The 230,686-nt window shown below is 64.2% G+C and carries 188 protein-coding genes, 7 tRNA genes and 3 pseudogenes (1 of these 198 cut by a window edge); 103 read left to right on the top strand and 95 right to left on the bottom strand.

Annotated features, from left to right (window positions below):
- Positions 1-77: 77 nt before the first annotated feature.
- Positions 78-153: transfer RNA gene (locus QP996_RS01670), tRNA-Arg, on the bottom strand.
- Between the two features lie 109 nt (positions 154-262).
- Positions 263-1,579 (bottom strand): magnesium transporter, encoded by a 1,317-nt coding sequence (gene mgtE, locus QP996_RS01675; RefSeq protein ID WP_502870098.1) that lies wholly within the window; start codon positions 1,577-1,579, stop codon positions 263-265.
- A gap of 184 nt (positions 1,580-1,763) precedes the next feature.
- Between mgtE and QP996_RS01680 the strand changes: the two genes are divergently transcribed.
- Positions 1,764-3,821 (top strand): hypothetical protein, encoded by a 2,058-nt coding sequence (locus QP996_RS01680; protein ID WP_284870915.1) that lies wholly within the window; start codon positions 1,764-1,766, stop codon positions 3,819-3,821.
- Positions 3,822-4,020: 199 nt separating this feature from the next.
- Here the strand turns inward: QP996_RS01680 and QP996_RS01685 are convergent.
- Positions 4,021-4,093: transfer RNA gene (locus QP996_RS01685), tRNA-Arg, on the bottom strand.
- Position 4,094: 1 nt separating this feature from the next.
- Positions 4,095-4,185: transfer RNA gene (locus QP996_RS01690), tRNA-Ser, on the bottom strand.
- A gap of 85 nt (positions 4,186-4,270) precedes the next feature.
- On the opposite strand from QP996_RS01690, the gene QP996_RS01695 reads away from it, so the two are divergent.
- On the top strand, positions 4,271-4,768 hold the full coding sequence (locus tag QP996_RS01695) for a hypothetical protein (RefSeq protein ID WP_284870916.1): 498 nt from the start codon (positions 4,271-4,273) through the stop codon (positions 4,766-4,768).
- A 148-nt stretch (positions 4,769-4,916) separates the two neighbouring features.
- On the opposite strand, the gene QP996_RS01700 is transcribed toward QP996_RS01695, so the two are convergent.
- Positions 4,917-5,004 (bottom strand) — tRNA-Ser (locus QP996_RS01700).
- A 31-nt stretch (positions 5,005-5,035) separates the two neighbouring features.
- On the opposite strand from QP996_RS01700, the gene QP996_RS01705 reads away from it, so the two are divergent.
- Positions 5,036-5,971 carry an NAD(P)H-quinone oxidoreductase gene (locus tag QP996_RS01705; protein WP_284870917.1) on the top strand — a complete coding sequence of 312 codons (936 nt, stop codon included), beginning with the start codon at positions 5,036-5,038 and terminating at the stop codon, positions 5,969-5,971.
- Here the strand turns inward: QP996_RS01705 and QP996_RS01710 are convergent.
- Positions 5,968-7,179 carry an aminotransferase class V-fold PLP-dependent enzyme gene (locus tag QP996_RS01710; protein ID WP_284870918.1) on the bottom strand — a complete coding sequence of 404 codons (1,212 nt, stop codon included), beginning with the start codon at positions 7,177-7,179 and terminating at the stop codon, positions 5,968-5,970. The two genes, QP996_RS01705 and QP996_RS01710, sit on opposite strands and share 4 nt — an antisense overlap.
- 144 nt (positions 7,180-7,323) lie before the next feature.
- Here QP996_RS01710 and wzm point away from each other — a divergent pair, with 144 nt between their 5' ends.
- Both wzm and wzt read left to right on the top strand, forming a co-directional pair.
- Positions 7,324-8,172, top strand: coding sequence for a galactan export ABC transporter permease subunit Wzm/RfbD (wzm, locus tag QP996_RS01715; RefSeq protein ID WP_284871128.1), 849 nt, complete (start codon positions 7,324-7,326; stop codon positions 8,170-8,172).
- A gap of 17 nt (positions 8,173-8,189) precedes the next feature.
- Positions 8,190-9,011, top strand: coding sequence for a galactan export ABC transporter ATP-binding subunit Wzt/RfbE (gene wzt / locus QP996_RS01720; protein WP_284870919.1), 822 nt, complete (start codon positions 8,190-8,192; stop codon positions 9,009-9,011).
- A gap of 35 nt (positions 9,012-9,046) precedes the next feature.
- Here wzt and QP996_RS01725 read toward each other — a convergent pair whose 3' ends face one another.
- Positions 9,047-9,847, bottom strand: a complete 801-nt coding sequence (locus tag QP996_RS01725) for an endonuclease domain-containing protein (protein ID WP_284870920.1) — start codon at positions 9,845-9,847, stop codon at positions 9,047-9,049.
- Positions 9,848-10,075: 228 nt separating this feature from the next.
- Here QP996_RS01725 and glfT1 point away from each other — a divergent pair, with 228 nt between their 5' ends.
- Complete coding sequence (gene glfT1, locus QP996_RS01730; RefSeq protein WP_284870921.1) at positions 10,076-10,978, top strand: galactofuranosyltransferase GlfT1; 903 nt, start codon at positions 10,076-10,078, stop codon at positions 10,976-10,978.
- Here the strand turns inward: glfT1 and QP996_RS01735 are convergent.
- Together QP996_RS01735 and QP996_RS01740 are read right to left on the bottom strand one after the other, a co-directional pair.
- Positions 10,965-11,393: a GtrA family protein gene (locus QP996_RS01735; protein ID WP_284870922.1), complete on the bottom strand. Its 429-nt coding sequence runs from the start codon at positions 11,391-11,393 to the stop codon at positions 10,965-10,967. The genes glfT1 and QP996_RS01735 overlap by 14 nt on opposite strands.
- Before the next feature lie 11 nt (positions 11,394-11,404).
- The gene (locus QP996_RS01740; RefSeq protein WP_284870923.1) at positions 11,405-12,187 is read right to left on the bottom strand and encodes a hypothetical protein; all 783 of its coding nucleotides are present in this window, start codon (positions 12,185-12,187) and stop codon (positions 11,405-11,407) included.
- Between the two features lie 25 nt (positions 12,188-12,212).
- Here QP996_RS01740 and QP996_RS01745 point away from each other — a divergent pair, with 25 nt between their 5' ends.
- From QP996_RS01745 to dprE2, 3 genes are read left to right on the top strand one after another with little or no spacing between them, the layout of a single operon-like run.
- Positions 12,213-12,449 carry a hypothetical protein gene (locus QP996_RS01745; RefSeq protein WP_284870924.1) on the top strand — a complete coding sequence of 79 codons (237 nt, stop codon included), beginning with the start codon at positions 12,213-12,215 and terminating at the stop codon, positions 12,447-12,449.
- Between the two features lie 21 nt (positions 12,450-12,470).
- Entirely contained in the window at positions 12,471-13,868 is a 1,398-nt protein-coding gene (gene dprE1, locus QP996_RS01750; RefSeq protein WP_284870925.1) for a decaprenylphosphoryl-beta-D-ribose oxidase, read from the top strand.
- 12 nt (positions 13,869-13,880) lie between these two features.
- Positions 13,881-14,645 carry a decaprenylphospho-beta-D-erythro-pentofuranosid-2-ulose 2-reductase gene (dprE2, locus tag QP996_RS01755; protein ID WP_284870926.1) on the top strand — a complete coding sequence of 255 codons (765 nt, stop codon included), beginning with the start codon at positions 13,881-13,883 and terminating at the stop codon, positions 14,643-14,645.
- A gap of 118 nt (positions 14,646-14,763) precedes the next feature.
- Here the strand turns inward: dprE2 and QP996_RS01760 are convergent, their stop codons facing one another.
- Positions 14,764-16,140, bottom strand: coding sequence for an FtsX-like permease family protein (locus QP996_RS01760; RefSeq protein WP_284870927.1), 1,377 nt, complete (start codon positions 16,138-16,140; stop codon positions 14,764-14,766).
- The gene (locus QP996_RS01765; RefSeq protein WP_284870928.1) at positions 16,137-16,811 is read right to left on the bottom strand and encodes an ABC transporter ATP-binding protein; all 675 of its coding nucleotides are present in this window, start codon (positions 16,809-16,811) and stop codon (positions 16,137-16,139) included. The genes QP996_RS01760 and QP996_RS01765 overlap by 4 nt, the downstream gene beginning before the upstream one ends.
- 83 nt (positions 16,812-16,894) lie before the next feature.
- Between QP996_RS01765 and QP996_RS01770 the strand changes: the two genes are divergently transcribed.
- The 7 genes from QP996_RS01770 to QP996_RS01800 are packed head-to-tail and all read left to right on the top strand — an operon-like array spanning position 16,895 to position 26,656.
- Positions 16,895-17,572 carry a sensor histidine kinase gene (locus QP996_RS01770; RefSeq protein ID WP_284870929.1) on the top strand — a complete coding sequence of 226 codons (678 nt, stop codon included), beginning with the start codon at positions 16,895-16,897 and terminating at the stop codon, positions 17,570-17,572.
- Positions 17,569-18,213 (top strand): response regulator transcription factor, encoded by a 645-nt coding sequence (locus QP996_RS01775; RefSeq protein ID WP_284870930.1) that lies wholly within the window; start codon positions 17,569-17,571, stop codon positions 18,211-18,213. Before QP996_RS01770 ends, QP996_RS01775 begins: the two co-directional genes overlap by 4 nt.
- Positions 18,214-18,233: 20 nt before the next feature.
- Complete coding sequence (locus tag QP996_RS01780; protein WP_284870931.1) at positions 18,234-20,063, top strand: arabinofuranosyltransferase; 1,830 nt, start codon at positions 18,234-18,236, stop codon at positions 20,061-20,063.
- A gap of 10 nt (positions 20,064-20,073) precedes the next feature.
- On the top strand, positions 20,074-23,262 hold the full coding sequence (locus QP996_RS01785; RefSeq protein ID WP_284870932.1) for an arabinosyltransferase domain-containing protein: 3,189 nt from the start codon (positions 20,074-20,076) through the stop codon (positions 23,260-23,262).
- Between the two features lie 19 nt (positions 23,263-23,281).
- Positions 23,282-24,142: a cutinase family protein gene (locus tag QP996_RS01790; RefSeq protein ID WP_284870933.1), complete on the top strand. Its 861-nt coding sequence runs from the start codon at positions 23,282-23,284 to the stop codon at positions 24,140-24,142.
- Entirely contained in the window at positions 24,135-26,015 is a 1,881-nt protein-coding gene (locus tag QP996_RS01795; protein ID WP_284870934.1) for a M13 family metallopeptidase, read from the top strand. Before QP996_RS01790 ends, QP996_RS01795 begins: the two co-directional genes overlap by 8 nt.
- On the top strand, positions 26,009-26,656 hold the full coding sequence (locus tag QP996_RS01800; RefSeq protein ID WP_284870935.1) for a hypothetical protein: 648 nt from the start codon (positions 26,009-26,011) through the stop codon (positions 26,654-26,656). Before QP996_RS01795 ends, QP996_RS01800 begins: the two co-directional genes overlap by 7 nt.
- Here QP996_RS01800 and QP996_RS01805 read toward each other — a convergent pair.
- The 5 genes from QP996_RS01805 to QP996_RS01825 all read right to left on the bottom strand — a co-directional run bounded on the left by QP996_RS01805 (position 26,653) and on the right by QP996_RS01825 (position 29,646).
- A complete protein-coding gene (locus QP996_RS01805) occupies positions 26,653-27,336 on the bottom strand; it encodes a VOC family protein (RefSeq protein WP_284870936.1) in 684 nt (227 codons plus the stop codon). The genes QP996_RS01800 and QP996_RS01805 overlap by 4 nt on opposite strands.
- On the bottom strand, positions 27,336-27,623 hold the full coding sequence (locus QP996_RS01810) for an RNA-binding S4 domain-containing protein (protein WP_269951670.1): 288 nt from the start codon (positions 27,621-27,623) through the stop codon (positions 27,336-27,338). The genes QP996_RS01805 and QP996_RS01810 overlap by 1 nt, the downstream gene beginning before the upstream one ends.
- A 120-nt stretch (positions 27,624-27,743) precedes the next feature.
- Positions 27,744-28,454, bottom strand: a complete 711-nt coding sequence (locus tag QP996_RS01815; RefSeq protein WP_284870937.1) for an SDR family oxidoreductase — start codon at positions 28,452-28,454, stop codon at positions 27,744-27,746.
- Positions 28,451-29,023, bottom strand: a complete 573-nt coding sequence (locus QP996_RS01820) for a LysE family translocator (protein WP_284870938.1) — start codon at positions 29,021-29,023, stop codon at positions 28,451-28,453. Before QP996_RS01820 ends, QP996_RS01815 begins: the two co-directional genes overlap by 4 nt.
- The gene (locus QP996_RS01825) at positions 29,020-29,646 is read right to left on the bottom strand and encodes an alpha-ketoglutarate-dependent dioxygenase AlkB (RefSeq protein WP_284870939.1); all 627 of its coding nucleotides are present in this window, start codon (positions 29,644-29,646) and stop codon (positions 29,020-29,022) included. The genes QP996_RS01820 and QP996_RS01825 overlap by 4 nt, the downstream gene beginning before the upstream one ends.
- A 91-nt stretch (positions 29,647-29,737) precedes the next feature.
- Here QP996_RS01825 and QP996_RS01830 point away from each other — a divergent pair, with 91 nt between their 5' ends.
- On the top strand, positions 29,738-31,201 hold the full coding sequence (locus QP996_RS01830; protein WP_284870940.1) for an HNH endonuclease signature motif containing protein: 1,464 nt from the start codon (positions 29,738-29,740) through the stop codon (positions 31,199-31,201).
- On the opposite strand, the gene thpR is transcribed toward QP996_RS01830, so the two are convergent.
- Positions 31,198-31,740: an RNA 2',3'-cyclic phosphodiesterase gene (gene thpR / locus QP996_RS01835; protein ID WP_284870941.1), complete on the bottom strand. Its 543-nt coding sequence runs from the start codon at positions 31,738-31,740 to the stop codon at positions 31,198-31,200. The two genes, QP996_RS01830 and thpR, sit on opposite strands and share 4 nt — an antisense overlap.
- Before the next feature lie 25 nt (positions 31,741-31,765).
- Here thpR and QP996_RS01840 point away from each other — a divergent pair, with 25 nt between their 5' ends.
- On the top strand, positions 31,766-33,868 hold the full coding sequence (locus tag QP996_RS01840; protein WP_284870942.1) for an ATP-dependent RNA helicase: 2,103 nt from the start codon (positions 31,766-31,768) through the stop codon (positions 33,866-33,868).
- On the opposite strand, the gene QP996_RS01845 is transcribed toward QP996_RS01840, so the two are convergent.
- The gene (locus QP996_RS01845; RefSeq protein WP_284870943.1) at positions 33,849-34,493 is read right to left on the bottom strand and encodes a Rib/alpha-like domain-containing protein; all 645 of its coding nucleotides are present in this window, start codon (positions 34,491-34,493) and stop codon (positions 33,849-33,851) included. The genes QP996_RS01840 and QP996_RS01845 overlap by 20 nt on opposite strands.
- A gap of 88 nt (positions 34,494-34,581) precedes the next feature.
- Here QP996_RS01845 and QP996_RS01850 point away from each other — a divergent pair, with 88 nt between their 5' ends.
- Complete coding sequence (locus QP996_RS01850) at positions 34,582-36,033, top strand: amino acid permease (RefSeq protein WP_284870944.1); 1,452 nt, start codon at positions 34,582-34,584, stop codon at positions 36,031-36,033.
- On the opposite strand, the gene QP996_RS01855 is transcribed toward QP996_RS01850, so the two are convergent.
- Positions 36,016-36,765, bottom strand: coding sequence for a TSUP family transporter (locus QP996_RS01855; RefSeq protein ID WP_284870945.1), 750 nt, complete (start codon positions 36,763-36,765; stop codon positions 36,016-36,018). The genes QP996_RS01850 and QP996_RS01855 overlap by 18 nt on opposite strands.
- Positions 36,766-36,783: 18 nt before the next feature.
- On the opposite strand from QP996_RS01855, the gene QP996_RS01860 reads away from it, so the two are divergent.
- On the top strand, positions 36,784-37,773 hold the full coding sequence (locus tag QP996_RS01860; protein ID WP_284870946.1) for an AbrB family transcriptional regulator: 990 nt from the start codon (positions 36,784-36,786) through the stop codon (positions 37,771-37,773).
- Here the strand turns inward: QP996_RS01860 and QP996_RS01865 are convergent.
- Positions 37,748-39,391 (bottom strand): DUF885 domain-containing protein, encoded by a 1,644-nt coding sequence (locus QP996_RS01865; protein WP_284870947.1) that lies wholly within the window; start codon positions 39,389-39,391, stop codon positions 37,748-37,750. The two genes, QP996_RS01860 and QP996_RS01865, sit on opposite strands and share 26 nt — an antisense overlap.
- 66 nt (positions 39,392-39,457) lie before the next feature.
- On the opposite strand from QP996_RS01865, the gene QP996_RS01870 reads away from it, so the two are divergent.
- Both QP996_RS01870 and QP996_RS01875 read left to right on the top strand, forming a co-directional pair.
- The gene (locus tag QP996_RS01870) at positions 39,458-40,513 is read left to right on the top strand and encodes an ROK family transcriptional regulator (protein WP_284870948.1); all 1,056 of its coding nucleotides are present in this window, start codon (positions 39,458-39,460) and stop codon (positions 40,511-40,513) included.
- The gene (locus QP996_RS01875) at positions 40,514-41,299 is read left to right on the top strand and encodes a serine hydrolase (RefSeq protein WP_284870949.1); all 786 of its coding nucleotides are present in this window, start codon (positions 40,514-40,516) and stop codon (positions 41,297-41,299) included. It begins immediately after the preceding gene.
- On the opposite strand, the gene QP996_RS01880 is transcribed toward QP996_RS01875, so the two are convergent.
- The 3 genes from QP996_RS01880 to QP996_RS01890 are packed head-to-tail and all read right to left on the bottom strand — an operon-like array spanning position 41,234 to position 44,053.
- Positions 41,234-42,124, bottom strand: coding sequence for a CAP domain-containing protein (locus QP996_RS01880; RefSeq protein ID WP_284870950.1), 891 nt, complete (start codon positions 42,122-42,124; stop codon positions 41,234-41,236). The genes QP996_RS01875 and QP996_RS01880 overlap by 66 nt on opposite strands.
- Positions 42,051-43,124, bottom strand: a complete 1,074-nt coding sequence (locus QP996_RS01885) for a glycosyltransferase 87 family protein (protein ID WP_284870951.1) — start codon at positions 43,122-43,124, stop codon at positions 42,051-42,053. The genes QP996_RS01880 and QP996_RS01885 overlap by 74 nt, the downstream gene beginning before the upstream one ends.
- Positions 43,121-44,053 carry a Sir2 family NAD-dependent protein deacetylase gene (locus QP996_RS01890; protein WP_284870952.1) on the bottom strand — a complete coding sequence of 311 codons (933 nt, stop codon included), beginning with the start codon at positions 44,051-44,053 and terminating at the stop codon, positions 43,121-43,123. Before QP996_RS01890 ends, QP996_RS01885 begins: the two co-directional genes overlap by 4 nt.
- A 134-nt stretch (positions 44,054-44,187) precedes the next feature.
- Between QP996_RS01890 and QP996_RS01895 the strand changes: the two genes are divergently transcribed.
- Positions 44,188-45,417 (top strand): dicarboxylate/amino acid:cation symporter, encoded by a 1,230-nt coding sequence (locus tag QP996_RS01895; protein WP_284870953.1) that lies wholly within the window; start codon positions 44,188-44,190, stop codon positions 45,415-45,417.
- 3 nt (positions 45,418-45,420) lie between these two features.
- Here QP996_RS01895 and amn read toward each other — a convergent pair whose 3' ends face one another.
- Both amn and QP996_RS01905 read right to left on the bottom strand, forming a co-directional pair.
- Entirely contained in the window at positions 45,421-46,779 is a 1,359-nt protein-coding gene (gene amn / locus QP996_RS01900; protein ID WP_284870954.1) for an AMP nucleosidase, read from the bottom strand.
- Positions 46,780-46,788: 9 nt separating this feature from the next.
- Positions 46,789-47,295, bottom strand: coding sequence for a TetR family transcriptional regulator (locus QP996_RS01905; RefSeq protein ID WP_284870955.1), 507 nt, complete (start codon positions 47,293-47,295; stop codon positions 46,789-46,791).
- A 122-nt stretch (positions 47,296-47,417) separates the two neighbouring features.
- On the opposite strand from QP996_RS01905, the gene QP996_RS01910 reads away from it, so the two are divergent.
- The 3 genes from QP996_RS01910 (at position 47,418) to QP996_RS01920 (ending at position 50,054) form a co-directional block, all read left to right on the top strand.
- Positions 47,418-48,728 (top strand): M20/M25/M40 family metallo-hydrolase, encoded by a 1,311-nt coding sequence (locus QP996_RS01910; protein ID WP_284870956.1) that lies wholly within the window; start codon positions 47,418-47,420, stop codon positions 48,726-48,728.
- 36 nt (positions 48,729-48,764) lie between these two features.
- Entirely contained in the window at positions 48,765-49,331 is a 567-nt protein-coding gene (locus tag QP996_RS01915) for an excalibur calcium-binding domain-containing protein (RefSeq protein ID WP_284870957.1), read from the top strand.
- 168 nt (positions 49,332-49,499) lie between these two features.
- The gene (locus QP996_RS01920) at positions 49,500-50,054 is read left to right on the top strand and encodes a hypothetical protein (protein ID WP_284870958.1); all 555 of its coding nucleotides are present in this window, start codon (positions 49,500-49,502) and stop codon (positions 50,052-50,054) included.
- On the opposite strand, the gene QP996_RS01925 is transcribed toward QP996_RS01920, so the two are convergent.
- From QP996_RS01925 to QP996_RS01935, 4 genes and pseudogenes are all read right to left on the bottom strand, one after another.
- Positions 50,033-51,190, bottom strand: coding sequence for an alpha-amylase family protein (locus QP996_RS01925; RefSeq protein WP_284870959.1), 1,158 nt, complete (start codon positions 51,188-51,190; stop codon positions 50,033-50,035). The genes QP996_RS01920 and QP996_RS01925 overlap by 22 nt on opposite strands.
- Before the next feature lie 10 nt (positions 51,191-51,200).
- Positions 51,201-52,445, bottom strand: coding sequence for an ATP-binding protein (locus QP996_RS01930; protein ID WP_284870960.1), 1,245 nt, complete (start codon positions 52,443-52,445; stop codon positions 51,201-51,203).
- A 34-nt stretch (positions 52,446-52,479) separates the two neighbouring features.
- Entirely contained in the window at positions 52,480-52,842 is a 363-nt protein-coding gene (locus QP996_RS11840) for an SRPBCC family protein (protein ID WP_316244759.1), read from the bottom strand.
- Between the two features lie 18 nt (positions 52,843-52,860).
- Positions 52,861-54,099 (bottom strand): annotated as a pseudogene (locus QP996_RS01935) (glutaminase); the annotation flags it as partial.
- A gap of 57 nt (positions 54,100-54,156) precedes the next feature.
- Here QP996_RS01935 and QP996_RS01940 point away from each other — a divergent pair.
- Positions 54,157-55,329, top strand: a complete 1,173-nt coding sequence (locus QP996_RS01940) for a globin domain-containing protein (protein ID WP_284870962.1) — start codon at positions 54,157-54,159, stop codon at positions 55,327-55,329.
- Here QP996_RS01940 and QP996_RS01945 read toward each other — a convergent pair.
- Positions 55,326-56,012 (bottom strand): helix-turn-helix transcriptional regulator, encoded by a 687-nt coding sequence (locus tag QP996_RS01945; protein WP_284870963.1) that lies wholly within the window; start codon positions 56,010-56,012, stop codon positions 55,326-55,328. The genes QP996_RS01940 and QP996_RS01945 overlap by 4 nt on opposite strands.
- 92 nt (positions 56,013-56,104) lie before the next feature.
- Here QP996_RS01945 and QP996_RS01950 point away from each other — a divergent pair, with 92 nt between their 5' ends.
- Positions 56,105-56,488: a cupredoxin domain-containing protein gene (locus tag QP996_RS01950; protein ID WP_284870964.1), complete on the top strand. Its 384-nt coding sequence runs from the start codon at positions 56,105-56,107 to the stop codon at positions 56,486-56,488.
- On the opposite strand, the gene QP996_RS01955 is transcribed toward QP996_RS01950, so the two are convergent.
- The 4 genes from QP996_RS01955 to QP996_RS01970 form a co-directional block, all read right to left on the bottom strand.
- A complete protein-coding gene (locus QP996_RS01955; protein ID WP_284870965.1) occupies positions 56,469-57,662 on the bottom strand; it encodes a copper oxidase in 1,194 nt (397 codons plus the stop codon). The genes QP996_RS01950 and QP996_RS01955 overlap by 20 nt on opposite strands.
- Complete coding sequence (locus QP996_RS01960; protein WP_284870966.1) at positions 57,655-59,007, bottom strand: MFS transporter; 1,353 nt, start codon at positions 59,005-59,007, stop codon at positions 57,655-57,657. The genes QP996_RS01955 and QP996_RS01960 overlap by 8 nt, the downstream gene beginning before the upstream one ends.
- Before the next feature lie 68 nt (positions 59,008-59,075).
- Positions 59,076-60,404, bottom strand: a complete 1,329-nt coding sequence (locus QP996_RS01965; protein ID WP_284870967.1) for a hypothetical protein — start codon at positions 60,402-60,404, stop codon at positions 59,076-59,078.
- 504 nt (positions 60,405-60,908) lie between these two features.
- Complete coding sequence (locus QP996_RS01970; protein WP_284870968.1) at positions 60,909-61,460, bottom strand: LURP-one-related/scramblase family protein; 552 nt, start codon at positions 61,458-61,460, stop codon at positions 60,909-60,911.
- Between the two features lie 470 nt (positions 61,461-61,930).
- Here QP996_RS01970 and QP996_RS01975 point away from each other — a divergent pair, with 470 nt between their 5' ends.
- Positions 61,931-63,619, top strand: coding sequence for an ATP-binding protein (locus QP996_RS01975; protein WP_284870969.1), 1,689 nt, complete (start codon positions 61,931-61,933; stop codon positions 63,617-63,619).
- A gap of 89 nt (positions 63,620-63,708) precedes the next feature.
- On the opposite strand, the gene QP996_RS01980 is transcribed toward QP996_RS01975, so the two are convergent.
- A tRNA-Leu gene (locus QP996_RS01980) sits at positions 63,709-63,792 on the bottom strand.
- Positions 63,793-63,971: 179 nt separating this feature from the next.
- Between QP996_RS01980 and QP996_RS01985 the strand changes: the two genes are divergently transcribed.
- From QP996_RS01985 to QP996_RS02025, 9 genes are all read left to right on the top strand, one after another.
- Positions 63,972-64,856, top strand: a complete 885-nt coding sequence (locus QP996_RS01985; RefSeq protein ID WP_284870970.1) for an FHA domain-containing protein — start codon at positions 63,972-63,974, stop codon at positions 64,854-64,856.
- 12 nt (positions 64,857-64,868) lie between these two features.
- Positions 64,869-65,318 (top strand): FHA domain-containing protein FhaB/FipA, encoded by a 450-nt coding sequence (locus QP996_RS01990; protein ID WP_284870971.1) that lies wholly within the window; start codon positions 64,869-64,871, stop codon positions 65,316-65,318.
- Positions 65,315-66,682, top strand: coding sequence for a PP2C family protein-serine/threonine phosphatase (locus QP996_RS01995; RefSeq protein ID WP_284870972.1), 1,368 nt, complete (start codon positions 65,315-65,317; stop codon positions 66,680-66,682). The genes QP996_RS01990 and QP996_RS01995 overlap by 4 nt, the downstream gene beginning before the upstream one ends.
- Positions 66,679-68,031 carry an FtsW/RodA/SpoVE family cell cycle protein gene (locus QP996_RS02000; RefSeq protein ID WP_284870973.1) on the top strand — a complete coding sequence of 451 codons (1,353 nt, stop codon included), beginning with the start codon at positions 66,679-66,681 and terminating at the stop codon, positions 68,029-68,031. The genes QP996_RS01995 and QP996_RS02000 overlap by 4 nt, the downstream gene beginning before the upstream one ends.
- On the top strand, positions 68,028-69,482 hold the full coding sequence (locus QP996_RS02005; protein ID WP_284870974.1) for a penicillin-binding transpeptidase domain-containing protein: 1,455 nt from the start codon (positions 68,028-68,030) through the stop codon (positions 69,480-69,482). The genes QP996_RS02000 and QP996_RS02005 overlap by 4 nt, the downstream gene beginning before the upstream one ends.
- Positions 69,483-70,982: a serine/threonine-protein kinase gene (locus QP996_RS02010; protein ID WP_284870975.1), complete on the top strand. Its 1,500-nt coding sequence runs from the start codon at positions 69,483-69,485 to the stop codon at positions 70,980-70,982.
- Positions 70,983-73,076 (top strand): Stk1 family PASTA domain-containing Ser/Thr kinase, encoded by a 2,094-nt coding sequence (gene pknB / locus QP996_RS02015; RefSeq protein WP_284870976.1) that lies wholly within the window; start codon positions 70,983-70,985, stop codon positions 73,074-73,076.
- A 48-nt stretch (positions 73,077-73,124) separates the two neighbouring features.
- Positions 73,125-73,400, top strand: a complete 276-nt coding sequence (gene crgA / locus QP996_RS02020) for a cell division protein CrgA (RefSeq protein WP_269508860.1) — start codon at positions 73,125-73,127, stop codon at positions 73,398-73,400.
- A 391-nt stretch (positions 73,401-73,791) separates the two neighbouring features.
- Entirely contained in the window at positions 73,792-75,201 is a 1,410-nt protein-coding gene (locus tag QP996_RS02025; RefSeq protein WP_239306516.1) for a hypothetical protein, read from the top strand.
- Positions 75,202-75,270: 69 nt separating this feature from the next.
- On the opposite strand, the gene QP996_RS02030 is transcribed toward QP996_RS02025, so the two are convergent.
- The 7 genes from QP996_RS02030 to QP996_RS02060 form a co-directional block, all read right to left on the bottom strand.
- Positions 75,271-76,836: a catalase gene (locus QP996_RS02030; RefSeq protein ID WP_284870977.1), complete on the bottom strand. Its 1,566-nt coding sequence runs from the start codon at positions 76,834-76,836 to the stop codon at positions 75,271-75,273.
- 73 nt (positions 76,837-76,909) lie between these two features.
- Positions 76,910-77,116 (bottom strand): hypothetical protein, encoded by a 207-nt coding sequence (locus tag QP996_RS02035; RefSeq protein ID WP_181889433.1) that lies wholly within the window; start codon positions 77,114-77,116, stop codon positions 76,910-76,912.
- Positions 77,117-77,694: 578 nt separating this feature from the next.
- Positions 77,695-78,363 (bottom strand): rhomboid family intramembrane serine protease, encoded by a 669-nt coding sequence (locus tag QP996_RS02040; protein ID WP_181889432.1) that lies wholly within the window; start codon positions 78,361-78,363, stop codon positions 77,695-77,697.
- A gap of 72 nt (positions 78,364-78,435) precedes the next feature.
- A complete protein-coding gene (locus tag QP996_RS02045) occupies positions 78,436-78,957 on the bottom strand; it encodes a peptidylprolyl isomerase (protein ID WP_269508850.1) in 522 nt (173 codons plus the stop codon).
- A gap of 154 nt (positions 78,958-79,111) precedes the next feature.
- A complete protein-coding gene (locus tag QP996_RS02050) occupies positions 79,112-80,077 on the bottom strand; it encodes an endonuclease domain-containing protein (protein ID WP_284870978.1) in 966 nt (321 codons plus the stop codon).
- Between the two features lie 215 nt (positions 80,078-80,292).
- Positions 80,293-82,551 carry a 5-methyltetrahydropteroyltriglutamate--homocysteine S-methyltransferase gene (gene metE / locus QP996_RS02055; protein ID WP_284870979.1) on the bottom strand — a complete coding sequence of 753 codons (2,259 nt, stop codon included), beginning with the start codon at positions 82,549-82,551 and terminating at the stop codon, positions 80,293-80,295.
- Complete coding sequence (locus tag QP996_RS02060; RefSeq protein ID WP_284870980.1) at positions 82,548-83,498, bottom strand: methylenetetrahydrofolate reductase; 951 nt, start codon at positions 83,496-83,498, stop codon at positions 82,548-82,550. The genes metE and QP996_RS02060 overlap by 4 nt, the downstream gene beginning before the upstream one ends.
- A 422-nt stretch (positions 83,499-83,920) precedes the next feature.
- Here QP996_RS02060 and QP996_RS02065 point away from each other — a divergent pair, with 422 nt between their 5' ends.
- Positions 83,921-84,772, top strand: coding sequence for a hypothetical protein (locus QP996_RS02065; protein WP_284870981.1), 852 nt, complete (start codon positions 83,921-83,923; stop codon positions 84,770-84,772).
- Here QP996_RS02065 and QP996_RS02070 read toward each other — a convergent pair whose 3' ends face one another.
- Complete coding sequence (locus QP996_RS02070) at positions 84,773-85,327, bottom strand: TetR/AcrR family transcriptional regulator (protein WP_284870982.1); 555 nt, start codon at positions 85,325-85,327, stop codon at positions 84,773-84,775.
- Positions 85,328-85,423: 96 nt separating this feature from the next.
- On the opposite strand from QP996_RS02070, the gene QP996_RS02075 reads away from it, so the two are divergent.
- Genes QP996_RS02075 through QP996_RS02085 form a run of 3 tightly spaced genes read left to right on the top strand, consistent with a single transcriptional unit; the run spans position 85,424 to position 88,619 of the window.
- Positions 85,424-86,038: an ATP-binding cassette domain-containing protein gene (locus QP996_RS02075; RefSeq protein ID WP_284870983.1), complete on the top strand. Its 615-nt coding sequence runs from the start codon at positions 85,424-85,426 to the stop codon at positions 86,036-86,038.
- Complete coding sequence (locus QP996_RS02080; protein ID WP_284870984.1) at positions 86,035-88,128, top strand: YhgE/Pip family protein; 2,094 nt, start codon at positions 86,035-86,037, stop codon at positions 88,126-88,128. The genes QP996_RS02075 and QP996_RS02080 overlap by 4 nt, the downstream gene beginning before the upstream one ends.
- A 53-nt stretch (positions 88,129-88,181) precedes the next feature.
- The gene (locus QP996_RS02085; RefSeq protein WP_284870985.1) at positions 88,182-88,619 is read left to right on the top strand and encodes a hypothetical protein; all 438 of its coding nucleotides are present in this window, start codon (positions 88,182-88,184) and stop codon (positions 88,617-88,619) included.
- 236 nt (positions 88,620-88,855) lie between these two features.
- Here QP996_RS02085 and QP996_RS02090 read toward each other — a convergent pair whose 3' ends face one another.
- The 6 genes from QP996_RS02090 to QP996_RS02115 all read right to left on the bottom strand — a co-directional run bounded on the left by QP996_RS02090 (position 88,856) and on the right by QP996_RS02115 (position 100,414).
- Positions 88,856-93,076, bottom strand: coding sequence for a hypothetical protein (locus QP996_RS02090; RefSeq protein ID WP_284870986.1), 4,221 nt, complete (start codon positions 93,074-93,076; stop codon positions 88,856-88,858).
- A gap of 323 nt (positions 93,077-93,399) precedes the next feature.
- Entirely contained in the window at positions 93,400-97,416 is a 4,017-nt protein-coding gene (locus QP996_RS02095) for a hypothetical protein (RefSeq protein ID WP_284870987.1), read from the bottom strand.
- Positions 97,417-97,681: 265 nt separating this feature from the next.
- The gene (crtI, locus tag QP996_RS02100) at positions 97,682-99,211 is read right to left on the bottom strand and encodes a phytoene desaturase family protein (protein WP_284870988.1); all 1,530 of its coding nucleotides are present in this window, start codon (positions 99,209-99,211) and stop codon (positions 97,682-97,684) included.
- Positions 99,208-100,017, bottom strand: coding sequence for a phytoene/squalene synthase family protein (locus QP996_RS02105; RefSeq protein ID WP_284871129.1), 810 nt, complete (start codon positions 100,015-100,017; stop codon positions 99,208-99,210). The genes crtI and QP996_RS02105 overlap by 4 nt, the downstream gene beginning before the upstream one ends.
- 232 nt (positions 100,018-100,249) lie before the next feature.
- Positions 100,250-100,322 (bottom strand) — tRNA-Ala (locus QP996_RS02110).
- Positions 100,323-100,340: 18 nt separating this feature from the next.
- Positions 100,341-100,414, bottom strand: a tRNA-Ile gene (locus QP996_RS02115).
- 389 nt (positions 100,415-100,803) lie between these two features.
- On the opposite strand from QP996_RS02115, the gene QP996_RS02120 reads away from it, so the two are divergent.
- On the top strand, positions 100,804-101,898 hold the full coding sequence (locus QP996_RS02120; protein ID WP_284870989.1) for a zinc-dependent metalloprotease: 1,095 nt from the start codon (positions 100,804-100,806) through the stop codon (positions 101,896-101,898).
- Positions 101,899-102,154: 256 nt separating this feature from the next.
- Here QP996_RS02120 and QP996_RS02125 read toward each other — a convergent pair whose 3' ends face one another.
- Positions 102,155-102,499 carry a DUF3566 domain-containing protein gene (locus QP996_RS02125; RefSeq protein WP_284870990.1) on the bottom strand — a complete coding sequence of 115 codons (345 nt, stop codon included), beginning with the start codon at positions 102,497-102,499 and terminating at the stop codon, positions 102,155-102,157.
- A 3-nt stretch (positions 102,500-102,502) separates the two neighbouring features.
- Positions 102,503-105,055 (bottom strand): DNA gyrase subunit A, encoded by a 2,553-nt coding sequence (gene gyrA / locus QP996_RS02130; protein ID WP_284870991.1) that lies wholly within the window; start codon positions 105,053-105,055, stop codon positions 102,503-102,505.
- Positions 105,056-105,115: 60 nt separating this feature from the next.
- Here gyrA and QP996_RS02135 point away from each other — a divergent pair, with 60 nt between their 5' ends.
- On the top strand, positions 105,116-105,328 hold the full coding sequence (locus QP996_RS02135; RefSeq protein WP_284870992.1) for a CopG family transcriptional regulator: 213 nt from the start codon (positions 105,116-105,118) through the stop codon (positions 105,326-105,328).
- Complete coding sequence (locus QP996_RS02140; RefSeq protein ID WP_284870993.1) at positions 105,325-105,588, top strand: TetR family transcriptional regulator; 264 nt, start codon at positions 105,325-105,327, stop codon at positions 105,586-105,588. Before QP996_RS02135 ends, QP996_RS02140 begins: the two co-directional genes overlap by 4 nt.
- An 84-nt stretch (positions 105,589-105,672) precedes the next feature.
- Here the strand turns inward: QP996_RS02140 and QP996_RS02145 are convergent, their stop codons facing one another.
- Positions 105,673-106,623, bottom strand: coding sequence for a putative endonuclease domain-containing protein (locus tag QP996_RS02145; RefSeq protein ID WP_284870994.1), 951 nt, complete (start codon positions 106,621-106,623; stop codon positions 105,673-105,675).
- A gap of 208 nt (positions 106,624-106,831) precedes the next feature.
- On the opposite strand from QP996_RS02145, the gene QP996_RS02150 reads away from it, so the two are divergent.
- Positions 106,832-107,269 carry a hypothetical protein gene (locus QP996_RS02150; RefSeq protein WP_284870995.1) on the top strand — a complete coding sequence of 146 codons (438 nt, stop codon included), beginning with the start codon at positions 106,832-106,834 and terminating at the stop codon, positions 107,267-107,269.
- Between the two features lie 133 nt (positions 107,270-107,402).
- Positions 107,403-107,837, top strand: coding sequence for a DUF6918 family protein (locus tag QP996_RS02155; RefSeq protein WP_284870996.1), 435 nt, complete (start codon positions 107,403-107,405; stop codon positions 107,835-107,837).
- A 67-nt stretch (positions 107,838-107,904) separates the two neighbouring features.
- On the opposite strand, the gene gyrB is transcribed toward QP996_RS02155, so the two are convergent.
- From gyrB to dnaA, 5 genes are all read right to left on the bottom strand, one after another.
- Complete coding sequence (gene gyrB / locus QP996_RS02160) at positions 107,905-110,004, bottom strand: DNA topoisomerase (ATP-hydrolyzing) subunit B (protein WP_284870997.1); 2,100 nt, start codon at positions 110,002-110,004, stop codon at positions 107,905-107,907.
- A 143-nt stretch (positions 110,005-110,147) separates the two neighbouring features.
- Complete coding sequence (locus QP996_RS02165) at positions 110,148-110,744, bottom strand: DciA family protein (RefSeq protein ID WP_284870998.1); 597 nt, start codon at positions 110,742-110,744, stop codon at positions 110,148-110,150.
- The gene (gene recF, locus QP996_RS02170) at positions 110,728-111,909 is read right to left on the bottom strand and encodes a DNA replication/repair protein RecF (protein WP_284870999.1); all 1,182 of its coding nucleotides are present in this window, start codon (positions 111,907-111,909) and stop codon (positions 110,728-110,730) included. Before recF ends, QP996_RS02165 begins: the two co-directional genes overlap by 17 nt.
- A 3-nt stretch (positions 111,910-111,912) precedes the next feature.
- Positions 111,913-113,097 (bottom strand): DNA polymerase III subunit beta, encoded by a 1,185-nt coding sequence (gene dnaN, locus QP996_RS02175; RefSeq protein ID WP_284871000.1) that lies wholly within the window; start codon positions 113,095-113,097, stop codon positions 111,913-111,915.
- Positions 113,098-113,724: 627 nt separating this feature from the next.
- Positions 113,725-115,287: a chromosomal replication initiator protein DnaA gene (dnaA, locus tag QP996_RS02180; protein WP_284871001.1), complete on the bottom strand. Its 1,563-nt coding sequence runs from the start codon at positions 115,285-115,287 to the stop codon at positions 113,725-113,727.
- 743 nt (positions 115,288-116,030) lie between these two features.
- On the opposite strand from dnaA, the gene rpmH reads away from it, so the two are divergent.
- The 7 genes from rpmH (at position 116,031) to QP996_RS02215 (ending at position 120,491) form a co-directional block, all read left to right on the top strand.
- The gene (rpmH, locus tag QP996_RS02185) at positions 116,031-116,168 is read left to right on the top strand and encodes a 50S ribosomal protein L34 (protein WP_171193055.1); all 138 of its coding nucleotides are present in this window, start codon (positions 116,031-116,033) and stop codon (positions 116,166-116,168) included.
- Positions 116,169-116,182: 14 nt separating this feature from the next.
- On the top strand, positions 116,183-116,539 hold the full coding sequence (gene rnpA, locus QP996_RS02190; RefSeq protein WP_284871002.1) for a ribonuclease P protein component: 357 nt from the start codon (positions 116,183-116,185) through the stop codon (positions 116,537-116,539).
- Complete coding sequence (gene yidD, locus QP996_RS02195; RefSeq protein ID WP_181889403.1) at positions 116,539-116,826, top strand: membrane protein insertion efficiency factor YidD; 288 nt, start codon at positions 116,539-116,541, stop codon at positions 116,824-116,826. Before rnpA ends, yidD begins: the two co-directional genes overlap by 1 nt.
- 9 nt (positions 116,827-116,835) lie before the next feature.
- On the top strand, positions 116,836-117,801 hold the full coding sequence (gene yidC / locus QP996_RS02200) for a membrane protein insertase YidC (RefSeq protein WP_284871003.1): 966 nt from the start codon (positions 116,836-116,838) through the stop codon (positions 117,799-117,801).
- 80 nt (positions 117,802-117,881) lie between these two features.
- On the top strand, positions 117,882-118,514 hold the full coding sequence (rsmG, locus tag QP996_RS02205; protein ID WP_284871004.1) for a 16S rRNA (guanine(527)-N(7))-methyltransferase RsmG: 633 nt from the start codon (positions 117,882-117,884) through the stop codon (positions 118,512-118,514).
- Positions 118,515-119,450, top strand: a complete 936-nt coding sequence (locus QP996_RS02210) for a ParA family protein (RefSeq protein WP_284871005.1) — start codon at positions 118,515-118,517, stop codon at positions 119,448-119,450.
- A 3-nt stretch (positions 119,451-119,453) separates the two neighbouring features.
- Entirely contained in the window at positions 119,454-120,491 is a 1,038-nt protein-coding gene (locus QP996_RS02215; RefSeq protein ID WP_284871006.1) for a ParB/RepB/Spo0J family partition protein, read from the top strand.
- 161 nt (positions 120,492-120,652) lie between these two features.
- Here the strand turns inward: QP996_RS02215 and QP996_RS02220 are convergent, their stop codons facing one another.
- The 7 genes from QP996_RS02220 to QP996_RS02250 form a co-directional block, all read right to left on the bottom strand.
- Positions 120,653-121,831 (bottom strand): N-acetylmuramoyl-L-alanine amidase, encoded by a 1,179-nt coding sequence (locus tag QP996_RS02220; RefSeq protein ID WP_284871007.1) that lies wholly within the window; start codon positions 121,829-121,831, stop codon positions 120,653-120,655.
- A gap of 45 nt (positions 121,832-121,876) precedes the next feature.
- On the bottom strand, positions 121,877-122,200 hold the full coding sequence (trxA, locus tag QP996_RS02225) for a thioredoxin (protein ID WP_239356571.1): 324 nt from the start codon (positions 122,198-122,200) through the stop codon (positions 121,877-121,879).
- A gap of 10 nt (positions 122,201-122,210) precedes the next feature.
- Complete coding sequence (trxB, locus tag QP996_RS02230; protein ID WP_284871008.1) at positions 122,211-123,206, bottom strand: thioredoxin-disulfide reductase; 996 nt, start codon at positions 123,204-123,206, stop codon at positions 122,211-122,213.
- Between the two features lie 11 nt (positions 123,207-123,217).
- Positions 123,218-123,781, bottom strand: a complete 564-nt coding sequence (locus QP996_RS02235; protein WP_284871009.1) for a sigma-70 family RNA polymerase sigma factor — start codon at positions 123,779-123,781, stop codon at positions 123,218-123,220.
- 73 nt (positions 123,782-123,854) lie between these two features.
- A complete protein-coding gene (gene murJ, locus QP996_RS02240) occupies positions 123,855-127,181 on the bottom strand; it encodes a murein biosynthesis integral membrane protein MurJ (RefSeq protein WP_284871010.1) in 3,327 nt (1,108 codons plus the stop codon).
- Positions 127,178-129,598, bottom strand: coding sequence for a DUF6049 family protein (locus QP996_RS02245; protein WP_284871011.1), 2,421 nt, complete (start codon positions 129,596-129,598; stop codon positions 127,178-127,180). The genes murJ and QP996_RS02245 overlap by 4 nt, the downstream gene beginning before the upstream one ends.
- Positions 129,595-130,329 (bottom strand): NUDIX hydrolase, encoded by a 735-nt coding sequence (locus QP996_RS02250; protein WP_070475415.1) that lies wholly within the window; start codon positions 130,327-130,329, stop codon positions 129,595-129,597. Before QP996_RS02250 ends, QP996_RS02245 begins: the two co-directional genes overlap by 4 nt.
- A gap of 132 nt (positions 130,330-130,461) precedes the next feature.
- Here QP996_RS02250 and QP996_RS02255 point away from each other — a divergent pair, with 132 nt between their 5' ends.
- From QP996_RS02255 to QP996_RS02275, 5 genes are all read left to right on the top strand, one after another.
- On the top strand, positions 130,462-131,883 hold the full coding sequence (locus tag QP996_RS02255; protein WP_502870099.1) for a CCA tRNA nucleotidyltransferase: 1,422 nt from the start codon (positions 130,462-130,464) through the stop codon (positions 131,881-131,883).
- Positions 131,876-132,481 (top strand): YqgE/AlgH family protein, encoded by a 606-nt coding sequence (locus QP996_RS02260; protein ID WP_284871012.1) that lies wholly within the window; start codon positions 131,876-131,878, stop codon positions 132,479-132,481. Before QP996_RS02255 ends, QP996_RS02260 begins: the two co-directional genes overlap by 8 nt.
- The gene (locus QP996_RS02265) at positions 132,481-133,191 is read left to right on the top strand and encodes an AzlC family ABC transporter permease (protein WP_284871013.1); all 711 of its coding nucleotides are present in this window, start codon (positions 132,481-132,483) and stop codon (positions 133,189-133,191) included. The genes QP996_RS02260 and QP996_RS02265 overlap by 1 nt, the downstream gene beginning before the upstream one ends.
- On the top strand, positions 133,188-133,535 hold the full coding sequence (locus QP996_RS02270) for a branched-chain amino acid transporter permease (RefSeq protein WP_284871014.1): 348 nt from the start codon (positions 133,188-133,190) through the stop codon (positions 133,533-133,535). The genes QP996_RS02265 and QP996_RS02270 overlap by 4 nt, the downstream gene beginning before the upstream one ends.
- A 178-nt stretch (positions 133,536-133,713) precedes the next feature.
- Positions 133,714-134,154, top strand: a complete 441-nt coding sequence (locus QP996_RS02275) for a hypothetical protein (RefSeq protein WP_284871015.1) — start codon at positions 133,714-133,716, stop codon at positions 134,152-134,154.
- A 3-nt stretch (positions 134,155-134,157) separates the two neighbouring features.
- Here the strand turns inward: QP996_RS02275 and QP996_RS02280 are convergent, their stop codons facing one another.
- From QP996_RS02280 to QP996_RS02340, 13 genes are all read right to left on the bottom strand, one after another.
- Positions 134,158-135,420 carry an HNH endonuclease signature motif containing protein gene (locus QP996_RS02280; RefSeq protein ID WP_284871016.1) on the bottom strand — a complete coding sequence of 421 codons (1,263 nt, stop codon included), beginning with the start codon at positions 135,418-135,420 and terminating at the stop codon, positions 134,158-134,160.
- 411 nt (positions 135,421-135,831) lie between these two features.
- The gene (locus tag QP996_RS02285) at positions 135,832-136,443 is read right to left on the bottom strand and encodes a hypothetical protein (protein WP_284871017.1); all 612 of its coding nucleotides are present in this window, start codon (positions 136,441-136,443) and stop codon (positions 135,832-135,834) included.
- A gap of 62 nt (positions 136,444-136,505) precedes the next feature.
- Entirely contained in the window at positions 136,506-136,808 is a 303-nt protein-coding gene (locus tag QP996_RS02290) for a hypothetical protein (RefSeq protein WP_063937066.1), read from the bottom strand.
- A 9-nt stretch (positions 136,809-136,817) separates the two neighbouring features.
- Positions 136,818-137,759: a bile acid:sodium symporter family protein gene (locus QP996_RS02295; RefSeq protein ID WP_284871018.1), complete on the bottom strand. Its 942-nt coding sequence runs from the start codon at positions 137,757-137,759 to the stop codon at positions 136,818-136,820.
- Positions 137,760-138,125, bottom strand: coding sequence for a Rieske (2Fe-2S) protein (locus QP996_RS02300; protein WP_194559906.1), 366 nt, complete (start codon positions 138,123-138,125; stop codon positions 137,760-137,762).
- The gene (trpA, locus tag QP996_RS02305) at positions 138,122-138,937 is read right to left on the bottom strand and encodes a tryptophan synthase subunit alpha (RefSeq protein WP_284871019.1); all 816 of its coding nucleotides are present in this window, start codon (positions 138,935-138,937) and stop codon (positions 138,122-138,124) included. Before trpA ends, QP996_RS02300 begins: the two co-directional genes overlap by 4 nt.
- Positions 138,938-140,134 carry a tryptophan synthase subunit beta gene (gene trpB, locus QP996_RS02310; RefSeq protein ID WP_284871020.1) on the bottom strand — a complete coding sequence of 399 codons (1,197 nt, stop codon included), beginning with the start codon at positions 140,132-140,134 and terminating at the stop codon, positions 138,938-138,940.
- An 11-nt stretch (positions 140,135-140,145) separates the two neighbouring features.
- Positions 140,146-141,576 (bottom strand): bifunctional indole-3-glycerol-phosphate synthase TrpC/phosphoribosylanthranilate isomerase TrpF, encoded by a 1,431-nt coding sequence (gene trpCF, locus QP996_RS02315; protein ID WP_502870096.1) that lies wholly within the window; start codon positions 141,574-141,576, stop codon positions 140,146-140,148.
- The gene (gene trpD / locus QP996_RS02320) at positions 141,500-142,519 is read right to left on the bottom strand and encodes an anthranilate phosphoribosyltransferase (RefSeq protein ID WP_284871022.1); all 1,020 of its coding nucleotides are present in this window, start codon (positions 142,517-142,519) and stop codon (positions 141,500-141,502) included. The genes trpCF and trpD overlap by 77 nt, the downstream gene beginning before the upstream one ends.
- Entirely contained in the window at positions 142,512-143,123 is a 612-nt protein-coding gene (locus QP996_RS02325) for a glutamine amidotransferase-related protein (protein ID WP_284871023.1), read from the bottom strand. The genes trpD and QP996_RS02325 overlap by 8 nt, the downstream gene beginning before the upstream one ends.
- Entirely contained in the window at positions 143,120-144,622 is a 1,503-nt protein-coding gene (locus tag QP996_RS02330; protein WP_284871024.1) for an anthranilate synthase component 1, read from the bottom strand. Before QP996_RS02330 ends, QP996_RS02325 begins: the two co-directional genes overlap by 4 nt.
- A gap of 184 nt (positions 144,623-144,806) precedes the next feature.
- On the bottom strand, positions 144,807-145,016 hold the full coding sequence (locus tag QP996_RS02335; RefSeq protein WP_284871025.1) for a winged helix-turn-helix domain-containing protein: 210 nt from the start codon (positions 145,014-145,016) through the stop codon (positions 144,807-144,809).
- 6 nt (positions 145,017-145,022) lie between these two features.
- Positions 145,023-145,472: an SdpI family protein gene (locus QP996_RS02340; protein WP_284871026.1), complete on the bottom strand. Its 450-nt coding sequence runs from the start codon at positions 145,470-145,472 to the stop codon at positions 145,023-145,025.
- 87 nt (positions 145,473-145,559) lie between these two features.
- Between QP996_RS02340 and QP996_RS02345 the strand changes: the two genes are divergently transcribed.
- Both QP996_RS02345 and QP996_RS02350 read left to right on the top strand, forming a co-directional pair.
- Entirely contained in the window at positions 145,560-146,789 is a 1,230-nt protein-coding gene (locus tag QP996_RS02345; RefSeq protein WP_284871027.1) for a dicarboxylate/amino acid:cation symporter, read from the top strand.
- 284 nt (positions 146,790-147,073) lie between these two features.
- Positions 147,074-147,781, top strand: coding sequence for a hypothetical protein (locus tag QP996_RS02350; protein WP_269952756.1), 708 nt, complete (start codon positions 147,074-147,076; stop codon positions 147,779-147,781).
- Between the two features lie 64 nt (positions 147,782-147,845).
- Here the strand turns inward: QP996_RS02350 and QP996_RS02355 are convergent, their stop codons facing one another.
- From QP996_RS02355 to QP996_RS02370, 4 genes are all read right to left on the bottom strand, one after another.
- Entirely contained in the window at positions 147,846-148,256 is a 411-nt protein-coding gene (locus QP996_RS02355) for a hypothetical protein (RefSeq protein WP_284871028.1), read from the bottom strand.
- 173 nt (positions 148,257-148,429) lie between these two features.
- The gene (locus QP996_RS02360; RefSeq protein WP_284871029.1) at positions 148,430-148,846 is read right to left on the bottom strand and encodes a membrane protein insertase YidC; all 417 of its coding nucleotides are present in this window, start codon (positions 148,844-148,846) and stop codon (positions 148,430-148,432) included.
- Between the two features lie 144 nt (positions 148,847-148,990).
- Positions 148,991-149,347: a hypothetical protein gene (locus QP996_RS02365; protein ID WP_181889375.1), complete on the bottom strand. Its 357-nt coding sequence runs from the start codon at positions 149,345-149,347 to the stop codon at positions 148,991-148,993.
- 156 nt (positions 149,348-149,503) lie between these two features.
- Positions 149,504-149,947, bottom strand: coding sequence for a hypothetical protein (locus QP996_RS02370; RefSeq protein ID WP_284871030.1), 444 nt, complete (start codon positions 149,945-149,947; stop codon positions 149,504-149,506).
- A 103-nt stretch (positions 149,948-150,050) separates the two neighbouring features.
- Here QP996_RS02370 and QP996_RS02375 point away from each other — a divergent pair, with 103 nt between their 5' ends.
- A complete protein-coding gene (locus QP996_RS02375; protein ID WP_284871031.1) occupies positions 150,051-151,490 on the top strand; it encodes a DUF5129 domain-containing protein in 1,440 nt (479 codons plus the stop codon).
- Positions 151,491-151,696: 206 nt separating this feature from the next.
- Here QP996_RS02375 and QP996_RS02380 read toward each other — a convergent pair whose 3' ends face one another.
- Positions 151,697-152,887, bottom strand: coding sequence for an IS256-like element ISAmas1 family transposase (locus tag QP996_RS02380; RefSeq protein WP_284871032.1), 1,191 nt, complete (start codon positions 152,885-152,887; stop codon positions 151,697-151,699).
- Between the two features lie 370 nt (positions 152,888-153,257).
- On the opposite strand from QP996_RS02380, the gene QP996_RS02385 reads away from it, so the two are divergent.
- The 17 genes and pseudogenes from QP996_RS02385 (at position 153,258) to QP996_RS02465 (ending at position 176,055) form a co-directional block, all read left to right on the top strand.
- A complete protein-coding gene (locus tag QP996_RS02385; RefSeq protein ID WP_284871033.1) occupies positions 153,258-154,724 on the top strand; it encodes a DUF3375 domain-containing protein in 1,467 nt (488 codons plus the stop codon).
- Positions 154,721-155,320, top strand: coding sequence for a DUF4194 domain-containing protein (locus QP996_RS02390; RefSeq protein ID WP_034996626.1), 600 nt, complete (start codon positions 154,721-154,723; stop codon positions 155,318-155,320). The genes QP996_RS02385 and QP996_RS02390 overlap by 4 nt, the downstream gene beginning before the upstream one ends.
- Complete coding sequence (locus QP996_RS02395; RefSeq protein WP_284871034.1) at positions 155,317-158,604, top strand: ATP-binding protein; 3,288 nt, start codon at positions 155,317-155,319, stop codon at positions 158,602-158,604. The genes QP996_RS02390 and QP996_RS02395 overlap by 4 nt, the downstream gene beginning before the upstream one ends.
- Positions 158,591-159,757, top strand: a complete 1,167-nt coding sequence (locus QP996_RS02400; RefSeq protein WP_284871035.1) for a DUF3322 domain-containing protein — start codon at positions 158,591-158,593, stop codon at positions 159,755-159,757. Before QP996_RS02395 ends, QP996_RS02400 begins: the two co-directional genes overlap by 14 nt.
- On the top strand, positions 159,750-160,085 hold the full coding sequence (locus QP996_RS02405; RefSeq protein WP_042409414.1) for a type II toxin-antitoxin system HicB family antitoxin: 336 nt from the start codon (positions 159,750-159,752) through the stop codon (positions 160,083-160,085). The genes QP996_RS02400 and QP996_RS02405 overlap by 8 nt, the downstream gene beginning before the upstream one ends.
- Before the next feature lie 51 nt (positions 160,086-160,136).
- Positions 160,137-161,123 (top strand): ImmA/IrrE family metallo-endopeptidase, encoded by a 987-nt coding sequence (locus tag QP996_RS02410; protein ID WP_284871036.1) that lies wholly within the window; start codon positions 160,137-160,139, stop codon positions 161,121-161,123.
- Positions 161,124-161,187: 64 nt separating this feature from the next.
- Complete coding sequence (locus tag QP996_RS02415) at positions 161,188-161,733, top strand: hypothetical protein (protein ID WP_284871037.1); 546 nt, start codon at positions 161,188-161,190, stop codon at positions 161,731-161,733.
- A 113-nt stretch (positions 161,734-161,846) separates the two neighbouring features.
- The gene (locus QP996_RS02420; RefSeq protein ID WP_284871038.1) at positions 161,847-164,723 is read left to right on the top strand and encodes a DEAD/DEAH box helicase; all 2,877 of its coding nucleotides are present in this window, start codon (positions 161,847-161,849) and stop codon (positions 164,721-164,723) included.
- Between the two features lie 4 nt (positions 164,724-164,727).
- Positions 164,728-169,293 carry an Eco57I restriction-modification methylase domain-containing protein gene (locus tag QP996_RS02425; protein ID WP_284871039.1) on the top strand — a complete coding sequence of 1,522 codons (4,566 nt, stop codon included), beginning with the start codon at positions 164,728-164,730 and terminating at the stop codon, positions 169,291-169,293.
- Between the two features lie 98 nt (positions 169,294-169,391).
- Entirely contained in the window at positions 169,392-170,450 is a 1,059-nt protein-coding gene (locus tag QP996_RS02430) for a CHAT domain-containing protein (RefSeq protein WP_284871040.1), read from the top strand.
- 136 nt (positions 170,451-170,586) lie between these two features.
- Positions 170,587-170,790 (top strand): hypothetical protein, encoded by a 204-nt coding sequence (locus QP996_RS02435; protein WP_284871041.1) that lies wholly within the window; start codon positions 170,587-170,589, stop codon positions 170,788-170,790.
- 46 nt (positions 170,791-170,836) lie between these two features.
- Positions 170,837-172,012 carry a TIGR02391 family protein gene (locus QP996_RS02440; RefSeq protein WP_284871042.1) on the top strand — a complete coding sequence of 392 codons (1,176 nt, stop codon included), beginning with the start codon at positions 170,837-170,839 and terminating at the stop codon, positions 172,010-172,012.
- Between the two features lie 361 nt (positions 172,013-172,373).
- Positions 172,374-172,795, top strand: a pseudogene (locus tag QP996_RS02445) (DEAD/DEAH box helicase); the annotation flags it as partial.
- Positions 172,796-173,005: 210 nt separating this feature from the next.
- Entirely contained in the window at positions 173,006-173,227 is a 222-nt protein-coding gene (locus QP996_RS02450) for a hypothetical protein (RefSeq protein WP_126858168.1), read from the top strand.
- Positions 173,214-173,933 (top strand): hypothetical protein, encoded by a 720-nt coding sequence (locus QP996_RS02455; RefSeq protein ID WP_284871044.1) that lies wholly within the window; start codon positions 173,214-173,216, stop codon positions 173,931-173,933. The genes QP996_RS02450 and QP996_RS02455 overlap by 14 nt, the downstream gene beginning before the upstream one ends.
- 35 nt (positions 173,934-173,968) lie before the next feature.
- Positions 173,969-174,385: pseudogene (locus QP996_RS02460) on the top strand (hypothetical protein); the annotation flags it as partial.
- 197 nt (positions 174,386-174,582) lie between these two features.
- On the top strand, positions 174,583-176,055 hold the full coding sequence (locus tag QP996_RS02465; RefSeq protein WP_284871046.1) for a hypothetical protein: 1,473 nt from the start codon (positions 174,583-174,585) through the stop codon (positions 176,053-176,055).
- A gap of 219 nt (positions 176,056-176,274) precedes the next feature.
- Here the strand turns inward: QP996_RS02465 and QP996_RS02470 are convergent, their stop codons facing one another.
- From QP996_RS02470 to QP996_RS02480, 3 genes are all read right to left on the bottom strand, one after another.
- Positions 176,275-177,042 carry an ATP-binding protein gene (locus QP996_RS02470; protein ID WP_070771239.1) on the bottom strand — a complete coding sequence of 256 codons (768 nt, stop codon included), beginning with the start codon at positions 177,040-177,042 and terminating at the stop codon, positions 176,275-176,277.
- Between the two features lie 3 nt (positions 177,043-177,045).
- The gene (gene istA / locus QP996_RS02475) at positions 177,046-178,686 is read right to left on the bottom strand and encodes an IS21 family transposase (RefSeq protein WP_284871047.1); all 1,641 of its coding nucleotides are present in this window, start codon (positions 178,684-178,686) and stop codon (positions 177,046-177,048) included.
- Between the two features lie 540 nt (positions 178,687-179,226).
- Positions 179,227-180,438, bottom strand: coding sequence for an ATP/GTP-binding protein (locus QP996_RS02480; RefSeq protein WP_284871048.1), 1,212 nt, complete (start codon positions 180,436-180,438; stop codon positions 179,227-179,229).
- A 192-nt stretch (positions 180,439-180,630) separates the two neighbouring features.
- On the opposite strand from QP996_RS02480, the gene QP996_RS02485 reads away from it, so the two are divergent.
- The 5 genes from QP996_RS02485 to QP996_RS02505 all read left to right on the top strand — a co-directional run bounded on the left by QP996_RS02485 (position 180,631) and on the right by QP996_RS02505 (position 192,790).
- Complete coding sequence (locus QP996_RS02485) at positions 180,631-181,518, top strand: hypothetical protein (RefSeq protein ID WP_502870097.1); 888 nt, start codon at positions 180,631-180,633, stop codon at positions 181,516-181,518.
- Positions 181,519-181,677: 159 nt separating this feature from the next.
- A complete protein-coding gene (gltS, locus tag QP996_RS02490) occupies positions 181,678-182,874 on the top strand; it encodes a sodium/glutamate symporter (protein ID WP_284871049.1) in 1,197 nt (398 codons plus the stop codon).
- 148 nt (positions 182,875-183,022) lie between these two features.
- Positions 183,023-184,012, top strand: coding sequence for a hypothetical protein (locus QP996_RS02495; protein WP_284871050.1), 990 nt, complete (start codon positions 183,023-183,025; stop codon positions 184,010-184,012).
- A 77-nt stretch (positions 184,013-184,089) separates the two neighbouring features.
- Positions 184,090-190,422, top strand: a complete 6,333-nt coding sequence (locus QP996_RS02500) for a DEAD/DEAH box helicase family protein (protein ID WP_284871051.1) — start codon at positions 184,090-184,092, stop codon at positions 190,420-190,422.
- A 4-nt stretch (positions 190,423-190,426) separates the two neighbouring features.
- Entirely contained in the window at positions 190,427-192,790 is a 2,364-nt protein-coding gene (locus QP996_RS02505) for a 3'-5' exonuclease (protein WP_284871052.1), read from the top strand.
- Here the strand turns inward: QP996_RS02505 and QP996_RS02510 are convergent.
- Positions 192,787-193,743, bottom strand: coding sequence for a GIY-YIG nuclease family protein (locus QP996_RS02510; RefSeq protein WP_284871053.1), 957 nt, complete (start codon positions 193,741-193,743; stop codon positions 192,787-192,789). The two genes, QP996_RS02505 and QP996_RS02510, sit on opposite strands and share 4 nt — an antisense overlap.
- Before the next feature lie 191 nt (positions 193,744-193,934).
- Here QP996_RS02510 and QP996_RS02515 point away from each other — a divergent pair, with 191 nt between their 5' ends.
- Positions 193,935-194,321 carry a hypothetical protein gene (locus QP996_RS02515; RefSeq protein WP_034996604.1) on the top strand — a complete coding sequence of 129 codons (387 nt, stop codon included), beginning with the start codon at positions 193,935-193,937 and terminating at the stop codon, positions 194,319-194,321.
- A gap of 925 nt (positions 194,322-195,246) precedes the next feature.
- Here QP996_RS02515 and QP996_RS02520 read toward each other — a convergent pair.
- Positions 195,247-198,072: an FAD-binding and (Fe-S)-binding domain-containing protein gene (locus QP996_RS02520; RefSeq protein WP_284871054.1), complete on the bottom strand. Its 2,826-nt coding sequence runs from the start codon at positions 198,070-198,072 to the stop codon at positions 195,247-195,249.
- Between the two features lie 11 nt (positions 198,073-198,083).
- Between QP996_RS02520 and QP996_RS02525 the strand changes: the two genes are divergently transcribed.
- On the top strand, positions 198,084-198,794 hold the full coding sequence (locus QP996_RS02525; RefSeq protein WP_284871055.1) for a GntR family transcriptional regulator: 711 nt from the start codon (positions 198,084-198,086) through the stop codon (positions 198,792-198,794).
- 6 nt (positions 198,795-198,800) lie between these two features.
- Here QP996_RS02525 and QP996_RS02530 read toward each other — a convergent pair whose 3' ends face one another.
- Positions 198,801-199,145 (bottom strand): hypothetical protein, encoded by a 345-nt coding sequence (locus QP996_RS02530; protein ID WP_284871056.1) that lies wholly within the window; start codon positions 199,143-199,145, stop codon positions 198,801-198,803.
- A 3-nt stretch (positions 199,146-199,148) separates the two neighbouring features.
- A complete protein-coding gene (locus QP996_RS02535; RefSeq protein WP_284871057.1) occupies positions 199,149-200,504 on the bottom strand; it encodes a TRAP transporter large permease subunit in 1,356 nt (451 codons plus the stop codon).
- Positions 200,505-200,732: 228 nt separating this feature from the next.
- On the opposite strand from QP996_RS02535, the gene QP996_RS02540 reads away from it, so the two are divergent.
- The 3 genes from QP996_RS02540 to QP996_RS02550 all read left to right on the top strand — a co-directional run bounded on the left by QP996_RS02540 (position 200,733) and on the right by QP996_RS02550 (position 203,286).
- Positions 200,733-200,960: a helix-turn-helix domain-containing protein gene (locus QP996_RS02540; RefSeq protein WP_284871058.1), complete on the top strand. Its 228-nt coding sequence runs from the start codon at positions 200,733-200,735 to the stop codon at positions 200,958-200,960.
- Positions 200,961-201,280: 320 nt separating this feature from the next.
- Positions 201,281-201,925 carry a hypothetical protein gene (locus QP996_RS02545; protein ID WP_284871059.1) on the top strand — a complete coding sequence of 215 codons (645 nt, stop codon included), beginning with the start codon at positions 201,281-201,283 and terminating at the stop codon, positions 201,923-201,925.
- A gap of 191 nt (positions 201,926-202,116) precedes the next feature.
- Positions 202,117-203,286 (top strand): Fic family protein, encoded by a 1,170-nt coding sequence (locus QP996_RS02550; RefSeq protein ID WP_284871060.1) that lies wholly within the window; start codon positions 202,117-202,119, stop codon positions 203,284-203,286.
- Positions 203,287-203,290: 4 nt separating this feature from the next.
- Here the strand turns inward: QP996_RS02550 and QP996_RS02555 are convergent, their stop codons facing one another.
- On the bottom strand, positions 203,291-204,889 hold the full coding sequence (locus QP996_RS02555) for a CAP domain-containing protein (RefSeq protein WP_284871061.1): 1,599 nt from the start codon (positions 204,887-204,889) through the stop codon (positions 203,291-203,293).
- Positions 204,890-205,463: 574 nt separating this feature from the next.
- On the opposite strand from QP996_RS02555, the gene QP996_RS02560 reads away from it, so the two are divergent.
- Together QP996_RS02560 and QP996_RS02565 are read left to right on the top strand one after the other, a co-directional pair.
- Positions 205,464-206,825 (top strand): amino acid permease, encoded by a 1,362-nt coding sequence (locus tag QP996_RS02560; RefSeq protein WP_284871062.1) that lies wholly within the window; start codon positions 205,464-205,466, stop codon positions 206,823-206,825.
- Positions 206,826-207,095: 270 nt separating this feature from the next.
- Positions 207,096-209,381 (top strand): LamG-like jellyroll fold domain-containing protein, encoded by a 2,286-nt coding sequence (locus QP996_RS02565; RefSeq protein ID WP_284871063.1) that lies wholly within the window; start codon positions 207,096-207,098, stop codon positions 209,379-209,381.
- Positions 209,382-209,390: 9 nt separating this feature from the next.
- On the opposite strand, the gene QP996_RS02570 is transcribed toward QP996_RS02565, so the two are convergent.
- Entirely contained in the window at positions 209,391-210,830 is a 1,440-nt protein-coding gene (locus tag QP996_RS02570) for a PucR family transcriptional regulator (protein WP_284871064.1), read from the bottom strand.
- A 117-nt stretch (positions 210,831-210,947) separates the two neighbouring features.
- On the opposite strand from QP996_RS02570, the gene gabT reads away from it, so the two are divergent.
- The 4 genes from gabT (at position 210,948) to QP996_RS02590 (ending at position 216,836) form a co-directional block, all read left to right on the top strand.
- The gene (gabT, locus tag QP996_RS02575; RefSeq protein ID WP_284871065.1) at positions 210,948-212,261 is read left to right on the top strand and encodes a 4-aminobutyrate--2-oxoglutarate transaminase; all 1,314 of its coding nucleotides are present in this window, start codon (positions 210,948-210,950) and stop codon (positions 212,259-212,261) included.
- Entirely contained in the window at positions 212,262-213,650 is a 1,389-nt protein-coding gene (locus QP996_RS02580; protein ID WP_284871066.1) for an NAD-dependent succinate-semialdehyde dehydrogenase, read from the top strand.
- A gap of 18 nt (positions 213,651-213,668) precedes the next feature.
- Complete coding sequence (locus tag QP996_RS02585; RefSeq protein ID WP_284871067.1) at positions 213,669-215,039, top strand: NAD-dependent succinate-semialdehyde dehydrogenase; 1,371 nt, start codon at positions 213,669-213,671, stop codon at positions 215,037-215,039.
- Between the two features lie 159 nt (positions 215,040-215,198).
- Positions 215,199-216,836 (top strand): thiamine pyrophosphate-dependent enzyme, encoded by a 1,638-nt coding sequence (locus QP996_RS02590; RefSeq protein ID WP_284871068.1) that lies wholly within the window; start codon positions 215,199-215,201, stop codon positions 216,834-216,836.
- Here QP996_RS02590 and QP996_RS02595 read toward each other — a convergent pair.
- Complete coding sequence (locus QP996_RS02595; protein WP_284871069.1) at positions 216,796-217,971, bottom strand: helix-turn-helix domain-containing protein; 1,176 nt, start codon at positions 217,969-217,971, stop codon at positions 216,796-216,798. The genes QP996_RS02590 and QP996_RS02595 overlap by 41 nt on opposite strands.
- Positions 217,972-218,094: 123 nt before the next feature.
- On the opposite strand from QP996_RS02595, the gene QP996_RS02600 reads away from it, so the two are divergent.
- The 5 genes from QP996_RS02600 to QP996_RS02620 all read left to right on the top strand — a co-directional run bounded on the left by QP996_RS02600 (position 218,095) and on the right by QP996_RS02620 (position 223,993).
- The gene (locus tag QP996_RS02600) at positions 218,095-219,699 is read left to right on the top strand and encodes an amidohydrolase (protein WP_284871070.1); all 1,605 of its coding nucleotides are present in this window, start codon (positions 218,095-218,097) and stop codon (positions 219,697-219,699) included.
- A gap of 16 nt (positions 219,700-219,715) precedes the next feature.
- Positions 219,716-220,975, top strand: a complete 1,260-nt coding sequence (locus tag QP996_RS02605) for a M20 family metallo-hydrolase (RefSeq protein WP_284871071.1) — start codon at positions 219,716-219,718, stop codon at positions 220,973-220,975.
- Between the two features lie 67 nt (positions 220,976-221,042).
- Positions 221,043-222,434 carry an aromatic amino acid transport family protein gene (locus QP996_RS02610; protein WP_284871072.1) on the top strand — a complete coding sequence of 464 codons (1,392 nt, stop codon included), beginning with the start codon at positions 221,043-221,045 and terminating at the stop codon, positions 222,432-222,434.
- Positions 222,435-222,447: 13 nt separating this feature from the next.
- Entirely contained in the window at positions 222,448-223,485 is a 1,038-nt protein-coding gene (locus tag QP996_RS02615) for a histidinol-phosphate transaminase (RefSeq protein WP_284871073.1), read from the top strand.
- A gap of 4 nt (positions 223,486-223,489) precedes the next feature.
- Positions 223,490-223,993 (top strand): flavodoxin domain-containing protein, encoded by a 504-nt coding sequence (locus tag QP996_RS02620; protein ID WP_284871074.1) that lies wholly within the window; start codon positions 223,490-223,492, stop codon positions 223,991-223,993.
- Here the strand turns inward: QP996_RS02620 and QP996_RS02625 are convergent.
- Entirely contained in the window at positions 223,990-224,442 is a 453-nt protein-coding gene (locus QP996_RS02625; protein ID WP_284871075.1) for a hypothetical protein, read from the bottom strand. The two genes, QP996_RS02620 and QP996_RS02625, sit on opposite strands and share 4 nt — an antisense overlap.
- A gap of 170 nt (positions 224,443-224,612) precedes the next feature.
- Between QP996_RS02625 and QP996_RS02630 the strand changes: the two genes are divergently transcribed.
- Positions 224,613-225,932, top strand: coding sequence for an amino acid permease (locus tag QP996_RS02630; protein ID WP_284871076.1), 1,320 nt, complete (start codon positions 224,613-224,615; stop codon positions 225,930-225,932).
- A 3-nt stretch (positions 225,933-225,935) separates the two neighbouring features.
- On the opposite strand, the gene QP996_RS02635 is transcribed toward QP996_RS02630, so the two are convergent.
- Together QP996_RS02635 and QP996_RS02640 are read right to left on the bottom strand one after the other, a co-directional pair.
- On the bottom strand, positions 225,936-226,352 hold the full coding sequence (locus QP996_RS02635; RefSeq protein WP_284871077.1) for a DUF488 domain-containing protein: 417 nt from the start codon (positions 226,350-226,352) through the stop codon (positions 225,936-225,938).
- A gap of 146 nt (positions 226,353-226,498) precedes the next feature.
- The gene (locus QP996_RS02640; protein ID WP_284871078.1) at positions 226,499-226,927 is read right to left on the bottom strand and encodes a hypothetical protein; all 429 of its coding nucleotides are present in this window, start codon (positions 226,925-226,927) and stop codon (positions 226,499-226,501) included.
- Between the two features lie 258 nt (positions 226,928-227,185).
- Here QP996_RS02640 and leuS point away from each other — a divergent pair, with 258 nt between their 5' ends.
- A complete protein-coding gene (gene leuS / locus QP996_RS02645; RefSeq protein ID WP_284871079.1) occupies positions 227,186-230,014 on the top strand; it encodes a leucine--tRNA ligase in 2,829 nt (942 codons plus the stop codon).
- 415 nt (positions 230,015-230,429) lie between these two features.
- Positions 230,430-230,686, top strand: the 5' portion of a protein-coding gene (locus QP996_RS02650; protein WP_284871080.1) for a DUF2189 domain-containing protein. It continues 739 nt past the right edge of the window; 257 of the gene's 996 nt are visible here — the first part of the coding sequence; it begins with the start codon at positions 230,430-230,432; its stop codon lies beyond the right edge, outside the window.

Consider the following 230,686-nt stretch of genomic DNA (forward strand, 5'->3'; position numbering starts at 1 on the left):
AGAACAAAAACAACTGGGATGCCGGTCCGTCCAACATGTCGCGACTCATGCGTCAAGCATGACGCGACTCATGACATTGGTGCGCCCGGAGGGATTCGAACCCCCAACCTTCTGATCCGTAGTCAGATGCTCTATCCGTTGAGCTACGGGCGCGTATTCAGTTCGTTGCCGTGTGGACAACGAAGAAGAACATTACACCCGGGTGAACTCACCGCCAAAACCGCAGGCCAAACCAGCAAACATCCCCCAAACACAACTCCAACTACAACCCCAGCACCGACTTCGCAATCACGAAGTAGATAACCAGACCGGTCGCGTCGCAGAAGGTGGAGATGAACGGGTTGGAAAATACCGCGGGGTCCGCGCCGACGCTTTTAGCAATGATCGGCATCATGCCGCCGACGGTCGCAGACATAGTGCAGACACAAAATAGTGTGCTTCCTATCACAATCCCGATTTCTTGGCCGAAAACGGCCCACGCGATGGCCAATCCGAGCACGCCCAGCACTGCTCCGAGCGTCGCGCCTACCCGCAGCTCGCGCCACATGACTTTCAGGATGTCGCCTTTGGTGACGTCGTCAAGCGCAAGTGCCCTTGTCACCGTCGTAGCCGCCTGGTTGCCGGTGTTGCCGCCGGTGCCGGTGAGCAGCGGGATGAACAGCGACAGTACGGTCACCTGCGCGAGCGTGTCCTCGAAAATGCCCAGGACCTGCACAGTCAAGATCGCAGAGAGCGCCAGCACCAGCAGCCACACGATTCGCGAGCGCACCAGCTTCAGCACCGGGGTCGACAGGTACGGCTGCTTCAGCGACTCAGCGCCACCCTGGCGCGCGGAGTCCTCGCTGTCGGCGTGCTCGACAATGTCGGCGGCCTCGTCGTGGGTGAAAATACCCACGAGGCGGTTGCCGTCGTCGACCACGGGGAACGCGAGCAGCCCTGAGGAGAGCAGGCGGCGCGCGGCGTCCTCGGCGTCGTCACTGACTTGCACCGACGGACGCTCGCGCATCACGTCACCGACGCGCGCGTCCGGCGCTGCCTTGAACAGGTCCCGCAGCCCCACCACGCCGCACAGCGTGCGCTCCGGATCCACCACGGCGATGGTGTACACGGTCTCCAGGTCATCCGCATTCGCCCGCAGCTTCTCGACGACCTCCCGCACCCCCTCACCAGGACCAACCGCCGCCACATTGGGGCTCATCGCGCGGCCGACCGAGCCCTTCTCGTAGCCCAGAATGAGGTTAGTGTCCGCGCGGGCGTCCTCGTCCAGATCCCCCAGGAACCGCTCCGCGATCTCCGCGGGCATGTTGTCCAGCATGCGCACGCGGTCCTCCGCACCCAGCGCGCTGAACAGCCCGGCGACATCCTCGCTGCCGAGCTCTTCAACAATCTCCGCCTGGTGGGCGGGATCCAACGCGTCGAACGCCGCAGCCGCACGCTCCGGCGGCAGCAGGCGGATCAGCACAGCACCGCGTTTCGACGGCTGCCGCTCCACCACGTACACCACATCGTGCAACGGGATATCCGCCAGCTCCTCGTGGAGCCCGTCCAAGTCGCCGGAGTCCAACCGGTGCCGGTTCAGTTGCTTTTCCAGATGCGCGATCGCCGCCGCGTTGGCCGTAGTCACACGGCGAGCGTACCCAGACTGAAAATTTTTTCGCGAGAAAGCACCGATTCTTGGCGAGTGTATGTAAAGATCTACGCGAGATTTGCGATACGTGTCATATATCGCTGACGTTTCCCTGAATACTCCTGGAGGAGCCACCATGGCCAAGTCCATTCGTTCCCGCCGCACCGCCATCGCGGCGGGCGCCCTATCCCTTGCCCTCGTGGCACCGTTCATCTCCCCGGTCCAGGCCCAGGAAACGGCCACCGAGTCCACTACTGAGGCCGCTGCCGAGCCCACCACCACTGAGGCAACCCCGACCACGCCGACGAGTGATGCTGAGCCGGCGCCGGCGGAGCAGCCGTCGACAAGCGAGGGCACCACCGCAACCACCTTCGAGCCGCGCTTCGACACCGCGAACTTCTGGAACACCACCGAGGCAGTGGTAGAAAGGCTGCAGCTGCAGCCGGGCGACATCGTCGCACCGCGCGCAAACACCATCTTCAACTGGAAGTTCCGCAACGACAACGGCACGCTGACCCTGATCCGCCCGCAGTCCGCGACAGCGTTCCGTACCGGTGCACAAGACATCCCCGTGCGGGTCACCCCGGCGAACGGTCCGGCGTTTACCACTACCCTGCGTGTCAACATCATCGACGAGCGCCCGGGCTCCGAATGGGAAAAACAGCTGGATACTCGCTACGAGGTGGATTTTGAGAAGTCCACCTCCGCGAAGCCCGTGGCGGACCTCACCCTGCCGGAGGGCGTGACCGTGTCCAAGAACGGCGCCGCTCTGCCGACTGGCTGGACCGTCTCCAACGACGGCACCACCATCCGCGTCACCCCACCGACCACGTTCAAGGAAGGCGACTTCGACCTTCCAATCAAGGTGAACGACGGCACTGACACGTTCGATGCGACCCTGAAGATCGCGGCCAAGAACCCGTCGAAGACACCCGCGGAGACGGCGGGCACTGTCGCAGACATTCTCGGCCCTGTCCTGGGCGGCCTGATTGGGGCTGGCACCGGCGGCGGGCTAATTGGCAACATCATCGGGGGTCTCACCGGTGGCGGAAGCGGCGGCGGCGAGGGCGAAACCGGCGGTGGAACTGGCCGCTTGATCAACGTTGTGATCACCAACAACGCGAACCCGTCGAACATCGGCAACAACAACGGCAGCCCGAACGTGGTCATCACCGACAACGTCAACCCGCGGGACAACTTTTCCAATAATGGCAACCCCAACGTAGTGATCACTAATAACGCGAACCCGTCGGTGGTAATCACCGGCAACGCGAACCCGACCGTCGAAATCAAGGACAACCTGTCCAACAACGGCAACCCGTCCGTGGTCGTCACCGGCAATGCGAACCCGGTGATCACGGGCAACGCCAACCCGGTCATCACGGGCAACGCCAACCCGGTCATCACGGGCAACGCGAACCCGGTCATCACCGGTAACGCCAACGACAATGGTTCCAACAATTCGGTCGTAGTCACCGACAATGCGAATCCCGTGGTCACGAACAACGCCAACAACAACGGCAATGACAACTTCCGGGACGCCGGCTCGAACAACTCCGTCGTGGTCACCAACAACGCCAACCCGGTCATCACGGGCAATGCGAACGACAACTTCCGGGACGCTGGCTCGAACAACTCCGTCGTGGTGACCGACAACGTCAACCCGATTGTCAGCGACAACGCCAACAACAACAGCCTCATCGCTACCGGCAACGCGAACCCGGAGGTGCTCGTCACTGGCAACGCCAACGGCGGCTTGCTGGGCGTCGGTTCCTCCCGTAAGCGTAACGGCGAGGGCACGGGCGGCAACCACCTCGTTGATGCCAACGTCGGCGTCGACGGCGGTTCCTCCGACCCGCGCTGCATCGCTTCCCTGGTGGGCCTGGGTCTGCCGTTGGTTGTTCTGATCCCGCTTGTGCTGGCCGGCCAGGTTAACGTCCCGGGCCTGAACGACACTGCCAAGCAGGCGGAGCGCGCATTCGACGACGCTGCACGTCAGTTCAACGTCGAGCCCGCACAGCTCACTGCCGCTGGTGGCGCAGCCGCGGGTGTGGTAGCCGCCCTGCTCGTGACCGCCGTTGTCCGCACGTGCATCCCGCAAATTAACGGCGTCGATGTCACCATCGGCGGCAGCAGCAACAACGCCCCGGCTGAGACCGTCGCCGCCCCGGTGGTGGACACCCGCCAGAGCTAGTACGGCCACCTGATAGCCCCGCCCCGGCGGGGCTTTTCTGTTGGAGGACCCGACACATCACGGCGGAATCTGTCAGAGCGCCCTCATACCCCCAGGTCGTCGCAAACGGCTGCCGTAATCTGTCAGGACTCGCCCCCAAACACACCCACAAACGCCGAAAACCCCCGCCAAGCAGGGGTTTCCGCACGAAAGACAAGAGTGCGCCCGGAGGGATTCGAACCCCCAACCTTCTGATCCGTAGTCAGATGCTCTATCCGTTGAGCTACGGGCGCGTGGCGGAGATGACAGGATTTGAACCTGCGGCCCCCGTCAAGGGGGCAACTCCTTAGCAGGGAGCCCCATTCGGCCACTCTGGCACATCTCCAGACCTTGCTCCACATTACTCTGTCGCCTCCGCGCGTCCAAATACACCCCGAAACCACGAGGGCGAAATCCGTATACTCGGCTACATGAAAATCCACACGTGGCTCACCTCCGGCCTCGCCGCCCGCGATACTTCCAATGACCCGTCTGACTACCTCGTTTGGTTCCCAGCCAAGCTGGATTCGCTTACTGTTGGCCCGCTGGTCGGCGAGAGCGCGTCCGTGCCGTTCTATTTCACCCCGAAGACTTCCGCGCTGGCCAAGTCCGCGGATGGCATTGTCCTCCTCGGCGTCCCTCTCGGCGATTTGGAGGGCTCGTGGCGCGCGGACAACCTCGGCAGCTCCACCGAGTCCATCTCGGAGGTCGCGGGCCTGCTCGGCGAGAACTTCGCGTACCGCAACGACGGCGCCGCGGTGGTGCAGCTGCGCGGCGAGTTCCCGATTGAGAAGGTGCAGGTCGTCGCCGGCCAGAATCGTCCGGATACGAAGCGAGCAAAGGATTTGCTCATCGACGTCCCTTCAGACTTCCCCGGCACCCGCCAATTCCACACCATGCCAGAGCTGTTCCCGGACGAGATCGTCTAACCCACACCGGCAATAGAAAAACCGGCCAGGTGAAGCACCTGGCCGGTTTTTCGTCGTTAGGCAGCTGCTACGCCGCGCCCTTGGCGGACGAGCCGCCGATGGAGGGAAACCGGAAGGCGTCGTTAAGCAAAGGCCCCCGAAAAGTAATTGGCGGAGACGAGGGGATTTGAACCCCTGGAGGGATTAACCTCGCCGGTTTTCAAGACCGGTGCATTCGGCCGCTCTGCCACGTCTCCAACTCGAAGCAGTCTAACGTAGCCTGGCCGCATGAAAGCAATCAATGAGGAACTGAAGCTTATCGACGTCGCTACGCCCGACCTCCGCGACGGTGAAGTCCTGGTCAAGGTCGTCGCCGCCGGCGTGAACCGCGGCGATCTGATGCAGGCCGCCGGGAAGTACCCGCCGCCGAAGGGCGAGTCCGAGATTATGGGGCTGGAGTGCGCGGGTGTGATCGTGGACCCGGGCACGACTGGCCGCAAGGAAGGCGAGGAGGTCGGCTGCCTGCTCGCCGGCGGCGGCTACGCGGAGTACGTGGCGGTGCCGGAGGGCCAGCTCACGCCGATCCCGGAAGGCCTGACGGTTGAGGAGACCGCCGGCGTGGTCGAGGTGGCGTGCACGGTGTGGTCGAACTTGGGCATGGTGGCCGGGATTGCTAAAGGCGACCGCGTGCTCATCCACGGCGGCGCGGGCGGCATCGGCTCCTTTGCCATCCAGATGTGCAAGGCGCTCGGCTGCGAGGTCGCGGTGACTGCCGGAAGCCAAGAGAAGCTCGAGTACTGCCGCGAGCTCGGCGCCGACATCCTGATCAACTACAAGGAGCAGGACTTCGCCGAGGAGCTGCCTGGGTGGGCCGACGCGATCCTGGACGTGGTTGGCGGGCCGTACCTGGAACAGAACATCAAGACGCTGAACACGGACGGCCACCTCATCGTCATCGCGGTGCAGGGCGGGCCGAAGGGCACCCTGTCGCTGGGCCGGATGATGCCGCGGCGCCTGTCCGTCACCGCGACGACCCTGCGCGCACGCCCCCGGCCGATGAAGGCGTCGATTGTCGCCTCCACGGTGGAAAATGTGTGGCCGCTGATCGAGTCCGGCAAGATCGCCCCGAACATCTCCGAGCGCTTCCCGCTCGAAGACGCAAAGAAGGCCCACGAGCACCTGGATTCCGGCGACAACACGGGGAAAATCATCCTGACGGTTTAGGCCAAAGACGCCACCGTCCGCACCAGCTGCTCGATGTCGTTTTGGGTGTTAAACGGCGACATGGCGATGGTCACGGCGCCGCCCATGTCGGCGACGCCCATGTCGTCGAGAAGCGGTGTGGCGCACGTCTTTGTGGCCACGATGCCGTTGGCGAGCAGCCGCTGCAGCACAGTTTCGCTGGGCACGCCCGTCACGCCGAACGCCAGGCGCGGGATGCGCTCGACGCGCGCGTCCTCGGCCGCCTCGCCGCTCACGCCGACGATGTGCACTGCGGGCAGGGTGCCCAGAAACGTGTGCAGGTCGTCCCGCAGGCCGTTGAGGTAGGCGGTGGTCGCGTCCAGGGAGTGCTTCAGGCGGTTGCGCCGGGTCGCACGGCCGGTGAAGCCCTCGACCAGGGAGGCATAGTGGTCCACCACCGCCGGCACCGCGCCCGCCAGGCCCTGGGAGACCTCCAGGTCCAGCGCCTCCATGTCCAGGCGCTTGAACATCGCGGAGTCGCGGAAGATCAGTGCAGCGATGTCCGGCCCGCCCAGCTGAGCGATGTCCACCGCGGCCACGTCCGCGCCCCAGGCCTCGAGGTCAACGGGGCGGTAGGGGACGTACGCCGTGGCGTCCACAAGCACCCACGCCCTCGACTTCGCGCGCACAGCCTCCGCGATGTCGGCCACCCGCACCACGTTGCCCAGCTCCGCGTGCGCCGCCGGCACGGACACCAGGCGGGTGGAGCCGTCCGCGATCTCGCTGTACTGCCACGCCGGCAGATCGCCGGTGGCCAGGTCCGCCTGCGCCCACACCTCATCCAACCCGGCGCGCTGCAGGCGCTTGGTCAGGTGCGGGCGGTCCAGCGGGTTCAGCACCACGGAGGAGTTGCGGCGCAGCATCGGCTTCATCGCGTTGACCAGCGCCGAGTACAGCGCAGGCACGCTCGGGCCGAGCACCACCTGATCCGCCGTCACGCCGGTCAGATCCGCGATGGCCACCCGCGCCGCCTCCGGGTACTGCACGCCCTCCGGCTGGCCCAGCGCCTCCTTGGAGTGCGAGCCCAGCACCGGCTCCGGCGGCGGCACCAACGCCGCGCTGCGGAAGCTTCTCGAGACCGCCGTGGCCACCTTCTCCGGCACCTGCGGCTGCGTGTGGGCGTTCAGGTACGTCCAGCCGCTACCGAGCGATGTGTAGAGCCCGCGCACTCCCCACACGTCATATGCCACGGCCGACCTCCCTTCAGGCAAGAATGTCCTAATTATGCACGCCCGTCCGACACGGCGCACACCGCCAGCTCGGGTGCGCAAATACAGTGCACTAGGGTGATCTGCGTGCACAACCAAGAACAGCTGCGCCAAGACGTCGCCCGCATGACCAGCCCTCCGGGCGAAGACACGCCGCCGTCGAAGTCCAAGACCTTCCGGCGCGCGTTCGACGACCTCATCCGCGGCTGGGGCCAGCACGAACTCTGGCTGCAACTGGGATGGCAGGACATCAAGCAGCGGTATAAGAGGTCCACCCTCGGCCCGCTCTGGATCACCATCGCCACCGGTGTGATGTCGCTGGCGCTGGGCTTGCTCTACTCCATGCTGTTCCAGATCGACGTCGCAGATTTTCTCCCGCACGTCACCGTCGGCTTCATCGTCTGGGGCTTCATCTCCGGCTGCATCAAGGACGGCGCGAACGTCTTCATCGAAAACGAAGGCCTAATCAAACAGCTCCCCTCTGCGTTAAGCGTGCACGTGTACCGCCTGGTGTGGCGCCAACTACTGTTTTTGGCGCACAACATGGTGATCTGGCTGTTGTTGGTGCTGATCTTCCGCATCCCGCTGACCCTGCACACACTGCTCTTCATCCCCGGCCTGGCCCTGCTTGTGGTCAACGGCGTGTGGGTGGCCATGTTCTTCGGCATGGTGGCCACCCGTTTCCGCGACGTCGCCCCGCTGCTGGAAGCCCTGGTGCAGCTGCTGTTCTACGTCACCCCGATCGTCTGGACCACCCGCACCCTCAAGGACCAGGGCGGCGAGGTAGCCCAGCGCGCCATGCTCGCCGAGGTCAACCCCCTCTACCACTACCTCGAGATCGTGCGCGCCCCGCTTATCGACGAACCGTTGGCCACCTACCACTGGGGCATCGTCCTCGCCTGCACCGTCGCCGGCGTCCTGATCACCCTGCTTGCCATGAAGCGCTGGCGCTTCCGCGTGCCGTACTGGGTTTAGGAGTTTAGGAGTTTCACATGGTTTCCATCGACACCTACAACGCCTGCGTCGACTTCCCCATCTTCGACGCCAAGTCCCGTTCCCTGAAGAAGGCCGTGATGTCTTCCGCCGGCGGCAAGATCGGCCAGAACGCCTCCAACACCGTGGTCGTCGAGGCGCTGCGCGACATTAACCTGCACTTGCGGGAGGGTGACCGCGTCGGCTTGGTCGGCCACAACGGCGCAGGTAAATCGACCCTGCTGCGCCTGCTCTCGGGCATCTACGAACCCACCCGCGGCGTCGCGGACGTGCGCGGCCGCGTCGCCCCCGTCTTCGACCTTGGTGTGGGCATGGACCCGGAGATCTCCGGCTACGAAAACATCATCATCCGCGGCCTGTTCCTGGGCCAGACGCGCAAGCAGATGAAGGCGAAGATGGACGAAATCGCCGAGTTTTCCGAGCTCGGCGACTACCTCAACATGCCCCTTCGCACCTACTCCACCGGCATGCGCGTCAGGTTGGCGCTCGGCGTGGTCACCTCCATCGAGCCGGAGATCCTGTTGCTCGACGAGGGCATCGGCGCCGTCGACGCCGCCTTCATGGCCAAAGCCCGCGTCCGGCTCGCCGAGATGGTGGAGCGCTCCGGCATCCTGGTCTTCGCCTCCCACTCCAACGACTTCTTGGCCCAGCTATGCAACACCGCCCTGTGGGTGGACAAGGGCGAAATCCGGGAGGCCGGCCTGGTCGCCGATGTCGTGGGCGCCTACGAGGGGCCCGAGACCGGCGAGTACGTCGCCGAGCTGGTGGAGCGGTTCCACGGTGATGACACTTCACGGCCGAATCTGTCAGACGGCCCCTAAACCCCCAGGTCACCGCAAACCGCCGGCGTAATCTGTCAGGACTGGAGCTTGCGGATCAGCGCCACGAGCTTCTCCACAAACTTGTGCAACGACGCCGTAGTGAAGCGGAGCACCCGCCACCCGCAAATGGTGAGATCGGAGTTTATTTCGGCGTCTTTGTGCCACTGCTTCGCCTCGCCGTGGTGGGCGCCGTCGTACATGATCCCGATCCCGAGCTCCGGGATCGCCAGGTCAAACGTGGTCACGATCTTGCCGCCGTCCCGGACAACGACTTGCTCCTCCAGCCGCAGCCCGAACTCGTCGCACACCATCTGGGCGAGTAGGCGCATTTCGGTCTCTTTTGGCGAGTCCGCCAGCTTGCTGGACTTCGCAAGCGCGCGGGTAAGCCACCGCTTGCACACCGTCCCTGAGCTCGCCTGCAGGATGTCCACCGGGTCAATGCCCAGGTGGCGCCGCACACAGTCAATGAGAGTGATCGCTTCAACAAGGTCCATGCTGTGCCCGGCGAAGGTGGGGCCATTGCTTTGCGACGTCCTCCGGATCTCCCTCAGCACCTGCGCCGTCGCCGCCGCTGGGTTGGCCACCTGCAGCGCATGCCCGTAGTGCCGGACCTGCCAAACGTGCTCGGGTTTGCACCCCCGGCGCACGATCGACGGCTTGGAGATGTTGCCGTTTGAGTTGCGTTCCGCGGATGGGTCCATGAGCACAGTGTCCTTGCCCTCCACCCGGTACCTGAGTCCGTACAGGGCGAGCGCGCCATGGGCGAGGACCACGGTGGAGGGGTTTTCTATGCCGAAGGCGGCGGCACGGTACGCGGCGGGGACTTGGTAGATCACTCCCCGCGGGTGGTTTCGCGAGTCCGCGCGGGCTAACTCGTAGGATCTCTGCTCCCTCGCGAGCATGTGGAATCTCGCGCTTACCTGCATCGTTTGCATCCCCTGGGGCAGGTTCCCGGCGGGGAGCAGACTGTTCTCTGGACCGACATTCATCCCGTCATACAAATTCACCATGCCTACTTAGACGTGAAGAATGCGCGTTTGGATCCCTCGGGCACAATAAAAGGCATGACTGCGTTGAATCCGAACGGCACGACCGCCGCCGTGATTGTCACCCACCGTCGCGTTGACCTGCTGGAACATTCCTTGGAGCAGGTGGTCAGCCAGACGCATCCGGTGGATTGGGTGATTGTGGTGGACAACGGGGCGCAACAAGAGGTGCAGAAGCTTCTCGACGACCTCGCGGCCGACCGCGCCGTCTACCTCCCATCCAAAACGAATCTGGGTGGCGCGGGCGGGTTCGCCTACGGATTCCTGCACGCCCTGGCCCTGGGCGCAGACGCGATCTGGTGCGCGGACGACGACGGCCGCCCCAAAGATGAACACGTCCTGGCAGAGCTGTACCGAGTCGCAGACAAGCACCAGCTGGCGGAGGTTTCCCCGGTGGTGGCCAACATCGACGACCCGGAGAAGCTGGCCTTCCCGCTACGCCAGGGCACCACCTGGCACCGCCGCGTAGATGAGCTCGAAGGCGACTTCCTGCCCCAGTACGCGAGCCTGTTCAACGGCGCGCTGATCTCGGCAAAGGCCATGGAGCGCATCGGTGTGCCGGACTACCGCCTGTTCATTCGGGGCGACGAGGTGGAGTACCACCGTCGTCTGGCGCAAAGCGGCCTGAAATACGGCACCGCGCTGACCACGTTCTACCTGCACCCGGACGGCTCGGGCGAGTTCCACCCGATCATGGGCGGGCGCGCCCACGCGCAGTTTCCGGACAACCCCACTAAGCGGTATTTCACGTACCGGAACCGCGGCTACATTATTAACCAGCGTGGCATGAAGAAGATGCAGCTGCAGGAGGTGGTGCGCTTCGGCTGGTTCTTCCTGCTGGAGAAGAAGGACCCGAAGGGCTTCTTCCAATGGCTGAAGCTGCTGCGCCGGGGCGCGCGCGAGGACTTTAGGCGGCCATAGTCTTCTTGGCTTCGCGGAAGATCAGGTGGCGTTGCAGCTCAAAGTTGACCACGGTGGCCACGCCCTGGGCGATAACAAAGGACACGAGGTTCTTCCACGGGTTGACCAGGCCCAGCGACGTCAGTGGCGAGTCCGTGATGCGCCACAGCACCATCTGCACCGCAAACGTCACGGCGTAGAGCACGAACACCGCCCCGGCTTTCTTCGCGTTGATCTTGGCGTTGAAGGAGAACTTGGAGTTGAGCACGTACGCGGCGAGCGTGCCGAAGACCCAGCCCACGGCCTTGGCAAAGTCGCGCTGCCACCCCAGCAACTCGTCGAGGGTGTGGGTGATGCCGAAGTCGATGACTGCGCAGCCCACGCCGACCAAGAGGAAGGGCACGAGCTGCTGTTTCAGGGTAGAACTTGAAGCCACGGGCGAATACCCTACCCTCGCATGAGCTGGCGGTAGATATCCAACATCTCCGCCGCGCTCCTTTCGCCGCCGATTTCATCCAGCGAAGCGAGCGACTCTGCGCACAGCCCCCGGATCTCCCCCATGGACAACGCACCATGGCCCAGCGAGGCGAAGATGCTCTCCGCGATGTGCGCTGTCTCCCCGCCCGCGCAGCAGGTCAGCGCGAACACCAGGGACCAAAAGGCATCGCGCTCCAACCGCCCGGACTCCACCGGCAGCGCCTCAATCCGCGGCCCGGAACCCACATCGAGCGCTTGCAGCAGCGGTGCGAAGTCGTGCCCGCGCGCCCGCGCCATGAACTCGCGCACCTCCGCGCGCAGCCCGGGCACCTCCACCTCCCCCATCAGCCGGGCGTTGACTGCGCCGATGTCGAAGGGCACCGGCCCGAACGATCCGGAGCCCGCCACGCACACGGACGGCGGCGTGGACTCGTCGCGCGGGTACACGTTGGCCAACTGCATCTCGAAGGACCACAAGCCTTTGGAGAAGTGGGCGGAATCGCCGGGGGACTTTAGGACGTCGCAAAGCAAACGCTCCTGGGGCGCATCCGCACCCACACCCTCGACGCCGAAGACCTCCCCCACGATCTCGCAGCACTCCGCGATGGTCGCGTCCTCGTCGATGCCCACCCACCGGTACACAACCTCATCCGACACCAGGCCAACGCGCACAAGCAGCGTCGCACCAGCCCGGCGCTCGGTGAGGCGGATCACCGGCGCGAGGTGGTCTGAGCGGTAGAGGGTGCTGGACATGGCGCCCAATATAGGCTTTCTTTCCATGAGGAAGCATTACAAAGGCGACGACCCCAACGCGATCCACGAGGCAGCACAGCGTATCGACGCCCCGTTGTCCGACTTCATGGTCCGCCTCATGGCGGAAGAACTGCCTTTCGTGGACTCCAAAGGCCGCACCCGGATCTACGAGATCCTGCGCGAACACAAGGCAGCCGGCAAACCTGTGATTTCCAGCCAAGAAGAGCTCCCCGCGGAGATTCGTAGCATCATGGACCTGTAGTCCGGCGGTAGTGTTGTGGGCATGGAACTGACAACCCAATCCCTCTACGGCTGGGGCCGCACCGCCCCCTCTACCGCACAGGTGTTGTCCACCGCCGACGTTGACACCATCGCCCAGGCAGTCAAGCAGGTGGCCGACGAAAACTCCGAGCTTCCAGAACACAAGCGCCGCGGCATCATCGCCCGCGGCATGGGCCGCTCCTACGGCGACCCCGCCCAAAACGGCGGCGGCCTCGTCGTCGACATGACGCCGCTGAACCGCATCCACTCCATCGACCCGGATACCGGCATCGTCGACGTGGACGCAGGCGTGACCCTGGACCAGCTGATGAAGGCCGCCCTGCCCTACGGCCTGTGGGTCCCGGTGCTGCCCGGCACCCGCCAGGTCACCATCGGCGGTGCCATCGGACCGGACATTCACGGCAAGAACCACCACTCCGCAGGCTCTTTCGGCGACCACGTGCTCTCCATGGAGCTGTTGGTCGCGGACGGCCGCGTGCTGCACCTGGAGCCCACCGGCGAGACGGCCGAGCTGTTCTGGGCCACCGTCGGCGGCATGGGCCTGACCGGCATCATCCTGCGCGCCCGCATCCAGATGACGTTCACGGAGACCGCCTACTTCATCGCGGACACCGACCGCACCGACACGTTGGACGAGACGATCGCGGCCCACTCCGACGGCTCCGAGGTGAACTACACCTACTCCTCGGCCTGGTTCGACGCCATCTCCGCGCCGCCGAAGACCGGCCGCTCCACCATCTCCCGCGGCTCTTTGGCCACCCTGGACCAGCTCAAGGAGTACGCGCCGAAGCTGGCGAAGGACCCGCTGAAGTTCAACGCCCCGCAGCTGATGACAGTGCCGGACATCTTCCCGTCCTGGACCATGAACAAACTGTCGCTGATGGCCATCGGCGAGGCGTACTACCTGATGGGCAAACCCGCGCGTAACCAGGTGCTCAACCTCACGCAGTTCTACCAGCCGCTGGATCTCATCGGCGAGTGGAACCGCGGCTACGGCAAGGCCGGCTTCCTGCAGTACCAGTTCGTCGTGCCCACCGACGCCGTGGAGCCGTTCAAGGACATCATCTACGACATCCAGGCGTCCGGCCACTACACCGCCCTGAACGTGTTCAAGCTGTTCGGCGCGGGCAACCAGGCGCCGCTGTCCTACCCCATGAAGGGCTGGAACGTGTGCGTGGACTTCCCGATTAGGGATGGCCTGAACGAGTTCCTGGACCGCCTGGACGACCAGGTCATGGAGTTCGGCGGCCGCCTCTACCTGGCCAAGGAGTCCCGCACCTCCGCGGAGAAGTTCCACAAGATGTACCCGGGGATGGCCGGCTGGCTGAAGACCCGCCGCGACATCGACCCGACCGGCGTGTTCGCATCCGACATGTCCCGCCGACTCGAGCTGAACTAAGGAGAACCGACCATGTTGAATGCAGTAGGCCAAGCCCAGCACATCCTGCTCCTCGGCGGCACCAGCGAGATCGGCCTCGCCATCGTCGCCGAGCTCGCCTCCCGCGGCGGCAGCCCCACCGTCACCCTGTGCGCGCGCAAGGACTCCCCGCGTATCGACGGCGCGATCTCGGCCGTCCAGCACGCCGGCGCAGGCCACGTGCGCCTCGTCGACTTCGACGCGCTCAATTTCGCCGCCCACCCGGCCGTGCTCGACGCCGCATTCGAGGACGGCGATGTCGACGTTGCCGTGGTCGCCTTTGGCACCCTCGGCGACCAGGAGCAGCTCTGGCAGGACCAGGCAGCGGCCGTCGCGTCCGCGCAGACGAACTTCACCGCCCCGATGTCCGTGGGCGTGCTTTTGGGCCAGCACATGAAGCGTCAGGGCCACGGCACGATCATCGCCCTGTCGTCCGTGGCGGGCCAGCGCGTGCGCCGCTCCAACTTCGTCTACGGCGCCTCCAAGTCCGGCATCGACGGGTTCTACCTGCAGCTCGGCGAGGCGCTCAAGGACGACGGCGTGAAGGTCACCGTGGTCCGCCCCGGCCAGGTGCGCACCAAGATGACCGACGGCCTGGATGAGGCCCCACTCACCGTGAACAAAGAAGACGTGGCCGAGGCCGCCGTCGAGGCGGCGCTGGCCGGCAAGTCCTCCGTGTTCGTGCACAAGCTGTTCGGCCCCATCTCCCTGGTACTGAAGGCCATCCCGGCGCCGATCATGAGCAAGCTGAACTTCTAGTACTGCCCGCATAATTCAGCCGCGATCCGTCCCCGCTGACGGATCGCGGCTGAATTTGTCAGACGGGCCCTATATCCCCAGAACCCTGACTTTTTCTGCCTGAAAGTGTCAGGACCACCTAGTCGTTCGCCCGGCCCATCCCGAGCAGTACCTTCTCGCGCAACCGGCCGGTCCCCAGCACCGCCAGGACGCAACCGATCAGCGCCACCACAACGAGCGCGCCGAACAGCACCAACTTGTCCAGCACATCGACGTGGACCAAGACCATGGCGGTGCCCATCAGGTTGCCCATGCCGAACCCGAGCAGCGCCACCACCAGCATGGGCACCCCAACCTCGCGGGCAGCCACCTTGGTGTGGAAGGCTGCGGGCGCGCCGATGAAGTACAGCGACTTGGTCAGTTGTTTTTGCTCCACCACGCTCAACGCTTGGGTGAGCAGCGTGGACGACACCATCAGCACCGTCGCGAAGACCACGGTGATAGCCACACCGGAGGGGATATCACCCGCGATCATCTTCAGGGCAGGGGCTTCGTCAATTTCAGGTACCGCTGAGAACCAGCCACCAATACCGCCGATAAACGCCACGAAGTAGAGCGCGGTCACGCGCTTCCAAGTGGTTTTGGCGCCGCGGCCCACCCGGCGCGTGGCCACGTAGTTGGCAGCCCCGGGCACCCGGTAGCTCAGCCGCGCGAGCAGCTGGATCACACCGACCGCGATCAGTGCGCTGACGGTGAGAATGCCGCCGGCTACGACCAGCACCACCACGAATTCCAACGCGTCTGCCTCCGGCGCGATGGTCAGCGAACTCAGGTAGCGGTACAGCAGCACCGCACCAACTACCGATAGCGCCAGCGTGACCCAGCTCTGCCCCTTCGGCGGGATTTTCTTGGTCACGCCGAGTGGGGTCACGGCGACTCGTCGCAACGCGAGCCACACGGAGCACGCGGCCAGGATCAGCACCACGATCCACGCGGCGGGGATGACCCACCAGGTGAGCATCTCCCAGGTGCCGACCCGCTTTTCCTGGAACGTCAGCAACGACCATGCGGGGCACGTGACTACGTACAGCACCGAGCCGAGCACCAACCCGACAAACGCCTGGCGCAGCGATTCCAGGATCATCATCCCGCGCACCTCGCCGGCCGTCGCGCCGATGAGGCGAAGCACCGCTAGGTGTTCCTCGCGCCCGCCGAGATTCGCCCTGGCGGCCTGGGTGAGCAGCCCCAACAGGCTCGGCACGAGCAGCACGCTGGCGAACAAGGCGAGGAACACGTACGCCAGTGAGATCGGATCGACCTCCGTGAGCGCCTCGTGCGGGTGCATGTTGCGCGCCACGAACATCCAGGTGCCGCCCATAAGGGTGCACAGCATCCAGGTCGCCACCGTCACCGCAACCAGCGACAGCGCACGCACCCAGCGCTCGCCGATCTGCCGCTGCGAGCGCCCTTCGCTTGTCTGCGACACCGCCGACCGCATCAACGTCACCGCACTCATAACGCCACCTCCGAGTGGATCAGGCCGTCGCGGATCTCAACGCGGCGGCTACACCAATCGGCGATCTTCGGGTCGTGCGTGACCACCACGAGTGCTACACCGAACTTCTGGCACACGGCCACGATTTGCTGCATAACTTCGTGGCCGGTGGCCTGGTCCAACGCCGCCGTCGGCTCGTCAGCGAATACCACAGACGGCGGCCCGGCCAAAGCACGCGCGATGGCTACGCGCTGCCCCTGCCCGCCGGAGAGCTGCCCCGGGTACCGGTCCACATAGGCACCCAGGCCCAGGCGTGTGAGCATGTCAATGGCTTCGTCGTGTGCTTGCGACCGCGGCACCCCGCGCATGATCTGCGGCAGGGCGACGTTTTCGGTGGCGGTCAGCTCCGGCAGCAACTGGCCGTCTTGGAAGATGAAGCCGAAGTGCTCCAGGCGCAGGCGCGAGCGTTCGGCGTCGCTCATTGCGGCTACATCGCGGCCGTCGAACAGCACCTCGCCCTGGTCGGGAACGAGCACGCCGGACATGCAGTGCAGCAGCGTCGATTTACCAGAGCCCGAAGGCCCCATGATGGCCACGGATTCGCCGTCGCCCACCGTCAGACTGATGCCTTCGAGGACCCGCTGCTGGGGGAATGACTTAGTGATGTCTCTGAGTTCAAGCATGGTTTCCATTTCACAGGTGGTCGTCGCTAAGCACTATGGCCCTGACTCCCGAATATGGGTAGTGCTAGCTCTACCCCGCTACGCTTTCGGACATGCGGCGAAGAATAAACCACGAGCAGCGGGCTTCCACCAAGATCCACCAGCTCACCGCGTCGCGGCGCAAAATTGCGGAGGCGTACGAGGTAGAGCGCCTGCGCATCGAGCGCGACTTGCACGACGGCGCGCAGCAGCATTTCGTGGCCGCGGCGATGAAGCTGGGTGAGGCCAGGCTCGACGTCGATTCGCCGCTTCTCGACGACGCCGCGCGCGACCTCCACAACGGCCTCGATGCACTCAGGAGAACCGTGCGCGGCATCCACCCGCGCGAGCTATCGGACCACGGGCTCATCGCCGCGATCGAAACGGCCGCCGCGCAGTACGGCCCGCACGTCACGGTCCGCGCGCCGCACGCGCTGCCGCGTATCGACGACTCCGTCACCGCCGCCGCCTACTTCTTCACCGCCGAAGCACTCACCAACGCCGCGAAGCATGCACCACAGCAACCGGTCAGCGTGTTAGTGACCTGCGACCACACCTTGAACATCTCGGTCACCGACCAGGGCGGCGGCAACGCGCGCATCACCCCTGGCGGTGGGCTCGACGGGATGCGGGAACGGATCGCGGCGTTCGGCGGCGAGCTGGAACTGCACTCGCCGGCCGGTGGCCCCACCACCGTTGCCGCGCGTATTCCGTTGCTGTTGTTCCGGGGAGAAAGTGGGATTGTGCCATGAGGATTGCCATCGCGGACGACTCCGCACTGCTGCGGGAAGGCGTTGCCGGCCTACTCACCCGGCGCGGCCACGAGGTTGTGGCGCAGGTGGGCAGCGCAGATCAGGTACAGGGGGTCGTCGATACGCATGCGCCCGACCTGGTGATCACAGACGTGCGGATGCCACCGAACATGCGTGACGACGGCCTCCAAGCCGCACTGGCGCTACGCAAGCAGGGCCCGATCAACGTGCTGGTGCTCTCGCAGTACGTCGCGCCCGCCTACGCGCGGGAACTGTTCTCCGGTGGCGACGGCGGCACCGGCTACCTGCTCAAGGACCGTGTCGCCGAAGTGAAAGACTTCATCCAGGCGTGCGAAACCGTGGCGACCGGCGGTGTGGTTATCGACCCGGACGTCGCCAGCGCATTGATGGCCGCGAGCTCGCGTTGGCTGACCACGCTCACCCCGCGCGAGATGGAGGTACTCGAGCACATGGCGGAGGGCCTGTCCAACGCGCAGATCGCCGAGAAGCTCTACCTCTCTGGCGCAGCGGTGGCGAAGCACGTTTCCAGTATCTTCTCCAAGCTGGGTCTCACCCCGGACGAGGACAACCGTCGAGTACGGGCAATCCTGATGTACCTGGCAGAACGTGGAGTTGGGTAGCGTATGCGAAACTGTTACGTATGACTACCGCTTACCACCCCGACGAGCAGTCGGTCGGGCAAACTGCTGCCCGGACCGTCGCAGCCGGGCTCGCCGGCGGCGTGATCGCCCTGGCCGCCTGGTTCGTGCTGCACAAGATCTCGCTGCCGGCGTTTAACACGTCGATGGTGACCAGGTCTTTGGCCACCGCCGCGTCCTTCGTCTGCATCGGCGTCGGCGTCGTTCTGGCTGTGCTGTGGACGAAGGGCAAGAAGCCCTGGATTTCCTCGGCCGTGATGTCGTTGGTGCCGGCGGGGCTGGTGGTGTCGTCGATCGGCATCCCTCTGGGCGCGACCCGGCTGTACCTGGACGGTATCCAGGTGGACCAGGGCTTCCGCACCCAGTTCCTGTCGCGCATGACGGAGAACCTGGGCCACGCGGATATGGCGTACAAGGACCTGCCCACCTTCTACCCCATGGGCTGGTTCTGGCTGGGCGGCCGCACCGCCAACGTGCTGGGTATGCAGGGCTGGGAGGTGTACCAGCCGTTCGCGATCGCGACGCTGGCGGCGGCCGCGGCGATGCTCACACCGGTGTGGCGCAGGCTCACCGGCTCGCTGCCCACCGCGCTCGCGATTGCCACGGTGACCACGGCGGTTGTGCTCACGGAGGTGCCGGAGGAGCCCTACGCGGCGGTGGTGGCCATGTTCGTGCCGGCGGCGGCGGTGATGTCCTACCGGGCGGTCAACGGCTCGTGGGCGTCCACTATTGCACTGGCCCTCTACCTGGGTATTTCCGCCAGCTTCTACACCTTGTTCACTGCGATTGCGGCGCTGACCATGGTGGTGCTGGCCGTCATCCACGCCTTTACCAAGCACTCCATTCAGCCGCTGGTGCACCTGCTGGTCACGGGCCTGGGCTCGCTCGCTATCGCCGCGATCTCCTGGGGCCCGTACGTCTGGCGTGTGATCACCGGCGACGAGCAGCTGGAGTCCACGGCGAATCACTTCCTGCCCATCGAAGGCACGTACTTCCCGCTGCCGTTCCTGTCGTTCTCGCTGATCGGGCTGTTGTCCATGATCGGGTTGATCTACCTGATTTACAGGATCAAGGAGCCTGAGTTGGCGGCCCTTGGTGCGTCGATAGGCGTGTGCTACCTGTGGGCGCTCGCGTCGATGGCGATCACCCTGCTGGGCACCTCTCTTTTGGGCTTCCGCCTCGAGGTGCTGATTGTGGCGCTGTTTGCCACCCTCGGCGTGATTGCGATCTCGGAGTTCGGGCTGAACAAGTACACCACCGCCGTCGCCGCGATCCTGGCGGTGGGTGCGCTGCAGATGGTGCAGAACATCCCGGTGGAAAACGAGGACTACATCGACCAGGCCTACGCCGACACCGACGGCAACGGCGAGCGCGCGGACCGCTTCCCGCCGGACGCGGGCCGCTACTACCAGGAGATGGCCGACTTCATCGAGGAACACGGCCACATGAAGAACGACGCGGTGATCTACACCGACGAGATCAACTTCATGGCCTTCCAGCCCTTCTACGCGTTTAACGCCTACACCAGCCACTACGCCAACCCGCTGGGTGAGTTCGAGCACCGCAACGACGAGCTGAAGCAGTGGGCGGAGATCTCCTACGACGATCCGGAGAAGTTCACCGAGGCGGTGGACAACTCGCAGTGGGAGCCGCCGGTGGCGTTCGTGTTCCGCGACAACGGCAAGGACGGGCTGAAGACCCACATCGCGCACGACATTTACCCGAGCCAGCCGAATGTGCGCTACGAGGGCCTGTTCTTCAACCCAGACGCATTTACCCAGGACTGGGACGTCGAGCAGTTCGGCCCGTTTGCTGTGGCGGTGAGGAAGTAAGGTGTCCGCTGTGAAAAGAGTCCAGACCACCGCGACTGTCGCGGGTTTGATCGCGTTTGTCCTGCTGTTGCTCGTGCCGTTTCTGCCGGTCAAGCAGACGGAATCTTCCGTGTCGTGGCCGCAGAATGGCTCGGTGGCGTCCGTGAACGCGCCGCTGATTTCGCTGGCGCCGCAGCAGCTCGATGTCACCGTGCCGCTTTCGGCTATCGACGAGCTCCGCGAGGGCCAGTCGTTGCTTTTGGGCACGCTGCCTGAGGGTTCCCCGAAGGCCAGCGACCGCGGTTTCTTTGTCACCTCGCCCGACGGCGGCCTTGTGGTCAGCTCGCTGAACGAGGTGCTGCTGCAGCTCACCCCGGCGCAGGTGGCGAAGCTCCCGGATGACGCGAAGCTTGAGGCCCACCTTGCGCACGACCTCACCACCGTGGAGGTCCCGGGAACCGAATACTCCGACGATGAGGATTACCGCCCGCAGCTCACCGGCATCTACACCGAGCTCAAGGATGAGCAGCAGCTTATTAGCGCAGGCCTGTCGGCCCACGTCGACATCAACTCCCGCTTCACCTCCCAGCCGACTCTGATCAAGACGCTGGCGATGGTGCTCGGACTGATCAGCGCACTGATCTCCCTGGCCGCGCTGCGGAAAATGGACCGCCCAGCCCCGCGCCTGCGCCGCCAGGGGCTCAAGCCTCTCGACGGCCTGGTGGCCGCCGTACTCGGCTTCTGGCACATCTTCGGCGCCAACACCTCCGACGACGGCTACCTGCTCACCATGGCGCGCGTGGCCGCCAACACGGACTACATGGCCAACTACTACCGCTGGTACGGCGTGCCGGAGGCACCGTTCGGCTCGCCGTTCTACGACCTGCTGGCGTTGCTGTCGCAGGTCACCACGGCGTCGATGTGGATGCGCCTGCCGGCGCTGTTTGCGGGCTTGGGCACGTGGTGGCTGCTCTCACGCGAGATCCTGCCGAAGCTCGGCCCCGCGGTTGCTGAAAGAAGGGTCGCCCACTGGACTGCGGCGCTGGTGTTCCTGGCGTTCTGGCTGCCGTACAACAACGGCACCCGTCCGGAGCCGATCATCGCGTTTGGCCTGATGGCCACCTGGGCGCTGTTTGAGCGCGCCATGGAAACCGACCGCCTGGTCCCCGCCGCGTGGGGCACCGTGGTGGCGGCGCTGACCCTGGCGTGCGGCCCGACCGGCCTCGCGGCTGTGGGCGTGTTCCTGATTTCTTTGCCCTGGGTGTTGGGGACCATTGGGCGTCGAGAGGCAAAGCTTGCGAACGTCGCGCCGTTTATGGGCGCGGGCATGGCTGTGATGGCGCCGGTGTTCAAGGACCAGACACTGGCGAGTGTGCTGGAGGCGACCGCGGTGCGCTCCGAGGTGGGCCCCGCAATGCACTGGTTTGAGGAGTGGAGCCGCTACTCCGTGCTGTTCGAGCAGACGGTGGACGGCTCATTGGCGCGCCGCTTCCCCATGTTCGTGCTGCTTCTGTGCATCGGCCTGACCCTGTGGTGGTTCGCCCGAGGCGGTGAAAGGACAAAGACCGCGCAGCGCATGATGCTGATCATCGGCTTTTCCACCTTCTTCCTCATGTTCACGCCGACGAAGTGGACCCACCACTTCGGCATCTACGCGGGCCTCGGCGCGGCGATCGCGGCGTACGGGTCGGTGGTGCTCTCGCGCATCGCACTCCAGTCCAAGCGCAACCGCTCCTTTGCCACGGCCGCGGTGCTGTTCCTGCTGGCCCTGACGCTGGCGGGCTGGAACGGCTGGTGGTACGTGTCCTCCTACGCGGTGCCATGGTGGGACCGCACCCCGCAGCTGAAGGCCGTGGAGTTCAACACCATTGTCCTGGCCATCGCGCTCGTGGTGTTCGTGGTGGGCGTGGTGCAGTCCATGCGCCCGCCGAAGCCTGTGGACGCCTCCCGCTGGGCCGGCGTCATGTCCGCCCCCATCGCCGTGGCGGCGGCGCTGATTGTGGCGCTGTCCTGCCTGACGTTTGTGAAGTCCTTCATCTCCCAGGCACCGGACTACTCGGTGGGCATGGGCAACGTGCGCACCTTCGCGGGCGAGCGTTGCGCCCAGGGCGCGGACGTGCTGTTGGAGGAGGACACCAACGACGCATTCCTTTCGCCTATCGACGGCGTCCCGCTCGGCCGCTCCCTGGATTCCGGCGACAACCACGGGTTCCACCCCGACGGCGTGCCGGCCTTCATCGCGTCCGAAAACGCCGACACGTCGGATTCGAGCAACCAGCAGATCCAGGACGACGACACCGCCGACGTGGACCCCAGCTCCGACGAGGCGCAGTCCACCTCGCGCGTGAACACGCAGGGCAACCGACCGCGCTCGATGCGCGGCGTGAACGGTTCGACGGTGCGCCTGCCGTTCGGCCTGGACTACACCCGCGTGCCCGTGCTGGGCACCTTCGAGGACGAGCCGACCCAGTCGGCCGAGCTGGAAACCTCCTGGTTCGACCTGCCATCCGTTTCCGAGGAGCGCCCGCTGCTGGTGACGTCCGTGGCCGGCCGCATCAAGCACCACGACATCAACGGCATCGAGCAGGAGGGCAACGAGCTGGAGCTGCAGTACGGCCGCAAGACTGACGGTGGCGTGCAGAAGCTCGGCGCGGTGGAGATGCTGGACCAGGGCCCGACCCCGCAGTGGCGCAACCTGCGCTACCCAATTGCAGACCTGCCCGAGGAGGCTGACGTGGTGCGCCTGGTGGCCAAGGACACCTCCTTGGCGGAGAAGGACTGGCTGGCCGTGACCCCGCTACGCAACCCGAAGCTTACGGAGCTGAACACCATGTTCGACTCCGAAACCCCGGGCCTTCTGGACTGGACGGTGGCGTTCCAGTACCCCTGCCAGCGCCCCTTCTACCACCACGCAGGCGTGGACGAGATCCCGGAGTTCCGCATCATGCCGGACGCCCCGGGCAAGGAGCAGCTCTCCGGGTTCATGGACTTCCTCGGCGGCGGCTCGCTCGCCCCGGTTGAGGCCGTGAACACCTCCTACGAGGTGCCGGGCTACCTCAGGGGCGACTGGCAGCGCGACTGGGGTTCTGTGGCCAAGTACGAGCGCCGCACCAACTCCGCCGGCGAGGCCCCCGCCCTGGCGCAGGTGGACCTGGAAGAAACCACCAGGTGGGGCCTGTACACTCCTGGACCGATGAAGGTGCGCGACCCGGACGAATAAAAGGTACAATCCCCTCGCTATGAAACTGCCAAAAATCGCCGCCGCCGCTGCCCTGCTGTTCTCCCTGGTAGCCACCCCCGCCCAGGCCCAGGCTCAGCAGAGCTGCGCCGCGCACTACCTAGTCGCGGTGCCGGGCGGCGCCAACACGGCAGAGGGCATCCCGGACTACGTGCCGCACGGCGGCAACGTGTTCATGACCGGCGTGCTCACCCGCCTGGGCACCGGCGGGGAGATTCAGCCGCGGTGGGTGTCCTACCCCTCCACCCCGTTCGCCACCTCGGAGTACGAGAAGTCCAAGGCGGGCGGCCTCAAGCGCGCACGATCCACTGTATCCCGGCTGGCCAACGCGTGCCCTAACGCGAAGTTCAGCTTCACCGGCTACTCGCTTGGCGCGGACATCGCCGCCACGATCACCAGCGACATCGCCAATGGGCGCGGCCCGATCGACCCGGAGCGCGTTTCCGGTGTTGCGCTGTTTGCCAACCCGCACCAGGGCGGCAACGGCGCGGTCCTCTCCGCGGGCACGTCCCCGCATTCGCGCGGCTCGCTGGGCTCGCTTCCGGACGGCTACGGGGTGCTCGGCCCGCGCGTGCTGGAGATCTGCCGCGTCGACGACCTGGTGTGCTCCATGCAGGAATCGCACCGCGGCCTGGTCGCCCCCGCCATGCGCACCAACCTGGCCGCCGGTCGCGTGCCGCTCGCCGAGTTCAACGTGCTGTTCCGTGCGCTCGGTCTGAAGTCTCTGGGTGTCTTCTCCGACATCGGCTCCCACGGCGGCTACACCCTGGCCCAGCAGCGCGAGGCCAGCAACTGGATCATCGAGCAGTCCCAGGCCCCCATCCAAATTCCCGTTCCGGCTGTAGAGTTGGGGCATGAATGACCTCTTTGAGCTTGTAAACGGCGCGTGGGCGAAAACCCACGAAATCCCCGCTGACCGCGGCATTGACGGCGCGTTCTACGTGCTGCGCGATAAGTCCGAGGAAGATGTCCGCGCCATCCTGGAGGAAGGTGCCGGCTTAGGCGGCGACCTGTTTAAGTCCTTCATGGACAACCCCGGCGACATCAGCTCCCTCGATCCCGACCTGGCCAGAATCGAGGTCGCGGACGTCGAAGGATTCGTGCGCGGCTTGGGTGAGCTGGAGCGCGTGGGCATCGGCGGGCCGGTGAGCTACTGGGTGGAAAAGGACTCGCAGGGCGAGGAGTCCGTCGCCTACATTTTCCAGTCCGGCCTGGGGCTGCCGGACGAGGCATACTACCGCGACGAGGACCACGCGGACACCCTCGCCGCCTACAAGAAGCACGTGGAGAAGATGCTCGGCTTCCTCGAGCCGAAGTACCTGCAGGGACTCACCCCCGAGATCGCTGCGGAGCGCATCGTCAACCTGGAGACCCAGCTGGCGGCCAGCCACTGGGACGTGGTCAAGGCGCGCGACGCGGTGGCCACCTACAACCCCACCGACCTTGAACAGATGCCGCCTTTGGTGCGCGTGCTTCTCGACGCCTCCGGTCTTTCCGGCAAAGTCGTCAACATGATGCCGTCGTTCGTTGAAGACCTGGACGGCATGCTGCGCCGGGAAACACTCGCGGACTGGCAGCTGTGGGCCGCGTGGAACATCCTGCGCTCCCGCGCCGGCGTGCTCTCCGAGGAGATCGGCAAGGCCAACTTCGAGTTTTATGGAAAGCATCTCTCCGGCGCCACCGAGCAGCGCGACCGGTGGAAGCGTGGGGTGGGGCTCGCGGAGAGCCTGGTTGGCGAGGATATTGGGCGGAGCTACGTCGAGAAGCATTTCCCGCCCTCCTCCAAGGAGAAGATGCTGGAGCTGGTGGAGTACCTGATCGCCGCCTACCGCTCCCGCATCCAGCAGCTGGAGTGGATGAGCGAGCCGACGAAGGAGCGCGCGCTGGAGAAGCTCGCGCAGTTCAACGCCAAGATCGGCTACCCGGAGAAGTGGCGCAGCTACGACGGCCTGGAGTTCGGCGAGGACCTGGTGGAGAATGTCCGCCGCGGCGCCGCATTCGAGCACGACTACCAGCTGTCCAAGATCGGCAAGGCCTCTGACCGGCAGGAATGGGTGTCTTCCCCGCAGACAGTCAACGCGTTTTACAACCCGGTGGTCAACGACATCACCTTCCCCGCCGCGATCCTGCAGCCGCCGTTCTTCGATCCGGACGCTGACGCTGCGGAGAACTTCGGCGCGATCGGCGCGGTGATCGGGCACGAGATCGGCCACGGCTTCGATGACCAGGGATCGCGTTACGACGGGCTGGGCAACCTCAACTCCTGGTGGACCGACGAGGACCGCGCCAACTTTGAGCAGCTGACCGCCAAGCTGGTGGGCCAGTTCAACGGCCTGGTGCCGTCGGTGCTGGAGGGCACGAAAACCAAGGGTGTCAACGGCGAGTTCACCCTCGGCGAGAACATCGGCGACCTCGGCGGCCTGGGCATCGCCGTGGTGGCCTACAAGAAGTACCTGGAAGACAACGGGCTCGACGACGAGCAGCCGCAGAAGTTCGGCGACTTGGACGGCGAGTTCACCGGCTTCCAGCGCCTGTTCCTGGCGTGGGCGCGGGTGTGGCGCTCCAAGGCGCGCCCGGAGATGGCCGCGCAGCTGCTCGCCATCGACCCGCACGCGCCGAACGAGTTCCGCTGCAACGTCATCGCCGCCAACATCGCCGAGTTCTACGAGGCGTTCGAGGTGGAGCCGGGCTCGAAGATGTGGATCGACCCCGAGGACAGGGTGACGATTTGGTAGAGCACATCAACGAACAGGGCGACCCGAACTTCAACGTCGGCGGGGTCAAACGCGACATGCCGCCGGAGCTGCAGCTGGAGCAGCTGGCGTCCTACATGCACGCCACCTACGAGGACGGGCCGAACTACCTGGCGCTGTTGCCGGACCGCATCACCCACGCCGCGATGCTCATGCTCGGCACCGCCGTCGACCACGCCCTGCCAGCAACAAAGTGGGCCGGCGGGGTCACAGTGGAGCCCCACGAGCTGGGCACTGTGTTCCGCCCGTCGGAGCCGAACGGCCGGTGGGCAGTCTCGCTTTGGGACGGCCCTGCCAACGCCAAAGACATGCTCTGGCGCCCGGACGTCGCCGCCGCCGCGGAGCTGTCCGGCACCACGATCTTGGACATGGACTCCGTGGCAGACGCAGCAAAGGCAGTTGAATTGGTCGGCGCCGAGGTGGTGTGGGCACTCGGGGATGTAGCGCTGCCGCCGGCAGATCGCTACATCGTCACCTTCCCCAACCGCCAGCCCTCAGTGGACGGGTTGATCCAGGTCAGGGCAGGATCGGGTCTCGAGGGCACCGAGTACCACGCCGACGGGTTCATCTCCACGCCGGCGGAGATCCGCCGCCGGGTCCAGGACGCTGCAGAGTTGCTTTAGTCCAGCACAGAGTCGGCTTCGTTGACCTCGTCGAAGGTGGGTTCTTCCACCTCGGCGAGGAAGAACTGGGCGCCGTTGGCGTCGTGCACGCCCGCAGTCCCGTTCTCGGGGCCGAACTCCACGCCGCCGCCCAGGTTTTCCACCTGTGTGCAGGCCGCGTCCACGTCGCGCACGCCGAAGTAGCTGAACCACTGGGCGTGCTCGCCGACGAACATGCCCAAAAACGGCGCGCCGTCCTCCAGCGCGATGAAGTAGCCGTCTTCCTCGCGGATCTCCCAGTCGAAGAGTTCGCCGTAGAAGTCGATGGCGTCCATGCTCGGCGCGGAGTACTCGTACCACACCGGCACACCCGGCTCACCTGCTGCGAAGAAGCGCTCCTCTGGGTCCTTCAGCCCGAACAGGCCGCCGGCGGGGTCCTGGCACAGGGTCACGGATTCATCTGCGCTGAGCACCTTGCCGCCCAGCTTTTCCACGTTCTCCGGGCTGCCGATAAAGGACGTCACCCACATGTCCATCTGCGCCGGCACGATGCCGGCCACCGGCAGGCCCTCCTTGCGGGCGGTGCCGTCCACGATCTCCCAGCCCAAAAGCTCGGAGTAAAAGTGGGTGGACTTGAGCTGGTTCTGGGTGACCAGGTCCTGCCAGAACGGCATGCCTTCTTTGCCTTCGAATGCGGGCATTACAGGTTCCTCCACTTCTCGGGGTCGAAGTCGTCGTTGGCGGTGCGTTCGTCGAAGTAGTCGCCGTCGTCGCCGTCGACTACTACCGTGGCTGAATCTGCGCCAAGGCCGACGGTATCGCCGTCGATAAGCGAGTGCCCCCTGGAGGTGACCACCTCGTTGTTGACGGTGACCTCGCCAGCGCTGATGGCTTCCTTCGCGTGGCCGCCGGATTCGGCGAGGTTGGCCAGTTTGAGAAATTGTCCGAGTTTGATCGTGTCGCCGGAAATGGGCACGTCGATATGCATGCAGGTTAGTCTAAGGCATGCGAAGAATCTGGGCGTTTACCCTGACCTTCCTGCTTGCCGGGTGTCAGGGCATAGATGGCGCCCGGTTCATGCCCACCTCGTGGAGGCCGCCGACTACCTCTAGCGTTCCGCCTGATCCACCGGCATGATGCTCATCGTGTCGATGTTCACGTGCGTCGGCAGGCTTGCCACCCACCGGACCGCCTCCGCGATGTCGTCCGCGTTGAGGTTCTGTTTGCCCTCGTAGACCTGGTTTGCGCGCTCCTCGTCGCCGCCAAACCTGTTGAGCGAGAAGTCCGTCTTCACTCGGCCCGGATCGATCTCGCACACGCGGATGTTGTTCTCCGCCTCCTCGCGCCTGAAAGCCCTGGTCACGCCGCGGAGTCCGTGCTTTGCGGCGTTGTATCCCGAGCCGCCCTTGTACGCGTCCGTGCCAGCCACCGAACCGATGTTCACCACCAGCCCGTTCGACGCCTTGAGCTGCGGGTACAGCGCGCGGGTGACGCGCATCGTGCCCATCACGTTGGTCTGGAACATCCACTCCCAGTCCGCGTCGTCCGCGTCGCGCAAGAAGTCCAGCTCCTTCGCGCCGCCGGCGTTGTTGACCAGCAGGTCCACGCGTTCAAGCTGCGCAAGCTTCTCGACGCTCCCCCGGTCCACCACGTCCAACTCCATCGCCACCCCGCCGATCTCGTCCGCAATCTGCTGGCACTTCTCCAGGCGCCGCGCCGCCACGACGACCTTCCAGCCGTCCTTAGCCAACGCCCTGCAGGTGGCCTCCCCGATGCCTGCCGATCCGCCAGTGACTACTGCTACCTTCTGCTCGCTCATGAGCCGAAGTGTAGGCCCTCCCACAGCATCCAGACTGCTAATGCGATGAAGATGCTGCCCGTGATGACGTCGATAAGCTTGCTGTACTTGGTTATCAGCTGCGACATCGCTTGGACTGCCAGCGCAAAGCCCACGAACCAGATGGTGCCGGTGAGGACCATGACTGGCGCGGCGACCCACCCGAGGTGCGCGAACTGCGCGAAGATGGCGCCGAAGAAGAGGATCGCCTTCGGGTTGGACAGGTTGGTGAGCAGACCCGTGAGCAACGGTCTTGGAACCTGCTGCGTGGCGGGGATTTCCGGGTCGGAGGCGCGGATGGCGCCGATGCCCATCCACAGCAGGTAGGCGCCGCCCACGATCTGCAGCACTGACAGGACCTGCGGAAACGCCTGGATCAACGCGCTTAAGCCCGCCAGGGATGCGACGATCCAGATGGTGTTGCCGAGCATGATGCCCAGCGCGCACATCACGCCAGCTCTTCGATCCTTCGACCCCACGCGGATGATCTGCACCAGGTCCGGGCCAGGGCTCGCGATCGCCGCCAGCCACACGCCGAGTAGCGCAATCATGTCGCCTCCATTTGCCGCATGGTGATGTTCAGCCGACCTTCGAGCAGGTCGGACGTGCCTTTTCTCGCGCCGAGCACGCCGTGTTTCGCCCTCCTGGCCGGCCCGCCAAAGACTACAACGTCGCCGGACAGCAGCAGCGTATCGCGCCCCGCGATGCGGAAGATCGTGTCCTGGCCGAACGACAGGCTGACCACCGCGTTTTCAGACTCCTCCTCCGCGTCCACGTGCTGCCCCATGCCCTTGCCCGGCGGGTAGAAGTTCACCAGCGCCGTCTCAATTCTCGGGGTCGGGCCGACTATCGGGTCTATTTCCCGCGCCTTCGCCATGACGTTGTCCGCGATGGCCTGGAAATTGTCCGGGATCGGCGGCACCGGGTAGCCGTCGACCTCCCTGACCATGCGGTACGGGTTCGTGGCCCAGAACCAGCCCAGCGAGAGCAGCCAGGCATCCATTTGGCCGTGGCCGACCTTTGGACGTCGCATAGCAACCGGCGTCCCCGCCACCTTCTTGGCCAGCTCGCGCGCCTGATTGACCAGTTCCTCCTGCTCTGCGGGCGTGAAAAAGGCAGGCAAATGGACCGCACCAGGGATGATGCGGGCGGGCGGCCGCGGAATGACGAGCACGGGAATAATGTAGCGCATCCTTTCGTCGCGGTCGCATATGTGAGTGGTTTTCTTTTTCTTTGTGCTGGCATACCTCTTGACAGTCGTTTGTATGTTCTATATTGTTGAGCGTACCACGACGAGAGGGGCGACCGTGACCACCGCCACCACAGCACCGAAAAAATTCCGTAACCAGCGAGAACACGACCCGGATAGCGAATGCGCCCAGGCCATCCGGGACACCTACTGGACCATGTTTGGGCACTACGCGTACCCCGGTTTCGACGTCGAGGATTTCGACGCCACGGTGACGCAACTGCAGCTCGCCACCGGCTGGCACAAGGGGTTTGTCAAAAACGCGATCCTTGGCCACGCCGCGCTGCAGGACCTCCCACGTCTGCGCGAGCTGCAGCAGGAAACGCGCCTGCTGGACGTGGGGCACCTGACCGCGGTCTACACCGCGATTGAGGAACTCGGGGAGGATGTGGACGAGGAAGCACTCATGCTTATCGACGGCATCCTGTCCGACACCTTCACCCCCACCCGCCACGACCAGGCAGTTCCCCAGCGCAAGACCGTCACGGACCGCATCCGGGCAGCGATCAAGCGCACGGACAAAAGCCGCGCCTACGACAAGCGCAAGCGCGACAAGCGCGAGCAGGACAACTCAGAAAAGTTCGGCATCTACGAGTACCGCGACCGGTCGATCGTGCAGCTGGACACTAATTCTCTGGACGGCCGGAGGATCCAGGCCAACGTCGCCGAGGTTGCGCGCAAGCTCGGCATCAGCACCTCCGATGCGGCCATCAAGCTGCTCGCCGGAGAAACCATCGGCATCGAGATCGCGCCGGTACTGAACGTGTACAGCCCAAAGAACCGCGGAAACGGCGACCCGGTTTTCATCCCCGGTTGCGGATGGACGGAGCCGGAGGCCGCCACCGCCTTCGAGCGGTGGATCGCCGACACCTTCATCGACGAGCGGGACCTCGACGCCGAACTGGAAAAGCGGCTGCGGGGCTACGTTCCCAGCGAGGGAATGCGCCACGCCGTCTACGCCCGTAACCGCACCTGCATCTACCCGGAGTGCAACCGCCCCGCCGAACAGTGCCAGTTGGACCACCGCATCCCGTACGACGAGGGCGGCCCAACAGAGGCGGACAACCTCTACCCCCTGTGCCAGCGGCACCACAACATGAAAACTGATCGGACGGCGTTCTACATCCCGGACCCGCACACCGGGGACATCATCTGGCTGTTCGCCGACGGTTCCTACGTGGTCACCGTGGAAGATGGCCTCCTGCGCGACCAGTTCACGCCCCACAATCCCAGGTGGCAGTCCAGCATGTCCGCCGTGCGCAAGAACCGTGCCCGGGCTGCGGAGTTTTTCGCCAAAGGCCACACAATCCTGGACACTTTCGAGCAGGACCTGGATATCGAGCAGGCCACCGCCGCGATAGAGGACCTGGAGCAGGAGTACGGCATGAAGTTCGGGTTCGCCCCGGAGATGCCGTACGTGGAACCCTTGCCCGAAGAACCGGTCGAGGCCCCGTTCCCCGACCCGGAGGAGGAGCACTAACGCAGGTAGAACCTATCCACTACCTCGTACTTTGGGCCGCCACTTCGGCCCCTGCCCAGGTGTGACTCCAACAGCAGCACTTCATCGGCGGCGAATTCGGGGCCGGTGTAGATGGCGAGGGCGTGGGCGTGGTCGTCGAGAAGCCAAGGATCCCTTGTGCGAGTGCCGGTCCGCGCGACGGTAAGGTGCGCGCGCTGCCGGCGGCGCATGTCCGGGTCGAGCTGGCAGTCCGCCATCAGGTCTTTTAGGGGTGCTTTGTCGCCGCCGACCCCGATCCACATGGTGCGCCGATCAAAACACCCGGCCCCTCGGAGGTGCAACCTCAAGGGCCGGGTGAAGGCGGTGGCTTGGGCCAGGTGGTCGATGACCGCGGCGGCGTCGTTGGGCTGCGACCCGTAGAAGGCGACCGTGATGTGCCAATTGTCGGGGTCGGCCCACCGCACCTCTGTGCCCGAGAAGTTCCGGATGGGCCGCAGGGCGGTGATGAGGTGTTCGCGAACATCGGCCGGAGGGACGATCGCTGCGAAGAGGCGTCTCATGGCCCACACGCTACCCTTAATTGCCATGTTTGACCTCGCGAAAATCGGACGGGATTTGCCCGTGTCGCGCGTCATCGACCAACTGCCGGACAATGGGCCGCTGGTGGTGGAGGCGCCGCCCGGCACGGGCAAGACCACGCTGGTGCCGCCGGCGATCGCGAACAAGGTGGGGAAAACGCTGGTCACGGCGCCCCGGAGGGTTGCGGTGCGGTCAGCGGCGCAGAGGCTTGCGCACCTCAGCGACAGCGAAAAAGTCGGCTACAGCATCCGCGGCGAGCACAAGGACGGCTCGTTGGTCGAATTTGTCACGCCGGGGGTGCTGCTGAACCGCCTGCTCAAGGACCCCGGCCTGGAAGGCGTCAATGCGGTGGTGATCGATGAGGTGCACGAGCGCCAGCTGGACACGGATCTGGTGCTGGCGATGTGCATGGAGGTCGCCCTGTTGCGCGATGACCTGTACCTCGCCGCCATGTCGGCCACCCTCGACGCTAGAAAGTTCGCGGACCACATGGGCGCGCAGATCCTGTCCACGGAGGCAGTGACGCACCCGCTGGACATCCGGTACTCGCCGCACGCGGAAAGGATCCAGGGGACGAAGGAGTTTTATCGTCACGTCGCGGCGCAGACCGCAAGCGAACACCGAACGCTTGTGTTCGTGCCTGGGGTGCGCGAGGTGGAGCTGGTTTGTGGGTTCCTGGACGAAGCGAAGCCGCTCCACGGCCGCCAGAGCAGCAAAGAGCAGGACGAAACCTTGAGGGGAACCAGCAGGGTGGTGGTGGCGACGTCGGTGGCGGAGTCGTCGATAACTGTGCCGGGCGTGCGCAAGGTGGTGGACGCCGGCCTATCCCGGGTGCCCAAGCGCGACAACCGGGGCATGACGGGCCTGGTCACGGTGACGGAGGCGAAAACCAGCGCCGACCAGCGGGCCGGCCGCGCGGGAAGATTAGGCCCCGGCGAGGTGGTGCGCGTCTTCTCCCGCGACGAGTACGCAAAAATGCAGCCGGACATCACCCCGGAGATCCTCACCGCGGACCTCACCGGCGCGCTGCTGACCATGAAGGCGTGGGGGTCGCCGGACTTACCGCTTATCGACGAACCAAAGGACCTCACCGAAGCCGAATCCAACCTCGAGCAGCTCGGGGCGACACGAAACGGCACAATCACGGACTTCGGCAAGAAACTGGCGAGCCTGCCCCTGGACCCGAGGTTGGGTGCGGCGCTGCTGGAGTGGGGCTCCCAAGCAGCGCCGACTGTGGCGAGGCTTGCGGGTGAAACAGACGCGAAGAGGCTGCGCAGGTTAGTCGAAGACAAGGGCCCTGTGGACCCGGGCGAGGTGATTGCGTCTGCGTTTCCGCAGTGGATAGCCAAGAAGGTCGGCGACGAATACCAGCTGGCTTCAGGCACCCGCGCAAAGTTCAACTCGAACGCCGAGTGGATCGCAGCCGCGGAGGTGCAAAGGACCCACAGCGGAGCGGTCATCCGGGAAGCTGCGCCGATTGCGTTCCCGGAGCACCGAGTGGTGGAGGACAAGGTGGCCTACCTGGAGGACGGCAAGGTCCGGGGCCGGAAGGTGGCCAGGATTGGTGCGATCGAACTCAGCTCCACTCCGGTCAAGCTCACCCCGGACGAGGCGGCGGAGGCGCTGACAGACGTGGACTTCGACAGCTTCCCGCTCACCAAGGAGGAGCAGCACTTGAAAGAGCGGCTGGACTTCCTGCACGAGACGCTGGGCTGGCCGGATGTCAGCCAGGGCGATTATTCGGTCGAGGTGCGTGGGGTGGCCGAAGGTGCGTCGATAGGCAGCTGCGACATGCGGCAGGCGATGTTGCGCCAACTGAATTGGCAGCAAGTGGCGGAGCTGGATGCGGCGGCGCCGAAGGAATACCAGTACGGCAGCGGCAGGCCGGTGAAGCGCGTGAAGCTGCAGCACATGTTTGGCCAGAAGGGGCAGACTGTCTCGGGCGTGAAGGTGCTGTACCACCTGCTCTCCCCCGCCGGGCGCCCGCTCGCGGTGACGGACGACCTAGACAGCTTCTGGGAGGGGCCGTACCAGCAGGTGCGCAAGGAGATGCGGGGCCGCTACCCCAAACACGCGTGGCCCGAGGACCCTACTGGCACTGAGAAATGATGGCGCCGGCGCCGACGAGACCCGCGGCGGCGAGAATGGCGGCGATGCCCATGTCCACGTCCCTGGAATTGAGGTCGCGCAGCTTCACGTCCAACTGCAGCGGCACGTCGTCCACCTGCAGCTGCAGGTGATCCTGGCGAGCAACGAACGGGATGCTCAGCTGGGACGCGAACCCGAGGGGCAGCAACACAAGCAGCGGCAGGCCGACGCCGAGGGCCGTGGCGGCGCAGCGGTGCGAGACCTCCGGGGCGTACTGAACAAACGCGTCGATGACGGCGCCTTCCTGGGACGCCTCATCCTCAGTCTCGTCGCCCACGGTGACGCGGACCGGGAAGTCCTGGGTGGTGTCGTCCGCGAACGTCGCGGTCACGGTCCACGTGTACACACCGGGGCTGATGTCCTCCCCCGGTTCGAGGCGGATGGTGCCGTCTGGCGTGAGCGTTGCCCAGCTAGGCATGTCGTTCGCTTCGTACCATGCTGCGCCGAGTGGCAGCGGGGGTTCTACGGTTGCTGTAAGGCCCGGAACCACGTTGGCGGGATCGTACCCATCTTCGGCCTGAGCTGGGGAAACGGACGCGCAGGCGAGCGCAAGCGCGCTCGTGAAGGCGATAAGTTTGGTGCGCATTTCTCAGGTTTCCTCAGTTGTAGATGTTTATATGGCTTTGAATATTTGATGATTGTAGTAGACAAGTCCTGGTGTAGTCTTAATCGCAATGTCAAAGCGCACTGTTTCCGTGTGGACCTTGGTCTCACTCATTATCGGATCCACCATCGGGTCCGGCATTTTCGCGCTGCCCCACAACATCGGTTCAGTAGCCAGCCCGGGCGCCATGCTCACCGGCTGGGCCATCGCGGGCGTGGGAATGCTCTCCATCGCCTTCGTCTTCCAAATCCTGGCGGTGAGGAAGCCGCACCTGGACTCCGGCGTCTACTCCTACGTGCGGGCGGGGCTAGGCGATTTCATCGGGTTTACCTCCGGCATGGGCTACTGGCTCGGCTCCGTAATGGCCCAGGTGGGTTACGCCACACTGTTCATTAACACCCTCGGTTACTACTTCCCGGCCTTCTCCAACCGCTGGGTGCTGGCTCTCTCGGTGAGTGCAATGAGCTGGCTGATCTTTTACGGCCTGACACGCGGCTTGAGGCAGGCGGCGGTGATGAATGCGGTGACGACCGTGGCCAAACTGCTGCCCATCCTCGCCTTCATTGTGCTGGTGGCGTTCCTCGGCTTCTCCTGGGACCGCTTCACCATGGATTTCTGGGGTTCACACATCCCCTTCACGGACCAGCTCAAGGGCATCATGCTCTACACCGTCTGGGTTTTCATCGGCATCGAGGGCGCCTCGGTGTACTCGAAGCAGGCGCGCGTGCGTAGCGACGTGGGCAAGGCCACCATCATCGGCTTCCTGTCCGTTTTGGGCCTCCTGGTGGCGGTGTCCACCCTCTCCTACGGCGTGCTCAGCCAGGAGGAGCTGGCGGCGCTGCCGGACAACTCCATGGGCGCGGTGCTCGAGCAGGTGGTGGGCCCGTGGGGCGGCGCCCTGATCTCCATCGGCCTGTGCCTTTCTGTTTTAGGCGCGTATGTGTCGTGGCAGATGCTGTGCGCCGAGCCGATCGTGATGATGGCGCAGGACGGCCTGCTGCCGCGCTCGATGGGCCGCCACAACGAAAACGGCTCGCCGGTGCGCGCGCAGCTGCTGTCCACGCTGGCGATCCAGTTCTTCGTGGTGGTGTTCTTCCTCTCCTCGGCGTCCTACAACGCCATGGTGCAGCTGGCCACCATCATGTATCTGCTGCCCTACATCTTCTCCTCCATCTACCTGGTGCTGCTGACCATCCGTGGCAAGGGCCTGACGCACCCGCACGCCGGCACGCGTTTCGACGACTCCGGGCCTGAGGTGTCCCGCCGCGACAACCGCAGGCACCTTATCGTGGGCCTGATCGGCTCGGTGTACTCACTCTGGCTGATCTACGCCGCGGACCCAGTGTACGTGCTGCTCGGCGCGCTCGCCGTTGTGCCAGGCCTGGCCCCCTACATCTGGACGCGCCGCAAGCACGGCGACAAGCTCTTCAACCCCTTCGAAAAGGTCGTCGTCGCGGTGGTGCTGGTCGCGGCCGTGATCGCGGTGATTGGCCTGGCCAACGGGTCACTGGTGTTGGAGTAGGTCCCAGCCCAACTTCGCACACAGCGTGACGACGAGCCCAAGGAGCGCCACGCGCACCAGCGTCGATCCACCCTTGAGCACCGTGCGCGCACCCAGCTGCGCGCCCACAACGTTGGCGACTGCGAGGGTGATCGCAAGCTTCCAGTTGATGAAGCCGCCGAGCCCGAACACCAACAACGCGCCCAGGTTCGTTGCGGTGTTGACCACCTTCGCCATCGCCGCCGAACGCACAAAACCCTGGGTGAACACGGCAGTAAAGGCCATGATGAGGAACATGCCGGTGCCGGGGCCGAACACGCCGTCGTAGCCGCCGATCAGCGCCACAGCAAGCGCGGCGAGTCCGAGGCGTTTGCCGGAAAAGATGCTGGCGTCCTCCTGCCCGAACTTCGGGTTCAGCGCCACAAAGACACCCACTCCGATAAGAAGGATGAGGATGATTGGGGTGGCCACGGAGTCGTCGATAAGCGAAACCGCTCTGGCGCCGAGCGCGGCGGCGACTCCGGCGATAAACGCGTAGATCCAGGTCACCCTGGGGACTCCAACGCGGCGCACGAGGGTGGCGGCGGCGGACGCGGTGCCCGAGATCGCCGCGACCTTGGTCGTGGCCAGAACAGACGCCGCCGGCATGGACGTGGCCGACATCAGCACCGGGATGAGCACGAGACCGCCGCCGCCGATCACGGCGTCGATCCAACCGGCGAACGCGGACGCGGCGAGGAGGAAAACAATCACGGGACTACTATGCCCCACATGAACCGTTGGCTTGTCGCTGCTCCGTTGTCGGTGGCGCTCGGGCTGCTGTTTTCGTATCTGGGGGTCCCAGCAGCATGGATCCTCGCCGGGATTCTGGGGGCCGGATCGGTGGCGCTGGTGACGCAGGACGACCTGCCCGTCAACGAGCACCTGTTCACCTTTGCCCGCGGCACCGTCGGCGTGTTTGCGGCGCTGCCGCTGGTGGGGATGAACCCGCTGCCCTATCTGCTGCCGGGCGTGGTTGCGGGCGCGGTGGTGATTGCCATGGGGTTTGCCGGCGGTTTAGTTTTGTCCAACCACGGCGTTTCACGGGAAACGGGCGTGCTTTCACTTCTGCCCGGCGGGGCGTCGCTGATGCCGGCGATCGCGCGCGACGTGGGCGCGGACATCCGCTACGTCAGCCTCAGCCAGTACCTGCGCCTGCTCATCGTGTCCGTGTCGCTGCCGCTGGTCGCCTCGCAGTTTTCTCCCGCCACCCAGATCGAACTCGAGCCCTACTGGTGGATGTGGCTGCTGGTCCCGGCGCTGATCGTCTGCGGGTTGTTCGCGGGCAAACTGCTGCGGTTTCCCAACCCCTCAGTCTTCGGCCCGATGGCGCTGACGGTGCTGGTGGGCTCGCTCATAGACGTGACCATCGTGCCGCCGCAGCTGCTTTCCATCGTGGGCTTTTTGGCCATCGGGTGGATGTGCGGCGGCGGGCTGTCCGTGCCCGCGCTGCGCCGGTTCTCCCGCCTGCTGCCCGCCACGCTGGCCTACATCGCCGGGCTGATGCTCGCGTGCGCCGGCATGGGGTGGCTCATGTCCAAGTGGCTGGGCCTGAGTTTCTACGAGGGCTACCTGGCCACCAGCCCCGGCGCGCTGGAGACGGTGCTGGTGCTGGCCACCAGCCCGGCCGTGGTGGCGCTGCAGGTGATCCGGCTGATCATGGTGATCCTCATCGCCGGGTGGCTGCCCAAGATCCTTAGTGGTGGAGCACCTCGTTCGTGAGCATGTCCATGGGCATGGAGCCGAGCTTCAGCGCCTTGACGTGGAACTCGTGCTCAGTCATCCCCTGGGCCATCGCCTGGCGGCGCAGGTCCACCCAGTCCTTGTAGCCCAGCGCGTACGACGGCGCCTGGCCGGGCCAGCCCATGTAGCGGTCCAGCTCGAAGGCCAGGTTCGCCTCCGGCATGGCGGTGTTGTCGCGCAGGAAGGCCTTCGCGTATTGGGCGTCCCAGGTGCCGGTGCCCTCCGGGGTGCACTTGCCCAGGTGGACGCCGATGTCCACCATCACGCGGGCGAGGCGCAGGCGCCTGGAGTCGAGCAGGCCCATGCGGTAGCCGGGGTCCTCGAAGAAGCCGTGGTCCTCCATGAGGTGCTCGGTGTAGAGCGCCCAGCCCTCGCCGTGGGCGGAGTTCCAACACACGGAGCGGCGCCACAAATTCAGCTCGCTGCGGTTAAGCAAGGCGTAGCCGTGCTGCAGGTGGTGGCCCGGCACACCCTCGTGGAACACGGTGGACATCTCCTGCCAGGTGTGGAACGTCTCCTGGCCTTCCGGCACGGACCACCACATGGTGCCGGGGCGGATCATGTCGTCGCTGGGCGGGGTGTAGAAGATGCCGCCGGATCCGGCGCGGTCGATGCCGCACTCCACCGTGTGCAGGCCTTCGGGCACGTGGAAGGTGTCGGAGGCCTTGTCGTTGAGCTCGGACATCCACTCGATCAGCGCGTCCGTGCCGCGGAGGATGTAGCGCTCGTCCTGGTTCAGGTTGCGGTAGGCGCCTGCCACGGAGATGTCGCCGTAGAGCTCGTGCGCGATGGCGCGCTGCTCCTCCACGGTCTTGGCCAGTTCTTCCTGAGCCCAGTCGTAGCTGGTGTCCAAGTCCACCTCGCGGCCGTGGAAAAACTCGACGAACAGCTGGTATCGCTCGCGGCCCACGCCGTCGTTGTGGGATGCCTGCGGCGACAGCTCTGTGGACAGCCAGTCCGCCATCTCCAGGAAGGCCTCCTTGGCATGCCCCACCACGTGCGAATCGGGCGACAGGCCCAGGTGGTCCAGCTGGGATTCGGTATCGCCCAGAAGCTCGCACTGGTTGATCACTGCGTCGATCTGGCGGTGGGAAGCCACATCGCCTGTCGACGCCGCCTCGCTCAGAGACTCGCGGTAGCCCGCCAACGCACTCGGAATCCGCGACATTCGCGAGGCAATGTTGTCGAAGTCCTCCTCCGTCACCTTCGGCATCAGCGCAAACGAGTCGCGGATGGTCTGCACCGGCGAGTCGATGTTGTTCAGCCGGCACAACAGCTCGCCGCGGTGGTGGAACTCCAGCTCCGCGCTCATTCGGTCGCGCAGGATCGCAGCGGTGAGGTTGTCCACGTCGTCGAAGTCGTCCTCGTCGTCGGAGGCGTCCGTGGAGTCGTTGAGCGCGTCCACGTCCGCGACAAGGTCGCGCATCCTGTCGGCCAGGCGCCCCCAGTAGTCCGGGGAAAAATCCTGCAGCTCCCCGTCGTGGCCGTCGATGCCGATCTGGGTGGCAAGGGTGGGGCTGATCTCGGCGAGGTCGTAGACAAAGTCCTCACAAGTGGCGTCCAATAAGGACGGCTCGCGCCAGCTTTCGTTGGTCATGCCGAGCGATTGTATCGGAGCTGGCCAAATGGACAATTACGTCAGGGGCCAGGTAAATATATTCATATGACCTTCTCACGCCCACGAACGCCCGCAGCCAAGTGTCTGCACCTTATTCGGCTGCACGAGACGACGTCGAGAAGCGATCTTGTGAAAGCAACCGGCCTGTCGCAGCCAACCGTCACACGCGCGATCTCCGCGCTGGTGGACGCAGGTTACGTCACCGAGCGCAACGACCTGACCCAGTCCAAGGGGCGCGGCCGCCCCACCATCCCGCTGGAGCTGGCGGACACCCCCGGCGTGCACGCGGGTGTGTCGGTGGGCACGAAATCCACCTACGTGGCCCTGTTCGACCTGAAGGGCCGCACGCTGCTGTGCCGCGACATGGAAATCACGGTGAAAAACGTCAGCGAGGACGACTTCATCCAGTCCATGATGGCGGAGCTGAACCAGATGACCACCAAGCTGGAGCGCCCCATCCGCACCGTGGGCGTGACCACCTCCGGCACGGTGCGCGAAGGCGGCAAAGTCTTCGCGCCCAACCTGGGCTGGGACGGCGTGGACATCGGCGACCAGCTGCGCGAGCAGTTCTCGGTGCCGGTGGAGGTTTCCTCCATCTCCAGCGCGATTGTCGGCTCGGAGATGCAGTCCACCGCATCGCTGAACATCCCGTCGGTGATGGCGCTGTTCGCAGACGACTCCATCGCCTGCGCCATCTCCCACCCGGACGGCGTGGAGCCGATCGAGGTGGAGCAGGGCGAGCTGACCACCCGGGGCCTGATCGACGCCATCGGCGTGGAGGATATTCGCACGCTCAAAGACGCGGTGACCGACTCGCGCGAGGACACCCGCTACGCGCTGGACCGCCGCGCGCGGGGCCTGGGTTCGCTGGTGGCGGGGCTGTGCAGTAACTACTCCCCCGCGACGGTGGTCGTGGCGGGCAGCGCGTTTATCGACGACCCGCTGGCTGCCGCACCGTTCGCCCGCACCGTGCGCTCGGAGGCGAACTGCCGCCCGGAGCTGCGCCTGATCCCCACCCACCGCGAGGTCGTGCGCGACATCGCCCGCGCCGTGGCGCTGGACTACGTGCTGCGCGAGCCGCTGAAGGTGGCGGGGGCGTAGATGAAGCGCGCCGCTTGGGCTTGCGTGCTGCTCCTGGCCGGTTGTGCCGCCCAGGAGGCCGAGCCGTTGCGCACCGAGGTGACCACCCAACCCGCGCCGGACCCCTTCGAGGGGCTGGATAAGGAGGTGGCCGCAATTGAAAAGGAGACGGACACTGAGGTGGGCGTCGCGCTTTTCGACGGATCCGAGATGACGCAAACCGGATCCCTCTACGCACTACCGGCCTGGTCCACCATCAAGATCCCCATCGCCCGCGCCGCGGTGGAGCACTGCGACTACGGCGAGGAGTACGTCGAGGAACTCACCGAAGCCTCGATCGAGTGGTCCGACAACGACTCCGCCCGCACCCTGTGGGACTGCATGGGCAGCGACAAAGAAGCCGGGGAGAAGGTCCGCGACGAGATTGCCAAGTCCGGCTCCAAGGTGCAGGTGGAAGGCGCCTTCGGCACCACCAGCTGGTCGTTTCCCGGGCAGGCGCGCTACGCGTTCTACCTCAGCCAGCAGGACGAGGACGACCCGGTGATCATGGAGATGCACCACATCGCCGAAGACCAGTCCTACGGGCTGGGCACGCTAGCGACCGTGCCGTTCAAGGGCGGCTGGTCCGACGACGAGACCGACGGCTCCTGGCACACCCGCCAGTTCGGCTGGTTCGACGGCTACGGGGTAGCCATCGGCGCGCGCAGCGAGGACGGCAGCTACGACGACACTACGGTCGCGCTAGACAAGGTTGCGGAACTGTTGCAGCTGCGGCTGGACGAACCTATACAGGGTCTGCAGCACTGACAGCACCGTCAGCACAGCGGCGATGATGCTGATGATCTCCTTGGGCGAGGAGGACGAGTCGGCACCGCCGAAGACGAGCTTCTTCGGCGTGGTGCTGGGCTTTTCCCTGCCGTTGGCCGGGCGGTGCAGGACGGTGTTCTGCTCACCTTCGATGCCCTCGTTGCCGGCGCCGATACTACAGGCGGAGGTCACGGAAGCTTCACCTTCTGCGGTGACCACGCTGGCGAAGCCGTAGGAGCGCATCCTCGGGTCCAGCAGGTTGTGCAGGTGGCCGTTGCCGTTGTTGAAGTGGCCGTTCGCGCGGATGAGGTCGCTTACCTCGCCGTAGCCCCAGCCCTGCATCGCTTTGTCCATGCTGGCGACGGAGTGCAGGTTCTCCCCCGGCGCGGCCTTGCCCTTGTAGGTGGCGGTGTCGTTGTCGCCGCAGTTGCCGTAGCAGGTGGAGTTGTACGGGCGCTGGTGGCGGAAGAACTTCGCCGCCTCGGCGCCGCGCTGCAGCGCGATGCGGGACAGGCCGGCATCGTACTGGGCCGCGTTGACGTAGGCGTCGCGGGAGGTCAGGCCGTGCTTGGCGGCGGCCTGGCGCAACGTGGTGCCGTCGAAAGGCACGTTGCGGTCCCACATGTCCCCGCGCAGCTTGCGGAGCTCACGCATGGCGATTTCCTGGTCGGAGGTGAGGTTAAACTTCGCCTCCACGGCGATGACCTGGTCGGCCGGCTGGTTCAGCTCCACCCCGGTGACGGGCGCCGGGTCAGCGGCGGCGGACGGGGCAAGCGTCAGGGCGGTGGCGGCCGCGGTTGCCGCGGCGAATAAACGGGTGCGCATACCCTGAGCGTAGCGTGTGCCAGAGCATGAAGCCGACTGGGCCGATGGTGAACAGCAGCTGCGGGGCGTGGAACACGTTCACCGACGCAAACGGCACCATAAACAGCGCGAGCACGATCGCGCCCCAGCGGTTGTAAACGTATGCCAGCATCGGCAGGATCCACACCCAGTGGTGGTACCAGGAAAACGGGCTGACCAGGCAGGACGTCATGCCGATGAAGGAGACGGCGAGGGGGGCGGGAGCTCGTCGAGAAGCAAAAAGCCCGAGGGCCGTGACCAACGCGCTAAGGACAAGCCAGAGCCACAACTCGTCGTAGCCGGCGCGGGCGAGGACCTGGCGGATGGACTGCGCACCCGGGTTGTCGTCGGCGCCGATGCGGGTGGTGCGGAAGATGGCGTCGGTCCAGAAGGTCTTCGCGTCTGTGACCTCGGAAAAGCCGGTGGCCACGGTACACAGGAACGTAAATGCGGCAATGAACACCGCACCCCACCGGCGCTGCTGCATGAGCAGGAGGATGAAAAACGCCGGCGTGAGCTTCAGTCCCGCGGCGAGCCCGACACCGATGCCCGGAAGCCTGTAACGGGGAAGGAAATCCAGGCACACTAGGCCCATGAGCAGCAGGTTGATCTGGCCGAAAAACAGCGTGCCCTGCACCGGCGAAAGGCACAGCACGAACACTGCGGTGAGCAGGAGGGCATTTTTGCTTGTGGACGCCCGCACCACGAGCAGAACCACCAGCACGGATAATGCTTTCCACGCGATACCGAGCGCGGTGCTTTCCGTCAACCACGAAAACACCACGCCCGCGAACGGCGGGTAGGTAAACGGCAGGCCGGGAAGCAGGTCGGTTGCGTAGAGCGGCTGGTGTCCGGTGACCTTCTCGCCGCCCAAGAGATAGACCTTCAGGTCGCTGGGGAACTCGGTGGTGAACGCGTTGGGCAGGCCGGTGTCGATGTAGCGCCAAATTGCAAACGCCAGCAGGAGGAGAAGACCGATCACAGGTCGAGCCCGTCCAGGATGTCGTCGAGCGCGTCGGCGACTTGTGCGCGCCACAAGGTGTCCACCTTGGCGTCGGCGCGGCCCGGCCCGCCGTTGATCACGGCGGTGGGTTTGCCCTGCTTTTTCGCGTCGAGGATGAACTTGTAGCCGCTCATCACCGCCAACGAGGTGCCGATCGCGATCACGCCTGCGGATTCCTTTAGCCAAGCATCCGCAGCTAGTCTGCGCTTTTTCGGCACCCCCTCGCCGAAGTACACCACATGCGGCTTGAGCCTGTGACTGCCGCAGGTCGGGCAGGCGATCATGCGGAAGCGCTCGACGTCGGATTGCTTCAGCTCCACATCGCCGTCCGGGTTCAGCATTGAGCCCTCGACTTCCACGGAGTCGAAGTAGGTGGGGTTGGCGGCGGTGAGCAGGGCGTCGATAAGCGAACGCTCGTGCAACGTTTTGCAGTCGAGGCAGACGACGTGGTCCATGTCCCCGTGCAGCGCGATGACGTTGCCGGAGCCGGCCTGGGTATGCAGCCCGTCGACGTTTTGGGTGATGATGCCGCGGATCAACCCCGCCCTCTCCAGCTCAACGAGGGCGAAGTGCGCGCGGTTGGGGCGGGCGGCTCGCATGTAGCGCGTGCCCACGAACGCGCGGGCCCAGTAGCGGTGCACCTGGGTCGGCGAGTGCGCGAACTCCTGGAACGTCATCGGGCGGGACTTGGTCAGGCGCCCGTTTTTACTGCGGTAATCGGGAATTCCCGAATCGGTGGAGATGCCAGCGCCGGTGATGACCAGGGTTTTTGGGTTGCCTAGCTGGTCGAGGATCTTGGCTTTCGCATTCGGGGTGGGCGCGGTGGTTTCGGTGACGACCCGCTCGATGGAGCGCACGGCGGAGCGGTGCGCCATGGCGATTGCTGGGTCGTCGAAGTGGGGTTCCATCGTCTGGGGAGTCTATCCTGTGCCCGAAACAGACCGTGTGGTCTATTTGTGTGGTTTACATTTTCGGACCGAAGGAGTAGTTTATCCACGTCTTTATCGCATAAGTGAACCATTCTGTCTAGAAGGAGCCGCTCGTGCCTAAGTGGGCAACTAGCTTCGGCGCACAAGTTATCTACGGCCTGATCATCGGCCTCATCCTCGGCTTCATCGCCGTGGACGTCCAGCCGCTGGCCGACACCCTGGACTGGGTCGGATCAACTTACGTCCAGCTGCTGAAACTGCTGATCCCGCCGCTGGTGTTCACCGCGGTGGTCACCTCCATTGCCAACCTGCGCCAGGTCACCAACGCCGCGCGCCTGGCCGTGCAGACCCTAGTGTGGTTCGCCATCACCGCGTTCTTCTCCGTGGTCATCGGCATCCTCGTCGGCCTGGTGATCAAGCCCGGCGCGAACACCTCGGTGGATGCGGGCACGGCGGCCGAGCCGACGTCGACAGGCTCGTGGATGGGCTTTTTGAACTCCGTGGTGCCCTCCAACATCCTCGGCCTGGGTGTGTCCGGCGAGTCCGTGAAGTTCAACGTCCTGCAGATCCTGGTGGTCTCGCTGCTGCTCGGCATCGCCGCGGTGCGCGTGGGCAAGGCCGCCGAGCCGTTCATCGAGTTCTCCGGCTCCCTGCTCAAGGTGGTCCAGGAGGTGCTGTGGTGGATCATCCGCCTCGCCCCGATCGGCACCGCCGCCCTGATCGGCAACGCGGTGGCGTCCTACGGCTGGGACGCGCTCGGCTCGCTGGGCAAGTTCGTGCTGGCCGTCTACATCGGCCTGGCGCTGGTGATCTTCGCGCTCTACCCCGTTGTCTTGGCCGCACACCGCATCCCGGTGCTGGAGTTCTTCCGCCGCGTGTGGCCCGTGACCACGCTGGGATTTGCCACCCGTTCTTCTATGGGCGTGATGCCGGTAACTCAGCGCACCACCGAGGAAGCTATGGGCGTGCCCAGCGAGTACGCCTCCTTTGCCATCCCGCTCGGCGCCACCACCAAGATGGACGGCTGCGCCTCCATCTACCCCGCCATCGCCGCCCTGTTCGTGGCGCAATTCTACGGCATCGACCTGTCCATCTCGGACTACGTACTCATCGTGATCGTGTCCGTGCTGGGGTCCGCCGCCACCGCAGGCACCACCGGCGCGACCGTCATGCTCACCCTGACGCTGTCCACCCTGGGCCTGCCGCTCGCCGGCGTGGGCCTGCTACTGGCGGTGGACCCGATCGTGGACATGGGCCGCACCGCCGTCAACGTCACCGGCCAGTCCGTCGTGGCGACGGTGGTGGCGAAGCGCGAGAAGATTCTCGACGAATCCCGCTGGTAGGCCCTACCTAAACGGCACCTCGCCGATCGCGCGGCGCAGTTTGCGCGTGCGCAGCCTTTCCGGATGCCGCGCGAGCTTCTCCACGGCCCGGACAGCGCACATGACGTGGGCTTCCTTCGAGTTGGAGTAGAACGCCTGGGCGCCGGCGGGCAGCTTCGGCACCGCGTGCAGCGGCAGGTCCGACACCGCCAGCAGGGTGCCGTAGGGCACGCGGTAGCGGTACCCGTTCGCGGCGACGGTGCACGACTCCATGTCCACGGCCGCCGCGGTGGAGCCGCGCAGCCACTCCCACAAATCGCGCGGGTCCTTCCACTCCCAGTTCCGGTCGCCCGTGCTCAACACAGTGCCGGTGCGCATCAGCGACGCGTCCGATCCGTAGACCTTGGACACCGCCTTTTCCAGCGTGCGCTGGATCTCCGGCACGGCGGGAATGGGCAGTTCGCGGCGCAGGTAGTCGTCGAGCACGTGGTCGTGGCGCTCGTACGCGTTGCCCAAAATCAGGTCCCCGATGCGCATGCGGGCGTCCAGGCCGGCGCAGTGGCCGATCATGATCCACGCCTCAGGCCGCAGCACCGCAAGCGAGTCGGTGATGGTCTTCGCGTTCGACGGCCCGACACCGATGTTGATCATGGTGATGCCGTCGCCGTTTTCCGTGACCAGGTCGTAGCGCGGCATCTGGAATTTCGAGCCCAGCTCCAGGTCCTCCAGCGCCACGGTGTCGGACACGGTCTCCCCGCTCGGCAGCACCAGGCGCGTGTAGCGCGAGTCAGGATCAGACAGCTCGCGCAGCCCAAACTTCACAAACTCGGTCACGTGCATGGCGTAGTTCGTGAACAGGATGAAGCGCTGCAGCGAGTCGGCTTCGATGCCGGTGTAGTGCTCTAACCTTGCCAGCGCGAGGTCGAAGCGCTGCGGCCCGAAGTGGAACAACGGTTTCTCGGCTCCGTTGAAGGCGTCCCAGTGGCCGTCGACAATCGCGTCGTGCACCTCATCCAAGGTGGGGCGCGGCAGGTTCGCGGTTTCGTCGATAGGCGGCATGCCCTTGATGTAGGCGGGCGGGATCGCCACATCCGAGTACCCGACATCCACCGAACATGGATAGTTAGAGGTCAGCGCCTCAAGCTGGGCCGTCAGGTACGGCTCCATGAGGTCCGGGCGCGAGATGACGGCGGAGTAGGTGCCGGCCTCGTCGACGTAGCCGAAGGGCTCGGAGCGGTCAATCGGCCGCCACCGCTCCACCTCCACCGTGAGTTTGGGGTACCGCACCTCCCCGTAGCGGTCGAACTCCCCCGAGCGCGCGATTTCGCACGACTGCTCGTAGAGGGCTTTTAGCTTTGCGACGACCTCCGGTACCTCACACATGCAGCCAGGCTACTCACGAATGAGCACACGGCGCACGGCTTCGGCGCGGCGGCCGATCTCCTCCGCGGTGCAGCCCTCGCGGACGCACTGCTCAATGAGGCGCTGGATGCCGGCGACGTAGACGCGGGACATGTCGGCGACGAGCTCGGCGTCCGCGTCCCCCCACTGCTTCGCGCGCGGCAGCAGCTGTTCGCGCATCGTGTCCTGCATGACGCGCTGCACCTCGTTGTCCAACACGGTGTGCACCGGGGAATCGATCAGGCGCACGGCGGCTTCGTTCTTTCCGTCGACGACGCTGGCCAGTTCGACGACTGACGCCTCGAAGTTCTGGTCGATCTTGAAACGCTCCGCGAAGCGCTCGTAGGCGTCCAACACCCAGTCCGCGGCAGCGGCGAGGATGAGCGCGTCACGGTCGGCGAAGTGCTGGTAGAACACCTGGCGGCTCACGCCGGCTTCTTTCACAATCTGCGAAACATTGAGGTCGGCCACCTCATAGTCGTTGAGGAGGCGAAGCACTGCCTGGACAAGTGCATTGCGAGTACGAAGGGCGCGCGGGTCCGTGCTGTCAGACCGGCGACCAGGCAGGTCGTAATTCATCCTGGGCTCTCCAAATACTTTGGACGTTAGGCTTTTATTTTATGAGCCTATCTGATGACACCCTGGAACTCTTGCAGAGCCTCATCCGGAATGGATGCGTCAACTATTTCTCGGCAGATTCCGGGCATGAGGAAAGAAACGCCGACACGTTGGAGGCTTTCTTCGCAGGTACCGACGTAAGCGTGGAACGCTACGAGCCGCACCCCGGACGCGTGTCCATCAGCTTCACCGTGGAGGGCACAGACCCCGACGCCGAGCCGCTGACGCTCCTCGGCCACACCGACGTTGTGCCGGTGGACGAGGGCAAGTGGACCACCGACCCGTTCGGCGGCGAGATCATCGGCGGGCGCGTGTACGGCCGGGGCGCCACCGACATGCTCTACATCACCGCGGCGATGGCGGCGTGTGTGCGCGACGTGGCCCGCGGGGAGAGACCGCGCGGCACCCTAACCTTCGTGGGCTGCGCCGACGAGGAGGCCCGCGGCGGGCTCGGCGCGAAGTGGCTGGCCGAACACGGGAAGTTCTCCTGGAAGAACTGCCTGTCCGAGGAGGGCGGCTCGCACATTCCCGCTACCGACGGCTCCGACGCGCTAGCGGTCGTCGTCGGCGAGAAGGGTGCCGGCCAGCGGCGCTTGACCGTCCACGGCGACGCCGGCCACGGCTCCGCGCCCTATGGCCGAGATCTCGCGGTGGCGAAGATCGCCGAGGTGGCCCGGCGCGTCGCCGCCATCGAACCCGAGGTGCGTGCCGACGAGATCTGGGAGGGCTACGTCCGCGCCTGGAAGTTCGACCCCGCGACCGAGGCAGCGCTGATGCGCGGAGAAGGCTACGAGGCGTTCGGCCAGCTGGAGAGCTACTCCCACGCCATGAGCCACCTGACCATCTCCCCGACCGTGCTGCGCGCAGGCAACGGCATCAACGTCCTGCCGTCCGAGGCGTCGCTGGAGCTGGACATCCGCCCCCTGCCCGGCCAGACGCAGGAGGAGATCGACTCGTTGTTGCGTTCTGCCTTGGGCGAGCTCGCCGACGAGGTGGAGATCACCCACCTCATCACGGAAGACGGGACGGTGTCGCCCACGTCCGGGCCTCTTTACGACGCCATCTGCCAGACCTTCGACGAGTTCTTCCCCGGCGTGCCAGTCGTGCCCACGATCGCGGCCGGTGGGTCGGACCTGCGCTTTGCCCGTCGTAAGGAAGGCGTCGGATACGGGTTCGCCCTGCACGCCCGCGAAGAGACGCTGGGTTCCGTGCTGGGCCAGCTGCACAGCCACGACGAGTCCGTCTCCGTGGAGGACGTGGACCTGACCGTGCGAGCGTACCGTTCCCTGATCCACCGCTTCGTCGGGGCTTAGGCGTAGCTGTGTTTATGCTGTGCAATACTTGTGCACATGAAGAAGACTCTCGTAGCTACCACCGCCGCCGTCGCGGTCACCGCCGGGGCACTGACTGTGCCCACCGCTCACGCAGCGGACCCCACAACGACGGCGCCTGCCGAAGCGCAGTCCAAACCACAGGAAGATGATCCGTCCACCCTGAAAATCGTGGGCATAGTCGTCGGCTCCCTCGCCTTCGTTGCCGCAGCGGGCGGCGGAGCATGCTGGGCAATGCAGCAGGGCTTCATCCCGAACCCGGCACCAAATCTCATCCCGTGCCACCCAGTATCGAAGCCTGCACCGGCACCTGCTCCGCGTCCTGCCCCGGCTCCAGCACCCGCACCTGCTCCGCGTCCTGCCCCGGCTCCAGCACCCGCACCGGCTCCCCGTCCTGCCCCGGCCCCGGCACCCGCACCGGCTCCGGCACCTGCTCCGCGTCCTGCCCCTGCTGCCAAGACGTACCCCAACTGCCGCGCAGTGTGGAACGACTTGGGTGGCCCGATCCGCCGCGGCGACGCTGGCTACGGATCGCACTTAGACCGTGATGGCGACGGCGTCGGCTGCGAGAAGCGCCCGAAGTAGCCTCCAGCACTGGGGTTCTCGGTCTCACAGCACCGAATCGTGAAAACCGCTGAGCAGAACTCCTGCGTATCGAGCGCCGTGCTTTCCTAAGGAAAGCACGGCGCTGAGGCGTGACCCAGGGGCCGTCACTCCTACCACATTGACCCCATTCGTGACATACTGGCCTGCATGAAGATCCGCACCCTTGCAATGACCGCCACCCTGGCCGGCACCGTCGCACTCGCCCCGACCGCCGGCGCCGACGCCATCGATGACGCCCTAGCCAAGATGCCGTCCGGCCCGATCTCCTGCGACCAGGCCTCCCGCTACTGGACCAACGACGCCGACTACCAGCAGAAAGTCCGCCAGGCCCGTGCGGTCGCCGCGTTCGACCGTCGCGGCCCGCAGATCCTCGACGCACTCTCGCGTGTCGACGAAGCCGCGAACCGCTGCGGCCTCAAGGGCGGCGCAAAGCCGGCCCAGCCGAAGCAAAACAACCAGGGCAACCAGAAAAACCAGCAGCAGTCCCAACCGAAGCAGCCCCAGCAAACCCAACCGAAGCAGCAGGCCCAGAACCCTCAGAACCTGAACGTCAGCCCGCAGCTGATCAACCTCGCGCCGGCGGGCGTGCCCACCGTTGAGGTGCCGGTGGCGAATGTGGTCACGCTGCAGCTGCCGGACATCATCAAAATCATTCAGCAGGCGCTGGCGCAGATCCTGGCTTACTTCAACATCCAGCTGTAGAGCTCGTCGCCGCCTGAGTGCACCCGCACGCCGGGGGCGGGCGAAAGCCAGAGGTCCGTCTGCAGGGAGTGCTCGCCGTCGAAGGCCCGGAACGAGATAGTTTCGTTGGTCTTGTCCAGCACCTCCACCGACGCGCGGGTGAGCCACGCGTTGCGGCGGCGCACCCCGATCAGCCGCTGGAACTCGGTGAACAACCAGCCGCCGAGCGGGGACAACTCTGCAGGCGATGCGGGCAGAGTGGGGCGCACTGCGTCGTCGGCGGACCAGCTTTCGCCGCGTACGCCGGTAAAGCCCTGCTCGTCGCCGTAGTAGATGGAGGGCATACCGGGCACCGTCATCAGCACCGCCGCGGCCAGCACCGCCTTGTCCTCTCCCACCTTGGAGGCGATGCGGTCCACGTCGTGGTTGCCCACGAACGTGTTGGGCAAGATGTCAGTTGGATGCCGCTCGAGTGCGTGGGCGAGCTCCCAGAAGTTCGCGTCCACCAGCGAGGACCAGGTCGCCTTCCACAGCTCGTACTGGGTCACGGCGTCCAGGGAGCCTTCCTTGCCTATCAACGAGTAGTCCCCGTGGATGACCTCCCCCAAAAACATCGCGTAGGGGAACTCTTCGCGTACCCGCGCGAGCACGTCGGCCCAGAAGTCGGCGGGCACGGCGTATGCGACGTCGAGGCGCCAGCCTGCGATGCCGCGGCGCAGCCAGTGCAGCATGATCTCCGCCACCGCATCGCGCACCGCGGGGTCCGAATGGTGCAGGGTGGCCAGCTCGCCGTGGCCCTCCCAGTCCGTGTCGCCGGCGAGGCCCTGCTCAACCCACGGGTGCGTGCGGGCGACGTGGTTGAAGACCCCATCCAGCATGATGTGGATGCCGCGGGCACGGCATTCGTCGATAAGCCAGGCGAAGTCCTCCTCATCGCCGAGGCGGGGGTCGATGCGGAAGTGGTCGAGGGTGTCGTAGCCGTGGGTGGCGGAGGCGAAGATGGGGCCGAGCAAAAGGCCGTTGCAGCCGAGTTCCACCAGGTAGTCCAGCCACGGCTCGAGGGCGCGGAGGCGGGAGGCGGAATCGTGCTCCTCGCGGATCGGTGCGCCGAGGGCGGCCAGCGGGTAGACGTGCCACCAGATTGTGCGGTCCAGCATGGGTTCGAGCCTACGCACCGAGCAACGCCAAGGGCACGACCGCGACACCATCCGGGCGGCGGTAGGCGCGGGTGCCGGTGGTGAGAATGACGGTGTCGACCACATCGTCGGGCAACTTCTCGCGCAGCCACAGCAGGTGCTTCACGTCGTCGTCACTGATGTTCGCGGCGAGTTTGACCTCAAACGCCACGATGGCGCCGTCTTGATCCTGCGCGATCAGGTCCACTTCACGGTCGCCCTTCACGGTGCGGAAATGGCCGACGTTGCCGAAGGTCGCCTGCGCCGCCACCCGCACCGACAACGTCGCAAGGGACTCGAAGAGCGGGCCAAGCAGGTAGTTGAACCGGCCGGTCAGCTTCGCGGCGGGAATGTCCAAAAGCCGGAGCACAAACGCGGGATCCGCGAGCTGGTGCTTCGGCGTCTTTGCCAGGCCCGAGAACGGCGACCGCCGCATGTCCCACGCCGGCACCGGGTCCAGCATCCACACCTCGGCGAGTTTCTCGCGGTACACCATGGTTGTGGTTTTAGCGGGCTTGTTGGACTCCCCGGGCGTCGCGGCGTCGAGGATCTCCTGGTAGCTCGTGGTAGTCGAGCTCGCCGCCGCGTACGCCGCCAGCCAGTTCATCAGCGCCGCCGGGTTGCGCGCGGTGTAGCCCTGCTCCGGCAGGTCACGGTCCACCACGCGTGCAAGGTACGAGTCGAGCTGCTGGTTGCGCAGCGCCGGGGGCGCCTCATAGAACCCAGGGAAGCCGCCGGATGCGATGGCGTCGACGTAGTACTTGAGCGTTTTGTCGGTCTCACCTGCGATTGCCGCCCCGCCCTGGAACAGCTCGCCCATGCTTATCGACGGCTCCGCCCCCGCCCGCTCAAACAGCGCCAACGGCCGCATTCGTAAGGAAAGGATTCGACCGGCCCCGCTGTGTGTGTCCGTGCCCGCCGCCGGTGTGGCTGACCCGGTGAGGAGAAAGCGGCCGGGCGCGGCGCCCTCGTCGACAGCGCGGCGCACATAGTCCCAGGACTCGGGGTGGCGTTGCCACTCATCGATGAGGATTGTGCCGGATTTTTCTGCGCTGAAGGTGGGGTCAGCGGCAAGCACGCCGGCACCCTCTTGCGTGTCCAGCCGCATAACGGTGGAGGCGCGGCGGCGCGCGGTTTCGGTTTTTCCTACTGCTTTAGGCCCTTCCAGCGCAATTGCCGCAGCGTGCGAAATGAGCTGGTCAAGCTGGGCGTCGACGGCTCGCGGAAGGTAACGCATAGCGCCTTACACTACCAATTTTCCGTTTCCTACACTACGAATTTTCCTCCCGGTTGATCAAAGGCTGCAGGCCCTTGGCGATGCGGTCCTTCCAGGTCTTGGCAATTTCCTCGTACCCGCGGTCGTGCGGGCGGATACCGCGGTGGGTGAAATTGACCTTGGTCTTGCCCTCTTCTTCCTCGATGTCGAAGATGAGCGAGGTGTCGTCCCACTCGCCTTCGGTGGGTTCGACATTCCAGACCACGCGTTTGCCGTCGTCGGCTTCTTGCACGGAGAAGTCGCCCTCCTCGGCGTGGAACTCGCCGCCTTTCACGCCGGCCTCGCCCTCGACCTTCTGGTCCCACCAGCTGTTGGGTTTGGTGATGGCGCGGTAGACCTCCTCGCGGGTGGCGGGCACGGAGAAGGAGGCGGTGAAGTCGCGGATGGCTTGGGCGGTGGTGCCGTCGGCGAAGGTCCAGTCGGACAGGGTGTGGTCTGGGTCGTAGATGGCCACCTCGAAACCGTCGTCCTTGTACTTCATCAGCCCGTCTTTGATCAGGTCGCGGCCGGCTTTGTTGAAGCCGGTGACGCCGGAGACGTCGAAGATCAGCTTCTCGCCGTGGAGGCGGCGCTGCGCCAGCCCGCGCAGGATCTTCTCCGCGGCGGTGAAGTTGATCATGCCTTGCAGCTCCACGATGTCGGCGCCCTCGCGGCGCTCCACGGACTTGATGCCCGGCGCGAGGTAGAAGTTAGAGGACAGCAGGTTCAGGCCCAGTGAGCTGGATAGTTCGCGGAAGATTTTCACGCCGCGCACGGAGTTGCCCTGCTTGTTCAGCCGCGGGCTGAGCGACGCGATCCCGAGCTGCCCGGGCAGCGTGCCGATCAAGCCGCCGGCCACACCGGATTTGGCTGGGATGCCCACGTTGACCATCCACTGGCCGGAGGCGTCGTACATGCCCGCGGAAACCATGACAGCCTGGGCGAGGCGCGCCGCTTCGGCGGAGAGGATTTTCTCGCCGGTGACGGGTTGGGTGCCGCCGTTGGCCAGCGTGGCTGCCATGGTGGCGAGGTCGCCGACGGTGACTAGCACTGCGCACTGGGCGATGTAGCTGGCCACGGCGTCGTGGGCGTCGTCGGTGATCATGCCGCCGTCGCGAAGCATGTGGGCGAACGCCTTGTTGCGCTCGGCGCTGTCGAGCTCGGAGTCGAGCACGCGCTGGTCCATGGTCAGCTCGCGGCCGGCCAGGCGCGAGAAGTAGTCACGCAGTTTCTCGCTGCGCTGCTCCACCGGAATGTCGGGGCCGCCGATGAGTTGGTTGACCGTGATGGCGCCGGCGTTGATGAGGGGGTTGGCGGGGCGGCCGTCGTCGTCAAGCGAAAGTGCGTTGAACGCCTCGCCGGACGGCTCCACACCCACGTGCTTTTCCACCTCTTCGGCGCCGTACATGTCTAGTGCGAGTGCGTAGACGAAGGGTTTAGAGATGGACTGGATGGAAAACTCGTAGTCCGCGTCGCCGATGGCGTACAGGTGGCCGTCTGTGGTGCACATGGCAAGTGCGAGCTTGTCCGGGTCGGCGTTTTTGAGCACGTCGATGTAGTCGGCGAGCTCGCCGCTGTCTTGGTCGCGGACGTTATCCACGATGGCTTGGAGGTGGTCGTTGACTGAGCTGAGCATAGGGCAAGTGTAGAGGCCCACCCTGCGAAGCCATTTGAAACGGATATAATCGTGTTTATGTACAACGACACACTCCCAAATTCAACGCACGCACACCTCTCCCAGGAGCACGCCGACACCGTCAAGGCGACGCTCCAACCGGTGGGCGAAAACATCCAGACCATTGCGAACACCTTCTACTCCAAGATGTTCGCGGCCCACCCCGAGCTCATCTCCGACCTGTTCAACCGCGGCAACCAGAAGCAGCAGGCGCAGCAGAAGGCGCTCGCGGCGTCGGTGGTGAAGTTCGCGTCGCATCTTGTGGACGACTCCGCGCCGGACCCGGTGGTCATGCTCAACCGCATCGCGCACAAGCACGTCTCCCTCGGCGTGACCGAGTCGCAGTACCAGATCGTGTACGAGAACTTGATGGCCGCGATCGCAGAGGTGCTCGGAGACGCCGTCACGCCCGAGGTGGCGGAGGCGTGGAGCGCGGTGTACTGGCTCATGGCCGACGTGCTGATCAAGGCTGAGAAGGACCTCTACGCCTCCGACGGGGTCGCCGACGGCGACGTGTTCCGCCGCGGCACGGTGGTGGAGAAGACCGAGCTTTCGAGCGCGGTGACCGCGTTCACCGTGGAGGGCGACTTTACGCAGCCGAAGCCGGGCCAGTACACGTCTATAGGCGTCAAGCTTGACGACGGCGCACGTCAGCTGCGCCAATACTCCATCATCGAAGGCAGCCCGGCGCGCTACCGCATCGCGGTGCAGAAAGACGGCGAGGTCTCCACGTTTTTGATGGAGCGTGTCAACGTCGGCGATGCCGTGGACGTAACTCTGGCCGCCGGCGACCTGGTGCTGCAGCCGGGCGAGCGCCCGGTCGTGCTGATCTCCTCCGGCATCGGCTCCACTCCGTTGACCGGCATCCTCCGCCACCTGGCGCAAAGCGGTGACCCGCGCCGGGTGACGTACGTGCATTCCGACAACTCCGAGGAATCCTGGGCGCAGGCGCAGGAAACCCGCGAGCTGGTGGATGAACTGAAGGATGGGTCACTGCAGACCTACTTCCGCGGCGACGCTGAGCGCGTCGACGTGGGCGCGCTCGACCTTGCCGGCGCGGACGTGTACCTCTGCGGCGGCACCGGCTTCCTCCAGTCGCTGCGCGAGGACCTGAAGCAGCTGCCCGCCGAGAAGGCCCCCGCCAACGTGTACTACGAGCTGTTCAGCCCGAACGACTGGCTGGTGGCCTAAACCTCCCGCTTGCTCAGGCGGGCGCCGCACTCGCCGGGACGGTCGTGCGGGATGAGCTCCACCTTCACGTCGCCGGCGCCCTGGTCCAAAAAGCCCTCGTGCAGGGCGCAGACCACCGGGGCGGGGCGGGTGCCCGCTTCCGCGATGAAGGGGCAGGCATTGAGGCTGATCTCGCGCACCTTGGCGGTGGTGGCTTCCGGGCGCGGCGTCGGGTCAAAACCCATCTCGCGCAGGGTCTGGCAGGTGTGGCGCTCCGCGGTGTCCAGGTCCACGCGCAGGTTTTCGTGGCGGCGGGTGTTCACCCGCTCCGCCCACTGGCGGCCGAGGCGCTTTGCACTGTCGGTGTCCTTGTCGGCCAGGGTGCTGGCCAGCACCTCTACCAGGGCGATCATGGAGTGGGAGGCCAGGTTCGTGCGCGCCACGCGGGCGGTGTAAATGTGGGAGGGTCGGCCACGGCCAGTGCCGGGGGCGACGCGGCGGGAGACCACGCCCGCGGACAGGAGCTCGTCCAGGTGGCCGCGCACGGTGTTCGGGTGCATGCCCAGCGCCTTGCCGATCTCGGCGACCTGGATGCCGTCCGGGCTTTCCTGGATCGCGTGGAACACCTCGAGCTGCTTCAAGCTGAGGTGGCCGACCGCGTTGAGCAATTCACCGGCGGGACGGGGCGCGTGATTCCGTTCCATGCGCGTTCTCCTGGTGCCGTGTTGTTGTTACGTCAGGAGTATATTCCAACCTTAGATGTTGGACAACTTGGCTTTCGAAGGAGTTGACCTCTATGCCACGTGCGGTAGATGTTGCAGCGTGGGCGGTTGTCGCCGCGGGTGTGGCGGCCGTCGCCACCACGGCGGCGGTCACACAGTCGCGCGAGGGCGAGCTACCTACTGGCGACGACGTAGTCACCGCCGACGTGCGCATCGAGCGCATGCGCTACGTCCCCAACCGGATCGAGGTCCCGCGCGGCACCAAACTGGTGGTCAACCTGGTCAACGACGGCGACAAAGAGCACGACCTGAAGATCGGGGAAGCCAACTCCGGCCGGCTCTCCCCCGGCGAGGCCAGCGCCACCTACTTCGGGGAGTTCAATAAGGACACCCGCGGGTGGTGCACCATCGCCGGGCACAAGACGATGGGCATGACCTTTAAGGTCGACGTGATTTGATCACCGCCACCTGCGCCTTCACCGCGCGCGCCATCAGCGGCAGAAACGCCACCAGCACGCCGAACGCGATAAAAGACAGCACGATGCGGGCATAGGAGTTGCCCACCACCAACCAAGCCAGAAGCGCCGCGTTGAACAGGCCGGCGCGCAGGTAGGCGGCCCGGTTGAGTTCACGCAGACCCGCCTTGACCGCCGCCGGGCCACCGCCCATGGTGGTGGGCATGAGGTAGCTCATGGTGCCGATCAGCAGCTGGCCCGCAAACCCGAGCAACAGCGGCAGGGTGGGGATCTCCCCTGCCCCGCCGAACATCCGCACCGCGTACCAGGTCAGCCCGCCGATCAGCCACGTCACCGCGAACAGCGCGGACAGCGCCGGGTAGGTCACGCGCCCGCGGGGGTCTTTGAGCACCGTCAGCGCGCTGGCCACGAACCCCTGGTAGAGCCACACCCAGCCCGCCAGGATCACCACGGTGCCCGCACCCGCCACCACGGGCAGGCGCAGCAGCGAACCGGCCACCGCCACGGCGACACCCGCGCCCGCGAGCCCGAGCGCGACGCCGACGCGGTCCTGCCCGCGGGTGCGCCACATCGCCGGGAACAGCACGCTGAGCGCCCCCATCGCCGCGAACCCGACGAAGCCGCCCACGTTGGTGAACATGTGGGCCTGGCGCACCGCGCCATGCCACTGCCCCGGCAGGCCGGCGGACAGCGCCGCGCCGAACAGCGCGCCCACCGGCAGGCAGCACGCGGAGGCGACGAAGCCGAAAACCCCAGCATGACGGCGCTGCGACGAGCGCACCTGCCCGAACAGCACCGCCGCGTGCCACGCCAGCACCACCGCGACCACGAGCGCGCCCGCCCACGTGAGCCAGTACCACCGGGCAAGCTGCCCCACCAGCACGGCGATGGTGGCGGCGTTGAAGAGGTAGGTGCGGGTGAGTTGGGCGGGCCGGGAGGCGTCGTCAAGCTTTTGCCCCAAGAAGCGCTCGGTGAGGTTTTGGGACCACAACATGATCGAGTTGGTCAAAATCCCCAGCGTGAAAATGTGGATGAGCAGCCACGGCCCGTCCGGGATGAACGGGTGCGCGAGGCCGACCAGGATGAACACCGCCATCCAGACGCTCACAGGCCGCGAGGCTTTGCGGTGCCACGCGCGGGGGTTCATGTCAGGCATTGACTCCTCCAGACTTCGGGTTGTCCCGGAAACACCACCAGGTAGCCACAGCAAAACACACCGCGCCCGCAGCCAGCACGCCGATCACCTGGTTGTACGCGGCCGTGTAGTCCGCACCGCGGTCCAGCCTCGCCTGCAGCAGCGACCCCGTCAGCGCCACGGTGATCAGGGTGCCCAGCTCGTAGGACACCTCCTCCACACCCGCGGCCATGCCGGAACGGTGCATCGGGGCGGACCCGATGATCGCGATCGAGGAGACACTCATCACCGAACCCGCGGAAAGGCCCAGAAGCACCATGCCTATCGACGTCCATCCGGCCGCCAACGCCACCGCCCCCACTACCGCCCCGAGGAACCCGCCGGCGATCAGCGGCAGGAAGCCGATCTTGTGCAGATACGCCCCGCCGAGGACGGAGGCCGGGATAGCGGAAAGTGCCATCACGGCGACGGTGGCGCCGGCGGTAAGGGGCGTGAGTGCGTCGACAAGCTGCAGCTTCTGCGTGGTCATCAGTTCGGCGCCGGCGAGGACGAACATGCCGCCGGCCGCCGCGAGGACGCCGCCGGTGAACAGGCGGGAGCGGAAGATATCGAACGTCAGCAGCGGGTCCGCCAGGCGGTGCTGGCGGCGCACGAACAGCCAGGAACCGGCGGCGGTGGCGGCGAGCGCGGCGAGGGTGATGGCGGGGCTGTTGGCGGCCTGCTTGATGGCCATGGTCAGGCCCGACAGCGCGATCAGGGCGTAGAGCGAGGAGACCACGTCCCACTGTTTATCCAGGTTGGGCAGGTTTTCCGGCGCGAGCGCGACGGTGAGCACCAGCGCAATCACCACGATGGGCACGTTGATGAGGAACACGGAGCCGACCCAGAAGTGCTCAATCAGCGCGCCGCCGACCACCGGGCCGAGCGCGCCGCCCGCGACCGCCACCGAGCCCCAGATACCGATGGCGGTGTTGCGCTCGCGCTCGTCCGGAAACGTCAGGCGGATCAGCGCGAGCGTGGCCGGCATCATCACCGCAGCGCCCATACCGAGCATGCCGCGCGCCAGGATCAGCTCCAGCGGGCCGGGCGCGAACGCCGCGCCCAGCGACGCCAAGCCGAAGATGGCTAGGCCCACAATGAACATCAGGCGGTGGCCCACCCTGTCGCCCAACGCGCCCGTGCCCAGCAGCAGCCCGGCGAGCACCAGCGGGTAGGCGTTGATGATCCACAGGCCCTGCTCCGGGGTGGCGTTATAGCTGTGCTCCAGCGCCGGCAGCGCGGTGTACAGGATGGAGTTGTCCAGGCCGATCATGAGCAGCCCGAGCGAGACCACCGCGAAAAATCCCCAGCGCTGCGCCTTAGTCATGGGCAGATGGTACCACGCGCAAAAAAGTGCGCCCCGGTTGCGGGACGCACTCTGTCTGGTTGTTGCTCTTAGCGCATTGCGAGGAATGCTGCGCCGATGCCGAGGGCTGCCAGGGCTGCGATGACGCCGCCGATGATGGCTGCGATGTTGACCTGGTTGTCGGCCTGCTTCGGGGCCTCGGCCTTGGCGGGCTTGACCTCTTCCTGGACCTTGGCGTCTTCGACCTTTGCTTCCTGGACCTTTGCTTCTGCCTTCGGCTCTGCCTTGGGCTGCTTGGCGGGGACTTCACCTGGCTGGGCTTCGGCGTCTGCGGCGGGGATTTCCTCGGCCGGGACCAGTGCGACCATGGGGTGCTCTTCGGCGACCTCGACAGCTTCGGGCTGTTCGATCTCGACGATCTCTTCCGGCTGCTCGATCTCCTCGACCTCAGCCTTTGCGCGGGCGCCGATGGATTCGGCGTAGGCACCGATGCGCGGGTTGTCGAGTACCAGGGAGTCCCAGTCGGCGGGGACGAGGACCTTGCCTGCCGGGGTGTCGGCGAAGTAGGGCTTTTCGGAGTAGTTGAAGTAGTCGAACTGGCGGTCGTAGTTCATCACCGACTGGTAACCGGCCTGCATCGGGGAACCTTCAGCGATGTCGGTGACGTACTGCTGAGCACCCCAGTGGCGCAGACCCAGGGTGTGGCCGAACTCGTGCAGGATGGTGTTGCGCACCTGCTCGTCGTTGGCGCGGCCGCCCGGGTTAGCCACGTAGAAGGAGCTGTCGCCCACCAGCGACAGGCCCGTGGCGTTGGAGCCGGCGCGCATCCGGTCGCCCAGGACGCCGGGGCGGAAGATGTTGGCGCGGTCACCAAGGTTGTTGATGGTGTTAATGAGCTGGAACGCCTCAAACTTGCTCGGGTCGAAGTACGAGTCGCGGTACTCCAGCGTCTCGCCGCCGTGGACGTCGGAGTAGTTGGGGATGTTGGTGTAGTGCTCGCCGGCATCGATGTGCAGGCTAATGCCGTGGTCGGCAAACAGGTCCACTAAATCGTCCAGGCTCTGCGTCGACGGGGCGTAGGAGGTGCGGTTGGCGTTGGCGCACTCGCGGGCGGCAGAAGTGTCGCAGCCGAGGGTGTCGTATTCGGAGGCCATCCAGTTCAGCTGGAGGAAGACATCCGGGCGGTTAGGGTCGGCACCCCAGTCCGGCAGGGGGATTTCCGTGCCATCTGCTAAAACGACGCCTTGTTCTTCCCAGATGTCGGGCAGGCCGTCGCCGTCGGAGTCAACGAGGGTGGCGGTGTTGGTCAGCACCGGTGCCAGCTCAACGTCCTGCTGGGCGTGTGCGACGTTCGCGCCGGAAACCGCGATGGCGGCGGCAACTGCTGCGGCGATGGTGTTTCGGAATGCTGCTCGCATCTCGGTGACTCCTTGGTGTGCGTTTTTCTCTTTGTGACAACCCTGAGTTTATGCACCGAATATGCGCAGGTAAACCGCTCGCCGCCAGGCTGAAAAATACCCTAAATCGTTGAACATTCTTTCCGGATTGTTCAACGTTTCCACCCATTCCTAGCTGCGGATTGTTCATCAATCCGGGGGCGCGTTCCGGGGTTTCGTCAGTATTGTTCAACGATCAAACTGCAAACGCGCGCGGATGGTTGAACAATCCGTCAGCACTGCATTTTATGCACACTAAGGTGTTTTCCAGCATGGATCCCGGCAATTTTGCGTCTACCTGCATGTTTGGATTGCATACACAACTCATACACTCTTATTTTCCCCGGGTTTCCCCTCAGGGGTGTAGCAAACCCCCTGGATTGTTCAAAGATCCGCGGATTGTTCAGCAATCCGGAAAACCCTACTACCCCCGTTTTTTACCCCCGTTGCGGCGGCAAGGCACCGTCGCAAAGCAAAAAGCCCCCTTTAACCCGAGTTTCTGCGCATCTTGGCGCGGCGCATATCGATGGCCAACGCGATGCCAATGACCGCCGCGTGCTGGCGTTCGTCCAGGCCGGGCTCGATGCGCACGCGGTAGCTGGACTTGCCCATCAGCATCCGCCCCATGCCGGAATACTCGGCGTCCACGGTCGCGAGCGGACGGCCCTGGCTGGTCAGCGTGTAATTCAGCTGGAACGCCTGCCCCTGGATCTGCACGTCCGGGAAACCCGCGACCTGCACGTCGAACTTCGCGCCGATCCAGGCGAACCGCTGCGTCAGCCGCGCGAGCTCCAGCGGCGGGTTGACCTGGTGCACGACGTACTTGTCGCGGATGAAGTTCACCGGGTCCTCGATGCTCAGCACGTGCGCGCCGGCCGCGTCGAACACCTCCACCCCGCGCGACGCCTTGACCAGGTCGCTCATCTTCAGCGTCTGCCTGGCCGTGCCCAGCAGCTCCCCGCCTGGCCCCTCGATCGCGAACGTGTCGCGGCCCAGGGCCTTCGTTTGCCTTACGACGATTTCACGTTGCCTAAACACGCCCCCCACCCTAACGACGCGTGGCTGGTTGTGGGCGGGTGTGGTTTGGGCGGCTGGTTTTGCCTGCCCTGCCCCCCCATCTCCACAAACCCCTAGTAAGCCCTCCCTAGTATGGCCAATTTTGGGCCTTAATAGGGGTTTGTTACTCGGGGTATGTCCCGACGCCCGCCAGTCGAGTCTTCAAATGGTGAGACGCTCCCGCACGATGCTTCAGCCCTAGGACTGGTATTCGCGACGACAGCGTCTCGGCAACGGGGCGAACTTCGGAAAGAAGGTCACCCGCTCGTCGATGATTCTACCGCGCGCAGCGGAAAACCCCGGCGGGCTGGGTAGTCCAGCCTGCCGGGGTTGTACGCGCCTAGCTCAGAAGGGTGCTAGTTCTCAGCCCGTGAAACGAAAATTCGTTATGCGTAACAGAATCTGCATTGCATTTTCATTACGCGTAACGCAAATGCGTTACAGTTCGGTTCATGTCCGAACTTGACCTCGCGGCTTTGATCGACCTGCTGCTCAGCATCGGCACCGATACCTGGAATATCGAGGCCAAGGATGCCACCGGTGGTCTGCCGACCTCACTTGATGAGACCCTCAGTGCGTTCGCGAATATGCCCGATGGCGGTGTCATCGTCCTCGGCCTCGCCGAAGAAGACGGGCAGATGCGCGTCCGCGGGGTTGCAAATGCGAAGGACCTGGCAGCCGGGCTTGGCACCAAGGCGCGCGAGCGCATTCACCCTCCAGTGCAGCTTGGGGCCGTGCAAATCGCCACCATCGACGGGAAGCAGGTTGTAAGTTGCGTAATTCCTCCGCAACCACCCGAGCGCCGACCATTTCGGGTCGGCGCCAATGGCCCCGCCTTCACACGATCGAGCGATGGCGATCACGAATTGAGCCGCGAAGAGGAGCTCTACCTCACCTCCCAGCGCAGTCAGCCAACCCACGACCGGCAACCAGTCGATGGAGCGGACGTGGACCGCGACCTGGTGCCGGAGCTGCTGGAACAGTACCTGAGTGCAGAGCAGCGAAGTTCGCGCCGCCTCCAGGGGATGAGCCGTGACGAACTGCTCGTGCGTACAAACGTCGTCGACCACGAGACTGGTCTACCGACGGTTGCTGCGGTGTACGCGATGGGGCTCCACCCGCAGCAGTTCCTCCCGCACACGGCCGTGAAGGCGCACGCGAGAGGTGACGGGCAGAACACCGGCCTGCGTCTCACCGACCACGATGAGTTCACCGGCCCTATTCCCGATCTCCTCGAATCAGCCGAGTCATGGGCCCGCAAGCACCTGATGCGCGGGGTCGCGTTTCGCGATGGCCACGGGTTCGACGCTCCCGAAATCCCGGCCGTCGCGCTGAGAGAAGTTATCGCCAACTCGCTCGTTCACCGCGACCTTTCCGTTGCCAGCTTCGGCAGCTACCCGATGCTGGTCAAACTGCCGATGAAGTTTATCGTTGAGAATCCCGGTGGGTTGTGGGGCCTGACAGAACGCGAGCTTGGCAAGACAAGCCCGCGGGCGAAAAACGCAGTGCTGTACCGCATGTGTTCCGCAATCAGGACCGAGGACGGCAAGCGAGTCATTGAAGGACATGCCACCGGGATTCCCGAAGTGCGGCGAAGCCTCCGCGACGCTTTCCTTCCGGCACCCTATTTCAAAGACGAAGTAATCAAGTTCAAGGTGCTGCTGACCTCGTCGAGCATGCTGTCAGAGGAAGATAGGAACTGGCTTTCCCAGCAGCCTGGAGCCAACGTGATGTCTGTCGCGCAGAAACACGCGCTTGTAGCAATGCGGCACGGTGCGGAACTGACGAACTCCGCTTACCGCAATGAGTTCCCGATGGATTCGGTTCAGGCCCGGGACGAACTCCAGGAGCTGGTCCGCTTTGGGTTAGCCGAGCAGGTTGGGACCGGAAGAGGGACCGCGTACCGCCAGAGTGGGAGCGGCCAAGCGGAACTGCCAGTCCGTGCTGTCGGCGAAACTGCAACGAACGAACAGCGAGTGCTCGACTCGTTACAGCAGACTGGCCACCCTCTGAGCAGACGCGAGCTGGCTTTATCTACCGGGCTAAGCGAAAGCCAGGTGTACCGAGCCCTGAAAAACATCGATGGCCTCCAGCAGGGCCCGGCGCCCCATGACGGCAGAGTGGTCGTCTACTGGGTGTGATGTGGAGGCTGCCGGCGCGGACCGGAGGTCGTCGAGAAGCAAAAGCCCCGACCCACACTCCGCGGAGTATAAGTCGAGACTTCACATTGTGCCCGGGGGGGGACTTGAACCCCCACGTTCTTGCGAACACTGGCACCTGAAGCCAGCGCGTCTGCCAATTCCGCCACCCGGGCGGGCGACTTGATTAATATAGAACGCAGCTCACAAAAACCACAAATCGCCAGCGCACACCGCCTTTTACCCCGCGTCCATAACGGGGCCGACACGCTGCGCGGATAGGTGGTGTCGGGTGCGGCACCTATACTGTCCGGGTTACTTAAATTCCGATGTGAAGAAAGGAGGTGCGCAGGAAATGGCAGTGATGGACAGGCTGGCAAAGCTGGACAGTTCTCTGCAGCGCGGCTTGGACAATTCCATGGCGGCGCTGTTCGGCGGCAAGGTTGTGCCTGAAGAAATTGAGGAGCTGGTCAAGCAGGAAGCCCAGGACTCGCTGGTGGTCACGGACAGGGACGAGTACGTCGCCCCGAACGTGTACGCGGTGGGTGTGTCTTCGAAGGACTTGGAGAACCTGTCGCAAAACCGCGATCTTCCTGTGGACCTCGCCGATCAACTCATGCGCTACGTGCGCAACAAGCAGTGGTTTTTGGATGGCCCTGTTGTTGTGCGTATCGCGGAGGAGTCGGGTCTGCGCACTGGCCAGCTCCGGGTGTCCTCGTATATCGACACCATGCCGGATGTGGTCAGCGGCTTCGACGCCATTGTGGCGGAGCCGAAGAAGCGCAAGGCCTCGCGCTCGCAATTGAAGGAGGATGCAATGTCCGAACCTAACTCCAACCAGCCGCAGGCCGCTGCCAACACCGATGCGGCCACGGTGAGCCTGCTGCTTCAGGACGGCTCGTCGCGCACGTACCTGGTCCACGAGGGCTCCAACATCCTGGGCCGCTCCAACGATTCGGACTTCCGCCTGCCGGACACCGGCGTGTCCCGCCAGCACGCGGAGATCACGTGGGATGGCCAGGTGGCGGTGCTGGTGGATTTGCAGTCCACCAACGGCACCACGGTCAACGACGAGCCGGTGGAGAACTGGATGCTCGCGGACGGCGACGTGATCACGCTGGGCCACTCCAATATTGAGGTCCGCATCGTCGGCAGCCAGGACCAGCCGCAGGCCGGTGCGAACGAGCCGCAGTTCACGGATTCGGTGGCGCACCCCAGCACCGAATACTTCCGCCCGTAAGAAGGGTTTCACATGGATTCGACCATGATCCTCAGCGCCCGCTTCGGCCTTCTGGCCTTGCTCTGGGTGTTCATTTTCCTGGTGATCTGGACGCAGAGGAAGGATGTGGTGTCGGCGGGTGGCGCGGTGCGTCGTCAAGCAAGTGCCTCCGCCCCCGCCCCCAGGGAGAAAGCCCGCACCCTTGCGGTAGTTGAGGGGCCGCTGCAAGGCTCCCACATGGAAATTGCCAGCTTAGAAGACTTGACTGTCGGCAGAGCGGGAGACAACGATTTCCAGCTGGGCGACGACTTCGCCTCCTCGCGCCACGCGCGCCTGTTCCGCAGGGGCAGCGACTGGTTCGTGGAGGACCTGGATTCGCGCAACGGCACCTTCGTCAACGGGGTGCGCATTGATCAGCCTGAGCGGGTGACCGTGGGCACGGACATGAAGATGGGACGCACGATTGTGAGGCTGATGCCGTGAAGCTCGCATTAGATTTCGTGGCCGTGTCCGACCGGGGCCTGGTCCGCGGCAACAACGAGGACTCCGCCTACGCAGGCCCGCACCTGCTGGTGCTTGCGGACGGCATGGGCGGCCACGCCGCCGGCGAGGTGGCCAGCCAGCTCATGGTCGAGCACCTCGAGCACCTGGACCGCGACCCCGAGGACGCGGACATGCTCGCCCTTCTGGGCGCGGCGGCCGAGGACGGCAACGCCTCCATCGAGGCGTCCGTGGCCGAGCACCCCGAGCAAGCCGGCATGGGCACCACCCTCACCGCGGCGATGTTCAACGGCCGCGAGCTCGGCCTGATCCACGTGGGCGACTCCAGGGGCTATCTGCTTCGCGACGGCGAGCTCCGCCAGCTCACCGTCGACGACACCTTTGTCCAGTCGCTGGTCAACGACGGCAAACTCGCCCCCGAGGACGTCTCCTCGCACCCGCAGAAGTCCCTGATTTTGAAGGCGTACACCGGCCGGGCAGTGGAGCCGCACCTGGAGCTGATCCAGGTCCAGCCGGGCGACCGGATCCTGCTGTGCTCCGACGGGTTGAGCGACCCGGTGACCCAGCAGACCATCCAACTCGCGCTCGGCGACGGCACCCCGGAGATGGCGGCGAACCGCCTGATCGAGCTGGCGCTGCGCTCCGGCGGGCCGGACAACGTCACCGTGGTGGTGGCGGAGGTCGTGGAGGCCTCGGAGAACAACACCCGCGAGAACCGCGCCGTGGTCAGGGCCGGCGCGCTGGACCCGGGCTACGAGTCCTCCCACCCGGACTCCGCCGCCTCGCGCGCAGCAGCGCTGTTGCGCAAGTCCGAGACCATCACCCCGGACCACAACCGGGCCAAGCTCCAAGACGCGGACGCGTCCGACGACGAGGAGGGCCACACTAGCGGCGCTGTCGGTGTCGCAGGGAAGAAGCAGCCGTCGTCGGTGTGGCCTTGGGTCGTCGCAACGCTTGTGCTTCTGCTGGTGCTCGCGGTGGCGGGCGTGATGTGGTCGCAGTCCCGCGCCACCGACGAGTACACGCTGAAGGTGCAGGACTCCGGCGAGTTCGTGGTGCAGCACACCACCCGCGACAACCTGTTCGCGGACGCGAAAACCGAGGACATCCAGCGCGCCTGCCTGAACACCAAGGGCGACCTGCGCGTGATTTCCAAGGACACCAAGCCGGGCGATTGCAGCATCTTTACCACCGAAGACTTGCCGCAAGACAAGCGCGAGGTCGCGGACGTCACCGGCTCCTACGACGACGTATTAGCCAAGCTGAATGAGTTGGCGGATCAGGCGCTGCCGGCCTGCACGGACAAGAAGAGCGCCGACGAGGGCAAGTGCCGGGAGGTGCGATGAGCCGCCTAGTATCCCGCAGCCGCGAGCTGCTCCTCCTGCTGTTCACCACAGGCCTGCTAGCCCTCATGCTCTTTGGCTTAGAGACGAGCCAAGGGCGCACCCTGTCCACCGAGATGCTCTACATCATCGGCGGGTTCATGGGCGTCTACGCCATCGCACACGTAGCCATCGCGTTCTTGGCACCGCACGCGGACCAGGTGATGCTGCCCGTGGTGGCGCTGCTCAACGCCGTGGGCCTGGTGGTGATCTACCGCCTTGACCTGGCAGAACGCCCCGGCTACGGGCCGCTGGCGGAGCGCCAGATGCTGTGGTCCTTAGTCGGCGTGGGGCTGATGGTGCTCACGCTCATTGTCATCCGCGACCACAAGTCCCTGTCGCGCTACTCCTACCTGCTGGGCCTGGTTGGCCTGATTCTGTTGGCCCTGCCGCTGGTGTGGCCGCAGCCCCCGGGGTATGAGGAAGCGCGCATCTGGCTGTGGCTCGGGCCGTTTTCCATCCAGCCCGGCGAGTTTTCCAAGATCCTGCTGTTGATCTTCTTCGCCCAGCTGCTGGCCCAGAAGCGCGCCCTGTTCACCGTCGCCGGCAAGCGCTTCTTGGGCATGACCTTCCCCCGCCTGCGCGACCTCGCGCCGATCCTCATGGTGTGGGCCATCGCCATTTTGATCATGGGCATCTCCAACGACTTCGGCCCGGCGCTGTTGCTGTTCGCCACCGTGCTGGGCATGGTCTACTTCGCCACCGGGCGCGCATCCTGGCTGTTCATCGGCGTGGGCTTGGTTGCCGTGGGCGGCTACGCCGTCTACCAGGTCAGCTCCAAGATCCAGGAGCGCGTGTCCAACTTCATCGACCCGTTCGCGGACTTCGACGGCATTGGCAACCAGCCCGCCAACGCGCTGATCGGCCTGAGCTGGGGCGGCATCACCGGCACCGGCCTGGGCTACGGCCACCCGGAGCTGGTGCCCGTGGCGCACTCCGACTACATCCTGGCCGCCATCGGCGAGGAGCTGGGCTTTGTGGGCATCGCGGCTGTGCTGTGCCTGTTCGCGGTGTTTATCACCCGCGGGTTCCGCACCGCCATGCAGGCGCGCGACTCCTACGGCAAGCTGCTCGCCTCCGGGTTGGCGCTGACGATCGTGATCCAGATCTTCGTGGTCGCCGGTGGAGTGTCCGCGATGATGCCCATGACGGGCCTGACCACGCCGTTCATGTCCGCCGGCGGTTCGTCCGTGATGGCCAACTACATCCTGCTGGGGCTGCTGCTGCGCATCTCCAACAGCGCGAACCGCCCCGCAGACTACGACGCCGTCGCCGCGGGCACCGCGCGTCCTGAGGTGGTGGGTGCACGATGAACAAGTCCATCCGCTACGGCGCCGTGGTCGCGCTGCTGATGATCGCGGCGCTGTTGGTCAACTTCACCGTGGTGCAGGGAATGCGCGAAGACGAGTACGCGCAGAACCAGCACAACTCGCGCATCCTCATGGACCTCAAGCGCACCAATCGCGGCGACATCGTCGCGGGCGGGACCGTGCTGGCGCAGAGCCACCGCGACGAAGAGACCGGCTTCTACCAGCGCACCTACCCCAACATGCCGTGGTCGTTCGCGCCGATCGTGGGGTTTGTCTCCGACCAGTTCGGCACCTCCCAGCTGGAGGCCACCCACAACGGCGACCTCACCGGCGACTCCGGCACCGCCTCGCGCTTCCTGCGCACCGGGCTCGAGGACGGCAAGAAGGGCGACACCGTCGACCTGACGCTGGACCCGAACCTACAGGCCTTCTCGTACGACCAGCTGGCCAAGCCGGGTTTTGATGGTGCGGTGGTGGCCGTGAGGGCGTCGACAGGCGAGGTGCTCTCCATGGCCTCGACCCCCAGCTTTGACCCCAACGGCATCGCCAACCCAGCGACCGCCGAGGGCGCCTGGGCCGAGGCCACCGGCAACCCGGCGAACCCGCTGCTGAACCACGCGGCGCAGGAGCAGCTGCCGCCGGGCTCGATCTTCAAGATCATCACCACCGCCGCGGGTCTGCGAAACGGCTTCACGCCGGAGTCGCCGCTGACCGGCGAGGCGCAGACGATCCTGCCGGGCACGGACAACATCCCGCTGACCAACGACGGCGGCCAGCCCTGCGCCGGCGGCGGGCAGGTGCCGCTGCGCACCGCGTTCGCCCTGTCCTGCAACACCGCGTTCGTGCAGATGGGCCTCGCCATGGGCCCGGATGCGCTGCGCGACGCCGCCGCCCGCTTCGGCGTGGGCGAGCGCTACAACCTGGGCCTGCCGAATGCCGCCGGCTCGCTGGGCGATCTGCCCGGCGGCGCCGAGCTGGCGCAGTCCACCATCGGTCAGCGCGACGTGACCATGACCGCGCTGCAGGCGGCGATGATGTCTGCGACCATCGCAAATAAGGGCAAGCGCATGGAACCGCACGTGGTGCGGCAAGTGCGCAACGCCGACGGCAAGGTCCTGCACGAAACCGAGCCGGTGGAACTCAACGAGGCCGTAACGGAAGAGGAAGCCGCGACGATCACGGACTTGATGTTCGCGTCCGAGCGGTGGACCTTCGGCTACGACGGCAACGGATTCGCCTCCAAGACCGGCACGGCCGAGCACGCCGAAGGCGCCGCCCCGCACGTGTGGTACGTCGCCTTCGACCCGGCCAAGGACGTCGCCGTTGCCGTGGTGGTGAAAAACGGTGCCAACATGGGCGAGGCAGCCTACGGCGGCCAAGTCGCCGGGCCGATCGGACGCGCCGTGCTGCGCGCAGCACCCGCCGCCCCCGCACCCGTGGAAGGAGCACAGTAGATGAACACCGAAAACCGCGAGGACCTGCAACAGCTCGTCGGCGACGGCTACCAGCTGCAGTGGATCATCGGCCACGGCGGCATGTCCACCGTGTGGCTGGCGGACGACCTGGCCAACGAGCGCGAGGTGGCCATCAAGGTGCTGCGGCCCGAGTTCAGCTCCAACGCGGAGTTCCTCGCCCGCTTCCGCAACGAGGCGTTGAGCGCCCAGGGCATCAACTCCGACAACGTGGTGGCCACCTACGACTACCGCGAGGCAGACACCGACGCGGGCTTTACCGTCTGCTACATCATCATGGAGTACATCCGCGGCGAGTCGCTCGCGGACCTCATCGCCCGCGAGGGCCAACTGGATGAGGCACTAGCTCTCGACGTCCTGGAGCAGGCCGCCCACGGCCTCGCCGTGATCCACCGCATGGGGCTGGTGCACCGCGACATCAAGCCGGGCAACCTCATGCTCACCCAGCACGGGCAGGTCAAAATCACGGACTTCGGCATCGCCAAGGCCGCCGCAGCCGTGCCCCTGACCCGCACCGGCATGGTGGTGGGCACCGCCCAGTACGTCTCCCCCGAGCAGGCCCAGGGCATGAAGGTCACCGCGGCGTCCGACGTGTACTCGCTCGGCGTGGTGGGCTACGAGCTGCTCTCCGGCAAGCGCCCCTTCACCGGCGACTCGTCGGTGTCCGTCGCGCTCGCGCACGTCTCCGCCGAGCCGCCCGCGCTTCCGATTAGTGTGTCTGCCCCAGCGCGCGAGCTCATCGAGATCGCCCTGCGCAAGGATCCCGGCCAGCGCTTCCGCGACGGCAACGAGTTCCAGCTGGCCATCTCCCAGGTCCGCCAGGGCCTGCGGCCCGCCCAGCCCGGTGGCCACACCCAGGTCGTGGCCACCGAGCCGTCCGCCACCGCGTCCACCCAGATGCTGGCCAGCGTCGCCGAGGAGCGCACCTCCCGCCCCGAGGGCGCCTACCCGCCGTCCGCGGCGACACCAGCGCCGCGCGAACACGAAGCGGACAAGAAGTCGTCTAAGGCAGGCCCGGTCATCTCCGCGATCTTGCTGCTCGCGCTTCTGGCCGGCGGCGCCGCCTGGGCGTACACCGAGGGCGTGTTCGACCGCTTCACCGGCGGCGGCACCCCCACCACCCCGCGGCCCACCATGAGCGCGACCACCCCGACGCCGGAGGAAGAGGCAGACACGGAGGATCCGGTCACCGAGACCACCACCGAGCGCGAGCGCACCACCATCACGGAGCCGCGCAACCCGGGCACCCTGCGCTTCGAGGAGCCCGAGGCCGACAACGCACCGGCCCCGGCGGAGCCGTCCGCCGAGCCGCCCGCCCCCGGAACTTCCGCGCCGGAGCAGCCGTCCGCGGCGACTCCGACGCAGCAGGGTGGGGCGCCGGCAGGTGAGCCGTCGATAGGCAATCAGCCCGAGGTCACGAACTCACCGGCCCCTGCGGTAGAATTGCCCAACCTTGATAGCTTGCTCGGAGGTGGCAGGTAAATGCTGATCGCGGACCGGTACGAACTCGGCGACATCATCGGCACCGGCGGCATGTCGGACGTGTATGCCGCCACCGACGTGTCCCTCGGGCGCGAAGTTGCCGTGAAGATGCTGAAGATCGACATGGCGCGCGACGAAAACTTCCGCGAACGCTTCCGCCGCGAAGCGCAAAACTCGGCGCGCCTGAACCACCCCAACATCGTCTCGGTCTACGACACCGGTTCCGTGGAAACTTCCGGCGTGGACGTGCCCTACATTGTCATGGAGCTCGTCCACGGCATGAACCTGCGCGACATCGTGCGCAACGAAGGACCGCTCAGCCCCGAGCGCGCCGCGAAACTGCTGCTGCCGGTCACCCGGGCACTGCAGGCCAGCCACGACGCAGGCATCATCCACCGCGACATCAAACCCGCCAACATCATGGTCACCAACACCGGTGCCGTGAAGGTCATGGACTTCGGCATCGCGCGTGCGCTGGATGATTCCACCTCCGCGATGACGCAAACGTCCGCCGTCATCGGCACCGCGCAGTACCTCTCCCCCGAGCAGGCCCGCGGCAAGGCCGCCGACGCGCGCAGCGACATCTACGCGCTCGGCTGCGTGATGTACGAAGCCGTCACCGGCGTGCCGCCCTTCGAGGGCGAATCCCCCTTCGCCGTGGCCTACCAGCACGTCCAGGAAGACCCGGTGCCGCCGTCCGAGCGCATCAACGCGCCGCTGTCGGACAACGAAGCCGTCAACGTCGACTCCGTCATCCTCACCGCGATGGCGAAACACCCCGCCGACCGGTACCAGACCGCCGACGAGATGGGCGCGGACCTCGCGCTTTTGGAGCGCGGCAGCGTCACCACCGCCGCCCGCAACCACCTCGCCGCCGCGGAACACGACGCGGGCTCCCACGCCATGGACGCGCAGTACCCGCCGTCCCAGGACCACACCGCCGTGGTTGGGGATGTGGTGCGCGAACCTGTGGTGCGTCGAGAAGCATCCGCTTCCTCCGGGCACACGCGCTACGCCGACCACCGCGCCGCCAACGAAAAAACCTCCTCCAACTGGCTGAAGTGGCTCTCCGCGCTGCTGGGCCTGTTGCTCGCCGCCGCGGTGTGCTGGTTCGTCTACGACTACTTCTCCGTGAACAAGGACAACAACGACCCGGCCATCACCCAAGAGGAAATGGTCCCCGTGCCCGAACTCGCGGACATGCCGCGCAACGACGCCGTCCGCGAACTCGAACACCTCGGCTTTTCCGTCTCCGTCATGGAAGAACCCAGCCCCGACATCAAACGCGGCAACGTGATCTCCACCAACCCCGCCGCCGGCTCCGAGCTCAAGCGCGGCACCCAGATCACCCTGACCGTCTCCTCCGGCAAGGAGATGACGGACGTGCCGGACGTGACCAACCTGACCGCCGAAGAAGCCATCGAAGAGCTGAAGAAGGCCGGGCTGGAGCTCAACCCCAACGTGCGCCGCGAATCCAGCGCCAACATCGACGAAGGCATCATCCTGTCCCAGCAGCCCGCCGGCGGCACCCAGATTGCCAAGGGCTCGCGCATCGCCATCACCGTCTCCTCCGGGCCGGAGATGGTGCAGGTGCCGTCCCTGGTTGGGCTGAACGTCGAGCAGGCCACCGCCACCCTGTCCTCCCTGCAGCTGCGCTCCACCGTCACCAGCGTGGACTCGCAGAAACCGGAGGGCCAGGTGCTCGCCGTCGCCGGTGAAAACACCGACGTGGAATCCGGCACCACCATCGAGCTGCGCGTGTCCAACGGCATGCTCATGAACATGCCGGAAATCACCCGCCAAAGCCCCGAGGAAGCCGAGAAGGCGCTCCGCGACGCCGGCTGGAACGGCCGCTTCGTACCCGGCCCGACGGTGCCCACCGGCGCGCTTGTGGACGACGGCCTGATCGGCCACCAGGAAGTCGCCGCCGGCGAAACCATCCGCAAGGACCAAGCCATCGGCTACAACCTGTGGAAGTTCGACGCTGGCAAACTCATCCCGCAGAATAACGCGGCCGCGCCGCAGGCTGATACAGTTCAACCCCAGAACGCGAACAACGCGCTGCGGAATGTGCAGCGCGGGCTCGGGCTTTAGACGTCGATAAGCACGACGCATTGGCCCGCACACACCAAGGGAGCGCACATGCCTAAAGCAAAAGTAACCAAAGACCCCATCCGCCCAGCTAGCAGCACCTCCGCCGGCACCACGCGCACGCCGGTGAAGGTCAACACCGGCGGCACCCCGATCTGGTACAAGGTGATCATGTTCGGGCTGATGATCTTCGGCTTGGCCTGGCTGATCCTCTACTACCTCGCTGGCGACCAGCTTGCGTGGCTCGGGCAGCTCGGGCCGTGGAACTACGCCATCGGCTTTTCGGGCATGATCCTCGGTCTGCTGATGACCATGGGTTGGCGGTAGTTCTTCTTCGGGGGTTTTGAGTTGGGGGTTGTGTGAAATCGGATTGTGGCAAATATTTGCCACAATCCGATTTTTGCTTTGGCGGGGGTTCGAGGCTGAACGCATTCCTAGAGGGACCTGAGAAGCCGATTTATGCGACACATCACTGTATTTAAATAGCGCGATAGATTGCGCCGGGGTTTTACCCACAAATAACAGTATTAATACTGGTGAGCTGGCTTTCGCGACATGTCAATTACTTTAGTTTGACCCCGGATTGGGTGGATTGTTCAACAATATTATGACTCTTCCTTGGCAAGTGACTAGGTGTTATATGAGAGCTCCTCGCTGACAGCCTGAAGAGCCCGCCCCTAGAAAAATCCCACAATTGTTTCCCCGAAAGGAACGCCAAATGCGCGCATTCCGCATCGCTGGTGCCGCCAAGGCCGCGATCGCAGCCGTCGCCGCTGTCGCAATCGCAGGCTCCGGCATCACCGCCACCGCCCAGACCTTCGAAGAGTCCTACCCGGAGACCCCGGCAACCAACTCCGCGCTGCCGATCATCCACACCTACCGCGGCTCGGATCACCTGAAGGCGAACATCCTCAACCCGCGCCCGGTGTGCAACTCCACCGAGGACTACCGCACCATCGTGTACAAGGTGAAGGACAACTTCCTGCCGGTGGGCACCATCTCCACCACCAACCTGTCCGACAGTGCCATCCCGCTGTCCCAGGACCTGTCCCGCACCCAGACCATCTCCGCCTCCGTCAACGGCTCCAAGACCGAGACTCTGACGCTCGGCGGCTCCGGCTCGAAGGACGGCCTTCAGGGCAACATCGGCTACTCCCTGGCCAAGTCCCTGGGCTGGGACGTCTCCGGCTCCCTGTCCTGGTCCGTCGGCCAGAAGATCGGCCCGTACGACGTGCCGGCCGGCAACACCGGCGAGGCCACCTACGGCTTCCGCACCGTCACCATGACCGGCACCCAGCAGCGCTGCCGCCCGAACGGCACCTGGGCTACCCCGACCGCCTGGATCGCCAACATGCCGATCAAGAACGAGGTCCGCGTCAAGAACTACTCCACCCCGGCCGGCTCCTGGGCGCCGAACAAGGGCGCACAGGTCACCGACACCGTGGAGAACCCGAACCCGGCGTACAACGAGGACGTCAAGAAGATCGAGACGGGTGCAAACCTTGACGACGTCACCGTGGTCGACAACGACGAAGCCACCGACGTGACCAACAACGACATCGCGAACGAGGGCGCAGAGGTCATCAACGAGGTCGAGGAAAAGGCTGCTGACGAGGTCAACGAAGTCGTCGATAAGCAGGCAGATGCCCAGCGCGACCTGGACCTCCAGCCGTACTTCACCACCTCCTCCTGGAAGGTGCCGGGCGCCGCTGGCTCCGTCGCACTGCGCGTGAAGAACACCGGCGCGAAGCGCTACTGGGGCGAATTCCCGGCCCTGACCTTCCGCGTCGAGGTCGGCACCGAGGCAGGCCCGGAGGGCGTTGACCGCCTGATCACCACCACCCAGTACAACGGCACCCACATCCGCGACCTGGGCTACGACTTCGACCGCGGCATCCGCACCTTCGAGGTCACCCTGTCCAACCCGATCCTCGCCGGCGACGAGATGCTGCTGGGCGCCTTCTCCTTCGGCGACGGCAAGACCAAGGAAGGCCGCCTGTACAACTACATGAAAGTCACCCAGACCGGCCGCCTCGCAGGCGACACCTCGTTCTACAACGACCAGGACGTGGACTCCCGCGACGTGACCGTCTCCGACTTCGGCAAGAAGATCCGCGGCGTGTTCTAAAACACTGCTGAATAGCACGAAAACCCGTTGAGTCTGTTGCGGACTCAACGGGCTTTTTGCGTTTGGCGCTTACTTCTCCTGCTCAGCGCGCTTCTTGGCGAAAGACTCGCGTACCTTCGTCTCCAGGTCAGCGTCGACCTTGCCCCAGTACTCGTACACGCGCTCCTCGACGTCCTTGTGCTTAATCGCCATCATCTTGTTGGTGATGTTGTGGACGAAACGCTCCTTCGCCGCGTCGTCGAAGACGTCGCGGTAGAGCGTGCCAGCCTGGCCGAAATCGTCGTCCTCGGCGTGCTTGACATACGCCTCGCGCACCAGGTCAGTGCCCTCCGGATCCGGATTGACGTAGAGGTTCTCCGCCTGGCCGTAGTCGGTGAAGTTGGAGGAGGAATCCTCGTTGTTGTCCAGGTAGCCGGCGCCCTTCTCGGTGCGGTTGGGCACGTAGTTCGGCTCGTTCTCCTCGTTGAAGAAGTAGGCCATGTTGCCGCGCTCGGAGTAGGTGTTCACGTCGTTGAGCGGGCGGTTGACCGGCAGATCCTTGTAGTTCGCGCCGATGCGGTGGCGCTGCTGGTCCGAGTACGCGAACACGCGGGCCTGCAGCATGCGGTCCGGCGACAGGCCCACGCCCGGCACCAGGTTCGCCGGGTCGAGCGCGAGCTGCTCAATCTGCGCGTGGTAGTTCTTCGGGTTGCGGTTGAGCACGAAGTAGCCCACCGGGATCAGCGGGTAGTCCTTCTGCGACCACGTCTTGGTCAGGTCGAACGGGTTGAAGCGGTAATCTTTCGCCTCCTCGAACGGCATGATCTGCACCTTGACGTCCCAAATCGGGTAGTCGCCGTCCGCGATGGCGTTGAACAGATCCGCACGCTGGAAGTCCGGGTCGGTGCCGGCCTTCTCGGTGGCCTCCTCATCGGTGAAGCACTCCCAGCCCTGGCGGGTCTTGAAGTGGTACTTCACCCACACCGGAGTGCCCTCCTCGTTGATCCACTGGAAAGTGTGGGAGCCGAAACCGTCCTGGTGGCGCGACGTCTTCGGGGTGCCACGGTCGCCCATCAGGTAGGTCACCTGGTGCGCGGACTCCGGCGTGCGGGTCCAGAAATCCCACTGCATCTCGTCATCGCGCAGGCCCGAGTTGGGCTGGCGCTTCTGGGAGTGGATGAAGTCCGGGAACTTAATGCCGTCGCGCAGGAAGAACGTCGGGGTGTTGTTACCCACGATGTCGTAGTTGCCGTCCTCCGTGTAAAAACGCAGCGCGAAACCGTGCACGTCGCGCCACGTATCCGGGGAACCAGCCTCGCCCGCCACGGTGGAAAAACGCGCCGCCATCGGGGTGACGGTGCCCGGCTGGAACAGCTTCGCCTTCGTGTACTTGGACACGTCCTCCGTGATGTGCAGCTCGCCGAAGGCGCCGTGGCCCTTCGCGTGCGGGATGCGCTCAGGCACGTTCTCCCTGTTGAAGTGCGCCAGTTTTTCCATCATGTGGACGTCGTTAAGCACATTGGCTCCCTGGCGCCCCTGAGTGACCGAAATGTGCTCCGAGGCGACCGGCTGCCCGCCCAGCTCGGTGGTGCGGCCCTTGCCTGCGGGGCGCTCGCCCCTGGAGACGATCTCTTCCGCCTTGCTCTGATCAGCCATTGCTCACTCCTTGAATCGTTGGTTGCGTACGTCCCCACCCTAGGCATTTTCACGGGCGCGCGAGTTTCCACGACTACCGCTCCCCGAGAAGTGACTCCACCCTGCGCAATTCGTCGTAAACGTCCCGCTGGTCATAGGTGAAACCACCGGACCAGGCCAGCTCTTTCAACGCATCATCAGTTGGCTCCTCCATTCCCAAGGATTCCGCCAACTGTGCACGCAAGCTGCGTCGACGCTCTCGCAGCTCCGTATTGGTAAAGCGGCGCACCTGAAGCTTCATCAGACTCACCTTCCTTTCTTTGGCCTTGATCTTGGTTAACGAGCTCGACACCAACTCGCCGTTGTTCGAACGATATCTATCCACACCTGTGGATAACTCTGTGCACAACTCCACAGGGCAGTGGAATGTGCTGGTTTGCTTTCGAAAACGCCACGTTCCTTCGGCGTGTCATTTTCGCTGTTCGACGTGTCGTTCGACGAGTTACACGCGTGTAGTTATCCACACTGTGGACAACCGCTGTGGATAACTTGAAAGGTCTGGTTAAAGGTCAAAAAGTGTGTCTGGAATCGGCGATTTCTGGGGCTTGACCTCGGCGTTTCAGGAAAATATATGGTTCGGGAATTTCCGCCTTCCTTTCGGACTGTAAATTCTCGGTTTGCGGCGGCGATCTGGTAGAGCTTGATCACTCAGCCCGCGTGTAAACCCAAAAAGAAGACCCTAGCCGGGCTTTCGCTGGCTAGGGTCTCAATCAATCGTCCGAGAGGGAGGCTAGACGCCCACGATCCTCCGCGGCTCTGCGAGAGAAAGACTACCCCGCACCGTCTGGCAGATCTAGCCCTCCCCTTTGAGCGCCGTCCCTAGTACACCGGCACCGTCGACGGAATCGTCAGCGCCCAGATGGCCACGCACGCCGCCGCGGCCGCGACCCCCGCTGTGATCCAGCGGGTGCGCACGTTTTCCGAGGTCAACGGCCACGCCATCACCGCCCCCGCCGCCAGGCCGCCGAGGTGCCCCCACAGCGACACACCCGGGCTGAGCAGCGTGTACGCCACGTTTACAGCCACCAGGGCGAGTGGCGCGCGCAGGTCCGTGGAACGTCGAAAAGCAATGGCGATCAGAAGCGCCATCAGCATGTAGAGGGCGCCGGAAGCGCCGGCGGTGGGCGTCGTGAAGCTAAATGCGAGCACACTTGCCGACGCCCAAAGGACCCCCGCGACCCACGCCACCACAAACGGGCCAGAGCCAAGGAAGCGCTCCACCTCCGCACCCACCAGGACCAGCATGAACATGTTGAGGAAGAGGTGCGTGATGTCCAAATGCATGAAGCCGGCCGTGAGCGCGCGGAGGTAGCCCGCGCCGTAGACCTCGGGGCCGTACAGGATGGTGTGGGTGCCCACCGGCGAATCCCACACCACGTCCGTGACCGAACGGGCCTGGAGCGCGGCGACCAGGAAGACGAGCGTGCAGATCGCCGTAATCGCCGTGGTGGCGGGGGCGGTGCGGGGCAGGTTGCGGAGAGTGGGCATGGGATCAGGGTACGAAAAAGCCCCCGCACGGTGGCGGGGGCGCGGCGCGTGTGGCGCTTTGGCTTGTTTGGCTTACGCGATGTCGATGGACTCGATCACGACGTCCTCGACCGGGCGGTCCATGCGGCCGGTCTTCACGTTCGCGATCTCGTCGACGACCTTCTTCGACGCCTCGTCGGTGACCTCGCCGAAGATGGTGTGGCGGTTGTTCAGCCACGGGGTCGCGTCGACGGTGATGAAGAACTGGGAACCGTTCGTGCCCGGGCCAGCGTTAGCCATGGCCAGCAGGTACGGGCGGTCGAACTGCAGCTCCGGATGGAACTCGTCGGCGAACTGGAAACCCGGGCCGCCAGTGCCGGTGCCGGTCGGGTCGCCGCCCTGGATCATGAACCCCGGGATGATGCGGTGGAAAATCGCGCCGTCGTAGAACGGGCCCTCGGTGGTGCCCTTGGCGTTCTTGGCGGAGTAATCGGTGGTGCCCTGCGCCAGGCCCGTAATCGTCTCGACCGTCTTCGGCGCGTGGTTGCCGAACAGGTCGATCACGATGTCGCCGTGATTGGTGTGCAAAGTCATGGTCTGAGTCTTCTGAGTCATGCGCTCTAGGGTACGCGGGTTCCGGCGCGCGGGGTGCGGGCGGGTGCGGGGTTGGGCTCACGGCCCTAAAGGTCGAGTCCGGGAGGTCGAGTACGCCCGGTTTCGGTGCCGTACTCGACCTCCGCCGCTCGACTTTCGGCGGCGTATAGCGCCCCTACCTCCGCCAGTGTTCCCCGTGCACCGGTCTGAACACCGTGGCCGGTACTTTCGGCTCGCCGAGGAGACCGGAGCGGGCCTTGAGCTCCAGGATCTCCCGGACGCAGGCCTCCTCGTCCCGGAGAATCTCCGACGGCTCGAAGCGGGCGACCTCGTAGATCTGCTTCCGTAACCAGTTTTCACGCAGGAGCTGGTCCCGCGACACCTTCTTCGCCAACTCCTCGTCTTTCTTCGCCGTCTTGACCAGCCCGTCGATCTCGATCGCCACCTGCCCCCACAGCAGGTCGGGGCGCACGTAACGGCCAATCCACATCTGCTCGCGGACGACGATGTTCCGCTCGCGCAGGATCACGCGCAGGAGGGACTCGTACGGCGACTCGGACTTGGTGGACGACCAGCGCAACGCCTGCCGTGCCCGCCCGATCCCCTTCTTGCCGGCCAGGCGCTTGATCGTCGCGTGGAGTTCGGCCTGGATGCGTTCCTGCTCCAGCGGTGGCTTGCCCACAAACAGGGAATCCATCGCGACGGCTCCTGCCCTCACCCCGTGCAGGCGCGCGACGTCGACGGCTGTGCGGACGGGGCTGGTTAACCGGAGGACGTCGCCAGGCGTCGCGCACTCGATGGCCACCACATCCTCTTCGGGGATGCGCAGGCTGCGGTACTCGACCCCTTCCGGCCAGCTTGCCCTGGCGGGCGGTTTTTGTCCTGGGATGGCCAGCAGGACGGGCGCGTTTGGGGCGGGCAGCGTCCACAGGCCGTGCACGACTGCGGCGGAGCGCCCCACCAGCACCGCTTTCCGGCTCGCGGCGCCGACGGCATAGCTGCTGAGAAACTCCCGCTCGTGGTGTTTCAGCCGAGACCATTCTGCCTGGGCGATGAATTTGTTCGCGGATAACTTGATGCACGTTTGACGGTCCGACTCCCCCGGTCTGACCAGCAGCTGCGCTAGCTTTCTCCTGTCCATATTTCCCCCCCGATGTTTGTTTGTTTCGCTCAGAGTACATGGCTACTGGCGAGAACGAAAGGGCCCCGCCAAAAGTCGAGCGGCGGAGGTCGAGTCCGGCCCAAATAGAGGGCGTACTCGACCTCCCGTACTCGACTTTCGCGGGGCGAGCGCGAGGGGCGGAGCTATTGCCTATCGACGCCAGCTCCGCCCCGCCCGGCGCGCTAGAGCCGAGCCTAGAGCCCTTCGACGACCTCGTCGCGCGCGGCGACCAGGTTGCGCAGGGAGGGTTCGACCTCGGCGTACCCGCGGGTCTTCAGGCCGCAGTCCGGGTTGACCCAGAGGCGCTCGGTGGGCACGTGGTTCAGAGCCGCGCGCAGCAGGTTGGCGATTTCCTCCTGGGAGGGCACGCGCGGGGAGTGGATGTCCCACACGCCGGGGCCGATCTCGGAGTGGAAGGTCTCGTCGATGTCCTCGAGCAGCTCCATCTTGGAACGGGCCGCCTCGATGGAGGTGACGTCGGCGTCGAGGCCTGCGACGGCGTCGATGATCTGGCCGAACTCGGAGTAGCACAGGTGCGTGTGGATCTGCGTCGAAGGCTGCGCCTCCAGGGAGACCAGGCGGAACGCGCGCTGGGCCCAGTCCAGGTAGGCGGCGCGGTCGTCCTCGCGCAGCGGGAGCAGCTCGCGCAGGGCCGGCTCGTCGATCTGGATGACCTTGATGCCGGCCTTCTCCAGGTCGGCGACCTCGTCGGCGAGGGCGACGCCGATCTGGTCGGCGGAGACCGAAAGCGGCACGTCGTCGCGCTTAAACGACCAGGCCAGGATGGTCACCGGGCCGGTGAGCATGCCCTTGACCGGCTTGTCGGAAAGCGACTGGGCGTAGGCCGACCACTCCACAGACATGGCCTCCGGGCGGGAGACGTCGCCGACCACGATCGGCGGACGGGTGCAGCGGGAGCCGTACGACTGGACCCAGCCGTTTTCGGTGACCACGAAGCCGTCGAGAAGCTCGGCGAAGTACTGCACCATGTCGTTGCGCTCCGCCTCACCGTGGACGAGGACGTCCAGGCCGATCTCCTCCTGCAGCTCGATGACCTGCTTGATCTCGGCCTTCAGCGCCTCGTTGTACTCGGCGTCGGAGAGGGTGCCCTCGCGGTGGTCCGCGCGCGCCTTGCGGATTTCGGTGGTCTGCGGGAAGGAGCCGATCGTGGTGATCGGCAGCGTCGGCAGGCCGAGCTCCTCGCGCTGGACCTTGTTGCGCTCCTCGAACGCCGGCTCGCGCTTGACGGCGCCCTCCGGCAGGGCCGCCACGCGGTCCACGACGGCCTTGTTGTGGATGGTGGTGGACTCGGCACGGGTGCGCACGGCGCGGTCGGACTGCGCGAACGCCTCCTTGGCGCCCTCCTCACCTGCGACAAGCGCCTGGATCTCGGCGAGCTTCTCGTCGGCGAACGCCAGCCACGGGGCGACCTCGACCGGGATGTTGCGCTCGGCCTTCAGGGTGTGCGGCACGTGCTGCAGGGAGGTGGAGGTGGACACGGACACGGCGTCGGCGCCGCGGCCGAGGGAGTTGAGCACGTCGGTGCGCTCGCGCAGGTTGGCGGTCCAGACGTTGCGGCCGTCGATGAGTCCTGCCACCAGGTGGGTGGAGTCCGGCACGGTGGCGCGCACGCGCTCCGGGTAGCCGGCGTCGGCCTCCAGCGTCCACGGGGACAGGTCCACGTGCAGCGCCTCGACGCCCAGCTCGCCCAGCACCGGCAGGGCCTCGCGGGCGGAACCGTACGGGGTGGTCAGGTACACGTTCGGGCGGGTCTCGCGGCCCAAAAGCGCGGTCCAGGCCTCGCGCAGGTGCTGCGCGATCTCCGCGTCCGGGGTGGACAGGTCGGCCACCACGGCGGGCTCGGCGATCTGGACCCAGTCCACGCCGGCTTCCTTCAGCGCAGCGAAGACCTCGGCGTACGCCTCAACCAGCGACGGCAGCAGCGACCACTCCGCCGGCTTGGACAGCGCGATCAGTGTGACCGGGCCGACCAGGAACGGGCGGACCTTGTGGCCGGCCTCGGCGGCCTCCTCCACGATGCGCAGGATGCGCTCCGGCACCGCCTTGATCTCCTGACCAGCCTCGATCTCCGGCACGAGGTAGTGGTAGTTGGTGTCGAACCACTTGGTCATCTCCAGCGGCACGCGGGTGTCGTTGCCGCGGGCGAGCGCGAACTCCTCGTCCAGGTCAACGCCGCCCGGCACGAGGCCCACGGTCAGGGCGGTGTCGAGCACCTGGTCGTAGAGCGCGACGTCCGCCGGGATGGCGTAATCCTCGGTCAGGCCGAGGTCGCGCAGGTGGTTGTAGTTGTTCACGCGCAGGGCGCGTGCGGTGGAGCGGAACGTCTCAGCGTCGATGCGGCCCGCCCAGTAGCTCTCCAGCGCGCGCTTGAGCTCGCGGTTCGCGCCGATGCGGGGGTAGCCCTCGATGGTGGCCTTGGGGAAGGTGGTCATTGTTGTCCTTTATCTATTCCGATGCGGTCCAGAAAGTCCCGCGTGACGTCCAGGTTGTTGTGCGTGTACACGTGGAGTCCGCCCGCGCCGGCATCCAAAATCTCGCGCGCCAGGTTGGCGGTGAGCTGCATGCCGGCCTCGTACTCGTCGTCAGCCTCGAGCAATTGCCTCTCGACGCCTACCGGCACCTCCAGCCCCGACAACTCCCCCATGCGTCGGACCCGTTTCAGCGAGGTCATCGGCATGATGCCGGGGATGAGCGGGATGCGCACACCCGCCAGCCGCGCCACCTCGACGAACTCCAGGAAGTCCTGGGCCTCGAAGAACAGCTGGGTGATGGCGAAATCCGCGCCCAGGCGCTGCTTGGCTAGCAGCACGTCCAGGTCGTGGTCGAAGTTGCGCGACTCCGCGTGGCCCTTGGGGTAGCAGGCCACGGAAAGCGCGAGCTTGCCGGCGGCGAGGCGGAACGCCTCTTCCTCCTGCACGTCCTGGATCAGGTTGAGCAGATCCGTGGCGTACTGGAGGTGGTCCGCAGGCAGGCCGGTTTCCGGCAGGTCCCCGCGCAGGGCGAGGAACCCGCGGACGCCGGCGTCGATAAGCACCCGCACCCACTCCGCCATCTCATCGCGCGTGCCCGCAGTGCAGGCGAGATGCGCGATGGGACGCAGGTCGGTGGTCTCCGCGATGCGGGAGATCACAGCGGCGGTGCCCTCCAGCCACTCGCTGCGGCGCGAGCTGGTCACGGAGACGTAGTCCGGCTTGTACTCGGCCAGGCCCGCGATGAGCCGGTCGATCTTCTCCGCGTCGTCCGTGGGGCGCGGCGGGATGATCTCGAAGCTTAAGGCGGTGCGCTGGCGTTTCGGGCGGGGGCGGCGGATCAGCGGCGCGCCCTCGCGGTCCAGCGGTGCCGAGGCGGAAAGCCTGGTCGAAGGAGAGGCTTCGAACATGGCAGGACCTTTCTCGGCTGGTTTGATGTGTTTCGTTGCACCGTGGTTAAACGGTGCCTTGAAACTTATTGACGCCACGTAACCGCCACAATGCGTTGCCAGTTTTGCGCAATGTTTGCGCTGCGCACGCGGTTTTTCTGCGTGAATGTTAATCGCGCAAAATGAACCAAGCTGTTCACTTTTGCGTAACGCTTGGTCCGCGCGGGGGTCGGTGGGGTGGCGGCGCTCGCGGTATCTGCGGATCCAGCTAGTAAGACCCAGCTATTCGGCTCTCAGAAGCGATTAGCTGGATCCTTGTAGCTGGATCTAGCCGGAAGGGCGGCCGAGCCCGCACTGAGCTCCCCCAAGCAGGCACGGCGGATTTCGCTACCCTGGGCCGCGTAACCACCCGAAACTTACAAACACAACGCAAGGAGCACACCGTGAACGTGAAGAACATTGGTCTGGCTGTGGCAATCGTCAACCAGGCAGTGAAGTACCTGCGCGACCAGAACGGCAAGCGCGAGCGTGACATCTACCAGTCCCTGCTAGATAACCTGCAGGACGGCAAGTTGGACGATATCCACGACAAGTTCGACAAAGGTGAGCTGGAGGAGCTCTACGGCGCTGCCCGCGCACAGGCCGGCGAAATCACCCGCGACGCGCACGACCGCCTCGACCGCCGTCGCAAGCAGTTCGAGGATGCGGCCCCGAGCCGCAAGGAGCGCCAGCAGTTCCTGGAGAAGCACGCGAAGAACGCGAAGAAAAAGAAGAAGGGCGGGGTTGGCAAGGTCATCGGCACGACGCTGGGCACTGCGGCGCTCGCGGGTGGGGCGTGGGCTGCCTGGGAGTTCTTCCTCAAGGACAAGCTCGCGGGCGAGGACGAGCCGGCTAAGGCCTACCGCCCGGCGCCGACGCGCACGGAGACGGATAAGACCGGCTCCTCCACGATCGTGTACTCGACGCGTACGGAGGACGACCGTGCGGGCGCCCGTCGCGAGGAGGGCATCGAAGGCGGCGTGTTCCCGAATGCGCCGGGCGAGGAGCAGCAGCCTTCCGACGCCACCTCCGGCACCACCAACACCAGCCAAGACCTCGGCGGGGAGGGCCTGACCACCCTGGACACCCTGGCGGATGACCAGCGCAAGGCCACCCATGCTGAGCACTCCGTGGAGGACGCCGTCGGTGCCGAGGGCGGCCGCCACGAGCTGCGCGGGGAGTCAGCGGAGCGCACGTTCCGCGACGGCCGTATCGGCCATGACCTGAACGACTTCCCGCAAGACGGCAACAAGTAGTTAGGCCGTGGTGCGCCAGCCCGCCATGAGGTGGCGCACCAGGCGCTCGCGCACATCCGGGAGGATGTCCGCGAGCGGGGCGGCGAGCGGCCGCGTCGCTACGACTAGCTCGGTGGCCAGCTGCATGGGTGACTGGCCGGGGGCGATGATGCCGTGGGGGGCGGCGGCGTCGATAAGCAATTGCACTTTGCCCATGAACGCGTCGCGCCGTGCGCCGAGCCCGTCGTCGGAGCTATCGGCGGCCAGCGCAGTGGCGAGGAGGCCCACGCCGGATTCGACGAGGGCCCACACGAAGGATTCGAAGTGCTCGACGGGGCTGTCCTCGAAGCCATCGAGGGTGTCATCGAGGAGTGTTTCGATGCGTTCGAGGAAGACGATCGCGCAGGCGTCGTAGAGCGCGGCGCGGGTGGGAAAGTGACGGTAGAGGGTGGCGATGCCCACGCCGGCGTCCGCCGCGATGCCCTCGAGGGTGATCTCGGAGTTCGGGCGAGTACCTATCTGGGCCAGCGCAGCGGTGACGATCTGGTCGCGTTTCGCGCGGGCATCTGCACGCATTGTTGACCAGCCCCCTTTTTGGGTTTGACAGTGACTATTTTCGGGAGCACCATAGCACGAGTTAAGTGATAGCCCACCCTACGGTTAAGGGAACCCATGACCCCCATTCTCAGCACGCAAGACCTCGTGCTCCGCAAGGGCGACACCCCGGAAAACTTCGACATCGGCCGGGGGTTGACCCTGCTGAACACGCGACGAGAGTCCTATTCAACCCTGCTCAGCCTCGCGCTGGCAGGGCGCTTCAACCCGCACTCCGGCACGATCCTCCTCGACGGGGAGGAAACCTCCACGCGCCAGCGCTTCAAGCAAGTCGCGCTCGCGGGCGTGACCGAGATTGACGGGCTGGACCGCCTCGTGCGCATCCGAGACGTGGTGCGCGAGCAGATTGCGTGGTCGCAGAGCTTCTTCGCCCGCACACCGCACACGTCCGAGGCCATCAAGTCCCACGAGCACGTTGAGAAATGGCTGGAGCCGTTGCAGCTGGAAGACATCGACCTGACGGCGCACGTCGGCGACATCGGTCCCACGGACCGTTTCCGCCTACGCGTCCTGCTCGCGCTGATTTCGCGCCCGGACGCGAAGATGCTGATCGTGGACGATGTGGACCAGGTGCGCAAGATGGACATCCGCCGCAAGCTGCTGGATGATCTGCGCGGGGTCGCGGTGCACCTGCCCGTCATGGTGAACACGGTGAATGAGGAGGGGCTATGAGCGGCCTGCACATCGGATCCGACTTCCGGAAGTTCGCCCACGGCAAGCTTCCCCCGCTCGCCATCACGGCGATCTGTCTGCTGCCGCTACTGTTCGGCGGCCTGTTCCCCTGGGCGTACTGGGACCCGCTGGGCAACCTGTACAAGCTGCCCGTCGCGTTGGTGAACTCGGACGAGGGCGACAACGGCCAGCAGGTCGTGGACGAGCTGCTGGAGCAGCGCCCCATGGATTTCCGGGTGGTCAGCGCCGAGGAGGCCCAAGAGGGCATCGCCGACGGCACCTACTACCTGGGCCTAGAGATCCCCACAGACTTCTCCGACGCTGTGACCAGCGTGAAGGAGGAGGACCCGCACTCGGCGAAGATCAACATCACGCTGAACGAGACCAACGGCTTCATCCCCACCATGCTGGGCGAGAAGGCCGCGGAGGCCATCGGTTCCGCGGTGTCGAATTCCGTGGGCAGCAAGGTGGTGGAGCAGCTGTTTGTGGGCATTAACACGCTCTCGGATGGCGTGCATAAGGCCGCCGACGGCGCCGAACAGTTGGACGAGGGCGCGACCAAAGCACACGACGGCTCGGAGAAGCTCGACGAGGGCGGCACGCAGCTCGACGACGGCATCCAGCAGCTCAACGACAAGGTGCAGCAGATGCCGGACGCGGTGACCAAGCTCGACGGTGGCGTCGCGCGTCTGCAGGACGGCGCAATCCAGCTCAACGACGGCATCACCACCGCTTCCGGCGGCGCCGACCAGCTCTCCGACGGCCTGACTCAGCTGCAGGCGGGTACGCAGCAGCTTGGCGACGGCGCCACGCAGATCGCCGGCGGCGTAGACAAAATCGCCGGCTTTGCGGGCAAGATCAACGAGCTGCAGGCCGCGTTGGACGACATCAACGCGAACCTGAATAACGTGATCGCGGACCTGGACCGCTCCCCTATCCCGGGCAGCAAGGAATTGGCGGACCAGGCGCGCGGCGTGCAGCTGCAGATCAACGCCGGGCCGCTGCAGGCAGTGACGGAAAACAACCTGGTCGGCCAGCTGATGCAGCTGCAGGCCGGCGCGCACGAGCTGGCGACCCAGCTGTCGGACCCGAGCGCGAAGTACCGCGGCGGCGTGGACAGCGCCGTCGAGGGCGCCAAAACGCTTGCCGACGGCCTGAAGCGCCTGCAGGAGGGCTCCGGCACCCTGCTCGCCGGCGTGACCACGCTGAAGGACGGCACGGGCAAGCTGGTCGTGGCGGCGAACACCGCCACGGACGCCACCTCGCGCTTGGCCGCCGGCTCGAACCAGCTGGTGGTGGGTCTGGGCGACCTCAACGACGGCCTGGTCAAGCTCTCCGACGGCACCGGCGAGCTCTCCATGAGCCTGTCCGACGGCGCCGAAAAGGCCCCAAGCTGGGAGGGTGAGCGCCTGAACAAGGCCATCGACGCAGCCGCGGACCCGGTGCACACCGAGAACGTCGGCGACGGCGTGACTTTCTTCGGCAAGGGCTTAAGCCCGTTCTTCCTGTCGCTGTCGCTGTGGTTCGGCGTGCTGATTATGTACATGATCATGCCGCCGTTTAGCCGCCGCGCGATCGACTCGGGCACCAACCCGCTGCGCGTGCTGCTGTACACGATGATCCCGTCGTTCATCATCGGCTTCTTCCAGTCCGTCGCCCTGTGGATCATGCAGACGTTCATCCTGGACGTCGAGCCACTGCACCCGCTGTCACTGCTCGGCGTGCTGGTGCTGGTGTCCTGGGTGTTCGTCACCGCGATCATGGCCCTGAACACCGCGCTGGGCCCCGCCCCTGGGCGCCTGGCCACCATGGCGCTGATGTCGCTGCAGCTGGTCGCGTCGAACGGTTTGTACCCGCCGGAGGTGCAGCCCGAGTTCATCCAGTGGGTGCACAGCTGGGACCCGATGCGTTACTCGGTGGATTTGGTGCGCTACGCGCTGTTCGGCACCCCGTCCTACGACCCGCGCATGTGGACCGCCGTGACCGTGCTGCTGTTCGTCGGCGCGATGTCCGTGGCCATCTCCTGCGTGGCACTGTACGCCCGGCGGACCTGGCACATGAAGGACCTCCACCCCGAGCTGTCCGTTTAACCCCTAACATGGGCGGGGCACAATATTTCCCAATAGATCGAAGGACCCCGCCCATGTTTCTGAAGAAGTCCAACAAGGACAAGATCAACCTGCGTCTCCCGTCCGCCGCGCTGCGCATCCCCACCGGCGCCCTGATCCTGAACTCCGGCCTGGGCAAGTTCCAGGTGGACAAGGAGGGTGCAGAAGGCCTGCGCGATATGGCTACCGACGGCATCCCGCAGCTCGGCCAGGTCGACGCCGAAACGTTCGCCACCGGCCTTGCCTCCGCTGAAACCGCCCTCGGTGCGGCGCTTCTGTGCCCGCTGATCCCGAACCGCCTGGCCGGCTTGGGCCTGACCGCGTTCGGTGCCGGCCTGCTTTCCATGTACTTCGGTAACGACCAGTACACCGAGGACGACGGCATCCGCCCGTCCAGTGCAGGCCTTGCCATTGCGAAGGACTCCTGGCTCGTGGGCATCGGCCTGGCGTTGGCCGCCCTGCCGCGAAAGTAGCCGCCACGCGCGCTGCCCACCCCGTGCCCGCCATGCAGGCGCCTGGCACGAGGTTTTCGCGTTCCTGGGTGGGTGGCGGTGGCACGGTGCTAGATGCTTACCCCAGGATGCTTATTTATCGGGACTGTTGCGGGGTGGAGCCGGTGGTTCGTCGAGAAGTAAGCATCCTGGGGTAAGCATGAGGCAAGAGTAATGCCCACCAGGGTGAACCTGGTGGGCATTAGCTCTTCGGGGGCTTAGTTCTCCTTGTTGGAGGAGCCTTCAGCCTGGTCCTCAGCCTTGTCGTTGGACTTGTTGTCCGACTTGCCGGAGGAGCCGTTCATCAGCGTCTCGCTGCCGGTCGCCTTGCCGAGCATGTAGGAGGAGGTGTACTCCTCCGCACCGCAGGCGCGCATGACGCCGTCGACTGCCAGCAGACCCAGGGTGATAGCACCCAGGGCACCAGCTGCCATGCCGATCATCTGCGGGTTCTCGATGGAGAACGCGCCCTGGATGCCAGCCGCGCGCTGTGCACGGTCCTCGTTGTAGATGCCCAGGCCCTGCTGGATACGGTTGTTCGCGTCCTGGATAGCCGCGTTGATCTGCGCGGAGACACCCTCCAGGCCCGGGATCTGGACCTGGGACAGGATGCCCAGCGGGATAGCCAGCAGCAGCGGAGCGGTCAGGCCCACGATGCCGGCGATGCACTTGCCGTCGAGCTCGGAGGAGCCCTTCTGCTCGACGCGGGTGCCGCTCTCAACGTTGACGTTGATCTCGATCTCGCGCTCGCCGTAGGCCTGTCCATCCGGACCGACCAGGAGGTAGGTCGCCTTGTAGGTGCCGTCCTCAAGGTCCTTGCGCGGAACCAGGGTGACGCCCTCGTCAGTGATCTTGACGTCCTCGAAGTACTCCTCGCCCTTGGTGAAGATGAGCTTGTCAACGTTCTCCGGGAAGGTGACGTTGACCGGGGAGTCGTTCTTGATGCTGGTGTCGATGACAATCGGCAGGTCGTTGTTCTCGCTGATCACATTGCCCTCGGCGGTGCGGGTGCCCTCCGGGTAGACGGCGTAGTAGATGGTGCGGACCAGGTCGCCGTTGGAGTTGCGCTCCTCGGCACGGACCACCTTGCCTGCGGAGCCCTTCTTCGCGGTCAGCTCGACGGAACCGCCGTTGTCCTTGAGGCCAACCAGGTCGTTGCCGCTAACAACGACAACCTTGTTGCCCTCGTCCAGCTTCTTCAGCTCCTTGGCGTCGCCCTCGATGAGGAAGTCGGTCTGCTGACGTGCACCGGTGGTCTTGGATTCGACGACCTCCAGCTTGTAGCGGTTGATCTCCTCGCCCGCCTTGTTGTACTCGACAACAATGCCGGTCTCGCCGACCTTGTCAGCCCTCGGACGCAGGACCCACTGGCCGTTCCTCTCCTCCGGTGCTTCGAACGCGTCAGCGCCCTTGATCACCTGGAACTTGTTCTCCTCCTTGACCAGGGTGGCCTGGAACTCGGTGGAGGTGGAGATCTTGTAGGAGAACAGGCCGTTGCGCTTCGGCTCGACCAGAGTGATCTCGTACTGTGCGTACGCGCCACGCTTGTCGCTGACCTGGATCAGGGCCTTGCCAGCCTTGTCCTTGCCGGTGACGATGATCTTGTCGCCGTCGCGCGTGACATCCACGAACTCCTCGCCCTCGAGGACCTCGACCTTCTCGCCGTCCTCAGACGCGATGGTGGCCTTGGCGTTCCAGCCCATGGTGGTGTTCTCCGGGGTCACCTCAGCGCTGCGGCCCGGGGTGATCTCGAAGGTGTAGCGCTCGAAGACGTAGCCGTCGTCGGAGACGTTCTCGATGACCAGGGTGCCCTTGGCGTCGCGCTTCGGGGTCACCTTGATCTCGGAGGCGTCCTTCTCCGGCTGCTCAGCCAGCAGGTCGCCGCCCTTGACGATGCGGAACTTGTTGCCGTAGAGCTTCAGCTCGTTATCCGCGGTGATGGTGTAGTCCATCTCGCGGACCGGGGACGGCTCGACGGTGTAGGTGTAGGTCTTGACCGGCAACGGCTTCTCGCCGTCGGGAGTCTTGGCGTACTCCACGACCTTGACGATGCGGGTCTCACCTTCCGGAACCGGCTTGAACTTCAGCTTGAGGTTGTCCTTGTCGCCGAGCTCGGAGCCGTCAGCGCCCTCGGTGAGGTACTCGCTGCCCTCGACGACCTCGAGCCAGTTGAAGTCCTTGGTGCCGCGGGAGATCTCGACGGTCGCGCGGTCGTTGACCTCGCGGTCGACGGCCTGGTTCTCAACATCTTGCTCAGACTGCGGCTCGATGTCGACGATCCAGACGGCGACCAAACGGCCGTTCTCGTCCTTGATGTGGACGGTCGCCTGACCACCATTCGGGTTGGTCGGGGTGACAACCCAGGTGTCGCCCTTCTTCTCAATCTTCGCCACGTCGTCGCCTGCGACGATCTCAGCGGTGTGGTTCTCGATGTACTTGATCTCGAGGGTGTCCGGAGTCTCGGACTTGTACTGGAGATCGCGCTGGGTGATGGTCGGGCCGGAGTTCTTATCCTCAATAAGCTTCAAGGTGTACTTGTACTCGAAGCCGTTCTCGTCGGTGAAGACGATCTCAACATCGCCGGTTGTGCCATCCTTCGGGGTGACAACCCAGACGTCGCCGTCCTTTTCGATGGTGACCATCTGGTCCCCGTTGCCCAGAATCTTGTAGTCGCCGCCGCGGTACTCAATCTTTGCAGTGGAGGTGTTCAGGATCTCGCGGGTGACGTCGAACTTGGAGGTCTTGTTCTCCACGGTGACGATGTTCTCGCGAACCTCGCCGCTGTCCTCGGTGACGCGGACAATGACGTTACCGGTGTAGTTCTCACCGGCCTTGACGGTGACGGTGCCCTTCTCCTCGTCCTTGAGGATCTCAACCTCGCCGTGCTCCGGCTGGATGAGGTTGCCGTCCTTGTCGTAACCCAGACCCCAGTCGATGTCCTCGCCCGGCTTCCACGGGATGGTGGTGATGCGGTCCTCGCTACCAGCATTCAAGGTGTAGAAGAAGTTGTTCACCTTGACGTCGAGGGAATCCTGCACAGCAACGGTATCGGTGACCTTGATGCGGTAGATGTGCTGATTGCCCTTGTCATCGGTGATGAGGATCTCAACCTCACCCTCGCCCTCGAAGTCCTCGCGCGGGGTGATGACAAGCTTGCCGTCCTCAGAGCGCTCGACGATGACAATGTCGGAACCCTTGATGATCTCGAAGGTCCACTTGTTGCCGATCTTCTCCGGCAGCTCGATGACCTTGGACTTTTCGCCATAGGTGAAGCCTGCGAAGTAGTAGTACTCCGAAACTTCCTTAACGCGCTCGTAGTACTTCTCAACGAAGTACTTCTCGACATCGGTGACCGTGGAGGTCGTAGTAGTCGGCTCCGGCGTGATCGTGGAGGTCACGGTCTCGGTCACGGCGGGGTTGGTGGAGGTGACGGTGGTGACCTGCTCCGGACGGGTCACGGTGGTGCCCGGCTCAGTGACGGTGGTGCCCGGCTGCGTCACGGTGGTGCCCGGCTCAGTGACGGTGGTGCCCGGCTGCGTCACGGTGGTAACGACCTCTTGCGGGCGGGTAACCGTGGTGGTTACTGCTGGCAGGGTAGAAGTAACCGTGGTGACAATCCGCTCCGTGGTCTTCGGCGTGGAAGTCTCCTCGCTCGGATCCGGCGTCGGCTTCGGGTTCGGATCCAGACCCGGCTGCGGGACCGGGATCAGGCGCTGGAAGGACTTGTGCGGAACGATGTTGAAGTCGTACTCCAGCGGCACAAGCACGGTGACGTACTCGCCCGGCTTGACGGTCTTAGCAATCTCGGCGTGGCGCTCTTCAAGCTTGTCAAGGTAGTAGCTCGGCTGACCCTTCGGCGCCTGGTGGTGCAAGATGCGGAAACCGGTAAGGTTCTCGAACTGGGTGTTGTGGAACTTAAGTACATCCTCGCGAGCCTGATTCAGGTAGCCCAGCTGGTTGGACAGCAGGGCGCGCAGAATCGCGTTCTTGGCCTTGATGGCGTCTGCTTTGGAGCTGTCGCCCGCTGCGTAGGCTTTGTAGTCCTTCTGCAGTTCCTTCACCACGTTGATGGCCGCGATGTGAACGTCTTTGCTGATGCGGTCACCATCGCCGACGCGACCGGACGCACCGGTGAGCTTCCGCACCTCGTAGTTACCGGTATCCCACGGGTTACCGAGACCCCAGTCGATGCACCAGCCCGGGCCGACACTGGACGGGAGCAGGTCGATCGCCTGGTCCTGCTTCACGGTTTGCTGAAGCATCTGGTCGTAGCGGGCCAGATCTGCGCCGCTGAGCTTCTCGTAGGCGCGGACGATCTGCTGGCTGGAGGTGTTCTCGTTTGCGGCTTCTGCGAGCGGAGCGGATACGACCGCGCCCGTAGCCATAACACCAGTGACCATTGCGGTCATGATGCGCTTTTTCAGGTTTGCGTTATGCAACGTCATAGTCCTTCAACGTCTAGGGAGATATTCGAAGCAGCCTGGAGAGTTCCTGAACACGGACCCCAAAACTGACAGACCCCTATTCAATCGCAATAAACCATCGAAAAGAAGTCCTTATCCCCACTGAAAGCCATAAAAGTCGAGATATTAAGACAAACCTCATATCCCCACCCCGCTGACCTCGATCTTTGTCCAACTTTTAAACACAAATAAATTGAGTGATCTTCACCACAAAAACACCGATTCTCCAAAAATGTGGTGCTGAAATGCCGAAAACCCGGTGCCGAGTTGGCACCGGGTTTCCAGGTTAAAGGCAGGTTTTACTTGGCAGAATCCTGCTCATCGGCGGAGGAAGAGGAGGCCTTCTCATCCTCGTTGTTGTCAGCCTCAGTCTTGGACGGCTTGCCAGAGGAGCCGTACATTAAGAAATCGCTGTCAATTGCCTTACCCAGCTGGTAGGAGGAGGTGGACTCCTCCTGGCCGCAGGCGCGCATGACCTGGTCGACAATCAGCAGGCCGACGGTGATCGCGCCAAGGGCGCCGGCAGCTATGCCAAGCTGCTCGGTGTTGACACCCTGGAACGCGTTCTGGAAACCAGCTGCGCGCTGCGCGCGATCCTCGTTGTAGATGCCCAGGCCGCGCTGGACGCGGTCGTTGGCTTCACGCATAGCGTTGTTGATCTGCGCGGACACGCCCTCCAGGCCCGGGATCTGGACCTGGGAGAGGATGCCCACCGGGATGGCCAGCAGCAACGGTGCAGACAGACCGACCAGGGAGGCAATGCACTTGCCGTCCAGCTCGCTGGAGGAGCCCTGCTCCTGGACTGTCGTGTCCTGCTGGGTGATGTTGATAATCACCTTATCCTTGTCACTGATCTTGCCGTTCTCAACCGGAACCACCATGAGCTTGACGCCGCCGTCGAGGTGTGCACCCGGCAGGACGCGCAGCTTGCCGCCTTCGGTGACCTCGATCTCCTTGCCCGGCTCAAGACGCTTCTTCTTGGTGCAGTCCTCGTTGTAGCAGACGTAGACCTCGACGGAGTTCTCGCCGCCCTTGACGTTGATGTCGATGCCCTTGTCGGGGGTGCCCTTCCAGTCAAGCTGCGGCGGGGTCAGGCCCTCGGACGAGCGGGGGATCTCCATCTCAACCAGGCGGACCGGGTTGCCCTCGGAATCGCGCTCCTCGACCAGGATGGTGCCGTGCTTGTCCTCGGTCGGCTGGATGAACAGCTGACCCTTGGAGTCCGGTGCCGCGTTGGTGATCAGGTCCTTGCCGCGGACGACGTGCAGGGTGTTGTTCTTACCCGGAACAATCTTGTCGTTGATGTCACGCTCGTAAACAACGCGCTCCTCAACGAACTTCAGCGGGGTCGGCTGCGCCACGATCTCGATCGTGTGGCGCTTGACCACCTTGCCGCTCTTGTCCACCTCGACCACGGTGACAGTCTTGCCAACGGAGTCCTTGCCCTTCGGGGTCAGGACCCACTTGCCGGTATTCTCGTCAAACACGACGTTGACGTGCTCCTCACCGTTCTCAACGCGAATCTCGTTCTTGTTGATGCGGGTGATGGTGAAGCTGCCGTCCTCGGTGAGCTTGAAGTTCTGCTCGCGGGACTCGGAGCTGCCACCCTTGCCGTTTGCGCCCGGGACAATGTCGATGTTGTAGATGACGTAGACGCCGCGGTCGTTCTTGACCTTGACCTGGGTTGTGCCCTCAGCGCCATCCTTCGGGGTGACGACGATGGTGTTGCCGTCCTTGGTCACCTCAACGAGAGAATCGTCGGTGACCTCGTAGTCGGAGCCCTCCGGGAGGGTAAGCGTCAGCTTCGAAGAGCCTTCGAGCTTGATGTTCTCCTCGCGCGGGGTGGACGGGGTGACGTCGATGATCCAGCGGTGGAACGGCAGGCCGCGGGAGTTCAGGTTCTCGACGATGACCTGGCCCTCAGCCCCTTCCTTGAAGTACACCGTGCCGTTCTCGATGCGGTCGATGAGGTCCTCGCCCTTGACGATGCGCTGGTTCTTCACCGAGATGTTGAGCTCGTCCTTCGACTCAGCGTCAACCTGCTGCTCTTTAACGTCACCCTTGGTGACGTTAAGGGTCCACTCGGCGACGGTCTTGCCGTTCGGGGACTTCTCGGCAACGACAATCTTGCCCTCGAAGCCCGGGTTCGGCAGCACGCGGAACTTGCCGTCCTCGGTCTTGATCAGGGTGGCGTTGTCCTCGCCCTCGATGATCTCGAAGGTGTTGCCCTCGGTGCCCGGCTTAAACTGAGCGGTGTTGCGGTCCACGAGGTCCTGGGTGAACTTCGGAACCTCGTACTCGGTCTTATCTTCCGGCTTCGCAACGATGGTGTACACGCCGACCAGGACGCGGCCGTCCTTAGCGTTCTCGTCCGGAGCGTAGAGGTTGAAGATGCCGGTGCCGTTGACCTTGTTGTTGATCTTGAAGCCGCCGTCGGTCTTCACGATCTCCCAGTTGGCCTCGTCTCCGCCGGTCTGCTCGAGCTTCCAGTCCTTGCCGGCCTTGACGTCGACAGTCGTGCCCTCTTCGATGAGGTGGGTCTCAACGTCGACCAGGACGTTAGCGCCCGGCTTGATGTCCAGGGTGTAGGTGTAAGTGTTGCCGTCGGCGTCCACAGCCTTGAGTACAACCTTGCCCTCGGCGCCCGGCGTCGGAGTGATGATCCAGAAGCCGTCGCGCTTCTCAATGGACTCGATGAGGTCCTCGCCGGAGACGATCTCCGGCTTGTTCGGGATGTCCGCCTCAATGTCCAGCTTGTAGGAGTTGGCGTTACCGATCACGCGGGTCTGCGTGTACTTGTCGGAAGTGGCGTCGATGTTGAACTCGTAGACGTTCTTGTTGCCCGTCTTCTCGCCCTTGTCGTCCTTTTCAAACACCTCGATCTTGACGTTGCCCTTCAGCACGCCGTCGTTGATCTTGACGTTGAGCTTGCCATCCTTGACCTCGGTGGTGATCAAGCCCCCGCCGGAGACGATCTCGTAGTCCCAGCCGGCCGGGATGTCGATGCTCTGGTTCACGCCGGAAACGCCCACGTTGAAGTAGTGGTTGTTCACGGTGACCTCGCCGGTGGTCTCCACGGTGGTAGACTCGTTGACCACGTCGATGACGTACTCGTGGCGGTTGCCCTCGCTGTCCACGACAACGATGCGGACCTTTCCACTGCCTTTCTTCTTCGGAGTGATCTTGAGGATGGCGGTGCCGTCCTCGCGCACCTCCTTGGTCACCTCAACCAGGCCGTTGGAGCCGTCGACGAAGTCGATCTCCCAGGAGCCCAGATCCTTGACCTCGATCTCCTCGGACTTCTCGCTAAAGCGGAAGTCGAAGGCGTAGGAGAAGTGGCGGAAGTAGCGCTCGACCACCTTGGTGGTGGTCTTCTCCTCACGCTGGGTGCTAGTGACGGTGGTGGACTCAACCTTGGTCTCCGGCGCAGCGGTGACGCTGGTGGTCTCGGTCACGGTCGGACCCGGCGCCACGGTGGTCGTGGTGGAGGTCGACGGCTTCGGCTCTTCCTTCACGTCCGGCTCGAAGCCCTCGAGACCAGGCTGCGCGATGGTGACGATACGCTGGTTGGTCGGCTCCTTGGACAGGTTCTCGTACACGTTGTAGGAACGCGGCAGCAGGATGGTGACGTACTCGCCATCCTTCACGTTCAGGCGGGAGGAAACGGCGTCGTTGAGAGCCAGGTAGTAGTTGGCCTGGCCGGTCTGCTCGAAGTAGCTCTTGCGCACCTCAAAGCCGGTCCACTGCAGGAACTGCTCCTTAGTCACCGGCTTGACGCCCGGAACGTGGACGTTTCGGTTGCCGCCAATCCAACCGCGCAGGGCGTTCAGGGTTTCCTTGTTGTTGGACAGCAGCGCCTGCAGTGCGGTGTTCTTGGCCTTCGCGTCGGCATACTTGCCCTGCTTCAGGTCCGTGAGCATCAGCTTGGTCAGGTTGATGGCTGCGCGTTCAATATCCTCGTCGATCTTGAGATTGCCGCCCATGTCGCCGTTGAAGCCGTAGAAGCCAGAGGTGCCGTCGAGCTTGCGTACCTCATATGCGGTGTTGGCCGTCGGGATAGCCAGGTGGGCGTCGATGCACCAACCCGGGCCGAACGGGGTCTGGTACTGGCCAGCCAGGCGGGCGTTGTCGTCCCACGCCTGCTGCTTGTTGTAGTCAACGACTGCCTGCTCCACAGCGGAGTCGAGGGCAGAGTACTGGCTAGTAATACGCACGTCTGCGTCTGCGGCGGGAGCGACAACGGCTGCGCCACCGAATGCGACTGCACCGGCAACCATCGTTGCCATGATGCGCTTTTTCAGGTTTGCGTTATGCAACGTCATAGTCCTTCAACGTCTAGGGAGATATTCGAAGCAGCCTGGAGAGTTCCTGAACACGGACCCCAAAACTGACAGACCCCTATTCAATCGCAATAAACCATCGAAAAGAAGTCCTTATCCCCACTGAAAGCCATAAAAGTCGAGATATTAAGACAAACTTCATATCTCCACCCCGCTGACCTCGATCTTTGTCCAACTTTTAAACGCAAATAAATTGAGTGATCTTCACCACAAAATCGGCGGTTCCTCCACAAACCAGCGCTCAGTGGTCCAGCGGACCCGAACTTCTGTCGCCGCGCACCCGCTTGAGCACATTCTCAGCGGAAATCAAGCACATGGGCACGCCCACCCCAGGCGTCGTGGTCGCTCCAGCGTACATCAGCGACTCCAACTTCCGGCTCTTGTTGGAGCCGCGCAGAAACGCCGACTGCCGCAGGGTGTGCGCCGGCCCGATCGATCCGCCGGACCAGGCGTTGTAGCGCTCGGCAAAGTCTGCAGGACCGAGCGTTTGCTTTACGACGATCCTCCGGCCCAACCCCGCAACCCCACACCGTGACGCAATCTGCTCAATCGCCGCGTCGGCGATGCGCTGCACCTGTTCCGAGGCCTCGCCTCGATACATGTCGCCGTGGCCCACCGAGGGATCCGCGGGCACCGGCACCAGCACGAACAGGTTCTCGTGGCCGGCGGGTGCGACAGGGGGGTCGGTCGCGGAGGGCTTGGACACGTAGATGGACTGCGACGCCGCCAGTGGCCGGCTGGCAACCGGTCCATTAAATACAGCATCGAAGTCGTCGGACCAGTCGTCGCTGAACAGGAAGTTGTGGTGGGCTAGCTCCGGGATCTCGCCTTGAACGCCCAGCATGACCAGCACCGTGCCCAAGCCGGGGTCCCGCGGGGCGAACCAGGACTCGTCGTAGGTGCGCTTGTCCTTGGGCAGCAGGCGGGTTTCGGTGTGGTGGAGGTCCGCGGCGGAGATGGTCAGGTCGGCGGGGAGCCTTTGGCCGTCGATAAGCATTACGCCCCTGTCCTCGATGGCCGCGACCTCGGCGTTGAAGATAAACCGCGCGCCTTGCTCGACGGCGAGCGCGTAGAGCGCGTCCATGACCGCGGCGAAACCGCCCTGCGGGTACAGCACCCCCTGGGTGAGGTCGGTGTGGCTGAGCAGGTGGTACATGCTCGGCGTGCGGCTCGGGTGCGAGGAAAGGAACACCGACGGGTACGTGAGCATCTGGCGCAGGCGCGTGTCCGTGAAGCGCTTGGCCACGAACCGGTCCAGCGGCTCCGTGAGGTAGCGCGCGAGGCGGGCGTACTGGCCGCGGATGCGCTTCAGGGGCGCCAGGGAGCGGAAGTTGGTGTACAGGAAGTTCTGGATGGCCAGGTCGTAGGTTTCCTCGGCGCTGTCCAGGTATTCGCGGAGCTTGTCACCGGCGCCGGGTTCGATGCTTTCAAAGAGCTTCGCGGCGTTGTCGCGGCCGGAGTGGACGTCGATGGGCTGGCTGGTCTCCGGGAAAAGGCGGTAGGCGGGGGCGAGGGGTTGGAGGTCCAGGAGGTCGTCGGTGCGCTTGCCGAAAAGCCCGAAGAAGTGGTCGAACGCGTCCGGCATGAGGTACCAGCTCGGGCCGGTGTCGAACCGGAAACCGTCGATGGTCTCGTTGCCGGCGCGGCCACCGTGGGTGGGCAGCTTTTCCACCACGGTGGTGTCGATGCCCTCCCGGGCGAGCAGCGCTGCAGTGGCCATGCCGGCCACGCCGGCGCCGATCACGATGGCTGACTTCGGTTGCTGTTTCATGGCTTCCTGGCTTTCGCGAACGCTTTTGCGGTCAGCGCTACTTTGAGGTGGTTGGGCACGCTGATCCTTCTGGTCTGCAGCTCGCTCGCGGGGGTGGCGGCGATGCGTGCGTTGAGCTCCCGAAACAGCGCCTCCGCGGCGGCCACTCCCCCGCGCGCGGCGGGCGGCAGCAGCGGAATGGCGTTGTGGGCGCGGTCGAGCTCGTCGGTGATTTGGCTGGTGAGGGTGGACTTTAGATCGTCGTCAAGCGGGGCGTTAAAGTACGCGCGACCGAGCACACGGCTATCCTCCCCGAGGTCGCGCAGGAAATTGACCTTCTGAAACGCACTGCCGAGCGCGCGGGCGCCCTCCTCCAACTCGCGGCGATGCGGGGTGTCGCGGCCGCGCAGGAAAATGTCCAGGCACATCAAGCCGATCACCTCGGCCGAGCCATATATATAGGTATCCAGCTGTTGCTTTGTGAACGTGGTCTGCGTCAGATCCGCGCGCATGGAGGCGAAAAATGCTCGGACGTGGTCCTCGCTGAGACGGCACTCGCGGAACGTGCGCGCCCACGCGTGCAGCACCGGATCCGTGTGGAATCGGTGGGCCGGGGCGTGCAGCACCTGCTCTTCGTACAGGTCAAGGGCGGTTTCCGGGCACTCGTTAGCCTGGGAGGTAGTGCCGTCCACAATCTCGTCCGCGATGCGCACCACGGCATACAGGTTCCGGATATGCGTGCGCTCCGGCTTCGGGAGCGTGCGCACGGCCAGGGAAAAACTTGTCGAATACTGCGCAATCACCTGCGCCGCCGCCTTGTCCGCCATGGCGTCGAAGCAGGAGAGGTAGGTGTCCACGCCTTGGCAGCTTACCGTGGGCGTGCGACGGGATAGGCCGCATTTCGATTCTCACTTTCGCACTTTGTCTACCTGCTATTTCGGAGTCTCATTCTGACTTTGGTAGAGGAAAGTGCGAAAGTCATTCTCACTTTCACGGTGGAAGTGCGAAGCTTACGTCGCAAAGCAAAAAGCTCCCTCCGTAACCGGAGGGAGCAATCTGTGGAGCATAGGAGAATCGAACTCCTGACATCCTGCTTGCAAAGCAGGTGCTCTACCAACTGAGCTAATGCCCCGCGTACCCAAGGGTACCGTGGGCCTAGCAAGAATCGAACTTGCGACCTCATCGTTATCAGCGATGCGCTCTAACCGACTGAGCTATAGGCCCTTGGAACGAATAGGAATATTACAGAGCACCCACAACAGCTCCAAATCGCCAGCGTAAGGCGCATAAAAGAGCAATTGCTTATCGACGATTCACGCCCCGACAAGCAGGGGTAACAGGCGGGGGTACGCGCGGCAGAAAGTGGTGAACAATCCGGTCTGTCCTGGGATTTTACGTGTCTTTGCTGGTGAGCGGGCGCGTCTTGGGTTCGTGGGGTGGTTCGGCGGAGGCTGATTGGTGAACAATCCGAGCTCATCTGGCCTTGCAAACGTTGAACAATCCGAACCAAGTGTTGAACGATCTTACCTCGGTTTACCTGCGCAAACTCCTTGCATAAAGTCATGGACATCGAAGCAGCCCATGTCCACTACAACGCAAAAAGGAGCAACGAGATGCGCGCACAAACCAAGGCCCTCGCCGCCGCACTTGCAGCAGCCCTCGCCTTCACCGGCCTCCAGCCGGCCGCCGTCGCAGACGCCTCCGCACTCGTTGACCTCCAAGCGGCCGAATACGTCATCGACTCCGACAACGACGGCCTCCCCGACGATTGGGAAACCGAGGGCGTCGTGCTTCACGACGGCACCGAGCTCGCCCTCCCCGACTGGGGTGTCGACCCCAACCGCCCCGACCTGTTCCTCCAGCTCAACTGGATGGAAGCACACAACGGCAAGTCCTTCGCACCGTCCGCGGAGGCCCTGCAGGACATCGTCGACCTCTTCGACGACCACGGCATCGCCCTGCACATCGACGCCGGCGAGACCTACACCAACATCCCCAACTACACCGAGTTCCACGGCGGCGAAACCGTGGCCTACTCCCAGTACTACTTCGCCGACCAGATCACCGGCGTGCGCCTGCTGAAGGACATTGACACCCACCTCGGCGACCGCGCCAACGCCTTCCGCCTGGGCATCATCGGCGACCAGATCGACCGCGGCGACTACACCACCGGCGTTGCCCTCGTCGGCGACAGCGCCTTCTTCGTGGCCAACAACGGCCAGATCGACTCCGACGAGCAACTCCGCAACGCCATCCTCCACGAGTTCGGCCACACCCTAGGCCTGCGCCACAACGGTGCAGCGGACGTCACCCGCAAACTGCCGCGCACCCAGGCCACGCCGGCGGACTACCTGTCCGTGATGAACTACGACCACCAGTTCACCCACTTCAACTACTCCGAGCAGGGCTACACCGCGGAAGGCCCGGACGGCCCCGTCGAGGTGCCCGCCGACTGGGACTCCCTGGTCCTGGACACCCCGCGCATCGGCCGCGACGCCCTCGAGCTCGGCGCCCGCGCCGTCTCCCACGGCGCCGCTCCGGTGGCTGTGGCTTCGGTGGCCGAGCAGGATTCTGAGGCTTCCGCCGAGGCTGCCAAGGCCGCGGGCGTGAACGTCGCCGCGATCATCGGCTCCGTCGTCGCAGCCCTGGCCGTCCTGGGCATCGCGGGTGCAGGTTTCGCCGCCATGAACGGCCTGCTCCCCTTCTAGGTTCCCAGTGCCGCCAACGCCCCGGTTCCTCCGGGGCGATTTTCGTTGGTGCCGACCAATAGTTGGGGCCACCGGAATTGTCCGCAATGCGGAGTCCGCAAGCGAGGGAGAGCGGAAATGGCGAAGTCGATACCTTGAGGTCGATAGTTGCTGGTCAGAGCTTTTCGACGGAAAACCGCCGGAACAGGGCTCAACCCTGCGACCAGGAACTATCGACATCGAGGTATCGACATGGGGGTTTTGGAGCCGGGACCCCCTACTTGGCCCGGTTGGACATGGTGAAGCTGACGCCGCCGACCAGGTCCGCGATGGCGTTGTACATGACCACCGTCAGCGGGGCCATGATCACTTGGAACAGGAAGCCCACCAGGCCGAACAGGCCCGCGGCGGACATCGCCAGTTTCATGTCCACCACCTGGTCGCCGCCGACGCCGCCGATCAGCGAATTCACTGAATCCACCACCCCGGCGCGCTCCAGCCCGTAGTAGACCAGCACGCAGGCGGCCATCCAGGCGATGAAGCCCAGAAAGGCCAGCAGCGTTACCACTTTGAAGGTGGAGCCGGCGCCGATGTGGCGCACTGTCACTTTGCGGACGGCCACGGGCTACTCCTTGTCCTCGCCTGCGGAGGCGGAGCTGTCGTCGCTAAGCGCCTGCTCGATGGTCTTCTGCCCGGTGGCGACTGCGGTGGCTTCCTCCTCGCCTTCGTCCTCGACGTTGCGGTCGATGGCCAGAAGATCGACGCCGTCGGCGAGGTCCACCAACCGCACGCCCATAGTCGCGCGCGAGGACGGGCGGATCTGGTTGACCTCGGTGCGGATCACGCCGCCGGCGGAGGTGATGGCGAAGATCTGGTCATCCTCGGCGACGGAGAGCGCACCGATGAGCTTGCCGCGCTTCGGGCTGTACTTGAAGGTCATCACGCCCATGCCGCCGCGGCCCTGCGCGTTGTATTCCTCGATGGCGGTGCGCTTGCCGTAGCCGCCGGAAGTGGCCACGAGCAGGTACTCGCCGTCCTTGGCCACTGTCATGGCCAGCAGCTGGTCGTCGCCCTTAAAGCGCATGCCCTTCACGCCGGCGGTGGCGCGGCCCATGGGGCGCAGCTGCTCGTCGTCGGCGGAGAAGCGGATGGACTGGCCCTGCTCGGACACGAGTAGCAGGTCGTCGTCCTCGCCGACGAGGGAAGCGCCGATGAGCGCGTCGCCTTCGTTGAGGTTGATGGCGATCAGGCCGGCGGAGCGGGCGGACTCGTAGTCGGTGAGGCGGGACTTCTTCACGCGGCCGTCGCGGGTGGCCAGCACCAGGTAGGGGGCGTCCTCGTAGGTCTGGATTTGGATGATCTGGGCGATCTTCTCTTCCGGCTGGAATTCCAGCAGGTTGGCCACGTGCTGGCCGCGGGCGGTGCGGCCCGCTTCCGGCAGTTCGTAGGCCTTGAGGCGGTAGACGCGGCCGAAGTTGGTGAAGAACAGGATCCAGTCGTGGGTAGAGCAGATGAAGAAGTTCTTCACCACGTCGTCCTGCTTCAGCTCAGCGCCGCGCACGCCCTTGCCGCCGCGCTTCTGGCTCTTGTAGGCGTCGACCTTGGTGCGCTTGGCGTAGCCGGTGGAGGTGATGGTGACCACCACGTTTTCGCGGGCGATGAGGTCTTCCTCGGTGACGTCGCCTGTTGCGGCGACGATCTGGGTGCGGCGCTCATCGCCATACTTATCGACGATCTCCTTGAGCTCGTCGCCGACAATCGCGCGCTGACGCTCCGGCTTGGCCAGGATGTCCTTGTAGTCCGCGATCTGTTCCTCGATGGCGGCTAGGTCGTCGATGATCTTCTGGCGCTCCAGGGCGGCGAGGCGGCGCAGCTGCATGGCCAGGATCTCGTTGGCCTGGATTTCGTCGACGTCGAGCAGGTCGATCAGGCCCTGGCGGGCGTCGTCCACGGTCGGCGAGCGGCGGATCAGGGCGATGACCTCGTCCAGCATGTCCAGCGCCTTGACCAGGCCGCGGAGGATGTGGGCGCGCTTTTCGGCTTCGTCCAGGCGGTACTGGGTGCGGCGGACGATGACTTCGATCTGGTGCTTGACGTAGAAGCGCAGCATCTGGTCCAGGCGCAGGGTGCGCGGGACCCCGTCGACAATGCTGAGCATGTTGGCGGAGAAGTTCGTCTCCAGCGCCGAGTGCTTGTACAGGTTGTTCAGCACCACGCGCGGCACAGCGTCGCGCTTCAGCGTGACCACGATGCGCATGCCCACGCGGTCGGAGGACTCGTCCTCAATCTTGGAGATGCCCACCATCTTGCCGGCGGTGACCTGCTCGGCGATGTTGTGGATGAAGTTGTCCGGGTTGACCTGGTACGGCAGCTCGGTGATGGTGATGACCTGGCGGTTGCCAATCTCCTCGATCTCGGTCACGCCGCGCATGCGGATGGAGCCGCGGCCGGTGGTGTAGGCGTCCTTGATGCCCTGGTCGCCCACGATCAAACCTGCCGTGGGGAAGTCCGGGCCCTTCACGCGTTCCATCACGGCGTCGAGGGTTTCCTTCTCCTCGGCGTCATGGTTGTCCAGGATCCAGTAGATCGCCTCCGCCAGCTCGTTGAGGTTGTGCGGCGGGATGTTGGTGGCCATGCCCACCGCAATACCGTTGGAACCGTTCATCAAAAGGTTCGGCACGCGCGACGGCAGGACGGTCGGCTCCTGGGTCTTGGAGTCGAAGTTCGGCGCGAAGTCCACAGAGTTCTCGCGGATGTCGCGGACCATCTCCATGGCGATCGGGGTGAGCTTGCACTCCGTGTAACGCATCGCGGCCGGGCCGTCGTTGCCCGGCGAGCCGAAGTTGCCCTGGCCGTCCACGAGCGGGTAGCGCATCGCCCACGGCTGCGCCATGCGCACCAGGGTGTCGTAGATGGCGCTGTCGCCGTGCGGGTGGTAGTTACTCATGGTTTCGCCGACGGCCTTCACGCTCTTGACGTAGGAGCGCTCGGGGCGGAAACCGGCGTCGTACATCGCGTAGATCACGCGGCGGTGCACGGGCTTCATGCCGTCGCGCACCTCGGGGAGCGCGCGACCCACGATCACGCTCATGGCGTAATCGATGTAGCTGGTCTGCATCTCCTCGTTGATGTCGATTGGTTGAATGCGGTCCAAGCCGCCAGTGGTGTCATCAGCCATGTGATTGAGTCTAGCGGGCTTCTCCGGGTTTTCCCGGTTGTGGCGTGGTATCAAAGTGGTATGGCTATGACGCTCCGCTTGACCGCAGACGAGGACAAGGCGCTCGTGCTTTTGGCTTCAGCATGGGGATGCTCGAAGCAGGAGGCCGCGCGCCGTGCGGTAGTTACCGCAGCATCGCGATTGCTTGACGACGCCCACGTCACCGACCTCGCCCGCTCCCTCATCCCCACCTACGCCAGTATGGAATCCCGGATCCGTCAGGCCCGGTCATGAGGGGTTTTTCCAGCGAGCAGCTCCTGGCCGTCGCCGACGAGTACTGCGCCTTTCACGGCTGCCACGTCCGTTCCTTCGCAGCCCTGGCGGTCAGCGCCGCCGTCCCCGGCGCCCGTTTCCACGGCGTGCCGGTTTTCGACAGCGTGGAGGCGGCCGCTGCTGCGCTGGCCGAAACCATCCGGGCGCTGCAGCCCCTGTCCGGGGCCAACGCTGGGTTCGCGGACATCGCCGCCGAGGTGTACCGGCGCTGGGCCGAGTGAAGTTTTGTAAAAGTCGGCCGATCGGGGCGCGCCGATGTCGATACCTGCAGGTCGCGCCCAGGCGCCTCGCCGAGTTTTGCAAAATCAGATGAAGCCGTCTTTCCGAAGGAGCGCTTCTGTCACCGCAGGGATTGAACGCAGCGTGCCAGTGGCGAAACGCAGCGGGCGGATCTGCAACAACTGGAGTTCGATGTTGATCTCGGCGTCCTTGACCCGCTGCTGCTTGGTCCAGTGGTGGATGCCGTCGTACATGAAGCCGTACCGGGGCTCCACCAGAGCAGCATCAAGGGTGGTGACCAGTCTGTTTCGTTTCCGCACTGGCAGCTGCTCCCGGAAGGTGAAGCCGTGTTTGCCGGCGAGTCTTGCCAGAATCAGTCGCATTTCGGTTTCTTTCGGGGAGTCCGCCACGGCGCTTGAGGAGCTGATGACGGAGGCTAACCATCGGTCGTCGATAAGCTTGTGCCCTGCAAGAACCAGAGACTCTGGGGTGACGGCAAGAAACCGACGGACAGCGTCCACGAGCTGCACGGCCCTGACGAAGACAGGATCGTCCTCGACCGTCTCAACCTCCCACCCCGCCTCTCCGCGGCGGAGCGCCTTCAACGCCTGGATTGTCGCCAGTGGGGGCGTTGCCAGCTGCACAACCTCGCCGTTGAAGAACACGCGCCAGACGTCCTGAGGTTTGGGGCTGCCGCGAACCATTCCCGGACTTGTGCTGTTGGCCAGGACTTTCCGGCCGATTTTGGGGTTGATGAGGACGGTGTCGCACATGTCTACCAGCGTGGGAAGGCCGAACAACGCCAACGCCCCGAAACCGGACAGGGTTGTCCCTGGGTGAGACAGTGCGTGTGCGGCGGCGCGGCAACTCGCGGGGACGCGGTAGACCACGCGCCTGGGATGAGAGGCTGCCGCCGCCGCAGCAATGGGGCCTGGGATGAGCATGTCTGTGGGCACGGAAAAGTACTGGTTGACCGGGTGCGCCGGCAATCCGGGCAGGGGATCCCGCATGATCGCGTGCCCAACAGTGATGTTCATACCGTTGTAAAGTCCCATACCTTTTGGACGGTGAAAGCGCCGGTTTGGATCCCTTGACGGGCAAAATTTTCGGAAGTCTTGCAAAAGTCGGCGAGAACCCCTCCCCCGACCTGGGATTATCTACCTGGGCACCCGGCGGACGGACGAGTTTTACAAAATCCGCCCAGTACAAGGCCCGCACAATCCCCCACCGCCTAACATGTTCCCCATGAAGAAAACTGTTGCGGCGCTGGCGGCCGCCGCCCTGCTCGCCGCCCCCTCCCCCGCGTTTGCGCAGGACACGGCCATTTCGCAGCTGTCCTCGGCGAGCTCGAAGGGGTCGTCCAAGCCGAACTACTACCCGGACTACGACAAGGACGTGAACCCGCCAGAGAAGCGCGCGCTGGAGGGGTCCTACACGGGCTCGGCGCCGATTTCTCTGGCTATCGCTTTTGCCGCGACGGCGGTGACTGTGCAGCTCATCGTCGATTTCGTGCCGCAGGCGCGCGAGGCGGTGGACAACCTGGCGGAGCAGTTTAATCTGACGCATGTGCCGGGCTCGTCGGAAGGCAATCGCCTGATTCCTGCGAAGGAAATCACGGCGTTTGTGCAGTCCTACGCGGACCAGTACCTGCCGAAGCTCCAGGGGTACCTCCCCCAGCGTTAGCTCCACCACACAGCTGTGTTACGGTTGTGCCCGTTGTGGTTGCAGTAAACCCACGAGAGGTACTGCGGTGGAAGAGCTGCAACCGAAAACGGCCGGTCCCGCACCGGCCGTTTTTCCCGTTAAACTAGCCCGCATGACTGATCTTTCCCAGCTGCTCGACGCAGCCAAGCGTCCCCAGGTCGTCCAGGAGCTCACCTCCCTGGTGGACGACACCGTCGCCCGCCAGTCTGGCCTCACCGGCATGGCCCTGAAGTCCGCCGTCGCCGCAGGTAAGAAGGCCGACGCGGACGCCATTTCCAAGGGTGTGAACAAGTTCCTCCCGCAGATCGTCGAGGAGCTCAACCCCTACTGGTCCGCCTACCAGGCCAGCGGCCAGCAGGGCTTCGGCGAGTTCCTCTCCGGCCGCGAGGACGACGTGGTTAAGGCGATGCTCGACGCTGGCGACAAGGAGGCGGATTCCATGCCCGGCGCCATCAAGAAGGTGTACTCCACGCTGCGCGGCAAGGCCGCGAAGATCGTGGGCCCGTCGTTGCCGCAGCTCGGCGAGATCGTGGAGCGTTTTGCTTAGCGACGTCTAAAGTCGCCAACGCCCCAGCGAAACCATTCGTCGGGGCGTTGTCAGATTTTACGGGCGCTTACACGTCCAGGAAGCGCACGTCCTTCGCCTTGCGGGTGATGAAGCTGCGGCGGGCCGCAACGTCGTCACCCATGAGGATGGAGAACAGCTCGTCGGCACGCTGGGCGTCTTCGAGTTCGACCTTGCGCAGGATGCGGGTGTCCGGATCCAGGGTGGTCTCCCACAACTCTTTGGCGTTCATCTCGCCCAGGCCCTTGTAGCGCTGGATGCCGTCGTCGGTGTTGATCTTGCGGCCGGCCTCCAGGCCTTCCGCAAGCAGCTCGTCGCGCTGGCGGTCGGAGAACGCGTAGCCCGGCTCGCCCTTGCCCCACTTCAGCTTGTACAGCGGCGGGTTGGCCAAGAAGACGTGGCCGTTTTCCACCAGCTCCGGCATGAAGCGGAACAGCAGGGTCAGAAGCAGGGTGGCGATGTGCTGGCCGTCCACGTCGGCGTCGGCCATCAGCACGATCTTGTGGTAGCGCAACTTGGCGATGTCGAACTCGTCGTTGATGCCGGTGCCCAGCGCGGTGATGATGGCCTGGACCTCGGCGTTTTTCAGCACGCGGTCCATGCGGGCCTTCTCCACGTTCAGGATCTTGCCGCGCAGCGGCAGGATGGCCTGGTACATGGAGTCGCGGCCGCCCTTGGCGGAGCCGCCTGCAGAGTCGCCCTCCACGATGAACAGCTCGGACTTCTGCGGGTCCTTGGAGCGGCAGTCCGCGAGCTTGCCGGGCAGGCCGCCCAGGTCGGTGGCGGACTTGCGGCGCACCAGGTCGCGGGCCTTGCGGGCCGCCTGGCGGGCCTGCGAGGACGCCACGGCCTTGTTCACGATGACCTTGGCTTCCGCCGGGTTGGCGTCGAACCAGTCGGAGATGTTCTCGTTCACCGCGCGCTGGACAAAGCCCTTGACCTCGGTGTTGCCCAGCTTGGTCTTGGTCTGGCCCTCAAACTGCGGGTCTGCCACGCGCACGGAGACGACGGCGGCGAGGCCCTCGCGGCAGTCGTCGCCAGTAAGGTTCGGCTCCTTGTCCTTGAGCAGCTTGTGGTCGCGCGCATAGCGGTTCATCAAGCTGGTCAGCGCGGCGCGGAAGCCCTCCTCGTGGGTGCCGCCCTCGTGGGTGTTAATCGTGTTGGCGAACGTGTGCACAGATTCCTTGAAGGAACCGTTCCACTGCATCGCCACCTCGGCCTCCAGGCCGTCGCCCTTCTGGTCGAAGCCGATGATGGTGGGGTGGATCGCCGTCTTCGACTTATTCAGGTACTTGACGTAGTCCACCAGGCCGTCCGGGTAGTAGAAGGTGACCTTCTTCTCGCGCTTCTTCTTCACGTCCGGGGCAACCTCGTCGCCGGCTTCCACCGGGTCGCCGTCGCCGTCCTGGTCCACCTCGGCGGCGTCGACGGTCTCGGTGGTGTCGTCGAACGAGTCGCCGTCGATAGCCGCTGCGGTGTCGCCCTCCTCGGCGATGGCCTCGAGCTCAAGCTCCTCGTCGGTGACGCGCTGGTCCGTCAGCGTGATGGTCAGGCCCTTGTTCAGGAAGGCCATCTCCTGCAGGCGGCGCGAGATGGTGTCGTAGTTGAAATCGACGGTCTCGAAGATTTCCGCGTCCGGCCAGAAACGGACGGTGGTGCCGGTGCCGCGGGCGTTGCCGCCCTCCTCCAGCTCGTCCGGCACCGCCATATTGAAGCGCTGGTACCAGTGCTTGCCGTCGCGCTTGATGTCCGCCTCAACCCGGGTGGACAGCGCGTTGACCACGGAAATGCCCACACCGTGCAGGCCGCCGGAGACCGCGTAGGACTCCGAGTCGAACTTGCCGCCGGCGTGCAGCTGGGTCATGACCACCTGCACCGTCGGGGCGCCGGACGGGTGCATCTCCACCGGGATGCCGCGGCCGTTGTCCACGACCTGGACGCCGCCGTCTTCAAGCAGGGTGACGTCGACGCGGTCGGCGTAGCCCGCCATCGCCTCATCGACCGAGTTGTCCACGACCTCCCACACCAGGTGGTGCAGGCCGCGCACACCGGTCGAGCCGATGTACATGCCCGGGCGCTTGCGCACCGCCTCGAGGCCTTCGAGGATGGTGATCGATGACGCGTCGTAATGGGGTTGCTGCTCTGCCACTTTCGGGAAGCTCCTCCATGCGTGAATGTGGGCCGAATGTGTAATTCAGGCCCGTTGAACCTGTCCCATATTACACGGTGAGGGGGCCATAACGGGGAGGCGTCCAACGCGCGAGAGGGCGTTTCACGCGCGTTTTTCGCGCGCTACCCGTACGTGTCGCGCGGCCCGCGGCCCTTCACGTGCAGCGGGCCATACCGCCAGCTCTTCGTCTTCGGGCCGTACACGTGCAGCTTGGTCACCACGTCCGGCCCGACCTTCGCCGCAATCGCCGCGAGCACTTCGCGCTGCATGTACTTCATCTGCGTGGCCCAGGCGGTGGAGTCGCAGCTGACGTGCACTTCGCCGCCCTTGATCATCTCCACGTGCGTGTGCTGGCCGATCTTCTCGCCCACCAGCTCGGCCCAGTGCCCCATGACCCAGCCGTGCGCCATCTTCTCGGTCCAGTCGCGCTTGCGGATTTCGCTGCCTAGCAGGTTGCCAAAAGAGGAGACTTTGTAGCTGCGCGGCAATGCGCGCCCGTCCAGGCCGGTGGGGATGCCTCGCACATTTGCTTTGCGACGTTCCTCCGGCACGTCCAGACCAGGCACCGTGATGCCCGCCTTTGGTCCGTCGTGAAGCGATGGTGTGTTGCGCCTGGGGATGGTGCTAGTGCCCTGGCGGGACAGGTCCGGCAGGCGGCCGCCGCGCTTGCGGGCGGTGGCGCGGACGGTGTCGAAGCTGCGTTTAATCAGATCGCTCAATGGCGCTCACCCCGTCCTGCATGGTCACGGCGTAGCGCGCGGCGACGGCGTCGTCGAGGTTGCCGGGCAGGTCGTCGCCCACCGCGGCGGTGACCAGGACCTGCTCCGCGTCGGCGGCGACGTGCACGAGGCGCTCGCGGCGTTTGGCGTCCAGCTCGGCGAAGACGTCGTCGAGGATCAGCACCGGGTCGGTGCCCTCGCTGGCCAGAAGCTGGTATTCGGCGAGGTGCAGCGCCAGCGCGTAGGACCAGGTTTCGCCGTGGGAGGCGTAGCCCTTCGCGGGCTGGTCGCCGAGCATGAGCGCCAGGTCATCGCGGTGCGGGCCGACCAGGGTGGCGCCGCGGTCGATCTCGTCTTTGCGGCGACGTCCCAGCTCAGCGAGCATGGCGGCCTCGAACACCGCCGGGTCGCGCGAGGGCCCGCCGTTGAGCTCGGTGACCGCGCGGTCCAGGGTGGAGCTGTACGCCACCGACGCCGGGCGCGACTCCGGGGCGACGGACTGGTAGGCCTCGGTAATGCGCTCGGAAAGCTCGTCGACGAGGCCGAGCCTTCCTGCCACCACCTGCGCGCCAAGCGCGGCGAGTTGGCCGTCCCACACGTCCAAGGTGCTCAACGCGCTGGCGCCGTCTTCGTCTTGGTAGCCGCGACGCAGCGCCATGTTCGAGCTCTTCAGCAGAGCGTTTCGCTGCCGCAGCACCTTCTCGTAGTCCGCGCGGGCGCCGCCGAGGCGGGGTGTTCTTAAGGCGGCGAGGTCGTCCAAGAACTTGCGCCGCTCCGCCGGCTCGCCCGTGATCAGGCGCAGGTCCTCCGGGGAGAACATCACCACCCGCAGCACGCCCAGCAGCTCGCGGGCGGATTTCAGCCGGGTGCGGTTGATCTGGGCCTGGTTCGCGCCGTGCGCCTTGACCAGCAGGTGGGTGGTCAGCGCGCGTCCGTCGTTGACGGTGGTTGCGGACACGCGGGCGTTGTCGGCGCCGGCGTGGATGAGCGGAGCATCCGTCGATACGCGGTGGCTCGACAGCTTCGACGAATAGTGAACCGCCTCGACGATATTGGTCTTGCCGTGGCCGTTGCGGCCCGCGAAAACGGTTACGCCCGGCTCAAGCTTGAGATTCAGCTCGGGCCACGAGCGGAAATCACGCAGATCAAGCTCGCGGACGTGCATGGGCTAGCCCGGGAGGCGAACCGGCATGAGCAGGTAAGTGAAGTGCGTGTCCGGGGTCGGGAACGTGCCCTCCTCGCCGCGCTCCGGCAACTGATCCGGCTGCGGGATCATAATCGCCGGGCGGGAGGCCTCCGTGAAACCGAACACGACGCGGTCGGTGCCGATGACCGACAGGCCGTCGCGGAGATAACCCGCGTTGAACGCGATGAGCAGCTCATCCACACCGGTGAACGCGGCCTGCAGCGTCTCCTGGGCCGCGCCCGAATCCGCGCCGGAGGAGAACAGCGTCAGCTCGCCTTCCTTGAAGTGCATGCGCAGCTGCGCGTTGCGGTCCGCGACCAGGCTCACGCGGCGGATGGACTCCAAAAGCGGCGCGACCTCCACCGACGCGATCGCCGTGTGGGTCTTCGGCAGCAGCGGCGCGACGTTCGGAAAGTCGGCGTCCAGCATGCGGGTGGTGGTTTCGCGGTTGCCGGTGTGCAGGCCGAACAGGCCGTCGCCGCCGATGTTGTCGGCAGTGCCCGCGGCGAGCTCCACCGGGTCGTCGATGGACGTGTCCAGCGTGCGCGCGTTATCCAGCAGCGTCTTCGCCGGGACGAGCAGGTCGGCCTTCACGTCCGGGCTCGTCGGCTCCCAGGTCAGGTGGCGCTGCGCCAGACGGAAGCGGTCCGTGGCGGTGAGGGTGACATTCTCGCCGTCGATCTCCATGTGGATGCCGGTGAGCATCGGCAGCGTGTCGTCGCGGCCCGCGGCGGAGGCCACCTGGGTCACCGCGCCCGTGAGCGCCGCCGGGGAAATACGGCCGGTGACCTCGGGCAGGTGCGGCAGCTGCGGGTAGTCGTCCAGCGCAATGAGCGGGAGTTCGAAGCGGGAGGAGCGCGCCTTCAGCGTCATCACCTTGGAGTCGGTGGAGACCTCGATGGCGTCGTTAGGCATGGTGCCCACGATGTCCGCGAGCAGTTTGCCAGCCACCGCGACTCGGCCCGGCTCGTTCACCTCGGCGCCGATACGCACGCGGGTGGAGACCTCGTAGTCGAAGCCCGCGAACTCCAGGCCGTTGTCGTCGGCCGTAATTACAACCGCGCGCAGCACCGGCTGCGTCGACTTGGTGGGCAGGCTGCGCGCAACCCACGCCGCGGCGTCCGCGAGCTCATCCTTATGGACGCGAAACGACACATTGTTGTCCATGACTGCGCAGTCTCCTTTGGCATTTTCGGCATTTCGGGCAGAGCCAGATCGGACACCACTCTACATTTGTGATTCGCCTGCGCGCACTCTGCCTATCGACGTCCAAAGGTCGCCGCCGCGCCGAGATTGCACACCCTCTCTTTCTCCAGATTGAATTACAAGAAGTAAAGAGGGGAACAACAGTAGGTGTTGGGGAATCTGTGGATTGGGCCGGTTTTGCGCCGGTCGCAAGGCGTGTCGCTTCTGTGATTCAGGGTGTGGATAACTTGTGGATAAGTCAGCACCCCTGTGGATAGTTTTTCGGGGTCGTTGAAATTACACAAACGGAACCGCGTTCTTCCACCGGTTATGCACACTCTGTCCCCAGCTTCTGCATGTGTGATGGCGGTTACATTGTGATCTACTTGGCCAAACTACATCGATGTAATTACACAGGTGTGGATAGGTCTGTGGAGAGTGGTACGGAAGTGATTTGGGGAGGAGAAAGAGGTGGTTGCTGGTCGGGCGCGCCGCCCCCACGCAGACCCTGGGAACAATACCCTGGGAATGCCAAAAAATCGCGCTATCCCAGGGTATGCGTCCCAGGGTCTAGCGCGAACGAGCGTGGAAACAGCGGCGATGCGCCACCTACCGTGCGCGGGTGCGGGCGCGGTTTTTGATCACCTGCGTGAGCTCCTGGATCTCGTCGTAGGTGCCGCGGTTTTCCGTCATTTCCTTGCGGATCTTGCGGTCTGCGTACATGACGGTGGTGTGGTCTTTGCCGCCGAACTCGTCGCCGATCTTGGGCAGGGACAGCTCGGTCAGCTCTCGGCACAGGTACATCGCGATCTGGCGCGCATGGGCGACCTGCCTGGTCTTTCCTGCGCCAACCAGCTGGTCCAGGGAGACCTGGAAGTACTCGGCGGCGGCGTCCTTGATGGCGTCGGCGGTGATGTTGACGTCGCCTTCGTCGGGAAGGATGTCTCGCAGTGCTACTTGGGCGACTTCCATGGTGATCGGTTCGTTGATCAGCGACGAGTACGCCGACACACGGATCAGTGCGCCTTCGAGTTCGCGGATGGATGACTCGAATTGGGAGGCAATGAGCTCGAGTACGGCGTGGTCGACCTGGGTGCCGTCGGCGGCCGCCTTCTTCATCAGAATTGCGATGCGGGTTTCCAGGTCTGGCGGCTGCACGTCGGTGATCAGGCCGCTGATGAAGCGCGTCCTTAACCGGTCCTCGAGCGTGGTCAGCTCTTTCGGGGGCCGGTCGGAGGACAGAATGATCTGCTTGTTTGCCTGGTGCAGGGCGTTGAAGGTGTGGAAGAACTCTTCCTGGGTACCTTCTTTACCTTCGAGGAATTGGATGTCGTCGACCATCAGGATGTCCAGGTTGCGGTAGCGCCGCTTGAAGGATTCTTGGCGGTCGTCGCGCACGGAGTTGATGTAGTCGTTGGTGAATTCTTCGGAGGAGACGTATTTGATGCGCAGGCCCGGCTGCAGCACGCGCGCGTAGTTGCCGGCGGCGTGGAGCAGGTGGGTTTTGCCGAGACCGGAGCCGCCCCAGATGAACAGGGGGTTGTAGGCCTTGGCGGGGTTCTCGGCGACGGCGACGGCGGCGCCGTTGGCGAAGCGGTTGGATGAGCCGATGACGAAGTTTTCGAAGGTGTACTTCGGGTTCAGGCTGGCTTCGCGGTCGGGGTCGTGCGCGGGTTTCTCGCGGGGGATGCGGCGGTCGACGGTGGGATGCGCATTTGCTTCTCGACGGCTCCCCGCCACCTGTGCAGCATGCATCTGCGCCAATTCGTCCAGCCCCATGGGGATCTGCTCCCCCGCTGCCGGCGCTTCGACGTGGGATTGGGTGGGTTGCCAGCTGGGCTCCGGCGGCGGTACCGGCTGCTGAGCAGGCTCGGGCGCGGGCTCCGGTTCGGGCGCGGCCACGGAGACGGCCAGGGCGTAGGGCTGGCCGGTGTGGGAGGACAGCAGTGCTGTGATGTGGGGAGCCAGGGACTCCTCAATGACATTTTTGGCGGCTTGGTGGGGTGCGGAGAGTAAGGCGTAGCCGTCGACAAGCACGACCGGCTTCATTAGCCGCAGGTAGGCGCGCTGTTGGGGGGTGAGTGTGGGTACGGACGAGGTGGCCTGCTCCGAGAGGCGCAGCAGCTCGTCGACGACGCCGCGCCACAGGTCCTCGAGGTGTTGGTCCGCCAACGTCGTCTCCAGTCTGTTCCTGCCTACATGTGCAATCCACAACTCTGCTCGCCCGCTCGGCGCGCTGCCACCTGCTGCTCCACAGAGTTATCCACAGGTGTGGATACTTTAGCAGCGCCGGTTGTCCACAAGGATTGCACGCCCTGTGGATAACTTTGTGTGAGGTTCTGTATGGCTCCGACCTGCGCAAACAGCGAGTTTTGGGCGAAAGTCTCAACCGGTACTTCACAGTTATCCACAGGCCTGTGCATCCCCAGGCTGTGCGATTGTGGTGATTGCATCATTGTTACCCGCTCCGACCTTGGGCTGTCGAAACTTCGCCCGGGCCGGTTTTTGTGGATAACTCGGCGCGTCGAACAGCTGTCCACATGCTGCCAGCCCTCCCGCAGGGTGCGGGAAGGATTGCCCGCCCCACCTGCGAAAAAACACACCGTTGTAATTACGGGGGTACCCGATCGCCCCTGGAAAAAAGGTTGCGTGTTGATTTGGCCGGGGAGCACAAATTCGCGTAGTCTTAACCCCGTCTTTACGTCGGTTGCACCGGCGTACATCTGAGAGCACCGCCCCCGCCGGGCACCGGGCCGCTTGACCAAGGCGAGCTGGCGAAGGCGCTGCACGCGAACTGCGCTCCACATCCGGAGCCGAACCGCAATCTCAACGCAACGTTTCACATTTGGAACGGCCACTTCCCCGGGAGGCTTTGACGAGCCGTCGGCTGTTCATGACCGCACAAGGAGTCCACCGTGTCTAAGCGGACTTTCCAGCCGAACAACCGTCGCCGCGCACGCAAGCACGGCTTCCGTGCCCGCATGCAGACCCGCGCCGGCCGCGCCATCGTTTCCGCGCGCCGCAAGAAGGGCCGCGCAAAGCTGTCGGCATAGCCTCAAACCCGCGCGTGTTACCCCGCCCGCACAAACTTTCCTCCTCCGCAGACTTCAAAGCTGCGATGAGGAAGGGTGTGCGCGCGGGGTCTCGCACGTTAATGGTGCATCTACACCAGCGCCGCGACCCCGTCATCCAGGGCGGGCCGCGCTTCGGGCTGGTGGTGTCCAAGCAGGTGGGCAACGCCGTGACGCGGCATGCCGTGTCACGGAAGTTGCGCAGTGTTGTGGTGCAGCGGGAGCTCGTCGATAAGCTTGAGCGCTCCTTCGATGTTGTGATCCGCGCCCTGCCGCCCGCCGCCGCCGCAACGAGCGACGAGCTCGCGCGCGATCTAGAAAAAGCGCTGGACAAAGCGCAAAAGAAACAATAATGGCCTACTTCAACTTCGCCGGCGGCGAAATCCCCGCCGCGAAGGGGCCAGCCGCGAAACTGCTGGTGGGGCTGATTCGCGGTTACCAAAAGTACATCTCACCCCTTAAGATGGGCGGGACGTGCCGTTTTATGCCAGTATGCAGTGCGTATGCGCTCGAAGCCGTGTCACGCCACGGGGCGGTGCGCGGCGGCGCAATGGCCGCGGCCAGGCTGTGCAAATGCGGGCCCTGGCACCCCGGCGGCTACGACCCGGTGCCGGGCAGCATTGAAATGAGTGAGGAGTAACACCGAAACGTGCTGAATTTCATCTATTGGCCGATTTCCTGGGTGCTGAGGTTCTGGCACGAGGTTCTCGGCTTTGTCATCCCGAAGGATTCGGGCATCTCCTGGATCCTGGCCATCGTCCTGCTCACCTGCACGGTGCGTCTGCTGCTGGTGAAGCCGATGGTCAACCAGATGCGCTCCATGCGCAAGATGCAGGAGATGCAGCCGCGGATGCAGGAAATCCGCGAAAAGTACAAGAACGACCAGCAGAAGATCGCGGAGGAGACGCAGAAGCTCTACCGCGAAAACGGCACGAACCCGCTGTCGTCGTGCATCGTGCCGCTCGTGCAGCTGCCCATCTTCATCGGCCTGCTGCACGTGCTGCGCTCCTTCAACCGCACCAGTGAGCTGGGCATGTCCGTGGAGGAAAACCGCTCCACGGCAAACTACGCCTTCCCTGCGGAAGACGTGCAGTCCTTCCTGGACGCGGACTTCTTCGGCGTCCCGCTGTCCGCGTACATGTCCATGCCGGCTGAGGCTTTCGCCGCGTTCGGCAACGCGGATCTGACCCGCGCGCAGATTATCGCCGTGTGCCTGCCGCTGGTCGTGCTGTGTGCGGCGTTTACGCACCTCAACGCCCGCATCATGGTCCAGCGCCAGGAGGCCCGCAAGGCCGCCGGTAAGGGCCCGAAGCCGCAGGGCGAGATGGCTGAAATGATGCAGAACCAGATGGGTCTGATGAACAAGATGATGATGTGGTTCTTCCCCGTCATGATTCTTGCCACCGGCGTGATCTGGCACATCGGCCTGCTGTTCTACATGCTCACCAACAACGTCTGGACGTTCTTCCAGTCCATGTGGCTGAACAACAAGATGGACAAAGAAGAGGCCGTCGAGGAAGCGCGCAAGGTGGAGCTCAAGCGCACCACCGCCCCCGCCCCGGGCGCGCGCACCAAGGACCGCCGCACCAAGAAGCAGCGGAAGCAAGGTAAGTAGCCTCCTGCTTATCGACGCATGTCCCGGCCCGTTTTCGGCCGGGACTTTTTCACGTCGGCGGGCCGACTACAGTGTTGTGCATGTCGGATACCTCCCCTGCAGCCGCAGCCCAAGTTTTCGGAGAACGCCTCGGATTGGCCGAGGCCTACCACCGCTCGCTGGCCACCACGGCCGCCGAGCGTGGCTTCATCGGGCCGAAAGAGGTGGACCGCCTGTGGGAGCGCCACATCCTCAACTGCGCCGTGATCGCGGAGGCATTCGAGCCTGGGTTAAAGGTGGCGGACATCGGCTCCGGCGCCGGCCTTCCCGGTATCCCGCTGGCGATCGCGCGGCCGGACCTTTCCATCACGCTGATCGAGCCGTTGCTGAAGCGCTCCACCTACCTGGGCGAGGTTGTTTCCGAGCTGGGCCTGGACAACGTCACCGTGGTGCGCGGGCGTGCCGAGGAGCAGCCCAAGGCGGAGTTCGATGCCGTCACCTCCCGCGCCGTCGCCCCGCTGGGTAAGCTCGCCGGGTGGTCCATTCCGCTGCTGCAGGGCGGCGGGCACATGATTGCAATGAAGGGCGAATCCGTGGCGGAGGAACTCGAGCGCGACGCCAAAGCTATTACGAAAGCAGGCGGCGGCGAGGCGGAGATCTTCACCGTGGGCGACTCCGTGCTGGCCCAGCCCACCACATTGATCCGTATCCAGCGCAGAAAGAAGGGGGCGTAGATGGAACACTACGACGAGACTCCTGTGATGGAGGCGGCGATGCGCGCGGCGCGGGTGACGTCGAGAAGCGAAACGCTCCCGAAGCCGGACCAGCCGCGCGTGATCACCGTGGCCAACCAGAAGGGCGGGGTGGGCAAGACCACCACCAGCGTGAACCTGGCGGCCGGGCTGAGCAAGCAGGGCCTGAAGGTGCTGGTGATCGACCTGGACCCGCAGGGCAACGCGTCGACCGCGCTCGGGGCGGAACACACCTCCGGCACCACGTCGAGCTACGAGGTGCTCATCGGCGAGGCCGAGGCCTCCGACGCCGTGCAGCCGCACCCCGACAACCCGAACCTGTTCTGCATCCCCGCCACCATCGACCTGGCCGGCGCGGAGATTGAGCTGGTGTCCATGGTGCGCCGCGAGTACCGCCTGCACGACCAGATCCGCCGCGGCTTTTTGGACGAGCACGACTTCGACTACGTGTTCATCGACTGCCCGCCGTCGCTCGGCCTGCTCACCATCAACGCGATGACCGCGGTGGACGAGGTGCTCATCCCCATCCAGTGCGAGTACTACGCGCTCGAGGGCGTGGGCCAGCTGTTGGGCAACATCGGCATGATCCGCGAGCACCTGAACAACAACCTGCACATCTCCGCGATCGTGCTGACCATGTACGACGCCCGCACCCGCCTGGCCGCCGACGTGGCCGACGAGGTGCGCGGCCAGTTCGGCCAAGTGGTGCTGAACAACGTCATCCCCCGCTCCGTGAAGGTCTCCGAGGCGCCCGGCTACGGCCAAACCGTCATCGACTACGACCCCGGATCCCGCGGCGCGCTGGCCTACTTCGATGCGGCGAAGGAGCTGGCCACCCGCGGCGACTACCAGCCGCACCCCACCACCGGCCCGATCGGCGTGAGCCCCGAGGTCTACAACCAGCTCGAGGAGGAGTAATCAATGGCAGAACGCAAGGGCGGCCTCGGCCGCGGACTGGCGGCGCTCATCCCGTCGACGCCGTCGGACATCGACAAAAACGGCAAGACCCCGGGCATCGGCGGCGGCGCCTCCGACGTGATTTTTGGCAAGCAATTGCCTGACGACGCACCGAAGGGCGCCCCCAAAAAGAAAGTCCAGGGTGCCCCGACAGTGTCCGCCAAGCGCGACAAGGTGATCCAGCCCGTGCCGGTGGGCGCGCGCTACCAGGAGATCCCGGTTGGTCGGATCATCCCCAACCCGAAGCAGCCGCGCCAGGTCTTCGACGAGGACGAGCTGGCCGAGCTGGTCCACTCTATCCGCGAGTTCGGCCTGCTGCAGCCCATTGTCGTGCGCGACACCCCCGAGGGTTTCGAGCTGATCATGGGCGAGCGCCGCTGGCGCGCCTCCTCCAAGGCCGGCCTGAAGCACATCCCGGCCATCGTGCGTGAAACCTCCGACGAGGACATGCTGCGCGACGCGCTGTTGGAAAACATCCACCGCGTCCAGCTCAACCCACTGGAGGAGGCGGCCGCCTACCAGCAGCTCCTCGACGAATTCGGCGTGACCCAAGAGCAGCTCGCGGACCGTTTGGGCCGCTCACGCCCCGTGATCACTAACGCGATCCGCCTGCTTAACCTGCCCGTGGGCGTGCAGCGCCGCGTCGCCGCCGGGGTGCTTTCCGCAGGTCACGCCCGTGCACTATTGGGCATCAAGCTGGGCGACGACACCGCCGACGCCCAAGCCCAACTCGCCGACCGCATCGTCGCCGAGGGCCTTTCCGTCCGCGCGACGGAAGAGGCCGTGTCCCTGATCAACGCAGGCGGCAAGGTGCCGGACAAGCCGAAGCGCCAGCCCGCCCCGCAGCCGGAGTACCTCACCCGCGCCGCCGATTCACTCGCGGACATTTGGGACACCAAGGTGTCGGTGACCATGGGCAAGCGCAAGGGCAAGATCGTGGTGGAGTTCGGCGACAAGGACGACTTCGAGCGCATCATGGGGCTCATCCAGGGCACCGACTAGGCGAGTAAAAGGTATCTCACCCGGATTTGTTCACTGGGGGGTGAACAAATCTGGGATTTGGCGGTTTTTACCTGGGGGAAATGAACAAATTCCCTTTTCACAGCGAAATTGGTTCACTGCCGAGACCGGGGCGGGTGAACAATTTCGGGCGGCGCCCGCCGCTAGGCGTGCTTTTCCTCCCGCAGCAGCTCCTTGAAGGAGTAGGTGCCGGTGGGCCGGTTGTCGTGGTCGAGCAGGTAGAGGCGTTTCACAGCCACCACGACGGCTTCGGCGATGGCGTCGCGCTCGTTGGGGTCGGTGAGGACGGCCAGGTCGCCCGGGTTAGTCAGGTAGCCGGCCACCAGCTCCACTGAAGGCATCCGGGTCATGCGCAGCATCTCCCAGGTGCGGGCGTGGTTGCGGCAGTTCTGCAGCTGGGTGCGTGCGGCGACCTCGCGCTGGATGTAGCCCGACAGCGTCTCGCCGGTCAGCGACGAGCTGCCCTTCTCGGAGCCGAAGTAGAACGTGGCCACGCCGTTGGCCTTCTCGTTCGGGTAGGAGTCCAGGCGCAGGGAGATGAGCAGGTCCGCTTTGAACCCGTTGGCCAGGTCGGCGCGTTGTTTGTTGGAGGGGTTGTCGCCGCGGGGGCGCGACAGGATGGTCTCCATGCCGGCGGCGACCATGCGGCCCTCGATGCGCTGGGCCAGATCCCAGAGGATCTCTTCCTCTGTGATGGGGCCGTAGGGGCCGTCGACAACCAGGCCGCGGTCGGAGCCGCCCAAGTCCGGGTCGATGACCACGCGCTTGCCGGTCAGGTTCGGGCCGGCCTGGCGCACGGTCTCGCGCTCGCGGATGGCCTGCGCGGAGCCGCCGGTGATGCGCCGTCCCAGAAGTGACAGGGCGTGCAGGGTGTCGGGGCCGCACACCCCGTCGTCCTCCAGCCCGGAGTTGAGCTGGTAGTTCATCAGCGACTCGTAGGTGCGCGGCCCGAAACGCCCGTCCACCCGATGCGGGTAGAAGCCCAGCTCGTGGAGCTGGTTCTGCAGCTGCCGGACGTCGTCGCCGACCATTTCCTGGCCGGGCTGGTAGCTCAGCACGCGTGCGCCGAGGGTGTAGGACGCCTCGCGCAGCTCCCGCAGCGTCGCCGAATCGATGGTCCCGGTGGGCACGATGCCACGGGATTGTTGGAAGGCTTTGACGGCTTCGCACAGGATGTCGTCGTAAAGCATCTCGGCTTCGGTGAAGCGGCGGGTGGAGTCGATCTCGCCCTCGTAGCCGTCTAGGAGGCCCAGGCGGGCGAGTGACATCCGGACCTCGGCGACCCGTGTGCTGGAGTCGCCAACGCGCAAAATGTCGTGCATGCGGGCCTTTCTATTCGGATGGACAGGGGTTAAGTCTACGCGCCGTTAGAGCTGCGCTTGAATCTTGGAAACGATCTCAGATTTCGGTCGCACACCCACGAACTCGTCGACCTTCTTGCCGTCCTTGAACAGCATGACGGCGGGGATGGACATGACCTGGAACATGGCGCCGAGTGCGCGCTCGTTGTCCACGTTGACCTTGGCTACCTTGACTTGGCCGTCCATTTCTTGGGCGATCTCGTCGAGCAGCGGGGAGAGTTTGCGGCAGGGGCCGCACCACTCCGCCCAGAAGTCCACGAGCACCGGAGTGTCGGCCTCGATGACCTCGTTTTTGAAGGTTGCTTGGGTCACATCAACTGGTGCGTTCATGCGCGCCAGTCTACAGCGCCGCCAGGTAGTGCTGTGCGTCCAGCGCGGCGCGACATCCGGCGCCGGCGGCGGTGATGGCTTGGCGGTAGGTCTTGTCCACCAGGTCGCCGCACGCGAAGACGCCCGCGACGCTCGTGCTTGTCGACGGCTCCGCCACCTCAACGTAACCCCCCTCATCCACGGCGACCTGGCCGTCCAGGAACCCGGAGCGCGGGTCGTGGCCGATGGCGACGAACAGCGCGGTGGCGTCCAGCACACGCTCCTCGCCGGTGACGACGTTGCGGATGTTCAGTCCGCCGACCTTGCCGTCGGCCTCCACCACGGAGTCGACGACGGTGTCGGTGAGGAACTCGATCTTCTCGTTCTCCCGTGCGCGCTCGAGCATGATCTTTGAGGCGCGGAAGTTCTCGGAGCGGTGGATGAGGGTGACCTTGGAGCCGAACTTGGTCAGGAAGGTCGCCTCTTCCATGGCGGAGTCGCCGCCGCCGACGACGGCGATGTGCTGGTCTTTGAAGAAGAAGCCGTCGCAGGTGGCGCAGGTGGACACGCCGCGGCCGGTCAGCTCCGCCTCGCCCGGGATGCCCAGGTGGCGCGGGGCGGCCCCGGTGGCGAGGATGACGGCGCGGGCCTGGTAGACCTCGTCGTCCACGACGACCTTCTTGATGTCGCCGCTAAAGTCCACGGAGTCCACCAGCTCCTGGCGCAGGTCCGCACCGAACTTCTCGGCCTGGGCCCGCATGTTCGCCATGAGGTCCGGGCCCATGATGCCGTCTTCGAAGCCGGGGAAGTTCTCCACCTCGGTGGTGTTCATCAGCTCGCCGCCGTACTCGTAGCCCTCGAACACGAGCGGTTTCAGCTCGGCGCGGGCGGCGTACAGAGCGGCGGTGTAGCCGGAGGGACCGGAGCCGACGATGATCAGGTCGTGCACGTGGTCCGTGCCGGTGGTGGCCGGCGCGGCCGCCGCTTCGGTTTGCGGGGTGACAAAGTTGAAGCCGGGGGAAGTCATGGTTGCAGATCTTAGCGCGCCGGCGCCGCCTCCCCTATCGCCGCTGCGACGGCCTCGCGCGCGCGGTAGCGGCGCGACTTCACGGTGCCGGGTTGCACCCCGAGTTCGGCCGCGGCGTCGCCGACGCTCATGCCCGCGACGTCGATGAGCCAGAGTGCTTTGCGCTGCGCCTGCGGCAGCACCGCCAGGGCCTGACGCATGGCCATGGTGCGCTCCATGTTCTCCATCGGGTTGTACGCGAGGTACCTGTTCGCGTCGATGTCCACGTTGTCGTTGTCGTCCAGGCTGTATTGGGCGCTGGCGCGGCCGTCCTTGCGCTGGTGGTCTATGGCCGCGTTGATGGTCATGCGGTGCAGCCACGTGGACAGCTTCGCCTCCCCGCGGTAGGTGTGCAGGCTGCGCGCCGCCTTGAACAGCGCGTCTTGGACGATGTCTTGGGCGTCCTGCTCGTTGCGCGCAAAGTTGCGGGCGGCGAAGTACATGCGCTTGCGGTGGCGCCGCACGATGAGTGTGAAGGCGTGCCGGTCCCCTCCCAGGTAGTTCGCCACCAGCTGCCTGTCGTTGATGTAGTCCATTGTCCCCCCAAAGATTCAGTTGCCCCCACTATGCCCCGGCCCTAGTCCCCCTGACTAGGGCCGGGTGCGCATTTCAGTGGACAACCACGCGGCCCACCAGCGAGACGTTTTTCACATCCGTCTCGCCGTCCACCTTCAGCACCACGCTTAACAGTGGTTCGGTGGTTTCCACGTCGGCGCTGATCTGGCCGCCCCGCAGCTTGCCCTCCGCGATCACGGGCGGATGCGCGGTCTCCTGCTCTGCGGGTACGCCGTAGAGGGTGTAGTTGGCGGTGCCGGAGGCGTCGATAAGCACTTGCTCAAGCGTGAACGCCGAGCCGTCCTCGGGCATGAACCGCACGGAGCTGTCGTCCAGCACCTCCTGGTTAAGCGGGCCGATGACCACCGGCATGCGCTCGTCGCGCGTGGTGGTCGTGGGTGCGGCCGACGGGCGTTCCACCACGTTTTCGCCGGAGACGAAGTCCACCAGGTAGGTGGTGAGCACACCCACCAGCACCGCGGCGATCACGGCGGCGAAGGTGAGCAGGCCGATGGTCACCGGGCCCATGTTGCGGCCGCCGAAGCCGCCGCGCAGCGCGTCCGGGTCCTCCACGTGCTCGACCACCGGCTCGACCGGCTCGTAGATGTCCACCACCGGGATCTCGTCCGTCGGCGCGTCCTCGTTGGGCACCGGCAGGTTCGCCGCTTCAAACAGGGCGCGCTCGATGTCGCGGAAGGCGGCCTGGTCCACCGCGTCGGCGTCCACGAGCGCGCGGGTGCGGGCGGTGACGTCGTCCAGGTCGTCGGAGCTGACGTTGCTGGTCAGAAGCGTCAGCGCGGAGGCGAAGGATTCCGCGTCAGTGGCCGGCGTGGCATCGGGAAGCACCACCGGGAACGCCAGGCGGACGTGCCCCTCGTGGTCGATGCGCAGCTGCTGGCGGTTGTCCAGCCCCAGCGGGACCTCCGCCTCGTGCGCCGCCGCCATCGCGCCGGCCAGGGGTGCCAGGGCGTTGGCCACGGCCTCGGTGTGCAGCGTCTGGCCCGACTCCGCCACAGCCTTGACCGAGGAGCCGTCCACCCAGTCCGCCACCACCAGGGCGCCGGAGCGGTAGGACAGGATCTCAATGTTCTCCGCCACCGCCGGCAGGTCCAGCTTGGCCAGCTTGCGGGTGCGCCGCGCCACGCCGGCGGCCTTCAGCGCCGCTTCGCGCGGGGTTGCCGGGGCCATCGGCGCCGATCCCGTGGTGTCCACGAACGTCAGCGCCACATCTCTGCCGGTGGCAACCTCGCGCGCCTGCCAGAAGCGCGCGCCGGAGGTGGCGCCGTGGTCGCGGATCAGGCGGAAACGCCCGTCGGACACGCCCGCGCCCGGCACCAGGCGCGGCCCGCGGACCACACCCGCGGACATCGGCGGCGGCACCGGAGAGGCATTGAAGGTGTCGGCTGCGAGGAACTGGTTGGACACATCGCGCGGGTCCACCTCGCCCACCTCGAGCGCGCGGTCCTCGTCCGGGCGGATGAAGCGGCTTAGGCCCGGGATGCGTTGCAGCGCGCGGCCCAGGTTCTGCACCTCGGGCAGTTTGGAGCGCGACAGCACCAGGCCAGTGACCACCAAAAACAGCACGCCGAGCATCGCCACCTCGATGAGGTTGCCCAGGCTGGGGGCTCCAATGAGGCGCCCGAGGGCCTCGGGCAGGTGCAGGCCGGCGACGTCGCGAAGCAGCCAGCGCACACCGAAGATCACCGCAACACCCACGAGCGCCGCAGCCACTGCCCAGATGGAGGTGCGCAGCACGTCGCTGGAGCGCAGGGTGCCCAGCTTGCGGCGCAGAAGCAGGGCGCCGATGAGCGCACCGGCGACGAAGCCGAAGCCGTTGGCCGCGCCGAGCAACACCACCACGTGGCTGGGGTCCTGCGCGATATAGGGCGCGAGTGAGGACAGCAGGATTTTCGTGCCGGTGATGCCGGCGATGATGAACGTGGGCGTCCACGCTTCCTCGCGGGCGTAGAACACGCGCAGGTGCAGCATCACCAGCGCGTACGGGATCAGGGTGAACGAGGACGCGGAGATGGTCAGGCCCAGCAGGTGGGCGGCCTGAGGGCTGAACGAGCCGTAGGCGAACAGGGCGTGGGCGATGTCGGGGCCCAGCGCCGTCATGAAAATGATGATGGGGATCAGTGCGATGAACGTCAGCTTCGTGCCCATGGTCAGGTCCGCGACCACGGCGGCGTCGTCGCCGTCCGCGGCGTTGCGGGACATGCGCGGCATGATCGCGGTGAGCAGGGTGACGCCGATGATGCCGTACGGCATTTGCAGCAGCATCCAGTGCTGCTGGTAGATAAACTGCGCCGCCGCGTCCGCGTTGAACGCGATGCGGCTGGTAATCACGTAGCCGAGCTGGCTGATTGCCACGTAGGTGATAATCGCCAGCGCCATCCCGCCGAACTGCTTGAGGCGTTCGTCGATGCCCCACAGCGGCCGCAGGTCAATGCCGAGCTTGCGCAGCGCGGGCAGCATGATCAGGCACTGCACCACCACGCCAGCCGTGGTGCCAAGCCCCAGCAGGAGCACGTGGGGATTGCTTATCGACGTCGGCGCCGCCGGGTTCAGCTGCCCCGGCAGCGCCATATACGCCACGAGCACGGCAATGGAGACGATGTTGTTGGCCACCGGGGCCCAGGCGCCGGGCCGGAAGTGCTCCTTCGTGTTCAGGATGGCCATGAACAGGGAAAACATGCCGTAGAAGAAGATCTGCGGCAGCACCAGATACGCGAACGAGGTGGTTTGGACGAGGTTGCCCTGGGAGTCCTCTTCCATCATCATCCGGGTCAGCAGCGGCGCGGCCGCCACGGCGATGACGGTGACCACCGTCATCAGCGTCAGGGTGAGCGTGAACAGGCGGCGGATGAATGCCGCGCCGTGGTCCGCGTCCTCTTTTTCTGCGCGCACCAGCACCGGCACCACCAGGGCGGTGAGCACGGAGCCCAGCACGATCTCCGTGATCAGGTTGGGAAGCGTGTTGGCGGTGTTGAAGGACGCCGCCACGACCTCGCCAAGGGCCGCGCCGATGAGCACGGTGCGGATGAAGCCGGTGATGCGCGATATCAGGGTGGCCACGGCCATGGAGCCGGTGGCGCGCACGACTTTCTCCCCGCCCTCGGCGGGTTCCTCTTCGCTCGCTTTGGTCTCGGCGACCGCGACGGCCGCTGCCGTGCCTGCTGGCCCCGCGCCGCCCGCGGCTACCGTGTCGGCGGTCTGCGGCGGGGCGATGGTTTCGCCCTTGGGGCTGGTGGTCAGCAGCGACTTATCCGGCGCGCCGTCCTCGAGCTCCTCGCGCGCCGGTTTGGTTTCGCGCGGCGCCGGCACCGGCGCTGGCGGCGCTGGCGTGACAATGCGCCGGCGCAGTCCCTGTTCCGTCACTTGGTTCTCCGATTCTTACGTCTGCTGGCTTGTGGTTCTCGTTCGCTGTCTGCAGGCGGGCTGCCCCGCGCGCCGCGCAGCGCGATCACCACCAGCAGCCCGGCCAGCACCAGCGCGGCGACGGCGAGCCAGCGGCCCACCGTGAACCGCGTGGTGCGCACGGCGATGTCCACCGGCTGCGAGATCGGCTGCCCGTTCGCGCTGGCCAGGTACAGGTTCAGGTCCGTGCTGCGGGAGCTCTCCGGCAGGTCCGCGGTCATCTGCACCGTGACCGACCCGCGCGCCGGGATGCGCAGCACCCCGGGCACGTGCAGGCGGGCGTCCGCGGGCCCGGAGAAGTTGATGGAGGTCTCCACCGGCAGCGGCAGCCCGTTGCGGGCCACGATCAGCAGCGGGCTGGAATTGGAGGTGCGCGTGTAGACGTTCCCGGGCGGGATCAGATCTACCGCCGAGCGCAGGTCCCCCAGCGCGGCGCGGGAGGCGCCGAGGCGTTCGCTGGTGGCCTCGACCGCGTCGCTGTAGCGCGACATTGAACGGCGCTCGCCTACCGAGAGCGCCTGCAGCAGATCCCGGCGCAGCGGCAGGGTAAACCCGTATCGCGTGAGCGCGATGCCGGGGTCCGGCACCATCAGCCCGGTCAGGTCGTTGATGAACCCGGCTTGCTGGGTCACCTGCAGCACCTCCGCGTCGGTGAACGCGGTGGGGTCGGTGTGCTCGCCGGGCTCACCCGCAGGCGCGACTTCAGCGGGCGCGTCCAGGTAGGCGCCAAACGCCATGGGGTGCGCCGCGGCTCCGGTGACCAGCTCCGCGACGGTGCCCAGCACGGCGGCGGCGGTGTCCGCGTCCCAGTTCGCGGGCGGGGCGACCAAGATCGGCTCCGGCTGCTCCTCGGAGTCCTCCCCCACCCAGGCGGATTGGGCGGCCAGGCGCACCGCGGCGGCGGCGTTGGTGTCGCGCGCGGCCTTGGAGTCCACGGCGTAGTTGTAGCGCAGGTTCTCCTCCGAAAAGCCGGTGGTCTCTGGGTCCACGCCGGTGGCCGCCAGCACGGTGGCCAGGGATGACTGGTAGCCCACCGTCATCACGCCCGGCGCGACCCAGCCGTAGTCTCTGCCTGGCGTGGCGGCCAGCACGCGCACGGGCTGCTGCGGGGCGGGTGCGGCGGCCCCGGCGAGGTCCGCCATGTCGGCGCGCTCGAGGGCGCTTTCGGACCCGTCGTGCTCCTCCTGCACGCCTGCCGCCTCCGCGCGCTCCCATGCGGCCTGCATGCCTTCGTCCCTGACGGTGGAGCGCGAGTGGTCCGCCCAACCCAACGCGGGCGCGGTGCCGTCCTCGACGTAGCCCGTGCCGGTGACCACGGTGTTGAGCGTGCCGGCGGTGCCCAGCACGCGCTGCAGCACGAACGGCCCGCGCTCCACGGCCTCGCGCATGAGCCACTTATCGCCGGTGCGCGCCACGGCGTTCAGGTCCGCGTTCGCCCACGGCAGGGACACCACGCAGCCGGTGGCGGCGATGTGGCGCACCTTGTCCAGCCACACCTTCGCGTCGTCCGCGCCGGCGCCGGGTTCGCCGTCGGGGGCGACTTCACCTCCCCAGGAGTCGCGCAGGCGCTTCGGCTCTTCCACCACGGCGGGGCGTTCGTCGTCGACGGTGTAGCCGTGCTGCATGCGGTCCACGGTGTCTAGCAGCGCGGGGTCCAGCGCCACGCAGGTGGCGTAGCCGACCTCGGGTGTTTGCGCTGCCTCAATGTACTGGTCCACTAGCTGGCTCAGCCGCCCCTCGGGCGCGAGCTGGCCCGCCAGGGAGTCGTTCGCCAGCACCAGCGGCTGCGTCTCGGGCGCCTCGCCGGTTTCGCCGGGCAGGATGTCCACGTCGGCGGTCACCGGGTACAGCGCGGTCAGCTCCGCGGCCCGGATGTTGTCGCGCACGCCTCTCACACCCATATGGAAGCGATCGGTGTCGAGGGGGGCACCGGAGGCGTCGAGAAGCTGCAGCATGATGGGGTACGTGCCCACATCCGGCAGGTCGAGGCCCAAGTCCATCTCGATCTCCAGCGAGTCGCCGGGGGCCAATTGCCTATCGACGCCACGCGCGTCCCCCACCACCTGATACTCCTGCAGGCCAGCGATGGTGGCGTAGCGCTGCTCCATCACCGTGGCCACCGCCGAGGCGCGGCGCGGGACCACGCTGAGCCCCTCGAGCGTGTCGTCGGAGTGGTTGGTCACGCGAAGTTTCACGTGAAACGGGTCGTGCGCGGAAACGGAGCGCGGCGCCTCGACGACCTCGACGCTCGCCTGCTCGCCCTCGGACGGGCGCACGGTCAGGTTCGCCCACTGCTCCGTCACTTCCGGGTTGTCCGGCGCCAGCGGCACTGCGGGGGCGGCGAGCACGACGGCAGCCAGCGCGGCGTACCGGTTCATCTCGGAGTTGCCCTTCCGGCCTTCTTTTCCTTCCTGGCCAGATCCGGCATCCGGTCGTACGCGATGCGGGCGAGCTTGCGCTCATCGGCGTAGGCGAGGTGCTCCATCAGGTCGCTCATGGGTACCCACGCCACCTCGGTGACCTCCGGGTCTTCGTCGTTGAACACGCCGTCGACGTAGCGCAGCAGGTTGTGGTGCACCGTCTTGTGGATGCGCACGCCGTCGGAGACGAACCAGTAGTCGATCGTGCCCAGAGTGTCGAAGGCCTCGCCGGTGATCCCGGTTTCCTCCCACACCTCGCGCTGCGCGGTGACCCACTGGTGCTCGCCGTTTTCCACGTGGCCTTTCGGCATGGACCACAGCAGCCGCCCGCGGCGGTCCAGGCGGCCGATGAGCGCGACGTAGATGCGGCTCATGTCCACCTTGCCGTCTTTGCCCACGGCCTCCGCCATGCCGGAGACCACCAGGCCGCCGGCCGAGGTCTCGTCGCGCGTCTCTATCGACGAATCGTGTCTGTTCTGGTACTGCGACCTGCGACGATTGTGCTGCTTGCGCCCGCCGCGGGAGTTCTTCCCGCGGCGGTTATTCCGCTTCCGCTTCGGCTTGTCTCCCTGCTGCTGTTGCTGCTCGGCGGGTTTGCCCCCGCGTCGGCGCCGCGGCCGGCGCTTACCGCCGCCGGAGCCCCCCTTGCCGTTGGAGGGCCCCGGAACCGGGCGCTGGTTGTCACTCATTCGTGTCATGCTATCGGTCTTTCGGCCGGTTGTGGTACTTCCCGCGCGGGGGTGGCGGGTATCGTGTCCCGGGTGACGCAGAAGCTCTTCGATATGCCAGACCCGACCGACCCGCTTGCTGCCCCTGCGCTGATGGCCAGGGCGCAGGATGTCGTGGCCAAGCATGCTGCTCTGCTCGAGCCGCTCGCGCAACTGTTCGCTTGCCGCGGCGAGACCTTATATATGGTCGGCGGCTCGGTGCGCGACGCGATGCTCGGCCGCGGGGTGCACGACCTCGACTTCACCACCTCCGCGCGCCCCGAGGTGATCCAGGAGATCCTGGACGAGTGGGGCGAGAAAGTGTGGGACACCGGCATCGAGTTCGGCACCGTCTCCGCCATCCGCCGCGGCGAAACCGTGGAGATCACCACCTTCCGCTCCGACCTCTACGACGGCGTGACCCGCAACCCTGAGGTCACCTTCGGCGACACGCTCGAGGGCGACCTCATCCGCCGCGACTTCGCGTGCAATGCGATGGCCATTGAGCTTTCGCTTAACGACGAGCTCCGCCTCTCCCCCACCTTCCACGACCCCGTCGACGGGTTGGGCGACCTTGTGGAGCAGGTCCTGGACACCCCGCAAGAGCCCGAGGTGTCGTTCCGCGACGATCCCCTGCGAATGCTGCGCGCCGCCCGCTTCGTCTCCCAGCTGGGCTTTACCGTGGCGGACCGGGTGTTCGATGCGATGTGCGACATGGCGGGTGAGATCGAGCGCATCACCGCCGAGCGCGTCCAGGCTGAGCTGGACAAACTCATGCTTGGCGCACGCCCCTGGGAGGGCATCGATCTGCTGGTGTCCACCGGTCTGGCCGGCTACATCCTGCCCGAGATTCCGGCGCTGCAGCTGGAGACCGACGAGCACATGCAGCACAAGGACGTCTACCGCCACTCCCTGACCGTGCTGCGCCAGGCCACCGAACTCGAGGACGAAGGCCCGGACCTGAAACTGCGCTGGGCGGCGCTGATGCACGACATCGGCAAACCTGCCACCCGCGCACCCAAGGAGGGCGGCGGCGTGACCTTCCACCACCACGAAGTAGTCGGTGCGAAGATGACCCGCAAGCGCCTGAAGGCCCTGAAGTACCCGAAGCACGTTATCTCCGATGTGGGCCAGCTCGTGTTCCTGCACATGCGTTTCCACGGCTTCGGCGAGGGCCAGTGGACCGACTCCGCGGTGCGCCGCTACGTCACCGACGCCGGCGAACTACTGCCCAAGCTGCACAAACTCGTCCGCGCCGACTCCACCACCCGCAACGCCAAGAAGGCCGCGCGCCTGCAGCGCACCTACGATCACCTGGAGGAGCGCATCGCGGACATCGCCGCCAAGGAGGACCTCGCGCGCGTGCGCCCGGACCTGGACGGCAACGAAATCATGCAGATCCTGGGGCTTGAACCCGGCCCGGAGGTGGGCAAGGCGTGGAAGTATCTCAAGGAGCTGCGCCTGGAGCGCGGCGAGCTGGACCACGACGAGGCCGTCGCCGAGCTGAAAGCCTGGTGGGAGAAGGAAAATGCCTGAGTATTTCTACGCAGACCGCCTGTTCAACGCACTGGAGCGGGTCGAACCGGAACCGGGCATGCTTCTTGTTTCCGCGCCCGGCATGTTCTCTCCCGAGTTCGCCCGCACCGTGGTGCTCGTGCTGGAGCACGACGCGGACCACACCCTCGGCGTGGTGCTGAACCGCCGCAGCGAGGTTGCCGTCGCCAACGTGATGGACGCGGGCTGGGCCGAGTTGGCCGCCAAGCCGCAGGCCGTGCACATCGGCGGGCCGGTCAGCCCCGAGTCCGCGGTGGGCCTTGGCGTGACCGCGGCCGGCGCGCCCGATAACCCCTACCTCAACCGCCTGGCCAACCGCCTCGTGCTCGTGGATCTGAACGCCTCCCCCGTCGAGCTTGCCCCTGAGCTCGATGGCGTCCGCATCTTCGCCGGCTACGCTGAGTGGGCGCCGGGCCAGCTCGACGACGAGATCCTGCGCGGCGACTGGTTTGTCACCCCCGCCCTGCCCAGCGACGTCGTTGCTTCCGCGGGTGCGGATCTTTGGGGTGACGTGATGCGTCGACAAGCAATGCCCTTGCCCCTGTTCGCCACCTTCCCCGCGAACCTCGAGGACAACTAGTGGCTGTTTCACGTGAAACATCGGCGGAGATTCGGCTGGGACTTCGCGACACCTGGCTGGTCGCACTCGGGTTGGTGCCGCTCGGGCTGGCGTTCGGCCTGCTGATGACCCAATCCGGCTTCGCGTGGTGGTGGACCCCAATTTTCTCCACCGTGATTTACGCAGGGTCGATGGAGTTTCTGGCCATCGACATGGTGCTTACCGGCGTCGGCCCCGTTTCGTCCGCGATCACGGGGTTCATGGTGAACTTCCGCCACATGTTCTACGGGCTGACGTACCCGCGCTCCTCCATCTGCAGCGGTGTGCCGTCCGCGTACGCCACCTACGCGCTTACCGACGAGGTCTACGCCATCACCTCCACCCTGCGCGGCCGCCCCTCAGGCGCGCGCCTGCTGACGATCACCGTTGTGTGCCAGATCGTGTGGATCGCCTCCGGCATCATCGGTGCCCTCGCCGGCGCCGTTATCCCCGAAGGCGTCGAGGGCTTCGACTTCGCGCTGACCGCCCTCTTTGCCGTGCTGGCGTTCGAGGCGTTCCAGGCCAGCCGTGACCTGTCCGCGCCACTTATCGCAGGTGGCCTCGCTCTGGGCGCTGCCGTGGTGCTGCCGGGCCAGGTGATCATCGTGGCGCTCGTGTCCTACTTCCTCGTCCTCCTCCTGCGCTTCTGGGCCCCGCGCATTGACGACAAGCTGACCTGGCGGCTGCCATGAGTAACTACGGCCTCCCCGACGGCGTCTCGCTGCCCATGGTGGCCGCAGTGCTCATCCCCGTCGGCATCGTCACCGTGCTGCTGCGCGCACTCCCCTTCTCCATGCTGCGGGTGCTCAAGGGCAGCCCGTTCATCGACTTCCTCGCCGTGCTCATGCCCGTCGGCGTGATGACAGTGCTTGTCGCCTACACCCTCGTCGGCCACGCCGGCTCCCCCGCCCACCTCGCATCCGCGCTCATCGCCCTGGTGGCCACCCTGCTGCTGCACTGGTGGAAGCGCCGCGCCGACCTCTCGATCTTCGCCGGCACCGCCCTGTACATGCTGTTGGTCAACGTCGTTTTCTAGTCTTCCTCTCCCCTGCTCGGGAGGGGAGTTTTCGCGTTCCAGGGGCTATGTATATCGTCACGGAAGGTGGAGACGTTACATCTCCAGAAAGGCTTGAATACCTGCGGAAACCTGTGTTTTACTGTCGCGAGTCCGGTTCCGGGCTATTTAACGTCAGATTCGCACAAAGGAGTTTCCAATGAAGCGCATCACCGCAGCTGCTTTGGCCGCCACCACTGCCCTGTCTTTGGCGGCCGTACCGGCACAGGCTGAAGAGGACAGGTTGAACGACACGCTGGAGAACTTTGAGAAGGCAGTGAAGCCGAAGAAGGCGTCCGACGTCACTGATGCCTACCTCGCTGGCTACAAAGCCCAGGCAAGGGTCCGCGAAGAACTGAATCCGGGCACCGGCTACTCCGGTCCGTACAAGAGCTCCTCCGAGAAGAACCTGGTGCCGAAGAGCGCTACCTCCTCGCTGAAGAATGATGCTGCACGCGGCTACAAGCTCGGCACCACCTACGACATCCTCGTCGGCACCGGCATCGCCGCAGGCGTCTTGGCACTCGTTGGTGCCGCCGCGGCCGCAGCGGGCAAGATCCCGGGTGTCCCGGGTGTGCCGGCCGTTGAGCAGTTCTTTTAAGCCTCACTGGTCGTTGAAGGACCAGTTGCACTCCTCCATGGTCCGCATGGTGTCGTTGCGCTGCGGCAGGGAGTAGTTCGTGGACACGAAGCGCGTCCCGTCGCGGTAGACGAAGTGGATGTCTGATCGCTCCTTCAACGTCTGCAGATACCCCTCCGTAACCAGGGAGTGGCAGGCGGAGCACAGCGGCAAGAGGTTCTCCAAGTCGGTTAGGCCCCCGGTGGCCCAGTCCTCGATGTGGTGGATCTCGATGAATCGCGTGTGCGTGCACCCCGGTGCCGCGCACTGCCCTCCCCACATCGCCAGCAGCGCGTTGACTTGTCCGTTCGTTGCCAGGCGCTGTTTGCGTCCGGTGTTGAGGATGAGGCCGTCGGAGTTGACCGTCGATAGGCGTATGTCCGCATTTGCTAGCAAGCTTGCAATGGCTTTCGACGGCGCACCCACGTTGTTGGGCATATACCCGCGACCGTCCGATGTGGCCAGAATGTTCACGTGCGCCCCCGGCGTGGTCAGCGTGTTTCGCGGCGTCGTGCGCGCCATGTGGACGATGCCCATGAGCGCCCGCAGCAGCATCCGACCGATCGGCAGCCCGTAGCCGGAGACTGTCTTCCGCGCGGGGCGGTTCTCCTCCACCTCCTCGGCTCGCTCGAGGGCGATGTTGATTTCGCCGTTGACCTCAGGGTCCAGGTCCTCGAGCACCTCGCCGAGGTTGCAGTACGCGATCTCGCCGATCTTCAACGCTGCGATGAACCCGGCGCCGTCCGCTGCATTCATATTGCCGTGGAACGCGATATCGCCGTTGTCGCGCTTGTGCAGGCTCAGGTAGTACTGCGGGCTGTCCTCGCCCTCCCCGTCCTGCGGCTTCTTCCCCGCCAGCGCGCATTCGAGCTCGTGATAACCCATCCCGAGGGCGAGATCTACCAGTTCACGCTCGTTCTCGGGCGTCATGTACTTCAGCAGCAGCCGCACCACCGAGTAGCTTAGCGCACCCTCGGTGAAGTGTTTGTGCAGGTAAAGGAAGGGCCGTAGACGGTGCGCGACGCTGACGTACTCGTGCGCGGTTGAGGATGACACGCCCAGGCGGCGCATGAGGAAGTGCGCGGTGGTCGATGAGCCACATTCGATAGCAAGTGCGAGTTCATCGAACGTTTGAATTGCGGACAACAGCTCCGCTTTGCTCTGCGTCATTGCGCGGTGCGTGTCTTCGATTTGCTGGCTTAATGCGACGGCGATGGGGTTGGGTTCTGTGGCAACTGCGGCGGTCATTTCGGGCCCCCTTGAGGCGAATGCGAGTTCGATTGCGGACATTATAAAACTCGCTCCCGACATTCCTTTGACCTGCGGAAACGTGGTTTATACCGATTGCTATAACTTGTCCGCAACTCCGCATTGCGGAGAAGTGGGGACTCACCAACTATTGGCTATTGCTTATCGACGTCAGCTCCGCCCATGCCCGCCCCTCACCCCGCTCCGCAACTCCGCATTGCGGACAACTGGGTGACCACCAACTATTGAGATGTGCCAACGAAAAGGAGGTGCGTGATAGGTGCCCCTTGCTGGGGATGTTGGCTGTTGTTACCCCACTTGCTCCCCGCTGTCGGGAGTGTCGGCTTACCCTCCGATGGGCAGACCTTGTCCCCCACAACTCCACATTGCGGACAACTGGGTGCCCACCAACTATTGGCCTTTCAAACTGTTCTGTTCAGCCACCCGGAACCAGATGCGCCCTTCCTCCTGTTTTGGCGGAATGAGTCTGACGGGGACCGGATCGCGGAGCGGGAAGTCGTAGTAGTCCTCGTGGATCGCCTGGTTAATGTTGCGCGCCTCCACGGTGTCGCTGACGTTCAGGCTGTAGCGAATTTCGTGGAGTGCGCGCTTGTATACCTGCCGGCGAATCTTCGGCGCGAGATTCTTCTGTTCCACTGGCTTGTCGATGTAGCGGCGGGGTCCGCTGGGGGTCGGAACTTCGATGATGACTGAGTTGTGGCGCCAGTCGTAGGTATCTCTGCGGTCGGAGCCCTCACTGCGCCAGTTGGGGTTGTAGCGGATCCGGACGGCCACGGCCATGCCGTCGATGAGGTCGCGGCGGAACCAGATGAAGGCCTGGCCAGGCTTCAGGGCGAAGATGAGGGCGAACCCGGCCGCGATCGGCAAAGCAAATGCAAGCATGAAGCCTCGAGGGCCGAAGATGCTCTCGAAGAGTCCGACGTACTTCTCCATGACAAACAGGATCGGCTGGCCAATGTACCGCAGGAGCAACTCAATGATGGTGTCGAAGAATCCGTCCATGGGCCAAGAATAAACGCCCGCCGGGTGGGGCGGGCGTGGAAAGCCGGAGGGACGTCGATAAGCTATTGCAACTTTGCTTGCGCCTCGGACCAAAGGCCCTCGAACTCCTCCTCGCTGAGGTGGGTGGCGGTGATGCCCTCCATGGAGTCGTAGGTGCGCGGGTGTGGGACGGTGCCCATGGGCTGGTTCGCCTGGCCGATGACGCGGCCGTCGACGTAGATGCCGGTGATGGTTTCGGCGGGATCGAGCTCGATCATGCGGACCATGGTGCACTCGTGGGCGGAGATTTCCTCGAGTTCGGCGATGTTGAGCAGCTCGCCGCCGAGCTCGGGGACGTTGTAGTGGATGCGGACGAAATGTTTCACGTGAAACTCCTAGGAAGTTCGGGAGGCATACGCGGAGCAGATGACCAGTTGGCACATGTGGTAGATCATCAGCGGGATGATCAGGACGCCCAGCGAGGCGCCGCCGAAGATGACGGTGGCCATGGGCAGGCCGGTCGCGAGCGACTTCTGGGTGCCGCACATTTGGATGGCGACGCGGTCCTCACGTGGGAAGCGCAGCGCCTCCGAGAGGACGCGGGTGAGCCACAGCATAGCGACGACCAGCACGCACGAGAACACCGTGAGGAACACGATCTCCCACGCGGAGACGTTGGACCAGACGCCGGAAACGACGCCGCGGGAGAACGCGGAGTAGACCACCATCCAGATGGAGCCGCGGTCAACGATCTTGGTCGCCTTCGACTTGGCCAGCTCCCCCACCCGCGGGACGAAGTTGTGCGCGAGCTGGCCCAGGATGAACGGCAGGAGCAGTTGCAGGGCGATATCGCCGAACACCGAGGCGTCCACGGATACCCCGTCGCCGGCGCCCATCAGCCACATCACAAGAACCGGCGTGGCCACAACGCCGACGAGCGAGGACACCGACGCCGCCACGACCGCGCCCGAGACGTTGCCGCGCGCCACCCCGGTGAGCGCCACCGAAGACTGGACGGTGGACGGCACCAGCGACATGAACAGCAGGCCCTGGTACAGGTCCTCGGACATGAACGCCACCGTCGGGCGCGCGAGGAGGCCGATCACCGGATAGATCACAAACGTGAACGCCAGGATCAGCGCGTGAAGGCGCCAGTTGGTTAGGCCCTTCAGTGCCTCCTGGGTAGACAGGCGCGCGCCGTAGAGGAAGAACAGCAGCGCGATGCCCAGCTTCACCGCGACGGCGAACCCGTCCGCGAACGCGCCCTGGGCGGGCAGCACGAACGCGAGTGCCGCCGCGACAACGATGCCGACGAGAAGCGGGTCGAGCTTCTTCATCTACTCGGAAACGGAGACTTTGTCGCCGGCGTCGGTCACGGGGACCTCGCGCATGCCGGTCACGGCCGGGCCGGAGACGCGGGCGCCGTCGGCGATGCTGAACACCGAGCCGTGGGCGGTGCACTTGACGGTGTCGCCCTCAACCTTGGTGATCTTCTTCTGCTGGTGCGGGCACACGCTGGAGTACGCCACGTAGGTGCCGGCGGTGGGCTGGGCGATGATGAACTTGTCCAGGATCACCGCGGAGCCGACGGGCACGTCGGTCTTGGCAACTTCTTCGGGGGCCGCCTCTCCGCAGGCGGCGAGGAATGCACCGGCAAACGTGGTTGCGGTGCCGAGCAGGAACATGCGTCGTGAACAGGTCATGATGCGATCGTAGCGCCCTTCATGGCCGCGACGTACTCGGTCAGCTCGGCTTTCAGCGCGTCCATGTCGGTCACGCGGTTGCCGTCGATGTGCTTGTCGATGATGTTGGTGATCGCCGAGCCGGTGATGGCGCCCGCGGCCCCCGCTGCGATCGCGTCGCGCACGTGCTCCGGCTTCGAGATGCCGAAGCCCAGCAGCACCGGTGCGCCGCCGAACTTCTGCACATTGTCCACGACCTCACGCAGGCCCTCCACCGTCGCCTCCTTGTCCGCACCGGTCACCCCGTCGCGCGAGATGGCGTAGATGTAGCCGCGGGAGTTCGCCGCCACCGCCTCGAGCGTGGCCTCCGAGGCCTTCGCCGGGGCGATGTAGATCGGGTCGATGCCGGCCGCGGTGGCGGCTGCGCTGAAGGGGGCGGACTCGCGCACGGGGACGTCGGGAAGCAAAATGCTGTCCGCACCCGCCTCCTTGAACTCGCCGTAGAACCGCTCGAGGCCGCGCGCGTGCGCGACGTTGCCGTACACCAGCATGCCAATCGGCAAGTCCGGGTAACGTTCGCGGATGGTGCGAATTTGGGCGAGCGCCTTATCGACGGTCGCTCCGCCCGCCAACGCCCTCACATGCGCACCCTGGATAGCGGGGCCGTCCGCGACGGGGTCGGAGAACGGCACGCCGAGCTCCACGGCGTCTGCGCCCGCGTCGACGACGGCGGAGACGATCTCCACCGCGTCCTGCGGGTTGGGGTCCGAGAGCATGATGAAGGGCACGAACGCGCCTTTGCCGGCAGCGAAGAGTTTCTCGTAGCGGCTCATTTACTTTTCCTCTCTATCTGCGAGCGAAGCTCGCACGTGGGCGATGTCTTTGTCGCCGCGGCCGGACAGGGCGACCAGGATGTGCAGGGGCTCTTTGTCGGATGGGTGCTCGGCGGCGCGCTTCAGTGCATAGCCGAGGGCGTGGGAGGACTCGAGTGCGGGGATGATGCCCTCGTGGCGGGATAGGGCCTGGAAGGCGTCGAGGGCCTCGTCGTCGGTGACGGGGACGTACTTCGCGCGGCCGGACTTGGCCAGGTGGGCGTGCTCCGGGCCCACACCCGGGTAGTCCAGGCCGGCGGAGATGGAGTAGGACTCCTCAACCTGGCCGTCGCCGTCGCACATCAGGTACGAGTACGTGCCGTGAAGCAGGCCGGTCGTGCCCTGGGCGATGGCGGCACCGTGGGCGCCGAGGCCGAAGCCCTCTCCCCCGGGCTCGGCGCCGATGAGCTCGACGCCTTCGTCGTCGATGAAGTCCGCGAAGGTGCCGATCGCGTTGGATCCGCCGCCGACGCAGGCGACCACTACGTCCGGCAACCGGTCGGTGCGCTCGAGGATCTGGGCGCGGGCTTCGGTGGAGATCACGCGGTGGAATTCCTTGACGATCTTCGGGAACGGGTGCGGCCCGGCCGCCGTGCCGAGGAGGTAGTGGGACTCGTGGAAGGTGGCGGTCCAGTCACGCAGCGCCTCGTTCACCGCGTCCTTCAGGGTGCCCGCGCCGGACTCCACACCGACGACCTCCGCGCCCATCAGACGCATGCGGTACACGTTCGGTGCTTGGCGCTCCATATCTGTCTTGCCCATGTAGATCACGCACTCCAGGCCGAGCAGCGCACAGGCGAGTGCGGTGGCGGTGCCGTGCTGGCCGGCGCCGGTCTCCGCGATGATGCGGGTCTTGCCCATCTGCTTGGCCAGCAGCGCCTGGCCGATCACCTGGTTGGTCTTGTGCGCGCCACCGTGGACGAGGTCCTCGCGCTTGAGGAAGATGCGCGCGTTGCCCTCAAGCGGCAGGTTGCGGCACTCGGTGAGTGGGGTGGGTCGGCCGAGGTAGTCGCGGAGCAGTCCGCGGTACTCGGCCATGAACGCGTCGTCGTTGAACGCGTCGACGAAGGCTTGCTCGAGCTGGTCGAGCGCCGGGATCAGCGATTCGGGGACGAACTGTCCGCCGAACTCGCCATAGTACGCAGGGAGCAGGGTCATTGTGTCAGTCCTTAATTGTGGAAGTCGCGGATGGTGGCGAAGCCTTGCGCCAAGGCGGCGGCATCCTTGTGTCCGCGGGGGTCTTCGAAGCCGGAGTTGAGGTCGAGGCCGGCGCAGCCGGTGCGCAGGGCGTCGGTGAGGTTGTCGGGCGTCAGTCCGCCGGCGAGCAGCGCGTCGGTGGTGGGGATGCGGGACCAGTCGAACCGCTCCCCCGTCCCGCCGGCACCCGAATCGAGCACTAGCTTATCGACGAGCTCCGCCACCCCCGCCGCATCATTAGGCCCAGTCATGTCGACGGCGCGCCACACCTCGACATCGACCTCGCCGCGGACGTGCTCGATTAACGCGCGCTCCGCCTCGAGCGAGCCCTGGTACGGGGCGTGGACCTGCACGGCGGTGATGCCGGGCTGGACCAGCTCGCCGTAGCCTTCGGTGCGGCGCGACACCGCCACGTAGTCCAGGCCCGGCTCCGCCGCGATGATCTTTGCGGCCATTTCACGTGAAACATTGCGCGGGGAGGCCTCTTCGAAGATCAGCCCGCCGTACACCGCGCCGGCCGCCTTCGCCGCCTGGGCCGCGGATGCCAAGCGCAGGCCGCAGACCTTGTTCGGACCGTAGACCAGTTCGCGGCAGGCGCGGTCGACGTCCGGCTGGGAGGTCAGCTGCGAGCCGACGAGGAAACCGTCGGAGTGCCCGCCGAGCCGGCGGACGGTCGCGGCGTCGCGGATGCCGGACTCGGCCACCACCACTGCCCCGTCCGGCGCGAGCGCGGCCAGGCGCGCGGAGCGGTCCAGGTCGATGGAAAGGTCGTGGAGGTTGCGGTGGTTCACGCCGAAGATCTTTGCGCCCAACCGGGCGGCCCTCGCGGCCTCGTCTTCGTCGATGACCTCGGTGAGCACGTCCATGCGCAGCGACTCGGCAACCGAGGCGAGGTGCGCGTACTCCTCGTCGGACAGCACCGACAGCATCAGCAGCACCGCGTCGGCGCCGAAGTAGCGGGCCGCGTAGATCTGCACCTCGTCGATGATGAAGTCCTTGCACAGCACCGGAAGGTGCGTGGTGGCGGCGACGGTGGCGAGGTGGTCGTAGTCCCCGCCGAAGTAGTCGGGCTCGCACAGCACGGAGATCGCGGAGGCGTAGCGCGAGTACACGCTCGCGATCTCCCCCGGCTTGTAGTCCTCGCGGATGGTGCCGAGCGAGGGTGAGGCGGACTTGCACTCCATGATGTAGGAGGCCCCGGGGGCGGCCAGGGCGTCGTAGAGGGAGCGCTCGGAATAACGTAACGTGTCGAAACTAACGTGACCCACTCGCTCGCGTATTGCGTCAATGTGACGTTTACGGTTCGCCACAATTTCGGTCAAAATCTTAGCCACTGTAGTCCGCCTCCTCGTGGGTGCGCAGCCACTGGGCGACGGAGCCGTCGGCAAGCAATTGCTTCGCATGCGCGGTGCCCTCGGCGAGCGAGCCCGCCATGCCGTAGAGGTAGAACATCGCGCCGGCGTTCACGGCAACGGCGTCGCGGTGCGCGGCCGGCCCCTCCCCCGCGAACGTCGCGCGCATGGCGGCGGCGTTCTCCTCGCCGTCGCCCCCGCGGAGGTCCTCGAGCGTATGCTTATCGACGCCAAGCTCCGCCGGCGCCACCGTATAGTGCGAAATCTCGCCGTCGTTGAGCTCCCAGACGAGGGTGTCGCCGTGGACCGCAATCTCGTCGGTGCCGGCGCCGTGGACCACAAGCGCGCGGGATCGACCGAGGATTTTCATGGTCGCCGCAATAGTTGGTCCCAACCCAGGATTTGCGATACCCATAATTTGGAATTCTGGTCGTGCGGGACTCAATAATGGGCCCATCGTGTTAAAAAGCGTGCTCACACCGAGTTTCTTGCGCACCGGCTGCACGAAGGCGATAGCAGGATTGTACGCCGGGGCGAACAGGAAGGTGAAGTTCGAGGACTCGAACTGGCGCACCGCGCGGTCCGGGTCCAGGTCCAGCGGGATGTTGAGCGCCTCCAGCACGTCGGCCGAGCCGGACTTGGAGGAGACCGAGCGATTGCCGCACTTGATCATCTTCACCCCGCCGGCGGCCGCGACGAGGGAGGCGGCGGTGGTGATGTTGATGGTGTTCGCGCCGTCGCCGCCGGTGCCCGCGGTGTCCATGATCCCCTCCCCCGTCACCGGGAACGGGCGGCCCGCCGCGAGGAACGCCTTGGCCGCGCCCGCGATGTCGGCGAAGGTCTCGCCGCGGGTGCGGATGGTGGCAAGTAGCGCCGCGATGTGGACGTCGTCGTAGTCGCCGACGGTCAGCGGGGTGAACGCCTCAACCGCGTCGTCCAAGGTCGGGGCGGGGTTGTTGATGAAGCGGCGGAAGATCTCTACGTGGTCAGCCATTGCCGCGTCCTTTCTGCAGCAGGTGTTCCACGCAGCGCTCCAAAAGCTGGGGCCCTGCGGGGGTGAGGATGGATTCGGGGTGGAATTGGAAGCCGATGGAGTAGCCGTCCTCGGTCTCGGCGGCCATGATCACGTCACCGATCGCCGTGTCCGTCCAGGCCAGCGGTGTGATCCCTTCAGGCGCCTCGGTCGCGCCCAGGGAGTGGTAGCGGGCAACAGGCACATCCAGGCCGGGTTGGCCGGGGGCGCCGCCGACCGTGAGGCCGTCGAAAAGCGAGTGCGGTTGAGTCAGCTGCATGGGCACCGAGGTGCCGTGCTCGGGGCCGCACGGTTGGACGCGGCCGCCGAAGTGCTCGATGAGCGCCTGGTAACCCAGGCAAATGCCGAGGATGGGGATGCGGCCCTGGGCGCGCTCGATGACCTCCATCATGCAGCCGGCGTCCGCGGGGTAGCCGGGGCCGGGCGAGAGCACGATGAGCTCCGGGTCCGCGCCGAGCACCGTGTCGGCGGAGACGGTGTTGCGGTAGACCACGGTGTCGAAGCCGGCGAGCGCGTCGACGAGGTTGTAAACGAAAGAGTCCTGGTTATCCAGCAAAACGATCACTTGCGCACCTCCAGTTCGCGGCCCGCGGCGAGTGCCTGGAGCACCGCGTAGGCCTTGTGCAGGGTCTCGTCCGCCTCCGTCTGCGGGATGGAATCGCGCACTACGCCCGCGCCAGCCTGCACCGTGGCCACGCCGTCGGCCACAAACGCGGAGCGGATGACAATGCAGGTGTCGAAGTCGCCGCTGCCGTGCAGGTAGCCCACCGCCCCGCCGTAGGAGCCGCGGCGCGTGCCCTCCACCCCGCGCAGCAGCTCGGTCGCGCGCAGCTTCGGGGCGCCGGTGAGCGTGCCCATGTTCATGCAGGCGCGGTAGGCGTCCAGCGCGTCCAGGTCCGAAGCCAGCGTCGCGGTGACGCGGCTGACCAGGTGCATCACGCGGGAGTAGCGGTCCACCTGCAGAAGCTCGCGGACGCGGCGGGTGCGCGGCTCGGCCACGCGGGCCATGTCGTTGCGGGCCAGGTCCACCAGCATGGTGTGCTCGGCGACCTCCTTGGCGTCGGTGCGCAGCTCAAGCTCCATGCGGGTGTCCAGTTCGTGGTTGACCGTCCCGTCCGGATTGAGCCCGCGCGGGCGGGTGCCTGCGATCGGGTACAGCTCCACCTGGCGCGTTGTGTGGTCGAACTTCAGGTTGGATTCCGGTGAGGCGCCGAACAGCTCGTAGCCGGGTCCGCGCAGGTAGAACATGTACGGCGAGGGGTTGGACTCGCGCAGCCGGCGGTACGCCCCGAACGCGTCCGTGCACTCCGCGGTGAATGCGCGCGCCGGCACCACCTGGTAGATGTCCCCGTTCGCGATGTGCTCTTTCAGCCCCTCCACCTGCGCTCGGAAGTCCGCATCTGACGCCGATGCCTTGGCGACGAGCGGTTGCGCCACCCCCGCCAACGGCGCATAATCCGGCACGACCTCCTCCATCCGCTGAGCGAGCGGTTCCAGATCGATGCCCTCCCCCGCGGCGTCCACCCCGGCGAGGTAGGCCGTGGACGTTTCGTGGTTGACGCGAAGCAGCACCTCCGCGAGGACGAACTGGAAGTCCGGGTAGGTGTTCAGGCCGTCTGCCACACCCGGCAGCTGCTCGAAGGAATCGAGGTAGTCGTAAGCGAAGCCGCCGGCGAGGAACGGGAAGTCCTCGTTGCCGTAGCCGGCGCGGGTGGTCAGCGCGCGCAGCACGTCGGCGGAGGACGGCGCGGTGAGGCGCTCGCGCTCGTCCGCGGCGTGAGAGGCGGGGAACTCGTAGACGCCCTCCCCCACCCGGTAGTCCTCCAAGCCCAGGTTTGCGGCGATGACCTCGCCGGACGGGGAGAGAGGCTGAACCTCTACGCGGCTGCCGGTGCAGGTCACGCGCACCGACGCGCGCAGCACCGCCACGGACTGCAGGCCGTTGCGGGTGGTGATGTCGGCGGACTCGAGCAGCACGGAATCGTCTGCGTCAAGTCCGCCGATGTGGGCGAAGAGGCTGGCCACGTCCTCGTGGTAGCGCACCTCGCGGTGGGTGTATTGCATGTGGTCCTCGGTTCTGTCGTATTCATTGCACCGAGGGTGAAAAAGGCCCGCGGCGCTTGGGGTGCAAGCTGGCGGGCCGTGACTTCGAAGGGGGCGCGCCAGTTAGGCGAGCCACCACCAGTTCAGAGAAGTCATGTACGTCACAAGGGACAACTATAGCGGAACCGGTATTCCGCCGGGAATTTTATTCAGGAAGAGAGTACTTTCCGCGCGGGGCGGAGGCGACCAGGCCGTCCACCTTGAGGCCGGTAATGGCGGCGTGGGTGGCAATCTCCGGGTTAGTGTGCGGGGCGTCCACTAAGCCGCGGCGGACGATCTCGGCGGCGATGTCTTTGTACGCCATCGGCTCCCCCGCCTCGCGCAGGATGGTCAGAATCGCTTCTTGCCAGGTCACGGGCACCTACTTCTGGTCGTCGGCGTGGCCGGCGGCTCGTCGTAAAGCATCGATGTTCACTGCGGGCTTGGGCTCCTCCGCCTGCTTCTCCCGGGCCTGCTCCACGGCCGCGGCCGCACGCGCGCCGAAATTGCCGCCCAGCGACGCCGCCACGATGGCCGCCACCAGCGCCACCGCCGGCAGCAACCACATCCACCCGGAGGCGATGAAGGAAAACGCCGCGCCGAACGCCAGCGCCACCGCCGCCAACACCCAGAACGGGCCGGCGACCTTGTGTGCCTGGTCCCAAATCGCGCGGTCCTTGCGCACCGCCGGGACGTGGAGGCCGAACCACTTGTTGCCCGGCAGATTGCCTGCGGCGGCGAGCGCGCCGGGGATGAGCAGAAGCAGGGTCAGCAGGATGAAGATGATGCCGACAACGACGTTGAGGGTGCTCATATTTTCAAACGGGCTCATGGCTTCCAAGCATACGGCGGTGGCAGAAGCGAAAGAAAAGCGCCCGAAAATGCACTGTGCTGTATAATTACCGGCTACTCTGGACACATGAAAAGTAAGCTCTTAGGGTCGCTACTCTTCTGGGTAGTTGTCGCCATCATTCTCGGGTTCCTTTGCAGCCTGTTCTTCCCGGACTGGCTCGCCCGTGTCTTTATCACCTTCAACGGCCTGTTCTCCAACTTCCTCGGCTTCTTCGTGCCGGTGCTGATCTTCGCGCTCATCGCTCCCGCCATCGCGGGCCTGGGCCGCGGCGCCGGCAAGTGGCTGGGCATCACCGCGGGCGTGGCGTTCGGTTCCACCGTCATCTCCGGCCTGATCGCCTGGGGCACCGGTAGCGCGCTGTACCCGAAGCTGTTGTCGGGCAAGGACCTGATCACCAACGTCGCGGACCCGGAGGAGGGCGGCCTGACCCCCTACTTCACTGTTGAGATGCCGCCGCCGCTGGCGATTATGTCCGCGCTGCTGCTCGCGTTCGTGGTGGGCCTGGCCATGACGGCGGTGAAGTCCGACAACCTCTACAACGTGCTGCAGGAGCTCAACGACGTCGTGCTCAAGGTCGTGGTCACCTTCGTGATCCCGCTGCTTCCGCTGTACATCTTCGGCACCTTCCTGGGCCTGGGCATGAACGAGAACTTCGGCGACACCATGGCCGCCATGGGTGTGGTGCTGTTGCTGTCCGTGGTCATGACCCTGGTCATCGTGCTGCTGCAGTATCTCGTGGCCGGTGTGGTTGCGGGCGTGAACCCGTTCAAGGCACTGAAGAACATGCTGCCGGCATACTTCACCGCGCTGGGCACCTCATCCTCGGCGGCGACCATCCCGGTCACCTACGAGTCCACGCTGAAGAACAACGTGGACGAGGACGTCGCCGGCTTCGTGGTCCCGCTGTGCGCGACGATCCAGCTGTCCGGCTCGATGATGAAGATCATGCTCTACGCGCTGTCCATCGTCTACATGGCCAGCCTGGACATCTCGGGCGGTCAGATCTTCGGCTTCATCCTCCTGCTGGGCATCATGATGATCGCGGCCCCGGGCGTGCCGGGCGGCGCCATCATGGCGGCCGCGGGCCTGCTGCAGTCCAACCTCTGCTTCGACGATTCGATGCTCTCGCTCATGATCGCGTCCTACATCGTCGTCGACTCCTTCGGCACCGCCGCCAACGTCACCGGCGACGGCGCGGTCGCACTGATCGTGAACAAGTTCGCGTCGGGCAAGCTTCACAAGCAGTCGCCTATCGACGAGCCTTCGGTCGCCGCCACCGGCTCCACCGCCGTGTAGCAGTCCCCTGCTCCCGCGCTGAACCGCCCTCCGGGGCGGTTTTCTTTTGCCCGTGTTTCACGTGAAACAATGGGCTGTCACTGTATTGGGAGGGTCCTCACTGTAAAAAGAGACGGCGTCACTGTAAAAACAGAGGGCGTCACTGTAAAAAGAGAGGGAAAAATGGGCTCTCACTGTAAAAGTGAGCGCGTCACTGTAGAAAGTGAGGCCCAATAGGTTTCACGTGAAACATTGCCAGCTCCCGCACTGCCCCGCGCCCGACGCAATCGACTACCCTCTTGCGCATGCCCTTCGAGATCGTCACCACCCACTTCGTGGCCCACGAGCGCGACCTCGAGGAGGCGTACGAGCTCTACCGCGAGCGCATCGAAACGAGTGGCGCTGTCATCTCGGCGGTCTCCCCTCGCCCGCACCCCATCGAGGACGAATTCACCCTCTGGGACCTGCGCTGCCAGGCGGCCTACGACAACCTCCCCGCCCCGGAGCAGATGCGGCTGTACGAGCTCAACGCGCTCGTGGACTTTGCCACCACCAACCGTGACAACGCCTTCGAGAAATTCTTCTTCGAGGACCACGACGCGCCGACGCACCTCCCCGCCAGCCTCGGCGGCCTGACCGACCTCACACTCCGCGACGAGCCGCACGGCACCTTGTCGCTGACCACCATCGTCTACCTCGGCTCACCCGAGCACATGCTGCTTGCGCAGAAGCTTTTCGACGACACCGTGGCCGACCTCAACGCCGTCGCCTACCAGCCATACGTGGCCCCGCTCGAGGGCACGGAGCACGCGGCGCTGGTCGGTCCCCTGTGGCTTCGCGATGCCACGCTGAACATCATCGGCAAGGGCGACGGGTACTTCTCCCCCGGCAAGGAGGCGTGGGCGGGGTGGTTGTTGACGTCGGATGGACCGGAGGACGTCGATAGGCAGTTGCACGAACGCATTGACGCCGACGCCGTGGTGATCACCCGCGCGGTGCAGGAGCCGTTCTAGCAGCGAAAAGGCACCGGCGCGGAGGAAGGGAAACTCCGGGCCGGTGCCTTTTAGGGTGCCGCGCTTACGGCGTCATCTGCGGGCTCAGCGGATCAACCTGCTCCGGAGCCTCTGCCCCGCCCAACGGGGAGTCGGAGACCTCGGCGCCGCCGAGCGGCGAATCGGTCATCTCGACGCCGCCCAGGCCGGTGTCGCCGGATGCGGAGCCGCCTGCGGAAGAGCCGCCGGACATGGAGCCGCCGGACATGGAGCCGCCGGACATGGAGCCGCCCGCGGAACCGTCAGACACCGAGCCACCCGCGGAGGAGCCGCCCGCGGAGGAACCGCCGGACACCGGGTCCTCGGAGGACACGGCACCGGACGGGTTCACCGCGGTGGTGTCCGTGTCGCCGTCGCTGTCGTTGCAGGCGGTGAGGCCGGCGGCAGCCAGCACGAGTGCGGTGGCCGATGCGGCAATACGAGTGTTTGCAGACATGATTCTCCTTCTCGTGTCGGATTCATCCCGGGGTGTCTCGCCCGGATCACAAGCTTTCTACGGAGCCTGTCTGCGAAACGCTTGTGAGCGGAGGGGGAACTGACGTACTGCTTCGTAGCAGAACAATAACCCGGTCCCTGCGCTGCAGGAACCGGGTTATTTGGAAGCGCGATTTACATCGGCAGGCCCGGGATCGCCGGGAGGGAAACGCCCGGGATGGAGCCGGAGAACGCCGCTGCCGCGCCGAGCAGAGCGACGAGGGCGAGCGGCACGCCGATCAGGACGCCCAGGGCGGAGGAGCGATACTCGCTGTCCTCGTGGGTCAGGCCCTTGATGCAGACACCGGAATCGGTGGAGCTGCCGATGCCCGCTTCTTCGTAGACTTTGTCAAATGCCTTCTCGAGACGCTCCTTCTCTTCTGGAGTTCGGGCTTTGTCGATCTCCTGCTGGATCTCTTTCTGCTCCTTAAGGCACTTCTGGTACCACTCGGAGGAACCCATCTTCTCGTCGCCTTCAGCGGCGAACGCCGGTGCAGCGAGGACGGACACGGACATGGTTGCTGCGAGAGCAGCGGACGTGATGCGCTTCATAGTGTTCTCCTTGTGTAGGTTTGGTTACCTGTCAAAGAGTTAACACATGTCTAAAAGACGCTTTCAACCGATTCGGCGAATCGTTTTCAAAATGAGACAAAAAGGGGCACCACCCCAGCAGGGACGGGACAGACAGAAGGGCCCCTATACCGGCAGCTTCGGCATATTCGGGAGGGAAACGCCCGGGACCATGCCTGAAGCCGCGGATGCTGCGCCAAGTAGCGCCACAAGGGCGAGCGGGACACCGACCAAGACAGCGATGACACCGCCGCGGTAGTTCGGGCTGTTGAGCATGCTCTTGATGCACACGGCGTCCGGATTGGAGGAGCCGCCGTTCTGTCGCAGTTCTTCCTTCTCCTTCTCATTAGCGGAGCCCACCAGACCACGGCAGTGCTGGTAGACCTCAGACGACGTCTTCTCGTCCTCCGCCGCATGTGCCGGCGAGGCCAGGACAGACAGGGGCATGGTTGCTGCGAGAGTCGCGATGGCGATGCGCTTCATGGGGTTCTCCTTGTGTTGGTTGGGTTACCTTGAGCAAGAAGAACACGTATCCATGAAGTGCTGCAGGGCAACTCAGCAGAATGTGTCCAAACCGAGATATGACAAACGGCCCGCCCCACGATGGGAGCGGACCGTAAGAAGCTCAGGCGAGCCGAATTACATCGGCAGGCCCGGCAGGGCCGGGAGGGAGAAGCCCGGGATAGCGCCGGAGAACGCTGCTGCTGCGCCGATCAGGGCGATGAGGGCAACCGGGACGCCGATCAGCAGGCCCAGGATGCCGGGCTTGGTGTCCGGGTTGTCGATGAGCTGCTGGATGCACTCACCGGTGGCGTTGTTGGAGCCCTTCTCCTTGCCCGGCTCGGCCTTGTCGCCGTCCTTGCCGGTGGTGGCCTTGCCAGCGGTGGCCTTCTTCTCGTCCTTGCACTTCTTGTACACCTCGGAGGAGCCGACCTTCTCGCCAGCCTGGTCGCCTTCAGCCTGGGCGGAGCTGCCCTGGTTCTCCTTGGCCGGGGTGGTGTCGGCGTCGGCCGCGAAGGCCGGAGCGGACAGTGCGGACAGGGACAGGGTTGCTGCGACTGCAGCGGTGGCGATGCGCTTCATGGCAATCTCCTTAAGTAAATCGGGTACCTGCCAGTGATCTGACACGTGTAAAGAGCGTATCGCCCACCAGTCACATTGCGTTACACGGGGTTACCCTGAACACATGGGAATGATGAAAGAGATTGCTGCAGTCTTTGGCGTTGCCGCACTTGTGGGCCTTGGTGGCGCGGGTGCCGTCTACAACGCCATCGATGCCCCGGAGCGCGACCACTTCACCGTCCAGGCCGCGGGCGCGCCGAGTGCGACTATCGACGACCCGCAGGACGTCCTCACCCCCGAGGACGAGCAGCGTCTCCAGCGCGATACCGCCAACATCAACGCCGCCGATGTGGTCACGGATTTCCATTACATGGTGTTCGAAACCAACCACGAGAACATCCTCGACGACGTTGAGGAGCTCCTGCGCTCGCAGTACCCCGAGCTGATCGACCAGTCCAAGGGCGAAAACGGCCGCCCCGCCGACGGCGTGCTCATTGTGGGCGTTGGCCTGGATCCGCGCCAGGCGTTCATTTACGGCGGCGACGATGTCACGCAAGAGCTCATGCTTAACGACGACTCGTATCGCGAATCCCTGCTGGATGCCATGAAACCCGGCGTGGAGGAAGGCAACATTCCCTCCGGCCTGTTCCGCACGGCGAACTTGGCCATGGACGCGGACGGGCTTTCGGACCGGAAGTTCAGCAACGCGAAAAACGACCGCGGCGGGGCGATCGTCGGCGCCGGCATGGGCGGGTTCGGCGCTGCCACCGCGGTTGGTGCGGGTGTGGTGGCGGTGCGGAGCAATCGTCGTAAGGCAATTGCGAAAGCCCGCGAGGACTACGAGCTTGTCACCCACGAGTACACCCGCCTCGCGGGCCGCCTGGACGAGGTGGACGTGCGGGCGAACTCGCTTTCCTCGGCGTTCGCGGACGAGACGCTGCGCCGCCAGTGGGCCGAAGTGCGCGACCGCTTCCTGGGCATGAACGAGATGGTGCACGGCGCGCAGGGGCTGAGCTCGATCAACATGGACGACGACAAGGACGTGTACAAGCACCGCAGGCAGCTTGCCGACGCCGCCGAGTCCGTGGACCACGTCTCCAACGCCGAGGACAACATCGACCGCCTCTTCGGCGTCGAGCACGGCGATCCGGCCGCGCGCCGAGCGGACCTGAGCACCATCCGCGAGGACGTGCTGCGCGCCCGCAGCGATGTGAAGGATAGCGGGCTGCGCCAGGAGCTGGACTATTTGATGCAGCGCATCGAGGCGCTGGATGCCAACCCCTCCTCCCCCACCTACGTGGACGACTTCGTGCGCGTGCTCGGCGATTACCGCGTGATCCTGGACCAGGTGAAGAAGAAGCAGTTCAGCGACGTCAAGGAGCGCGAGAAGCTCACCGCGCCGGCGGTGTACGAATCCGGGTTCTGGTACGGCGGGTACGTCCCGTACGTGCACATGCAGGCCTGGCACGAGTCCAACGTGAAGGCGGATCAGGCGGCATCCTCGAGCAGCAGCTCCGTGTCGTCCTCGGGATTTAGCGCCGGAGGTGGCAGCTCCAGCTTCTAAAGGTGTGATTTGCAACACATTTCGCTTTTCAACTTTTCTTTAATCAATCCGTGTTTATACTTAGACACGGAGAAATTCGAAGCGCGGCCCGCCACCTAAGAACACGAGGTGGCGGGCCACTCCTTTGTGCGGGTGTCCGCTTAAAAACGGGTTAAGTAGCAAAATGTGTGTCCGGTCGGCGTGTCGTCGGTCGGACACTTTTTGTGCTATTTCATGGGGCCTTTTCTGGTTCGTATCGAGTGGTTGTATTCGGTTGGGATAGCGTTGTCGTAGAAGGCTGGTCGTCCTGTTTCTTGGTCGGCTTTGTTGTGGTCTTCTTCGGCAAGATCGTTGACTTTGGCGAGTTGGTCTTGTCCGAAATTGCACTGCCTGGCGATCGTGAGTGGATCGTCAGGCAGTTGCGTTTTTGCATACAGGCACCACTCGAGCATTTTTCGTTGGCGTTCTCCTGACCTGCCGCGGTGTGCATCGGCGATGCGTTTGAGCTGGGCGTTGATGCCACCTTCGAGGCTGTTGGTTGTTGAGACCCACCGGTTTGGCTCGAGTGCGTTTTTGGGCGGCTGCAGGTAGGTAAACAGCCATCCTTTCCGTGAGAGGTGCAGCAGGGAGTTGTATGCCTTGCGAACTCGCAGGTGGGTCCATTCCCACTGGTGATTCAGCGTGCGCCGTTCTTTTGGCACGGGGGTCTTTTCGTCGAGGAATGCTTTATAGACCTGTCCGAAGTCGTGGAGACGCAGTGTCCATTCGCGTGCCTGGTCAAGTGTGGTGATGCGGGTCAGTTTCAACGCCAGTGCGTAGATCGCCTTGCCCGCGTCGGTGCGTGGTTGGGTCGACGTGTAGCGACGGATCGCGCGTTGGGCATGGACTAGGCAGCGCTGAATGAGCGTGTTTGGCCAGCACGCTTTAATGGCGGTGAGTGCTCCTTGTCCGCCGTCGAGGACCACACATAGTGGCTCGGCGATCTTTTTGAGCAATTGGGTGTAGGCGTGGGCGGTTTCGCTTTTCGCCCAGTGCCATGCGATGACGTGGTCATAGCTGGCCGCGACGAGGAGGCAGCCAGCGGCGGTGTAGGTACCGTCGATGAAGATCTGGTCATAGACGCGGTGAGGTTCACCATCGTTGGGCACATCGATGAGCCAAAACGGCGCGAATCGGCGATCTAGGGTCCACCGGCTGATGTTTCGCAGGCGAGCGACCTCGGCCAATGAGGCGGTGCAAGTCGCATAAGAGATGAACGCTTGAAAGTCGCGAGTTTGGGTGTGATCGGTGCGGCGGCGTGTCGTCGAGCTGCCGCAATCTGGGTTTTTGCACCGCCACCTGGTTGTGCCTTTGGAAGTGGTGCCATTTTTCTTCATTTCCCCAGCGCATACTGGGCAACGTGGTCTGTTTCTACTCACCCAGAAAGCACACCAATCCCCGACTAGCACATGAGGATGCCATTCCGGTGGATTGAACGAGAATCGAGCATATATAAGGTGCGAAACCTTATATACGGCCGATTTATGCCGTCTGAGCAGTGAGGACTGCGAAAATCAGACACACATTTTGCTACTTAACCCTTAAAAACGCCTAAGAATAGCGGAATCCCCTCCGCCTACTCGCACTCTAAATGGGGGGGTGGGTGAGTGCTCAACCGGTCTCGGGGGGGATGGACCGTGGGCGGAGGGGCCCAAAAGCAAATATAGACTATCGGCCTTAACGTGTCTACATGTAGAGCGAAAAAGTTTCTCGGTGCAGGTGGGAGGGGGTTATGGGAAGATAGCCGGCATGACCATCCAGGCCCGGGCGCTGACGTATAAGCGTGAGAAGGAGCAGTCGGCCGCGATCCGCCTGCTGCACGCGGACAACGCCCCGGTGCTGCTGGCAGTCGTGGCGGAGCACTTCCCACGCGGCGCTGAGGCGAGGCCGGCGGAGCAGCTCTACCAGCTCATGGCGGACGACTTTGCCGTGCTGCGCGGCACCTTCGAGCTCCCGAAGACTCCCCAGGCGTACTGCAACGACTGGGTCAAAGCCGGGTGGCTCGTGCGCAAGTCCGGCACCAAGGAAACGGGCGAGACGCTCGAGCCGAGCGAGCAGACGCTTACTGCCCTGCAGATGATGGACAGGGTGAGTGCGCCGCGCTCGGCGGTGACGGCGAGCCGGGTGGCGTCGATAAGCAATGCCCTGCAAGCGCTCGCGCGGGACACGGACCCAGACATCGACTCGCGCCTGAAGCACCTCGAGGCCGAACGCGAGCGCATCGAGGCGGAAATTGAGCAGGTGGAACGCGGTGAGTTCGAGCTGCCCTCCCCCGCCACCGTGCGCGAACGGGTGGGCGACATCTTGGGCCAGGCGAGCGCGATCCCCGGTGACTTCGCCCGCGTGCGGCACGAGCTGGAAACGCTGAATACGCAGCTGCGCCGACAGCTGCTGGACCCGGAGGGCTCGCGAGGCGACGTGCTGGACGAGATCTTTGCCGGCGTGGACCTGATCGGCGAATCCGACGCGGGCAGAAGCTTCAACGCGTTCTACTCGCTGGTGGTGGACCCGGAGCGCGGCGCGTGGCTGGACACGTGGATCGGGCAGGTTCTCGAGCGCGCCGACAACACGGCGATGACGCCGGAAGAGCGGGCGAAGTTCCGCACGCTGTTCCGCGACATGGAGGACGCTGGCTACGAGGTCAACCGCATGATGACGCGCCTGGCCCGCAACCTGCGCAACTACGTGGCCAGCGAGCAGTTCGCCGAGGACCGCCGCATGATCGAGCTGCTGCGCGACACCCGCAAGCTCGCCGCCGACGCCGCGGAGCGCGAGGAGCTTTCGGCCACGCACAAAATGGACACACCCTTGCAGCGCATCGGCATGCAAATCGCCTCGGTGGCGCAGATCAAGCTCGCGGACCCCGGCGCGGAAGTCATCACCACCGAGGTGGAGGCGTTCGAACCCGGCGAGGGCGACGCGGAGGCGCTCTACCAGGCGGTACGCGAAAGCGAGATCGATTTGGAGGAGCTGATTGCGGCTGTTGGGGAGACGGTCGGGCGGGCCGGAGGGGCGTCGATAGGCAAGGTGCTCGAGCGCCACCCCGCCACCCAGGGCCTGGGGTCGGTGGTGGGCCTGGTGTACCTGGCCCTGAAGCACGGGGTGCGGCGAGACGGCAGCGAAGAGGTGCGCTTCGAGGAAGACGATGGGGGCATTCGCTTGGCAACGGTCCCGCGGTGGCACTTCGACGCAGCAGCAGTAGAGGAGATGCAATGACGGAACCGCTGTGGACGGGCGACACAGGCACCCTGTCCGAGGAAACGCGGCGCGCCCTGGTGGACCTGCTCAAAGGCCCGCTGATCACCGCCGACCGGAAGAAGGAGACGTGGCACGCCATCACCACGGACACGGAGACGCTGCGCTCGCGGCTGCACGACGTGTTTTTGGAGCTGGTGGTGGACGAGGACGCCGGCATCGCGTTCACGCGCCACGTCCGGCCGGACAACGAGGACGTGAAGGTGCCGCCGGTGCTGCGCACGGAGGCGCTGACGCACCTGCAAACCGCGATCCTGCTGCAGCTGCGCCACGAGCTGGGCATGTCCACGCCGGGCGAGCGCGTTGTGGTGGGCGAAGACGAGCTGTACGGCGCAATCAGTTACGTCCGCGCGGTGGATAACCGGGACGAGTCCGGGTTTAAGAAGCGGTTCACCGCGGCGGTGAACACCATCCGCAAGTACAGCCTGCTCACCGACACGGAGACGGAGGGGCGCTGGGAGGTCTCCCCTGTGCTGCGCCACATCTTCGACGCGGACACGGTCCACGCGCTGCGCGAGGAGTACCTGCGCCTGGCCCAGGAAGGGGAAGAACAGTGACAGAACAATTCCGTCTTGCGCGCGTGCAGCTGGTCAACTGGGGCACGTTCGACGGCTACTACGACATCCCCGTTGGCGAGCGCGGGTTCTTGATCACCGGCGCGTCCGGCTCGGGCAAATCCACACTTATCGACGCGTTTTCCGCCGTGCTCGTCCCTCCCGGGAAACTGCGTTTCAACGCCGCGGCGCAGCAGGAAACGGGACGCGACAAGGGGCGCAGCCGCGTGTCCTACATCCGCGGCGCGTGGCGGCGCAGCGAGGACCCGGCCACCGGCGAGATCCGCAGCCAGTACCTGCGCTCAGGCGCGACTGCCAGCATTGTCGCGCTGACCTACCGCGCCGGCAGCGAGGTGCTCACGCTCGCGGCGATCTACCGCCTCAACGCGGGCCAGCAGCAGGAAGCGCAGGTGAAAACGCTCTACGGCATCTTCCCCAGCGAGGTGGATGTGGACGGGTTCGTGCCGCTGCTGCAGAACTCCCTGGACAAGCGCAAGCTGGAGGCGAAGTACAAAACCGCCGGCGTGACATTTACGGACCAGTACTCCGTGTTTGCCAACCGCTTCCGCTCCAAGCTGGGCATCGGCAGCGAGGAAGCGCAGATGCTGCTGCACCGCACGCAGTCCGCGAAATCCCTGTCCAGCATGGACGAGCTGTTCCGCAACTACATGCTGGACGTACCGGGCACGTTCCAGGTCGCGGAGGACTCCGTGGCCACGCACGAGGACCTGCGCCAGGCGTACGAGCGGCTCGAGGACGTGCACCAGCAGATTGAGACGCTCGCTCCCCTGCCTGGCCTGAACACCAAGCTCAAGGACGCGCAGGCGACGCAGGAGAACACCGCTGCGCTGTCTGCCGCCCTGCCCAACGTGCGGCGTGCGATTGAGGCGAAGCAGCTGCGCGAGCGTATCGACGTCAGCTCCGCCCAACTCGCCGCCCTCGAAGTGCAGGCGCAATCCCTTTCTGCGAGGAAGGAAGTCCAGCAGGAGGCGGTGCAGCGCGCCGCGGTGCAGCGGGAGCAGGTGGCCGGGCAGAGCCTGGGCGAGATCGAGCGCAACATCGCCCGCGAGGAACACCAACTTTCTGTACGGAGCGCGAAGCTGCGCGAACTGGCGGCCCTGGTGCAGCTGGACGGGGCGTTGGATACCGAGCGCTTCGCGGAGCTGAAGGCCCAGGCATCGGCGGAGCTGGCGGCCGCGCCGGAGCAGGAAGAACGCCTGCGCGAAGAGTGGTTCAAGGCCCGAAGCGAACACGAGAGGCTTGCTGGCGCGGAGGCGTCGGTGGGGGCGGAGTTGGCGTCGTTAGGCAACCGCTCCTCCAACATTGACCAGCGCTACGTGGAGGTGCGCGCGCAGCTGTGCGCGGATACCGGGCTGACGGTGCGCGAGCTGCCGTATGTGGGCGAGCTTATCGACGTGCTGCCCGAGCAGGCCGAGTGGGAACCCGTGATCCAGCGCCTGCTCGGCGGGTTTGCCGCGACCCTTTTGGTGCCGGCGGAGCGCGAGCGCGAGGTGAGCAGCTGGGTCAACGGGCGGCACCTCGGGATGCGGCTCGAGTACCGCACCGTGCCCGAGGGCGTGGAAGTGCCGCGCGGGCCGAGAAACCCGCTGAGCCTGTTCCATAAGGTGCGCGTGGTGGAGCACCCGATGCGCCCGTGGCTGATGCTTATGCTGAAGACGACCTTCGACTACGCCCTGGTACGCACCGTGGACGAGCTGGAGCGGCAAGACCAGCGCGCGGCCACCATCGACGGGTTGGAGCGCAACCCGGCCGATAAGACCGGCTCCGCCCGGTACGTGAAGAACGACCGGCTGCGTCTGGGCGAGCGGCGCAACTACCGCCTCGGCTCATCCAACCACGCAAAGGTGGAGGCGCTGCGCGCGGAGCTTGCGGAGGCGAAACGCGCAACGACGGCGGCGGGCAACCGTCTGGCGGAGGTGCGGCGCAAGCAGGAGGCGCTGGCCAGCGACGTTGCTAAGGCCCGGGCTGTCGACGCCATGGAGTGGGCCAGCGTGGACACCGCGAGCGTCGAGGAGCAGTTGGCGGGCCTGCGCGCGGAGCTTGAGCGGCTCACCTCCTCCCCCGAAGCCAAGGAGCTGGAGCGGGCGTGGCGTGAGGCCGTCGATACGTTGAAGGCCACTGAGCAGGAGTTGCGCGGCGTGCGCGACGAGCTCGCGGTGGCCAAGCGGGCGCTGCAGGACGACCAGGCGCGGCTGAAGCGGATCGAGGCGGAGCACGTGGAGGTGGACCCGGCGCTGGTGGAGCAGCTCGAGACGATGCTTGCGGCCACCACGCGCCGCTTGACCCCGGAGAATCTAAGCGACAGCGCCTTCAAGGTCACCGCGCAGCTGGACGCGCAGGCGAAGCAGTCCGCGAAGACGATCACGGAGTCCAGCAACGCCGTCGTGAACATCCTGGCCAACTACAAGTCCCAGTGGTCGGCCGAGTCCGCGGAGCTGCAGGCCACGGCCGATTTCGCCGGCGAGGCCATCGCGCGGCTGGAGATGCTGCGCTCGGACCGCCTCCCGGAGTTCCGCGGCCGCTTCCTGGACCTGCTCAACGGCCAATCCGTGATGCACCTGAACACGATTTACAAGGAGCTGCAGCGCGCGAAGGGCGACATTGAGACCAACTTGGGCCCCATCAACGCGTCGCTGCGCCGCTCCCCGTACACCGAGGGGCGCTACCTGCAGATTGAGGTCCGCGACAACCGCGACCGAGTCGTGCGCGACTTCCTGCAGGACCTACGCGAGGCGACCGCCGGCAGCTTGAGCGAGGCGGACGAGAAGACCGCCATCGAGCGCTACCACCGCCTGGCCAAGATCATGGACCGCCTCGGCTCCTCCGAGCGCGCGGACCGCAGCTGGCGCACCGTCGTGCTGGACACCCGCCGCCACGTGAAGTTCGTGGGCAACGAGGTGGACGCCGAGGGCACGGTGCACAACACGCACGTGGATTCCGCGTCGTTGTCCGGCGGTCAGGCGCAGAAGCTGGTGTTCTTCTGCCTCGCCGCGGCGCTTCGTTACCGCCTGGCGGGCGTGGACGCGGACGTGCCCCGCTACGCCACCGTGGTGCTCGACGAGGCCTTCGACCGCGCCGACCCCGTGTTCACCCGCACCGCGATGGACGTATTTGAAAGCTTCGGTTTCCACATGGTGCTGGCCACGCCGATGAAGCTGATCAAGACCCTCTCCCCCTACGTCGACGGCACCATCGTGGTCCACTACACCGAGGACCCCGTCGCGCGTTCCACCTTCGAGCTCATTGATACCCATGCGCCTGCCTGACCAACTGCCCGTCAAGTTCAACATGGAGCTTTTGCTTCTCGACGAACCTTCGGCCGTCTCCGTTCCCCTGCATCCCCCAACACGCGCGCAGGTGCTTGCCGACGAAGCCGCCGCCCGCGCATTCGTCCGCGCCTGGCAGGCATGGGAGCCTGCCGGAGAGGTGGAGTGGGCCATCCGGTCCTGGGCGGGGCTGGGCAAACAGGACGTGCCGGTGAGGGTGACGCTGTCCGGGTGGGACCGCGTGGCGGAGGTGGCCGGCCGCGCCGGGGAGGTTGCGCTGGCCCGCGAGCGATTTGCGGTGTTGGTTGGGTTGTTCCCGGATTGGCCGGAGTTCCGGGAGCGGGCGGCGCACTCGTGGTCATCGTGGCTGGTGTTGGAGGATGACGACTTCACCCGCCTGTGCCTCGCTCTGCGATGGTTTCACGTGAAACCTTCGTCCGGCCTGCGCGCCCGCGCCGTGCCCATCGAGGGCCTGGACACCAAGTGGATCGCCGCCCACCGCGGCCTGCTGCAGCGCCTGCTTGGTGTGTCTGACCTGGGGTTGGCCGAGGGCGACCGGCTAATGCGGGTGCGGTTCCTGGATGGCGCTCTTGCGCCCGCGCCGGGTTTGGTGGACGTGGCCGTGCCGTTCGGGTCATTGGTGTTGCCGGACGGTCTGTTGGTGATCGTCGTGGAGAACAAAGAGACGTTCTTAGCACTCCCCCAGGCGCCCGAGGGTTCGAATGCGGTCCTGGTGTGGGGCTCCGGGTACACCGCCGGCGCGCTGCCAGAGCTGCCGTGGGTGCGCGCGGCGCGCCGGGTGCTGTACTGGGGCGACGCGGATGCGGACGGCTACGCCATCCTGAACGCGCTGCGCACCCGCCTGGCTGCCGACGGCGCCCCCGTCCCCGTCGTCAGCGTGGCCATGGATGTGGAGACGGTGGAGCGGTTCCTGCACCTTGCCGTGGCCGACCCCGGCGACACGACCCGAGTGCTCCCCCACCTCACCGACGACGAGGAACGCGCCCGCCGGTTCCTGGTCGCCTCCGGTGCGAAGCGTCTGGAGCAGGAGCGCGTGTCCTTGGAGTGGGCGTTGGCGATACCGGAGTTTGCGGCGGTGTGGGGTGGTACCGTCGGCGGTACCACTACCGTCGCAGGAGTAGACGATGACTGAACGCTTGTCGGATAAATACACCTACCAAACCTTCTGGTCTGAGGAGGACGGTGAGTACGTGTCCACCGTTGCCGAGTTCCCGTCCTTGAGTTGGCTCGATGAGGACGCCCAGCGGTCGAGTGCGGGTCTCCGAGCGCTTGTCGCCGAGGTGATCGCAGACATGCAACAAACCGGTGAACCTATCCCCCAGCCGTTCGGTCAGCGCGACTTTTCCGGACGATTCAATGTGCGAGTCAGCAGCTCCCTTCACCGCCGGCTTGCCATGGATGCCGCGCGGGAGGGAGTGTCCTTGAACGCGTGGGTGACGCAGAAGCTCGCGAGCGCGTAGACGGGAACTTCGGTCGGGGTGAGTGCTGTCCGGGTCAATATCCAGCCCCACATGCTTGCGTGGGCACTGGATAGCACTGGCCTGCCGGAAGCAGAGTTGGAGAAGCGGTTCCCCAAACTTTCACAGTGGCACTCGGGTGAGGCTCGCCCAACGCTGAAGCAGGCGAGGGAGCTCGCGAAACTCGCCCGCATTCCTTTCGGCCGATTGCTGTTGGATGAGCCGTCGGGTGAGCGAGTGGGTGTGACGGACTTTCGGACCGTCGGGAACAAGGCGATGGGTACCGTGAGTGCCGATTTGCGGGAGACTATCCGCTCGAGTCAGAACAGGCTCGCTTGGTACGCTGATTTCGCTGCTGGGGAGGGTATCGCACCGCCGACGATGTATGCCTCGGCCACGACCGAGCAGGATCCGGCTGAAACGGCAGAGCGAACTAGGGAGCATCTTGGTTTCGAGAGAGGCAAACCACTATCGGGAAGCGACAAAGTAGCCGAGCTCGCTGCTGCCATGGAGGAAGACGGAATCTTGGTGGCGAGAAACTCGATCGTCGGAAACTCCACCGCAAGGAAGTTGGACGTCGGTGAGTTCCGAGGCTTCACGATCGAAGACGACGGCTACGTCTTGGTATTCGTTAACACCTCGGACGCTAAGACTGCCCAGTTGTTCAGCTTGGCTCACGAATTGGGTCACGTTATTCTTGGGCGCACTGGTATCTCTGATCACTCTGAGCATGCGGACGTCGAGCGTTGGTGCAACCGGTTTGCGACCGCGGTGATTGCTCCGCTGGAGGCAGTGGAGCAGGACCCCACCTCACGCGCAGAAGCTAGAGACGCGGCCGGGTTACTCGAAGCACATCCATCCGACAAGCGTGAAAGCGGGGGCGCTCCCCCATCTCGCACAATGGTGCGCTTGCGCGTAGGCAGCCGTTTCTTCGACTCGATCACTCATGCATGGAGCCATGGGCAAATTGCGGATAGCGAAGTGTCCCGCCACCTCGGCGTCAGCACTTATGCGTCACTCTTTAAGCTCGTGAGCGCGTAAGACAAAGTACCCTTAGCCACTACTTGCCCTGCAAGCCCCGCGTTTGACCTTTATCTTCATCCGCATGGGAACCTTTATTTCTTTCATTGAGGCGATCGCGGCTGTCGCCGCAGCGGTGCTGGCCGCCATGGCTCTGCAGACATCGAAGCAGGCCAACGAGCTTGCAGAGAAGACTCGCGACGATAGCCAAAAGTTCAAGGACGAGGAACGCGAGAAGGACGAGGAGCAACGACGCAATGCGGTTGCCATGAGCGTCTACGCCTACTGGGCGAAGCGGGACGACAACCAGTGGGGAGTGGTGATCAGTAACAAGGGGCCGCGTGCGACGGTGGTGAAGGACTTCAGGGTGGAGGTCAAGTGCAAGGACAAGGAGCGGACCTGCCATGAAACGCACCAGATGGTCGCACTCCCCGTGGGCGAGTTCTTCATCGAGCACAAAACGACGAAGTACGGCTGGGGCAACCTCGTCTCCATCAACGAGAACGAGCGGTTCAAGCCCGTGGTGTACGCCAACACGTGGCGCGTGGACAAGATCAGCTTCATCGACCATCTCAATGAGCAATGGACCTACACGCCTGAAGCCGGTTACACCCACCAGCCGGCCAGCTAGCTCAGGAAACCATCGCCGCGTTTCACGTGAAACGTCACGCCACTAACCCCCGCTCAAACACCCGTCCGATATAAACCTCCCCCGTATCGTGCGCGCCGGATAACCTGCCTAGTATGTCTTCTCCCACGCAGGAAGCAGCGCAGGAAGCGCGCACCGACAACGCGGCGAACTCCACCGCCTACGCGCCGGGCCTCATGGTGAAGGTCCGCGACGAATTGTGGCTGATCACCAGCGTCACACAGTCCGTGGACGGGTACCTGCTCAAGGTCCGCGGCCTGTCGGACTACGTGCGCGACACCACGGCGAGCTTCTACACCGCCATCGACGACGTGGAGGTATTCGACCCCGCCAAGGTGGAGGTCGTCCCAGACCGCTCCCCCGGCTACCGCACCACGCGCCTGTGGCTGGAGACCACCCTGCGCCAGACCCCCGTGCCCCTCTACCAGGAGGAGCTCTCGGTGGCGGACCAGATGCTCATGGATCCGCTGGATTACCAGCTCACCGCTGTACGCAAGGCGCTTTCCGACGACAACCTCCGCCCCCGTGTCCTCATCGCGGATGCCGTCGGCCTGGGCAAGACCCTCGAGATCGGCATGATCCTCTCCGAGCTGATCCGTCGCGGCCGCGGCGAGCGCATCCTGGTGGTCACGCCGAAGCACATCATGGAGCAGTTCCAGCAGGAACTGTGGTCCCGCTTCGCCATCCCGCTGGTGCGCCTGGACTCCACCGGCATCCAGCGCGTGCGCCAGATGCTGCCGGCCAGCCGCAACCCGTTCACGTACTTCCCCCGCGTGATCGTGTCCATGGACACGCTGAAAAGCCCGAAGTACCGCGCACAGCTGGAGAAGGTGCGCTGGGACGCGGTGGTGATCGATGAGATCCACAACGCCACCAACGTGGGCACCCAGAACAACGAACTGGCCCGCACCCTCGCGCCCACCACCGAGGCGCTGCTGCTGGCCTCCGCCACCCCGCACAACGGCGACCCGGAGAGCTTCAAGGAGATTCTGCGCCTGCTGGACCCCACCGCGGTGCTGCCCAACGGGGAGATCGATAAGGACGCCGTGTCCCGCCTGCTCATCCGCCGCCACCGCCACAGCGACGAGGTGGCCAGCGTGGTCGGCGAGCAGTGGGCGGAGCGCAAGGACCCCATCAACATCCCGGTGGAAGCCTCCGCGGAGGAAAACGCCGTCGCGGGCGAGCTGGAGCAGACCTGGATCCACCCGGATAACGCCAACGCCAACCCGGCCCAGGACCGCCTGTTCCCGTGGACGCTCGTCAAGGCGTTCCTCTCCTCCCCCGCCGCGCTCGGCGAGACCATCGAGAACCGCCTCAAACGCGTCCCCCAAGCGGACATCAACCAGCGCGAGGCTCTGGAGCGTCTCCAAGCACTCAATGCAAAGGTCACCCGCCAGAACTCCAACAAGTACGCCGCGTTGGTGAACTACCTGCAGGAGATCGGCGTGGGCAAGGGCAAGAAGACCAGGGCGGTGGTGTTCTCGGAGCGTGTGGCCACGCTGCATTGGCTCAAGGAGAACCTGACCAAGGACCTGAAGATGCCGGCCGGTTCGGTGGAGGTCATGCACGGCGGGCTCTCGGACGAGGAGCAGATGCGGCTTGTAGACGAGTTCAAGCGCGAGGACTCCAAGCTGCGCATCCTAGTCACGGGCGATGTGGCGTCTGAAGGCGTGAACCTGCACACGCTGTGCCACAACCTGGTCCACTACGACATCCCGTGGTCGCTGATCCGTATCCAGCAGCGCAACGGCCGCGTGGACCGCTACGGGCAGATGGAGCCCCCGCAGATCGCCGCGCTCCTGCTGGACACGAAGCAGGGCGGCTACGTGGGCGAGCTGCATGTGTTGACCAAGCTGATCAACCGTGAGAACGAGGCGCATGCGTTGCTTGGCGACGTTGGCTCGCTCATCGGCAAGCACACCGTTTCCGGCGAGGAGGATGAGATCCGCCGGGTGATCCAGAACCAGGCCGGCTTCGACGAGGTGGTGAAGACGCCGGAGCAGGTCGCAAGTGCGGATGCGCAGTCTGAGGAGGATCTCATCGATCTGTGGATGTCGGGCTTCGGGCTTGACGACGAACCTTCGGAAAGCCCCGCTTCCGACCCAAGTGCCCCGCACACCACCAGCCTGTACGCCTCGGAGATCAGCTACCTCGAAGACGCCCTGAAAGAGGCCTTCTACGGTGCCCCGGAGAAACCCCTCGGCGCTAACGGTGTCGCCTACGAGCTGGGCAAAAACGGCGTCGCCGAGCTCGCCCCGCCGGAGGACCTGCGCCGCCGCCTGGACATCCTGCCGCAGGACTATCTGGCGGACCGCAAGGTGCGCGAGAAGTTCCTCCTGGCCACCAACACCGCGGTGGGCAACACGATTCTGCGCAACGCCCGCACGGGCCAGGACGGCTCCACGTGGCCCAAGGCCCACTTCCTCGGATCACTGCACCCGGTGACGGATTGGGCCGCCGACCGCGCTCTGGCGTCCCTGTCTGCCGGCCAGATCACCGCTATCGCGGGCGAGGTGGACCTGCCCACCGTGCTGCTCATGGCGACCCTGACCAACAAGCGCGGCCAGGTGGTCTCCCGCGCCTTTGTCACCGTCGCAGGCGGCATGCTGCCCAAGACCATCGAGGACCCGGTTGCTTGGCTGCGCAGCGTCGGGCTGACTGAAAACGCCATCAACCCGGAGACGCTCACCCTGGCAGACAACGCGCAGGAGCTCGTCGCAAAGTCTGTGGAGATCGCCGGCAACCAGCTGCAGCCGATGATGGCCGCCGCCCGCAACCACGCAACAAGCCGCATTGAGTACTGGATCGACCGCGCCGACCGCTGGCAGCACGCCAAGGACGGCAGCCAGACCACCGTGCGCGCTGGCCGCTCGGCGAACCTCATCGCCGAGGAACGCGCGCTGATCGCCTCGCTTGAACCAGACCGTGAACTTATCCGCCCGCTCGTCCTCGTCCTGCCGAAGGAGCAGTAGATCAATGGCTACCTACGACTCAATCATCAACGTCGATGAGTGGATCAGCGACCACTACTTCACCACCGACGAGACCAAGGGCGAATCCTTCACCAAACGCGTGAAAAACCGCACCAAGGAGTGGGCACAGCTGGAGGAGGAATCCAACACCCCCTCCCCCATCAAACGCTTCCAAGTCGAGCGCGGAGAGCTCCAGCAAGCCTTTGCGACGCAATCGCCTACCGACGCCCTGGTGCGCACCGCATTCAGCTACGGCGCACCCACAGCGCAGACCTACACCCGTGCAGGCGAGAAGTTCACCTACCAGGGCTGGGTGGGCAACGCCGGAACCCTGGTGGTGATCAGCGCCGAGGCGAACGAGGACACCACGGAAGAAGACCTGACAACACTCCCGATCACCGGTGGCATCGCCGCTGAGGGCAAGGAGCCCGAGAAAGCGAAGGTGTCCAAGCTCGTCGGCGACCTGTTCCTCGCCGCCGAACCACCCGAGTTCATCGTGGTGCTTGCCGACGCGTGGGCAGTCGTCGCCGAGCGCGAGTCCTGGCCGCTCGGGCGCTACCTCGCCGTGAACCTGCAGTTGGCCGTCGAGCGCAACGACACCAAGAAGGCCGGCGAGCTCGAGCGCGTCGCGGTGATCCTTGCTCGCGAGAACCTTGAGCGCGCAGCGGACGGCACCACCTGGTGGGCCGAGACCCGCGAGGAGTCCCAGCAGCATGCCGTGAAGGTCTCCGGGGACCTGCGCGACGCGGTGCGCGAATCCATCGAGATCATCGGCAACGACGTTCTCGATCGCCGACGGGATCAAAACCTCTCGCTCGACGGAGTCGATGGCAACGAGCTCGCGCACCAGTCCCTGCGCTACCTCTACCGGATCCTGTTCCTCCTCTTCGCCGAAGCCTCGCCGGAGCTAGCCATCCTGCCCACCGGCGCACCGGAGTACGTGGAGGGCTACGGGCTGGACCGCCTCCGCGACCAGATCCTCAACCCGCCCGTGACCGACAAGGCGCGCCGGGGTACCCACCTGTACGACTCGTTACAGCTGCTGTTCACCCAGGTCAACGACGGACACGAGCCGCACGAAGTCGCTGGTGCCGACGAGGACGCGCAGAACGAGGGCCTGACCTTCCGCAACCTGGAGGCGGACCTGTTCAAGCGGGAAGCCACCTCGCTCATCGACGAAGTGAAGCTCTCCAACGACGCACTCACCCGCGTCCTGCAGAACCTTCTCCTGTCGAAGGTTTCCGCCGGTAAGGATCGCGGCTTCATTTCCTACGCCACCTTGGGTGTCACCGAGCTCGGCCAGGTCTACGAGGGCCTGATGTCCTACCACGGCTTCATCGCCCAGGAAGACCTCTACGAGGTCGCACCGAAGGGCGACGCCTCCAAGGGCTCCTGGGTGCTGCCCACCCACGCCGCGGACTCCGTGCCGCAGGACAGCTTCGTCATGGAGACCAGGCAGATGGAGGAAGGCGGCACCTCCAAGGTGCGCCGCGAACATCCGGCCGGCTCGTTCGTGTTCCGCCAGTCCAGCCGCGACCGCGAACGCTCCGCATCCTTCTACACCCCGCAGGTGCTCACCGAATTCACCGTCGGCCAGGCCATCGAGGTGCTCCAGGAAGAAGACCGCATTGAAACTTCTGACGACGTACTTAGCCTGACCATCTGCGAGCCCGCGATGGGCTCCGGCGCCTTCGCCGTGGAGGCCGTGCGCCAGCTCGCGGAGCTGTACCTCAAGCTGCGCGAGGACGAGCTAGACACACAGATCAACCCGGAGAAACGCGCCGTTGAGCTGCAGAAGGTCAAGGCCCACATCGCCCTACACCAGGTCTACGGCGTGGACCTCAACCCCACCGCCGTGGAGCTCGCCGAGATCTCCCTCTGGCTGGACACCATGACCAGCCAGCTCAAGGCCCCATGGTTCGGCCTGCACCTGCGCCGCGGCAACTCGCTCATCGGCGCGCTGCGTTCGACCTACTCCACCGCGCAGCTGAAAAAGCGTGAGTGGCTCAGCTCCGTGCCGCGCCGGGAGCCGGTGCAAAACCTCGCGGAGGCCATCGACGCCGGCGAGACTCGCGACCTCAACGCTGCCGGCCGCATCCACCAGTTCCTGCTCCCCTCCTCCACCTGGGGAGCCGCGGCGGACGCCAAGGACCTGAAGAAACTCGCCGCCGACGAGATCAAGGCCATGAAGGCGTGGAGACGGTCTGTCACCGGAAAAGCTCCCACCAAGGAGCAGGCGAAGAAACTGACCAACCTCGCCGCACGCGTGGAGTCCATGTGGGCGATCACGCTTTCCAAGATGCGCATTGCGGAAGACCAGATCCGCCGCGACATCGACATCTGGGGCCGCGAGACCGAGCACACCGCCAAGAACGTGCGCCGCGAGCAGATTGAGCGCGAGCTGCTTCATAGCGCCGAAGGTGCCTACCTGCGCCTGCGTCTAGTCATGGACGCCTGGAACGCCCTGACCTTTTGGCCACTCACGGCCGCCGATGAGCTACCGGATTTCGAAGAGTGGATTGCCACGCTTACCGACATCTTGGGCAAGGACATCACCTCCCGTGACGCCAGCCAAACCCAGCTGGGAAAGGGGTCGAACTGGGACGAACTCACCGTCATGGAACACACCGACATTGAGTTCTCCGGTGCTCCGAAGATGGCCACCGTGCTGGCCAACCACCCATGGCTTAAAACCGTGCAACAAGTCGCTGCCGAGCAGGGCTTCTTCCACTGGGACTTGGACTTCGCTGCCGTCTTCGCCCGGGGCGGCTTCGACCTGCAGGTGGGCAACCCGCCGTGGGTGCGACCGCGTACCGACCTCGACGCGCTCTACTCCGAGGCCGATCCCTGGTTCTCGCTCGCGCATAAGCCGACCCAGGCGGAGAAGAAAGAGCGTCGGGAACAGTGGAACGAGGATGAACAGACGCGTGAGATTGTTTACTGGGGCCTCGGAGAGTCGGTAGCGACATCTGCGGTTTTGACCGATGTGACCCGATATCCGCACCTCGCTGGTCAGCAACCAGATCTCTACCGCGGATTCATGGAGCGGACGTGGGGCAATGCTTCCGATCTGGGAATTACTTCACTCATCCATCCCGAGTCGCACTTTACGGAGAAAAAGGCGGCTCCTCTGCGCCGTGGTGCGTATCTGCGGCTACGGAGGCATTGGCACTTTGTTAATGAGCTTGTTCTCTTCGACATTGCGCACATCTTCTTCTACGGAATTCATACGTATGCCTGGCCACGAACCTCGCCCCGATTTCTATCGGCTGTCCATCTCTATCACCCGAAAACGGCTGTTGAGTCGTTACAGCACAATGGACGTGGGCCGAAGCCCGGTTTCAAGGACGAGAACAACAACTGGGATCTGCGGCCGCATAGAGATCGGATTCAAACCGTGGACTCCCGCACCCTGCAGGTTTGGCACTCGATATTGGAGGACGATTCCGTCACCGCAGGCGAAGCGCGCATGGTTTATTCGGTGAACACTGACGCATCGGTGGTTCTTGAAAAGCTCGCTGCGTCGCCACGAATTCGAGATCTCGGATTTCAGTTCTCTAGGGGATGGGATGAATCTATCGACAGAAAAGCTGGATATTTTGATACCGGGTGGGAACGCCCGGAGAGTTGGCGAAGCGCAATCCTTCAAGGACCACATCTTGGCGTATCGACTCCGCTCTTCAAGGAACCCAATCCGACACTAAAAAGCAAGGGTGACTGGAAGCCGATCGATCTCGAAGAAGTCGAACCGCGATTTATACCGGCGACCGCTTATCAGCCGGTTCTCTCCACGGACAATTACGACAGTGATTACTCACACTGGACTCTAAACGAAGGGAAGAGCAGCGCGCGCAATTTCTTCCGAATTGCTTGGCGTCGAATGGGGGCTATGACTGGGGTTAGGACCCTCTATCCCGCCGTGATCCCACCAGGCGCAGCGCATGTTAATGCGGTTGAGTGTGGAGCAGTCACGCAATCGGATTTCGAGACTGTGAGCACGGGGGCAGTGCTATCGAGCATTCTCGCTGACTTCCAGATAAGAGCTTCGGGAAACTCAAATCTGTATGGCAGGGTGGTAGAGAACCTTCCATTGCCCGATATGGGCGTGCTGAGAAGCGTTGCCGTCGCGAATTACCTTCGCCTCAACTGCCTTACCGAAGCCTATGCCCCGTTGTGGGAGGAGGTTGTGGGGGAACCTTGGGGCGTCGATACGCCTTTGCGTAAGGATGAGGAGCGGCGTGCTGCGCAGGTGGAGATTGATGCGATTGTGGCGTTGTCGTTGGGTGTGACGGCGGATGAGTTGTGCATGATTTATCGGACGCAGTTTCCGGTGATGCGGCGTTATGACCAGGAGGATCGGTTTGATGCGAATGGTCGGAAGGTGCCGAAGGAGATTGTGAAGGCTGACGCGAAGTTGAAGGACAGCGCGGAGTTGTCGGTGGCGGATCGGACGTGGACGCATCCGCAGTCGGGTGTGGAGTACGTCTACGAGTACCCGTTTAGGCAGCTGGACCGGGAGGCGGATATGCGGGAGGCGTATAGGAAGTTTGCGCAAGCGAAGAGGGCATAGTTCAAAAGTCGCAAAGTTTGACGAAAATATGTTCGGAATGCTCCTGTCGGTTGTCAATCAATTCTGTAGCGTATGCGCGAGTCGAAGGGAGTCAAGCGATGAGTGTTGCGCAGGTTCGTAATCAAATTGAACGAAAACGTAAGCAAAGGTTGGATGCCGAAAAGAAGTTAGGTGAGTTTCGAAACAAGGAGTCTTCAAAATTCTCCGAGGCAGTCAAACTTCGCCAACAAGCCGACAAAGCTGCAAGTGAATCGACCCGCAAGAGCAGATTGCGCGAGGCCGAACGCAAAGAGAGGGATGCTATTTCCGCTGGAAAAGAGGCATCCTCATGGCAGAGAAAACTAGATACCCTTCGTAAAGAGGAGGATCGGTTGCATACGAGGCTCAATAAAGAGGAGAAGGCGGAAGCCGACGCGCTGGCGCGACAGCGCCAGCGCGAGCAGCGGCGGGCGGCGCAAAAGGCTGAAATGCAGCAGGCATCAATCTCGAGAAGGATTGAATCGACTGAAAAATCTTTACGCGAAATTGCGTCGAGGATACCTTCAGTTAAACCCGAAAAGCTTCGGGTCTTGCTATTGGGAGCCGCTTCGAGGGGCGATCTCCGCGTATCACGAGAACAGAGCCGCATCCGCGCAGCGGTTGAATCAGCGTTGCACCGTGACCAGATTGAGATTGATGCGCGTCCTTCTGCGACACCGGGTGACCTACTCGACGGGCTGAGCAAATTCCGGCCCCATGTTGTCCACTTTTCTGGGCACGGAAACTCAAACTTGATTCAGTTTGAGGATGATGAAGACGACCTACATGACGGTGTGGTGGTGACAGCTAGAGCTTTTTCAAGCGCGATACAGGCGACCGATTACTCCCCTACCCTTGTTGTTCTCAATTCCTGCAGCTCGGCCCCTCAAGCCGCGAAGCTAGTCGAGGAGATAGTCCCTTTTGCTATCGGAATGGCCGACAGTATCGATGACGCTGATGCCATCAGTTACGCCGCGCGCTTTTACGCGTCTGTTGCGAATGGTGAAAGTATAAGATCAGCCCACAGTTTGGGAAAGGTGGCTCTTGAACTGGCTGGACTATCGGGTGCTGAACTACCGACTTTGTGTTGGGCCGAAGATACGGACCCTCGGAAGGCCCATCTTGTCAAGCCTATTTAGAACCCTAACGGATGTCTTTGTCATCGCCCACTGTGCCAATGGTCGACCGGGTCCTATGCCCCGTTGTGGGAGGAGGTTATGGAGGAGCCTTCGGGATGTCGATACGCCTTTGCGTAAGGATGAGGAGCGGCGTCTTGTGCAGGTGAAGATTGATGCGAATGGTCGGAAGGTGCCGAAGGAGATTGTGAAGGCTGATGCGAAGTTAAAGGGCGGCGCGGAGTTGTCGGTGTTGGATCGGACGTGGACGCATCCGCAGTCGGGTGTGGAGTACGTCTACGAGTATCCGTTTGGGCAGTTGGATCGGGAGGCGGATATGCGGGGAGGCGTAGGCACGGTTTGAGGGTGCTTTAGGCTGGTTTTCACAAGAATTCTGGTGCGGTGAATTGATGGACCATACAGAGACGGCAGAAATGAATAGTCTGAGTTTTGCGCAGAAAATGTTCCTTAAGGATGCTTTAGGGTTGAGTTCTGGTTATGTTCTTAGCCTTTCGCGGAACGATGTCCGAGACCTTTTTACAACGGTGGGGATTGACATCGAAAATGACCCACGCTTTGAGTGGTCAGGTATGTCAGCAGGAAAACTCGTGAACGAGTTCTTCACGCAGGCAAATAATGGCGAGGTGGCTCGTGTTTTGAGTGCACTTGCTGAATTACCGGATCGCGCATTCTTAGATGCGAGAATAAATGCGGAAGACTTCAAGGCCGAGGTCGATTCGATTTTGTTCAAAATCGGTGAAACTGGAGCTTCTCCGGCAATGAAACGCGGTAACTCAACAACTAAAGCGTGGGATACCGGAAGCATTGTAGAATTGACTAGAGTTTTGGTAGTACCTGACATATTCGAACGCGTTGAACCCCTGTTGCGTTCTGACCACCAGCAGCAGGCGATAGAAGAGGCGTTCAAGCTCGTCCGAGAGCGGCTGCGGTTGCTTACCGGAGAAGAAAAAGCTTCTGAGGCGTTCGGGCCTAACGGACAAAGCGACAAGTTTTACAGCGCAGTTTTTGGACTTGAGGAGCCGATTAGGGAACTCGACTTAAGAGTCAGGGATCATTGTGTGGGTGTAGCTCACACACAACTCGCGATTCAAAATTTCCGCAACGTTCTCTTTCACACTCCTTACAGAGATAGCGAGGCCCGACAGACCCTGCAATACCTCGCGCTCGCAAGTCTTGCGTTCGAATCAATCTCTACGCAGTTGCCCCTTACAGTTGCGACTGAAGTTCGCGAGTGGGTGAAAACGAAACGAATGAGCTACCCGAGCGCTAGAACTTTCTATCGCGATTTCGAGAATGTGAAATGGGCTTCAGACTTTCCGGAGGATATGAGCAAGAGGTTGAATGAGGTGAAACGGCCGGTTCTAGAGGTTTTCATCTCATCAGCTGATTTCACCATTGGCTACAACGCTTCCAACATATGGCTTATGTGTTTCCAGCTTGTCGCAGATCAAATAGGCTCGGAGGATCTCGAAAGAATCGCGTCCAAACCGACTTTAGACCCGTATGGCCACGATCAAATGGCGGGGTGGGATGAATTTGTTAAATCGATCGGACCTGTTGAGTGAGCTTCCGAACTACTAATGCGATGTGGTAAAAGAGCCTTCAGTGATGACGGCAGTAGCTCCCTTTCGGGCCTATTTCAGCTCCCTTTCGGGCCTATTTCACCAAAAATGTTTCGCTGCCGTAAGTGCGATGGCGACCGAGTTGTGCATGAGTTGCTTGGTGTGTGTCGGTTGCGTCGTTATTTTCGGGAGGATCGGTTAGCCGCGAATGTTCGGAAGGCCTGAAAAAAGACTGCAAAGGTCAATGCAGGTTTGAAGGGCGGTGTGGAGTTTGCAGTGGAAAATCGGACGTGGACCCGTCCCCAGAAGACGATGGAGCCTGTGTGCGAGTACACATTTAGGCCGCTCGACCGGGGAGGCATCTACAGGGGGTTTGCACGGTTCGACTGAGTCTTTCCTTTACCCGGTGTTGGATCACGCGGCGCGGGCTCGCGCTGAGGGGCAACGTGGCACCAAGGCACTGCTGCTGTACCCCATGAATGCGCTGGCGAATGACCAGGCGGACCGCCTGGCCAAGCTGCTCACCAGCGAGCCGGCGTTGGCTGGGGTGACGGCGGGTATTTACACGGGTGAGTCGAAGGGTAGCGTCCGCAAGGTCACGCGGGATTCGTTGATCACTGACCGTGACCAGATGCGCGCGGATCCGCCAGACATTTTGCTCACCAACTACAAGATGTTGGACCAGCTGCTGTTGCGTGAAGAGGATCGGGAGATCTGGAAACGCTCCGCAACCTCGCTGCAGTACCTGGTGTTGGATGAGTTCCCACGTACGACGATGCGCAGGGGGCGGGAGGCGTATGCGCGGTTTGAGGGGATGGGTTAAACGCCCAGCAAGGAGAGAAGCACGAGCGCATCTGTCTCGTCAAGATCAGTGTTGTGGGCGAGCATCTCGACCTGCACTGTAGAACAAGCGTTCCACAGTGCAGGTCGTTGGTGGCGCGCTGTTGGCTATTATTCGGGGCTAGAACGATAACCCAGCGAGCTGAGGTGATTGACATGGCAGTTGAAATTAAGACCACAAACAACAAGGAACTCTCGGAGAAGAAACGAGACTATCTCGCTGCTCTCCGCAGGTCCACAGGTCAGCCTTCTGCGAGCATTGAAGAACTACGTATGCTCGCCCACTCGGGCATGCTAGATAAGTCCGAGCGAGCCTTGTACGACGATTTGAGCGTCGTATTGATGCTGTTGGGTGAGGGACAACTTGAATCTGCTTGACGAGGCTGCGCTGTTTCTCGATGAAGTGAGAGAAACGCTTATCGACGCACTCCCACTCGCGTCTGAGTGGGACATTTGCACAAAGGCGTGGCTTAACTCCGACACGAACATCGTTGTAGGTGAATTTGATGCCCCGGTTATCCACGGTGCCGGTCAGCTTGAAAGCGAAGTTGATAGCCAAGACTACAGCCAGCTATTCCGCGTCATCGTCCGCTACGAATTAACTTCCGATTCCACCGGCAAGTTCCTCGCCGTGGAAAGAAGTAAATTCGAGCTGCGGGTAGCTACGTCCCCAGGCATTCGGTTTGAATACGAACGGGGATATACCAGCGCTCCATGCGCCCACATTCATTACTCGGGAGTCACTGGATTGCTGAGCCCGGCTCTAATGCAGAACTTCCAGGGGAAGTCTGGAAACCCGAGGAAGAAAGGACGGCTGGAAGAACTGCACCTACCGGTGGGTGGCAGACGGTTTCGCCCGTCGCTCGAAGAATTCCTCTACTTCGTTATCGCCGAGTGCGGGTTTCGGGGCAAACCGGGCTGGGAGCCAATCTTGCTGCAACGGCGGCAAGAATGGTTGTTCAAGCAAACGGCTGCCGCAGCAAGGGACTACCCGGAAGCCGCGGCAAGGTCGCTGGAGGATCTCGGATTCTCAGTCACGCCTCCGGCAGGGTTCTCGCCACGAGTGATTGACGCAAAATGGTAGGGAAAAACTTAGTTAGTAAAGAGCAAGTGGTGTCGGAGGAGGTTGTGGGGGAACCTTGGGGCGTCGATACGCCTTTGCGTAAGGATGAGGAGCGGCGTGCTGCGCAGGTGGAGATTGATGCGATTGTGGCGTTGTCGTTGGGTGTGACGGCGGATGAGTTGTGCATGATTTATCGGACGCAGTTTCCGGTGATGCGGCGTTATGACCAGGAGGATCGGTTTGATGCGAATGGTCGGAAGGTGCCGAAGGATGTGTTGAAGCTGCAGGCGAAGTTGCGCGATGGTGAGGAGTTGTCGGTGGCGGATCGGACGTGGGTGCATCCGCAGTCGGGTGTGGAGTACGTGTACGAGTACCCGTTTAGGCAGCTGGACCGGGAGGCGGATATGCGGGAGGCGTACGCGCGGTTTGAGGGGAGGTACGGGAGTAACGTTCCACTTATCGACTGCGAGTAATTGTTTGGCCGTGGAGTCTTGCCGTTCTTCCGGCCGGAGTTGATTTCGTTTTTAGGTGAGGGGAAAGTCTCGAAGGGACGATGAGAGTAGCATCCTGGCACTTCTTTCTACCACTTCTGGATGTGTTGCCTCTTCCAGATGGGAAAGTCACACTAAAGACGCCGACTGGAATGATATACAGCTCTTTGGGAGAAGCTATGGAGCTCCCTGATGGCGTCGCGATTATCGCCCACCAAATGTTTGCGCAGGACACGACAGGTACTGCTGAGGAAGCCGTATCTGCGTCTATCGCTACCCGGGTTGCATCTACCCAACGGGTCGACGCTCCGTCAGCAGTCCAAATAAGTAAACCTGTCACGGTTCTTGAGGTTGTTGTTAGCCAGAGGTTTAGTAAGACCGGCGATTGGGGGAGGCGTTCTAATCGGGAGGATGCCTTTTCGCATGCGGTGGCAATGGCAAATGAATGGATTGGTGCTTTGTCGCTAGCGTTACAAATGCCACTAGCAAAGGTGCGCGTTGAACTTCTACCAAGTGCTCTTCCAGTCGGAATAGGATTGTTTGAGCCTTGGGAAATCCGCCCCGGAAAATTGGCACGTTTAAAGATCGATGGCTGGATGCACCTAAGGGAAACCCGACCGGTAGTTTCAACGCATCCCCCGCAGCCGGATGAGTTGGATCTGTGGATCGAGGCTGCGCTAATCAACCATGCTGAGAGAGGGCCTTTCGTTCGGTCTTCGGAGCTGCTCGAAGAAGCAATTCGTCAACAGAAAGAAACCGGTGAGTATGAGATCGCAATGATTTTGTATGCAGCCTCGTGCGAATCAGCGATAGACGAACTAGTGCAACATCTGTTGTGGGAACAACAGACGACGCCCCATGAAGCGTCAGAGTTCTTTCTCCGAAGCCGCGCCAAGGCGAAAAAAGGGGGAACGCCTGTACCAGAATCGGTTGTTTCGCTTATGAAGAAGAAAGCGCTGAGCCTCCTAAGAGGTTCCACTTTTGGTCCGAGCGATGAGCCGGAACCGTTTAGACAATGGACCAAGTTCGTAGTTGAGCCAAGAAATCATGTAATCCACGGCGGGAAAAGAGTCACCCGTGAGGAGATTGAGAGATGTGAATGGGCGTTTTTCGTATTCCAGGATTGGGTCAAGAACGAGGTTTTCGCAAGTCGCTCGCGTTTTCCAATCACAACCATCGCGCTCTTGGGTGAAGCCCAACTCGTTAAACGGGGTGAGTGGGAGCGTTTTTCGCCTATCGAACAGTCGCTCTCGCAACTCCGTATTCGTCTTCAAACCTTCCGTCGCTGGAGTGACATGGTTGTCTCGCTACGGAGTAGTCCGACCCTGATAGGTCAGCTGGTAGACCCAGAACAAAGTGTTCTTCAGGTTGTTGTATCCGAGGATGGGCCGAAGGAATCATTCCTAGTGCACACGGGCGGTGCTGTTGTTTCGCGCTTACCACCTGAAATCACACATGAGATTGGGCGGCGCGTGCACTTCAGACCCGAGGCCGGTCCTGTGATCCAGTTGCTGGATTACGAGCTAGATTTCCTTACCGGCCGGGAGGTATGGGAAACCTACCGTTACGAGATGTCTCCCAAACTGCTGTTATACCCATCAGATATCGGATACAAAAATGCTCTTGCGCGATTCGCCGAAGATGGCGAGTGAGCCACGTTGAATGTTGTGCTACCTAGCTATTACCACCGTTGTGCGTATCGAGTAACTGTCTCGGGGGAGAAGTCTGGAGACCGCGTGACTTCGAGGCGCGCGACACTACCAGAGATGTCTGATTGTTTAGACCACGTGTTTAGTAACGGTGTGGTGAGTTTCGGGTAACGCCCGGGTGAGTATCGAGTAACACCCGGGCGTTTAGGTTGGTAGCGGGGGTTATTGGGTCAGTCGCATGTTGGTGCCTTCGAGTGTGATGATTTCGGCGCCGGCGACGAGTCGGTTGAGTATTGACTCGGCGATGACGGCGTCGGGGATGGATTTGTACCACTCGTCGGGTGTGAACTGGGATGTCACGATGGTCGATCCGCGGGGTTCGCGTTCTGCGAGGATATTGAGCAGTTGGTGTGCGGTGGCGGCATCGATTGGGGTGGTGAGGAAGTCGTCGAGGACTAACACGTCTGTGTTGTGTAGGTCTTCGAGGAACGTGATGCGGGCTGGGTCGTCGTGTTTGAGCACGGCGAGGTGGTTGGCGAGTGTGTCGGTGCGGAAGAAGCGTGCGGAGTAGTCATTTCTGCACGCCGCGGTGAGTAGTGCTTGGGCGAGGTAGGTTTTGCCGACGGAGGATTTGCCCAGGATGACAATGTTTTGTGCGCTTTGGCACCATTGGCAGTGAGCGAGTCGGGTGATTTGCTCTTTGTTAATGGTGCGGCCGGGCGTGTAGGTGATGTCTTCGATACAAGCATCGGGATTTGGCGATCGGGATGCTTTGAGCAGTTTGTTGACTCGCCTCTCACGCTTGGCCGCTACCTCTTTATCGAGTGCGTAGAGCACTTTGTCGGAGAAGCTCCAGTCGTCGAATGCGGGATCGGCGGCGATGTCGATGACGCTTTGTCCGAAGGCGGTCATGCGTAGATCGGTAAAGATCGGCAGGACTGATTCGTCGAGGAAGCGGGCGGATGATGATGCTGGTTGCGGGTGGGGCATGGGTTATGCAGATCCTTTCTTGGTGAGGTTTTCGAGGCTGAACTGGGCAGCACCACCGAGGTAGGCGCCGCGGGTGTCACGCGCTGTCGGGGCAGGCGCACCGTCAGCGGGTCTGCCGGTTAATTGATCGATTGGCAGGTCAGCACCTGTAGGTCGTGTGGAGGTGTCTTTGCGCACGGCGGCCATCATGTTTTTCACCGCGGTATACGACACAGCACGCCTTCTGCCGTCGGTGGACACCAAACGTCTGCAGGCTTCTTCGAGGATTGGCTTGTTGGCGTGTTTGCCCATGTTGAGCACGTTGCGGCACGCTTGGTACGCCTGGGCAGGGATCGCTTTAGCTTCGATGAGCTCGGCAATTACCTGGCGGGTGGCCGGCCCGATCTTGGAGGCTTCGCGCAGGAAGTACTCACTTGTCCACAACCCACGGGTATCACCCAGGTTCGCCGGTATGTGGTCGGTGTCGGTGACATACACCCCGCGGGCACGCGCGAGTTGGTGTCTGGCCACACGCTGCCCGGCGTCGAAGACGGCGAGACTGTCACCGGTGATGCGCACATCCACGGTGCGGCCCACCAGCTGGTGCGGTACCGAGTAATGCGCGTTGTGCACTCTGATGTGGAAATTGGGTGCGACTTTGGCGCGTTTCCATTCGGTGCGCTGCCACGGTGTTGCAGGCAGCGCGGTGAGCACGTCGCGTTCGAACTGATCAAACAATGCGCGTCTGCTCGTCGCATTGCCGCGAAACGGCGTGGCAGCGTTGATCCCATCGACCAGGGCGGTGATTTTCGCGTTGAGCTCGTCTATCCCGACGCACTGGTGGCCATCGAGTGCGTGGATGACGTTTTGGGTGACGATCTTGACTGCGGCTTCGACGCTGGCCTTGTCTTTGGGTCGTTTCGCCCGAGCCGGCAATGCGGCGGTGTTGTAGTGCTCCAAAAACTCCTCGTAGGTGGAGTTGACCCGACGATTTTTGTCCGCGGCACTAATCGCGTTCGAGGCTGTCGAGGCGTTATCTGGCACGATGACCTCGGCAACCCCGCCGAAGTACTCAAACGCGCGGATATGAGCTGCAAGCCATGCGTCCTGGCGCTCATCCGCGCACGCGCAGGCGAACACCATGCCTGAATACGGCAGCGAGGCGACAAAGATACTGACCTTCGATCCTTGCCCGCCGGTGGGGTCACACAGCCGCATCTTTGTGCCTGCCCAGTCCACCTGCATCGTATGGCCTGGGGCATGGGTGATCCTGGCGGTCAGCCCAGCTGCATCAACGTGTTGGGCCACAAGCTGGCGAAACCGCTCGTAGCTGTAATACCGCTGGCCTGGGTCCGCAGGCTGTGCGGTGTAGCGGCCCCACAGTACCTGCAGGGTCACCTTGTTGCGCCCGGTGCGTGCCTTGGCGACAGCGTCGAAATCGATCGGGACGAAATCGCCCTGAGCATGGCTGCGCCCGTCGACGAACCAGTCCACCAGCTCATGATCCGCAACCCCACGAAGTTGCTCACGGGTTGTGATGTTGTGTTCCACCAGCGCATCGCGTGCTTTTTGCACCGTGGTGTGCGAGCACCGCAGACTCGAACAGATTTGGCGGACAGACCAGCCTTTGAGCACTTGATCCATTACCGCCCGGTAGTCAGTCACAATCAGACTCCTCTGGTAACGCCGCGTGCCCTGAAGTCACGCGGTCACCAGAATCCTCCCCCGGACTGTTACTGGATGCTCACCAATGCGTTACTCGATACTCACCACGGTGTTACTAGATACGACCGCGTAACAGTCTGATCGTGACTGGCTACCGGGCGGTAATGAAGCACGAGGCGAAAGACTGGTCTGTATTACGAAAGTGAGGACAAATCCTCTGCAATGAGGAGGCGTAAGCAACGGCGGTGTCTTGCTTCCGCGAAGTTGCATCGAACTAGTAACGACGCGCGTACTCCTGCGTGACCAGAGGCCACACTTCTTCTAGGGAGTGGGCAGCCGGTGCGTCGAAAAACACGAAGTCGTGTTCGATGACACGGCCCGCACGGTCGGTTCGACCTTCGGGGTCGTCGAATCGCAGAGCCGATAGCGTTGGGTCGGTGCCATCGAATGCGGCCTCGTAAATGGGCAATGGATCTGAGAATCCTCCATCACGGAGAAATCTGAAGCCCCAGTCCCTCCCCCGGGTAGCCCAAATGAATCTCACGAGTGTTTCCTGACTAGGACACCCTGTTCCTCCGCCTTTGAGAGAGTTGCCTCCAGGTTGAGGAGTGCTGCGCGAAGGTAGTCCCGGTTCTTCTTCGCGTCGTCTTCCATGCGTTTCAACTGATCTGATCCATACTGGGCGGCAGTCGCGATTAGTGCAGCGAGCTCAGAGAGGCTACGGATGTGCTTCAGCCCAGGGATTTTTCGCAGCAACGGGTTCGCCACCGCCACACCGGCAAGAGCCTTCGGCCCGAAGTTGTAGTTGTCAGCGATTTGGTTGAACTGGTACAGCGCCTGCTGGGCTTTGCGTATGGGCAGAATCTTTCGTTCTTCCCAGCGGGAAAAGTGGCCGATCGGAAGCAGCATGGTTAGTGGCACGATTGTATCCAGTCCGATTGTTTTCTCGGTTTTGATCTGGTCGGGATTGAACTGTGCAGAGGAGAGCCGCAGGTAGTCCTCACCGATGGAGACGGCACCGCCCTTTACGAGCTGACCAATGTCCGCCCGAAGCTGGTTGATCTCGTCGCCGGCGTGAAGAACAACAAGGTCTGCGAAGCCGGAGGCAGTGATGTCGGGCAGCAGGTCCGCCTTCGAAAGGGTGAGAACCCAGATGCGCGGGAAATTGACCAGCAGCTTGCCATTCGGGAGCAGGTCCTGGCGCATACGCTGAATCGTCTCGCGGTAGTTGCCAAGGACCGACTTGAGGTACCGGGCTTGGGTGTCGGGGTCAGTGGTGAGCCGTGAGGCGTCGATAAGCAAAAGCGCAACGTCGGACCCCATGAGCGACGCAATGGTGTCCTTCTGTCGCTGCTTCTCTTCCGGTGTTTCAGGAGTAGTTTCCAGCCACTCCCCCGGGTAGTCGTGCCATACGAGGGACATTTCCTTCGGGGCAGGCGCCTTGTCCGAATCAGGATCATTCGGTTGATTGATACGGATGAGGAAGTCATACGAAGTGGTTTTGAACCGTGTTGCCTGCGGAGCACGGTTCAAATCCCGCATGCCGAGGTAGTTCTTGCGGAGCAAAGTGTGCTGAGATGCGTCCCGGGCTGTGACGCGGTAGGCGGTGTCACCGATCGTGCTCGGCTCGGTCATGTGGCCGTAGAACGAGGACACCAGGACCGTCTTGCCACTGCCACTTTCGCCGAATACCGCGAGGTGCTGTGCGGGAGAAGCATTTGTGCCGTCGTTGAGGATTTTGGGCAGAGGCATTCGAACTCCTGGTCAGTAAGAGGTTTTCGCGAGTTTATCGTAGTGGCTTGCTTCGAATGTGTCTGTAGGTATGAACATTTCAACGCTTAAGACGCTTATCGCTGGGAGTCCCCGAACAGGTTTTCTGGAATTGGCGGTAGGTATCTGCTGTGAGTCTTAAAGTGAGCCGTGCATTGTTTCCCGTGGTTGAAAGTGAAGAAGATGAAGCGAATCTTCGGTGCCGTCCTTGTGGCAAGTGTCCTCCTCGCCGGTTGTTCTACCTCGTCCGAAGATGAAGGGGCACCAACCAGCGAACAGCCCACGCAGACGACTGAAGCGGAAACGAAGTTCGCCCAAGTCGGAGACACAATCCCGGTTGATTGCCAAGGGAATAACTGCGCGGGTGAGCTAGAGGTTGAAGAGATCCAGCTCGGTGGGGATTGCAAGACGCGCTTGGTGGACGAGGCCATCCCAGAAGGCATGCAGCTGGTGCAGATCAGCGGTGTTCTTACGGCTGTTGAAGAAATCAAGGACGAAACCGGGGCGGAGATTGGAGCGAGCCAGGAGAATCCTGTGGTGTGGGACTCGGAGCAGTTCAAATCCACCACTGAATGGGGCGGCGGCTGCGATGTCCCGCAGGGCTACGAACAGTGGGGCATCACTCCCGCGAAGATGGGAGAAAAAGTTCGCGGTTACGGCGCGTTCCTAATTACGGATGATGCACAGGTGCTCGGTATTGCCAACTCCAAGTTTGACCTCAAGGAGATAGCCCGAGCGCCAGAGGAGTCGACGAGTTCTGGGGCGCCGTCTGCAACTGCAAGCCCGGCCGAGGCGGCCGAGCAGGCCTCGGCGGTGGAGCCAGAAACCCCGGTCTACGAGGCTCCTGCTGAAGCGGAAGCCCTCGTCCAAGCTCCCTCTCCGGCGCCGCATGAAGCGGAGCCGGTGATCGGCTACACCGAGGCGCCGGGGCAGGTGGAACCGCAGGTGATGGAGAAGCAGATCGCCTCCTGTGGGGATCCGAGCATTCACCAGACGGGCACCACGTTCTTCACTGATGGCACTACCGGCTGGACGGAGAATCGTGCGGCTCAGATGATGTAGCAACCGTGACAGTCCGGTGTGGGCTGATTCCCGAACCTTTCTCGGTGTGTTTGAGAGCACACGATAAGATTCTCGAGGTTTAAGTCAATGTGTGGCGCGCTGTCTGGTACGCCCCACGGCTTATGACAACCCCGATAAGTTTGAGAAAGACAGGGTGACATGGAATTTGAATTGGACTTGGTCAGCTCAGTGGCGCTGACACTGGCGTTGTTACTTTTGGGCAACTGGGCTGCGAGGAACTGGAAGATCTTCAGCAGGTTCGCAATCCCCGGGCCGGTGGTAGGCGGCTTTCTGTTCGCTCTGGTTGTTCTTTTCCTTCGCGAAGCCTTGTCATTCGAGCTCACCCTAGATAACACGCTGCAGAGTCCTGCGATGTTGGCGTTCTTTACGGCCATCGGCCTCGGTGCGTCGTTGAGTCTGATGAAGGCCGGCGGAAGGTTTCTGCTCATCTACCTCGTGGCGTGCTGGGGTGTGGCGATCTTTCAAAACCTGGTTGGCATCGGGCTGGCGAAGGCGCTCGACCTCAACGCGCTGCTCGGCGTCATGGCGGGTTCCGTCTCCCTGGAGGGCGGCCACGGAGCGGCGGCCGCATTCGGCCCCACTGCTGAGGAGCTTGGCGCGCAGGGCGCTACCGCTGTCGCAATCGCTGCAGCGACCTTTGGTCTGATCGCCGGTTCGCTCATTGGCGGACCGCTAGCCACATGGCTGATCAAGCACTACGGGCTGGAGATCAAGACCCGCGAGATCGAAGCAATCGAGGAAACAGGAATTGATGATGCCTCGGAGGTCGAAGAAGGTTCACTTATCGCCACTGCCGCGTTGATCGGATTCATCGTCGTTATCGGTGTGTTCCTGGGGTCCTGGTTCGGTGACGCCACCGGCTACTCGCTTCCCGGCTATGTGGGTGCGATGCTCATTGCAATCGTGTTCCGCAACCTCAACGACAAGTTCGGCTGGGTGACGCTGCACGGCAAGTCGATGTCGCTCATCTCCGAGCTGTCCCTCGGTTTCTTCCTTACCCAGGCGATGATGAGTCTGAAAATCTGGGATCTATACAGCCTTGCGCTGCCACTTTTCATCATCTTGGTGGTGCAGGTTGTTGCACTCATGCTGTTCGTCGTGTTTGTCGTCTTCCGCATGCTGGGGAAGGACTATGACGCGGCGGTGATCTGTGGCGGAATGATGGGTCACGGCCTTGGCGGAACCCCCAACGCTGTGGCCAACATGGACGCCATTGGACGCCGCCACGGACTTCAGTCGCGAGTGGGCATGATCGTCGTACCACTCTCGGGTGCCGTGCTGATCGACATTGTGGCGCTGCCGTGGATCGTGTTCTGTCTCAACTGGGTGGCATAAAGGTTGGAGATGCCCAACGAATGCACTTCAAGATGCGGTGGATGCGCAGCACACAGGGAATTCCCAGAAAAAGTTTTGAGTATTAACGTCACCTGAACTTCTGCTGTGGTTAACTTGGTTAGTCCATTTCCACTCAGTAGGAGTCAACATGAAAATCCGGCTGCTCCCCATCGCTACGGCGATCGCACTTTCGGCCTCGCTCACAACCGCAAGTATCGTTCCGGTTACTGCACAGGCGGTTGCTAAGACCATGGCCGATAAGGCCAACCCAGAATTCGTTTACGCCGGGCCTCTTGGTGTTGCTGGATATCAAACCTTCAATCTACGAGGTATTCCGGCGGACGTAACTGTGTCTGGTGTGCAGGTGAAGAACGAGTTCGGCTACGGGTCCGCCGCCTCTACCCCGGCGGTAAAGGTCGCTGTCAACGACAGATTCGGGTTAACCGCAAATACGGGTCACAGCCCTGCGTCAACCGATGGCACAGTCAGTTCCAACTTCGATTTCATCGTGACGTATTCGGACGGAAGCGTTTCAAAGTTCAGCCAGGAAGTCCGTTTCGCCCCAGAGAACCAGGCTAAAGCTTTCAACGCCTACTTTGAGAACAGGAGTTTCGATGCTGGTGAAACCACCGAGCGCAGTCTCTCCAGCGTGCCGAAAGGCGCAAAACTAAGTGTGGTCAGCGAGCCGGATGGCTGGTCAGCTTCTGTAGTGAAAGGCAATATGCTGGCTGTAACGGCGCCGGCTGAAGCAACTCCAACCGGTGGCATTTTTTGGGAGCCACCAAAAATTGAATTGTCGGTTGTGTACCCTGACGGATCTTCCGAGATCGTGGAAGTGGGCGTGGTCGCAGTTCTTACTGAAAAGCCGAAGCCGACCTCGGTGGTGACGCCGACTTCCACACCGAAGCCGACTGTGACTTCGGTGGCGCCGGATAGGCCAACTGCTACTCGAGTGGTGACCCCGACGCCGACTACGACCCAGAATGAGTCGGCAACGCCGAAGCCAGGTGCCACCGATGAAAAGGGCAGCAGCACTGGAGCAATCATTGCAGCCGTAGTGGCGGCCCTGGCGGTAGTAGGAGCGGGAGCTTTCGTGGCTCTCAACAACCCGCAGTTGCGGGCGACCCTCCCGTTCTAATTATCGAGATAACCATCTGACTCTGAGGCGCTTTCCATCAGCTGGGAAGCGCTCAGAGACTAGATACAGTTAAGCCCGTGTCTACCCTCATCCCCGTCCACGCATCGGAGCATGTCCTAGGGGGCGTGTCCGAATACTTGGCCACTGCGTTTTCGCTTGCAAACCCGGAGACGTCGAACGCGCTGAAGGCGTTTTTGGAGGACACGGAGCGCGGCATGTTCCACGGTCCGTACGTACGCACCCGGTTGCCGTACGCGCGCGCGATTGGCTGGGACGGGATTCTGGATTGGATGCCAGAGTGGTTTACGCCGTACCACCACCAGGCGGAGGCGTTCCGCAGGCTGCGCAGCAGGGATGAGCAGGGGGTGCGACGTCCGGAGCCGACGTTGGTGATCACGGGTACTGGCTCGGGTAAGACTGAGTCTTTCCTCTACCCGGTGCTGGACCACGCGGCGCGGGCGCGAGCGGAGGGACAACGCGGCACCAAGGCACTGCTGCTGTACCCCATGAACGCGCTGGCGAACGACCAGGCGGACCGTTTGGCCAAGCTGCTCACCAGCGAGCCGGCGTTGGCGGGGGTCACGGCGGGTATTTACACGGGTGAGTCGAAGGGTACCGTCCGCAAGGTCACGCGGGATTCACTGATCACTGACCGTGACCAGATGCGCGCGGATCCGCCAGACATCTTGCTCACCAACTACAAGATGTTGGACCAGCTGCTGCTGCGTGAAGAGGACCGGGAGATCTGGAAGCGTTCGGCAACGTCGTTGCAGTACCTGGTGCTGGATGAGTTTCACACGTACGACGGTGCGCAGGGCACGGACGTCGCACTTCTGCTGCGTCGGTTGGGGCTGATGCTGAAAGCACACCAGCCGGAGGGGTTCCTCGGCGAGTACGCATCCAATCCGCTGGGCAGGGTCACGCCGGTGGCGACATCGGCAACGCTCGGCGGCGAAGACGACACGCAGAAGGTGCTGGACTTCGCGGGCACGATTTTCGGGGAGCAGTTCAGCGCGGACGCGCTGGTCGGCGAGCGCATGCTGACGTACGAGCAGTGGGTGGACGAGATCGCGGAGACTTTCGGGAGCCACTCCCCTACTCCGCTGCCGGACATCGACCAGATCAAGCAGATCAACAGCACGATTGCGGACGATGCTTCGGGCCGCGACTACGCGGACGTGGTGCTCGAGGTCTTCCGCACGCAGCTGTGGGATGCCGGCGAGACGCTGGAAGAGATCATTGCGGCGTACGCGGTTCATCCGCTGACCCGGGCGCTGCTGGAGGCGGCGAAAAACGCAGCTCCGCTTATCGAGCGCGAGGGCGAGAAGGAAACGACGGTGCCGGCGGCGGTACTCGGCGAGATTGTGGTGCGCAGCCTCAAAGAGGGCCCGGCACGCGAGTTCGTCACCCACCTGCTCACCGCGATCGCACACGTGCGAGCGCTGGCGGGCGAGAAGTACGGCTTCGGTGGAAAGCGCCTGCCGGGTGTGGAAACGCACCTGTGGCTGCGTGAGGTCTCTCGCATCGAGCGCACGGTGACGCCGACTGAGGACGGCGAGGTGTTTCGCTTCGCGGATGACGGCCAGCTCGGCGGGGACGACGCTGCGGTGTGGCTGCCAGCGATCTACTGCCGCGAGTGCGGGCGCGCCGGATGGATGACGGCGTTGGAGCCCGGCACGGACGCGGTGGTGCTCGGTGGCGGGGAGATCCGCAAGGCGAGCGTCGATAAGCCTGAGCTCGTGCGCCCCCTCATCGATGCCACCAATGAGTACCGCCGGGCGCTCAAAGACGGCAAGGAGATGAAGGAGTACGGCGACGATGAGGGCAAGCGGGCCCTGATGTGGTTCCACACGCAGACCCGCACGCTGTCTGCGAGCGAGCCGGACGAGCGGGAGCGGGCGGAGGGCCTGTCGGTGCCCGTGATCACCTACGCCGGTCTCGACGCCGGCGAGTATGCCCGCGAGCAGGTGTGCCCGTCGTGCGGGGAGACGGACACCATCCGCTACATCGGTTCGCGCGTGGCCACGCTGCTGTCGGTGGGGCTGTCCAACCTGTTCGGCATGCCGCAGCTGGAGCAGGAGGAGAAGAAGACCCTCGTGTTCGCGGACTCCGTGCAGGACGCGGCGCACCGTGCGGGGTTTGTGCAGGCCAGGGCGCGCGCGTTTGGTATCCGCGCGTTGATGCGCAGCGTCGTCGCAAGCTCCGACGATGGAGGACAAGGTGAGGTTTCCGTGGCGCAGCTGCCGCTGCGGATCCTCGAGCGCGCAGACGCCGCTGAGGACCCGTTGCGTGCGCGGTTTGAGCTGCTGCCCCAGGAGATCGCGGAGACGCCCACGTTCCGCGCGTTCTGGGAGAAGGACGCTGACGATGCGTCCCGGCGCGCGGCCACCGCGGCGGTGCTGGAGCGCCTTGAGTTGGACGCGGCGCTCGAGTTCGGCCAGCAGGCGGACCTGCCGCGTTCCCTGGTGTCCACCGGTGCGCTCACTCCGCGGGTGGATGTGGATGACGCGGTGCTGCTTCAGGCGGCGGAAGAGGCGCTGTGCAGCATCGAAAGCGGCCTGTTCGAGGTGGTGGACGCCACCGACCCGCAGGTGCGGCTGCGCTGGATGCGCGGGCTGTTGGAGCAGGTGCGCGCACGCGGCGGCGTGTACACGCCAATGTTCAAGTCCTACCTGCAGGACGACGGCAACACGTGGCGCCTGCACAACCGCTACGCCAAGGCGCGTGGCATGCGCCGGTTTGCCAAGGGCGGTGCGCCGGAGTTCCCGCGCTCCGGGCCGGCGGTAGATGACAAGGACCGCGGCGTGACCCCGCTGGGCAGCCCGCGCGGGCGCTACGCGCGGTGGACCTCCAAGGTGCTGGGGATCGGCACCCACGACGCGGCGACGGTGCTCACCAACGTGTTCCGCGAGCTCGCCCGGCGCGAGGTGCTCATGGCCGTGTCCACGGACACCGGCGGCACGATGTACGCCATTGCATCGCAGCAGGTGGTGGTGGCCGGTGAAGGTGAACCGGCGATGTTGCAGTGTGGGGTGTGTCATGCACCGTTGGGCGTCGATAGGCAACTGCGCACCTTGCTTCAGGGCCTGCCGTGCCCCACGCCCGGCTGCCCCGGCGAGCTCGAAGAGGAGCCGATTGAGGCGAACTACTACTCGCAGCTGTACACCTCCACTAACCCGCGCGCGGTGGTGGCGCGCGAGCACACCGGGTTGATCCCGAAGGAGGAACGCCTCGCGCTCGAGCGGGCGTTCCGCGGCGGCGCCGAGGCACCGAACGCGCCGAACGTGCTGGTGGCAACGCCGACGCTGGAGATGGGCATCGATATCGGCGACCTGTCCACGGTCATGCTCGCCTCGCTGCCCACCACCGTGTCCTCGTACGTGCAGCGTGTGGGTCGCGCCGGGCGCCTCACCGGCAACTCGCTCGTGCTCGCCTTCGTGCAGGGCCGCGGGAGCATGCTGCCGAAGCTGAACCAGCCGCTGTCCGTCATCGCGGGCACCGTGGTGCCGCCGGCGGCGTTCCTCTCCGCCACCGAGATCCTGCGCCGGCAGACCACGGCGTACTTGGTAGACACACTGTCGTTCCGCAACAGCGGGCTGGATGTGAAGTATTCGCGCGACGTGTTCAGCACCCGCAAGGTCTCGCTGGTGGAGGTGCTCGGCGAGGACATCGCGGCCGGCGTGGAGGACCGCGTGGACGCGTTTTTGGCCACGGTGGCAGGGTCCGTGGACGCGGCCACCATGGACGGGGTGCGCGCGTGGGCGTGCGGGCAGGGGCCCGACTCGCTCACGGGCGAGATGGAGCGCACCCGCAGACTCTGGGACGGCGAGGTCAAGGCGTTCACCACGCGGCTGAGCACCCTCCAAGACCAGCTGAGTGCGCTGGATGCCAAGGTGGACCCGAACGCGGGTACCGAAAACGCCGACGCGGAGCTGGAGCGCGACAAGCGCAGCACGAAGGCGGCGTACCATCGCACCGCCAAGGACCTTAACGACATCCTGCTCGGTGAACACTGGATCAGCTCCATGGAGCGCTACGGGCTGCTGCCCAACTTCACGCTGTTGGATGATGCGGTGGAGCTGTCCGTGGTGGTCTCCCAGCTCAACCCGACCACCATGCAAATCGACCCGGACTCCTTCGAGCTCTCCCGCGGTGTGTCCTCCGCGCTTCACGAGCTCGCGCCGGGCAACACCTTCTACGCCCGCGGCATCGCCGCTACCGTGGACGCGGTCGAGGTCGGCTTCAACGGCGCGGACATCGAGCGGTGGCGCCTGTGCCCCGAGTGCTCCTACGCCGAGCCCGTGCGCGAAGGGGCCACCGCCGGCGCGTGCCCTTCCTGCGGTGCGGACACCTTCGCCGACAACGGCCAGGTGCTAGATACGGTGCGCATGCGCCGCGTGTCAGCGGAGGTGGATCGTGGCAATGCGCTTATCGACGACTCCCGCGACGACCGCCGCGAACTGAACTACCACACCGCCTTGAGCTTCTCCGTGCCAGAAGGCGGCCACGGCGGCAAGTGGTTCCTCTCTCAAGGCTTCGGCGCGGAGTACCTGCGGTACGTGAACTTGAGCTGGTTCAACCTGGGCCGCGGGCCCGCGATGAAGCGCATCTTCGCCAACGCAGAGATCGATGCGCCCATGTTCACCGTCTGCAACTACTGCGGGCACCTGGACTCGCAGAAGGGCACGAACTCCAAGTGGGATCACCGCCCCTGGTGCCCGAAGCGCAACGCCCGCGAGGAGGAGTCCGTCACCGTCGCGCTGTCTCGCACCCTGCAGACCCAGGGCGTGCTGTTGCACGTGCCGGTGATGCTCACCGCGGGCGACAAGGCGACCATCCCGTCGTTGACCGCCGCGATCAAGCTGGGCTTCAAGGAGGTTTTGGGCGGCGACCCGGACCACCTGGGTGTGGTTACCGTCCGCGTGCCGGATGACCGCGGCGGCACCGTCGAGGCGCTGCTCATGCACGACAACGTCCCCGGCGGCACCGGCTACCTCTCCCAGTTCGCCTCACCCGAAGACGTCCGCCGGCTGCTGGAAAAGGCGTTTACGAAGGTTGCGGAGTGCGCCTGCCAGGACGACGAGCGCCTCGCCTGCCCCGACTGCCTGTTGCCGTACACCCGCTGGCAGCAGATCGACGTCACCTCCCGCGCCGCCGCGGAACGCGCGCTGCGTGCGATTTTGACTAACCAGGACCACCCCTCGGCAGAGACCGATCCCCTGCAGGTGACGTGGGAACCGCAGACGGAGGCGCCCCAGCTGGATCAGTCCTCCAACCTGGAGGTGCGCTTCCGCGAGATGCTGCGCGAGGCCCTGGAGGCGCGCCACGCCACCGTCAAGGACATCGCCAACGCCGGCGGTGTGGAGTGGCACATCACGTTCTCGTCCGGTGAGGAGTGGTCCATGCGCGAACAGCACGACTACGGCTACACCCGCCCGGACTTCCTCTTCCAGCACCGCCGTAACCCGCTTGTGCGGCCGGTGGCTGTGTACACCGACGGTGCCGCGTTCCACTTCAGCGCGCAGCACTACCGCTTCCCCACCGACATCAACAAACGCAGCAGCCTGCACTTCGGCGACAAGCAGATCCTGCCGTGGAACGTCACCGACGCCGGCCTAGACTGGTTTGCCCGGGAGACGACGTTCGGCGAGGCCGCACCGGCGTGGATCAGCGAAAAAGCGGAGAAGCGCACGCGCGCCATGGAGGGCATCGGCAACAACGAAATCGCGTTTTTGAAGGCCTCCCCCATCACGCAGCTGCTGACCTACCTGGCGGAGCCGGAACGGTCCTCGTACGCGCTGATGGACAAAGCCCTGCTGCAGATGCTCAGCACCTCCGTGGTGCCCTCGCGCATCCCGGGTGGGGCGCGCCTGACGTTCCGCAACGAGATTCACTTCGACGCCGCTAAGGTAGGCGAAGAGATGGTGCTGCAGCGATTGCTTGTCGACGCACAGGCGCCCGGTTCCATCACCGAAGACAACTGGCGCGACTTCCTGCGCTTCGCCAACATCGTGTGGCTGGCCAACAACACCGTCACGGTCGACGTTGGCGACGGGGATGCTGTGGGCGTTGGGCAACCGGAGGACGTCGAGAAGCAAAGTGCCGTCGAGGCCGCAGTCAGTGGGCTGTGGGCCGAGGCGATCGAAGAGTTCGAGGACGAAGTGGACGTGGCCGCCGCGTTGCGCACCCTCGTGGACGCGGGCGTGGCGCCGACCGAGGAGATCGGCGAGGAAATCGGATCCATCCCGACCGCCGTGTCCTGGACCGAGCTGCGCATCGCGCTGTTGATCGAGCAGGACGCCTCCTACGCGGGCGCCGAAGCCACGCTTCGCGAGCAAGGCTGGACGCTGCTGTACCCCGATACACTCTCGGCAGAGACGATCCCGGCCGCGCTGCTGGGTAAGGAGTAACACCATGGTGACGTTTAGCCTGTACAGCGGGTTGGACCTCGACGGCGCACTGATGAAGCCGACGATGAACTTCCTGCAGAAGCTGTCTGCGGACCCGACGAACCCGTCGCTGAAGATCAAGACGCTCACGAACGCCGTGGACAAGCGCGTGCGCACCGGCCGCATCAACGACCAGTTCCGCGCCGTGCTCTTTGAGATCCGCGACCAGGACACGCACCACTTCGTGCTTGTGGACGTCGACTCCCACGACGAAGGCAACCTCAAAGCCGAACGGCTGGACCCGGCGCGGCTGCGCCTGGACGTGAACCCGATCAACGGTATTACGACGCTGATCAGGGAGGAGCCTGCTGCGGGGGATGCTGCTGCGGATGTTGATTCGCGCGCCAAGGCCGAGGCGGCCGCGCGGGCTGCGCACGAGTTGGCGGCCGAGCAGGCGAAGGCGGTTGTGCAGGAGAAGGGGGTGGAGGCGGAGCTCGTCGAGAAGCAATCGCCCGCCCCGCGCGAGGTGTTGGGTGAGCTGACGCCCGAGAAGTTGTGGGAGGAGCTGGGCATCGACCCGGCGCTGACCGAGCAGGTGCTGGCGCTCGAGTCCGAGGATGGGTTGGATGCGTTGCTGGCGCCGCGGCCGAAGTGGGAGCACGAGGCTGTGTTGGCGCTGGTGGCGGGGTATTCGGTTGAGGAGACGCGCGACTCGCTGGGCCTGCGGAAAGTCTCGGCGTCGGAGGCTGCGGAGTCCGAGGACGCGCGCCTGTTGGCGGGCCTGCGGCAGGCGGCTGCGGAGCTGGAGTTCGCGTACGTGGACGACGTGGAGACCGAGTCCCTGCGCAGCGTGATCGAGTCCGGCAGCTTTGAGAAATGGCGCGTGTACATCCACCCGGAGCAGCGCCGCATGGCGGAGAACTCGTACAAGGGTTCCGCGCGCGTGTTCGGTGGCGCCGGCACCGGCAAGACGGTGGTGGCGGTGCACCGCGCGAACAATCTGGCCATGGGTCGCGTTGCTGGGGCGGGGCCGCGCGTGCTGCTGACCACGTTTACGAAGGGTCTGGCACAGGGGTTGAAGTCGCAGATCAATGCGCTGAATCCGGTGTACCCCGAGGCCGGCGAGCCCGGCGAGCACGGCGTGTGGGTGGACAACATCGACGCCGTGGTGCGCAAGGTGGTCTCGCTCGGCTCTGTGGAGGAGACGGAAGAGGCCACCCGGCGCGTGCTCGGCGTCGCCGCCCCGCGCGTGCGCCCGTACACCGATATGGCTGCGCGCCAGGTGTGGGAAGGCGCGCTTGAGGCCACCGACGAATCCATGCCCCGCGAGATTGCCAACGAGGCGTTCCTGCAGGCCGAGTACGAAACCGTGGTGCTGGCCGGTGGCATCACGACGCTGGCGGAGTACCTGAAGGTCGTGCGTACCGGCCGCGGCACCCCGCTGAACCGCAAGCAGCGCAAACAGGTGTGGGCCGTGCTGGAGTCGCTGATGCAGACCCAGGCCATCGACGGCCAGCTGTTCTGGCCCACCATGTCTGCCGTGGGTGCGGAGATGTTGAACGTGCGCTACGAGCGCGGCGGCGGGTCTTTGTTCGACCACGTGGTTGTGGACGAGGCCCAGGACTTCAACGCTGGGCACTGGCGGTTTTTGCGCGCGTGTGTGGCGCATGGGCCGAACGACGTGTTTTTGGCCGAGGACTCCCACCAGCGCATCTACGGCCATCCGCTGACCCTGTCGCACTTCGGCATCTCCACCCGCGGGCGAGCATCTCAGCGTTTGACGCTGAACTACCGCACCACCAAGGAAAACCTGGACTACGCGCTGCGCATCCTGGTCGGCGGCGACATGGAGTTCCTGGACGGTGAGGGCGAGGTCGACTCGGTGGGCGGGTACCGCTCCGCGCGCACCGGCCCGGCGCCGATGATCGTGACCGCCAAGTCCGAAGACGAGGAGTTCTCTGTTGCGGCTGCGTTGATCAATGGCTGGCTTGAGGAGGCCGAGCGTGCGGCCGCGGAGGGGGTGAACAAGGAAGTGCGCGTCGGCGTGATGTGCCGCACCCGGGGGCAGCTCTCCCGCGTGGTTTCCGGTCTTGCCGACCACGGCATCGACGCCGTCCAAACCAAAAACGCTGAGTTGGCCTCCCACGAGCAGGTTTCCGTGATGACCATGCACGGCGCCAAAGGCATGGAGTTCACCCACGTGATCCTCATGGGCGTGGGCAAGGAAATCATGCCGCTGCGCTTCCGTCTGAAGAACCTCTCCGAGGAGGACGCGCGTGCTGCCCTGCAGCGCGAGCGTTCGCTGCTCTACGTGGCGGCCTCGCGCGCCCGCGACGCGTTGGTGGTGACAACCGTCGGGGAGCGGTCGGAGCTGCTGCCGGAGGGTTAGGGCGTTTCGGGCTGCGCTGCCTGGTGGTCTGCCTCGTCGCCTTCGCGGTCCTCCCAGTCCGCCAGCGTGGTGGTTGGCTCCTCTTGGAGGTGCCAAAGCCTTCGCCCATTCGCAGCACCGCCGACGAGAAACGATGCAGCAGCCGATGGGCTTGTGAATTCGAGATCTGAGAGCAACGTGCCGTTTTGAATCTGGTCCGCATAGCGGTCCCGGGTTGCGTGGACACCTCGCGCGGCGCTGGGCAGAAGCTCTTTCCGGAGCGTCGAACCTGCCAGCACTAAAAAGCCGTCTGCGGTGCGTTGGCCCAGGCCCTGTACTCCATGCCGTGGAACGGTGAGTTCAAACGTCGGTTCTTCCTCTTTTGCTTGTTGATTCAGGGTTGTGCCTGAGGAGTGCACAGCCGACGACTTCCCCGCGGTCGCCTTCGGTTGAAACGCGGAGATACCCAATGCGCTGATGATCAGGTTGGTGTTCTCGATGAACTCGTCGAGCTCTGCCTGCGTCTCCTCGCTGACACTGCCGGCGGACGGGGTGTTGCCGTTCGCTACCTCATATCGGTCTGCTCTGATAGCGCGCTGGTGGAACGCGTTTTCCAGGAAGGTGATCTCGGTGGCACCCCAGGAGTCATCCACAACAACTACGTAGATGATGCGGTTGAAGAAGTCCTTGTCTTCACTGCGCGCGTGCTCGGCGGCGCGGGCGAACGCTACCCCGTTCTGCCGTGGTGCGGTCTGCCCAATGTAGATCCGTGGCTTATCCGTCTCCGGGTTTGTGCCCACCAGAAAGTACACCGCCGGGTGGTTGAGCTCAGGGCGGCGGCGCAACTCTTCCGAATTGAGCTCGGTTCGCGGAATCGAATACACCCGCCCGACCCAATTTCGAATTGAAGCCTTGATCGGCCCGGCGGCGGTGCCGTCCATCATGAAAAGCTGCAGCGTCTTCGGGGAACCCATGTGGTTGAGCGTAATCCGAAACCCAAACCGACTCAGCTTGAGGTGACGGAGGTTGCCGATGCGTCGGCCCTTGCGGACTCCGCATTGCGCCGTGTGGGGCCTGCCGAGATTCGACAGTTGCGCAGCGCCATCAGTTAAGCCGGGGTCGGCAATGCCGAGGAAAACTGTGGCGCGGGAGATAGAGTGTTCCTATGAAAAAGTTTCCTCTCCTTGCTGCAACAGCAGCACTACTCATCACAACACTGTCCGCGCCTGCTGCTAACGCCGAGCTGACCCCAACTGAGCGGGACCAGTTCCGCACCGATCCCGTCGGGGCGATTGCTTGGCAAGCTATTAAGGGCTCTTCGGAATACGTGCGCGCCGATGGCAACACCATGATGGCCGCGTCCTTCTTCTCCATGACTTCGCCCGGGGAGAGTATCGGCCTGCCAGCCCTGGAGAACTGCGCCGAGCGCGTCGGCTCCTCTTCGCCGGCAGGCGGTGTGCGCTACGTGGCGGCAGCCCTGTGCGCAACCTTCGACCCGAATGCCCGCAGTCAGGTGCAGCGCGGTGACTTTGGCTACGCGCCGCTGGGTTAAGCCGGTGCGTAGATAGGCAGATCGCTGCGTGTATGCGGCCGAGACCACCCTGCCAGCTTGCCCTCGGCGGAACGAACGTGCCGATCTGAAATTGAGGGCGCGTGCCTCCAAGTCGGAGCGAACGCACCGAAATGCGCTGTTTTGCGCTAACCTCACGGCCTATAGGAACAGATTCGGTGCGAACGTTCCGTAACAGCATACGGTCAGCGAGGAAACGAGACACGTGGACATAGAGGCACTCGGCAGCTTTGTGCGCGCCCAGCGTAAGGAGCGGAGGCTGACCCAACTGGAGGTCGCCGAGCTTGCCGACGTGTCGGACCGGTTCCTTCGGGAGCTGGAGCGACCTTGATGCGCCGGCCCTGGTGGACTCCACATTGCGGACAAGTGGGTACGCACCAACTGTTTGAGGGTGGAAACCTTTGGTGCGTCGATAGGCGGATGTCCACTGAAATGAGCACGTGAGGGGCTGTGCTCGCGCCGGGTGCGACGTAGGCTGCCGGGCATGGGGTGAAAACTTGGAAAATTGGGGCCAAGGTGGCGGAAAAGCACGTTGGGGGCCGGGTAATTGTTGGAAATCGTTTTGGACCACTCAAATGTGCTGGGTAGGAGCGTGTGATGCGGGCTGAGATTTGCCACATCGCCGTGCCACAGACGTGCGATGAGCTGTCAGCAAAGCTGAGCCCAGCTGCAGTTCGACGTGAAGTGCGAGGAGGTAGACAGCGCGGAATTAGCTGCAGGTGATCGTGGACCTGGAACCGAAGCACCCGGCCTCCTCCGCGTTGCGGGACATGGTCTGCGCTGCGGAGGAAGTTGCGCAGACGCACTGTCTGAGCATGTGGGGTATGCGTCTTGCGTATCAGCTGGTGGCGCTGGCGGGAGTTCACCCGTGAATCTATTGTTTCTCTCAAGGGTGCCCTAGATAGGGCTACCGCAGCAGCGCGTCGCGAACGATCTCCGCGAGGTGGGAGGCGCGGGTGTCAGTTCCTTGTGAGACTTGGGTGCGGCAGGAGAAGCCGTCCGCAAGCACGGGCCCCACGTGCTCGCGCACGCGCGGGAACAGCTCGCGCTCCCCAAGCGCGAGCGACATCTCGGCGTGACCGTCCTCGAAACCCCAGTTGCCCGCCAAGCCGCAGCAGCCGGTTTCGATCTGTTCCTCGGAGTAACCGAGAGCCTCGAGGACCAGGGAAGACTGCTGCGGGTCGCCGAGCGAACGCTCGTGGCAGTGAACCTGGGTGAGCACGCTGCCGGAAGCTGGGTCGATGGCACCTTCGGCGACTAGCTCCGAGATACGCGGAGAAATGGTCTCCGCAAAGCTGCGAGTTGCGCTGGCGAGGTGGGCGACTTCCGGGTCCTCGGTCTGAGAGGTCGCCTCGTGGTGGAGCATGACCAGGCAGGACGGCTCGATGGCTACGACGGGCAGGCCCTGATCAAGGTAAGGCTTGAGCACCTGCGCGGAGTGACGGAGAACTCGTCGGGTCATGTCCAGCTGGCCGGTGGAGTGCCAGGTTAATCCGCAGCAGACGAACTCCTGCGGGACGATGACCTCGAAGCCGAGGAACTCAAGGACTTCCACGGCGGCGATGGCCGGGCTGATTTCCAGCTTGTTGTTGAACGAGTCGGGCCACAGGACCACTTTGCCGGCGGAACCGGCAGTGCTAGAACCGGCAACGTTGAAAGCGCCATCGTGGGAGGGGCGCTTGGCGAACCATTTCTGCAGGCTCTGTGGGGCGAAACTGATCAGGGGGCGTCCTGTGTCTACTCCGCCGACCCGCGCTACCACCTTGGAAATGCCGGGTGCGTGCATGGCAAAGTTAACCAACCGGGGAACGCCGGGCAGCTTATGGGCGATGTGGCTGAGCAAGGGTAGCCAGCCCATGAGGTAGTGAACGCGCGGGCGAACTTTGCCCTGGTAGTGGTTGTTTAGAAACTCGCTCTTGTATGTCGCCATGTCCACGTTCACTGGGCAGTCAGAAGCGCATGCCTTACAGGAAAGACACAAATCCAGCGCATCTTCTACATCGTCGCCCTCTACGGTCTCACCGCGGAACAACTCTGAGAGAATGCGGGCGCGGCCGCGCGTGGAGTGGACTTCGTCCTTGGTGATCTGGAAAGACGGGCACATGGCGCCGTCCATCGAGCGGCAGGCTGACACACCCACGCAACGGTTTACGGCGTTGGTGAAGCTGCCCCGGTCCTTTGGAAAGAGCTGGACTGGGGTGATCTCGTGGGTACGTTGCGCTGGGTGCATGCGAAGACCGTCGGTGACAGCGTCAGCGAACACCAGCACGCCGGGGTTGAACACGCGTTGCGGATCGAAGGTGAGCTTGAACTTCTCAAAGAGCGCACGCATCTCGGGGCTGTACATCTTGCCTAGCAGCGCGGAGCGGGCGCGCCCGTCGCCGTGCTCGCCGCTCAGGGAGCCGCCGTGGGAATTGACCAACTCGGCGGCATCATTCATAAAGTTGTGAAACTTGGTTATGCCCTCGGTGGTGGTGAAATCGAAGCTGATTCGCACGTGAACGCAGCCCTCACCGAAATGGCCAAACGGGATGCCACGGTAGCCGTAACGGTCCATCAGTGCGTAGAGCCCGCGCAGGTAGTCAGCCAGGTTCTCCGGCGGAACAGCAGAGTCCTCCCAGTTCGGCCAAGCTTCACCGCCATCCGGCAGGCGGGTCACAATGCCTGCGGAGGCCTCGCGGATACGCCACAGGGCGCGGGCCTCCACTGGGTCCGAGACCACCACTGCACCCGTGTGATCCACAGATTGCGTGAGAGCCTCGCCGACGGCGAGCGCTTCCTCACGGGTTGCGCCGGTGGTTTCGCAGTAGAGCCAACCACCAGCATTGGGTTGGCCGGGCAGGTTCTCGCCAGCGTTGGACATGCCGTTTTTGGAGCGCAGCGCGTCGAGAAGGTCACCGCCCATACCCTCGATGGTTGCCACCCCCGGTTGGCGCAGCTTCGGGGCCGCGGCTGCGGCTGCGAAAACGTCCTGAAAGCTCAGCACAGTCAGTGCTTTCGCCTTGGGCAAGTCCACCAGCTGCACCTTCATCTCTGTGATGATGCCCAGGGTGCCTTCACTGCCCGCGATCGTCTTTGCCATGTCCGTCCCCAGGAAGTGCAGCCCGTAGCCTGACACCTGGCGGGGGAACCGCCCGAGCTCGCCGTGGATCAAGTCGTGGTTGTCTGCGTATAGGAGCTTGAGCGCGGCCTCGAGGTCGGGGTCGGAGCAGGAGTGAGATGTGAAAGTGACAAGGCGGCCGTCTGCAAGCAGAAGCTCCACCTCCAACAGGTTGCTCGCAGATGTGCCGTAGGCCACGGAATGCGAGCCGCAGGCGTTGTTGGCCACCATCCCGCCGATGGTGCAACGGGAGTGCGTTGAGGGATCCGGCCCGTAGGTGAGACCGAACTCGGCTGCTGCCGCGCGCAGATCGTCGCAGATCACACCTGGTTGAACCGTGGCTGTTTTCGCCACCGGGTCGATCGAGAGGATGCGGTTGAAATGCCGCGAGGTGTCAATAATCAGGCCATCACCAATCGCATTGCCGGCGACGGAGGAACCGCCGCCGCGGCCAACGACCGGCCAGCCGCGCTCGCGGGCGTACTTGAGACCTTCGACGATGTCTTCTTTCGTTTCCGGCTCGAGTACAGCTGCGGGGACACGCCGGAAAAGAGATGCATCCGAGCTGTATGCGGCACGAGTAGGCATGTCCTTGCGCAATTTAAATGCGATGGGGCTTGTGGCTTGTGACATGATCAATCCTTATGACGAAAATGGCGGACACCGTGGTGGAGTATGTACGCGAAAGCGTGTTTTCCGGCGCCATGGTGCCCGGCGAATGGTACAGCGTTATCCAACTTGCTGAAGAGCTCGGCGTTTCCCGCTCCCCTGTCCGCGAGGCGCTGCTGCGTCTGGAGGAAGCAGGGCTGGTCCAATTCACCAAGAACCGTGGTTTCCAGGTGATTCAGACTGGCCCCGCGGACGTGGCGGAGATCTTTGCGGTGCGTTTGGGAATTGAGCCCGCGGCCGCTTATCGCGCGGCACAATGGCGCAGCGAAGAACAGCTTTTGCTTATCGACGCTTGCGTTGGTGCCATGCACCGTCTCGCCCTCGATGGGGATGAGGACGCGTTCTTCGCTAATGATCGTGAGCTGCACGCCCTCATTTTGGAGATGGGCAATGCCCACCGCGGTGTCGACGTGATTGAAAACCTGCGTACGATCACCCGCATGCTTGGCCACAGCACGGCTGGTAAAACTCGCACCCTGCTGGACATCCTGGCTGAGCACGAGCCTGTGCTGGAGGCGATTCGATCCGGTGACGCGGCCGCGGCGCGCGAAGCGATGCGCAAACACCTCACCACAACGGGACTTCTGCTGCTGCATCAGGCGTGGGATGCCGATGCGGCGGCAAATGTAGCGCCTGACTCTGAAGCGGTGGCGGCCTATTGGGAAAAACATGTGGGTGGTCTCTAGCGGGATTCAACGCTCGGGGGAGTTCTTGCGGCGCCGTTGATTCCAAGCGCGTTTTACATCGCCCTCGACTTGCTCACGGTGCTGTTCGTTGGCGTCACGCTCGGCTTGGACGTGGCGCTTTCGCGCCGCGCGGGCTTCCGGGCTGTAACTCAGCACAAACGCACTCAATGCGCAAAGGGTTGCACATCCGAATACCCAGGGTGCGATGGTCTTTTTCGCATTGGTGATCTGCTCCCCGTCCAGGGTGATAAGGCCAACGGTCTGTATCAGCACGACGAAAAGGCCGCCCACGAGGAACAAGGTAAGAAAGATGAGGAAGAGCGCTTTAAACAGTTTGAAAAATGGGTTCATTGCTTACCCTCCAGCGGGGACTAAGACCGGCAGTATGCCCATGCCTATCAACCAAGCGAGCAGGATCATGGGAAGGACGAAATAGACAATGAGCGGTACAAACATTTTGGTGGGGTTCGCATCTGCCATCGCGGCGGAGAGGTAGATCGGTGCTCCGACCGGTGGGGATGCTCCCTCGGTGGAAGTGCAGAGCAGTACGGCGACGATGGCCACGGTCGGGTCAACGCCCACAGAGCTCAGCGCGGCAACTGCGGGGGCACCGATTGCGGCGGCCGTTGCCGTGGAAGACAACGGTGTAGCCACGATGACGGCGAGCACGCCCACGATGATGAGCATTGCCCACTTGGGCAAATTCATCGCATCAAGCGTGGAGGACAATTGATCGCCAACGCCGAGCTCCTCCATAATCGCTGCCGCTGCAAGCGCTGCGAAGAGGGAAATGCCCACGGTGGCGAAGCTGGGCAGGTCCTTTTCCAGCTGTGCGCGGAACTGTTGCCGGTTGTTGAGGATCCTGCCGAAGCCCTCAATCAAGGCGATCAGCGTGATTAGAACCGGGACCCACACGATGATGGAAATGGCCTTGATGCCGTCTTCCCCAACACCCGTAGAGTCCTTTAACCAATTAGCCAGCGGGCCGATGGTGATGAGCACCGGGATTAGGATGCCCATGAAAATGGAAGGCGACCGCCACCCCTGCGACCACGCCTGCTTGAATGGCACGATCTGATCCTTAGGAGTTTTGGGGATGTTGTCTTTCTTGGTCCACCACCAAACCACGGCAAGACGGTAGAGCACCGCGTAAGCGCCAGCGCATGCCAGCGCTACGTAGACCTGGCTTGCGGAAGACGCTGCCGCTGCCGGCATGGCCAGAATGATGAACATGGTGGAGTTCGGCGGCAGTGATACGCCGAGACCGGAGTTGCCGGCGACGAGAGTGGCCGACCGGTTAGAGGAAAATCCGGTGTTTTTCATCCACGGGATGGTCACGGAACCCACGGTCGCGGAATTGCCCGCCGTGGAACCGGCGATCAGCCCCATCATGGCCGAGGCCAGGGTGGAAACGTAACCTGCGCCTCCGCGGAGCCTGCCGAAGATCGAGTTCAAGATGGTGATCAGCTTGTCAATCAGCCCGGTCGCCTGGACGATGATGCCCATAAAGACGAAGGCCATGCCGGCGAAGGTCACCTCGGAAGTGATCGCCGTTGTGATGCCGTGCCAGAGCAGCCGGGGAGCGTCTGCTCCGCCTACGAGCGCAACGCCGACTAGGCCTACCAGCAGCGCCTCAGCGATGTCGCGTTTCAGTATGACGTTCACCAGGATTGTGATCGCGATGAAGACGACCAGTGCGAGGATTCCCATGTGTCACCCCTTTCAAGCGGATATGAATGGTGATGCACAGCACATTACACCGAGTAACATGTTACGCGGGACGTTTTGGGGTGCAGAGTTCCCAAAAGGAGCAAAATCTCCCCCGGCCAGGGTGATGCAACAGACCCGCTCCAACGGTGATGTGAGCAAGCTGGAGACCGCGAACAAGGCCATCGATCTGACTCCGAAAATGGATGGACAGCCGCGGCGAGGAGCCGCTTGTGGAGGTCGAAGGGATCGGCACGTTCGTGCGCGCCAAAACGTAAAGAGCTGCGGCTGACGCAGCTCGAGGTCGCGGAGCTCGCTGATGTGTCAGACCGGTTCCTTAGAGAGCTGGAGCATGGTAAGCCGACGGCCGAGATTGGCAAGGTGATCGACGTTCTTGCCGTCCTCGGGTACGACCTAGAACCCGTCGTGCATAGAGCTGACGAGTTGGGGCGATTTTGAGCGTCAACCCTCACGGACTCCGCATTGCGGACAACTGGGTGCGCACCAACTGTTTGGGGTTGGCAACCTTTGGCGCGTCGATAGGCGGATGTCCACTGAAATGAGCACGTGAGGGGCTGTGCTCGCGCCGGATGCGACGTAGGCTGCCGGGCATGGGGATGAAAACTTGGAAAATTGGGGCCAAGGCGGCGGGAACGCACGTTGGGGGCCGGGTAATTGTTGCGAACCGTTTCGGTGAGATTGACGCTTCTGGGCGGGAGCTTGGGCAAGCGGTTGTTGCCGGACTGAATCGGGCAGCCAGAAAGTGTCGGACGGTCAGTATGAAGCAGCCGGAAGCAGGTGAGGTGGCTGAGCACCTCGCAGGCATTGCCTTGATGGCTGGCTTGCCGCTGCTGCTGATGCGGCAAGCGACAACCATCGAATCAGCGGGTTCGGCGGCCAGGTTGATGGTGGAGATCAGCGGGGAGGCGCTCGCGCAGGAACCGCGGTTTGCAGGTGTATACGGGCTAGCGATCTCCGCCCGGGAATGCGCCGACGCCGGCCGTCTGGACATGATGGGGCCGCTTTGCGACACCATCTCCAGCGTGTTGCCGAAACCTCTCTCCCACGCAGGCGAAGCGGATCGCGCGATGCGGGTGGAAATCCGGGAGGTTGAGTTCCCAGAACCTAGCGCTGAATTGGCTGGCGACGGCCTGGCGGAGATGGGCCTGAACTACAAATGCAGCGAGGTGGATGGCGGCGAAATCGGTAAAGACTCCGGCTCAGCGTACTTCCCGCTGCCGCTGTTCGCGCCGGGGACGGCGGAACCGCGCGTGGTTATGGAGATGTGGGTCGATGGCCTGCAATTGATCGTGGACCTGGAGGCGAAGCTCGCGGGATACGGTGCCCTTCGGGACATGGTGTATGCCGTGGAGGAGGTAGTAGACCGGCACCGGTTCAGCAGTTGGGGGACGCGGCCCGCGTAGCTCATCTCGGGCGAGCGGGGGCTTACGCGGGAATCCGCCGAGCTGGTCGGGGCAGCGCTTGGTACCTCGGCAGAGCTGTGGCTCAATCTGCAGGACACGTACTGGGAGTGGGAGCGCTTTAGCCGTCGATAAGTTTGGCGTTCCTGAGCAATCACCAAAGATATCGGCGTAAGTTTGGTAGTCTCCCTCGTATGAACTGGCCGCGGGTGGAAACTGAGACGCTCCCGTGGTCGCCCGCGCCCGATACGTACCCGCGGCGGGCGGCGAAGAGGATGCCGCGCGAGTATGAGGCCGCAGTGGTCCCGAAGATTGCGAATCAGCAGCTCAGGCTCAGCGAAGAAACTCGTGCGCTGGTGGAAAAGGCCACGGTCGCGGCCGTGCGGTTCGATACGACGGACGCGCACCGGGTCGTGCCGTTTACCCCGCTGCTGCTTCGCAGTGAGTCGGCCGCGTCTAGTCGCATTGAGCAGCTCACGTCGGCGGCTCGCAAGGTGCTGGAGGCGGAGGTCACTGGCCGCGGGCGGGGAAATGCGGCGCTGATTGCGGCGAACACTCGTCAGATGGAGGCCGCGGTGGAGCGGGCCCGCGCGAGCGTGGATGGCATCGTGGAGATGCACCGGATCCTGCTTACGGATTCCGCTCCAGAGATCGCGGGCGTGCTGCGTAACGCTCAGGTGTGGATCGGCGGCAGCGACTACTCCCCCGCCGGGGCGATGTTCGTGCCGCCCCACCAGCGCCATCTTGGGAAGCTGATGGAGGATCTTGGCGAGTTCATGGCGCGCGATGACCTCCCGGTGCTCGCCCAGGCGGCGATCGCGCACGCGCAGTTTGAGACGATCCACCCGTTCGCCGACGGCAACGGCCGCACGGGCCGCGCGCTTGTACATGTGGTGTTGCGGGAGCGCAGCTTGACGACGAGCTCCGCCCTCCCCCTGTCCGCCAGCCTGCTCACCGACACAGCTGGGCATTTCGCCGCGCTCGATGCCTACCGCGGCGGCGATGTCGACCGGATCGTGCAGCTGTTCGCCCGCGCCGCCATCGATGCCGCCGAGCGCGGGTCCTGGCTGGCAGCGGAGCTTGGTGGCGTGCGTGCGGAGTGGAACGAGCAGCTCACAGCCCGCGCCGACGCGCTGGCCTGGCGGGTGCTCGACCTGCTGCTGCAACGGCCCGTGTTGACCACTGCTGCGGTGTCCGCGGAGTTTGGCGTGTCAGCGGAGACGGCCCGCAACGCCCTGGAGCGGCTGGAGGTTGACGGCATCGTCATCTCCGCGCAGCTGGATAAACGCCAGCGCGGGTGGCGTTCCCCCGACGTGCTCGCGTTGCTCGACGAGTTCGCCGAGGCCTCCGGCCGCCGCGGCTGAGCCGCTACTGCCAGGGCAGCTCGATACCGAGTTGCGGCGCCAACGCCACCACGCCGATGCCCACGACCGCCAGCGCGGCCAGCACACCAAGCACGACCGCCGCAGTGTTGGTTTCGGTGGTGGTGTACTGCGCCAGCGTCGGGCGCTGCGCGTTGACCTGCGCCAGCTCAGCTTCGGCTTCGGCGACGTAGTCCTCGGCCTCGTCGAGGGTCATCTGCTCGGCGGCGGAAAGCTCGTACGCGTCCTCGACACCCTGCTCTGCATCGGCCAGGCGCTCCCGGGCGGACTCCACTGCCGCCGCCAGCGCGTCCTGGTCTGCGGCCTGCGCCCACGCGAGCTCAGCCTCTGCAGCATCCTTCGCATCCGTGGCCTCAGCCTCGGCGCGCGCGAGCGCATCCCGCTCGCCTTCTAGGCGCTGCTGCCAATCGACGGCACTCCGCAACCGCCGCTCAGCGTCCTCCAGCGCGCCTGCGGCCTGCGCCAACGCCTCCTGTGTGGCGGCGTCTTGCTGCTCGGCAGCGTCGAGGTCCAGCTGCGCGGTGGAAACTCCAGCCTCGTTGATGGAGAGCTCGGCGGCGTAGTCGTGCGAGACCGCCACGCCGAGCCTGCTGGTCGTGCGGGCCGGGATGGCGCGGATCTTGTCGCGCTTCAGGCCGTCGTAGCTCGGGTTCGCGCGCCTGCGATCGCCCAGGTCGACCGTGAGCTCGGGGGTGCGCAGCGCCTCGCGAGCGCCGGTGGAAACGTAATACGGCACCCCACTCGCGTTAGCCTTCTGCGAGCCGCCGTCCGGGCCGAATGTGTGGGACGTGGTCGGGTAGGACAGTTTGTAGAACTGCATTGTGGCAAACGCTTGGCCGTTGGGCGCGACCCGCACACCGACGCCGATGCCGGTCTGACTCGAGTCGAGCATGCCTTCGTTGTGCCCCGACGTGGAGTTGCGCCATTGAGTGAACAGCGCCTCGGGAAGCTCTGCCCACTGCGTGCGGTCCGCGGTAGCCGGGGAGACATCTGGCCAGCCGAGCCAGTTGTACGCGATGTTTTCCCCGCTGTGCCCGTAAGCCTCGAACTCGGCGTGACGGAAGTAGTCGTTGCCGCCGCGCTGCATGTCGGCGGACATCACGCCGCTCCAGTCGCGGGCGTTGTCGTTGAACACGTCGTGGCTGACCAGCGGGTGCATGCCGTGGCGCTCGCGGTACTCGTTGGTGATCTCCACAACCGCGTCCGCGACCAGCCGCTCCCAGTCCTCCTGGGTGTAGTCGGCGCCGGCGGCCTCGCGGGCCTGGGCGTCGGCGAGTTTGGCCTGCGCGGAATCCGCGGCCTGCTGTTTGTCGGCCTTCTCGGCCGCAGCGGCGGTTGCCGTTTCGTTTGCCGTGGCGGCCGTTTCCTCCGCAAAGGTGACGTCCTCGGCGAGGGCGGCGGTGTCTTCCTCCGCCGCAGTGAGCGCCTCTTGCTTTGCGACGAGCTCCCGCTCCGCCTCCTTCAGCACTTCCTCGGCGGCGTCCAGCTCTGCCTTGCGCTGGTCCACATCGGCGCGCGCGAGCTCAGCTTCAGCCGCGGTCAGCGCAGCCTCCGCCTCCTCGACTGCTGCTTCCGCGTTTCGCACGGCGGCGTTCGCAGCGTCGCGCTGCGCCTTCGCTGCTTTGGCGTCGCGTTCGGCCTGTTGGAGGGAGGCGGATGCGTCGCTAAAAAGCGGCTGCCACTTTGCGGTCGCTTTGTCGAATCCTTGCTGGTCGACGGTGGTGGTAGAACTTCCAGACGACTGCGCCTCAGCGACGGGACATGAACAGTGCTGACGGCGAGCGCGCAGGCGAGCGTGGCAGTTGCGATGCGGGAACGGGACATGGTGGTGCGATCCTTCGGGACACAGGCCAAACGGTGACGATTTAAAAATCTAGATCACCAAAACCTGGCAAACAACTGGATGTTCGGTGGGGGTACCGCAGATCCTCCCGATCAAACGGTGAACTACACAGATGGTGAATGGAGGATGGTGAATCCGCGAAAATTTTCGGATTTTCACCATTAGCCTTTCACCATCTGCGCGCTCGGTGGCGCTGCTGGCGTGGTCGCGCCGGGAACCGCAGCCGACACTGCGCCATCGGGCACCAACCGGAGGGGCGTCGATAGGCGAATGCAAAACACCGCTCCCAACAGCACCACGCGTAACCTAAACAAGCATGACTAACGCCGAGCTGCCGGAGCAGCACAGCGACGAGCACCTCGAGCTCTCGCGCCAAGAATTCGACCGGGAGAACCTCTCGGACGCCGACATCGAGCAGATCAAGGAGCAGCGCGAGGGCGACGAACCGGAGGGCTCGTTCATGCGCTGGGTGATCACGCTGTTCGGCACCGGCGTGGGCGCGGGCATCCTGTTCCTTCCCATCAACGCAGGTAGCTTCGGGTTTTGGCCGTTGGTGATTGCCACGCTGCTGATCGGCCCGATGGTGTTTTTCTCCCACCGCACCTACGCGCGCATCGTTTCCGCCTCCCCGGTGAAGGGGCTGGATGTACTGCAGGTGATCACGGCGCTGACCGGCCGCAAGCGCGGACTCGCCTCGGCGCTGGTGTACTGGCTGGGCATTTACCCCACGGTGCTGATCTACGCCATCTCCATCACCAACACGCTGGACAGTTTCATTGTGAACCAGCTCGGTGGCCCGGGGGTGAGCCGGTGGGTGCTGGCCACGGTCTCGGCGGGGTTGATGACGGGCGCGTACGCCTTCGGCAAGAAACTCACCCTGTGGCTGGCCAACGTTTTGGTGTATCCGCTGATCATCGCGCTGGCAGCGGTGTCGTTCTACCTGATTCCGAGCTGGGACTTCGCCAGCTTCCGCGACTACGAATCCTCTTATTCGGTGTGGCAGGGCCTACTGCTGATCCTGCCGGTGCTGGTGTTTTCCTTCAGCCACATGGCGGCGCTGAGCCAGTTCGCGCTGGATGTGCAAAAGAAGACGGACGGCGACGTCGCCGCCACGGAGCGCGAGGTGTCCAAGGTGGAGATGATCACCGCCGCGATGCTGGTCACTTTCACCATGTTCTTCGTCTGGTCGTGCGCGCTGTCCCTGGGCGCGGACGGTATGGACGCCGCGCGCGAGGAGAATGTGCCGGTGCTGTCGTACCTGGCCAATGAGACCAACGCGCCGTTTATGGCGTGGATCAGCCCCATCATCGCCATCGCGGCGATCATCACCTCCTACTTCGGCCACTTGCTCGGTACGGAGGAGGGCACTGCGTACCTGCTGCGCAGTGTGGCGCCGAACTTTGCGGCTCGCTTCTCGACGTCCACGCTTCGCCTCACCGTCAACATCTTCGTGTTTATCACCGCAGTGATTGTTGCCGTGTTGAACCCGTCGATCCTGGACATGATCTCCGTGGTCGGCGGCGTGTTTGTGGCGTTTTTGGTGTACATCATGCCGGTGCTGCTGTTTAACAAGGCCACCGCGTTCAAGCACTACGCCCGCCGCCCCGACACCATCTTCGTGTTTGTCGTGGGCGTGGTGATCATGGGCGTGACGGTGTGGGACATCGTCGCGGGGTAGGGGTTTTCGCCCCCGAAAAGATATAGAAAGATATCGGAACAATTCGCTGACCAGGCGAAACGGTGAAAAACGGGCCGTATTCACCTTGCTATATCTTTTCTATATCTTTCGGAACCGAAAAATGGGTCCAAAAAGAATTCCCTGGGGAAACGCGACAGGGGCGACGCGTGGGCGTCGATAAGCATAAGTTTCACCTGAACTTCACCTCAGCGAAACCTGAGGGCGCTACGTTTCGGACTGTCTACCGCCCCTGCGAAACGAAGGACCGCCATGCGCAAGCACGTCGCCGTAATCACCGCCCTTGCCCTGCTCACCCCAGTTCCTGTCGCCAACGCGGAGGATCTCGCCTCCCGCTTCACCCTCGGCGTTATGCCGGACACCCAGTTCTACTCTCGCTATGGCACCGAGGCCGCTGGCGACATCTTCGGCGACCGCTACGGCACCAACCCGTTTGATGTGCAGACCGAGTTCCTGGCCGAAAACCACAAGAAGCTGGGCACGCAGTTTGTCACCCACCTGGGCGACGTGGTGGACCAGCCGGAAGACCGCGCCAGCTGGGACATCGCGGACCGCGCGATGAAAACGCTCGAGGACGCCGGAGTGAACTACTCCGTGCTGCCGGGCAACCACGACCTGACCATGTTCGACGGGAAATCCGCTTTCACCGAGTACTTCCCGGAGGAGCGCGCGAAGAAGAACTCCACGTACATGGGCCGCACCGCCTCCACGGAGATCCACAACGGCGGTGACGGCTACGCCTTCCCGGGCCAGAGCGTGGACTCGGAGTACCACATCTTCGAGGCTGAGGGGCAGAAGTACCTGGTGCTCGCGCTTGGTTTCCGCGCCAACGACGAAACGCTGGAGTGGGCGCAGCAGGTCATCGATAGCCACCCGGAGCTGCCCGTGATCCTCACCGCGCACGAGATCTCGGGTATCAACGGCGATGGCTCCACCTACTTCACCAAGGAGTACGGCGAGCACCTCTGGAACACGCTGATCCGTAAAAACGACCAGATCTTCCTCACCATCGCCGGCCACCACCATGGTGCGGGCTACCACGTGGAGAAGAACGACGCTGGTCACGACGTGATCAACATCCTGCAGGACTACCAGATGGCCTACCTGGGCGGCAACGGCCTGATGGGCCAGCTGCAGTTCGACCTGACCAACAACCAGCTCGAGATGCTCGCGTACTCGCCGTGGGTGAAGTCCAAGAAGTACGAGCAGCTGACATCTTTCGACCACCTGATCATGGAGGGCGAGGGCGACTCCTACACCATCGATTTCGACTTCGCGGAGCGTTTCAAGGCGTTCGCCCCTTCGTTTACGGCCGGCGACGCGAACGACCCGGACTACAACGAAGCGCTGAAGCAGACCATCACCGACGGCTACAAGGCCTACGAGGTCACCGAGAAGGACAAGCCGAAGGACGAGCAAGATTACGCCTACGTGGACGGTACCGTCGTGCACTGGCGTCCGGGCCAGACGAAGGTCGAGGGCACATTGCTTAACGACGGCGAAGCCGCCCCCGCCGGCGCCGTCATCCCCGACGTCGCTGGAGGCGACGACATGACCCGCGCACGCCACCGCATCGCGGCAGGCGCCGACGCGGTGACCTTCTCCGACGACAAGCACCCGCTGTCTTCAGACCGCGGCTCCCTGCGCTGGAAAGACCCGAAGTTCAAGCACTCCACCGCCTGGTTCGAAACCGCCACCGGCGCCGACATCAACTCGGAGGAGTTTGAAAACGGCTACACCGTGGAGGCCTTCCTCAAGCTCGACGAGGACTGGAACGCCGACAACAACAAGTGGTCCAACGCCCTGATCCGCGACGCCTCCGGCACCATCACCCACCCGGAAAGCGAGGACGGCGACCCGATCCAGATGCTCGGCGTGTCCAGCCTGCGCGAGCTGCGCTGGTACTCCTACGGCGAAAACGGCGAGGGCTTCTCCAACTGGACCCACGAGGTGCCGAAGGGCAAGTGGATGCACATCGCCGTGGTCAACGACCCGGCAGACAAGTCCGTGACCATGTACGTGGACGGCTCCCCGATCCTGCGCGACGGCTACGGCCCGCTGGGCATGGGCGGCAACGGCGACAAGTGGCTTCTGGGCACCTCCGCCTGGGACAACGACAAGGTCGACGGCTGGTTCGGCAACATCGGCGAGATCCGCATGGTGGACCACCCGATCGGTCCGGACCAGTGGCTGACCGCCCGCGGCAAGGCACCGGCCCCGACGACCGCGCCGACCACCACGGCCGCTCCCGCTGCGCCGGTGACAACCACCGTTTCGGTGCCGACCACCGTCACCAGCACCATCTCCGGAACGCCGAGCACCGCCACCACCACCGTGGCAGTGCCGACCACCGTCACCGCCGAGCCGAAGCCAGCAGAGGATCAGGACGGCTCCTCCAACGTGGGTAGCAGCATCGGCGCCTTCGCCGGCGGCGTGCTGGTGGGCGTGCTTGGCCTGCTCGCAGCAGTGCTCGCCGGCGCGGGCGGCGCGTTCCAGTGGGTGCTGGATCAGCTGCGACCGTTCCTGCCTCAGATGTAGGTTCGCGGCCTAGACCTCGGCTGTCGCGGCGAAGAACGCCTCGGCGAACGTCGCCGGATCAGACAAGTCGATTCCGCACAGCTCCTGGATTCGTGCGATGCGGGAGCGGGCGGTGTGCCGGTGGATGCCTAACGCCTCCGCGGTGTGGGCCAGTTGCCCGCCTTGCTGCAAAAAAACGGTAAGCGTCCTGGCGTAGTCGGTTTGGTGTTTAGTGTCTTCTGTCTCGAGCACGCCAAATAGCTCTTTGCGTTGTGCCCGCAGTGCGTCGGCAACGGCGGGTTCGGTGAGCCAACTGGCACGTGAGGAGCCGGGAAGAGCACTGTCGCCGAGCGCGAGTACACCGCACCGCGATTTCAGTGCGCGGATTTGCGCTTCGTCGAGGTCTGCGGCAGGCAACGGGCGGCTGACTGCGAGGCGCACACGCTTGGCGGCAGCGCCGAGAGCAGCGAGAAGATCGGTGCCGTCTTGGTCTGGGTGGACCAATACCACCATGCTCAACGCGTCGAGCGGTGCCGCGTACAGAAAATGCCCTTGCGTGTCGGCCGCGGTGTCTAACGCGTTGCGCGCCTGTTCGAGTGCACGCTTTCTATCTGCAGTGATGACAGCTGGGCGGGTGAGCCCGGAGTCGTCGATAGGCGTGTCGAAGCCCCGGGGCAGCAGCGCGGACCCGTCGCCGAGTCCGAAGCGTGATGAAAGTGCGAATGCGTTGAGCTCATTTCGTGCCGCGCGCAGCTCCGCGGGGCGTGCCAGCAGCATGTCTGCCAGGCCAGCGCAGTGGCGCAGCAGCGCGGCAGGGGGATGCTGGGCCGAGGTGACTTCCAGGGAATACGGGCGCTGCGGCCCTGATACCAAGCGGTGCTTTGAGGTGCGCATCCGCGAGCCGTCTTCCATTGCGCGTGCGTAGCCGGAAGACTCCCCGGCAGCGACGGGCGCCGCGCCGGGACCGGTGATTCGCACACTAGCGTCAAGCAGCTCCGCTGCCGTGCCGACCAACATGTCCAGTGAGCCTGGGATTGCCGCTCGGGTGAGACGTTCCTGGTCATCTATAAGCCGCTGCTGTTCGAGTTGGGCTCGACGACGCTGCTCTTGGTGGATGGCAGTCAGGATGGAAATAAACGGAATCTGCCGCGGAACTTCAAACAGTCCGATGCCGCGCCGACGGGCTGCTGCAATCACTTGCTCGGGTATGGAAGCGAACGTCAGGCCGGTGCCGAAGCCCACCGCTACAGCGCCAGCATCCGACAGGTGGTCGATGTAGCGGCCGAGGTCTGTTTGGCTGTCCTTGAAAGCGATGCCCACGGTGAGCACGAGCGAGTCGGGTTGGATGAACTCGGTGGCGTCTTCAAGCTCGTTGGTCTGCGCCAGTGCGAAACTTCCTGCAGAAGGCGCGACAACCTGCCGTAATGCAAGCTCTGGTTTGTGCAATAGCCAGGTGAAACTCAGGTCCATAGGGCTCCATTCCGTACAAGAAGCCGATCCAATATCGCCACACTGTACATGGCGCTAGTCATGAATGGTCCCCATACTGTGCTGCAACACTCTTATCCACTTCCTAAGGAGCGCAGCATGCAAGATTTGAAGTACCACCTCCCGCAAGAACGCCGCGTGAGCACCGACGGGATGGGGCCAAAGAGCAAGGATTTGGACGCTCGCCGCCAGAGTGCTGTGGCGCGCGCCCTCTCCCCCGGGCTGCCTGGCTACGTGGTCGAGGGTGACGGCGGAGTGCTCGTGGACGCGGACGGCAATTCGTTCATCGACTTCGCCTCGGGCATCGCCGTGACCTCGGTCGGCGCGTCCAACGAGAAGGTTGCTACGGCGGTTGCGGAAGCTGCAGCGAAGTTCACCCACACCTCGTTCATGGTTTCGCCGTACGAGTCCTACGTCGCCGTGTGCGAGAAGCTCAACGAACTCACCCCAGGCGACTTTGCCAAGAAGTCCTTCCTGCTCAACTCCGGTGCAGAGGCTGTGGAAAACGCAGTGAAGGTGGCTCGTTCCTACACCGGAAAACCGGCGGTGGTGGTGTTCGACCGGGGCTACCACGGCCGCACCAATCTGACTATGGCCATGACAGCGAAGAACAAGCCGTACAAGACCAAGTTCGGCCCCTTCGCTTCTGATGTCCACCGGGTGCCGGGCTCCTACCCGCTTCACGACGGCCTGACGGGCCAAGAGGCTGCCGACCGCGCGATCAAAACCATCGAGCAGGAGATCGGCGCAGAAAACCTCGCCTGCGTGGTCATCGAGCCGATTCAGGGCGAGGGAGGCTTCATCGTTCCCGCGGAGGGGTTCTTGCCGGCGATTGCGCAGTGGTGCCGTGACAACGACGTCGTCTTCGTCGCTGACGAAATCCAGGCCGGCTTTGCCCGCACCGGCGAATTGTTCTCCGTCAACCACGAGGGAGTGGAGCCGGACGTGATCACCACCGCCAAGGGCATCGCTGGCGGCCTGCCGCTGTCCGGTGTGACTGGCCGTGCCGAGATCATCGACGCGCCCATCCCCGGCGCACTCGGCGGAACCTACGGCGGCAACCCGGTCGCCTGCGCCGCAGCGCTCGCGGCCATCGAGGAGATGGAAACGCACGACCTGCCGGGGCGCGCACGCGAGATCGAGAAAATCGTGCGCACACATCTAGAGCCCCTGGTGGAGCTCGACGGTGTGCGGGAGCTGCGCGGCCGTGGCGCGATGATCGCGCTGGAGCTTGAGGATGGCGCGGCCACCGCAGACGTTGCTTCCGCATGCAAGGAGCAGGGGGTGTTGATCCTCACATGCGGTATGGACGGCAACGTCATCCGACTGCTGCCGTCGCTGGTGATCCCCGCGAATCTGCTTGTTGAGGGGCTGGAGATCCTCGCTGGCGCGATCAGGGAGCGTGTGGCGTAAATGACGAAGCAGTTTGATGTTGTTAACCCTGCAACCGAGGAAGTCATCGCCCGAGTGCCGGACACCGGCAAGGACGAATGGCTCGCCGCCCTGGGCCGCGCGGTTGATGCGCAGTCGGCGTGGGCGGAGTTCTCGCCGCGCGAGCGCGCCGAAGTCCTACGCGCCGTCTACGAGAAGATCACCGCGCGTACCGACGAGTTCGCTCGCACGATGACCCAGGAAATGGGCAAGCCTCTTGCAGAAGCGAAAGGCGAGGTAGCCTACGGCGCCGAATACTTCCGTTGGTTCGCGGAAGAGGCAGTGCGCATCCCCGGCCGCGTCGGTCGCGCCCCGGGCGGCAACGGCGACATGGTGATCACTCGCGCGCCTGTCGGCCCTGTGCTGGCGATTACGCCCTGGAACTTCCCCTTGGCTATGGCCACCCGCAAGATTGCCCCGGCGATGGCGGCGGGGTGCCCAATCGTGGTCAAGCCCGCCGCAGAGACCCCGCTGACAATGTTGCTTGTCGCAGACATCATCGGCGAGGCGGTTGCGGAGGCCGGCGGCCCGAAGGACCTGGTGCAGATCCTCACGACCACCGACTCCACCGGTTTGTCGGAGACGCTGATGGCGGATGAACGCTTGCGCAAGATCACCTTCACCGGCTCTACTGCAGTGGGCAAGATCCTGGTCAAGCAGTCTGCGGATAACCTGCTGCGCACCTCGATGGAGCTCGGCGGCAACGCTCCGTTCCTGGTCTGTGAAGACGCGGATCTGGACTTGGTGCTGGATTGCGCGATGCAGGCAAAGATGCGAAACGGCGGTGAGGCCTGCATTGCCGCGAACCGCTTTCTCGTCCACGAGTCTCTGGCAGAGAAGTTCACTGAGCGCCTCACTCAGCGCATGTCCGAGGTGACGATGGGCAACGGCATGGATGACGGTGTCACGCTCGGGCCCATGATCACCGTGAAGCAGCGCGACGGCATTGCGAAGCTCGTCGATAAGGCTGTTGCGGCCGGTGCCACCGTGACCACCGGTGGTGAGGTCCCTGAGGGTAAGGGCTACTTCTACCCCGCCACCGTACTTATCGACGTACCTGTGGACTCCCCCATCCTGCGCGAGGAAATCTTCGGGCCGGTGGCCACTGTGACCACTTTCGCCACTTTGGAAGAAGGCATTGCAGCAGCCAACGACACCGAATTCGGCTTGGCTGCGTACGGGTTCAGCGAAAGCGTCCATACCTGCCGCCGCCTGGCTGAAGAGCTCAAGGCCGGCATGGTCGGCATCAACCGCGGCGCGATCTCGGATGCTGCCGCCCCGTTCGGTGGCATCAAGCAATCCGGCTTTGGTCGTGAGGGCGGTGCCGAGGGCATCGAAGAGTACCTCGACGTGAAGTACCTGGCGCTGTAAAAGAAAGGAACCACAACCATGTCCCAATACGCAGTAACCAACCCGGCGACCGGCGAAGTGGTGGAGACCTTCGACGGCGCCACCGACCAGGAAATCCAGGATGTGATCGCCGCTAGCAAAGAGGCTTACGCCGACTGGTCCACGCTGACTTTCAGCTACCGCGCGGAACGCTTGAAGAAGCTTGCTGACTTACTCCGCACTAACAGCGAAGACCTCGCGAAGGTCTCTTGCACTGAAATGGGCAAACCTCTGGAGGAGATGTTGGGAGAGATCGGGTTCTCTGCCGACATCATCGACTACTACGCAGATAACGGCGAAAATTTTGCGGCGGAGCAACAGATCCCGACCCAGGGTGGTAACGCGGTGGTGCGCCACTTGCCCATCGGCCCGCTGCTGGGCATCATGCCGTGGAACTTCCCCTACTACCAGGTTGCGCGCTTTGTGGGCCCGAACCTGATGTTGGGCAACACCATCGTGCTCAAGCATGCAGAGATTTGCCCGAAGAGTGCCTTGCGTTTTGAGGAGCTCACGCGGCAGGCGGGTATCCCCGACGGTGTGTACGTGAATATCTTCGCTTCGCACGACCAAGTCTCAGACATCATCGCCGATCCCCGTATCCAGGGGATCTCTCTGACCGGCTCCGGGCGTGCCGGCGCTGCCGTCGCAGCACAGGCCGGCGAGCAGCTAAAAAAAGTCGTGTTGGAACTTGGAGGCACCGATCCTTACATTTTGTTAGACACGGACGATGTCGCCGCGGCAGCGAAGTTGGCGTTTGAGACCCGCATGGTCAACACCGGCCAAGCGTGTAACTCCAACAAGCGCATGATTGTGATGGAGGACATCTACGACGAGTTCGTTGCTGAGCTGGTCGAGCTCGCTCAGGGGATGCGACCGACGACTTGGGACAACGTAGAGGAGGGTACGTATTGTCCGTTGTCATCTCGCGATGCAGCGGAGGCCCTGCGCAAACAGCTGGATGATGCCGTAGCTGCGGGGGCGAAGTTGCGCGTCGGCGGCGAGCTCAGTGAGACGGGTGCCTACGTCTCCCCTGCCGTGATCACGGATATCCCCCGTGGTTCCGGCCCATATTACGAAGAGTACTTCGGCCCTGTCGCCGAGGTGTACAAGGTTTCTTCGGACGAGGAGGCCATCGAACTCGCCAACGATTCCCTTTATGGGCTCGGTGGCGCGGTGTTTTCCAATGACGAGAACCGGGCGAAAGCCGTCGCAGACCGTCTGGACGTTGGCATGGCCAACGTGAACACACCAGCTGGCATGGGTGCAGAGCTGCCGTTTGGCGGTGTGAAGCAATCAGGCTACGGCCGAGAACTCGGTCCCGAGGGCATGGACGAGTTTGTGAACAAACAGCTCTACTACGTGGCCGAGTAGGCGACGGTGCTGGGCGGGTGTGCATTTGCATACGCGCCCGGGAAGGCGGTTGACGTTTCGCACGGGTTCGCCGCAACCCGGCTTCCGAACTAAACGGCTCCAATAATCTCGGGGAAACGCTCCCGAGGAGGCACAACCATACAGAAAGGTGGCACCCGCATGGTCCATGTCGGTAAGACAATCGTGAACGCACTGGAGGCGCAGGGCGTCGAGCGCACGTACATCGTCCCCGGAGAAAGCTTCCTCCCGGTGTTGGACGGGCTGCACGATTCTTCCATCGACACTGTGGTCTGCCGGCAGGAAGGCGGCGCCGCCTACATGGCGGAAGCCCAAGGTAAAGCAACGGGTAAACCCGGCGTCGCCATGGTCACGCGCGGCCCAGGTGCGTCGAACGCTTTCGTGGCTATTCACGCGGCGTGGCAAGACTGCACCCCGATGGTCCTGTTTGTCGGGTTGATCCCGTTCTCGGACCGGGACCGGGAGTCCTTCCAGGAGTTCGACCCGAAAGCATGGTTTGGAACGCAGGCCAAGCAGGTGTTCGTTTTGGACGACCCGTCTGCCGCATCCCGCGTCGTGGCGGATGCGTTCTTCCAAGCTTCGACCGGCCGCCCTGGCCCGGTAGTGATTGGTCTGCCAGAAGACGTGCTCTACGAGGAATTCGAGGGCACCGTTTATCCTCCCCGACCCGTATCGCGCGGAGGGGTGTCGCAGGGGCAGCGGGACGCCGTCGAAAAGCAGCTTGCTTCCGCGAAGCGGCCGCTGATCTACGCAGGTGGGCCCGGGTGGGACCAGAAGACCTCGCGCAAGCTCGCAGAGTTCGCGGACGCCCACAACATTCCGGTGGTGCACGACTGGCGTGCGACGGACCGCATCGCGTTTTCTGCCACCGCCAACGCCGGTTGGCTGGGCTACGGCCGTGATGAGAACGTAGCGCGCCTGTTGGATGACGCTGATGTGTTGCTGCAGGTGGGCGCGGCGCTTACCGACGTCCCAACGGACGGCTACACACTGCGTCAAAGCCCAGACGCTGTGAACATCATCGCGCTTATGGATACCGCGCTTCGCGGTCACTCCGGCGCAGTGACCGAACACATCGTCGCCTCGCCAGCGGAGTTCGTGGACGTGCTGACCACGTTGGACGTGCCGGTGGCGGACGAGCAACGTTATGTCGCCGCGCACCAGGCACATCTCGACTTCGCCGCGATCAGCCAGTCGAATACCTGGCGTGACGCACCTGAAGGCACCGTCCACCTGGAGGAGGTGTTCCGGCAGCTGCAACAGCAGGTTGGCAACGACGGGATCTACACTTTCGGCGCCGGCGACCACTGCATCTGGGCCCAGCGCTTCCTTCGCACCGAGCAGTTCCCCTCCCAGCTGGGCATGCGCAACGGTTCCATGGGGTACTCGGTGCCCGCTGCGGTCGCAGCCGCCCTGGAGTTTCCGGAGCGCACTGTTGTCACAATTGCCGGCGACGGCGAATACCTCATGAATGGCCAGGAGTTCGCCACCGCCGTGCAGGAGGGCACAGCTTTCCTGGCGGTGACGGTGACCAATGGTCAGTACTCCACTATTCGCGGGCACCAGGAGAAGTACTTCCCGGGAAGGGTGAGCGGAACCCAGATGGTCAATCCGGATTTCGCGGAGGTGGCGAAGGCGTTCGGCGGCCACGGCGAGTTGGTCACCGCCGACGACCAGGTTGCCGGCGCCATCGAGCGGGCGCTGCGGAAGGTGCGCGAGGAGCGCGTGCCCGCCATCGTCAATGTGATTGTGGCGCAGGAGCTGGGGCTGCCGGAGTAACGCCTTTCCAAGGCAGCGCCGCCAGCGCAAGCGCCGCCTGCGACGGGACGGTGACGTCTAAACCGGTCTGCGTTTTGAAAGATTGGAGACGGTTGACCACTGTGTTCCGGTGGCAGTGCAGCAGTGCTGCCACATCTTTGGTGGATCCACTTTTCAGGTACGCCCCCACGGTATCCACGACGTCAGGCGCACTCTTGCGCAGCTCCACTACCCCGGCGTGCGCAGCGTGAAGCTGGGCAGGGAGCAACGGGCGGACGTGCTGGGCCGCTAACGCCCAAGCAACGTCTTCAACAGGGATGAGGCGGCCGGGGTTCTCTGCGGCATCGAACATGGCCACACTCGCACGCACGGCCGCACGCACCGCCGCCAAGTTTGGTAGCTGATTAAAGGTCACCGCGCCGAGATGGTCCGTGTGATCCCGGATGAAGTCCTGGGCCTGTTTGCTGGCGGGAAAGAAGGCTGCGTACAAGCCGTGGTATCCGTGACCATAGATTTCTCCACGGACAGCGAGAGGCTCGAGCACGGTCTGCACTGGAGCCCACTCGCTGGGGTGGTAGACAACAAGATCGATGGCGGTGCCTTCCGCAATCCCCAGCGCCCTGGAGATGGCCCCCATGGCCTGCTCTCCCAAGTGCTCCGCGGAAAACAGTCGCTCAATGTGGCGGTCGTGAGCGAAGCGGGCGTCGTGCCGCGCGCGTGCCTGCTCAGCTGCGTACGCACCGCGGATATGCACGGTGTAGCGCGACACCAACTTCTGAATGTTCGCCACATGCTCCACCAACAACGGCAGCTGTTCTGAAGAGACCGTTGCGCGGAAATGGTCCCACAACACGGTGAAGTCGATCTGGATAGCATCTACAAGAGCGGACAGACGCACGCCTTGGTGTGCCCGCTTGGTGCCGAGTTGGCGGGCGTGTGCTGCGAGTGAATCTTCATCCATCCCGTATTCGAGTTGCACCAGGAAAAGCCCCAGGATGCTGGAGGCTGTCGAGCGGAGTTCAGCGTCGTCCACGATGTCTTCGCGGTAGTAGCCCAAGTCGTGGAACTGCTCGAGGAACGCGTCGACGAGTTTTGGTAAGTCCTCACGAACTCGCTGGACAATGCCACTCCAGTTGTCCGTTGAATCAGTGTGCATGTGCACAACGTTACAAGCGCAGGTTATGAAATGTGCCAGAAGTCCGCAAAGAGGTGTCGATCACTGCAGCAAGCCCATAGTGTCAGAGCACACAATTTGTAGCTGCACGGAGGAGGCGGGCACATGAATGCAACCACCATCGTCAACGCGCGGGCAAAGATTATGGACGGAGCGGGCGGCACCGCGACGTCGATACGTATCGGCTTCGGCCGCATCCTGGAGGTGGACAACGAGCCGGCACCCGGCGATACGGTGATCGATGCGCGCGGCCGCACCCTCATCCCTGGGTTCAACGACGCCCACGCACACAGTGTGTGGTTCGGCCAGACACTGGGAGAGATCAACCTAGCGAACGTACGTACGCGTGCCGACGTCATCGCGGCGCTGCGAGAAGAAAGCGCCGGAGAGTGGGTCGTAGCCAGCGGATTCAACCCGAACCTGCTGACAGACGGCCCAGTGCCCATCGCCGACCTCGATCAAGCAACCGCGGGGAAACCGCTGTTGATCAAGCACAACTCCGGGCACGCCTACACGGTCAACAGTGAGGCGCTGCGCCGAGCCGGAATCGATCCGGCGGACCCGCCGCAGATAGAGGGCGGCGAAGTGGTCGTGGACGACACCGGCAACGCCACGGGATTATTGGACGAAAACGCTATGCGTCCGATCAACGACGTGCTGCAGCCGGAAAGCGAAAGCACCATCACCGACGCTCTTGATCGCGCCGGCAGGCACTACCTCAGCGAAGGCATCACCTCGGTGACGGACGCCGGTGTCGCCGGCGGATGGATCGGACACAGCCCCCAGGAGTTCGGCTTCTACCAGCGGGCGCGCGAGATGGGAAAACTCCACGTGCGTACGCAGCCGATGATCACGCTCGACGCACTACACGGCATCGACGGTCACGAGGACGATCCGGCGGTGCACGGCCTCGACGCCGGCATCCGCACCGGACTTGGAGATGATCTGCTGCAGATCGGGCCGGTGAAAATCTTCACCGACGGATCCCTACTGGGAAAGACAGCGGCCATGACCGAGGACTACGCCTGTTGCTGCCACGCCGGCTACTTCCAAGGCGACACCGAAACGATGCGTTCGCGTGCGCTCGCGGCAGCTGCCGGCGGGTGGTCGTTGGCACTGCACGCGATCGGGGACAAGGCGGTGGATTTCGCACTGGACGTGATCAGCGAAGCCGTCGAAAAGCAAGGGCCCCGCACGATCCCGCACCGCATCGAGCACGGCGGTGTGGTGCGAAACGACCAAATCGACCGCATGGCTAAAGCGGGCATCGTGCTCGTGCCGCAGCCGCGCTTCATCGCGGAGTTCGGGGATGCGATGGCCGAGGCGATCGGCGCCGAACGGGCAGCACTGTCCTACCCGGCGAAGCGGCTGCTAGCGGGCGGCGTGGTGCTACCGGGCAGCTCCGACAGGCCAGTAGCCACGGGAACTCCGCTCGCCGTGGTGCAGAGCTTTGTCGAACGCACCACAGGTTCTGGCAAGGGGTATGGGCCGGAGGACCGGATCACCGTCGACGAGGCGCTGTACGCCTACACCGCGGGATCCGCCGCGGCGACAGGCTGGGCTGGGAAAAAGGGGCAGATCGCGCCTGGTCAGCTCGCAGACCTTGTGGCCCTGGGAGCCGATCCAGCCGAAGTGCCTGCCAGCCAGATCGGCGACATTCCCGTTGAGGCCACTGTGCTGGGCGGGGAACTCGTCCACGGCAGCTTTTAGGAAGGACTTGAACACAATGCAGACCATTCAGCCAACAGATGAGCGGTTCCTCTCGGATTTCGCGGCGATGAGCAAGAACGGCGCAACCCCCGGCGGCGGCGTGGAGCGCCAGGCCGCAAGCGAGGGCGACGTAAAAAACCGTGCCTGGTTCACCGGCGTGCTCGAGGGTTTCGGCGCGGAAGTCGGCTTCGACGAGATTGGCAACCAGTACGGCCTGTTTGAGCTGGTGCCGGGCGCCCCTTACGTCGCTGTGGGATCACACCTGGACTCGCAGCCGCTCGCGGGCCGCTTCGACGGCGCCTATGGCGTTCTCGCCGGCGCTCACGCTGCCGCGCGCGTGGCCGCAAAAGCGAAGAGCGGCGAGCTGGCACCCCGGTTCAACCTCGCGGTGGTGAATTGGTTCAACGAGGAAGGCTCCCGCTTCGCGCCGTCAATGATGGGCAGCTCCGTCTTTACCGGCGCCCTCGACCTCACTACTGCGCGTGCAGCCACAGACCTGCAAGGAATGACCGCGGGCGAGGCCATTGATGCAGCGAAGTGGGCACCGCTCATCGACGTTCCGGAGCTGGCAACCTACGCCGAAATCCACGTTGAACAAGGTCGGGAACTCGAAGACAACGGCAACCAGATCGGCCTGGTCACCGCCACCTGGGGTGCGCGCAAGTTCGCCGCCACAGTTCATGGAGAACAGGGCCACACTGGATCCACCATGATGCGGGACCGTCGCGACGCACTGTTCGGGGCCTCGTTGGTGATTGCTGGCGTGCGCCGTCTTACAGAAGAATTTGAAGAAGGGCAGTTGCAGGCGTCGGTTTCGCAGCTCACGCTGGAGCCCAATTCGCCGGTGACCATTGCGCGCGAGGTCCGTTTCAACGTCGATCTGAGATCCCCTTCCGCTGAGGTGCTAGAGAAGGCACAGGCGCGTGTCGACGAGATCGTTGCGGCGGCCTCCGACGAGGCCAAGGTCGACGTTGACCTCGAGCTCACACACGAATGGACGCTCAACCCCTACCCCGAGGCCGGCGTGAAGCTGGCACGCACGTGCGCAGAAGAGCTTGGATTGTCGCATCAGGAGATCTTCACGGTGGCGGGCCACGACTCAACGAACATGAAGGAGCACTATCCCACCGTCATGCTGTTCATCCCCAGCGTCGACGGCATATCCCACAACGAGGCCGAGTACACCACGGACGAAGACTGCCTCGCCGGACTGGCTCTGCTTACACGGGTGCTCGAAGAACTCGCAGCAGGCAAGCTCGCACCCGATGAACGCTGAGCTCAAACGCTGACAACCACCGACCATTCCAGATTGCAATAGCCCCTACGAAAAGGACCCACAAATCATGTCCACTGCGTTTAGCCGATCTTCTTCCGGCGAAAACATAAATGACGGTCTGCCTCAGCTGCACAGCGACGAGCACATCGCACAGTCCCGAGCCGAGTTTCAGATGGACCAGCTCTCTGCGGCTGACGCTGAGGTAATCAAGGAAAACCGGGCCGGTGACGTTCCCGACGGCAACTTCTTGTCATGGGCCATTACCTTGTTCGGCACAGCTGTCGGCGCCGGCATCCTGTTCTTGCCCATTGACGCCGGAAGTTTCGGGTTCTGGCCGCTACTCATTGCCACGTTCCTCGTGCTGCCGCTCGTGTTTTTCTCTCACCGCACGTATGCACGCATCGTGTCCGCGTCCCCAGAGAAGGGTCTGGATGTCTTGCAGGTCGTCACAGCCTTGACTGGGCGCAAGCGCGGCCTAGCTACAGCCATCCTCTACTGGCTGGCTATCTACCCGACGGTGCTGATCTATGGCATCTCCATCACCAACACCGTGGACAGCATGATCGTAAACCAGCTCAACGGCCCGCACGTGAACCGTGTTGTGTTGGCAACGATTTGCGTGGGCCTGATGACGGGTGCTTTCGCCTTGGGGAAGAAAGCGACGTTGTGGCTGGCAAACATCCTGGTCTATCCCCTGATCATCGCACTCGCCGCGGTGTCGATCTATCTCATTCCGAAGTGGGATCTTGCCGGCTTCATGGAGTACGACTCGGGGACTCCGCTCTGGAAGTCGCTGCTGTTACTTCTGCCGGTGATGGTGTTCTCCTTCAGCCACATGGCGGCGCTGTCCCAGTTCGCCCTTGACGTGCAAAAGAAGAAGAAGGGCGATGTCGCGGCGACCGAGCGTGAAGTGTCCAAGATTGAGCTGATCACCGCGACCATGCTCGTGTTCTTCACCATGTTCTTCGTGTGGTCCTGCTCGTTGACTCTTGGCGCGGAGGGCATGGATGAGGCCCGCGCACAGAACATCCCGATCCTTTCCTACTTCGCCAACGTCACCAGCACCCCATTCATGGCGGTGATCAGCCCGGTGATCGCCATCTGCGCGATCGCATCTTCCTACTTCGGCCACATGCTGGGCACTGAGGAGGGAACCTCTTATCTCATCCGCGTGGCGGCTCCGGGAGTGGCGGACAGGATCAACCCGCAGGCGCTGCGCTGGTGCATCTACGTCTTCGTGTTTGTCACAACGGTGCTGGTGGCGGTAATCAACCCGTCGATTCTGACGCTGATCTCCGCGGTCGGCGGTATCTTCGTCGCCTTCCTCGTCTACATCGTGCCCAACCTGCTGTTTAACAAGGCCACCGCGTTCAAACATTACGCTCGCCGCCCAGACACGATCTTCGTCCTCGTCATGGGCTTGATCATCATGGGCGTGACTATCTGGCAAATGTTCTAAGAAAGGACCGCTTGTGCTTCGCGCAGATCTTTCCCTCTTCCCGGACTACAAGCCCGGAAAATCCGACGAAACAAAACTGAAGTTGTCCGCCAACGAGGCAAATTTTGGTCCCCTGCCTACCGCACTGGAAGCCATTCGTGAATCGGCGTTACGGGCGAACCGGTACCCCATTTCCGGGTCGCCAGTGCTACGTAAAGCCTTGGCTGCTCGTCTCGGGTTGGCGGAGGAACAGGTCGTGGTCACGCCCGGGGCATCGGCGGTGATCCAACAAGCCGTTTTGATGACTTGTTCTACAGGTGACGAGGTCCTGTTTCCCTGGCGCAGCTTCGAGGCCTACCCGCTTTACGCTCGAGTCGGCGGGGCCACCCCGGTCAAGGTGCCGCTCGGTGAGGACGAAGCGATTGATTTGAATGCGGTTGCAGACGCGATCACAGACCGCACCCGTCTGATTATCATTTGCAACCCGAATAATCCCACCGGCCTGACCATCACCAAAGACGAGTTCACCGAATTCATGCGGCGGGTCCCGGAAGACATCGTGGTGGTGTTGGATGAGGCGTATTACGAGTTCAACGATGCCGAAGACACTCCGGACGGCGTCGAAGAGATCGCAAAGTATCCCAACCTCATTGGCGCGCGCACGTTTTCCAAAGCCTACGGCCTGGCGGGGTTGCGTGTCGGCTACGGCTTCGGCAACCCGGAGTTGATTCGCTCGCTCGGGCTCGTCGCCCTTCCCCTCACCGTCACAGAGCTGTCCGAGCTCGCGGCCGTCGCTTCGCTGGAGGCGCACGATGAGCTCATGGTGCGAGTGAAAGAGACACAAGCCCAGCGTGACCGGGTCTCTGAGGCGCTTGGTCTGCAGCGCTCTCACGGAAACTTCGTCTGGATTCCGGGTGAAAACGGAGCTGAGATCGAACAAAAAATTAGCGCCGAGGGTGTCATCATCCGCAGCTATCCGGATTCGGGAGCGCGCGTGAGCATCACCGATGAGGCGGAGACGGATCAGTTCCTCGAAGCATGGAGACGCGCGGGTTTACCTGCCATAAAATGAGGCTATGACCAGTGTCTTCTACACCACGTTCTATGGCTCCACTCGCCAGTACGCCGAGGAACTGGCCGGCCGCCTCGGCACCGTCGCGCGCGAGCTGCCCGCCACCCTCGACGCCACCGGCGGCCCCGTCGTCGTCCTCTCTCCAGTCCACGGCCCCTCGCATCCGGGCGTGCGCTTCATCAAATCACTGCCGGCGATTGATCGTCCGTTGGCTTTGGTCACTGTCGGCATGACGCTTGTCGACGCCGCAAGGCACGACGACGCTTCCGGCGCCCTCCTCGGAAACCGCGCGGGGCAAGTAACCCGCTTTTACCTGCCTGGCAGGTTGAAGTACTCGGAGCTGACCACCGCCCACCGGTGGGCGATGAAAGCGCTGGTGGGCGCGCTGCGGCTCAAGCGCCAGCGCACCGAGAACGAGCAGGCGATGGTGGACAGCTACGGCCGGGACACGGACCGTGTGGACCTGACGCTCCTTGATCCGGTGGTGGAGTGGGCGCAGCGCGCCTAGCGGCCGAGCTTCGGCAGCTGGATTGCGCCGGACTGCACCGCGAAGTTGGCGATCAGGCCCAGCACCGCGAGCACGACGGTGGCGATGATGCCGCCCTTGATGCCCGCTTCCAGCGGCTCGGACTTGTAGTCCTCGCCGTCGAGGCACGCCTGTACGGCCTGGGCGTTGTTGGCTTTCTGCTGCGCCGAGGTGTCGGAGGAGCCGAACGCCTCGCCGACGGCCGCGGAGGTGCGCTGCACACCCGTGAGGCGGTTCAGCTCGACGCCTTCAACGCCCTGCTTTGCGACGATCTCCTGCGCCACGTTCTTCGACCCAATGCCGTCGAGCTCGAGCTTGCACACCGGCAGGTTCTTGTTGCCGGCCATGGTGTTGGAGGCGGCGTCGGCAGGCCCGGTGGCCAAGGTGACGGCCATGGAGGCGGCGAGCGCGGCTGCGGTGAACTTCTTCATGGAAACTCCTGTTCAGGGGCGGGGAACAATTGTAATCAATATAACCCCCTGCCTTGACGGTTGTCCGCGAAGGGTCGCCTTTTGTGCCTGTGGACTCCCCGGTTATTACTGCACGCCGCATTGCCTTATCATTCGTGTGGCTTATACCACTCATGTGTTAAGGAGTACCTTTGACCACTGCGGGCAAAGAGTTCAATTTGGAACACCTCACCGTCGCCGACAAGCGGCAGGTGGAGGAAAACCGGTCCGGCGCCGTCCCCGATGGCGGCACCCTGTCCTGGGCTCTCACCCTGTTCGGCACCGCCGTCGGCGCCGGCATCCTGTTCCTTCCCATCGACGCCGGCAGCTTCGGCTTCGTCCCGCTGCTGCTGATCACCCTCTTCATCGGCCCGATGGTGTTCTTCTCGCACCGCACCTACGCCCGCATCGTGGCCGCCTCCCCGGTCAAGGGCCTGGACGTGCTGCAGGTGGTCACCGCCCTTGCCGGCCGCAACCGCGGCCTGATGACGGGCCTGATGTACTGGCTGTCCATCTATCCCATCGTGCTCATCTACGGCGTGAGTATTACCAACACGATGGACAGCTTCGTGGTCAACCAGCTCAATGGCCCCGAAGTGCCGCGCTGGCTCATGGCCCTCCTGTGTGTCGGCGTGCTCACCGGCGCCTACGCGCTGGGCAAGAAGGCCACCCTGGCCTTTGCCAACATGCTGGTCTACCCCCTGATCATCGCGTTGGCCGCGGTGTCGTTCTACCTCATCCCCCAGTGGGACCTGGCCAGCTTCCGCTCCTACGAGTCCGACGTGCCGTTCTGGAAGGCGATGCTGCTGATCCTGCCGGTGTTCGTGTTCTCCTTCAACCACATGCCGGCGATGTCGCAGTTCGCCCTAGACGTGCAGAAGAAGTACCCGGATGACCTGGAGTCCACCAAGAAGGCCGTGGTGAAGACTGAGGCCATCACTACTGGCCTGCTGGTGGTGTTCACCATGTTCTTCGTGTGGTCCTGCACCCTGGCGCTGGGTGCCGACGGCATGGACGCCGCCCGCGAGCAGAACATCCCCGTGCTGTCTTACCTGGCCAACGAGACCGACACGCCGTTTTTGGCCATCCTCTCCCCGATCGTTGCCCTCTGCGCGATTGCGTCGTCCTACTTCGGCCACGTCATGGGCGCCGAGGAAGGCACCACCTACCTGGTGCGCGCCGTCGCGCCGGGTGCAGCAGAGCGACTGGACCCGAAGAAGCTGCGCTGGGGCATCTACGTCTTCATCTTCGTCACCACGGTGATCGCCGGCATCCTCAACCCGTCGATCCTGGACCTGATCTCCGTGGTCGGCGGCGTGTTCATCACATTCTTGGTGTACATCGTGCCGATGCTGTTGTTCCGCTACGCCAAGGACTACAAGCGCTACGCCAACAAGCCCGAAACCTGGTTCGTGTTCGTGCTGGGCACCGTGATCATGTGCGTGGCCATCTGGCAGATGTTCGCGGGCTAGAACCTAGAGGTGCACGACCTCAACGTCACCCTTCTCCGCCAGATATTGCGCAGCCACGGAGCGGTGGCATTCGGCGGGGTCGGGCTCTGAGCAGAGGAGGGCGGAGCCGTCGATAAGCTTGGGCATCTCGCGCTCGGCGAACTCGGCGCGCAACTGCTCCGCAAACTCGTCGAACGGCAGGCCCTCCTTTCGGTACGCGCGCATGAGGTCCTCGCTGGGCGCCAGCGCCAGCTCGTGGGAGTAGCCGATGCCCGCGATGGTGTCGAGAAACCACGGCAGGTCCGACTGTTTGGTAAATCCGGCGAGCTGGTTCGTGTTGTGCCGCCGGATATCCACGATCTGCTTTACGCCGTTGTCCCGCAGGATGTCGAAGAACTCCTCAGCGGTCTTCTTGCTGTAGCCGATGGTGTAGAGCCGCATGTTTGCAACTGTAGCGGCCTTGGATCCAAGGTTGCGGACTCCGCGTTGCGGACAATTCCGGGAGGACCAACAATTGGTGCTGGCCAACGAAAAAGCGGCCGTCTTGCGAGAGGACGGCCGCTAAAGTGCGCTGGTCTAGTGCGGGACTAGAACGGCAGGAACGGCTGGATGAATGGCCAAGCGGCGCCGCCAAGTGCGAGCAGGCCAACGATCACGGTACCGGCGATGATGCCGGCCTTGGTACCGTCGGTCATCGGGGTGGTCTTGTAGTTCTTACGGTCGACGCAAGCCTTGTAGGCGTTGACGGTCTCGCGCCCCTCGATCGTGGCGGAGTCGCTGGAGCCAAACGCCTCAGCGAGGTAGGAAGACGTCATGACGGCGTTCGCGAGCTTCTCCGGGTCGTTGGCGAGGAACTGCTCGGCCTCGTCCGGGGTGGTGTTGTCGGTGCCCAGCGGAGTGACGACACGGCAGCCGAAGTTGTAGTTGGTCATCGTGTTCGACGCAGCCTGGGCTTCAACTGCGCCGAGGGACAGGGTCATGGTTGCGGCCAGGGCGGCTGCCGCGAACTTCTTCACAGGGAAACTCCTCGTCTGTGACAGGAAAACAACAGGTTCAAAAATGAATATATGCCCACCGGCGCCACTCTGGAAGTGGGGGTGTCCTGCGGGGTTGCCGCCGCCCGCTTGCAAAAGTTTACATGCGAGGAGAAACATAAGTGTTCTACCTGCAGGTTTAATTCTGGACGTCTGTCCCAGATGTCAGATCTTGCGAAACCGCCCCGGACCCCGCGCCGGGCGCCTGCGTCCAAACACCCTTAACTACACTGCATAACCATGACTGAGGCGACCCCGCACCGCTATACGGCCGAGCTGGCCAACACCATCGAGCAGAAGTGGCAGGCGTACTGGCGCGACAACCAGACGTTTTACGCCCCGAACCCGGTCGGCGACCTTGCTACCGGCGAGCCGCTCCCGGACGACAAACTCAACGTCCAGGACATGTTCCCCTACCCCTCGGGCGCGGGGCTGCATGTGGGCCACCCGCTGAGCTACATCGCCACGGACGTGTTCGCGCGCTACAACCGCATGCTGGGCAAGAACGTGCTGCACACGCTGGGTTATGACGCGTTCGGCCTCCCCGCGGAGCAGTACGCCATCCAGACCGGCACGCACCCGCGCGTGACCACGGAGGCGAACATTGCCAACATGCGCCGCCAACTGGCCATGCTGGGCCTGGGTCATGACCCGCGCCGCTCCGTGGCCACCACTGACCCGGAGTTTTACCGCTGGACGCAGTGGATCTTCCTGCAGATTTACAACGCCTGGTTCGACGAGGACCTGCAGAAGGCCCGCCCGATCGAGGACTTGGTCAAGGACCTCATGTCCGGCGCCCGCACCACGAAGGACGGCCGCAACTTCCGCGACCTGACCACGGCGGAAAAGCACAAGGCTATCGACGAGTTCCGCCTCGTCTACCTCTCCGACTCCATGGTCAACTGGTGCCCGGGCCTGGGCACGGTGCTGGCCAACGAGGAGGTCACCGCCGACGGCCGCTCGGAGCGCGGCAACTACCCCGTCTTCCGCAAGCGTCTGCGCCAGTGGATGATGCGCATCACCGACTACTCGGACCGCCTGCTCGACGACCTCGACCTGCTCGAATGGCCCGAAAAGGTCAAGAGCATGCAACGCAACTGGATCGGCCGTTCCCGCGGCGCGGACGTGCACTTCGCCTCCCCCGCCGGCGACATCACGGTCTTCACCACCCGCCCGGACACGCTCTTCGGCGCGTCCTATGTGGTGTTGGCGCCGGAGCATGAGCTTGTCGACGAGCTGGTCACCGCCTCCTACCCCTCCGACGTGGATAGCCGCTGGACCGGCGGCGCCGCCACCCCGCGCGAGGCGGTGGATAACTACCTGCGCTCGATTGCCGCGAAGTCCGACGTGGAGCGCCAGGAAAACAAGGAAAAGACCGGCGTGTTCCTCGGCTCCTACGCCGTGAACCCGGTCAGCGGCGAGGAGGTGCCGATCTTCATCGCCGACTACGTGCTTACCGGCTACGGCACCGGCGCGATCATGGCGGTGCCGGCGCACGACGAGCGCGACTACGAGTTCGCCTCCGTCTTCGGCCTGCCCATCACCCCGGTTCTGGACGGTGATGTTACTGAGGCGGCGTTCACCGGCGACGCGGAGCACATCAACTCCGCGAACGAGGACGGTCTGGATTTGAACGGCCTGGGCAAGGGTGAGGCTATTGAGCGGGCGATCCTTTGGCTCGTCGATAGGCAGAGGGGCTCCGAGAAGATCCAGTACAAACTGCGCGACTGGTTGTTCGCGCGCCAGCGTTACTGGGGCGAGCCGTTCCCGATCGTGTACGACGAGAACGGTCAGGCGCACGGGCTGCCCGAGGACATGCTGCCGGTGGAGCTGCCGGAGGTGGAGGACTACAACCCCGTCGCCTTCGACCCCGACGACGCCGACTCCGAACCCGCCCCGCCGCTGGCCAAGGCCACCGACTGGGTCGAGGTCGAGCTGGACCTGGGCCACGGCAAGCAGAAGTACTGGCGCGACACCAACGTGATGCCGCAGTGGGCCGGTTCCTCCTGGTACCAGCTGCGCTACATCGACCCGACCAACGCCGACGCGCTGGTGGACATTGAGAACGAGCGCTACTGGACGGGCCCGCGCCCCGACGAGCACGGCGAAAACGACCCGGGCGGCGTGGACCTCTACGTCGGCGGCGTCGAGCACGCGGTGCTGCACCTGCTGTACGCCCGCTTCTGGCACAAGGTGCTGTTTGACCTGGGTTTTGTCACCTCCCAGGAACCGTACCGCCGCCTGTTCAACCAGGGCTACATCCAGGCCTACGCCTACACGGATTCGCGCGGCGTGTACGTCCCGGCCGCCGAGGTGGAGGAAAAGGACGGCAAGTTCTTCTACAACGGCGCCGAAGTCAACCGCGAGTACGGCAAGATGGGCAAGTCCCTGAAGAACTCCGTCGCGCCGGACGACGTCGTGGAGGAGTACGGTGCCGACACCCTGCGCGTCTACGAAATGTCCATGGGGCCGCTGGACACCTCCCGCCCGTGGGCGACCAAGGACGTCGTCGGCGCGCACCGCTTCCTGCAGCGCCTGTGGCGCCTGGTGGTGGACGAGGCCACCGGTGAAGCCACGGTCGTGGACACTGAGCTTTCGGACGAGGACTCTAAGTACCTGCACCGCACCATCGCCGGCGTGCGCGACGACTACGAGCACCTGCGCGACAACACCGTCGCCGCCAAGCTCATCGAGTACGTCAACTACCTGACCAAGACCTACCCGAACGGCGCGCCCCGCGCCGCCGTCGAGCCGCTGGTGCAGATGGTCTCGCCCTTGGCGCCGCACATCGCCGAGGAGCTGTGGTCTGTGTTGGGCCACTCCGAGACCATCACGTTCGAGCCGTTCCCGGAGTTCGAGGAGCAATGGCTTGTCGACGACACCGTGGAAGTGCCCGTCCAAATCAACGGCAAGGTCAAGGCGCGCATCGACGTCGCCGCCGACGCCTCCAAGGACGACCTCGAGGCCGCGGCACTTGCCGACGAGCGCGTGGCCGACCTGGTCGCCGGCAAGAACGTGGTGAAGGTCATCGCCATCCCGGGCCGCATGGTCAACCTGGTGGTCAAGTAGGGGGTTCGCGTCGGGTGCCTGCGGGGCGGGGCCGCCCGGCCCCGCCCCGGCCCAGGCCCGCCCCAATTTATTCACCCGCCGGGGCCTCCTCGGTGAACAAATCCCTTTTTGAGCGGTTGATTTGTTCATTTTCCCCAGGTCGCTACTCCCACGAGGGGGATCTATTCATCGCGTGGTGAATGAATTTGCCTGGGCGGCGAAAATCGGGCGGGCCGGGGCCTGCCCCGCGCCACTCATCCCGACACATCGCGGCTGAATCTGTCAGGCGGCCCCCAAACCCCCAGGTCGGCGCAAACGGCTGTCGTAATGTGTCAGGACCCCGGCCGTCCGGACCCCGCCCGCTGCCCGGGTCTGTGACTGGTGTGGCTGATAAAATCCCGAGTGAACAAAACCGACGATCACGAAGGATGAGTGCATGTCCACCCCTTATAACGGCGGCGGGTACGAGCCGTACCCGGAGCACCCCGAAGGCAGCCACCCGGAGAACGGCGGCTACCCGGCCTACAACACCCAGAACACCGAGCACACCTACGACGCCTTCGAGGTAAACAGCGCGGCGTCGATGGCTGGCGCCTCCGCGCTGCGCTTCCACGGCCAGCAGCTCACCGACAACGCCCCCGGTGACGGCGCTTCGCCGCACCCGATCAACGATCCGGCGTCGAACGGCTGGTT

The organism is Corynebacterium sp. MSK008, from assembly GCF_030232585.1.
GTDB lineage: Bacteria > Actinomycetota > Actinomycetes > Mycobacteriales > Mycobacteriaceae > Corynebacterium.

Coding starts and splice junctions, on each gene's coding strand:
- QP996_RS01680 (WP_284870915.1), top strand. CDS start 1,764: ATGGCCAAGTCCATTCGTTCCCGCCGCACCGCCATCGCGGCGGGCGCC.
- QP996_RS01695 (WP_284870916.1), top strand. CDS start 4,271: ATGAAAATCCACACGTGGCTCACCTCCGGCCTCGCCGCCCGCGATACT.
- QP996_RS01705 (WP_284870917.1), top strand. CDS start 5,036: ATGAAAGCAATCAATGAGGAACTGAAGCTTATCGACGTCGCTACGCCC.
- wzm (WP_284871128.1), top strand. CDS start 7,324: ATGACCAGCCCTCCGGGCGAAGACACGCCGCCGTCGAAGTCCAAGACC.
- wzt (WP_284870919.1), top strand. CDS start 8,190: ATGGTTTCCATCGACACCTACAACGCCTGCGTCGACTTCCCCATCTTC.
- glfT1 (WP_284870921.1), top strand. CDS start 10,076: ATGACTGCGTTGAATCCGAACGGCACGACCGCCGCCGTGATTGTCACC.
- QP996_RS01740 (WP_284870923.1), bottom strand. CDS start 12,187: ATGTCCAGCACCCTCTACCGCTCAGACCACCTCGCGCCGGTGATCCGC.
- QP996_RS01745 (WP_284870924.1), top strand. CDS start 12,213: ATGAGGAAGCATTACAAAGGCGACGACCCCAACGCGATCCACGAGGCA.
- dprE1 (WP_284870925.1), top strand. CDS start 12,471: ATGGAACTGACAACCCAATCCCTCTACGGCTGGGGCCGCACCGCCCCC.
- dprE2 (WP_284870926.1), top strand. CDS start 13,881: ATGTTGAATGCAGTAGGCCAAGCCCAGCACATCCTGCTCCTCGGCGGC.
- QP996_RS01760 (WP_284870927.1), bottom strand. CDS start 16,140: ATGAGTGCGGTGACGTTGATGCGGTCGGCGGTGTCGCAGACAAGCGAA.
- QP996_RS01765 (WP_284870928.1), bottom strand. CDS start 16,811: ATGGAAACCATGCTTGAACTCAGAGACATCACTAAGTCATTCCCCCAG.
- QP996_RS01770 (WP_284870929.1), top strand. CDS start 16,895: ATGCGGCGAAGAATAAACCACGAGCAGCGGGCTTCCACCAAGATCCAC.
- QP996_RS01775 (WP_284870930.1), top strand. CDS start 17,569: ATGAGGATTGCCATCGCGGACGACTCCGCACTGCTGCGGGAAGGCGTT.
- QP996_RS01780 (WP_284870931.1), top strand. CDS start 18,234: ATGACTACCGCTTACCACCCCGACGAGCAGTCGGTCGGGCAAACTGCT.
- QP996_RS01790 (WP_284870933.1), top strand. CDS start 23,282: ATGAAACTGCCAAAAATCGCCGCCGCCGCTGCCCTGCTGTTCTCCCTG.
- QP996_RS01795 (WP_284870934.1), top strand. CDS start 24,135: ATGAATGACCTCTTTGAGCTTGTAAACGGCGCGTGGGCGAAAACCCAC.
- QP996_RS01805 (WP_284870936.1), bottom strand. CDS start 27,336: ATGCCCGCATTCGAAGGCAAAGAAGGCATGCCGTTCTGGCAGGACCTG.
- QP996_RS01810 (WP_269951670.1), bottom strand. CDS start 27,623: ATGCATATCGACGTGCCCATTTCCGGCGACACGATCAAACTCGGACAA.
- QP996_RS01815 (WP_284870937.1), bottom strand. CDS start 28,454: ATGAGCGAGCAGAAGGTAGCAGTAGTCACTGGCGGATCGGCAGGCATC.
- QP996_RS01820 (WP_284870938.1), bottom strand. CDS start 29,023: ATGATTGCGCTACTCGGCGTGTGGCTGGCGGCGATCGCGAGCCCTGGC.
- QP996_RS01830 (WP_284870940.1), top strand. CDS start 29,738: ATGTTCTATATTGTTGAGCGTACCACGACGAGAGGGGCGACCGTGACC.
- thpR (WP_284870941.1), bottom strand. CDS start 31,740: ATGAGACGCCTCTTCGCAGCGATCGTCCCTCCGGCCGATGTTCGCGAA.
- QP996_RS01840 (WP_284870942.1), top strand. CDS start 31,766: ATGTTTGACCTCGCGAAAATCGGACGGGATTTGCCCGTGTCGCGCGTC.
- QP996_RS01845 (WP_284870943.1), bottom strand. CDS start 34,493: ATGCGCACCAAACTTATCGCCTTCACGAGCGCGCTTGCGCTCGCCTGC.
- QP996_RS01850 (WP_284870944.1), top strand. CDS start 34,582: ATGTCAAAGCGCACTGTTTCCGTGTGGACCTTGGTCTCACTCATTATC.
- QP996_RS01860 (WP_284870946.1), top strand. CDS start 36,784: ATGAACCGTTGGCTTGTCGCTGCTCCGTTGTCGGTGGCGCTCGGGCTG.
- QP996_RS01865 (WP_284870947.1), bottom strand. CDS start 39,391: ATGACCAACGAAAGCTGGCGCGAGCCGTCCTTATTGGACGCCACTTGT.
- QP996_RS01870 (WP_284870948.1), top strand. CDS start 39,458: ATGACCTTCTCACGCCCACGAACGCCCGCAGCCAAGTGTCTGCACCTT.
- QP996_RS01875 (WP_284870949.1), top strand. CDS start 40,514: ATGAAGCGCGCCGCTTGGGCTTGCGTGCTGCTCCTGGCCGGTTGTGCC.
- QP996_RS01880 (WP_284870950.1), bottom strand. CDS start 42,124: ATGCGCACCCGTTTATTCGCCGCGGCAACCGCGGCCGCCACCGCCCTG.
- QP996_RS01890 (WP_284870952.1), bottom strand. CDS start 44,053: ATGGAACCCCACTTCGACGACCCAGCAATCGCCATGGCGCACCGCTCC.
- amn (WP_284870954.1), bottom strand. CDS start 46,779: ATGTGTGAGGTACCGGAGGTCGTCGCAAAGCTAAAAGCCCTCTACGAG.
- QP996_RS01910 (WP_284870956.1), top strand. CDS start 47,418: ATGAGCCTATCTGATGACACCCTGGAACTCTTGCAGAGCCTCATCCGG.
- QP996_RS01915 (WP_284870957.1), top strand. CDS start 48,765: ATGAAGAAGACTCTCGTAGCTACCACCGCCGCCGTCGCGGTCACCGCC.
- QP996_RS01920 (WP_284870958.1), top strand. CDS start 49,500: ATGAAGATCCGCACCCTTGCAATGACCGCCACCCTGGCCGGCACCGTC.
- QP996_RS01925 (WP_284870959.1), bottom strand. CDS start 51,190: ATGCTGGACCGCACAATCTGGTGGCACGTCTACCCGCTGGCCGCCCTC.
- QP996_RS01930 (WP_284870960.1), bottom strand. CDS start 52,445: ATGCGTTACCTTCCGCGAGCCGTCGACGCCCAGCTTGACCAGCTCATT.
- QP996_RS01940 (WP_284870962.1), top strand. CDS start 54,157: ATGTACAACGACACACTCCCAAATTCAACGCACGCACACCTCTCCCAG.
- QP996_RS01945 (WP_284870963.1), bottom strand. CDS start 56,012: ATGGAACGGAATCACGCGCCCCGTCCCGCCGGTGAATTGCTCAACGCG.
- QP996_RS01950 (WP_284870964.1), top strand. CDS start 56,105: ATGCCACGTGCGGTAGATGTTGCAGCGTGGGCGGTTGTCGCCGCGGGT.
- QP996_RS01955 (WP_284870965.1), bottom strand. CDS start 57,662: ATGCCTGACATGAACCCCCGCGCGTGGCACCGCAAAGCCTCGCGGCCT.
- QP996_RS01960 (WP_284870966.1), bottom strand. CDS start 59,007: ATGACTAAGGCGCAGCGCTGGGGATTTTTCGCGGTGGTCTCGCTCGGG.
- QP996_RS01965 (WP_284870967.1), bottom strand. CDS start 60,404: ATGCGAGCAGCATTCCGAAACACCATCGCCGCAGCAGTTGCCGCCGCC.
- QP996_RS01975 (WP_284870969.1), top strand. CDS start 61,931: ATGTCCGAACTTGACCTCGCGGCTTTGATCGACCTGCTGCTCAGCATC.
- QP996_RS01985 (WP_284870970.1), top strand. CDS start 63,972: ATGGCAGTGATGGACAGGCTGGCAAAGCTGGACAGTTCTCTGCAGCGC.
- QP996_RS01990 (WP_284870971.1), top strand. CDS start 64,869: ATGGATTCGACCATGATCCTCAGCGCCCGCTTCGGCCTTCTGGCCTTG.
- QP996_RS02000 (WP_284870973.1), top strand. CDS start 66,679: ATGAGCCGCCTAGTATCCCGCAGCCGCGAGCTGCTCCTCCTGCTGTTC.
- QP996_RS02005 (WP_284870974.1), top strand. CDS start 68,028: ATGAACAAGTCCATCCGCTACGGCGCCGTGGTCGCGCTGCTGATGATC.
- QP996_RS02010 (WP_284870975.1), top strand. CDS start 69,483: ATGAACACCGAAAACCGCGAGGACCTGCAACAGCTCGTCGGCGACGGC.
- pknB (WP_284870976.1), top strand. CDS start 70,983: ATGCTGATCGCGGACCGGTACGAACTCGGCGACATCATCGGCACCGGC.
- crgA (WP_269508860.1), top strand. CDS start 73,125: ATGCCTAAAGCAAAAGTAACCAAAGACCCCATCCGCCCAGCTAGCAGC.
- QP996_RS02025 (WP_239306516.1), top strand. CDS start 73,792: ATGCGCGCATTCCGCATCGCTGGTGCCGCCAAGGCCGCGATCGCAGCC.
- QP996_RS02030 (WP_284870977.1), bottom strand. CDS start 76,836: ATGGCTGATCAGAGCAAGGCGGAAGAGATCGTCTCCAGGGGCGAGCGC.
- QP996_RS02035 (WP_181889433.1), bottom strand. CDS start 77,116: ATGAAGCTTCAGGTGCGCCGCTTTACCAATACGGAGCTGCGAGAGCGT.
- QP996_RS02040 (WP_181889432.1), bottom strand. CDS start 78,363: ATGCCCACTCTCCGCAACCTGCCCCGCACCGCCCCCGCCACCACGGCG.
- QP996_RS02045 (WP_269508850.1), bottom strand. CDS start 78,957: ATGACTCAGAAGACTCAGACCATGACTTTGCACACCAATCACGGCGAC.
- QP996_RS02050 (WP_284870978.1), bottom strand. CDS start 80,077: ATGGACAGGAGAAAGCTAGCGCAGCTGCTGGTCAGACCGGGGGAGTCG.
- metE (WP_284870979.1), bottom strand. CDS start 82,551: ATGACCACCTTCCCCAAGGCCACCATCGAGGGCTACCCCCGCATCGGC.
- QP996_RS02060 (WP_284870980.1), bottom strand. CDS start 83,498: ATGTTCGAAGCCTCTCCTTCGACCAGGCTTTCCGCCTCGGCACCGCTG.
- QP996_RS02070 (WP_284870982.1), bottom strand. CDS start 85,327: ATGCGTGCAGATGCCCGCGCGAAACGCGACCAGATCGTCACCGCTGCG.
- QP996_RS02075 (WP_284870983.1), top strand. CDS start 85,424: ATGACCCCCATTCTCAGCACGCAAGACCTCGTGCTCCGCAAGGGCGAC.
- QP996_RS02080 (WP_284870984.1), top strand. CDS start 86,035: ATGAGCGGCCTGCACATCGGATCCGACTTCCGGAAGTTCGCCCACGGC.
- QP996_RS02085 (WP_284870985.1), top strand. CDS start 88,182: ATGTTTCTGAAGAAGTCCAACAAGGACAAGATCAACCTGCGTCTCCCG.
- crtI (WP_284870988.1), bottom strand. CDS start 99,211: ATGAAACAGCAACCGAAGTCAGCCATCGTGATCGGCGCCGGCGTGGCC.
- QP996_RS02105 (WP_284871129.1), bottom strand. CDS start 100,017: ATGGCGGACAAGGCGGCGGCGCAGGTGATTGCGCAGTATTCGACAAGT.
- QP996_RS02120 (WP_284870989.1), top strand. CDS start 100,804: ATGCGCGCACAAACCAAGGCCCTCGCCGCCGCACTTGCAGCAGCCCTC.
- gyrA (WP_284870991.1), bottom strand. CDS start 105,055: ATGGCTGATGACACCACTGGCGGCTTGGACCGCATTCAACCAATCGAC.
- QP996_RS02135 (WP_284870992.1), top strand. CDS start 105,116: ATGGCTATGACGCTCCGCTTGACCGCAGACGAGGACAAGGCGCTCGTG.
- QP996_RS02140 (WP_284870993.1), top strand. CDS start 105,325: ATGAGGGGTTTTTCCAGCGAGCAGCTCCTGGCCGTCGCCGACGAGTAC.
- QP996_RS02145 (WP_284870994.1), bottom strand. CDS start 106,623: ATGAACATCACTGTTGGGCACGCGATCATGCGGGATCCCCTGCCCGGA.
- QP996_RS02150 (WP_284870995.1), top strand. CDS start 106,832: ATGAAGAAAACTGTTGCGGCGCTGGCGGCCGCCGCCCTGCTCGCCGCC.
- QP996_RS02155 (WP_284870996.1), top strand. CDS start 107,403: ATGACTGATCTTTCCCAGCTGCTCGACGCAGCCAAGCGTCCCCAGGTC.
- recF (WP_284870999.1), bottom strand. CDS start 111,909: ATGCACGTCCGCGAGCTTGATCTGCGTGATTTCCGCTCGTGGCCCGAG.
- dnaN (WP_284871000.1), bottom strand. CDS start 113,097: ATGGACAACAATGTGTCGTTTCGCGTCCATAAGGATGAGCTCGCGGAC.
- yidD (WP_181889403.1), top strand. CDS start 116,539: ATGGCCTACTTCAACTTCGCCGGCGGCGAAATCCCCGCCGCGAAGGGG.
- rsmG (WP_284871004.1), top strand. CDS start 117,882: ATGTCGGATACCTCCCCTGCAGCCGCAGCCCAAGTTTTCGGAGAACGC.
- QP996_RS02210 (WP_284871005.1), top strand. CDS start 118,515: ATGGAACACTACGACGAGACTCCTGTGATGGAGGCGGCGATGCGCGCG.
- QP996_RS02215 (WP_284871006.1), top strand. CDS start 119,454: ATGGCAGAACGCAAGGGCGGCCTCGGCCGCGGACTGGCGGCGCTCATC.
- QP996_RS02220 (WP_284871007.1), bottom strand. CDS start 121,831: ATGCACGACATTTTGCGCGTTGGCGACTCCAGCACACGGGTCGCCGAG.
- trxA (WP_239356571.1), bottom strand. CDS start 122,200: ATGAACGCACCAGTTGATGTGACCCAAGCAACCTTCAAAAACGAGGTC.
- trxB (WP_284871008.1), bottom strand. CDS start 123,206: ATGACTTCCCCCGGCTTCAACTTTGTCACCCCGCAAACCGAAGCGGCG.
- QP996_RS02235 (WP_284871009.1), bottom strand. CDS start 123,781: ATGGACTACATCAACGACAGGCAGCTGGTGGCGAACTACCTGGGAGGG.
- QP996_RS02245 (WP_284871011.1), bottom strand. CDS start 129,598: ATGAACCGGTACGCCGCGCTGGCTGCCGTCGTGCTCGCCGCCCCCGCA.
- QP996_RS02250 (WP_070475415.1), bottom strand. CDS start 130,329: ATGAGTGACAACCAGCGCCCGGTTCCGGGGCCCTCCAACGGCAAGGGG.
- QP996_RS02255 (WP_502870099.1), top strand. CDS start 130,462: ATGGCCAGGGCGCAGGATGTCGTGGCCAAGCATGCTGCTCTGCTCGAG.
- QP996_RS02260 (WP_284871012.1), top strand. CDS start 131,876: ATGCCTGAGTATTTCTACGCAGACCGCCTGTTCAACGCACTGGAGCGG.
- QP996_RS02270 (WP_284871014.1), top strand. CDS start 133,188: ATGAGTAACTACGGCCTCCCCGACGGCGTCTCGCTGCCCATGGTGGCC.
- QP996_RS02275 (WP_284871015.1), top strand. CDS start 133,714: ATGAAGCGCATCACCGCAGCTGCTTTGGCCGCCACCACTGCCCTGTCT.
- QP996_RS02280 (WP_284871016.1), bottom strand. CDS start 135,420: ATGACCGCCGCAGTTGCCACAGAACCCAACCCCATCGCCGTCGCATTA.
- QP996_RS02285 (WP_284871017.1), bottom strand. CDS start 136,443: ATGGACGGATTCTTCGACACCATCATTGAGTTGCTCCTGCGGTACATT.
- QP996_RS02295 (WP_284871018.1), bottom strand. CDS start 137,759: ATGAAGAAGCTCGACCCGCTTCTCGTCGGCATCGTTGTCGCGGCGGCA.
- QP996_RS02300 (WP_194559906.1), bottom strand. CDS start 138,125: ATGACCTGTTCACGACGCATGTTCCTGCTCGGCACCGCAACCACGTTT.
- trpA (WP_284871019.1), bottom strand. CDS start 138,937: ATGAGCCGCTACGAGAAACTCTTCGCTGCCGGCAAAGGCGCGTTCGTG.
- trpB (WP_284871020.1), bottom strand. CDS start 140,134: ATGACCCTGCTCCCTGCGTACTATGGCGAGTTCGGCGGACAGTTCGTC.
- trpCF (WP_502870096.1), bottom strand. CDS start 141,576: ATGCGAAGCAATTGCTTGCCGACGGCTCCGTCGCCCAGTGGCTGCGCA.
- trpD (WP_284871022.1), bottom strand. CDS start 142,519: ATGGCTGACCACGTAGAGATCTTCCGCCGCTTCATCAACAACCCCGCC.
- QP996_RS02330 (WP_284871024.1), bottom strand. CDS start 144,622: ATGCAATACACCCACCGCGAGGTGCGCTACCACGAGGACGTGGCCAGC.
- QP996_RS02340 (WP_284871026.1), bottom strand. CDS start 145,472: ATGAGCCCGTTTGAAAATATGAGCACCCTCAACGTCGTTGTCGGCATC.
- QP996_RS02345 (WP_284871027.1), top strand. CDS start 145,560: ATGAAAAGTAAGCTCTTAGGGTCGCTACTCTTCTGGGTAGTTGTCGCC.
- QP996_RS02350 (WP_269952756.1), top strand. CDS start 147,074: ATGCCCTTCGAGATCGTCACCACCCACTTCGTGGCCCACGAGCGCGAC.
- QP996_RS02355 (WP_284871028.1), bottom strand. CDS start 148,256: ATGTCTGCAAACACTCGTATTGCCGCATCGGCCACCGCACTCGTGCTG.
- QP996_RS02360 (WP_284871029.1), bottom strand. CDS start 148,846: ATGAAGCGCATCACGTCCGCTGCTCTCGCAGCAACCATGTCCGTGTCC.
- QP996_RS02365 (WP_181889375.1), bottom strand. CDS start 149,347: ATGAAGCGCATCGCCATCGCGACTCTCGCAGCAACCATGCCCCTGTCT.
- QP996_RS02370 (WP_284871030.1), bottom strand. CDS start 149,947: ATGAAGCGCATCGCCACCGCTGCAGTCGCAGCAACCCTGTCCCTGTCC.
- QP996_RS02375 (WP_284871031.1), top strand. CDS start 150,051: ATGGGAATGATGAAAGAGATTGCTGCAGTCTTTGGCGTTGCCGCACTT.
- QP996_RS02385 (WP_284871033.1), top strand. CDS start 153,258: ATGACCATCCAGGCCCGGGCGCTGACGTATAAGCGTGAGAAGGAGCAG.
- QP996_RS02390 (WP_034996626.1), top strand. CDS start 154,721: ATGACGGAACCGCTGTGGACGGGCGACACAGGCACCCTGTCCGAGGAA.
- QP996_RS02400 (WP_284871035.1), top strand. CDS start 158,591: ATGCGCCTGCCTGACCAACTGCCCGTCAAGTTCAACATGGAGCTTTTG.
- QP996_RS02405 (WP_042409414.1), top strand. CDS start 159,750: ATGACTGAACGCTTGTCGGATAAATACACCTACCAAACCTTCTGGTCT.
- QP996_RS02410 (WP_284871036.1), top strand. CDS start 160,137: ATGCTTGCGTGGGCACTGGATAGCACTGGCCTGCCGGAAGCAGAGTTG.
- QP996_RS02415 (WP_284871037.1), top strand. CDS start 161,188: ATGGGAACCTTTATTTCTTTCATTGAGGCGATCGCGGCTGTCGCCGCA.
- QP996_RS02420 (WP_284871038.1), top strand. CDS start 161,847: ATGTCTTCTCCCACGCAGGAAGCAGCGCAGGAAGCGCGCACCGACAAC.
- QP996_RS02425 (WP_284871039.1), top strand. CDS start 164,728: ATGGCTACCTACGACTCAATCATCAACGTCGATGAGTGGATCAGCGAC.
- QP996_RS02430 (WP_284871040.1), top strand. CDS start 169,392: ATGAGTGTTGCGCAGGTTCGTAATCAAATTGAACGAAAACGTAAGCAA.
- QP996_RS02440 (WP_284871042.1), top strand. CDS start 170,837: ATGGACCATACAGAGACGGCAGAAATGAATAGTCTGAGTTTTGCGCAG.
- QP996_RS02450 (WP_126858168.1), top strand. CDS start 173,006: ATGGCAGTTGAAATTAAGACCACAAACAACAAGGAACTCTCGGAGAAG.
- QP996_RS02465 (WP_284871046.1), top strand. CDS start 174,583: ATGGAGCTCCCTGATGGCGTCGCGATTATCGCCCACCAAATGTTTGCG.
- QP996_RS02470 (WP_070771239.1), bottom strand. CDS start 177,042: ATGCCCCACCCGCAACCAGCATCATCATCCGCCCGCTTCCTCGACGAA.
- QP996_RS02480 (WP_284871048.1), bottom strand. CDS start 180,438: ATGCCTCTGCCCAAAATCCTCAACGACGGCACAAATGCTTCTCCCGCA.
- gltS (WP_284871049.1), top strand. CDS start 181,678: ATGGAATTTGAATTGGACTTGGTCAGCTCAGTGGCGCTGACACTGGCG.
- QP996_RS02495 (WP_284871050.1), top strand. CDS start 183,023: ATGAAAATCCGGCTGCTCCCCATCGCTACGGCGATCGCACTTTCGGCC.
- QP996_RS02505 (WP_284871052.1), top strand. CDS start 190,427: ATGGTGACGTTTAGCCTGTACAGCGGGTTGGACCTCGACGGCGCACTG.
- QP996_RS02510 (WP_284871053.1), bottom strand. CDS start 193,743: ATGGGTTCCCCGAAGACGCTGCAGCTTTTCATGATGGACGGCACCGCC.
- QP996_RS02515 (WP_034996604.1), top strand. CDS start 193,935: ATGAAAAAGTTTCCTCTCCTTGCTGCAACAGCAGCACTACTCATCACA.
- QP996_RS02520 (WP_284871054.1), bottom strand. CDS start 198,072: ATGTCACAAGCCACAAGCCCCATCGCATTTAAATTGCGCAAGGACATG.
- QP996_RS02525 (WP_284871055.1), top strand. CDS start 198,084: ATGACGAAAATGGCGGACACCGTGGTGGAGTATGTACGCGAAAGCGTG.
- QP996_RS02530 (WP_284871056.1), bottom strand. CDS start 199,145: ATGAACCCATTTTTCAAACTGTTTAAAGCGCTCTTCCTCATCTTTCTT.
- QP996_RS02535 (WP_284871057.1), bottom strand. CDS start 200,504: ATGGGAATCCTCGCACTGGTCGTCTTCATCGCGATCACAATCCTGGTG.
- QP996_RS02545 (WP_284871059.1), top strand. CDS start 201,281: ATGAAGCAGCCGGAAGCAGGTGAGGTGGCTGAGCACCTCGCAGGCATT.
- QP996_RS02550 (WP_284871060.1), top strand. CDS start 202,117: ATGAACTGGCCGCGGGTGGAAACTGAGACGCTCCCGTGGTCGCCCGCG.
- QP996_RS02560 (WP_284871062.1), top strand. CDS start 205,464: ATGACTAACGCCGAGCTGCCGGAGCAGCACAGCGACGAGCACCTCGAG.
- QP996_RS02565 (WP_284871063.1), top strand. CDS start 207,096: ATGCGCAAGCACGTCGCCGTAATCACCGCCCTTGCCCTGCTCACCCCA.
- QP996_RS02570 (WP_284871064.1), bottom strand. CDS start 210,830: ATGGACCTGAGTTTCACCTGGCTATTGCACAAACCAGAGCTTGCATTA.
- gabT (WP_284871065.1), top strand. CDS start 210,948: ATGCAAGATTTGAAGTACCACCTCCCGCAAGAACGCCGCGTGAGCACC.
- QP996_RS02580 (WP_284871066.1), top strand. CDS start 212,262: ATGACGAAGCAGTTTGATGTTGTTAACCCTGCAACCGAGGAAGTCATC.
- QP996_RS02585 (WP_284871067.1), top strand. CDS start 213,669: ATGTCCCAATACGCAGTAACCAACCCGGCGACCGGCGAAGTGGTGGAG.
- QP996_RS02590 (WP_284871068.1), top strand. CDS start 215,199: ATGGTCCATGTCGGTAAGACAATCGTGAACGCACTGGAGGCGCAGGGC.
- QP996_RS02595 (WP_284871069.1), bottom strand. CDS start 217,971: ATGCACACTGATTCAACGGACAACTGGAGTGGCATTGTCCAGCGAGTT.
- QP996_RS02600 (WP_284871070.1), top strand. CDS start 218,095: ATGAATGCAACCACCATCGTCAACGCGCGGGCAAAGATTATGGACGGA.
- QP996_RS02605 (WP_284871071.1), top strand. CDS start 219,716: ATGCAGACCATTCAGCCAACAGATGAGCGGTTCCTCTCGGATTTCGCG.
- QP996_RS02610 (WP_284871072.1), top strand. CDS start 221,043: ATGTCCACTGCGTTTAGCCGATCTTCTTCCGGCGAAAACATAAATGAC.
- QP996_RS02620 (WP_284871074.1), top strand. CDS start 223,490: ATGACCAGTGTCTTCTACACCACGTTCTATGGCTCCACTCGCCAGTAC.
- QP996_RS02625 (WP_284871075.1), bottom strand. CDS start 224,442: ATGAAGAAGTTCACCGCAGCCGCGCTCGCCGCCTCCATGGCCGTCACC.
- QP996_RS02635 (WP_284871077.1), bottom strand. CDS start 226,352: ATGCGGCTCTACACCATCGGCTACAGCAAGAAGACCGCTGAGGAGTTC.
- leuS (WP_284871079.1), top strand. CDS start 227,186: ATGACTGAGGCGACCCCGCACCGCTATACGGCCGAGCTGGCCAACACC.